The 229,474-nt window shown below is 64.0% G+C and carries 204 protein-coding genes, 3 tRNA genes, 4 pseudogenes and 3 riboswitches (1 of these 214 cut by a window edge); of the genes and pseudogenes, 139 read left to right on the forward strand and 72 right to left on the reverse strand.

All coding sequences use genetic code 11. The annotated features are described in order from the left end of the window. Positions 1-302 precede the first annotated feature (302 nt). Complete coding sequence (locus tag CRD59_RS00005) at positions 303-1,127, reverse strand: type III pantothenate kinase (protein WP_113852787.1); 825 nt, start codon at positions 1,125-1,127, stop codon at positions 303-305. 155 nt (positions 1,128-1,282) lie between these two features. Here CRD59_RS00005 and CRD59_RS00010 point away from each other — a divergent pair, with 155 nt between their 5' ends. From CRD59_RS00010 to CRD59_RS00070, 13 genes are all read left to right on the forward strand, one after another. After that, a complete protein-coding gene (locus CRD59_RS00010) occupies positions 1,283-2,950 on the forward strand; it encodes an ABC transporter substrate-binding protein (protein WP_113852563.1) in 1,668 nt (555 codons plus the stop codon). 8 nt (positions 2,951-2,958) lie between these two features. Next, entirely contained in the window at positions 2,959-3,936 is a 978-nt protein-coding gene (locus tag CRD59_RS00015; protein ID WP_113852564.1) for an ABC transporter permease, read from the forward strand. A gap of 20 nt (positions 3,937-3,956) precedes the next feature. Beyond that, a complete protein-coding gene (locus CRD59_RS00020) occupies positions 3,957-4,895 on the forward strand; it encodes an ABC transporter permease (protein ID WP_113852788.1) in 939 nt (312 codons plus the stop codon). After that, the gene (locus CRD59_RS00025) at positions 4,892-5,752 is read left to right on the forward strand and encodes an ABC transporter ATP-binding protein (protein WP_113852565.1); all 861 of its coding nucleotides are present in this window, start codon (positions 4,892-4,894) and stop codon (positions 5,750-5,752) included. The genes CRD59_RS00020 and CRD59_RS00025 overlap by 4 nt, the downstream gene beginning before the upstream one ends. Beyond that, positions 5,752-6,540 carry an ABC transporter ATP-binding protein gene (locus CRD59_RS00030; RefSeq protein WP_113852789.1) on the forward strand — a complete coding sequence of 263 codons (789 nt, stop codon included), beginning with the start codon at positions 5,752-5,754 and terminating at the stop codon, positions 6,538-6,540. Before CRD59_RS00025 ends, CRD59_RS00030 begins: the two co-directional genes overlap by 1 nt. A gap of 124 nt (positions 6,541-6,664) precedes the next feature. After that, positions 6,665-8,590, forward strand: coding sequence for a RecQ family ATP-dependent DNA helicase (locus CRD59_RS00035; protein WP_113852566.1), 1,926 nt, complete (start codon positions 6,665-6,667; stop codon positions 8,588-8,590). 81 nt (positions 8,591-8,671) lie between these two features. Further along, the gene (locus CRD59_RS00040; RefSeq protein WP_201736504.1) at positions 8,672-9,154 is read left to right on the forward strand and encodes an S-ribosylhomocysteine lyase; all 483 of its coding nucleotides are present in this window, start codon (positions 8,672-8,674) and stop codon (positions 9,152-9,154) included. A gap of 256 nt (positions 9,155-9,410) precedes the next feature. Then, positions 9,411-9,968: an N-acetyltransferase gene (locus tag CRD59_RS00045; protein ID WP_113852790.1), complete on the forward strand. Its 558-nt coding sequence runs from the start codon at positions 9,411-9,413 to the stop codon at positions 9,966-9,968. Between the two features lie 95 nt (positions 9,969-10,063). Next, complete coding sequence (alr, locus tag CRD59_RS00050) at positions 10,064-11,416, forward strand: alanine racemase (protein ID WP_113852568.1); 1,353 nt, start codon at positions 10,064-10,066, stop codon at positions 11,414-11,416. A 97-nt stretch (positions 11,417-11,513) separates the two neighbouring features. Then, positions 11,514-11,972 (forward strand): Ohr family peroxiredoxin, encoded by a 459-nt coding sequence (locus tag CRD59_RS00055; RefSeq protein WP_113852569.1) that lies wholly within the window; start codon positions 11,514-11,516, stop codon positions 11,970-11,972. Positions 11,973-12,056: 84 nt separating this feature from the next. After that, entirely contained in the window at positions 12,057-13,340 is a 1,284-nt protein-coding gene (locus CRD59_RS00060) for a deoxyguanosinetriphosphate triphosphohydrolase (RefSeq protein ID WP_113852570.1), read from the forward strand. Positions 13,341-13,416: 76 nt separating this feature from the next. After that, positions 13,417-15,525: a DNA primase gene (dnaG, locus tag CRD59_RS00065; protein WP_113852571.1), complete on the forward strand. Its 2,109-nt coding sequence runs from the start codon at positions 13,417-13,419 to the stop codon at positions 15,523-15,525. A gap of 34 nt (positions 15,526-15,559) precedes the next feature. Beyond that, positions 15,560-16,270 carry an HAD family hydrolase gene (locus tag CRD59_RS00070; protein WP_113852572.1) on the forward strand — a complete coding sequence of 237 codons (711 nt, stop codon included), beginning with the start codon at positions 15,560-15,562 and terminating at the stop codon, positions 16,268-16,270. Between the two features lie 114 nt (positions 16,271-16,384). On the opposite strand, the gene CRD59_RS00075 is transcribed toward CRD59_RS00070, so the two are convergent. Both CRD59_RS00075 and CRD59_RS00080 read right to left on the reverse strand, forming a co-directional pair. Next, on the reverse strand, positions 16,385-17,161 hold the full coding sequence (locus CRD59_RS00075) for an ABC transporter permease (RefSeq protein ID WP_113852573.1): 777 nt from the start codon (positions 17,159-17,161) through the stop codon (positions 16,385-16,387). Continuing rightward, a complete protein-coding gene (locus CRD59_RS00080) occupies positions 17,158-18,165 on the reverse strand; it encodes an ABC transporter ATP-binding protein (RefSeq protein ID WP_113852574.1) in 1,008 nt (335 codons plus the stop codon). The genes CRD59_RS00075 and CRD59_RS00080 overlap by 4 nt, the downstream gene beginning before the upstream one ends. Positions 18,166-18,318: 153 nt before the next feature. Here CRD59_RS00080 and CRD59_RS00085 point away from each other — a divergent pair, with 153 nt between their 5' ends. Both CRD59_RS00085 and CRD59_RS00090 read left to right on the forward strand, forming a co-directional pair. Continuing rightward, positions 18,319-18,993: a response regulator transcription factor gene (locus CRD59_RS00085; RefSeq protein ID WP_113852575.1), complete on the forward strand. Its 675-nt coding sequence runs from the start codon at positions 18,319-18,321 to the stop codon at positions 18,991-18,993. Positions 18,994-19,104: 111 nt separating this feature from the next. Then, positions 19,105-20,052 carry a sensor histidine kinase gene (locus tag CRD59_RS00090; protein ID WP_113852576.1) on the forward strand — a complete coding sequence of 316 codons (948 nt, stop codon included), beginning with the start codon at positions 19,105-19,107 and terminating at the stop codon, positions 20,050-20,052. A 210-nt stretch (positions 20,053-20,262) separates the two neighbouring features. On the opposite strand, the gene CRD59_RS00095 is transcribed toward CRD59_RS00090, so the two are convergent. Then, positions 20,263-21,288: a threonine aldolase family protein gene (locus CRD59_RS00095; protein WP_113852577.1), complete on the reverse strand. Its 1,026-nt coding sequence runs from the start codon at positions 21,286-21,288 to the stop codon at positions 20,263-20,265. 343 nt (positions 21,289-21,631) lie between these two features. Between CRD59_RS00095 and CRD59_RS00100 the strand changes: the two genes are divergently transcribed. Beyond that, a complete protein-coding gene (locus tag CRD59_RS00100; RefSeq protein WP_201736505.1) occupies positions 21,632-22,231 on the forward strand; it encodes a hypothetical protein in 600 nt (199 codons plus the stop codon). 98 nt (positions 22,232-22,329) lie between these two features. Here the strand turns inward: CRD59_RS00100 and CRD59_RS00105 are convergent. The 3 genes from CRD59_RS00105 to CRD59_RS00115 all read right to left on the reverse strand — a co-directional run bounded on the left by CRD59_RS00105 (position 22,330) and on the right by CRD59_RS00115 (position 24,107). Beyond that, positions 22,330-22,405 (reverse strand) — tRNA-His (locus tag CRD59_RS00105). 275 nt (positions 22,406-22,680) lie between these two features. Next, complete coding sequence (locus tag CRD59_RS00110) at positions 22,681-23,217, reverse strand: DNA-deoxyinosine glycosylase (protein ID WP_113852578.1); 537 nt, start codon at positions 23,215-23,217, stop codon at positions 22,681-22,683. Further along, the gene (locus CRD59_RS00115; protein WP_161522233.1) at positions 23,214-24,107 is read right to left on the reverse strand and encodes a YwiC-like family protein; all 894 of its coding nucleotides are present in this window, start codon (positions 24,105-24,107) and stop codon (positions 23,214-23,216) included. The genes CRD59_RS00110 and CRD59_RS00115 overlap by 4 nt, the downstream gene beginning before the upstream one ends. 161 nt (positions 24,108-24,268) lie before the next feature. Here CRD59_RS00115 and CRD59_RS00120 point away from each other — a divergent pair, with 161 nt between their 5' ends. The 21 genes and pseudogenes from CRD59_RS00120 (at position 24,269) to CRD59_RS00220 (ending at position 46,079) form a co-directional block, all read left to right on the forward strand. Beyond that, entirely contained in the window at positions 24,269-24,631 is a 363-nt protein-coding gene (locus CRD59_RS00120; RefSeq protein ID WP_113852580.1) for a DUF488 domain-containing protein, read from the forward strand. A 302-nt stretch (positions 24,632-24,933) separates the two neighbouring features. Then, entirely contained in the window at positions 24,934-25,305 is a 372-nt protein-coding gene (rpsL, locus tag CRD59_RS00125) for a 30S ribosomal protein S12 (RefSeq protein WP_113852581.1), read from the forward strand. A gap of 3 nt (positions 25,306-25,308) precedes the next feature. Further along, a complete protein-coding gene (rpsG, locus tag CRD59_RS00130; protein ID WP_113852582.1) occupies positions 25,309-25,779 on the forward strand; it encodes a 30S ribosomal protein S7 in 471 nt (156 codons plus the stop codon). A 26-nt stretch (positions 25,780-25,805) separates the two neighbouring features. Further along, positions 25,806-27,932: an elongation factor G gene (gene fusA, locus CRD59_RS00135; RefSeq protein ID WP_113852583.1), complete on the forward strand. Its 2,127-nt coding sequence runs from the start codon at positions 25,806-25,808 to the stop codon at positions 27,930-27,932. Between the two features lie 183 nt (positions 27,933-28,115). Beyond that, a complete protein-coding gene (gene tuf, locus CRD59_RS00140) occupies positions 28,116-29,315 on the forward strand; it encodes an elongation factor Tu (RefSeq protein WP_113852584.1) in 1,200 nt (399 codons plus the stop codon). A gap of 210 nt (positions 29,316-29,525) precedes the next feature. Beyond that, positions 29,526-30,089, forward strand: a complete 564-nt coding sequence (gene efp / locus CRD59_RS00145) for an elongation factor P (RefSeq protein WP_113852585.1) — start codon at positions 29,526-29,528, stop codon at positions 30,087-30,089. Between the two features lie 14 nt (positions 30,090-30,103). Next, positions 30,104-30,763, forward strand: a complete 660-nt coding sequence (gene nusB, locus CRD59_RS00150; protein WP_113852586.1) for a transcription antitermination factor NusB — start codon at positions 30,104-30,106, stop codon at positions 30,761-30,763. Between the two features lie 129 nt (positions 30,764-30,892). After that, on the forward strand, positions 30,893-31,918 hold the full coding sequence (locus tag CRD59_RS00155) for a DUF1672 family protein (RefSeq protein WP_113852587.1): 1,026 nt from the start codon (positions 30,893-30,895) through the stop codon (positions 31,916-31,918). An 82-nt stretch (positions 31,919-32,000) separates the two neighbouring features. Beyond that, a complete protein-coding gene (gene carA, locus CRD59_RS00160; RefSeq protein WP_113852588.1) occupies positions 32,001-33,227 on the forward strand; it encodes a glutamine-hydrolyzing carbamoyl-phosphate synthase small subunit in 1,227 nt (408 codons plus the stop codon). Continuing rightward, a complete protein-coding gene (gene carB, locus CRD59_RS00165) occupies positions 33,220-36,588 on the forward strand; it encodes a carbamoyl-phosphate synthase large subunit (RefSeq protein ID WP_113852589.1) in 3,369 nt (1,122 codons plus the stop codon). The genes carA and carB overlap by 8 nt, the downstream gene beginning before the upstream one ends. A gap of 141 nt (positions 36,589-36,729) precedes the next feature. Next, entirely contained in the window at positions 36,730-37,395 is a 666-nt protein-coding gene (gene gmk, locus CRD59_RS00170; protein WP_113852590.1) for a guanylate kinase, read from the forward strand. A 99-nt stretch (positions 37,396-37,494) separates the two neighbouring features. Then, entirely contained in the window at positions 37,495-37,782 is a 288-nt protein-coding gene (rpoZ, locus tag CRD59_RS00175) for a DNA-directed RNA polymerase subunit omega (RefSeq protein WP_113852791.1), read from the forward strand. Between the two features lie 79 nt (positions 37,783-37,861). Beyond that, entirely contained in the window at positions 37,862-39,082 is a 1,221-nt protein-coding gene (gene metK, locus CRD59_RS00180) for a methionine adenosyltransferase (protein ID WP_113852591.1), read from the forward strand. A gap of 18 nt (positions 39,083-39,100) precedes the next feature. Beyond that, positions 39,101-41,356, forward strand: a complete 2,256-nt coding sequence (locus CRD59_RS00185; protein WP_113852592.1) for a primosomal protein N' — start codon at positions 39,101-39,103, stop codon at positions 41,354-41,356. Positions 41,357-41,469: 113 nt separating this feature from the next. Further along, a complete protein-coding gene (locus tag CRD59_RS00190) occupies positions 41,470-42,174 on the forward strand; it encodes an HAD family hydrolase (protein WP_113852593.1) in 705 nt (234 codons plus the stop codon). A 75-nt stretch (positions 42,175-42,249) separates the two neighbouring features. After that, positions 42,250-43,224: a methionyl-tRNA formyltransferase gene (fmt, locus tag CRD59_RS00195; RefSeq protein WP_236632633.1), complete on the forward strand. Its 975-nt coding sequence runs from the start codon at positions 42,250-42,252 to the stop codon at positions 43,222-43,224. Between the two features lie 217 nt (positions 43,225-43,441). Further along, on the forward strand, positions 43,442-43,828 hold the full coding sequence (locus tag CRD59_RS00200; RefSeq protein ID WP_113852594.1) for a hypothetical protein: 387 nt from the start codon (positions 43,442-43,444) through the stop codon (positions 43,826-43,828). Positions 43,829-43,998: 170 nt separating this feature from the next. Then, positions 43,999-44,250, forward strand: a complete 252-nt coding sequence (locus CRD59_RS08310) for an AAA family ATPase (RefSeq protein ID WP_407923095.1) — start codon at positions 43,999-44,001, stop codon at positions 44,248-44,250. After that, a pseudogene (locus CRD59_RS00210) lies at positions 44,180-44,848 on the forward strand (AAA family ATPase); the annotation flags it as partial. The gene CRD59_RS08310 and the pseudogene CRD59_RS00210, both read left to right, overlap by 71 nt. Before the next feature lie 160 nt (positions 44,849-45,008). Continuing rightward, positions 45,009-45,839, forward strand: a complete 831-nt coding sequence (locus tag CRD59_RS00215; RefSeq protein WP_113852597.1) for an inositol monophosphatase family protein — start codon at positions 45,009-45,011, stop codon at positions 45,837-45,839. Between the two features lie 30 nt (positions 45,840-45,869). Further along, positions 45,870-46,079, forward strand: a complete 210-nt coding sequence (locus CRD59_RS00220; RefSeq protein ID WP_113852598.1) for a ubiquitin-like protein Pup — start codon at positions 45,870-45,872, stop codon at positions 46,077-46,079. A gap of 656 nt (positions 46,080-46,735) precedes the next feature. Here the strand turns inward: CRD59_RS00220 and CRD59_RS00225 are convergent. From CRD59_RS00225 to CRD59_RS00280, 12 genes are all read right to left on the reverse strand, one after another. Continuing rightward, positions 46,736-47,020 carry an HU family DNA-binding protein gene (locus CRD59_RS00225; protein WP_033503744.1) on the reverse strand — a complete coding sequence of 95 codons (285 nt, stop codon included), beginning with the start codon at positions 47,018-47,020 and terminating at the stop codon, positions 46,736-46,738. A gap of 197 nt (positions 47,021-47,217) precedes the next feature. Further along, positions 47,218-49,656, reverse strand: a complete 2,439-nt coding sequence (locus CRD59_RS00230; RefSeq protein WP_113852599.1) for a lysylphosphatidylglycerol synthase transmembrane domain-containing protein — start codon at positions 49,654-49,656, stop codon at positions 47,218-47,220. Further along, entirely contained in the window at positions 49,653-51,098 is a 1,446-nt protein-coding gene (purB, locus tag CRD59_RS00235; protein ID WP_113852600.1) for an adenylosuccinate lyase, read from the reverse strand. Before purB ends, CRD59_RS00230 begins: the two co-directional genes overlap by 4 nt. Positions 51,099-51,174: 76 nt before the next feature. After that, positions 51,175-52,599, reverse strand: a complete 1,425-nt coding sequence (locus CRD59_RS00240) for an alpha/beta hydrolase (protein WP_113852601.1) — start codon at positions 52,597-52,599, stop codon at positions 51,175-51,177. Then, positions 52,596-52,886 (reverse strand): hypothetical protein, encoded by a 291-nt coding sequence (locus CRD59_RS00245; RefSeq protein ID WP_113852602.1) that lies wholly within the window; start codon positions 52,884-52,886, stop codon positions 52,596-52,598. The genes CRD59_RS00240 and CRD59_RS00245 overlap by 4 nt, the downstream gene beginning before the upstream one ends. Positions 52,887-52,963: 77 nt before the next feature. Beyond that, entirely contained in the window at positions 52,964-53,527 is a 564-nt protein-coding gene (locus CRD59_RS00250) for a DUF6466 family protein (RefSeq protein ID WP_113852603.1), read from the reverse strand. After that, entirely contained in the window at positions 53,524-54,555 is a 1,032-nt protein-coding gene (locus tag CRD59_RS00255) for a vWA domain-containing protein (protein WP_113852604.1), read from the reverse strand. The genes CRD59_RS00250 and CRD59_RS00255 overlap by 4 nt, the downstream gene beginning before the upstream one ends. Next, positions 54,552-55,625: a vWA domain-containing protein gene (locus tag CRD59_RS00260; protein ID WP_113852605.1), complete on the reverse strand. Its 1,074-nt coding sequence runs from the start codon at positions 55,623-55,625 to the stop codon at positions 54,552-54,554. Before CRD59_RS00260 ends, CRD59_RS00255 begins: the two co-directional genes overlap by 4 nt. Next, positions 55,625-56,167 carry a hypothetical protein gene (locus CRD59_RS00265; RefSeq protein ID WP_113852606.1) on the reverse strand — a complete coding sequence of 181 codons (543 nt, stop codon included), beginning with the start codon at positions 56,165-56,167 and terminating at the stop codon, positions 55,625-55,627. The genes CRD59_RS00260 and CRD59_RS00265 overlap by 1 nt, the downstream gene beginning before the upstream one ends. Next, positions 56,164-57,114, reverse strand: a complete 951-nt coding sequence (locus CRD59_RS00270) for a DUF58 domain-containing protein (protein WP_113852607.1) — start codon at positions 57,112-57,114, stop codon at positions 56,164-56,166. The genes CRD59_RS00265 and CRD59_RS00270 overlap by 4 nt, the downstream gene beginning before the upstream one ends. Further along, on the reverse strand, positions 57,111-58,181 hold the full coding sequence (locus tag CRD59_RS00275; RefSeq protein ID WP_113852608.1) for an AAA family ATPase: 1,071 nt from the start codon (positions 58,179-58,181) through the stop codon (positions 57,111-57,113). Before CRD59_RS00275 ends, CRD59_RS00270 begins: the two co-directional genes overlap by 4 nt. Before the next feature lie 69 nt (positions 58,182-58,250). Beyond that, positions 58,251-59,039 (reverse strand): uracil-DNA glycosylase, encoded by a 789-nt coding sequence (locus CRD59_RS00280; protein WP_236632634.1) that lies wholly within the window; start codon positions 59,037-59,039, stop codon positions 58,251-58,253. 134 nt (positions 59,040-59,173) lie between these two features. On the opposite strand from CRD59_RS00280, the gene CRD59_RS00285 reads away from it, so the two are divergent. The 3 genes from CRD59_RS00285 (at position 59,174) to groL (ending at position 62,029) form a co-directional block, all read left to right on the forward strand. Beyond that, entirely contained in the window at positions 59,174-59,812 is a 639-nt protein-coding gene (locus CRD59_RS00285) for a LytR C-terminal domain-containing protein (protein ID WP_113852610.1), read from the forward strand. A gap of 135 nt (positions 59,813-59,947) precedes the next feature. Further along, on the forward strand, positions 59,948-60,154 hold the full coding sequence (locus CRD59_RS00290; RefSeq protein ID WP_113852611.1) for a cold-shock protein: 207 nt from the start codon (positions 59,948-59,950) through the stop codon (positions 60,152-60,154). 258 nt (positions 60,155-60,412) lie between these two features. Then, a complete protein-coding gene (groL, locus tag CRD59_RS00295; RefSeq protein ID WP_113852612.1) occupies positions 60,413-62,029 on the forward strand; it encodes a chaperonin GroEL in 1,617 nt (538 codons plus the stop codon). A 233-nt stretch (positions 62,030-62,262) separates the two neighbouring features. Here the strand turns inward: groL and CRD59_RS00300 are convergent, their stop codons facing one another. Further along, positions 62,263-62,556, reverse strand: coding sequence for a WXG100 family type VII secretion target (locus tag CRD59_RS00300; RefSeq protein ID WP_113852613.1), 294 nt, complete (start codon positions 62,554-62,556; stop codon positions 62,263-62,265). Positions 62,557-62,639: 83 nt separating this feature from the next. Here CRD59_RS00300 and CRD59_RS00305 point away from each other — a divergent pair, with 83 nt between their 5' ends. The 6 genes from CRD59_RS00305 to CRD59_RS00330 all read left to right on the forward strand — a co-directional run bounded on the left by CRD59_RS00305 (position 62,640) and on the right by CRD59_RS00330 (position 70,331). Continuing rightward, complete coding sequence (locus tag CRD59_RS00305) at positions 62,640-63,419, forward strand: TPM domain-containing protein (RefSeq protein WP_113852614.1); 780 nt, start codon at positions 62,640-62,642, stop codon at positions 63,417-63,419. Between the two features lie 4 nt (positions 63,420-63,423). Continuing rightward, entirely contained in the window at positions 63,424-64,170 is a 747-nt protein-coding gene (locus CRD59_RS00310) for a response regulator transcription factor (RefSeq protein WP_113852615.1), read from the forward strand. Continuing rightward, positions 64,167-65,891 carry a sensor histidine kinase gene (locus CRD59_RS00315; RefSeq protein WP_330849110.1) on the forward strand — a complete coding sequence of 575 codons (1,725 nt, stop codon included), beginning with the start codon at positions 64,167-64,169 and terminating at the stop codon, positions 65,889-65,891. The genes CRD59_RS00310 and CRD59_RS00315 overlap by 4 nt, the downstream gene beginning before the upstream one ends. A 140-nt stretch (positions 65,892-66,031) precedes the next feature. Further along, entirely contained in the window at positions 66,032-66,421 is a 390-nt protein-coding gene (locus tag CRD59_RS00320; RefSeq protein WP_113852794.1) for a cold-shock protein, read from the forward strand. Between the two features lie 98 nt (positions 66,422-66,519). Beyond that, complete coding sequence (locus tag CRD59_RS00325; RefSeq protein WP_113852795.1) at positions 66,520-67,593, forward strand: DUF3027 domain-containing protein; 1,074 nt, start codon at positions 66,520-66,522, stop codon at positions 67,591-67,593. A gap of 95 nt (positions 67,594-67,688) precedes the next feature. Then, positions 67,689-70,331, forward strand: coding sequence for an ATP-dependent Clp protease ATP-binding subunit (locus tag CRD59_RS00330; protein WP_113852616.1), 2,643 nt, complete (start codon positions 67,689-67,691; stop codon positions 70,329-70,331). Positions 70,332-70,687: 356 nt separating this feature from the next. On the opposite strand, the gene CRD59_RS00335 is transcribed toward CRD59_RS00330, so the two are convergent. The 3 genes from CRD59_RS00335 to CRD59_RS00345 all read right to left on the reverse strand — a co-directional run bounded on the left by CRD59_RS00335 (position 70,688) and on the right by CRD59_RS00345 (position 79,582). Beyond that, positions 70,688-73,270 (reverse strand): energy-coupling factor transporter ATPase, encoded by a 2,583-nt coding sequence (locus CRD59_RS00335; protein ID WP_236632635.1) that lies wholly within the window; start codon positions 73,268-73,270, stop codon positions 70,688-70,690. Continuing rightward, on the reverse strand, positions 73,267-73,902 hold the full coding sequence (locus CRD59_RS00340; RefSeq protein WP_148666580.1) for an ECF transporter S component: 636 nt from the start codon (positions 73,900-73,902) through the stop codon (positions 73,267-73,269). The genes CRD59_RS00335 and CRD59_RS00340 overlap by 4 nt, the downstream gene beginning before the upstream one ends. Next, a riboswitch (FMN riboswitch) is annotated at positions 73,887-74,024 on the reverse strand. Its footprint overlaps the gene before it by 16 nt. 134 nt (positions 74,025-74,158) lie before the next feature. Beyond that, on the reverse strand, positions 74,159-79,582 hold the full coding sequence (locus CRD59_RS00345) for an RCC1 domain-containing protein (RefSeq protein ID WP_161522234.1): 5,424 nt from the start codon (positions 79,580-79,582) through the stop codon (positions 74,159-74,161). A 295-nt stretch (positions 79,583-79,877) separates the two neighbouring features. Between CRD59_RS00345 and CRD59_RS00350 the strand changes: the two genes are divergently transcribed. Beyond that, positions 79,878-80,873 carry a glycosyltransferase gene (locus CRD59_RS00350; RefSeq protein ID WP_330849112.1) on the forward strand — a complete coding sequence of 332 codons (996 nt, stop codon included), beginning with the start codon at positions 79,878-79,880 and terminating at the stop codon, positions 80,871-80,873. 109 nt (positions 80,874-80,982) lie between these two features. On the opposite strand, the gene CRD59_RS00355 is transcribed toward CRD59_RS00350, so the two are convergent. Continuing rightward, on the reverse strand, positions 80,983-81,723 hold the full coding sequence (locus CRD59_RS00355) for a histidine phosphatase family protein (protein ID WP_161522235.1): 741 nt from the start codon (positions 81,721-81,723) through the stop codon (positions 80,983-80,985). Between the two features lie 123 nt (positions 81,724-81,846). Here CRD59_RS00355 and ppgK point away from each other — a divergent pair, with 123 nt between their 5' ends. Next, positions 81,847-82,647 (forward strand): polyphosphate--glucose phosphotransferase, encoded by an 801-nt coding sequence (gene ppgK, locus CRD59_RS00360; RefSeq protein WP_113852621.1) that lies wholly within the window; start codon positions 81,847-81,849, stop codon positions 82,645-82,647. Positions 82,648-82,709: 62 nt separating this feature from the next. Continuing rightward, positions 82,710-83,873, forward strand: a complete 1,164-nt coding sequence (locus CRD59_RS00365; RefSeq protein ID WP_113852796.1) for a pyridoxal phosphate-dependent aminotransferase — start codon at positions 82,710-82,712, stop codon at positions 83,871-83,873. A 111-nt stretch (positions 83,874-83,984) separates the two neighbouring features. On the opposite strand, the gene CRD59_RS00370 is transcribed toward CRD59_RS00365, so the two are convergent. Continuing rightward, on the reverse strand, positions 83,985-86,282 hold the full coding sequence (locus CRD59_RS00370; protein WP_113852622.1) for a hypothetical protein: 2,298 nt from the start codon (positions 86,280-86,282) through the stop codon (positions 83,985-83,987). Positions 86,283-86,338: 56 nt separating this feature from the next. On the opposite strand from CRD59_RS00370, the gene CRD59_RS00375 reads away from it, so the two are divergent. The 4 genes from CRD59_RS00375 (at position 86,339) to CRD59_RS00390 (ending at position 94,512) form a co-directional block, all read left to right on the forward strand. After that, positions 86,339-89,776 carry a tetratricopeptide repeat protein gene (locus CRD59_RS00375; RefSeq protein WP_113852623.1) on the forward strand — a complete coding sequence of 1,146 codons (3,438 nt, stop codon included), beginning with the start codon at positions 86,339-86,341 and terminating at the stop codon, positions 89,774-89,776. A 21-nt stretch (positions 89,777-89,797) separates the two neighbouring features. Continuing rightward, positions 89,798-92,362 (forward strand): NAD-dependent DNA ligase LigA, encoded by a 2,565-nt coding sequence (gene ligA, locus CRD59_RS00380; protein WP_113852624.1) that lies wholly within the window; start codon positions 89,798-89,800, stop codon positions 92,360-92,362. 166 nt (positions 92,363-92,528) lie between these two features. Then, positions 92,529-93,686, forward strand: coding sequence for a P-loop NTPase (locus CRD59_RS00385; RefSeq protein WP_236632636.1), 1,158 nt, complete (start codon positions 92,529-92,531; stop codon positions 93,684-93,686). A gap of 163 nt (positions 93,687-93,849) precedes the next feature. After that, positions 93,850-94,512, forward strand: coding sequence for a hypothetical protein (locus CRD59_RS00390; protein WP_113852625.1), 663 nt, complete (start codon positions 93,850-93,852; stop codon positions 94,510-94,512). 282 nt (positions 94,513-94,794) lie between these two features. On the opposite strand, the gene CRD59_RS00395 is transcribed toward CRD59_RS00390, so the two are convergent. The 5 genes from CRD59_RS00395 to CRD59_RS00415 form a co-directional block, all read right to left on the reverse strand. Continuing rightward, a complete protein-coding gene (locus CRD59_RS00395; protein WP_113852626.1) occupies positions 94,795-96,090 on the reverse strand; it encodes an MFS transporter in 1,296 nt (431 codons plus the stop codon). An 82-nt stretch (positions 96,091-96,172) separates the two neighbouring features. Next, positions 96,173-97,609, reverse strand: a complete 1,437-nt coding sequence (gene glnA, locus CRD59_RS00400) for a type I glutamate--ammonia ligase (RefSeq protein ID WP_113852627.1) — start codon at positions 97,607-97,609, stop codon at positions 96,173-96,175. A gap of 121 nt (positions 97,610-97,730) precedes the next feature. Then, positions 97,731-98,462 carry a DUF4191 domain-containing protein gene (locus tag CRD59_RS00405; RefSeq protein ID WP_113852628.1) on the reverse strand — a complete coding sequence of 244 codons (732 nt, stop codon included), beginning with the start codon at positions 98,460-98,462 and terminating at the stop codon, positions 97,731-97,733. 51 nt (positions 98,463-98,513) lie between these two features. After that, positions 98,514-100,016 (reverse strand): dihydrolipoyl dehydrogenase, encoded by a 1,503-nt coding sequence (lpdA, locus tag CRD59_RS00410; RefSeq protein ID WP_113852629.1) that lies wholly within the window; start codon positions 100,014-100,016, stop codon positions 98,514-98,516. Positions 100,017-100,089: 73 nt separating this feature from the next. Next, a complete protein-coding gene (locus tag CRD59_RS00415) occupies positions 100,090-100,707 on the reverse strand; it encodes a DUF3043 domain-containing protein (RefSeq protein ID WP_113852630.1) in 618 nt (205 codons plus the stop codon). Positions 100,708-100,781: 74 nt separating this feature from the next. Here CRD59_RS00415 and CRD59_RS00420 point away from each other — a divergent pair, with 74 nt between their 5' ends. The 3 genes from CRD59_RS00420 (at position 100,782) to CRD59_RS00430 (ending at position 105,583) form a co-directional block, all read left to right on the forward strand. Beyond that, positions 100,782-102,158 (forward strand): dipeptidase, encoded by a 1,377-nt coding sequence (locus CRD59_RS00420; RefSeq protein ID WP_113852631.1) that lies wholly within the window; start codon positions 100,782-100,784, stop codon positions 102,156-102,158. 192 nt (positions 102,159-102,350) lie between these two features. Next, a complete protein-coding gene (locus CRD59_RS00425; RefSeq protein ID WP_236632637.1) occupies positions 102,351-103,040 on the forward strand; it encodes an ECF transporter S component in 690 nt (229 codons plus the stop codon). Beyond that, positions 103,037-105,583, forward strand: coding sequence for an ATP-binding cassette domain-containing protein (locus tag CRD59_RS00430; RefSeq protein ID WP_113852632.1), 2,547 nt, complete (start codon positions 103,037-103,039; stop codon positions 105,581-105,583). Before CRD59_RS00425 ends, CRD59_RS00430 begins: the two co-directional genes overlap by 4 nt. Positions 105,584-105,721: 138 nt before the next feature. Here CRD59_RS00430 and CRD59_RS00435 read toward each other — a convergent pair whose 3' ends face one another. Then, a complete protein-coding gene (locus CRD59_RS00435; protein ID WP_113852633.1) occupies positions 105,722-106,342 on the reverse strand; it encodes a superoxide dismutase in 621 nt (206 codons plus the stop codon). Positions 106,343-106,603: 261 nt separating this feature from the next. Between CRD59_RS00435 and CRD59_RS00440 the strand changes: the two genes are divergently transcribed. The 10 genes from CRD59_RS00440 to CRD59_RS00485 all read left to right on the forward strand — a co-directional run bounded on the left by CRD59_RS00440 (position 106,604) and on the right by CRD59_RS00485 (position 118,348). Next, the gene (locus CRD59_RS00440) at positions 106,604-107,494 is read left to right on the forward strand and encodes a TrmH family RNA methyltransferase (RefSeq protein WP_113852634.1); all 891 of its coding nucleotides are present in this window, start codon (positions 106,604-106,606) and stop codon (positions 107,492-107,494) included. A gap of 65 nt (positions 107,495-107,559) precedes the next feature. After that, on the forward strand, positions 107,560-108,624 hold the full coding sequence (pheS, locus tag CRD59_RS00445) for a phenylalanine--tRNA ligase subunit alpha (RefSeq protein ID WP_113852635.1): 1,065 nt from the start codon (positions 107,560-107,562) through the stop codon (positions 108,622-108,624). 7 nt (positions 108,625-108,631) lie between these two features. Then, on the forward strand, positions 108,632-111,235 hold the full coding sequence (pheT, locus tag CRD59_RS00450) for a phenylalanine--tRNA ligase subunit beta (protein WP_113852636.1): 2,604 nt from the start codon (positions 108,632-108,634) through the stop codon (positions 111,233-111,235). A 255-nt stretch (positions 111,236-111,490) separates the two neighbouring features. Further along, the gene (locus CRD59_RS00455) at positions 111,491-111,913 is read left to right on the forward strand and encodes a hypothetical protein (protein ID WP_113852637.1); all 423 of its coding nucleotides are present in this window, start codon (positions 111,491-111,493) and stop codon (positions 111,911-111,913) included. A 98-nt stretch (positions 111,914-112,011) separates the two neighbouring features. Then, positions 112,012-112,551, forward strand: coding sequence for an arginine repressor (locus CRD59_RS00460; protein ID WP_113852638.1), 540 nt, complete (start codon positions 112,012-112,014; stop codon positions 112,549-112,551). A gap of 113 nt (positions 112,552-112,664) precedes the next feature. After that, positions 112,665-113,987 carry a tyrosine--tRNA ligase gene (gene tyrS / locus CRD59_RS00465; RefSeq protein ID WP_113852639.1) on the forward strand — a complete coding sequence of 441 codons (1,323 nt, stop codon included), beginning with the start codon at positions 112,665-112,667 and terminating at the stop codon, positions 113,985-113,987. A gap of 70 nt (positions 113,988-114,057) precedes the next feature. Next, positions 114,058-116,289, forward strand: coding sequence for a tetratricopeptide repeat protein (locus CRD59_RS08075; protein WP_201736506.1), 2,232 nt, complete (start codon positions 114,058-114,060; stop codon positions 116,287-116,289). Further along, positions 116,286-117,356, forward strand: a complete 1,071-nt coding sequence (locus tag CRD59_RS00475) for an HAD-IIA family hydrolase (RefSeq protein ID WP_113852640.1) — start codon at positions 116,286-116,288, stop codon at positions 117,354-117,356. The genes CRD59_RS08075 and CRD59_RS00475 overlap by 4 nt, the downstream gene beginning before the upstream one ends. Beyond that, the gene (locus CRD59_RS00480; RefSeq protein ID WP_113852641.1) at positions 117,349-117,564 is read left to right on the forward strand and encodes a hypothetical protein; all 216 of its coding nucleotides are present in this window, start codon (positions 117,349-117,351) and stop codon (positions 117,562-117,564) included. The genes CRD59_RS00475 and CRD59_RS00480 overlap by 8 nt, the downstream gene beginning before the upstream one ends. A gap of 10 nt (positions 117,565-117,574) precedes the next feature. After that, positions 117,575-118,348 (forward strand): TlyA family RNA methyltransferase, encoded by a 774-nt coding sequence (locus CRD59_RS00485; protein ID WP_113852642.1) that lies wholly within the window; start codon positions 117,575-117,577, stop codon positions 118,346-118,348. Positions 118,349-118,413: 65 nt separating this feature from the next. On the opposite strand, the gene CRD59_RS00490 is transcribed toward CRD59_RS00485, so the two are convergent. Further along, on the reverse strand, positions 118,414-119,094 hold the full coding sequence (locus tag CRD59_RS00490) for a hypothetical protein (RefSeq protein WP_113852643.1): 681 nt from the start codon (positions 119,092-119,094) through the stop codon (positions 118,414-118,416). A 311-nt stretch (positions 119,095-119,405) separates the two neighbouring features. Between CRD59_RS00490 and CRD59_RS00495 the strand changes: the two genes are divergently transcribed. Further along, positions 119,406-119,479: transfer RNA gene (locus CRD59_RS00495), tRNA-Arg, on the forward strand. A 520-nt stretch (positions 119,480-119,999) separates the two neighbouring features. Here the strand turns inward: CRD59_RS00495 and CRD59_RS00500 are convergent. From CRD59_RS00500 to CRD59_RS00510, 3 genes are all read right to left on the reverse strand, one after another. Next, complete coding sequence (locus CRD59_RS00500) at positions 120,000-120,389, reverse strand: hypothetical protein (protein ID WP_113852644.1); 390 nt, start codon at positions 120,387-120,389, stop codon at positions 120,000-120,002. 249 nt (positions 120,390-120,638) lie between these two features. Beyond that, complete coding sequence (locus CRD59_RS00505) at positions 120,639-121,553, reverse strand: helix-turn-helix domain-containing protein (RefSeq protein WP_113852645.1); 915 nt, start codon at positions 121,551-121,553, stop codon at positions 120,639-120,641. 96 nt (positions 121,554-121,649) lie between these two features. Beyond that, the gene (locus tag CRD59_RS00510) at positions 121,650-122,474 is read right to left on the reverse strand and encodes an oxidoreductase (protein WP_113852646.1); all 825 of its coding nucleotides are present in this window, start codon (positions 122,472-122,474) and stop codon (positions 121,650-121,652) included. Between the two features lie 159 nt (positions 122,475-122,633). On the opposite strand from CRD59_RS00510, the gene CRD59_RS08315 reads away from it, so the two are divergent. Beyond that, on the forward strand, positions 122,634-122,798 hold the full coding sequence (locus CRD59_RS08315; protein ID WP_161522236.1) for an uS9 family ribosomal protein: 165 nt from the start codon (positions 122,634-122,636) through the stop codon (positions 122,796-122,798). 1,020 nt (positions 122,799-123,818) lie between these two features. Here CRD59_RS08315 and CRD59_RS00515 read toward each other — a convergent pair. Next, a complete protein-coding gene (locus CRD59_RS00515; RefSeq protein WP_113852647.1) occupies positions 123,819-124,388 on the reverse strand; it encodes an Ltp family lipoprotein in 570 nt (189 codons plus the stop codon). Between the two features lie 535 nt (positions 124,389-124,923). On the opposite strand from CRD59_RS00515, the gene CRD59_RS00520 reads away from it, so the two are divergent. Further along, positions 124,924-125,229, forward strand: coding sequence for a YhbY family RNA-binding protein (locus tag CRD59_RS00520; RefSeq protein ID WP_113852648.1), 306 nt, complete (start codon positions 124,924-124,926; stop codon positions 125,227-125,229). A 108-nt stretch (positions 125,230-125,337) separates the two neighbouring features. Beyond that, positions 125,338-126,132 (forward strand): LOG family protein, encoded by a 795-nt coding sequence (locus tag CRD59_RS00525; RefSeq protein ID WP_113852649.1) that lies wholly within the window; start codon positions 125,338-125,340, stop codon positions 126,130-126,132. 91 nt (positions 126,133-126,223) lie between these two features. Here CRD59_RS00525 and CRD59_RS00530 read toward each other — a convergent pair whose 3' ends face one another. The 3 genes from CRD59_RS00530 to CRD59_RS00540 form a co-directional block, all read right to left on the reverse strand. After that, positions 126,224-126,901: an O-methyltransferase gene (locus CRD59_RS00530; RefSeq protein WP_161522237.1), complete on the reverse strand. Its 678-nt coding sequence runs from the start codon at positions 126,899-126,901 to the stop codon at positions 126,224-126,226. Between the two features lie 24 nt (positions 126,902-126,925). Continuing rightward, positions 126,926-127,924, reverse strand: a complete 999-nt coding sequence (locus CRD59_RS00535; RefSeq protein ID WP_113852651.1) for a succinate dehydrogenase/fumarate reductase iron-sulfur subunit — start codon at positions 127,922-127,924, stop codon at positions 126,926-126,928. A gap of 62 nt (positions 127,925-127,986) precedes the next feature. Beyond that, positions 127,987-129,852, reverse strand: coding sequence for an FAD-dependent oxidoreductase (locus CRD59_RS00540; RefSeq protein WP_113852652.1), 1,866 nt, complete (start codon positions 129,850-129,852; stop codon positions 127,987-127,989). A gap of 102 nt (positions 129,853-129,954) precedes the next feature. Between CRD59_RS00540 and CRD59_RS00545 the strand changes: the two genes are divergently transcribed. Continuing rightward, entirely contained in the window at positions 129,955-130,317 is a 363-nt protein-coding gene (locus tag CRD59_RS00545; protein ID WP_113852799.1) for an MGMT family protein, read from the forward strand. A gap of 6 nt (positions 130,318-130,323) precedes the next feature. Here CRD59_RS00545 and CRD59_RS00550 read toward each other — a convergent pair whose 3' ends face one another. The 7 genes from CRD59_RS00550 to CRD59_RS00580 form a co-directional block, all read right to left on the reverse strand. After that, positions 130,324-131,793, reverse strand: coding sequence for a DNA-processing protein DprA (locus CRD59_RS00550; RefSeq protein ID WP_113852653.1), 1,470 nt, complete (start codon positions 131,791-131,793; stop codon positions 130,324-130,326). Continuing rightward, positions 131,790-133,319 (reverse strand): YifB family Mg chelatase-like AAA ATPase, encoded by a 1,530-nt coding sequence (locus CRD59_RS00555; RefSeq protein ID WP_113852654.1) that lies wholly within the window; start codon positions 133,317-133,319, stop codon positions 131,790-131,792. The genes CRD59_RS00550 and CRD59_RS00555 overlap by 4 nt, the downstream gene beginning before the upstream one ends. Continuing rightward, positions 133,319-133,786, reverse strand: a complete 468-nt coding sequence (locus CRD59_RS00560; protein ID WP_113852655.1) for a YraN family protein — start codon at positions 133,784-133,786, stop codon at positions 133,319-133,321. Before CRD59_RS00560 ends, CRD59_RS00555 begins: the two co-directional genes overlap by 1 nt. 162 nt (positions 133,787-133,948) lie before the next feature. Then, positions 133,949-134,830, reverse strand: coding sequence for a pyridoxamine kinase (locus tag CRD59_RS00565; RefSeq protein WP_113852656.1), 882 nt, complete (start codon positions 134,828-134,830; stop codon positions 133,949-133,951). A gap of 162 nt (positions 134,831-134,992) precedes the next feature. After that, positions 134,993-135,655, reverse strand: coding sequence for a TetR/AcrR family transcriptional regulator (locus tag CRD59_RS00570; protein ID WP_113852657.1), 663 nt, complete (start codon positions 135,653-135,655; stop codon positions 134,993-134,995). Between the two features lie 2 nt (positions 135,656-135,657). Beyond that, positions 135,658-136,425 (reverse strand): ABC transporter permease, encoded by a 768-nt coding sequence (locus CRD59_RS00575; protein WP_113852658.1) that lies wholly within the window; start codon positions 136,423-136,425, stop codon positions 135,658-135,660. Position 136,426: 1 nt separating this feature from the next. Next, on the reverse strand, positions 136,427-137,398 hold the full coding sequence (locus CRD59_RS00580; RefSeq protein ID WP_161522238.1) for an ABC transporter ATP-binding protein: 972 nt from the start codon (positions 137,396-137,398) through the stop codon (positions 136,427-136,429). 245 nt (positions 137,399-137,643) lie between these two features. On the opposite strand from CRD59_RS00580, the gene CRD59_RS00585 reads away from it, so the two are divergent. Further along, the gene (locus CRD59_RS00585; RefSeq protein WP_113852660.1) at positions 137,644-138,552 is read left to right on the forward strand and encodes an ABC transporter ATP-binding protein; all 909 of its coding nucleotides are present in this window, start codon (positions 137,644-137,646) and stop codon (positions 138,550-138,552) included. A gap of 21 nt (positions 138,553-138,573) precedes the next feature. Next, entirely contained in the window at positions 138,574-141,201 is a 2,628-nt protein-coding gene (locus CRD59_RS00590) for an ABC transporter permease (protein WP_113852661.1), read from the forward strand. 143 nt (positions 141,202-141,344) lie between these two features. Here CRD59_RS00590 and CRD59_RS08320 read toward each other — a convergent pair. From CRD59_RS08320 to CRD59_RS00600, 3 genes and pseudogenes are all read right to left on the reverse strand, one after another. Further along, positions 141,345-141,554: pseudogene (locus CRD59_RS08320) on the reverse strand (response regulator transcription factor); the annotation flags it as partial. A gap of 216 nt (positions 141,555-141,770) precedes the next feature. Continuing rightward, positions 141,771-142,154, reverse strand: a pseudogene (locus tag CRD59_RS08325) (response regulator); the annotation flags it as partial. A gap of 45 nt (positions 142,155-142,199) precedes the next feature. Next, positions 142,200-144,818 carry a sensor histidine kinase gene (locus CRD59_RS00600; RefSeq protein WP_161522239.1) on the reverse strand — a complete coding sequence of 873 codons (2,619 nt, stop codon included), beginning with the start codon at positions 144,816-144,818 and terminating at the stop codon, positions 142,200-142,202. A 153-nt stretch (positions 144,819-144,971) separates the two neighbouring features. On the opposite strand from CRD59_RS00600, the gene CRD59_RS00605 reads away from it, so the two are divergent. The 3 genes from CRD59_RS00605 (at position 144,972) to ychF (ending at position 148,397) form a co-directional block, all read left to right on the forward strand. After that, positions 144,972-146,318: an alpha/beta fold hydrolase gene (locus CRD59_RS00605; RefSeq protein ID WP_113852800.1), complete on the forward strand. Its 1,347-nt coding sequence runs from the start codon at positions 144,972-144,974 to the stop codon at positions 146,316-146,318. A gap of 97 nt (positions 146,319-146,415) precedes the next feature. After that, entirely contained in the window at positions 146,416-147,216 is an 801-nt protein-coding gene (gene proC / locus CRD59_RS00610) for a pyrroline-5-carboxylate reductase (RefSeq protein ID WP_113852664.1), read from the forward strand. Positions 147,217-147,308: 92 nt separating this feature from the next. Beyond that, complete coding sequence (gene ychF, locus CRD59_RS00615; RefSeq protein ID WP_113852665.1) at positions 147,309-148,397, forward strand: redox-regulated ATPase YchF; 1,089 nt, start codon at positions 147,309-147,311, stop codon at positions 148,395-148,397. Between the two features lie 79 nt (positions 148,398-148,476). On the opposite strand, the gene CRD59_RS00620 is transcribed toward ychF, so the two are convergent. From CRD59_RS00620 to CRD59_RS00640, 5 genes are all read right to left on the reverse strand, one after another. Continuing rightward, a complete protein-coding gene (locus CRD59_RS00620) occupies positions 148,477-149,115 on the reverse strand; it encodes an NAD(P)-dependent oxidoreductase (protein ID WP_236632638.1) in 639 nt (212 codons plus the stop codon). A gap of 113 nt (positions 149,116-149,228) precedes the next feature. Further along, positions 149,229-149,603 (reverse strand): fluoride efflux transporter FluC, encoded by a 375-nt coding sequence (locus CRD59_RS00625; protein WP_113852666.1) that lies wholly within the window; start codon positions 149,601-149,603, stop codon positions 149,229-149,231. Further along, entirely contained in the window at positions 149,600-150,049 is a 450-nt protein-coding gene (locus CRD59_RS00630; protein ID WP_113852667.1) for a fluoride efflux transporter FluC, read from the reverse strand. The genes CRD59_RS00625 and CRD59_RS00630 overlap by 4 nt, the downstream gene beginning before the upstream one ends. Positions 150,050-150,117: 68 nt before the next feature. Further along, a riboswitch (Fluoride riboswitch) is annotated at positions 150,118-150,200 on the reverse strand. A gap of 5 nt (positions 150,201-150,205) precedes the next feature. Beyond that, positions 150,206-151,588, reverse strand: coding sequence for an ABC transporter ATP-binding protein (locus CRD59_RS00635; protein ID WP_113852668.1), 1,383 nt, complete (start codon positions 151,586-151,588; stop codon positions 150,206-150,208). A 59-nt stretch (positions 151,589-151,647) separates the two neighbouring features. Beyond that, positions 151,648-153,408, reverse strand: a complete 1,761-nt coding sequence (locus tag CRD59_RS00640; RefSeq protein ID WP_113852669.1) for an ABC transporter permease — start codon at positions 153,406-153,408, stop codon at positions 151,648-151,650. 253 nt (positions 153,409-153,661) lie between these two features. After that, positions 153,662-153,819, reverse strand: a riboswitch (M-box (ykoK) riboswitch). Between the two features lie 167 nt (positions 153,820-153,986). On the opposite strand from CRD59_RS00640, the gene CRD59_RS00645 reads away from it, so the two are divergent. The 12 genes from CRD59_RS00645 (at position 153,987) to CRD59_RS00700 (ending at position 168,439) form a co-directional block, all read left to right on the forward strand. After that, on the forward strand, positions 153,987-154,619 hold the full coding sequence (locus tag CRD59_RS00645) for an NAD(P)H-dependent oxidoreductase (protein ID WP_113852670.1): 633 nt from the start codon (positions 153,987-153,989) through the stop codon (positions 154,617-154,619). After that, entirely contained in the window at positions 154,616-155,782 is a 1,167-nt protein-coding gene (locus CRD59_RS00650; protein ID WP_113852671.1) for a glycosyltransferase family 4 protein, read from the forward strand. The genes CRD59_RS00645 and CRD59_RS00650 overlap by 4 nt, the downstream gene beginning before the upstream one ends. A gap of 62 nt (positions 155,783-155,844) precedes the next feature. Continuing rightward, positions 155,845-159,102 carry a UPF0182 family membrane protein gene (locus tag CRD59_RS00655; RefSeq protein WP_113852672.1) on the forward strand — a complete coding sequence of 1,086 codons (3,258 nt, stop codon included), beginning with the start codon at positions 155,845-155,847 and terminating at the stop codon, positions 159,100-159,102. Positions 159,103-159,180: 78 nt separating this feature from the next. After that, positions 159,181-159,780, forward strand: a complete 600-nt coding sequence (gene pth, locus CRD59_RS00660; protein ID WP_113852673.1) for an aminoacyl-tRNA hydrolase — start codon at positions 159,181-159,183, stop codon at positions 159,778-159,780. Continuing rightward, positions 159,770-163,312, forward strand: a complete 3,543-nt coding sequence (mfd, locus tag CRD59_RS00665; RefSeq protein WP_113852674.1) for a transcription-repair coupling factor — start codon at positions 159,770-159,772, stop codon at positions 163,310-163,312. Before pth ends, mfd begins: the two co-directional genes overlap by 11 nt. A gap of 108 nt (positions 163,313-163,420) precedes the next feature. Beyond that, positions 163,421-164,716, forward strand: coding sequence for a phosphopyruvate hydratase (eno, locus tag CRD59_RS00670; RefSeq protein WP_113852675.1), 1,296 nt, complete (start codon positions 163,421-163,423; stop codon positions 164,714-164,716). A gap of 109 nt (positions 164,717-164,825) precedes the next feature. Beyond that, on the forward strand, positions 164,826-165,386 hold the full coding sequence (locus CRD59_RS00675) for an FtsB family cell division protein (RefSeq protein WP_113852676.1): 561 nt from the start codon (positions 164,826-164,828) through the stop codon (positions 165,384-165,386). Between the two features lie 92 nt (positions 165,387-165,478). After that, the gene (locus CRD59_RS00680; protein WP_113852802.1) at positions 165,479-166,021 is read left to right on the forward strand and encodes a DUF501 domain-containing protein; all 543 of its coding nucleotides are present in this window, start codon (positions 165,479-165,481) and stop codon (positions 166,019-166,021) included. Between the two features lie 96 nt (positions 166,022-166,117). Then, positions 166,118-167,146: a Ppx/GppA phosphatase family protein gene (locus CRD59_RS00685; protein WP_113852677.1), complete on the forward strand. Its 1,029-nt coding sequence runs from the start codon at positions 166,118-166,120 to the stop codon at positions 167,144-167,146. A gap of 16 nt (positions 167,147-167,162) precedes the next feature. Beyond that, positions 167,163-167,245: transfer RNA gene (locus tag CRD59_RS00690), tRNA-Leu, on the forward strand. 89 nt (positions 167,246-167,334) lie between these two features. Beyond that, a complete protein-coding gene (locus CRD59_RS00695; RefSeq protein ID WP_113852678.1) occupies positions 167,335-167,742 on the forward strand; it encodes an FKBP-type peptidyl-prolyl cis-trans isomerase in 408 nt (135 codons plus the stop codon). A 217-nt stretch (positions 167,743-167,959) separates the two neighbouring features. Beyond that, complete coding sequence (locus CRD59_RS00700) at positions 167,960-168,439, forward strand: GreA/GreB family elongation factor (protein WP_113852803.1); 480 nt, start codon at positions 167,960-167,962, stop codon at positions 168,437-168,439. A 97-nt stretch (positions 168,440-168,536) separates the two neighbouring features. Here the strand turns inward: CRD59_RS00700 and trhA are convergent, their stop codons facing one another. Then, positions 168,537-169,433 carry a PAQR family membrane homeostasis protein TrhA gene (gene trhA, locus CRD59_RS00705; RefSeq protein ID WP_330849120.1) on the reverse strand — a complete coding sequence of 299 codons (897 nt, stop codon included), beginning with the start codon at positions 169,431-169,433 and terminating at the stop codon, positions 168,537-168,539. Between the two features lie 170 nt (positions 169,434-169,603). Here trhA and CRD59_RS00710 point away from each other — a divergent pair, with 170 nt between their 5' ends. After that, positions 169,604-171,106: a sensor histidine kinase gene (locus CRD59_RS00710; protein WP_113852805.1), complete on the forward strand. Its 1,503-nt coding sequence runs from the start codon at positions 169,604-169,606 to the stop codon at positions 171,104-171,106. Positions 171,107-171,207: 101 nt separating this feature from the next. On the opposite strand, the gene CRD59_RS00715 is transcribed toward CRD59_RS00710, so the two are convergent. The 4 genes from CRD59_RS00715 to CRD59_RS00730 form a co-directional block, all read right to left on the reverse strand. Then, positions 171,208-171,483 carry a WhiB family transcriptional regulator gene (locus CRD59_RS00715; RefSeq protein WP_033503305.1) on the reverse strand — a complete coding sequence of 92 codons (276 nt, stop codon included), beginning with the start codon at positions 171,481-171,483 and terminating at the stop codon, positions 171,208-171,210. A 75-nt stretch (positions 171,484-171,558) separates the two neighbouring features. Beyond that, positions 171,559-173,391, reverse strand: coding sequence for an FtsK/SpoIIIE domain-containing protein (locus CRD59_RS00720; protein ID WP_161522240.1), 1,833 nt, complete (start codon positions 173,389-173,391; stop codon positions 171,559-171,561). Positions 173,392-173,559: 168 nt separating this feature from the next. Continuing rightward, positions 173,560-174,849 (reverse strand): LCP family protein, encoded by a 1,290-nt coding sequence (locus CRD59_RS00725; RefSeq protein ID WP_113852680.1) that lies wholly within the window; start codon positions 174,847-174,849, stop codon positions 173,560-173,562. 82 nt (positions 174,850-174,931) lie between these two features. Then, positions 174,932-176,329, reverse strand: a complete 1,398-nt coding sequence (locus CRD59_RS00730) for an LCP family protein (RefSeq protein WP_236632639.1) — start codon at positions 176,327-176,329, stop codon at positions 174,932-174,934. Positions 176,330-176,626: 297 nt separating this feature from the next. On the opposite strand from CRD59_RS00730, the gene CRD59_RS00735 reads away from it, so the two are divergent. Both CRD59_RS00735 and CRD59_RS00740 read left to right on the forward strand, forming a co-directional pair. Next, complete coding sequence (locus tag CRD59_RS00735; protein WP_127920912.1) at positions 176,627-179,854, forward strand: glycosyltransferase family 2 protein; 3,228 nt, start codon at positions 176,627-176,629, stop codon at positions 179,852-179,854. Further along, the gene (locus CRD59_RS00740) at positions 179,851-181,398 is read left to right on the forward strand and encodes a DUF5719 family protein (RefSeq protein WP_113852683.1); all 1,548 of its coding nucleotides are present in this window, start codon (positions 179,851-179,853) and stop codon (positions 181,396-181,398) included. Before CRD59_RS00735 ends, CRD59_RS00740 begins: the two co-directional genes overlap by 4 nt. Before the next feature lie 14 nt (positions 181,399-181,412). Here the strand turns inward: CRD59_RS00740 and CRD59_RS00745 are convergent, their stop codons facing one another. Next, positions 181,413-181,847, reverse strand: a complete 435-nt coding sequence (locus CRD59_RS00745; protein WP_113852684.1) for a metallopeptidase family protein — start codon at positions 181,845-181,847, stop codon at positions 181,413-181,415. Between the two features lie 100 nt (positions 181,848-181,947). On the opposite strand from CRD59_RS00745, the gene CRD59_RS00750 reads away from it, so the two are divergent. Together CRD59_RS00750 and CRD59_RS00755 are read left to right on the forward strand one after the other, a co-directional pair. Next, positions 181,948-182,769 carry an HAD-IIB family hydrolase gene (locus CRD59_RS00750; protein ID WP_113852685.1) on the forward strand — a complete coding sequence of 274 codons (822 nt, stop codon included), beginning with the start codon at positions 181,948-181,950 and terminating at the stop codon, positions 182,767-182,769. 84 nt (positions 182,770-182,853) lie between these two features. Next, positions 182,854-183,639 carry a ComF family protein gene (locus CRD59_RS00755; RefSeq protein ID WP_113852686.1) on the forward strand — a complete coding sequence of 262 codons (786 nt, stop codon included), beginning with the start codon at positions 182,854-182,856 and terminating at the stop codon, positions 183,637-183,639. Here CRD59_RS00755 and CRD59_RS00760 read toward each other — a convergent pair. The 4 genes from CRD59_RS00760 to CRD59_RS00775 form a co-directional block, all read right to left on the reverse strand. After that, entirely contained in the window at positions 183,586-184,959 is a 1,374-nt protein-coding gene (locus CRD59_RS00760) for a Y-family DNA polymerase (protein ID WP_236632640.1), read from the reverse strand. The two genes, CRD59_RS00755 and CRD59_RS00760, sit on opposite strands and share 54 nt — an antisense overlap. Positions 184,960-185,101: 142 nt before the next feature. Then, a complete protein-coding gene (locus CRD59_RS00765) occupies positions 185,102-185,302 on the reverse strand; it encodes a hypothetical protein (RefSeq protein WP_113852687.1) in 201 nt (66 codons plus the stop codon). A 17-nt stretch (positions 185,303-185,319) separates the two neighbouring features. Beyond that, entirely contained in the window at positions 185,320-186,015 is a 696-nt protein-coding gene (locus CRD59_RS00770; RefSeq protein WP_113852688.1) for a hypothetical protein, read from the reverse strand. A 93-nt stretch (positions 186,016-186,108) separates the two neighbouring features. Then, a complete protein-coding gene (locus CRD59_RS00775) occupies positions 186,109-186,972 on the reverse strand; it encodes an SHOCT domain-containing protein (RefSeq protein ID WP_127920913.1) in 864 nt (287 codons plus the stop codon). A gap of 128 nt (positions 186,973-187,100) precedes the next feature. Here CRD59_RS00775 and CRD59_RS00780 point away from each other — a divergent pair, with 128 nt between their 5' ends. Both CRD59_RS00780 and CRD59_RS00785 read left to right on the forward strand, forming a co-directional pair. Beyond that, complete coding sequence (locus CRD59_RS00780) at positions 187,101-187,868, forward strand: potassium channel family protein (protein ID WP_201736507.1); 768 nt, start codon at positions 187,101-187,103, stop codon at positions 187,866-187,868. A gap of 282 nt (positions 187,869-188,150) precedes the next feature. After that, a complete protein-coding gene (locus CRD59_RS00785) occupies positions 188,151-189,272 on the forward strand; it encodes a type I restriction endonuclease (protein WP_113852691.1) in 1,122 nt (373 codons plus the stop codon). A gap of 78 nt (positions 189,273-189,350) precedes the next feature. On the opposite strand, the gene CRD59_RS00790 is transcribed toward CRD59_RS00785, so the two are convergent. Further along, a complete protein-coding gene (locus CRD59_RS00790) occupies positions 189,351-189,569 on the reverse strand; it encodes a hypothetical protein (protein WP_113852692.1) in 219 nt (72 codons plus the stop codon). 85 nt (positions 189,570-189,654) lie between these two features. Then, on the reverse strand, positions 189,655-190,035 hold the full coding sequence (locus tag CRD59_RS00795; protein WP_113852693.1) for a hypothetical protein: 381 nt from the start codon (positions 190,033-190,035) through the stop codon (positions 189,655-189,657). A 215-nt stretch (positions 190,036-190,250) separates the two neighbouring features. On the opposite strand from CRD59_RS00795, the gene CRD59_RS00800 reads away from it, so the two are divergent. Beyond that, positions 190,251-190,961 (forward strand): hypothetical protein, encoded by a 711-nt coding sequence (locus tag CRD59_RS00800; RefSeq protein ID WP_113852694.1) that lies wholly within the window; start codon positions 190,251-190,253, stop codon positions 190,959-190,961. A gap of 3 nt (positions 190,962-190,964) precedes the next feature. Here the strand turns inward: CRD59_RS00800 and CRD59_RS00805 are convergent, their stop codons facing one another. Beyond that, positions 190,965-191,405 (reverse strand): ImmA/IrrE family metallo-endopeptidase, encoded by a 441-nt coding sequence (locus tag CRD59_RS00805; RefSeq protein WP_236632641.1) that lies wholly within the window; start codon positions 191,403-191,405, stop codon positions 190,965-190,967. A gap of 23 nt (positions 191,406-191,428) precedes the next feature. Further along, entirely contained in the window at positions 191,429-191,842 is a 414-nt protein-coding gene (locus CRD59_RS00810; protein WP_113852695.1) for a hypothetical protein, read from the reverse strand. Between the two features lie 138 nt (positions 191,843-191,980). Between CRD59_RS00810 and CRD59_RS00815 the strand changes: the two genes are divergently transcribed. Next, on the forward strand, positions 191,981-192,238 hold the full coding sequence (locus tag CRD59_RS00815) for a hypothetical protein (protein WP_127920915.1): 258 nt from the start codon (positions 191,981-191,983) through the stop codon (positions 192,236-192,238). Positions 192,239-192,511: 273 nt separating this feature from the next. Here the strand turns inward: CRD59_RS00815 and CRD59_RS07785 are convergent, their stop codons facing one another. Beyond that, the gene (locus CRD59_RS07785; RefSeq protein WP_127920916.1) at positions 192,512-193,204 is read right to left on the reverse strand and encodes a hypothetical protein; all 693 of its coding nucleotides are present in this window, start codon (positions 193,202-193,204) and stop codon (positions 192,512-192,514) included. A 72-nt stretch (positions 193,205-193,276) separates the two neighbouring features. Between CRD59_RS07785 and CRD59_RS00825 the strand changes: the two genes are divergently transcribed. From CRD59_RS00825 to CRD59_RS08330, 21 genes and pseudogenes are all read left to right on the forward strand, one after another. After that, on the forward strand, positions 193,277-194,038 hold the full coding sequence (locus CRD59_RS00825; RefSeq protein WP_113852698.1) for a phage antirepressor: 762 nt from the start codon (positions 193,277-193,279) through the stop codon (positions 194,036-194,038). Beyond that, positions 194,035-194,259, forward strand: coding sequence for a hypothetical protein (locus CRD59_RS00830; protein WP_113852699.1), 225 nt, complete (start codon positions 194,035-194,037; stop codon positions 194,257-194,259). The genes CRD59_RS00825 and CRD59_RS00830 overlap by 4 nt, the downstream gene beginning before the upstream one ends. Before the next feature lie 67 nt (positions 194,260-194,326). Beyond that, on the forward strand, positions 194,327-194,482 hold the full coding sequence (locus CRD59_RS07915; protein WP_161522241.1) for a hypothetical protein: 156 nt from the start codon (positions 194,327-194,329) through the stop codon (positions 194,480-194,482). Beyond that, positions 194,470-194,748, forward strand: coding sequence for a DivIVA domain-containing protein (locus CRD59_RS00840; RefSeq protein ID WP_113852701.1), 279 nt, complete (start codon positions 194,470-194,472; stop codon positions 194,746-194,748). The genes CRD59_RS07915 and CRD59_RS00840 overlap by 13 nt, the downstream gene beginning before the upstream one ends. Before the next feature lie 76 nt (positions 194,749-194,824). Further along, positions 194,825-195,448 carry a hypothetical protein gene (locus CRD59_RS00845; RefSeq protein ID WP_113852702.1) on the forward strand — a complete coding sequence of 208 codons (624 nt, stop codon included), beginning with the start codon at positions 194,825-194,827 and terminating at the stop codon, positions 195,446-195,448. Then, a complete protein-coding gene (locus CRD59_RS00850) occupies positions 195,448-195,975 on the forward strand; it encodes a hypothetical protein (RefSeq protein ID WP_113852703.1) in 528 nt (175 codons plus the stop codon). The genes CRD59_RS00845 and CRD59_RS00850 overlap by 1 nt, the downstream gene beginning before the upstream one ends. Positions 195,976-196,489: 514 nt before the next feature. Beyond that, a complete protein-coding gene (locus CRD59_RS00860; RefSeq protein WP_113852705.1) occupies positions 196,490-197,323 on the forward strand; it encodes a RecT family recombinase in 834 nt (277 codons plus the stop codon). 165 nt (positions 197,324-197,488) lie between these two features. Further along, positions 197,489-197,998, forward strand: a complete 510-nt coding sequence (locus tag CRD59_RS00865; RefSeq protein ID WP_113852706.1) for a hypothetical protein — start codon at positions 197,489-197,491, stop codon at positions 197,996-197,998. Further along, positions 197,998-198,518, forward strand: a pseudogene (locus CRD59_RS00870) (single-stranded DNA-binding protein). The gene CRD59_RS00865 and the pseudogene CRD59_RS00870 overlap by 1 nt, the downstream one beginning before the upstream one ends. Before the next feature lie 155 nt (positions 198,519-198,673). Next, positions 198,674-199,078 carry a RusA family crossover junction endodeoxyribonuclease gene (locus CRD59_RS00875; RefSeq protein ID WP_113852707.1) on the forward strand — a complete coding sequence of 135 codons (405 nt, stop codon included), beginning with the start codon at positions 198,674-198,676 and terminating at the stop codon, positions 199,076-199,078. Next, a complete protein-coding gene (locus CRD59_RS00880; RefSeq protein WP_113852708.1) occupies positions 199,078-199,404 on the forward strand; it encodes a hypothetical protein in 327 nt (108 codons plus the stop codon). Before CRD59_RS00875 ends, CRD59_RS00880 begins: the two co-directional genes overlap by 1 nt. Next, entirely contained in the window at positions 199,401-200,033 is a 633-nt protein-coding gene (locus CRD59_RS07790) for a hypothetical protein (RefSeq protein WP_127920917.1), read from the forward strand. The genes CRD59_RS00880 and CRD59_RS07790 overlap by 4 nt, the downstream gene beginning before the upstream one ends. Further along, positions 200,008-200,856 (forward strand): hypothetical protein, encoded by an 849-nt coding sequence (locus tag CRD59_RS00890; protein ID WP_113852710.1) that lies wholly within the window; start codon positions 200,008-200,010, stop codon positions 200,854-200,856. Before CRD59_RS07790 ends, CRD59_RS00890 begins: the two co-directional genes overlap by 26 nt. Continuing rightward, positions 200,853-201,347, forward strand: a complete 495-nt coding sequence (locus CRD59_RS00895) for a hypothetical protein (protein ID WP_113852711.1) — start codon at positions 200,853-200,855, stop codon at positions 201,345-201,347. Before CRD59_RS00890 ends, CRD59_RS00895 begins: the two co-directional genes overlap by 4 nt. Before the next feature lie 5 nt (positions 201,348-201,352). Beyond that, complete coding sequence (locus CRD59_RS07920) at positions 201,353-201,523, forward strand: hypothetical protein (protein WP_161522242.1); 171 nt, start codon at positions 201,353-201,355, stop codon at positions 201,521-201,523. Next, on the forward strand, positions 201,520-201,918 hold the full coding sequence (locus tag CRD59_RS00900; protein ID WP_127920918.1) for a hypothetical protein: 399 nt from the start codon (positions 201,520-201,522) through the stop codon (positions 201,916-201,918). The genes CRD59_RS07920 and CRD59_RS00900 overlap by 4 nt, the downstream gene beginning before the upstream one ends. After that, positions 201,915-202,076, forward strand: a complete 162-nt coding sequence (locus CRD59_RS07925) for a hypothetical protein (RefSeq protein WP_161522243.1) — start codon at positions 201,915-201,917, stop codon at positions 202,074-202,076. The genes CRD59_RS00900 and CRD59_RS07925 overlap by 4 nt, the downstream gene beginning before the upstream one ends. Beyond that, the gene (locus CRD59_RS00905; RefSeq protein ID WP_127920919.1) at positions 202,073-202,813 is read left to right on the forward strand and encodes a type II toxin-antitoxin system RelE/ParE family toxin; all 741 of its coding nucleotides are present in this window, start codon (positions 202,073-202,075) and stop codon (positions 202,811-202,813) included. Before CRD59_RS07925 ends, CRD59_RS00905 begins: the two co-directional genes overlap by 4 nt. A 107-nt stretch (positions 202,814-202,920) precedes the next feature. Further along, positions 202,921-203,370, forward strand: coding sequence for a hypothetical protein (locus CRD59_RS00910; RefSeq protein WP_113852714.1), 450 nt, complete (start codon positions 202,921-202,923; stop codon positions 203,368-203,370). Continuing rightward, positions 203,367-203,639, forward strand: coding sequence for a hypothetical protein (locus CRD59_RS00915; protein WP_113852715.1), 273 nt, complete (start codon positions 203,367-203,369; stop codon positions 203,637-203,639). The genes CRD59_RS00910 and CRD59_RS00915 overlap by 4 nt, the downstream gene beginning before the upstream one ends. A gap of 349 nt (positions 203,640-203,988) precedes the next feature. Continuing rightward, entirely contained in the window at positions 203,989-204,585 is a 597-nt protein-coding gene (locus CRD59_RS08330; protein ID WP_407923096.1) for a sce7726 family protein, read from the forward strand. Here the strand turns inward: CRD59_RS08330 and CRD59_RS00920 are convergent. Beyond that, positions 204,494-205,630, reverse strand: a complete 1,137-nt coding sequence (locus tag CRD59_RS00920; protein ID WP_113852716.1) for a beta family protein — start codon at positions 205,628-205,630, stop codon at positions 204,494-204,496. The genes CRD59_RS08330 and CRD59_RS00920 overlap by 92 nt on opposite strands. A 665-nt stretch (positions 205,631-206,295) precedes the next feature. Further along, the gene (locus tag CRD59_RS07930) at positions 206,296-206,454 is read right to left on the reverse strand and encodes a hypothetical protein (RefSeq protein WP_161522244.1); all 159 of its coding nucleotides are present in this window, start codon (positions 206,452-206,454) and stop codon (positions 206,296-206,298) included. Between the two features lie 249 nt (positions 206,455-206,703). On the opposite strand from CRD59_RS07930, the gene CRD59_RS00930 reads away from it, so the two are divergent. The 21 genes from CRD59_RS00930 to CRD59_RS01025 all read left to right on the forward strand — a co-directional run bounded on the left by CRD59_RS00930 (position 206,704) and on the right by CRD59_RS01025 (position 227,556). Then, positions 206,704-206,916 (forward strand): hypothetical protein, encoded by a 213-nt coding sequence (locus CRD59_RS00930; protein ID WP_113852718.1) that lies wholly within the window; start codon positions 206,704-206,706, stop codon positions 206,914-206,916. After that, a complete protein-coding gene (locus tag CRD59_RS00935) occupies positions 206,916-207,305 on the forward strand; it encodes an HNH endonuclease (protein WP_113852719.1) in 390 nt (129 codons plus the stop codon). Before CRD59_RS00930 ends, CRD59_RS00935 begins: the two co-directional genes overlap by 1 nt. Positions 207,306-207,467: 162 nt before the next feature. After that, positions 207,468-207,947 (forward strand): phage terminase small subunit P27 family, encoded by a 480-nt coding sequence (locus CRD59_RS00940; RefSeq protein ID WP_113852720.1) that lies wholly within the window; start codon positions 207,468-207,470, stop codon positions 207,945-207,947. Then, a complete protein-coding gene (locus CRD59_RS00945) occupies positions 207,907-209,670 on the forward strand; it encodes a terminase large subunit (protein WP_113852721.1) in 1,764 nt (587 codons plus the stop codon). Before CRD59_RS00940 ends, CRD59_RS00945 begins: the two co-directional genes overlap by 41 nt. Positions 209,671-209,684: 14 nt before the next feature. Then, complete coding sequence (locus CRD59_RS00950; RefSeq protein ID WP_161522245.1) at positions 209,685-210,947, forward strand: phage portal protein; 1,263 nt, start codon at positions 209,685-209,687, stop codon at positions 210,945-210,947. Further along, complete coding sequence (locus CRD59_RS00955) at positions 210,944-211,738, forward strand: HK97 family phage prohead protease (RefSeq protein WP_113852723.1); 795 nt, start codon at positions 210,944-210,946, stop codon at positions 211,736-211,738. Before CRD59_RS00950 ends, CRD59_RS00955 begins: the two co-directional genes overlap by 4 nt. After that, on the forward strand, positions 211,735-212,958 hold the full coding sequence (locus CRD59_RS00960) for a phage major capsid protein (protein WP_113852724.1): 1,224 nt from the start codon (positions 211,735-211,737) through the stop codon (positions 212,956-212,958). The genes CRD59_RS00955 and CRD59_RS00960 overlap by 4 nt, the downstream gene beginning before the upstream one ends. Positions 212,959-212,976: 18 nt before the next feature. Then, positions 212,977-213,516, forward strand: coding sequence for a hypothetical protein (locus CRD59_RS00965; RefSeq protein WP_113852725.1), 540 nt, complete (start codon positions 212,977-212,979; stop codon positions 213,514-213,516). Continuing rightward, a complete protein-coding gene (locus CRD59_RS00970; protein ID WP_113852726.1) occupies positions 213,513-213,857 on the forward strand; it encodes a hypothetical protein in 345 nt (114 codons plus the stop codon). Before CRD59_RS00965 ends, CRD59_RS00970 begins: the two co-directional genes overlap by 4 nt. Further along, entirely contained in the window at positions 213,854-214,174 is a 321-nt protein-coding gene (locus CRD59_RS00975) for a hypothetical protein (RefSeq protein WP_236632643.1), read from the forward strand. Before CRD59_RS00970 ends, CRD59_RS00975 begins: the two co-directional genes overlap by 4 nt. A gap of 10 nt (positions 214,175-214,184) precedes the next feature. After that, positions 214,185-214,574: a hypothetical protein gene (locus tag CRD59_RS00980; protein ID WP_113852727.1), complete on the forward strand. Its 390-nt coding sequence runs from the start codon at positions 214,185-214,187 to the stop codon at positions 214,572-214,574. 63 nt (positions 214,575-214,637) lie between these two features. Beyond that, on the forward strand, positions 214,638-215,321 hold the full coding sequence (locus CRD59_RS00985; protein ID WP_113852728.1) for a hypothetical protein: 684 nt from the start codon (positions 214,638-214,640) through the stop codon (positions 215,319-215,321). A gap of 54 nt (positions 215,322-215,375) precedes the next feature. Next, positions 215,376-215,711 carry a hypothetical protein gene (locus tag CRD59_RS00990; RefSeq protein WP_113852729.1) on the forward strand — a complete coding sequence of 112 codons (336 nt, stop codon included), beginning with the start codon at positions 215,376-215,378 and terminating at the stop codon, positions 215,709-215,711. Between the two features lie 273 nt (positions 215,712-215,984). After that, the gene (locus tag CRD59_RS00995) at positions 215,985-220,016 is read left to right on the forward strand and encodes a phage tail tape measure protein (protein ID WP_113852730.1); all 4,032 of its coding nucleotides are present in this window, start codon (positions 215,985-215,987) and stop codon (positions 220,014-220,016) included. Continuing rightward, on the forward strand, positions 220,013-220,894 hold the full coding sequence (locus CRD59_RS01000) for a hypothetical protein (RefSeq protein ID WP_113852731.1): 882 nt from the start codon (positions 220,013-220,015) through the stop codon (positions 220,892-220,894). The genes CRD59_RS00995 and CRD59_RS01000 overlap by 4 nt, the downstream gene beginning before the upstream one ends. A gap of 31 nt (positions 220,895-220,925) precedes the next feature. Then, positions 220,926-221,828: a hypothetical protein gene (locus CRD59_RS01005; RefSeq protein ID WP_113852732.1), complete on the forward strand. Its 903-nt coding sequence runs from the start codon at positions 220,926-220,928 to the stop codon at positions 221,826-221,828. Then, complete coding sequence (locus CRD59_RS01010; RefSeq protein WP_127920920.1) at positions 221,825-223,036, forward strand: hypothetical protein; 1,212 nt, start codon at positions 221,825-221,827, stop codon at positions 223,034-223,036. Before CRD59_RS01005 ends, CRD59_RS01010 begins: the two co-directional genes overlap by 4 nt. A 13-nt stretch (positions 223,037-223,049) precedes the next feature. After that, entirely contained in the window at positions 223,050-226,394 is a 3,345-nt protein-coding gene (locus tag CRD59_RS08130) for an apolipoprotein A1/A4/E family protein (RefSeq protein ID WP_236632644.1), read from the forward strand. 85 nt (positions 226,395-226,479) lie between these two features. Next, on the forward strand, positions 226,480-226,608 hold the full coding sequence (locus tag CRD59_RS08270; RefSeq protein WP_269088366.1) for a hypothetical protein: 129 nt from the start codon (positions 226,480-226,482) through the stop codon (positions 226,606-226,608). Beyond that, entirely contained in the window at positions 226,601-227,281 is a 681-nt protein-coding gene (locus CRD59_RS08135) for an endolysin-like domain-containing protein (RefSeq protein WP_236632645.1), read from the forward strand. The genes CRD59_RS08270 and CRD59_RS08135 overlap by 8 nt, the downstream gene beginning before the upstream one ends. Then, positions 227,278-227,556 carry a holin gene (locus CRD59_RS01025; protein WP_113852734.1) on the forward strand — a complete coding sequence of 93 codons (279 nt, stop codon included), beginning with the start codon at positions 227,278-227,280 and terminating at the stop codon, positions 227,554-227,556. The genes CRD59_RS08135 and CRD59_RS01025 overlap by 4 nt, the downstream gene beginning before the upstream one ends. Positions 227,557-228,257: 701 nt before the next feature. Here CRD59_RS01025 and CRD59_RS01035 read toward each other — a convergent pair. Continuing rightward, positions 228,258-229,474, reverse strand: the 3' portion of a protein-coding gene (locus CRD59_RS01035; RefSeq protein WP_113852736.1) for a tyrosine-type recombinase/integrase. Its footprint extends 103 nt past the window's final position; 1,217 of the gene's 1,320 nt are visible here — the last part of the coding sequence; its start codon lies off the right edge, out of view — the gene reads right to left on this strand; its stop codon occupies positions 228,258-228,260.

Genomic DNA, 229,474 nt, shown 5'->3' on the forward strand with positions numbered 1-229,474 from the left:
CTAACATCACCCATCCAGTCTGTCATGAGCACTCAACGCGCAGTCTAGCTACACGTCGTCAGCCATCTGATCCTTCGCATGCTATCATCTCAGACGATTGTGCTGTAGTCGAGTCTGATCTGTTTGATGAGTCCTACGCCGCCCACGTAGATCTCCTCCTAAGCCTTGGTCGGCAGCGTCAGTGTGTATAAGAGACAGGGCCGATATGGGGGTGGGTTCATCCGTTCATGACGCAAGCGGCGCACGAATGTCGCTGACGGATCCATCTGCCCTGTTGACAAGACCGGAAGTGCCCGAATTTCCTACTTGCGCCTCACAAGCCCAGTTGTCCCGGCAGACCCGGCGGCTCCTTCCGCCCTGGCCTGCATGGTGCGGCGGTAGATGACCGCCATGCCCTTGAAGATCAGTTGGGGGTCGTACTCGTCGATCAGGTCGGTCTCGGAGGCGAATATGCGGCCCAGGCCACCGGTGACGATCACCCGGAAGTCCTCGGCCACCTCCTTGCGAAATTGGAGGATGATGCGCTCCATGCCGCCCAGGAAGTTGTAGTAGATCCCGGCCTGCATGGCATCCTTGGTGCCGGTCGCCAGGATGGTGCCCGGCTTGGTGATCTCCACTTCGGACAGTTGTGCGGTCTGCGACCACAGGGCCTTGGCGCCCGTGTCGATGCCCAGCGTGATGAGTCCGGAGCGGATGGCGCCGCGCGCGTCCACATAGTTGAAGGTGGTTGCGGTACCGAAGTCGGCCACAAGGAGCGGGCCGCCGTACACCTCGTGCGCTCCCACGCAATCAGCCAGGCAGTCAGCACCCAGGGAGCGGGGATCGTCCAGGCGGATGTCGACGCCGGTCCGGACCCCAGGTCCCACCACCATCGGCTCCACCGACAGGTAGCGGATCACCGCCGCCCGGAAGGAGTGCATGGCCTTGGGCACGACCGAGGCGATGATGACGCCCTCCGCGTCGGCCGCCGCGAACCCGGCCAGGCGCAGGAAGCCGGACAGGATCATCCCGTATTCGTCCGCCGTCCGCTCCGCCCGGGTGGAGACCCGGTAGGAGGCGGCCACCCGACCGCCCTCCATGAACGCGATCACCGTGTTGGTGTTGCCGATATCGACCGCCAGCAGCATGCCGGCCTCCTTGTCGTTCACCCGATCCTGCCTAACAGCTTGCCTCGGCTATCATTCTACGGCCGGGCCGGGGGCCAAAGGGGCAGCGGTGTCCTAGACTGGTGGCAGGTGGCCGACCCCTCCGGCGGCCAACCGGACACAAGGTGGCATATACGATGAACGCTCCCAGCCAGGGCGCGCACGCGGGAAGCGGCGCGACCCCAGGACAAGCGGGCGGTGCGCCGGGCCCCGGACCCAGCACCGACCCGGTCCTCAACCAACGCCTGCGCGACCCGAGGCGGGGCAATGCCTTGCCCTGGCGAATCCTGAGTCTGTTCCTGGCCCTGGCCCTGCTGGCCTCGCTCTGGGGCTGGCGGCGGTCAGTGGTCGGCGGCGGGGCGGCCCAGGCGGCGCCGGCGCGCGCGGACAACCTGAGCGTGGGGCTGAAACTGGCGCCCGCCAACCTGGACATCCGCAACCAATCCGGCTCCGCCCTGGACCAGGCCCTGGTGGGCAACGTCTATGAGGGGCTCCTGGAGCGCGACGGGCACAACCGCGCCCGACCCGGCCTGGCCGAGAGTTGGCGGGTGAGCGCCGACGGGACGACCTACACCTTCCACCTGCGCAAGGGGGTCAGCTTTTCCAATGGGGACAAGCTGGATGCCGAGGACGTGGCATGGTCGATCAACGAGCTGGAGACCCGCGGCTACCACGACGCCAACCTGGTGCGCAACTTCCAATCCGTCACCGCCCTGGACGCCTCGACAGTCGAGCTGCAACTGAGCGCCCCCTACGCGGACCTGCCCTGGGCGCTGACCGGCAGGCCCGGGCTGGTCTTCGACCGGCGCGCCCGGTACGACCCCAAGACCCAAGCCGTTGGTTCCGGGCCGTACCTGGTAGACCGGTTCGTGCCCAACGATTCGCTGACCCTGAAGGCCAACCCGCGATACAGCGGCCCCCACAGGCCGGTCACCCCCACAGTCCGCCTGCGCTACCTGACCGATGACAACGCGGCCGTGAACGCCCTGAAATCCGGGGATGTGCAGGTCCTGGCGCCCATCACAGCCACCCTTGCCGCCCCCTTCAAGGCGGACTCCGCTCACTACCGGGTGGAGGTCGGCGACGGGACCGACAAATATGTGCTTGCATTCAACGGCAAGGGGGCCAAGACCGGCGACATCAGGGTCCGTAAGGCCATCCGCCACGCGATCGACCACGGGCAGCTCATCGCTTCGCGCGGAGGCAGCGACCTGGCCTTGGGCGGGCCTATCACCAGACTGGACCCGGGCTACCAGGACCTGACCGGCCTGTACCCCCACGACCCGGCCAAGGCCAAGCGGCTCCTGGCACAGGCGGGTTACGGGCCGGACAAGCCGTTGGCGCTCACACTGACCTACGCGAATACATACGGCAGCGAACTGGGCGACCAGCTGCGCTCCCAGCTCAAGCCCGTAGGTATCGACCTGACCGTGCGGATGGTGGAGTTCTCCAGCTGGATGCAGACCGTCTACACCAATCACGACTATGACCTCTCGCTCGTGGACCACTCCGAGAGCCACGACTTCGGACAGTGGGCCAACCCCGACTACTACTACGGCTATGACAGCCCGGAGGTCCAGGGGCTCTACCGGCGGGCCCAGGGGGCGCGCACGAGCAAGGAGAGCGAGCGGCTGCTGGCCCAGGCGGCCCGGCGGGTGAGCCAGGACGCGCCAGCCGACTGGCTGTTCAACTACAGGATCACCACCGCCATGCAGGTCGGGGTCTCCGGTTTCCCGCTGGCGCTCAACCAGACCTACCTGCCCCTGTGGGACGCCTCCTGGCGGCCCGGCGCACGGCAGGGATAGGAGGGCACATGCGATTCCTGCTGCGGCGGCTCCTTCTGTTCGCTCTGGCGCTCCTGGGGCTCTCCCTGGTCATCTTTGCGGCCCTGCGGGTGCTTCCCGGGGACGTGGCCACCATCATGGCCGGGCTTAACTCGCCGCCCGAGCGGGTGGCGGCCCTGCGTGCCCAGCTGGGGCTGGACCGGTCTTTGCCGCGGCAATACGCCGATTGGATGAGCGGCCTGGCCCGGGGTGATTTCGGTCGGTCCATGCTGACCGGGCAGCCGATCGGAGCGCAGGTGATCTCCCGCGCTGTGATCACCTTCCCGCTGATTGGACTGGGGTTGGGGCTCGCCCTGCTGATCGGTGTGCCCCTGGGTTGTGTGTCCCTGATGGCGGGCAGCCCCCGCCTACGGTCCCTGAGCCATGTGCTCTCCATCGTCGGCGGTTCCATCCCGGCCCTGTGGGGAGGGCTACTGCTGATACTGCTTCTGTCCAGGGGGGTGGGGCTGCTGGGGATCCTGCCGGCGCAAGGCTTCCCCGACCTGGGTTGGTCGGATCCCGCGAGAGCGTGGGCATCACTGGTCTTGCCCGCTCTTACTCTGGGCATTCTCGTCGGCGCCAGCCTGATGCGGTACACCCGGTCGGCCCTTGGCGAGCTGGCCGATTCGGGCCGTATCGACCTGGCCCGCGCCTGCGGCATGACCCGCAACGAGGCCCTGGTGCGTGTGGGTCTGCGCCTTGTCTTGCCCCAGCTGGTCTCTGTAGTGGGGCTGACCTTCGCGGAGATGATCACCGGTGCCATGGTGGTCGAGAACCTGTTTGCCCTTCCGGGCCTGGGTTCTGGGCTGGTGACGGACCTGGGCGGGCGGGATCTGATCGCCGTGCAGAGCGAGCTGTTCATGCTGGCCGCCTTCTTTCTGGCGATGGGTCTGCTGGTCGATCTGCTCCACCGGGCCCTGGACCCCAGGCTCAAAGCAGCGCCGGGCTCGGGGGAGGCGGGAGCATGAGTATGGATATGCGCATGAATATGCATGCTGGTAAAAGCGTTGCAGGACAAGAGCCGCCGGGTGGTGAGAGCCCGACCTCCAGCCGCTTGCGCCGGGCCTGGCAGCGGGCCCGCTTTGTGGTCCGCGCGGTCTGGGCCCAGGGGGAGGGGCGGTTCGCCATGACCGTTCTGTGTCTGTGGATCCTGGTTTCCCTGGTCTGCCTGGCCTGGACCCCCTGGCCCCTGTGGGCCACCGACGGCTACCGGGTCTGGCAGACGCCCTCGCGCGCCCACCCGCTGGGCACTGACGGAACCGGGGCCGACGTGCTGAGCTGGCTCCTGGCCGGATCGGCCACCAACCTGGCCATCTGCCTGCTGACCGTGGTCCTGGCCGGCGCCCTGGGCAGCCTGCTCCTGGCCGCCACGGTCTCGCGCACCCCGGCTTTGGCGGGTAGTTCCACCGTGGTGGTCGATGCCCTGATCTCCATCCCCACGGTCCTGATCGCCCTGATCCTGGCCGTGCCCATGGGCTCCTCGGCCCTGGTCATCGTCCTGGCCTGCGGCATCGGTTACGGGCTCAACCTGGCGCGTGTCGCCCGTCCGGCCGCCCTCCTGGCGGCAGGATCGGACTATGCCCTGTCCGCCCTGTCCTCGGGTGCCTCCGGCTGGCGGATCCTGACCCGGCACATCCTGCCCAACGCCCTGCCCGCCATCGCCGTGCAGCTCTCCCTGTCGGCCGGCAGCTCGGTCCTGGCCGAGGCGGGGCTCACCTACCTGGGCGTCGGCGTGCCATCCGGCCTTCCCTCCTGGGGGCATTCGCTGACGACTTCGGTCAGGTTGGTCAACGTCTACCCGCTGACCGTCCTGTGGCCCGGACTCGTGGTCACGATCGTGGTGGTCTCCCTCAACCTCTTCGGCGACGCACTGCGCGAGGCCATCGATCCGGCGTCCAACCCGGCCCTGCGCCAGGAGGCGGTATGAGTTTGCATATCGACAACCTACGGGTCCAATTGGGTGATGTATTTGTCGTCCGCAGTGCCGGCCTGGAGGTGGGCGTCGGTCAGCGGGTGGGACTGATCGGCCCTTCCGGCTCCGGCAAATCCATGATCACCAAGGCCGTGCTGGGCATGCTGCCACCCGGCGCGCGCGCGTCCGGTTCCATCCGCTTCTTCGGGCAGGAGCTGCTGGGGCTGGACGAGCGGGCCATGGCCGACCTGCGCGGCTCCTACATCGGCACGGTCTTTCAGAATCCAGGCGCCTCCCTGAACCCTGTCCTGACCGTGGCCAGGCAGGTCGAACTGCCCCTGCGGCTGCACTACCGGCTGAGCCGGGCTGAACGACGGGAGCGTGTGGCGGACATGCTCGCCCGGGTGGGTCTGACCGCGGACCTGGCCGGCAAATATCCGGGGCAGCTTTCGGGCGGCCAGCAGCAGCGGGTGGCCATGGCCACGGCGCTCGTCACTGCCCCCAAGCTGATCGTGGCTGACGAGCCCACTACGGCCCTGGATTCCATCACCCAGCGTCAGATCATCGATCTGCTGGTGCGGCTGGTGGATGACACGGGCGCTTCACTCTTCTTCATTACCCACGACTTCACGGTATTGGAACGCGCCTGCCGGTACTCGTACGTCCTGGACCAGGGCCGGGTGGTGGAGCACGGCCCCACGGACCGATTGCTGGCAGCGCCCCGGGAGCCGCTGACCCGCCGGCTGGTGGAGGCTGCTGATGCGCTGACCTTGCGTGCGGAGGATTCGGGGATTTCGGAAGACCACAGACTGCGGCCGGAACCGTTCCTTCAGCCGAGCTTGCACGATCCCAGGGGGAGGGGAAACGAATGATGGGCAGTGAAGCCATGCCACTCCTGCTCGGGAGGGATATATCCAAATCGTTCGGCCGGGGAAGGGGCCGCCGGGCGGCGCTCACCCAGGTGTCCCTGAGCCTGCAATCCGGCGAGTGCCTGGCTCTGGTGGGAGGCTCGGGATCTGGCAAAACCACGCTCTCACGTATCCTGCTGGGCTTGGAGTCCCACGACACCGGTTCGGTGCTTTACCGTGGGCAGGAGGTCGACGGGCGGCGCAGCGCGGGCTACCGGGCCCTGCGCCGGGAGTCGGCACTGGTCTTCCAGAACCCCTTCGCTTCCCTGGACCCGCGCTGGCCGGCCTTGCGCTCCATCGGTGAACCCTTGCGCATCCAGGCCAGGCGCCTGGGGCTGTCGGAGGGGCAGATTCGGAGACGCTCTCTCGAAGCCCTGGAACAGGTGGGATTGGAACCGGCGTCATTCGCCGGCCGTTATCCGGCGGACTGCTCGGGCGGCCAGGCCCAGCGGCTGGCAGTGGCAAGGGCCATCGTCTCGCAACCCAAGCTCTTGGTCGCCGACGAGCCCATGTCATCTTTGGATGTATCTGCCCGGCTGGGCCTGCTCGATACCTTCCGCTCCATCCGTGCGCTGCGACCGCAGACAGCGATTGTCATGGTCTCGCATGACCTTGGTGTGGTCCAGCACATGGCCGACCGTATCCTGGTCCTGCAGGAAGGTCGGGTGGCCGAGGAAGGGCCCACAGGGCGAGTGCTCGCACAGCCTTCCTGCCCATACACGCGCTCGCTGATCGCCGCCGCCTCCCGGTGAATGCCGCCCCCTGCGACGGTGCTCCCGGGCGGCGGTTGTACACAATGCGACCGCCGGGGCCGCATTCGTGCACATCGCTGAGAGAGAATGCTCCTGGCGGGTACACGCCATAGACTGGTGGATTATGACAGGCATGGACCAGGCGCTCGCATCGCTCAAGCAGTATTTTGGCTACGGATCCTTCCGTCCCGGGCAGGAAGGCCTCGTCTCAGCCATTCTGGGGGGCCGCGACTGCCTGGGCGTCATGCCCACCGGTGCCGGCAAGTCCATCTGCTACCAGATCCCCGCCACGATTCTGCCGGGCGTCACCATAGTGGTATCGCCGCTGGTGTCGCTGATGCGAGACCAGGTGGACGGGCTGGAGGATGCCGGCATCAAGGCGGGCTTCGTCAACTCGACCCAGAGCCCGGACGAGCAGGCCATGGCCCTGGCGGAGGCCGCGCAGGGGCGGGTCAGGATCCTGTATGTGGCTCCGGAACGCCTGGCCGCACCACGCTTCCTGGACTTCGCCCGTCGTGCCGACATCGCGCTGGTGGCTGTCGACGAAGCCCACTGCGTCTCCCAGTGGGGGCAGGACTTCCGGCCCGCCTACCTGGGCATCGGCGACTTCATCGCCCAGCTGCCGGATCGGCCCACCGTAGCCGCTTTCACCGCCACGGCCACCGAACGGGTCCGCCGCGATATCGTCGCCATGCTGGACCTGCAGGACCCATACCTGGCCGTGACGGGGTTCGACCGCCCCAATCTTTTCTTCGACGTGGTCAAGCTCGAGACCCGGGCCAAGAACCACTGGGTCCTGTCATACGTCAAGGAACATGGGCAGGAGTCGGGAATCGTCTACTGCGCCACCCGTAAGGAGACCGAGGCCCTGGCCGACGAACTCAACGCCGCCGGGTCGGCAGCCGTCGCCTATCACGGGGGTTTGGGGGCGCAGGAGCGGGACCGGGCCCAGTCCGCCTTCGTCAATGATGAAGTGCAGGTGGTGGTGGCCACCAACGCCTTCGGCATGGGCATCGACAAGTCCAATGTGCGCTACGTGATCCACCACAACATGCCCGAATCCATCGAGGCCTACTATCAGGAGGCCGGCCGCGCGGGGCGTGACGGTGAGCCCGCCCGTTGCACACTCCTGTGGAACGAGTCCGACATCGTGACCCGCCGCCGCCTGCTCGACATGGACTCCGGCAACGACCGCCTCTCCGGCGAAGAGGCGGAGGCCGTCAAAGCCGGCCACCGCCACCTGCTGAACACGATGATCGGATACTGTCGGACCACCTCCTGCCTGCACACATACATGCTGAGCTATTTCGGTGAGGAGGTCGCTCCATCGGCCGCCGCCGTTTCACCGGCCGCCGCGGGGGACGGGGACGGACCTGACCGCGGGCGGGGGTGCGGCAACTGTTCGAACTGCCTGTCCACCTTCTCCACCATCGATGTCTCCGACCTGGCCCGGGCCATCTCCCGCTGCGTGCACGATGTGGGACAGCGCTTCGGCTCAGGAAAAGTCGTGCAGGTGCTGGCCGGCTCGAAATCCCAGGACCTCATCAGTCGGGGTCTGGACCGTTGCCCCTCATACGGGAGTCTGCACGGGGTGGGGGTGGCGCGCATCCGAGACGTGCTCAACCAGATGGCATCCGACGGTTATCTGGCGATCACCGAGGGGCGCCTGCCCCTGGTTCAGTTCGGCCCGAAGGCTGCACAGACCGTCAGCCCCGATTTCCACTACGAAATCAAGCAGGTGCGCAGGCCCAAGTCAGAGACAAGCGCACCCGGCAAGGTATACGGACGCACTACGGCGCTCGCCGCAGGCGACGGCGAACCGACGGAGGAAGAGGAGCGGCTCTTCCAGGATCTGCGCCGGGTCCGCACCGGCATAGCCCGTGAAATTGGCAAGCCGCCCTATATCGTATTCTCCGACAAGACCCTGCGAGACATGTGCCGCAGGCGGCCCACCAGCGACGAAGCCTTCCTGGAGGTCTCGGGCGTCGGCGAGCACAAGCTCGAACTCTACGGTGAACGGTTCATGGAGGCTATCCGTGACTTCGACTAGGCGCGGTCCGGCCGCCAGATAGGGGAGGACACCTACTATGGAGGCTGAGGAAACCACCGGAGACAACGAAAGGAACCCATCATGGCCGACAAGCCGCTGGTAGAGAGCTTCCAACTGGACCACACCAAGGTCAAGGCGCCGTATGTCCGTCTGATCGACGAGGAGCAGGGTCCCAACGGGGATGTCATCTCCAACTATGACCTGCGCCTGGTCCAACCCAACGAGAACGCCATCCCCACGGCCGGGCTGCATACGATCGAGCACACCATAGCCGTCCTCCTGCGTGAGCGCATCCCCGGCTACATCGACTGCTCGCCCTTCGGCTGCCGTACCGGCTTCCACCTGCTGGCCTGGGGCCGTCACTCCACCGAGGAGGTCGCCAAGGCCCTGAAGGAGTCCCTGGAGTTCATCGCGAACGAGGCCACCTGGGAGGATGTGCCCGGTACCGAGATAACCTCCTGCGGCAACTACCGCGACCACTCCCTCTTCTCCGCGAAGCAGTGGAGCCGGGACATCGTGGATGCGGGGATCTCCTCCGACCCCTTCGAGCGCAAGGTCGTCTGAAACCGGGGTCGCATGGGCGGGCGTGGGCTTTCGGGCCCGTGTCCGCCTTGCGCATGCCCGGGGTAGTATAACGGCCGCAACCGCCACCATATCCCCGGGTTCGCTCAGTGCGGACGGGCTGCATCCGGCCCGCGGTGGCCGTTAGACTCGTCCTCGGCAATACGACCGGCGCCCACAAGGCCCTGGTACACATGGCAGAAAGAGGTGTCCTTTGCAGGCTTCCAACCCAGCGCAGCGTTGGCTGCGTCACGCCACGATGGACGATGTCGCAGCAGTCACGTCCGTGCTCGACAGGGCCCGGCAGGCCATGGTCGAGGCCGGGAACCCCAACCAGTGGGGGAGTAAATACCCTGATTCCGAGACCATCACCGGTGACATCCAGGGCGGCCATGCCATCCTCCTGGTCGATGACGCCGCCGCAGATCCGTCCGCCACTGAAGGCGCCTCCTACAGGCGGCCCGAGATGGATGAGCGACGCGGCGAACACGAGCGCGTGATCGGCGTCTTCGCCCTGTTCGATGAGCCGGATCCCTTCTACAGCAGGATTGACGGGGCTTGGCTGGACGATGACCCTTACATGACCATCCACCGCATGGCTTCCTCGGGGTTGGCCAAGGGCGTCGCCGGCGACATGCTCGACTGGTGCATGCGTCACTACAGCAACGTGCGTGTGGACACCGGCTACAAGAACCATGCCATGCAGCACATCCTGGAGGCCCACGGCTTCACCCGCTGCGGGGAGATCGCCATGCCCGGCGCCGACGATCCGAACATGGAGCTGGAGCGCGTGGCTTATCAACGCCACGACCGCTGACGGCGGCCCGACCGGGCCGGGCGTTTCGTGTCGGTATCGTCACGGTCCCGGCCCATTCGGCATGTCCCGGCCCAGCCCGTCGCACAATGAACAACATGAGTGAGAACGCGGCCCCGCAGTGGGATTTTTCATCGGAAGAGGGACGGAAGAACTATCAGCGGGCCCTGAGGGCATACCCCGGTCAGGTCATCGTTGATCTGGCGGCGCTCAAATCGAATATGGGACAGCTTGTCAGCAGGGTATCCGGCTCGGGTGCGGGCGTCATGGGGGTCATCAAGGCCGATGCATACGGGCACGGTCTGATTCCCACCGCGCTGGCGGCGCTGGCCGGCGGGGCGACCTGGCTGGGGTCCGCCCAGCCCCGCGAGGCCCTGCTGCTGCGCCGGGCCGGTATCGGGGTGGACCGCTGCCGAATCCTGGCCCTGATGTACAGCGGGCCCTTCGCCCCCCTGCAGGAGCTGATCGCCAACGACATCGACATTTCCGTAGGTTCCCTGACCGGCATCGGGCAGGTGGTCCGGGCCGCCGAAGTGTTGGGGCGTCCGGCGCGGGTGCATGTCGAGGTGGAGACCGGTTTCGGACGCAACGGATTCACGGCCGACAGCTTCGACCGGGCCCTGAAGGCGCTCCGGTCGGCTGCCGCCCGGGGAAGCGTCGAGGTTGTGGGTCTGTGGAGCCATCTGGCTGTGGCCGACATGCCCCAGGTGCCGGGGTTCGTGGCCTCCACCGATGCACAGATCGAAGCGTTCGGGGACTTCACCGACCGCATGCGCGCGGCCGGTCTTGAGCCCCAGGTGCGCCATCTGGCGAATACGGCGGCCACCTTGACCCGCCCCGCGATTCACTTCGAGCTGACGCGGCCGGGCATCGGCCTGTACGGCTATGAACCCGACCCCTCGATGGGGGATCCGGCGTCATATGGACTGACTCCGGCGATGACCCTCCAGGCCCAGCTGGGCACTGTCAAGGATCTGCCGGCCGGCCATGGGATATCCTACGGGCGGGCCTATCTGACCGGGCGCGCCACCTCCACCGCCATCATGCCCCTGGGATATGCGGATGGCATCCACCGTTCCGCTTCCGGTTTCGATGCTGAGGGAGCCATGGGCCGTGAGCATGCCGGCGGCCCTGTGCGCCTCATGACCGGGCATGGCCCCAAGCTGGTGCGTGTCTCCGGTCGGGTCTGCATGGACCAGTGTGTGCTGGACCTGCATGGCCTGGCCGCCGACCTCGGCGTATCCGAGGGCGATACGGTGATCCTGTTCGGGCCAGGGCGGGGCGAGGCCTATGCGGAGCCGACGGCAGACGACTGGGCCCGCTGCGCCGGAACGATCAGCTACGAGATTTTCACCTGTCTGCGAAACCGCATCCCCCGCCTCTACCTGCACGCGGCCCAAGTGCTGCCGCCGGAGGACCTGCGCCTGCTCGACCCCGGCTCCATTCTGTGAGCGCCGATCGGTCCCGGGCCGTCGGGCTTCCCCGCTCCGTACGGGGGATTGGCCCCGACCCCTTGCATACCGTAGCCAAAGGTGGTGTGATGAGGTCATGAGCACATATACAGGCAAAGAACCCAGTAATATCAACTACACAGCGGTGGCAGAAGTGACCGGCGGCCGAAACGGACACGCCGACAGTCACGAGCCAGACCTTTCGCTCGATTTCGACACTCCGGTGGCCATGGGCGGAAAAGGCCAGGGGACCAACCCGGAGCAGCTCTTCGCCCTCGGCTGGGGCGCTTGCTTCCAAAGCGCCATGGGCATGGCCGGCAAGGAGCTGCGCGTGGCGGCCACCAAGCTCGCCCGTTCCAGGGTGCGCACTTCCATATCCCTGGGCGACGAGGGCGAGTCCTTCGGCATCAAGGCCAAGATCGAGGTGAGCCTGCCCGGCGTCGACAAGGAACTCGCCCAGCGCCTGGTGGACCGCACCCAGGAACTCTGCCCCTACTCCAAGGCCACCGCCGGCAATGTCCCGACTGAGGTGCTTGTGGTCGATTCGATCGACTGACATATCCGTCCATCGCCGCAACCGGCCCGGTCGCTCGCGGCCCCGGGTGCCTGGTCGCGGCATGATGCGTTTCAGGAGGCTTCGATGAACACCACAGCCGATGGTGAGCAGGTCCTGAGCGCCGAAGGCTACCAGGAGGCGGACGAGGAGCGTTGGGCGCCCGAACCGCCCAAATCCCGGAACCGCACCGCCTTCGAACGCGACCGGGCGCGCCTGGTCCATTCCTCGGCCCTTCGAAGGCTTGGAGCCAAGACCCAGGTGCTGGTGGCCGGTTCCGACGATTTCGCCCGCACCCGTCTGACCCACACCCTGGAGGTCGCGCAGATCGGTCGGCAGATCGGTGTGATGCTGGGCTTGGATCCGGATGTGGTGGATTGCGCCTGTCTGGCCCACGATCTGGGGCACCCGCCTTTCGGCCACAACGGTGAGCGAGCCCTGGCACAGATCGCCTCGTCCATCGGTGGTTTCGAAGGCAATGCCCAGACCATGAGACTGCTCACCCGTCTGGAACCCAAGATCTTCCATCCGGACGGTCGCTCGGCCGGCGTCAACCTGACCCGGGCCGCCCTGGATGCGGCGGTCAAGTATCCATGGACCCTTGACGAGGCACGTGAGCATCCCAAGGGCGAACGCAGCCTCAAATACTGCGTCTACCCGGATGACGAGGAAGTCTTCCGCTGGCTCAAGCAGGGCGCGCCGGCAGCAAGCACGCCCATGGAGTGCCAGGTCATGGACCTGTCCGACGACATCGCCTATTCGGTCCATGACGTGGAGGACGCGATCGTGGGCGGTTCCTTCAACCCCCTGGCCCTGGCCGACCCCCGGGTCATGGACGGCGTCGTCCGTGCCGCCCGCTCCTGGTACGGGCAGCGCTGGGACGCCGACCTGCTGTTGGAGGCGTTGGAACGCATCAAGTCCAAGCTCCCCATCCATTTCAACGGCTCCCGTCGGGCCCTGGCCCAGCTGAAGAACATGACCTCCTCCCTGATCGGCCGCTTCGCCGACTCAGTGGAGCGGGCCACCCGGGAGCGTTACGGGGACGGACCCCTGGTGCGGTATTCGGCCTCGGTAGTCATCCCCGGACCGACATCCTACGAGATAGTGGCGCTTAAGGGGATCGCAGCCTATTTTGTGATGGAACCCCGTGAGCGGGAGCCCTTCCATGAGGAGCAGCAGCGGATCGTGACCGACCTGGTCGACGTGATGCTGGCCGATTCGCCACGCCCTTCCCAGGCCTTGGAGAACGCGTTCCTGGAGGACTGGGATCAGGCGGTCAACGATGACGAGCGCCTGCGGGTGGCCATCGACCAGGTGGCATCCATGACCGACGGTTCGGCGATGGCCATGCACTCCCTGGTCTGTTCCTGAGACGCCCGCCGACGGCCCTTACGTCCAGGGCCAAGGGCCGGCTGGCTCTTCCGAACCCGCAGGTAGTCTGGTTCCTATGGTCGGCATGATTAAGAAGGAAGACATCGAGAAGGTGCGCGCCACCGCGGACCTGTATGACATCGTCTCGGCGACGGTGACGCTCAAGGTCTCCGGGTCGGGCACCTACATGGGTCTGTGCCCTTTCCACGATGAGAAGACGCCTTCCTTTTCCGTACGGCCTTCCCTGGGGGTCTGGCACTGCTTCGGCTGCGGCCTCGGCGGCGACGTGTTCGACTACATCGAGCACACCGAGAACGTCGAGTTCGGCGATGCCATCGAGATCCTGGCGGACAAATACCACATCGAGCTCCACTATGAGAATTCGCGGCCGTCGGGCCGGAAGGGGTCCACCCGCTCCCGTCTGCTGCAGGCCAACGAGGAGGCGCAGCGCTTCTTCGTCTCCCAGATCATGACGAAGGAGGCCCTGGCGGCCCGCAAACTGCTGGGCGGGCGTAACTTCTCCCAGGCGGACTGCGCATACTTCGGCTGCGGCTATGCCCCCAGGGGCTGGGACAACCTGGTGCGTTACCTGTCCGGCAAGGGCTTCACCTACCAGGAGATGATGGATGCGGGCCTGGCCCGGCGTGGGCCACGGGGGGTCTACGACTACCTGCGCGGACGGGCCACCTGGCCCATTCGCGACTCGGCGGGTCGCACCCTCGGCTTCGGTGCCCGCCGCCTCTACGAGGACGACAACATCCCGGCCAAGTACCTGAACACGCCGGACACGGAGCTTTACCGCAAGAATCAGGTCCTCTACGGGATCGATCTGGCCAAGAAGTCAATCGTCAGGAACCGGCGTGTGGTCATCGTCGAAGGCTACACGGATGTGATGGCCTGTCATCTGGCCGGCGTGGACAACGCGGTCGCCACCTGCGGTACGGCCTTCGGAGAGGAGCATGCCAAGATCGTGCGCCGGCTCATCTCCGACGACGCCCTGGGTGGCATCCAGCTGGTGGGACCGGTCAACGGCTCCCGGGTCATTTTCACGTTCGATGGGGATGCGGCGGGGCAGAAGGCGGCCTTGCATGCCTTCTCCCTGGACGGTTCCTTCCTGACCCAGACCTTCGTGGCGGTGGCCCGGGAAAACCTGGATCCCTGCGACCTGCGCATCAAGTATGGGGACGAGGCGGTGCGCTCCCTGGTCGAGGGCGCCACGCCCTTGTACGACTTCGTGATCGATACGGCCGTCGGCATGTTCGACACCCAATACACGACCGGGCGCATGGGGGCGATCAAAGCCGTGGCGCCGGTCATCGCCCAGATTCGCGACCGCTCCCTGGTGGACATGTATACCCGCAAGACAGCCCGCCGTATAGGCGCTGACCTGGATCTGCTCGCCCGTGAGGTGCGAGGGGCCCGGCGTTCCCTGCAGGTGCGTGATGAGGATGCCTACGCACCCCGCCGCCGCTTCCAGGAACCCCGGCGCAGACCCGAGGCGAACCCATACGCCGATCCGGGTGCCCGCCAGGCACTGATGAGTCAGGACGCCGCCAACCAGGATTACTACCGGATCGACGATTCGGTCTTCATCTGCGAGCAGCAGTTCATCGGCCTGCTCATCCAGCTGCCCCGTGCCATCGACCCCACCTTCTTCGACAAGCTGTGCGACGAAGACTTCGATGTGCCCCTCTTCCGCTCCCTGTACCAGGCGGTCATGGCGGCAGGTGGCCTGCCGGAGGCGGATGTGCCCCAGGGGCTGTGGATGCACAACCTGACCAAGGCGGCAGGCCCTCTGCTGCAGTCGGCCATCAACGAGCTGGCTGTCATGCCCTTGCCCCTGCCCCAAGCCGAGAACCAGGAGCCTGCCCCTGCAGGCGGTTTTGGGCCTGGCAGGGGCGGCGGGCAGTCGTCCGAGGGCCAGGGGGTTGGCACGCAGGAGCAGCCGGCGCCCAATGCGGCTGCGGTTCAGCTGCGCCCGGCCCGGCCGGAGGAGAAACAGTACGCCACAGAGCTTCTGGTGAGGCTCCTGGATGCCGGTTACATGCGGCGGATCGCTGCCAGCAAGCGGCGGATGAACCAACTGCCGGATGGGCAGGAGAAGTTCGACCTGCTCGGGCAGATCACCCGATTCGAGGCGGCACGTAAGGACCTGCAGGACCAGATCTACAACAACGCGGTCTGAGGCATGGACCGGGCCTGCCCATACGATGGAGGGCATGAGCGAACAAGAGCGGGCAGCCGGCCCCCTGCCCAGGGCCGTGTTCTGGGACATGGATGGCACCCTGATCGACAGCGAACCTTACTGGCATGCCTCCGAGATGGAATTGGCGAACAGCCACGGCTGCCGCTGGACCGAGGACGACGGCTGGCGGTGTTCCGATACGCCGGTGGTCCAGGTGGCATCAGCCATGCGTAAGCGAGGTTTGGATCTGCCGGTCGAGCGGATCCAGGCGATGATCGAGGAGGGTGTGGCCCGGCGCGAGCGCGAACGGATGCCCTGGATCCCCGGAACGGTCGAACTGCTGGAGGCCCTCTCCCGGTCGGGCGTGCCCTCGGTACTGGTCACCTCGTCGCCGCGGAGCATAGCCGAAGCGGTCGTGGCGCATGCCCCGGATGACGTCTTCATCGGCTTCACCTGCGGCGACGACGGTCTGCCCATGAAACCCGATCCGGCCCCCTACCTGCATGCCGCCCGGATGGTGGGTGTCGGGCCCGGGTCAATGGCCGGGTGCGTGGTCTTGGAGGACAGCATCTCCGGGCTGGAAGCGGCCGCCGCATCCGGTGCCACAACCCTGGCTTTCACCGGCGCCACGCCCGGCGCCATTCCCGACGGCCCCCAGTTCGCTTCCTTCGACTCCTACGCCGGTATCACACCGCAGGTCTTGGGGGAGTATGCGTTCCGCAGACAGGCTGGCGGACAGGCGTGACTCGCCAGCCGTATACGGCCGTGGACGCCGACCGTCCCCCGGTGGCGCCCACAATGGAGATGGGAAGGATGGCCGGGCCTTCAGGGCTTGCCGGCCCCTTGGGCACCGTGTCTGCTAGAGCTCCTTCCTGCGGATGATCAGGGCCGAGCCGACGATGGTGACCGCGAGCACGCCCACCGAGACACCGATGTAAGGCCATAGGTCACCCACCTTGATGAGGGACAATGCCACGTTCATGGCCACGTTGATGAAGTCCACGTACTTGAGCCAGGACCAGTGGGCGAACACCGTCAGCATGGCCACGGCAAGCGGCCAGACCACCACGAAGACGGCCGGGATGATCGTCGAGCCGGTGGCGACCAGGAGGATGATCCCCAGGCTGAAGGTGACCGAGATGAAGAAGGCCACGGCGATGGTCATGATCGCTATGTCCCCGGCAAGCTTACCTGCGCTCTCGCCCAGGCCGCGTCCGGTGGCCAGGCTGGTTGCCAGGCAGGTCAGGTAGTAGACCAAGGTCAGGCCCAGCAGGTCGATCAGCATGACCGCGTACTTGGCGCCGATGAACTGCAGGCGGGAGATGCCGGAGATCAGCGTGTTCTTATAGGTCTTCTGGGAGAACTCGTAGCCGATGACGATAACGAAGAGGGCTATGTCGAAGTAGAGCAGGACCGAGGTGGACATGGTCAGCGCCTTGACGCCGGTCAGGACCGACCACGGCGAGTGGGCCATCTGCTCCATCAGCTGGCTGGTGTTGCCTTCGGAGACCATCATGCCGCCCACCTGCTTGGTCAGGGTCAGCAGGACGCTGAAGCCGATCGTGGCGGCGAGCAGGACATAGCAGCCGATCGTGTGCGCCTGCCGGTAGAAGTCGGCTCTCATCTGGTTGATCATCGGTTCTCGTCCTCTCCGCTCGTGCCCTGCTGGTTCGGTTGCTGATCGACCCGCAGCTCGTCCGGGCGCCCGTCCGCCCGTTGCCGATCCATCTGCCGCTGCTCGGCCAGCAGGTTCAGGTAATACTTCTCCAGGGACCCCTCCTGCCGGCTGAACCCTTCGACCAGCACGCCTCCCTGTACCAGCATCAGGTTGATGTGGCCGGGGTCGGCCCCGTCTGAGCGGATGAGCAGGTGGTGGTCGTCGTTCACCTCGAAGGGGCCGATGCCGGCCCGGTCCAGGATCCGCGCAGCCAGTGGCGCCTGGTCCACGCTCACCAGGAGTCCGGCCTGGTTGGCGGCGTCCAGCTCGGGGCGGGTGAGCTCCTTGACCATGTGCCCCTGGTGGATGATGCCGAAACGGGTGGAAACCTGGTAGAGCTCACTCAGGATGTGGCTGGAGATGAGGATCGTGGTCTGCCGCTCCTCGTTCAGCCGCTTGAGGAGCTGGCGGAACTCCATGATGCCCGAGGGGTCCAGTCCATTGATGGGCTCGTCCAGGATCAGGAAATCCGGGTGGTGGAGAATCGCCATGGCCAGCCCCAGGCGCTGCCGCTGCCCCAGGGAGAGGTGCCTGGCCTTGGTTCTGCGCTTCTCGGCCAGCCCTACGAATTCGATGGCCTCGTCGATGTCCCGGCTGTCCGACAACCCATGCTGGATGGCGGCGAGCTTGAGGTTCTGCGTCACGCTCAGGGAGCCGAAGGCCGCGGGGCTTTCGATGACGGCACCTATTCGGCTCAAAGCACGTTGGCTGCGGCCGATGCGCTGTCCCAGGAGGTCGATGGATCCGGTCTGCATGGGGCTCAGGCCGCAGATCAGTCGCATCAGTGTGGTCTTGCCGGCACCGTTCTCGCCGATGAGTCCATAGATGTCGCCCTTGCGGACGGCCAGGCTGACGTTGTCCAGGGCCGTGAACCGACCGAACCGCTTGCCTACGCCGCGGATGTCGAGCGCTGTACCAATCATGCGCTGTCCTTTCTGTTCGCTTGCAGGACTTAAGCGTATGGGCCGTTTCTCAAGCGCTTTGCTAATAAACCGTTAAGAAAAGCTAAAGTTTCGCCGCCCTCCGAACGGCGGGATAGAATGCCCTTGTTCCAAGGAACAGGCGAAGGGAGCCGGATGGCGAGGATTCTGGCCGTGGAGGACCATCAGGAGATCCAGGATCTCCTGGCTGAGGTCCTCGGTGCCGACTATGAGATCACCCAAGCCTTGAGCGGGCCGGAGGCGATAGCCAAGTTCAGTGAGCAGGAGCCGGATCTGGTGCTCCTGGACTTGATGCTGCCAGGGGTGACCGGCGAGAGTGTCCTGGGGTGGATCCGCAAGGTTTCGGCAGTGCCGGTCATCGTCCTGACAGCCGTGCAGGACAAGGGCCGGACCGTTGCCTTGCTGAAGAAGGGCGCCAACGATTATGTGACCAAACCCTTCGACATCGACGAGCTGCGCGCGCGGGTGGAGGTCCAGCTGCGAGGCAGGGACGGAGCTCGGCAGGAGGAGGGGCGATGCCTGTCCTATCAGGAGCTCAGTCTGGACCCCGACACCCACCAGGTCAGCCTTGGCGGTCGGACTGTGCCTCTGCCGAAAAAGGAGTTCGCCCTGCTGGCCATTCTGCTCAAACGGCCCCATCAGGTCTTCGACAAGGCCAGCCTGTATGAAGCGGTCTGGGAGCAGCCGTACAACAACGCGGAAAACACGCTCAACGTACACTTGAGCAACCTGCGTACCAAGTTGAACGAAGCGGCCGGTGAAGGCCGGTTCATCGTCTCGGTCTGGGGGATCGGGGTGCGACTTGTCTGAAAGGCGCCTTGTGACCGGAACGATGCGGGTGAAGGCTGGACTGGTCCTTGATCTGACCGGCAGGGGAGGGTCCGCTGCGCCCGGCCGACCCCACAGGCATGGGGGTGCGTGATGGTCATGATCGTCCTGCTGGCGCTCGCCGTGGTCGCCGCCCTGGCATTGGCGGTGGGCCTGATCGTGCTCGCTGGTGACCTACGGCGGATCATCAGGGATTTGGAATACATCAACGAAGGTGCCACCAACGCCACGGTCACCACCAACACCGGGTTCGGACCCACCCGGCGGCTGGCTGAAACGGTGAACGCGAACCTGGCCCAGACCCGGCGGCTTCGGGAGCAGGAGTTCAACCAAGAACTGCGCATCCGCCGTATGCTAACCAACCTGACCCACGACATCAAGACCCCGCTGACCGTTGCACGCGGCTATGTGCAGCTGTTGGGGGAGCGGGCCGGGGAAGCGGGGGCGGATGCGGCTCCAGGTGCCGGTACGGGTGCCGACGCCTGGCGTAAAGCCGCGTCCAGCCTGGATTCAGTGGACTATTACCTGCATTATCTGATGGATTTTACCTTGATTCAGGAGAAAAGCGGGGGTCTGAGCCTGAGCCAGGTGGACCTGTCCGCCCTGGTCCAGGATGACCTGTTCGCCGCCTTCGACCAGTTGACCGCGCGGGGGGTCACGGTCGAGCCCTCCATCGAGCCCGGCATCAGGCTGACCAGTGACGAGACCCTGCTTCACCGCATCGTGCAGAACCTGATTGGCAACTGGCTCAAGTATGCCAGCGGTATGGCCCGGATACGTCTGGGGGCCGAAGGAAAAGGTCAGTTTGTACTCGTCTTGGAGAACGAAACTGACCAGCCATATGTTCCGGCCGACAGGCTCCGGTTGCGGTTTGCCACCACCGCAGACCGACAGCCTGACTCGGATGGCACCGGTCTGGGCCTCAGCATCGTAGCCTCCCTGGCAGAGACCCTGGGCGGTCGAATGGAGTTGGAGACCCGGCCTGGGCATTTCCGGGTCACAATCATCCTTTGCAGCCAGGAAGCGCCGGTTACAGGTTGAGAGTCGCATATGCCGGATGGTCAGCTGGGACCGGATGCCGGCGTTGGCCTCCATGGAGCAGGCGCTCGCCTGGTGAATCGGCCGGACCAAGATCGCCGTTGCCAGCTGGCCCAAGCCGGTTCCATCCCAGCCGGCCTATCCGACCTGCATGATGTTAAGCCCCCCCCCCCCTCCCGGCGATGCCGTGCCTTGAGGGGAGGGCATTTCGTTTTACAGGAGCTCGGCCAGGGCCTGGGCGTCTGCGGTCCTGGTGGCCCAGGAGGTGGCGAAGCGGATGACCGTGTGGTCGGCGTCCTTGCGTTCCCAGAAGTCGAAGTTGACCTGCTGGCGCAGGACCTCCATCCGGCTGTTCTCGATCACCACGAAGGTCTGGTTGGTGGGTGAGTCGATGAAGAACTCATAGTCCTTCTCACGCAAGGCCTTGCGGATGATCTCGGCGGTGTCGATGGCCTGGTGGGAGATGCGCGTGTACAGCCCGTCGGTAAAGAGGGCGTCGAACTGCACTCCGAGCAGGCGCCCCTTGGCCAGCAACCCGCCCCGGCGTTTGATGAGCGTGCCGAAGTACTCGGGTGCGTCGGCCTTGGGGAAGACCACGGCCTCGCCGCACAGGGCGCCCACCTTGGTGCCGCCGATGTAGAACACGTCCGCCAGGTTCGCAATGTCCTCCAGGGTCACGTCCGTGCCGGGGGCGACCAGTCCGTACCCCAGGCGCGCGCCGTCGATGTAGAGGGGAATCTCGTATTGCTGGCAAATGTCATGCAGCTCGGTCAGCTCGGCCTTGGAGTAGAGGGTGCCGTATTCGGTGGGCCAGGAGATGTAGACCATGCCGGGAAAGACCATCTGCTCGTGGTTGGCGTCGGCCCAGAAGGTCTCCAGGAACTCGCGCAAGGCGGGGGCGGGCAGCTTGCCGTCCACCTCCGGGATGGTCAGCACCTTGTGGTCCACGGCCTCGATGGCGCCGGCCTCGTGCATGTTCACATGGCCCGTGCTGGCCGCCACCACGCCCTGGTACTGCTTGAGCAGGGTGGAGATGACGATCTGGTTGGTCTGCGTGCCGCCCGAGATGAAGAAGACCTGCGCGTCCGGCTTGCCGCAGGCCCGGGCGATCCTCTCCGCCGCCGAGCGCGTATAGCGGTCCTTGCCATAGCCGGGCAGCTGCTCCATATTGGATTCCACCAGCGCCCGCAGCACCTCCGGGCAAGCCCCCTCGGAATAATCATTGACAAAGTTCAACATCTTCCGTGTCCTTTCGTCGAGGTTTTCCCTGCCGCCGGTGTACCTGCGGGTCCCTGCTCGTCCGGCGGAGCAGACACCACCTTATGGTTTCTGCCATTCTATCGGTGCGGTTCATCCGCCGGGCTGCCATGGGTTTTGGGTGGTCAGCGGAGACTGAATTGTTGCGCAGAGCAGTTTCCCTGTCACTGCCGATTTGGTCTGGCCGAGCGAGGGGCTGAGTCGGGGGCGTTCCTGGACTCAGCGCGCCGGTTGCCGCCTGCTGTTGACGGATTTTGAGGATATTCGAAAATTCGTTCGAATGATGCTATGCTGCTTTCACTGCCTGAGCCGGATCGAGGTTCACATGAACGTGATTATCTTCCATGGGTCCACACCCCACGCCAGTGCCGACTGCTACTGGTACCGGGGCTTGGCGGAAACGCGCAAGGGCTGGGAGATGGATGCCGCCGTCGCGGAATTGCCCCTGCTGGACAGGGAGCCCTTGGAGTATTCATTGCGCAAGTTCCGGGACTTGGGACTGCCCGTCGATGGCGGGACTGTCCTCATCGGCCATTCTGCGGGCACCAACCTGATCTTCTCCCTGCTGGAGCAGGTAAGCAAGCCGGTGCGTGCCACGTACTTGGTAGCAGGCTACTGCAGCCCCCACCCAAATCCGAGCCTGACTCTGAAGGACTCATACGACTGGCCGCGCATCAAGGCCAACGCTGGCGAAGTCTATCTGTTCAACTCCTTCAATGATCCCTTCAACTGCAACGAACTCCAAGGCAAACTCCTCTTCGACCACCTAGGCGGCACCCTCCTCCTCCGTAACCACGGCCACTTCCTCCAGACCCGCCAACCTCTGCTCCTCAAGCTTCTGCTCCCATTAATCCCTGTAAATCTCAAATGCCCGGACGATTTGCCAAGCCGGTCAACCACTCCATATGAAACGACTGATTATTGATAGCGGGCGGTCTACAGAAGTTGACAAAACGGTGTTTTACTCAAGCAAAGCGAGTCCGCTAACACGTTAGAGGCGTTAGAGGAGTATGAGTTTGAAGGTGGGGTGGCTAACGCGGCTCGAACGCGCGACCTCCTGAACCACAATCAGGTGCTCTACCGACTGAGCTATAGCCACCATGTGCATCTGACGCTGCGTGCAGCGTCGTGCAACGAACAATTACTCTACACTATGCCCTAACTTTTTGCCTCTCCTGTCGTGTTGCGCGTGCTAAGCCGCGTCGTCTGCGATGTCTGACATGCACCATGGCATCGGCCCGGCTGCCTGGGTTTCACGAATCTGCGGCTACCGGTCTGGCTGCCTCGCCAGGTCCGGCCGTCTTGTGCAATCGTTGAAAGCATGGGTGCGGTTATCCGGCTATCTGGGTGAGTCCTCCCGTTCGTCAGGCACACTTAATGCCCCTTCCTACCCTCATCTGCTGTCAGTCCGATTGCTCGTAGGATGGGCCGGTAGGCATCCTGCAGGTCAGCTAGGCGCATGGCTGCATTCGCCGGACTGGTTGAAGGCAGGCGCGTCACAGGGATGCTTGGTCCGTCCTCCGGCAGACCTGGCTCGATCAGCTGCCGGTAAAGTCTGGTGGCCATGGCCCCGGTGGTGAAGACATGCGTGATGGTGGCGCTCCGCAGGATTGGTGTCAGGTCGTTGGGAACGGCGTTGCTGATGCTGGCGTCCCGAGCCCCTTCGATGTCACAGGAGGCTATCACGTCCCACAGCGCTATGCGGTGTCTGTGCAGGAAAGCCGCTCGCCCGGCCGGATCCGGTCCAATATGTTCTTTGAACAACCCTTCCATGACAGGCCAGAAACGGTTGTGTGGGTTCATATAGTAGAAGCCGGCTTCACGCGACCTGGGACTTGGCACGGACCCGAGAAGCAGTACACGGCTGTCCTCATCCCAGAGCGGTCCGAAACCGTGTTCCACGCGGGTCATAGCGGCAATTCAAGCACAGAGCCTGCGGCAAGGGCAAGGGCGAACACCGCAGCCGACGAGGCGAATTCAATCAGGCCGACGTATTTGACCGGCAGTCTTGGCGGTGCGAGGGGAGGGACCAGGGCGGCCCGCAGCGTCGGAGCAAAGGCAAGCAGAAGAGGCCAGACGCCGAGGACGGGGACCGCCAGCGCCATGAAAGCCGGCAGGATCAAGCTCCAGGCCACGGACAGAAGGTAGTAGCCGCGGCTGCCGCGCTCGCGGATCATGGTCTTGACGAACAACACCGATCCGAACTCGCCGATGGCGAAGATCAGTGTGGCTGCCTGGGCGGATCCAAGGGCCTCGCGGGGAAAGAATCCATCAGCGAAGCAGTTGACGCCAGGGTTCGTCCGGCATGCCCAGTAGCCACCCCATCCGTGTTCCAGGGTGGGTCCGGCGACTGGTGAACCGCCCAGAGACGCTGCGATCGGGCAGATCCCGCAGGCGGCAAGCACAGCCGTGGCGTTGCCCCACAGGCTGCGTTCCTGGTGATGGTGGGCGGCCAGGAATGATAGGCTGCCCAGGATCAGGTATGCGGGTACCCAACGCAGTAGGCCCGGCGCACAAGCCAAGAGGGCCAGACCGGCTGCGATCGTCAGTCCGCCGTAGGCGGCGGCCGGTGCCTGGTAGCGGACCGCACGACGGGAGAAGAACCAGCGGGAGATGGCGAACTGGGCGCAGTAGCACAGGATCCAGGCCAACAGCAGCAGGATGGCCCGCCAGGAGGGGCCGTTGAGGACGAGTCCCCCCAGGGCTGGCAGAAGGGCCATGGCCCAGGCACCGGGCTGGGTCGGCAGCCAGAGGCGGATTAGATGGCGGCCCCGGGCGGATAGGCCTCTTGCGTAGGCCATGGATGCCTCCCCTGCAGAGAATGAATAGGGACTTTCCCCACTGTATTGCCAGGGTGGCTGGCGGGCAAGGGGTATCAGGGCTGGGACAGAATGCCTCATGCCTCAGTCTTGTAGCGGGGCCGGGAAGGGGGGCCTAGAATTACGGCAGGAGGTGCTTGTGCATGGCGGAACTGCGCATCAAGCGGGTGTATGAACGGGCCGAGGGGACGGACGGGACACGGGTGCTGGTGGACCGGCTCTGGCCGCGGGGAATGTCCAAGGACAAAGCCCGGCTGGACCTGTGGCTCAAGGAGATCGCCCCCAGCTCGCAGCTGCGCAAGTGGTGGGGGCATGACCCCTCCGCATACGCTGAATTCGTCCGACGGTACCGGGCCGAGCTGGACGATAACCCAGAGGCCGTTGCCCGCTTGGGGGAGCTGCTGCGTACCCGCCCGGTGGTCACCCTGCTCTATGGGGCCAAGGATTCGAAACTCAACCAGGCGGCCGTCCTGCGCGACTACATGGAGGTCCGGGCCGGAGACTGACACCGATGGCATCAGTTGCCACAACCCGCATTTCCTCGCTGGTGAAACGGCGTGAATCGTGCTATGGTGAATACCTGTATGTGCCAGCGGCATGCCTTATGTGACAGGGGTGGGCGCTGGGATATCCCGGCAATCCAAGGAATCGCACGCAGCAATGCGCTGGCGGGAGGATTGCGGGCCATCGGGCCGGTGGACTGTGGCTGCTTTGCTCTCCGAGAGGGATTCGGTGGGGTGGGGCCGCAGCGAGGCGGCTTCACGAACGACGGAATACGTGAATTCCCAAGGAAATCGGAGAGAATCAGTTGCCAACAATTGAACAGCTCGTCCGTAAAGGACGCAAGGCCAAGAAGAGTAAGTCCAAGACTCTGGCCTTGAAGGGCAGCCCGCTTCGCCGCGGCGTCTGCACCCGTGTATACACCACCACCCCGAAGAAGCCGAACTCGGCCCTGCGTAAGGTCGCCCGTGTGCGCCTGAGCTCCGGCATCGAGGTCAGCGCCTATATCCCCGGCGAAGGCCACAACCTGCAGGAGCACTCCATCGTGCTGGTGCGCGGCGGCCGTGTCAAGGATCTGCCGGGTGTGCGCTACCACATCGTGCGCGGCGCGCTCGATACGCAGGGTGTCAAGGATCGCAAGCAGGGCCGTTCCCTGTACGGAACAAAGAAGGCTAAGTAAGGCATGTCACGTAAAGGACCAGCAAAGAAGCACCAGCTCCTGCCCGACCCGATCTACGGTTCGACGGTCGTCGCGCAGCTGATCAACAAGATTCTCCTCGATGGCAAGAAGTCCATCGCCGAGGACATCGTCTACACCGCCCTGGAGCAGGTAAAGGCCAAGACCGATCAGGAGCCTGTCGCGGTTTTGAAGCGCGCCCTGGACAACATCCGGCCCTCCCTGGAGGTCCGTTCCCGTCGAGTCGGCGGCGCCACCTACCAGGTGCCCGTCGAGGTCAAGCCCAACCGCGCCAACACACTCTCCCTGCGCTGGCTGACCGATTTCAGCCGCGCTCGTCGCGAGAAGACCATGGCCGAGCGCCTGGCCAATGAGATCCTGGACGCCTCCAATGGTCTGGGCGCCTCCGTCAAGCGGCGCGAGGACACCCACAAGATGGCCGAGGCGAACAAGGCCTTCGCCCACTATCGCTGGTAATAAGTAGAGAGCGAGAATAGGGAATTATGGCACAAGACGTGCTGACCGACCTCACGAAGGTCCGTAACATCGGCATCATGGCCCACATCGATGCCGGCAAGACAACGACGACCGAGCGCATTCTGTACTACACGGGCGTCAACTACAAAATCGGCGAGACCCACGACGGCGCCTCGACGATGGACTGGATGGACCAGGAGAAGGAACGCGGCATCACGATTACGTCCGCTGCCATCACCGCCTTCTGGAACCGTCAGTCCCACGACCCCGAGGACCGCTACCAGGTCAACATCATCGACACCCCCGGCCACGTGGACTTCACGGCCGAGGTGGAGCGCTCCCTGCGTGTGCTCGATGGTGCTGTCGCTGTCTTCGACGGCAAGGAAGGCGTAGAGCCCCAGTCCGAGACCGTCTGGCGTCAGGCCGACAAGTATGGTGTCCCCCGCATTTGCTTCATCAACAAGATGGACAAGCTGGGTGCCGACTTCTACTATTCGGTCGACACCATCAAGGACAAGCTCGGTGTCAAGCCCCTGGTCATGCAGCTGCCGATCGGCGCGGAGAACGACTTCCGCGGCGTCGTCGACCTGGTGCGCATGGTGGCCTACTACTGGAAGGACGGCCAGGACCTGGGCGCCCATTACGACACCATCGACATCCCGGACGACCTGAAGGACAAGGCCGAGGACTACCACACCCAGCTGATCGAGGCCGTCGCCGAATCCGACGAGTCCCTCCTGGAGAAGTACCTGGGCGGCGAGGAGATCAGCGAGCCGGAGATCCGCAAGGCGGTGCGTAAGATGACGATTGAGCAGGAGGCCTTCCCGGTCTTCTGCGGTTCCGCCTTCAAGGACAAGGGCGTGCAGCCCATGCTCGATGCTGTGGTGGATTACCTGCCCAGCCCCGAGGATGTGCCCGCCATCAAGGGTTACAAGGTGGGTGACGAGTCCGTCGAGATCGACCGCAAGCCGAGCATCGACGAGCCGTTCTCCGCATTGGCTTTCAAGGTGGCTACCCACCCCTTCTACGGCAAGCTCATCTACGTCCGTGTCTATTCGGGCAAGGTCTCGCAGGGCGATAACGTCCTGGATTCCACGAAGGGCAAGAAGGAGCGCATCGGCAAGCTCTTCCAGATGCACTCCAACAAGGAGAACCCGGTCGATGACGCCATCGCCGGCAACATCTACGCCTTCGTCGGTCTCAAGAACGTCACCACCGGTGACACCCTGTGCGACGAGAAGGAGCCGATGTCGCTGGAGTCCATGACCTTCCCGGATCCCGTGATCCAGCTGGCCGTGGAGCCTAAGACCAAGGCCGATCAGGAGAAGATGGGCGTTGCCCTCCAGAAGCTCTCGGAGGAGGACCCGACCTTCCAGGTCAAGACCGACGAGGAGTCGGGCCAGACCCTGATCTCCGGAATGGGCGAGCTCCAGCTCGACATCCTGGTGGACCGTATGCGCCGCGAGTTCCATGTGGACTGCAACGTGGGCAAGCCCCAGGTGGCTTACCGCGAGACCATCCGCAAGGCTGTCATGAACCAGGAGTACACCCACAAGAAGCAGACGGGTGGTTCCGGACAGTTCGCGAAGGTCCTGATGAACTTCGAGCCCTTGGAGACCACCGAAGGTGAGACCTACGAATTCGAGAACAAGGTCACCGGCGGCCACATCACCAAGGAGTTCATCCCCTCGGTGGACGCTGGTGTGCAGGAGGCCATGGAGTCCGGCATCCTCGCCGGCTTCCCGGTTGTGGGGGTCAAGGCGACCTTGACCGATGGTCAGATCCACGAGGTCGACTCCTCGGAGATGGCCTTCAAGATCGCCGGTTCCATGTGCTTCAAGGAAGCCGCGCACAAGGCCAAGCCGGTCATCCTTGAGCCGATCATGGCCGTCGAGGTCCGCACGCCCGAGGAGTACATGGGTGACGTGATGGGCGATATCAACTCCCGTCGCGGCTCGATCCAGTCCATGACCGACGCCACCGGCGTGAAGGTCATCGATGCCAAGGTGCCGCTGTCCGAGATGTTCGGCTATATCGGCGACCTGCGGTCCAAGACCCAGGGCCGCGCCATGTTCACCATGCAGATGGACTCCTATGCAGAGGTGCCCAAGGCCGTCTCCGACGAGATCATTAAGGCCCAGCGGGGCGAGTGACCCACTGATGTCCGGGGCGGGTCCTGAACCCGTCCGCTGTCTCCAGTCGGCGGTACACTTTCTATCGCTGACTGGGCGGAGGGCATAAGTGGCGAACATCCCAATTACCCAGTAATATGTAGCGAGTGTCTTGTGCGTGGTTCGCACAGGCAAACTACGAAACGTCCAGGAGGACAAAACACAATGGCAAAGGAAAAGTACGAACGGACCAAGCCGCACGTGAACATCGGCACCATCGGCCACGTCGATCACGGTAAGACCACCCTGACCGCGGCCATTTCCAAGGTGCTGCACGATGAATACCCGGACATTAACCCCGAGTACGACTTCGACCAGATCGACGCCGCCCCCGAGGAGAAGAACCGCGGCATCACGATCAACATCGCGCACATCGAGTACCAGACCGAGAAGCGCCACTACGCTCACGTCGATTGCCCCGGCCACGCCGACTTCGTGAAGAACATGATCACCGGTGCCGCCCAGATGGATGGCGCCATCCTCGTGGTCGCCGCCACCGATGGCCCCATGGCCCAGACCCGCGAGCACGTCCTGCTCGCCCGCCAGGTGGGTGTTCCGAAGATCCTGGTCGCCCTGAACAAGTGCGACATGGTCGACGACGACGAGCTGATCGAGCTGGTCGAGGAAGAGGTCCGCGACCTTCTGGACGAGAACGGCTTCGACCGTGATTGCCCGGTCATCCGCACCTCCGCCTACGGCGCCCTGCACGATGACGCACCGGATCATGACAAGTGGGTGCAGACCATCAAGGATCTGATGGACAAGGTCGACGAGTACATCCCGACCCCTGTCCACGATCTGGACAAGCCCTTCCTGATGCCCATCGAGGACGTCTTCACCATCTCCGGCCGTGGCACCGTCGTGACCGGTCGTGTGGAACGCGGCAAGCTGCCGGTCAACTCCAATGTGGAGATTGTCGGCATCCGTGACACCCAGTCCACCACCGTCACTTCGATCGAGACCTTCCACAAGCAGATGGACGAGGCCGAGGCCGGAGACAACACAGGACTGCTCCTGCGTGGTGTCGGACGCGAGGACGTTGAGCGCGGCCAGGTCGTGGCTGCTCCCGGCACCGTCACCCCGCACCACAAGTTCGAGGGCGAGGTCTACGTGCTGACCAAGGATGAGGGTGGCCGTCACTCGCCGTTCTTCTCCAACTACCGTCCGCAGTTCTACTTCCGCACCACCGACGTCACCGGTGTCATCACCCTGCCCGAGGGTGTGGAGATGGTCCAGCCCGGCGACCACGCCACCTTCACGGTCGAGCTGATTCAGCCCGTCGCCATGGAGGAAGGCCTGACCTTCGCTGTCCGTGAGGGCGGCCACACGGTCGGCTCAGGCCGAGTCACCAAGGTGATCGAGTAGTCTCAACCAAGACAGGTTGACGGCCTTCGAGGCCGCGAAAGGTCCTGGATGCTCTGTGCATCCAGGACCTTTCGCTTGTCCGGGGTGTGGGAGGTCCACGGTGTTCACCTGCCGTGGCATAATGAACGGGTGTGCGTGCCCGGCGTGAGTCGACGCGGGTGCGATTCAGACATGAAGCGTGAGCAGCGAGACAAGAGTAGGTGGTACGAAGTGGCGCAGACTTCCAACGACATCAAGAACGGGTCGGTCATCAACCTGGACGGCAAGCTATGGACGGTGCTTAAGTTCCAGCACGTCAAGCCCGGCAAGGGCCCGGCTTTCGTGCGCACGACCATCAAGGATGTGCTGTCGGGCAAGATCGTGGACCGGACCTTCAACGCCGGTATGAAGATGGAGTTTGAGACCGTTGACAACAGGTCCATGCAGTATTCCTACAGGGACGGCGACTCCTTCGTCTTTATGGACATGTCCACATATGAGCAGGTGAACATCCCCGCATCCCTCATCGGCGACCAGGAGCGTTTCCTTCTGGAGGGCACCGACTGCGTGATATCCTTCCACGATGACAGTCCGCTCTCCGTTGAATTGCCGGCCTCGGTGATTCTGACCATCACGCACACCGAGCCCGGCATCCAAGGCAATCGTTCCAACGCGGGCACCAAGCCCGCAACCGTTGAGACCGGCGCCGAGATTCAGGTCCCCCTGTTCGTTGGCGAGGGCGAGAAGGTCAAGGTGGATACCCGGGACGGGTCTTACCTGGGCCGCGAGAACTGAGGGCCACCGGCTAGATGGCACGATCCACAGCCCGCAAGCGGGCACTGAACACCTTGTACGAGGCGGACGAGAAAGGGCAGGACATCGAGTCCCTGCTCAGCGAACGCATAGCCCAGCCCGGAGCACAGACCCCCTTGCCGGACTATGCCATCCAGATCGTGCGCGGAGTGGCTGACCACCTGGGCGACATCAACAGCCTCCTGGATGAGCATTCCACATCCTGGCCGGTCAGACGAATGGCTGTGATCGACCGCAACATCATGCGTATCGCCGTCTGGGAGATGCTGTACAACCCAGAGGTCCCGGGCAAGGTGGCCATCGATGAGGCATTGTCACTGGCTAAGACCTTGAGCGAAGCCGATTCCCCATCTTTCATCCATGGTCTGTTATCAGCAGTGGAACGTGACAGGCAGGCAGTGGAGGAGGATGCCTCACACGCCCGTGAGCGGGCTGATGAGGCGGCCCGGATCGCTGCTCTGGCCGAAGCGGAGGCCGCGAAGGCCGAGTCGGACGGCGGCTTTGACACTTCCGATGACAGCGGCGAGACATCGCGGTCTGACGGCGCCCGGACGGAGGATGGCGTGCTTCCTCGGCCAGGGACTGAAATCAAGGATGCGGTCGAAGGGGTAACCTTGGATGATCTGAGTTTGGATATTCCGCCCCAATTGGGCTGAGAGCGGCGGCGCTCCATAGACTGCGACCGAGGCAGACGGGGAAGCGGGCCTGTGCTCGCCTATCCGTTGGCCATCGGCTGTGTCCTATGCTGGTGGATCCGAATTGTGTGAAGTAGGGGTGGTTGGGAGATGTCAAGTTCGCTCAGCGGTCCGAAGGCCCTCCGGCGTCGCGCCGTAGCCGTGGTTGCCTGCCTGCTTACGGTCGGTCTACTGGGCGGCTGTTCGGTGGGTGGCGTGGACATCCACCTGGGCCGCAAGGCCTCGGATGGTCCCACGTTGCGCCGGCCGGCCAAGGTGGCCACGACCCCGGTGCAGGAGTACACCGGCCAGGGGTTCGCCCCCGAGGACTCGCAGGACATGCGTCAGCCGGTACAGGAGCATGAGGCGGAGATCAAGCGCATGGTGGTCTCCTACATGAAGAATCGCTGGCATTCGGATGTGACGGTCAACGCCGTTTGGCCGGCTATCAACGGAGCCCATGTGAACGTTTCCTGCGCTGATCCCCAATTCACGGTCTCGGTCCAGGTGGACATGGATGAACAGGGCCACATCAAGGGGGATCCGAACGACCTGTGGGAGAACGTCAAGACGGCCATCGTCACCGGGCTGTACCACAGGGCGTGGCAGCAGGAGTGCGACCAGCTCAACGCCTTCCTGGCAGAGGAGGCGAGGTCCATGAACTTCTACGGGCTCCGGCAGGAGGCCATCGCGAAGACGCGTTCCGTGGGCTATGAGAGCCCCTGGTTCTACTTCAAGCTCGAAGGCGGGGACTTCGAAGACATCGTCGATGCGTATGTGGAAGGCAGTGATCTCAATGCCCGGACACTGCGTCCCATGTTCGAGCGGGACATCTCCAAGGCGATGCAGGAGGGGAAACTGGGGGAGCGCGGCAAGGTCATCGAGACGGCCATACAGATGTACGGCCCCAGCAACAAGCTCCCGCCGCAATCCAGTGTCGACCGGGTGGAGAAGGACCTTACACGCTGGGCGCAGTCGCATACCCTGCCGCCCATCGGTTACACGATCTCGTTATTCAGCAACGCCATCACCGATTCGTCCGGCATGGCTGACGGGGACACTGTGAACACCGGCGAGGAGAAGAAGAGCGACGGCACCGTCGACACCAGATACCTGTATCCCGGCGGAAGGGGTTGACACCAGGCTTCCCCGCTATTCAAGATAATCCAGGGCTGTCGTTACACTGACTGCGAACATTCGCTGCGACTAAGGGGTTTGGGTGAATCTACAGGATGCCACAACCATTGCAGCCGACAGTCATTCTCGCGCTCGCGCCCTTCTGGTTCTGGAGGACGGGGAAGTGTACGCAGGTGACGCATACGGCGCACTGGGTCAGACGCAAGGTGAAATCGTGTTCTCCACGGGGATGACGGGTTATCAGGAGACGCTGACCGATCCGTCATACGATCGGCAGATCGTCGTCCAGACCTTCCCGCATATAGGGGATACAGGGATCAACGGGGAGGACGGTGAGTCCGGCCGTGTCTGGGTCGCCGGATACGTGGTGCGGGAGCCATCGCCCACGGTCAGCAATTGGAGATCGGACGGATCCCTTGATGGTCTCCTGGTCGACCAAGGGATCGTGGGCATCTCCCACATGGATACGCGCCGGCTCGTGCGGCACTTGCGTTCAGCGGGTGCCATGCGGGCCGGTATTTTTTCGGGTGCCGCCCTGCAGGCCGAAAACGGCCGGCCTCTGACCACGGGCGAGCTGCTGGAAACGGTGCGTCGGACCCCGAGGATGGAAGGATCCCATCTGACAGGAGAGGTTAGCGCCACCCAGGCCTATACGCTCGAGCCGTCCGGGGATTTCGAAGGGTCAGCTCCTGTCTGCACGGTAGCTGCCGTCGATCTGGGGCTCAAGGCCATGACACCGCGATTGCTGGCCGAACGGGGCTGTCGGGTGCACGTGTTGCCGGTGACCACCACATTGGAGGATATCCGGTCCCTGCATCCTGATGGGGTTTTCTTCTCCAATGGCCCGGGGGATCCGGGCACGGCCGATCGGGAAGTCGATTTAGTCCGCGGCTGCCTGGACGCAGGTCTGCCGCTCTTCGGCATCTGCCTGGGCAATCAGCTGCTGGGGCGGGCCCTGGGCTTCGGCACTTACAAGCTCAAGTTCGGTCACCGTGGTATCAACCAGCCGGTCAAGGACTTGACTAGCGGCAGGGTGGAGGTCACCGCCCACAATCACGGGTTCGCGGTGGATGCCCCGCTTGGCGGCCCGGTGCCGGCACCGTATGGCGGCGGGCGATACGGCAGGGTTCGTGTTTCCCATGTGGATCTGAACGACGATGTGGTAGAAGGGCTGGAATGCATTGACATTCCGGCCTTTTCCGTACAGTACCACCCCGAGGCGGCGGCCGGCCCCCACGATGCCATCCACTTGTTCGATCGGTTCGTGGGTTTGATGAAGGGCTCCAGGGAGGATGAGGCTCATGCCTAAGCGCGAAGATATCCAATCAGTGATGGTCATCGGCTCCGGCCCGATCGTGATTGGTCAGGCCGCCGAATTCGACTACTCGGGTACCCAGGCTTGCCGGGTCCTGAAGGAGGAGGGGGTGCGCGTCATCCTGGTCAACTCCAACCCCGCCACGATCATGACGGATCCCGAGATGGCCGATGCCACATACATCGAGCCGATTGACTGCGCAATTCTGGAGAGGATCGTAGCCAAGGAACGTCCCGATGCCCTCCTGCCGACCCTGGGAGGGCAGACTGCGTTGAATGCCGCCGAGGAGCTGGGACGGACCGGTGTCCTCGACAAGTATGGGGTGGAGCTGATCGGTGCGTCCCTTGACGCCATCGACCGGGGGGAGGACCGTCAGCTTTTCAAACAGGTGGTCGAGGCGGCGGGTGCGGAATCGGCCCGCTCACGGATCGCGCACAGCCTTGAGGAAGCCGATGCCGTGGCCGCCGAGCTGGGTTACCCGCTGGTTGTGCGTCCCTCCTTCACCATGGGTGGCCTGGGTTCGGGCATCGCCCACGACGAGGGGGAACTCCATCGGATCGCTGGTGCCGGCATCCATTACTCGCCCACCGATGAGGTGCTGTTGGAGGAGGGGATCGAAGGCTGGAAGGAATACGAACTGGAACTTATGCGCGACCGCCTGGACAACGTAGTCGTGGTCTGCCCCATAGAGAATGTGGACCCGGTCGGTGTGCACACCGGCGATTCAGTGACCGTGGCACCCGTATTCACACTGACCGACCGCGAATACCAAAAGCTGCGCGATATCGGCATCGCGATCATCCGCGGTGTGGGCGTGGACACCGGCGGCTGCAACATCCAGTTCGCCGTCAATCCAGAGACCGGCCGCGTCATTGTGATCGAGATGAATCCGCGCGTCTCACGCTCCTCGGCCCTGGCCTCCAAGGCCACCGGATTCCCCATCGCCAAGATCGCGACCAAGCTGGCCCTTGGCTACACCCTGGACGAGATCGTCAACGACATCACCCGTTCAACGCCGGCCTCCTTCGAACCCGCGATCGACTATGTGGTGACCAAGGTGCCGCGCTTCGCCTTTGAGAAATTCCCCGGCGCCGACGACACGCTGACCACCTCCATGAAGTCGGTGGGGGAGGCCATGGCATTGGGTGGATCATTCCAGGAGTCCTTGGGCAAGGCCATGCGTTCCATCGACAAACGGGGCTTGGGCTTTTCCTGGGATGGTGCCAGGCCGGACCACAGGGAGGTCGATGAACTCCTGGAAGCCATGCGTCGGCCCACAGAAGGCCGTTATTTGCAGATACAGCGGGCTTTTTGGGGTGGCGCCGGCGTTGATGAGGTCTTCCTGGCCACCGGAATCGACCGGTGGTTCCTGGAACAGATCAATGCGATCAATCACCTGGCAATGGAGGTGCGCGAGGCCGACTTCCTGGACGACGACCTCCTGCGCCGGGCCAAACGAGCAGGCCTGTCCGACCTGCAGATAGCCCACCTTCGCGGGATGGGGGACCGGGGCGAGACGGTCATCCGCGAACTGCGCTGGAATTACCAAATCCGACCGGTCTACAAGACCGTGGATACCTGCGCGGCCGAGTTCGACGCGGTCACACCCTATTACTATTCCACCTACGCCGAGGAATCCGAGCTCAAACCCCGCCGGCGCGAAGCCGTCATCATCCTCGGTTCGGGACCCAACCGGATCGGGCAGGGCGTGGAGTTCGACTACACCTGCGTGCACGCGGTTCAGGAGTTGGGACGGGACTATGACACGATCATGGTCAACTGCAATCCCGAGACTGTCTCCACCGACTATGACATGTCGGATCGGCTCTACTTCGAGCCGCTCACCTTCGAGGATGTGCTGGAGATCTACCGGGCCGAACTCAGGATGGGGCCCGTCAAGGGTGTAATCGTGCAGTTGGGCGGGCAGACACCGCTCTCCCTTGCAGCCCGGCTCAAGCAGGCCGGTGTGCCGATCCTGGGTACCAGCCCCGAATCCATCGACCTGGCGGAGAACAGGGAACTGTTCGGACAGGTCCTGAAACGCGAGGGGTTGAACGCCCCCCGCTATGGCACGGCCATGTCCCTTGATGAGGCCCGGGATGCCGCCCACAACATCGGTTACCCGGTCCTGGTCCGTCCCTCCTACGTATTGGGCGGGCGCGGTATGGAGATTGTGTACGACGACGGGCAGTTGGGCGGGTATGTGGAGCGAGCCCTGAGGCAGGCCCGGGCCGATACGGTGGTATCCGGCCGCCTGCCCTCCCCCTTGCTTATCGACAAGTTCCTTCAGGATGCCATCGAGATCGACGTGGATGCCCTTTACGACGGGAATGAGCTCTATATAGGCGGCATCATGGAACATGTGGAGGAGGCTGGAGTACACTCAGGCGACGCTTCCTGCACACTGCCGCCATCCACCCTCTCGGACGACCAGATCGACCGTCTGCGCCAGGCCACGAGGGCCATAGCTGACGGCTGTGGGGTGCGCGGGCTGATCAACGTGCAGTTCGCATTCATGGCCAACACCCTGTATGTGATCGAAGCCAACCCGCGCGCCTCCCGCACGGTTCCCTTCGCCTCCAAGGCAACTGGTACCGCCCTGGCCAAGGCGGCGGCGCGGATCATGGTGGGGGAGTCGGTCGCGGACCAGCGTGCCCGAGGACTTCTGCTGCCGGACAGCGACGGAGGGGCCAGCCGACCGGGCCAGCCGGTGGCGGTCAAGGAGGCTGTCCTGCCTTTCAAACGCTTCCGCACGCCGGTGGGCCAGAGCGTGGACGTGCTCCTGGGGCCCGAGATGCGTTCGACCGGCGAGGTCATGGGGTTCGACCGTGACTTTCCGCATGCCTTCGCCAAGGGGCAGCTGGCGGCCTATGCCGGCGGCCTGCCGACGTCGGGCCGGGCCTTCCTTTCGGTCAACGACGCGGATAAGCGCCAGCTGCCGATGATCGCCAGCCGCCTGCATGAGTTGGGCTTCACCATATGCGCTACGCAGGGCACGGCATCCGTCTTGAAACGATATGGCATCGACGTGGATCTGGTGGGAAAGATCAGTGACGGTGACGGGCGGGAGGGGGCTGACCGGACAGCCGGACGTCCGGGGCGGAACGCGGTCGAGCTCATTGAGGACGGAAGCATCGACATGGTGCTCAACTCGCCCTCTTCGCGTGATTCGCGTTCCGACGGATACCTGATCCGCGCCGCCGCCGTGGCCGCGGACCTGCCCCAGTTCACGACCGTCACCCAGTTCGCTGCGGTCCTGATGGCCATCGAGGCGGTCAAGAGCGGGGACTACCAGGTGGTGAGCATCCAGGAGCGTGCCCGGAGGCTCTTCGCGTACGAGCATGCCGAAGGATGAACGCAAAGGAGGAAAAGCCCACCATGCGGCCGTCCCGAAGGGTTCCCCCATGTCCGCTCCACCCCTCGCATACGTCCGCCGGGGTTTGTTCGACCCACTGTGGCTATACTCGTAGAAACGGCGGGAAGAGAGAATTAGCGTATGAGCAGGTCGCAGACGGTGGACACACAGGACGTCACGGGCGAGGATGCCGACGCCGCACAGCGCCAGGCCTGCCGGGATCTGGCGGGCAAAGGCAGACTGGTCGTGCTGACCGGGCCCACGGCGGTAGGTAAAGGCACAGTTGAGGCCCGCCTGCGCAGCGAGCATCCCGAGGTCTGGGTCTCGGTCTCGGCCACCACGCGCAAGCCGCGGCCGGGTGAGCGTGACGGCATGACCTATTGGTTCATGGATGAGGACGAGTTCGCGGCCAGGAAGGCCAGAGGCGAGTTCCTCGAGACGGCCTTGGTCCACGGCATGTCCCATTATGGCACGCCGCTGAAGCCGGTCCTGGACCATATGGCCCAAGGGGTGCCGACCATCCTGGAGATCGATCTGCAGGGGGCGCATCGTGTGCGTCAGCGCGCGTCGGACATGGGGCTGGAGGTGGTGTACGTCTTCCTGGCACCGCCTTCATTCGACGACCTGATCAAGCGTCTGGACGAACGTGGCACCGAGGACGAGGACCAGCGGCGCAGGCGTCTGGCCACGGCCAGGGTGGAGATGGACAGCCAGGGGGAGTTCGACGTGGTCATAGTCAATGACACCGTCGAACGGGCAGCTGATGCCCTGTGGCGGGTCATCGCCCGTGAGTATGGCCTGGGCTGAATACGCCCTGCGCGCTTGTCGCACCGTAAATCGAGGCTGGGCGCTAAAATCGTGATGATTGAACAGACATGGTCATCCACCGTATTGGAGCAAACTTTCATGGCATCCTTTGGCACTGAGCCGCAGCCGCAGGGCTTCGCTAACCCCTCCATCGACCAGTTGATGGAACACACAGACTCGCAGTATGCGCTGTCGATCTTCGCGGCCAAGCGGGCCCGGCAGATCAACTCATACTTCACCCAGCTCAACGAGGGCCTCCTGCAGAACGTGGGCCCCCTGGTCGAGTACCAGAACCAGGAGAAGCCCCTGTCCATCGCCTTCCGCGAGATCAACGAGGGGCTCCTGGAGGAGACCCTGGGCGAGGACGACCTGACCGAAGGCAACTGAGTCTTCGCGATTTCCCGGGACGTAGGGCCCTGGCGCCCTCATGCAGGCATAAGCAGTGAAGGATGGTGGAGTTCCACTTATGGCAGAACGACGGTTGATTACGGCTGAATCGGTGACCGAAGGCCACCCGGACAAGGTCTGCGATCAGGTCTCGGATGCGATTCTGGATGACCTGATCGCCCAGGACCCGCACTCGCACGTGGCAGTGGAGACATCCGCGGCCACCGGCCTCTTCTTTGTATTCGGGGAGGTCAGTTCCGCCGGCTACACCGACATACAGACCCAGGTGCGCTCGGTCCTGCGTCGAATCGGCTACACCAGCTCGCAGATAGGTCTGGATGCCGATTCCTGTGGTGTGACTGTGGCGATCAGCGAGCAGAGCCCTGAAATCAACCAGGGTGTGGCCAGGCTCAAGGGGGCCGGGGAATCCGCGGCCACCCGCGAAGAACGCTATGAAGCACAAGGTGCAGGCGACCAGGGGGTCATGTTCGGTTACGCCTGCGATGAGACCGATGTGCTGATGCCCCTGCCCATCCTGCTCGCCCAGCGTCTGGCCTACCGCCTGGCGCAGGTGCGCAAGCAGGACATCGTGCCGGGCCTGCGTCCCGACGGCAAGACCCAGGTGACTATCGAATACGACGATCAGGACCGTCCCGTCAGCGTGGAGACCGTACTCATCTCCACACAGCATGACCCGGACGTCAAGCGCGGCTGGCTGGAAGAGGAGCTGCGACGCGAGGTCATCGCACCTGTCCTGGACGAGGTCTGCGGTCGGCGGGTGGAGCATGAAGGCTACAGGCTCCTGGTCAACCCGACTGGTTCGTTCATCCTGGGAGGACCAGCCGCGGATGCCGGCCTGACTGGGCGCAAGATAATCGTTGACACGTACGGTGGCGCCGCCCACCACGGCGGCGGTGCCTTTTCCGGCAAGGACCCGACAAAGGTGGATCGGTCGGCCGCATACGCCGCCCGTTGGGTGGCCAAGAACATCGTCGCTGCGGGGCTGGCCCACAAGGTCGAAGTGCAGGTGGCCTACGCCATCGGCGTGGCGGATCCGGTCTCCGTCAACGTGGAGACCTACGGCACTGAACAGGGGGTCAGCCGCGACCAGATTCAGCAGGCGGTCCGTCAGGTGTTCGACCTGCGTCCGGCCGCCATCATCGACGAACTGGACCTCCTGCGCCCCATATACTCCAAGACTGCGGCCTATGGACACTTCGGCCGTACCGATCCGGACTTCACCTGGGAGCATACCGACAAGGCGGAGGAGCTGAAGGCGGCAGTCGCTCAGCTCGCCTGAACCGCGGGAAGGAGGGCTGTGAGCCAAGTTGCTGAGCAGCCGGCCCTGGATGGGCTGGACCGACCCCGCCGCAAGCCCTCCAGAAAGCGGGTCCGCCAGCAGGCAGGCCATCTGCCTATCGCCCAGGTGGTGCTGGACGTACAGGCCGCGCACCTGGGACGGACGTTCGACTACTTGGTGGACGAACGCGACGACCAGGCCGCGCAGCCCGGGGTCCTGGTCAGGGTACGATTTGGCGGGCAGCGGCTCAACGGAATCATCTGGGGGAGGACCGAGAGCAGTGAAGCTCCCAAGCAGTCCTTGCGCTACCTGGAGCGTGTAGTCGTCAAACACCCTCTGGTATCGGCCTCCATGCGCGATGACCTGACCGCCATAGCCAAGGCCTTTGGGGGGACCAGGGCCAACATCCTTCGTCTGGCCCTGCCTCCCCGCGTGGCCCGGATAGAACGGGAACAGGCTTTTGCCGACACCCGATCCGGGACGCATCCCGGTGAGGATTCGGACGGGGGCACCGGTTGTGCGTCGACGGGAGCCCGGGAACGGTTGACCGTACGCTTGGGAACGGCCTATCCGGAAGCCGACGAACTGAAACAAGCCCTGGTTAAGGGCGGATTCGCCGCCTTCGTGGTAGACGCCCTCCCCGGTCCGGAAGAGCGGGAACACCTGATGGTCTGGGCTATTCTGACGGCGCTCGCATCAGGTCGGCAAGCCTTGGCTGTGCTTCCGGACGCCAGGCATATGGAAAGCCTGTCCGTGGCCCTGCGAATGTCCGGTCTTCGTCCGTTCGCCCCCGACCCCGCCGGACAGGGCGGTTGGTCGGGCGATTATGTCCTTCTGGGTTCGACCATGGCCCCCGCCGACCGGTACCGGGCTTACCTGGCCGTGGCGACCGGACAGGTCTCATGTGTCATCGGGTTGCGGGCGGCCATGTACGCACCCGTTGAAGGTCCTGCCCTGTTCATGATCCTCGACGACGGTGCCTACCAGAACGCGGATGGAATGACACCATACGCGAACGCACGCGGGGTGCTTCGGCTGCGGGCCAGGAGCCACGAGGGTGTATTCCTGAGCCTGGGCCATGCGCGCTCGGCCCTTTCCCAGTGGGAGTGTTCGCCGGAAGCCGTCCAAGCCTCATCTGGGGTCACCGGCCCCGCCCGGCCCCTGGAACCCGATAGGTCCGCAGTGTCCGCCCGTCTGCCCTGGGTGCGCTGGCTCAATCGTGAAGAGCTGACCCGGTTGGCTGATCCGACCATCGGCGCACGTGTGCCACACACGGCCGTGGCTGTCCTGAACAAGGCCTTGGAACGGGGCCCGGTCCTACTGTCGATTCCCCAGGATGGGGTGACGCAGGCCCTTTCATGCGCGGCCTGTCATCGGCAGGCCCGTTGCCCGCGCTGCGCCGGCCCCCTGCATGCGGCCGGAGTCGGCCATGCCCCCAGATGCTCATGGTGCGGCCAGGCCGCCGTGGACTGGTCGTGTGGCGCCTGCGGTTGCGAGCGCATGCGCCTCGTCCGTGTGGGGGCGGCGGGCACGGCAGAGGAGCTCCGCCTGCTTTTCCGGGGACAGCCAATCGTGATATCCACCCCCTACCAGCCGCGGGGGATAGTGGAGACCATCGACGACCGCCCCCGACTGGTCATCGCAACACCTGGTGCGGAGCCCCGGATCGTGCCGCGCTCGCCCGAAGGGTCACAGGCCTATGCCGGCGCCGCTATCCTGGATGCCTGGACCTCCCTCTACGCTCTTGGGATCGACGCGCGGATCGATACGCTGACCGCCTGGATGAGGGTGGCGGCCCTGTGCGCACCTCGTGCTGACGGCGGACAGGTCCTGGTTCTTGGGGAGAGCGATTCGGCCTTGGTCCAGGCCCTGATCACTTGGCGCCCCGCCGTCCTGGCCGCCGCCGAGCTGGCCGACCGGGCTGAGGCCGGTCTTCCACCCACGCAGGCCGCGGCCGTGGTATGGGGTGGCCGGGACCCCGTCATGGGAGCTTTGGAGTCGGTAGGTGCCCTGCCAGGCGGTGACCTGGGCACAGTCGAGGTGGATGGGCAGGAGCTGCCGGCGCTGATGGGACCGGTGCCTATCGCCCCTGAATCCAAGCTCAAGACGGGAGTGCTTGAGGGTGTCGGCGACCGGGTTCGCGCCCTGGTCCGCGTGCCCGTCAACCGCAGGGATGAGCTGGCAGGTCGCCTGCATATCGCCATATCACGGCATATGGCCTCCCGGGGGCGTGGGGAGTTGCGTTTCCGCATGGATCCCAAGGACCTTTCCTGAGGGGGAAGGCCCAAGCCGGGTGCGTCGAGGCTGCATGCTTGCATGGATGCGGACGGTAGCCCATAGGAGCCGGCGTTGGGTGGCGCGGTCCTGCGCAGAAGGACGGGTGGAGCATGCACGGGTATCCCAATGATGTCAATATCGAAGCCGACCACATCGTCGGCGAAGGCCCTGCCGCCGGAGCCCTGGGCAGGCCTATCCGCCATGTGATCTTCGACTTCGGAAGGGTCCTGGTGCAGTGGAACCCTGCCATGGCATTGATAAGCCGCTATTCACAGGAGCATATAGAGGCCTTGATGGATGGCGGCCGATCGGGATTCTATGAGGCCAACGACATGATGGATGAGGGGGTCGGGTCCGAACAGGCGGTGGCCTGGGTCGCCAGGCATCATGGCGAGCCCTGGGCCGGTATGTTCCGCTACTACATTGACAATATGGTCGACTCCCTGGTGGGTCCTGTGCCTGGTGCGCGCAAATTACTGGAGGACCTCAAGGGAGCCGGCGTGGGAGTATGGGGCTTGTCCAACTGGTCGGCCGAGACCTTCCCGCTCGTCTGGGACCGTTATGAGATCCTGCATATGCTGGACGGCAAGGTGGTATCGGGTTATGTACACATGCGCAAGCCCGATTGTGCTATTTTCCGCTTGGCTCTTGAACGTTTCGGAATAGCCGCCGATGATGCCCTCTTCGTGGATGACCGCGGACTCAATGTCCAGGGAGCCGCCATGGCCGGTATTCGAGGCCTGCGTTTCGAGGATCCCTATGGTTTGCGCGCGGCGCTGATCGGTGCCGGTATCGACATTCCTGGGGTGAGGTAGGACAGTGGAAGCGGAAGCCAAGTGGAAGCAATCGCCCAGGTGAACGGGCTCGGTGTGAAAGGAAAGAGAATCGACGTGAGCGAACCGTTGAAAATCCTGTTTGCGGGTACGCCGGAGGTGGCTGTACCGGCCTTGGAACTGCTGGCCGGCAAACCGGACCGCTTCCGGGTGGTCGCAGCCCTGACAAGACCCGACGCCCCACAGGGGAGGGGGCGGCGCCTGAGCGAGAGTCCGGTCAAGCGGACCGCGAAGGCGCTGGGAATCCCGGTCCTGGAATCCAACCCGTCCGACCCTTCCTTCCCCGATCAGATCAGGGCTACAGGCGCAACCTGTGGCGCTGTCGTGGCCTATGGACGGATTCTCAAGCAACCGGTTCTGGATGCCTTGGACCACGGCTGGTACAATCTCCACTTCTCCCTGCTGCCCCAGTGGCGGGGAGCGGCCCCGGTGCAACGGGCCATCTGGGCGGGCGATGAGATCACCGGGGCCACGGTCTTCCGGCTCACCCGCGGGATGGACGATGGTCCGATACTGGCCCAGTCCACGGTCGCGATCGGAGCCGAGGAGACCTCGGGGGAGCTGCTGGAGCGTCTCTCTCGGGATGGGTCCCAACTGCTGGCCGCCGCTCTGGAAGCCGTCGGTGAAGGTCGGGCGCAGCCCCAGCCACAGCCCCAGGGTGCCTATGAAACGGCCCACAAGATCACCGTTGAGGACGCCCGCATACGTTTTGACGCACCCGTCTTCGCCTTGGACCGGCAGATTAGGGCATGTACGCCCGACCCCGGCGCCTGGTGCCTCCTCCACCACGATAAGGGTGACGAAGGGATAACCCTGCACATACTTCAGGCGCGACCGGTCCATTCCGAAGACCAGGCCGCCCCCAGCAGTCTTGCGCCAGGTGAGCTGGCGGTCGGCAGAAAGGCGGTCTGGGTCGGTAGCAAGAGCATGCCACTGGAACTGATCCAGGTCAAGGCCTCGGGCAAGCGGACCATGAAGGCGGCGGACTGGGCCCGGGGGGCACGGCTGGGTGATCGGGCCTACTGCGACTGATACGGGCCTGTACGTGGGGACCGGTGTCCTGTGGGTGTTCGCGTTGGGGAACGGAGGTGGACCAATGGGGAGGCTGAAAGAACCAGATCGGACTGCCGGCTATCAGGAGGGCGGGAACGCCCGATTCCTGCAGGAGAGCAACCGGACCCTGACCCTGGCCCCGGTCCTGCGGTAGGCGGCGGAGGAACTGAGGAAGGCTCGGCGGCAGCTGGAGCAGATGACCGGGCCGCCGTTGACCTGCGCCCTCCTGCTGGGTATCGCAAGCGTGTCCTATGAAGAGGGGGTGCAGCGGGCACGGGTGGAGCTCGTGGATGGCGCTCGGGGGATGATGGTGGCCGTCTCGCCCCTTCTGCCCGTGGAGGGCCTTAGGGCCGGACAGACCGTGTTGCTCGACGAGCGCATGGTGGTCGTCGCCGCCCGGGAGCCGCCCAATTCGGGACCGGTCCGTCAGGTGCAACGGGTCGACGCCCCCGGCCGGCTCCTGGTCAAGGACCAGTCCGTGGCCTATGCCTGGTGGAGCGGGCTTGTGACCCGCTGGACGTCCCTATCGAGGTGGTTGACCTTCTACCTGTCGATCCGGCGGGCGTGCTGGCCATGTTCCTAGTCCAGGGGGATGGAAGCGACGGGCTTGTCCTGGAGGAGGTGCCGGAGGTGACCTTCGATGACATCGGGGGCCTGGAAGCGCAGATAGCCCGTATCTGAGACGCTGTAGAGCTGCCCTGGCGACATCCTGAACTCTACCGTCGTTTCGACCTGCGTCCGCCGAAGGGGCTTCTGCTCTATGGTCCGCCTGGCAATGGCAAGACCATGATCGCCAAAGCCGTCGCACACCACCTGGCGCAAGGGCCGGGTGGCCCAGGTCTTTTCCTGTCGATTAAGGGGCCTGAATTGCTGAACAAGTTCGTCGGCGAGTCAGAGCGACTCCTACGAAGCCAGGGCGGGTGCGGCGCAGGATCGGCCTGTGGTCGTATTCATCGACGAGGTGGACGCACTCCCACGTACTCGAGGCAGCGGCGTCTTGTCTGACATGGAGACGACGATGGTGCCCCAGTTCCTGGCCGAGCTGGCCGGGGTGGAGCGGTTGGATCGTGTGCTGGTCATCGGCGCCTCGAACCGGATAGACATGGTCGATCCCGCGGTCCTTCGGCCGGGCCGATTCGATCTGAAGATCCGGGTGAATCGGCCGGACCGGCAGGCAGGGGAGGTCATACTGGACCGCTTGCTCAAAGCGGGTCTGCCTCTTGCCGAAGGGGTCACTGCCCATGGGCTCGCCCGACGTATGGCTGATGAGATATACCGTGGAGGCAGCGAGGGTCTGGTCTGTGAAGGGAGTGACGAAGCAGGCGCCTGGGTCGGCATCCATCTGTGTGACCTGGTTTCCGGGGCCATGCTCTCCCACATGGTGGATGAGGCCAAGACCTATGCCCACAAGGCCTCGTTCGCCTCCGGCAGTCGGGTCGGGCTTGGTCTGGACGACTGTCTGCGGGCAGTGGATCAGGAACGGCGCGAGCGTGCGACGGCCTGGCGGATGAAGGACTTGAGCGCTGGCCTCGCTCAACGGACTGGATTCCGGACATCTGACGGGTATCAGGCCCCAGCCCACTCGCGTCGCGCGAGTGACTGACGGACTGGTGCGCATGGTTGGTGCGCTTGCAGCCTGGTGGTCGCCGAGTAGGATTCCAAGTGAGGGCCGCGACTACCGGAGCCGGCAGTTTCGCTCCGTCGGTCTGCGCCGGAAGGGGCAGGCCCATCCACCCGATAGCCCCGAGAAAGGTCAAGAGGACATGGAATTGCGCGACCTGGCGATCCGAACGGCCCACATCGCGGGCGAAGCCGGCCGCCACGCCCTTCAGGACCAGATCAACCCCCACGACCTGCGCAACCCTATGCGTGCCGACGGGGACTCCCGTTTCGCCTCCGAGATCGATGACCGCCTCATCCGCTACTGCCGGGCCAAGATCGTGGCTTCCGACCCCTGCGATGGCTTCTGGGAGGAGGAGGGCTCTGACCGCAAACCCGGCCGTAAATACTGGTGCCTGGGGCATATCGACGGGTCGATCAACTACGTACGCAACATGGCCGAATGGACCATCACCATCTCCTTGTTCAACGTCGATCAGGAAGGGCGGGCCAAGCCTGTCCTGGGAGTCGTCCATGCGCCGGTCCTGGGCCTGACCTACCTGGCTGCGGAAGGGCAGGGGGCTATTCGGGTCAGGCGGACAACGGTGGGGGACAAGCGGGAGAAGATCATGCCTTCGACAACCCGACAGCTCAAGGGGTCGGTGGTCAGCTTCGGCATGTCCTACTTCCCCCGTGAGTCCGAGCGCGCCCTCAAGACGGTAGCGCAGATGGCCGGTCGGCCCGCTGACATCAAGCGGGTAGGACCCACCTCCCTGGATTTGTGCAGGGTGGCCGACGGCTCCTACGATGCCTATTTCGAGCCGATGCTGCACTCCTGGGACATACCGGCCGTCTCCGCAGGGGCGGTCGTGGTCTGGCAGGCGCAGGGCCGGCTCTGCCAGTGGAACGGACAGCCCGTCTCCTGGGAGCACAACAACGACGTCGTCGCATCCAACGGGCTTATTGACGGGGAACTTGCCCACTACTTGCGTTGAGAGCGGGTGGCAGGGCCGGAAGGAACGGATATGGTCCGGCATGCCGAAACGTCAGGGGCACCCCCGCAAGCACAGTCGCTGGCACGCTCTGCGCAAGCCCGGAATCAGGCCAGCGAGCGTCTGGGACGGCTGGACCAGGTGCTCGATGACTTGGAGTGCGTCCTGCAAGCGGACGTTGAAGACTTGGTGGATGGATTTGTGCAGGATGGGGGCGAATATGGTGACATCCGCGGACGATGATGGGGGCTTCACACGCATCTTCGGCGTGTAGACCGAATATGGCCTGAGCCTGACGGGTTCCAGAGCCCGTCCCACTCCAGACGACCTGGATCGAGCTCTCCGTCACCCACCTGGTATTGGGCATGATTGAAGGGACCTGGCGGCTGGGAAAGCCTTCTCCCTTCGCCTGTTTCTCCCTGGCCGATCCGGGTGCGGCCCTGAAGCAAGGTCAGCTGTGACCGCCGCGGTTGGCTTCGCGTGCCCCCTGGGGGGGGGGGCTTCTTCCGGGAGCGGGCACGGCTGATCGACCTTGACAACCACGAAGTGACGGCGGGCGGCATTTTCCCCGGGTACCGAGACAGGGGCGGGTGGCCGTGGATTTGGGCCGGCCGCAGGTGGACCGGGCTGAGGACGAGCCCCCTTCAGGAACCCGGGCCGCACTCCGGGGGCGTTCATCAGACGGGCACTGCTGGCCGACGCTGACTGGTTGGCCGATTGGACCGATCTTTCCTTGGGTGGCTCCATGGGCATCCGGTTCCTGGACCCCTTTCTGACGGAACCGGGGCCCGAATCCAATCGGATCGTGGCCGCGATGGGCGGGGAGACCGCGGCTGCCAATCGGGTATAAAAAACGCCCAATCCCTGCGGGATGGGCGTATGGCTGAAGCCGCTGGCCGTTACTTGTTGGAAACGGCCTTCTTCAGCAGGGAGCCGGCCGAGATGCGCACGCCGTAAGAGGCGGGGATCTTGATGGTCTCGCCGGTGCGGGGGTTGCGGCCGGTGCGGGCGGCGCGCTTGACACGCTCAGCCGAGAACAGACCGGTGAGCTTGAGACCCTCGCCGGACTTCATGGCCTCGACGAAGACGTCCTGGAAAGCGTTGACCGCGGCTTCTGCCTGTGCCTTGGTCAGGTTCGACTTCTGCGCGATCTTCGAGACCAGATCAGACTTGTTGTATGCCATAGAAGTATCCTTCTTGCTCAAGGGGTCCCCATGCTTAAACCGGGAAACCCAACGTTCATGTCCGATATTAGCGCAGTTTGCAAGCGGATGCCGTAATTACCTGGCATTTGCGCCTTTTTTCACGTCTCATACGCGAAATTCCGCCGGCAGAGCGGGCTGTGGGGGCATGGGTCATGGTCACTGTGGGCTGCATGGTTTCACACCAGGTTGCGCCGGCCCAGCCAGCGCATGGCCGCTGCGCCGAGTGGGATGCGCATCCAGTAGGTGACCAGGCGGAAGACCAGGGTCGCGGAGATGGCGACACCGGACGGGACACCGGCCAGGTGGAAGGCGGAGAAGAGCACGGCTTCGATGGCACCCAGACCGCCGGGTGTGGGCACCGCCGAGCCGATCGTGTTGGCCAAGAGGAAGACGAAAGTCGTCTCGAAGATGTTTGTGCGCCAGCCGAAAGCCATCAGACTGGCCCAGAAGCCCAGACCCAGGGAGGACGATTGGATGACGGCGCCCAGGGCCGCTATCCCCAGTTTTCGTGGCTGGGTGAGGATATCGACCAGCTGGCGGGCGTAGGAAGCCACGATAGGCAGCAACCGCCCGACGATCAGCCGGCGGGTGTAGGGGATGGCCATCGCCAGGGATGCCACGATCGCCACGACGCCGATCACCACCACCAGGGTGTTGGTGGGAATCATGCCTGACAGTGTGTTGCGCCCGGTGAACAGGCCTATAACGACCAGCAGGAGGAAGGTCGTTGAGAATTGGACGGCCACCACGGCGCTCATGATGGCGGTGGCAAGGGTGTTGTTGTAGCCGTTGCGCCGCAGGTACTGCAGGTTGACGAAGGCCGGGCCCACGCCCGCCGGCATGGAGACCGATGTGAAGGAGGAGGCCACCTGGGATATGAGGATGGGGACGGGATGGCGGCGGTCCGGACGGATGAAGACCCCCAGGGTCAGGGCGCAGCCCACCCACGACAGACAGCCGAACAGGAAGGCCATCCCCGCCATCCATGGATTGGCGGAGCGGGCGGCCTGGATGACCTGTTGGAGGTTGAGCTGGGTGAAGACCACGATGACCGCGATGATCAGGAGGACCAGGGCCAGGAAGGAACGCAGACTGAATCGGGAGAGGGTCACCTGCCCGCCCTCGGCCTCGGTCTGGGAGGGGGCCAGGGCGCGTGCACCCTCCCGAAGCCTGGTCAGTATCTGCTTGTCCCATTGGGGCTGGGAACGTGTGGCCTTGGGTACTGCCACCATCTGGATGAAGGGAATGAGGCCGACCAGCGCCTGCTCGCCCCATGCCCGGCGGGCGGCCTGCAGGGCCGCTTCCGTGCCGATGCAGGCGGCTGCCAGAGCGAGTAGCTGGACTTTATCCAGAGCAATGTTTGCTGCGGAGGAGGCGACATCTCCGTTCTGCCAGCCTGCCAGTACAGGATGTCCTGCCTGGTCCTTGGCCAGGGTGCCCGGCGTGATGCGGCGGTGGGTATAACCACGTTTGTGGGCTTTATCAAGGTATTCCATCAAGGCGAGGACGTCGGCCCGACCCATATCCTGGGGGCTGATCCGCTCCAGGCTCACCTGGTCGTCCAGGACGAAGATGGAGGATTCGCCGTTCTCCGCCAGGCCATAGGGGTGCATGGCATCCAGGCCCAGGTCTCGCAGTCCCAGCAGCATGGCCATGTGGTGCTGTGTGGAATCCCGGATCGATCGGTCGCGGCGCATGGCGACACCGGAGAGCTTGATCCACTGCCACAGCTGCATCAGATAACCTGCTGTGTGCAGCTGCCCATCCAGGACCGAGACCGTGTAAGCGGTGCCGTCGGCTGTTTCTGCCCGGTAGATGCGGGAGGATTCGACCAGGTCGTCGGCCAGGGTGGGGGCGAGCGGATCGCCTTCCTCGCCCGGTCCGTCCTGGCGTGAGAGCCGGATCGGTCGGATGCCGATCGAGACCAGGGCCTGGACCAGGTCCGCCCCCCAGACTCCCTTGTTCTGGGTGCCGGCTCCGAACCGGATCAGCATGCCGGCGGTCCGTCCCAGGAAGAATGACACCAGGACGGCGCTGATGGTGTTGGCTGAGATAATCACCATGACCAGAGCGACCACATACAGGGCGTTCCAACCCCACTTGACGGAGGAACGCATGCGTCGGGGGCCGGCCGCGGTCAGGAAGGCGGCAAGGCCGGCATAGATGTCGGGCAGCAGGACCGGGGAGCCGATTGTGGATTGGGAGCTGAAAGCGTTGATCAGGGCCAGCGACGGGGAATGAACGATCAGCGTGGAGGTCAGCCACACGATGCCGTAGCCGCTGAACAAGGCCAGCGGTGCGGTGATGGCCTGGATCCATTCCCTGCTGAACAGCAGGTGGACCAGGACAGCGATCACAACCCCGACCGTGACACTCTGCTGGAGCAGGGCGGTGGGCACGTCAGCCAGCCAGTCCATTCGCGAGCCGGCCTTGTGGACGTCAGATTCGACCCCGGAGGCGACCCCGCGCAGATAGACTGCGATCAGGCTGACGGCCATGGTCAGGAGCACGCAGGTCACGGCCCTGATCAGATCGCCAAGGTCGTGGACCCGTCTGGGCGGTGTGTCCTCGATGCGTGGCGCCTGGCCCGGGTCGATGCTGTTCGTCCGGCTCATCGGCGTCCGAAATCCACCAGATCGGATGCCAGTCCAGTGTATGCCGCTGGTGTCAGTGCGGCCAGGCGATCCCTGTCCTCGGGCTTCAGGTCCAGTTCCCGGATAAATCCTTCCACCTCCCGCTCGCCGATGGATTTACCACGCATCAGCTCCTTGACCCGCTCGTATGGATGGTCCATGCCGGACCGGCCTGCCAGGGATGCCGCGCGCATGGCCGTTTGGATGGGCTCGCCCAGTACCTCCCAGTTTTCCTCCAGTTCGGCGGCTATCGCGGCCGTATTCGGGTGGACCTCCTGCAAGCCGGTAGCCAGGTTGTCCAAGGCCAGTAGGCTATGGCCCAAAGCCGTGCCAATCGTGCGCTGGGTGGATGAATCGGTCAGGTCCCGCTGCCAGCGGCTCTCCGTCAGTGTCCCCGCCAGGTTCGACAGGAGGGCGCAGGAGACCTCCAGATTGGCCTCGGCGTTCTCGAAGCGGATCGGATTGACCTTATGCGGCATCGTGGACGAGCCGGTGGCCCCCCGTACCGGTACCTGGGCGAAAACGCCCCGGGAGATGTACATCCACATGTCGACGGCGAGGTTGTGCAGGATCCGGTTGACGTGTGCGATCGTCGAGTAGAGCTCCGCCTGCCAGTCGTGAGATTCGATCTGGGTGGTCAGTGGGTTCCAATCCAGGCCCATGCGTCTGGTCACGAAGACGCGGGACATGCCGATCCAATCCACCTGGGGGACCGAGACCTGGCTGGCGCCGAAGGTGCCTGTGGCGCCGTTCCACTTGCCCAGGTATTCCTGTGTCTCCAAATGCCTGAGTTGCCTGTTCAGACGGTGGGCATAGACCGCCAGCTCCTTGCCCAGGGTGGTGGGGGTGGCCGGCTGTCCGTGGGTCATGGCCAGTAGGGGCAGGTCCCGGTGCCGCTCGGCCATGGTGGTCAGTTGTTTGGTCAGGGCTTCGAAGGCAGGGGTCCAGACCTGTGTGACCGCCGCTTTGATGGAACGCGCATAGGCGATGTTGTTGATGTCCTCGCTGGTGCAGCCGAAGTGGACCAGCGGTTTGAGGCGAGCCAGCCCGGCATCCTTGCCCAGGTGCTCCGCGGCCGCGTCCAGGCGTCGGTCGATGTAGTATTCGACAGCCTTGACGTCGTGATGGGTCTTGGCTTCAATCGAGGCGAGTTCATGGATGCCCCTGGCATCGAAGTCCTCCGCGATGGAGCGCAGGTAGGTCGTGCTCCGCTGATCAAGGTTTGCAAGCCCTTCCAGGACCGGCCGATGGCCGTTGCCTTCATGGCCGTTGGTCAGTAGGATCATCCACTCCACTTCGACCCTGATGCGTTCACGGTTCAGGGCCGCCTCGCTCAGGGAGTCGACGAGGGGGGCGGCCTGCCGACGGTAGCGACCATCCAGGGGACTCAGGGGAATCGCTGGTTCCATGCTGCTCAAATCCATGCCATCCAGCGTACGCGAGAGCCTCAACCTGCCGTCGGCCCGGTCCGTCGTCCCTCTGCCGATGTATCGGTGTCCGTCAGTGTCCCATCCGGCCCCGGTAGTATTCAGTGCCCATCAGCTCACCCCGGGTCACCTGGCCGAAATGACGGTCATGCCGGTTCAGGGCCGGTGTGCCCTGGCTTGCGGCGTTCCGCCAGGCGGCGCGCTGGTAGTTCATGCCGTGCGTCAGCTCGGGCCCTGTCGAGGCGTGGGCTACCGGACTGCCGTTTCCTCCCATGCTGCCACGTACCGTCAGCCAGCTGTCCCTGCCGGGGTTGTGGGCCCCGTCAAGGCTGGAGACCAGTTCGTCATCCATTTCCACCGAAGTCACCCAGGTCTTGGGGGGAATCGGGTGGTTGGCGACCGGAGAGCCGGCTGTGATTACATGGTTGATTGCATATCGGTCGGATAGATCCGAGGCGATGGCGGCAGCCGCGATGCCACCTTGGGAATGGCCTACCAGGGCCACCTGATCGCCTGCCCCCACGCCCGCGCGGGCCATCGCCTCCCGTACCAGCCGTGCTGAGGCCGCCTGTTCACGTTGATGGCTGGAGGAGCTCATCAGCTCCAGGTTCTGTTCCCAACCCATCGGTGAGTCGCGGCGTCCGTCGGTGCCTGGGATGGTGACCACCCAGCCCTGGCTGCCGTCGGGGTGGCGGTACCTTTGCACGGCCACGGTCGCGTAGTCCCCGTCCTGCCCCTTGTCCCCAAGTTTCTGGAGATTGGTCAAGGCGTCGCCGATGGTGCGCGCTTGGTCCAGGTGGAGCCCTGCGGGGCTGGTCTTGGTCACGGTCAGCCTGTCTCCCTGGATATGCCGGGTCATCCAGGAGGTGAGCAGGGAGATCTTGCCTGCGGCGGTGTTGACTCCGCCCCGTCCTTGACCGAGGAGCGCCCCGTTGTACTGACGGGCCAAGGCGTTCATGAATCGTTCCTGGGAGTTTCGGGTGCGGTGGGAGACATCGGCCCAATCCACATGGAACCCGCGTCCCCGGCTGACGTTTTCGTGGACTGAGCCGACGGCACCGCCGGCCAGGTCCATGCCGCCCGCCAGCAGGGGGCTGGCATCATACGCCAGGTCCATGAGCGCGCCCATAAGCCGACTGATCCGGTCCTCCGCGCCGGAATATAAGGAGTATGCCTTGATCAGTCCATCGGCCACGGATGTGAGCTGCTGCGCCATGGCGTTGAAGGCCTGGCTGTGTTCGTCGCAGCGGGTGACGAACAGGGGGAAATCGAACTCGGCGTGGCCTGGCGGCGGATCGGCGCTCAGGGTGCGGCAGGGGGCGCCGGCGATGCGGGCGGAGTCGATCATCAGCTGGCCTCGCAGGCCCGACCAGGAGTTGGCGACCATGTCCAGGTCGGCGCCGCTGGTGTCCAGCGCCTTCGCGGTGGCGGTGAACATGGCCAGGTCGGCCTGGCTGAGCCCATGGCCGGATATGGACGATTCAATGCGTTTGGTCATGGCCGTCCCCGTCCTGCCGCTGCCAGGGTCTCATTCAAAGGTCCATCCTGGGCTGCGGACCGGCGGCCTATCCGGGCAAGGGATTGACGGAAGGCTTCCCCCGCGTCCCCCTGCCAGTCCAGCCCTGCGGCGGCTGTGATCGCCCGTGCGCCTTGGTCCAGGGCCTGCTGACTGCGCCTGACCATGCGAACCATCTGGTCACGGCCATCTTGGGCTGCGGGATGGCAGATGCAGGCGGCGGCATCCGTCTCCAAGGGGTTTCCTGTGAAGGTGCTGGTGAATGTCATGGCTCCCATTGCACCCCGCCGGTGCATGCGCGGTCCAGTCCGCCCCGGACATGTGGTCGAATGTGGGTCCAGGCGTGTTACCAGGGCTTGGACTGGCCGCCGCTGCCTCCTGAGGGGTTTGATGAGGGCGCGGGGGAAGGTGATTGCAGATCCTGGTTGTGCTTGAGCATCTCTTCGACTTTTTTCCGCTGTTCCTCGTCCAGACCCTGGCGTTCCTGGGCTTTCTTCCGGTTCAGCGAATCGGCCGACCGACCCTGCCGGTCCCGGCCCCCCTGCTTGTTCAGATGGTCCTGTCGGCTCAGAGCACGTGTAAGGTCGCCGGAGAGGGCCGCGTTGTGTTCGATGGCCCTCCGGGTGGCGGGCAGGAGCAGGGCCTTGCCTTCTTGGGCCTGGTGGAAGAGTTCGTCGACCTGCCCTTGTGATGCCTTGAGTTTCGTGATGTCTGCCGCGGGCTTCGCCGCCTCCGCCAGGTTCTGTTCCAGGTTTGCGGAGGCCTGGTTGTATGAGCTGACCGCTTGGGTGTTCCACAGGCCCAGGCCACCCAGGGCAAGGAGGATTACAGCCAGGGCGCCCAGGAAAAGACGCGTGGACAGGCCGGCCTTGCCCGGCTGTCGGGTGGCTTTGATTCGCTCGCCGCTCATAGGAGCCTCCTCGACAGACGGATCCAATCGGTCATCTCCCACACCAGCAAGGCAAGCAGCAGAAGGGACAGCGGCCAGACGAAGGGGGTGACCCTGGTTCGTTTGCTCCGTGTCACCTGCACCCGGTAGCGGCTGGCGCTCCTGACCGCCGGTCCGTCCTTGACCGTGTGGCTGGCATCGATTGGCAGGTATTGACCGCTGAGTTCATCGGCCATCGTCTTCAGCTGGCGTTCGTCCATTTTCGAGACACCAGGTTGGCCGGTGGCCGGGTCTTTGACCCAGTCCTGGTCCTTTGCCTGCGCCCGGTCGCCTGGGGTGCGGGAGCTTACCGGGACCTTGCCGCCCTTGGCGGAGCCGACGCCCAATGTGTAAGCATCGTCCAGGTAGGCGCGCAGGGCTGAGAAGGAGCGTCGATTACGGGCCGAGGTCTGCTCACCGTCGCTGATGATGTAGAGCACGATCCGGTCACCCGGGTGCCGGTCCTTGGTTTCCTTCAAGTTGAGGATGAGCGGGTCGATCGGCGCGTCCAGGCTCGATCCCGACGACAGATCGGTCGGCTCGGTGGTCAGGTTAGCCGCCCAGTTGTCGATCGCCCGACCGTCGGGTGTAAGCGGCAGGTCCAGGGTGCCGGAGGCGCCAAAACGGACAGCGGCGAAGGATGCGTCCGGGTAGGCGGCGGTGATCTCACCCACGGCCTTGCGAGCCGCGTCCAGTCGGCTGATTGCCTCCTGGGAACCGTAGTGGGCGTCGCGTACGGCCATTGATCCGGTCACATCAACCGCCACATAGACATCGGTCGTATTGACGGCCTGGTTGGTTGTGGTCTGCACTTGACTGGGAGTAAGCACGATCAGGGCAAGCACCAGAGCCATGAGGGAACGTCTGACCACGGCCGACCAGCCCGCGTCAGAGACACCGTCCGTACGCCGGTGGATGATCGGGCCTGCAACGGCGGCAGCGAGCAGGACGGCCGCCAGCAGTCCTCCTGCTATCCAGCCCAGTGACGGGTGGAGCGTCCATCCATTCATCGCTTCAACCTCCAGACCAGCAGCAAGTATGCGCCCAAGGTCAGGCTCAGGGCAAGGGTCCACCAGCGGGGGGCGTCAACCAGGCTGGAGCGTTTGACCGCCTGCTGGTCTCCGCCGTGGCGTCGCTCGATCCTGTCGACCAGGGAGGCGATTGAGTCGGCGGAGCCCTGGAGGAGGAATGCTCCGCCCTGGGCTTCGATCAGGCTGCGCATCTGCCTGGTCGCCGGATCGTCTGCGGATTGCTTGGGGCCCGAGTATAGACCATCCACGCCTATGCCTGCCGATCGGGTGAGTTCCAAGGCGTCCTGAAGGCTGTAGGTCGGTTTGCCCGAAGCCACGTTATCGGTGGCCAGCACGATCGAGGAATTGCGGGAGGGTGCCGCGCTCCGATTGGCGCTGGGACGGGTCGTGAAACCGGGAAGCATGGCCGCGCAGGAGACCAGGCCGTCGCCGATCAGTGAGGTGGTGTCCTTGCGGTCCTGGGTGCCTTCAAGCCAATCGGAGACCGCCTGATACTGCTTGTCGCTCATCTTGTCTATATCCGTCTGACTCTGCACACCCATGAGGATCGTGCTGGCCCGCTTGAGCTCACGTGTGACCAGCTCATAGTCGTCAGTGAGGGGGAAGACCGTGCGGGAGGTGGAGTTGAAGATGCTCAGGGCGATGCGCTCGCCGTCGAAACCGGAGACCAGGTGCTGGTAAGCGGCAAGGACCTGCCGGTCGTAGGGCAGAGTGGAGCCGGAGACATCCAGGCACAAGACGATATCCCTGCTTCTCCCGGTCTCCCGATCCCGGTCCACGTTCGAGGGCCGGCCGCTCAGCAGCGTGGTCAGGACCAGTGCCAGGGCCAGCAGGAAGACAGACAGGCGGGAGAGCGTCCGCCAGTTGCGCAAGGCCTGTGATGCCGACTCGGTCGCCAGGTCGTCTTCCAGGCTCCAGACCTTAGGTCCGGCTGCATTGCGCCTGCCCCCGCGTCGGGCCAGCAGGAGACAGAGGCACAGGATGACGAGGATGAGCGCCGCGGCTCCGACAGTCACCCAGGGCCAGCGCCAAGTCAGATTGCCTATCATCAGCGCCACCTCTCGATCAGCGCCTCGGCCCAACCGGCTGCCTGGCCGACATCGGCCTCAAAAGCCTGGCGGTTGACGTCGGGATCGGCGAATTCGGGGGGGTAGAGGGCGGCGATGGTCTGCCGCAACAGGTCCAGCCGCCGCTTGTTGGTCGGTGTACGGGGCTGCCGACTCAACTCGGCCAGGGTCTGGGCCGTCAGGTCCTGTCCGCTGGCCTCGGAGGCGAAGGCGCGCACAATCTCCGCCAGTTGACCCATGGCCTGGGATTGGTTCAACTGTCCCTGCGCATGTTCACTGACGACCTGTCTGATCCTTGCCTTCCACTGGTCCTTGGCGGCCATGGGCACATGCTTGGCCTGGGGGGCCGTTGGGGTCCTGCGCGGTCTGGAGAGGAGGATGGCGGCGGCAATCAGGGCAAGGGCCAGGGTGAAGCAGAGCACTGTGGCGATCAGCAGGGGCTTCCAGGAGTTCAGTTGTGGGGCGGGTCTGCCCTGGGGCAGGTGAACCTGCGCTAGCGCATGGATGGTTGCGGTGACGTTCATCTCGCCCCCTCCGTTGTCATCGGGCCGAGTCCGCTGGCCGGGCCGGACGCTGTCAGGGTGGTTGACAGGAGTCGGACGAACTGGGTGAACATGCCCTGACTGGAACCGGAACGGATTAAGGTCGAGCCGCTCCGGGCCAGATCACGCTTCAGGGCCTGGGCCTGGTAGCGGCGGTGGGTCTCCACATCCTGGGCTTCCCGCCGCCCGCACAGGAAAGCGGGCACCTGTCGGCCGCTGCGACCGTCAACCACCGGCCCGAAGGTGCTGTCGGGGGAGAAGGGGTTGAGCCCGGCAACGGTGACCACCGTCAGCGGATGGGTGCGGGCGAGCTTGCTGATGACGGTCATCTGGCGCTCGCCGATCGCGCTCTCGTCGGTGGCCAGGACCAGGAGGGTCCGGCTGTCCCGCAGGCGCATGGCGTAGTCCAGAAGTGCGTCCAGGTTGCGGCCGGTTGTAAGGGCTCCCTCCAACGCCTGGTCCAAGGTGCGTTCGAACTGGGCGAACCCCCCGCGGCTGGGCGTGCGTCGGATGGAAGAGCTGTCGGCCAGCACCACCGAGACCTCGTCCGATCGACGCAGGGAAAGCGCGGCGAACATCCGCAAGGCGTTGGCGGCAACGGCGGCCGCGCTTTCGCCGGAGGGTGTCGTCGCCCCCATTTCGATTCCCGCATCCATGAGCAGCCAGACACGGCTGGTAGTCAGCCGTTCGCGTTCGGTGACCATGGGCCGGCCCATCCGGGCGGAGGAGCGCCAGTCGATCAGGCGGGATTCATCGCCGGGCTCGTAGGGCCGCACGCTCAGATAGTCATAACCCGTGCCCCGCTCGCCCGACGGGTGCTCACCTTCCAGGATCCCCATGGCCCGTCGTACGGTCGGAAGGCTCAGCTGGGTGCTCAAGGCCTCGATCCTGCGACGGATGGGGTCCGTGCCGCTCAAGGGCTGGCTCATGGAGCAGGCACCGTTTCCAGGATGGTGTCGATCACCTGATCGCTGGTCACACCGTCGGCCAGGGCTTCGAAGGTGAGCAGGATCCGGTGCCGCAGTACCTGGTGGGCGAAGCCTTTCAGGTCCTCGGGAATCACATAATCGCGGCCGCTCAGCAGGGCGTGGGCCTGTCCGATGCGGACCAGGGCGATCGATGCACGGGGACTGGCCCCCAGGCGTACACGGGAGGCCAGCCCTTGAATGGGTCGGCTGCCGGCCCCGCGGCTGGTGGCGGCAAGATCGACCGCATAGGCCATGATCGGGTCGGCCACGTGCACCCTCCGGGCCGCGATTCTGAGGAAGGACACATCGTCAAGGCTCAGCTGGCCCTGGCTGTCGGTCCGGGCCATGTCCGTCCCGCGGCTGGTCAGCATCTGGAGCATCTGCGTCTCCTGGCCGGCCGTCGGGTATGTCATCACCGCCTTGATCATGAACCTGTCCATCTGGGCCTCGGGCAGGTTGTAGGTGCCCTCCTCCTCGATCGGGTTCTGGGTGGCGATGACCATGAAGGGCTGGGGCAGTGGGTAGCGCTGGCCGCCGATTGTGGTGGCTCCCTCGGCCATGGCTTCCAGCATGGCGGATTGGGTCTTCGCGTTGGATCGGTTGATCTCGTCCAGAAGCACGAAGTTCGCATGGATGGGACCTAGCTGTGTGGAGAAGCTCTGCCGCGAGAAGTCGAAGACCTGGGTGCCCACCAGATCGGAGGGCATGAGGTCGGGTGTGCACTGGACGCGCTTGAAGGAGCCCGATACCGAGGAGGCCAGGGTCTGTGCCGCGGTGGTCTTGGCCAGGCCGGGCACGGATTCAATCAGGATGTGGCCCGAGGCGGTCATCGTGGCCAGCAGGGCCTCGCGCAAATCCTCCTGCCCCACAAGGGTGGAGGCGAAGCGGCTGCGGATCCGGTCCGCCAGGAGTGCGGCCCGTGACAGGTCGTCCCGTGACAGGGGACTGGTGGCAGTGCCGGGCGCCACGGCCGGACCAGGTGTGGGTTCGGGCATGACGGAATCTTGTCTGGGAGGGAATAAAGCCATAGGCAGTACTCTAGCGGCATTGACTGACGAAGGCCGGTTACGGGGCCATGGACAGCGGTTTCGGAAACGCTAGGCCAGCCGCCAGTCCACCGGTTGGGCACCCATCCGTTCGAGGGCGCTGTTGGCCTGGGAGAAGGGCTTCGAGCCGAAGAACCCGTAACGGGCCGACAGGGGGGAGGGGTGGGGTGATTTGATGATGTAGGCATTGGTCAGCAGCGGCTCCAGGCTCTGCGCCTGCCGTCCCCATAGGATCGCCACCAGCGGCTTGGGCTTGCCGCTTCCGTCCTTGCGTGCGTTCAGGGCGCGGATGGCTGCGTCGGTGATTTCCTCCCAGCCCTTGCCTCGGTGGCTGGCGGGCTTGCCCACTTGTACGGTGAGGCATCGGTTGAGCAGGAGGACGCCCTGCCGGGTCCATGGGGTCAGATCGCCGTTGCCGGGCCGCGGTATGCCCAGGTCCGATACGAGTTCCGTGTAGATGTTGCGCAGACTTCCTGGGATCGGATCCACGTCCGGCTCCACGCAGAAGCTCAGCCCGACCGCGTTTCCGGGTGTGGGATAGGGGTCCTGGCCGACGATCAGTACCTTGATGGTGTCGAACGGGATGGTGAATGCCCGCAGGATGTTTTTCGGGGCAGGCAGATACCGGCGGCCTGCGGCCAGCTCCTGGCGGAGGAAATCGCCCATCCGGTGGACCTGTGGCTCGACGGAGGCCAAGGCGTGGGCCCACCCCGGTTCGATCAGGGCGGACAGCGGCTTACGCTGCGCTTGGTCGGTGGTGGTCTCAGGCGTTTCCTGCGCCCCCGGGGCTCGCTCTTCGTCCGGGGCGGCGAAGAGTCCGGCTTGTTCCATCGGTTCCATATCATCAACTATATAGTCCGCTGGAATCGGTCTGACCGCCGGCATGACCGGTCTCACTACTACACTGTCACCTATATGAGTGCATGATCCCAGCTGCCTGAGTCGGTGGCGGGCGGGCGGAGGAAGGTCAGTCCATGGCAAGCAATCGCGACGACAACGTCGGCTACCAGCCGTATACGCCGGACGAGTTCGACGATCCGCCCGAGGGGCCGGTCGGCGTCCACCGCGGTCCACGTTCACTGGCCGTACGCATTCTGCCGGTCGTCGTCATCATCATCCTGGCTGCACTGTGCGGGCTCGGGGCCTGGACCGTCGTATCGGGCGGGAAGATGCCCTGGCAGCATTCGCAGACCACGTCAGCCCAGGTGGAGCAGGCGCGCCGCAAGGTAGAAGCCCGGCGCGGCAAGGATCCAAAGTCCGCTCCCAGCCGTAGGGCGAAGACGGAGGAGCCGAAGCCGGCCCCGCAGTCTCCGTCCCCCAGCCAGAGCGAGCAACCCGCGCCCGCAGCCAACAAGGCTTCCCAGGTACGGGTGGTCAACGGCACGTCGATCTCGGGATACGCCGCAGCCAAGCGCCAGACCCTGGTGGCGGCCGGGTACACGAGCGTCACAGCCGATAATCCGACCGGTCAGCTGCCCCAGGCCAGTGTGGTCTGGTATCAGAACGAAGCGGACAAGGCCACGGCGGACGATGTGGCCAGGACACTGGGCATAGGCAACGTGCAGCATGTGCCGGGCGCATCGGCTTCGGTCGTTGCCGTGCTGATGAATTGAGCGCATCCTGTGGTGGATCGGTCCCTGTTCGGCGTTTCTTCCCGGCTATCCGCTACACTGGTAAACGCCGACCTGGCAGCTGCGGTCAGTTTCGTATCTGCCGTGACACGGCGATTTATATTAAGGAAGTTAGTTATGGCACAAGGAACTGTGAAATTCTTCAGCGATCAAAAGGGTTATGGCTTCATCACCCCTGATGATGGCAGCGAGGACGTTTTCGTCCACTACTCCGCGATTGATTCGCAGGATAATCACAAGCTTCTGCACGAGGGCGACAAGGTCGAGTTCGAGGTCGAGAGGAGCGCCAAGGGTCTCCAGGCGACTTCCGCTCGCGTGATCTGATTCTTTCGCATCAGCCCTGAACGGGCTCTTCGCAAAAGGTCCCGGCTTCGGCCGGGGCCTTTTTGTTTATGCCTGGTCGATGGGTGCATCTCGCCCCAAGCGTATTCCGGCTATGGGGTGTTGGCACTCTGACCCGGCGAGTGCTAATCTGTGGAATTAGCACTCGAGGCTTGGGAGTGATAAGTCGGCAGCTGACGGCCGGCCCAGCTCCCCGCCGACGGTGGACATGAACACTCAAGCCATGTTGGAGGATTACAGATGGCAAAGATCATCGCGTATGACGAGGAAGCCCGCCAGGGAATGCTCGCCGGTTTGGACAAGCTGGCCGACACCGTCAAGGTCACACTGGGACCCAAGGGCCGCAATGTGGTACTGGACAAGTCCTACGGCGCACCGACCATCACCAATGACGGCGTTTCGATTGCCAAGGAAATCGATCTTGAGGACCCGTACGAGCGCATCGGCGCCGAGCTGGTCAAGGAAGTCGCCAAGAAGACTGATGACGTGGCCGGCGACGGAACTACGACCGCCACCGTGCTTGCCCAGTCCCTGGTCCACGAAGGACTGAAGAACGTGGTCGCGGGCTCCAACCCGATCGCCCTGCGCCGGGGCATCGAGAAGGCCGCCGACGCCATCGTCAAGGAACTGATCGCCGAGTCGAAGGACGTGGAGACCAAGGATCAGATTGCCGCGACCGCTACCATCTCCGCCGCTGATCCCGAGGTCGGCAAGGAGATCGCCGAGGCTCTGGACAAGGTTGGCCAGGACGGTGTCGTGACCGTCGAGGACAACAACCGCTTCGGACTGGACCTTGAATTCACGGAGGGCATGCGCTTCGACAAGGGCTACATCGCCCCCTACTTCGTGACCAACAACGACGACCAGACCGCCGTCTTGGACGACCCGTACATTCTGCTCACCTCGGGCAAGGTATCCAGCCAGCAGGACGTGGTCCACATCGCCGAGCTCGTCATGAAGACCGGCAAGCCGCTGCTGATCGTTGCTGAGGATGTGGACGGCGAGGCGCTGCCCACCCTGATTCTGAACAAGATTCGCGGCACCTTCAACTCCTGCGCCGTCAAGGCCCCCGGTTTCGGAGACCGTCGCAAGGCGATGCTGCAGGATATGGCCATCCTTACGGGTGCCCAGGTTGTCTCCGATGAACTCGGTCTGAAGCTTGACTCCATCGATACCTCCGTGCTCGGCACTGCCAAGAAGGTCATTGTTTCCAAGGACGAGACCACCATCGTCTCCGGCGGCGGCTCCAAGGAGGAGGTCCAGGCCCGCGTGGCCCAGATCCGCACCGAGATCGAGAACACCGACTCCGACTACGACCGTGAGAAGCTGCAGGAGCGCCTGGCCAAGCTGGCCGGTGGTGTGGCTGTCATCAAGGTCGGTGCCGCGACCGAGGTGGAGGCCAAGGAGCGCAAGCACCGCATCGAGGATGCTGTGCGCAACGCCAAGGCCGCCATTGAAGAGGGCTTGTTGCCCGGCGGTGGTGTCGCTTTGATCCAGGCGAGCGCCAAGGTCGAATCCACGGTCAAGCTTGAGGGTGACGAAGCCACCGGCGCTGCGATCGTCTTCCGTGCCATCGAGGCTCCGATCAAGCAAATTGCCCAGAACTCCGGTCTTTCCGGCGATGTCGTCATCGATAAGGTTCGCTCCCTGCCCGTGGGCCAAGGCTTCAATGCCGCGACCAACGAGTACGTCGATATGCTTGACGCCGGCGTGGCCGACCCGGTCAAGGTGACCCGTTCCGCTCTGCAGAACGCCGCCTCGATTGCCGGGCTGTTCCTGACCACCGAAGCCGTTGTGGCGAACAAGCCGGAGCCTCCGGCCCCCGCTGCCCCGGCCAGCCCTGACATGGGCTACTGAGACGGAAGCCCGTCAAGGCGGATGAATCGTCCGCCGGCCTTGATTCGGCCGGGCGCCGGACCCTTCGCGGAAAGCGAATGGGCCCCGGCGCCCGGCCGAACCGTTTACGGTCACCGCTGTGAAGGACGGGCAGGCTGACCGGATCAGGGCAAGGGCCGACAAGGAGAACAAGGAATCGGCTCTGGTGCGTCCTGCACGGTCGGTCGTCGTCCGGCGACCATGTTCCGTTGGGGTCAGGAGGAGGCGAAGAGCCTGGCGGCCTGCGCTTCCGCATCGGAGTAGAGTGAGGAGGCCTGGGTCAGGGCGGATTGCATGCCTTCGAGGGCCTGCTCCATCTGTTGCTGGGCTCCGCGCCACTGGGCGGCCACACCGTTGAACTGGCTGGCCGCGCCTCCCGTCCACACCGATTGCAGGTTGTCCAGGTTGGCGTACATCCCGCTCACGGCATCCCGTATGGATGCGATGGAGGAGGACACGGCCGCGCTGGCCGACTGGATCTGTTCCGAATCCACTTGATATTGAGGCATTTTGGGCCTCCCTTTCCTTGCTGGTGTTCCTTCGTTCGCCGGGCGGCCGCCGACCTTCCTCATCTGCCGCTACAGTGGACTCTATGACACACGAACGGAGCGAGGACGTCTTGCTGAATCATGTGGTCGAATGCGGCCCTGCACGGGTGGATGTAGATAAACGCAACCGGTACGGTTCGGTCTTGGGAAGGTCGTCGCGGTCGTTGACCTGGCCATTCGTATTGGTCGTGGTCCTTTCCTTGGTTCTGCTGGCCGGGCCCCCGGCCGCCATAGCGGCGGGGGACGGGCAGGGGCCCGTCGGCAGTTTGACAGATCAGATCACCGACACCCAGAACCTGTTGGGAGCCAACGTGGGTGCTGTGACGGACGCAATCAATGAGACGCAGCGCAAGACCGGCGTCCACGTCCGGCTGCTCTACCTTCCCTCGTTCTACCAGGGCAAGAATCCCGACAAGTGGGCCAGTCAGGTGTTGGAGTCGACCCAGCCTCCCGCGAACACGGTCCTGCTGGCCGTGGCTTCCAAGCAAGGCAACCTGGTCGTCGCGGTTTCTTCCAACTCCGAGGGTTGGCTCAAAGAGCAATCCACGGTCGATGACCTGTCCCAGGCGGCCCTGAAACCCATAGCCGACAGCGACTCACCGGACTGGGTGGGGTCCGCCGAAGCGCTCATGCGGCAGGTGGAGCAATCCAAGAGGGACCATGAGCGGCGTACCATCCTGCTGTGGGTTGCCCTAGCCGGCGCCGTCGTCGTAGTGGTCGCGGCCGTTGTGGTCGCCTATCTGCTGAAGCGGCGTAAGGGCAGGAAACGGGTGGGACGTCACAGCTCGCGTTCAGGAAACGTTCAGTCTGGGACGGCATCCTGAGACCATGAGCAAGACCATCGAAGCATCAATAGTCGTGGTGGACGACGAGCCCTCGATTCGTGACCTTCTTGTCGCATCCCTGCATTTCGCCGGTTTCGAAGTGACGACCGCGGCGTCAGGCACCGAGGCCATCGAGGTCATCGAGCGCGTACAGCCGGACCTGATTGTCCTGGACGTCATGCTCCCCGATATCGACGGGTTCACCGTGACATCGAGGATTCGCCAGGACGGTGTCACGGCCCCTGTGCTTTTTCTCACGGCGCGTGACGACACCCAGGACAAGATCATGGGGCTCACGGTCGGAGGGGACGACTATGTGACCAAGCCCTTCTCCCTGGAGGAGGTGGTGGCTCGCATCCGTGCCATCCTGCGCCGCACCCGCGAGCAGACGCAGGACGATCCCGTTATCCGGGTAGACGACCTGGAGATCAACGAGGACTCGCACGATGTGACCCGTGCCGGACGGTCCGTGGATCTGAGCCCCACCGAGTACAAGCTCCTGCGCTACCTGATGGACAACGAGGGGCGGGTCCTGTCCAAGGCCCAGATCCTGGACCATGTCTGGCAGTACGACTGGGGAGGGGACGCGGCCATCGTCGAATCCTACATCTCCTATCTGCGTAAGAAAGTCGATGGAATCACCGTCGCCGGACCCGACGGCCAGCCCCATAAGGTGGAACCGCTGATTCAGACCAAGCGTGGCATCGGGTACATGATCAGGGGCCGCAAGGGCCCAGCGGACGAGCAGTGAGCACGACCGAAGGGCAGGCGCCGTCCGTTCGGCGCGCCGCCGGTAGCGCGGATCAGGAGCCGGCCGAGCAGGGGAGGAGCCTGCTGGACGCGATCCCCCTGACCGCGAAGCTGATCGCTTCCATGCTCGTCCTGCTGATCATCGGCACCCTGGGCATCTCCCTGGCCATCCGCCAGATGGCTGGAACCTACCTCATGCAGAAGACGGACGCACAGCTGATCCGTCAGGCCAAGCTGGGCATACGCAACGCCACGCTGCTCAACCGCGAGGACCTGAGCAAGCGGGGTCTGGCGCCGACCGACTACTTCCTGCAGATCCGTGACGGCGACATGCGCATCATCTCGGATGACCTCAACCCGATGAAGGGCACCGGTGTGGTCTCGATCCCCAAACTGCCTGCGGACGGCTCCTATGGCGGCATCGTCATGGACCAGCCCTTCACCACGCCGGCTGCTGTGCGCGAGGGCGGCGGTCGCGATGCGGACCGGGAGAGCCTCAAGCGGGCGCAGGCGCCATGGCGGGTCGTCGCCATGCGCTGGAGTATGGATGCGCCGGATGGTTCAGGCGAAAGCCACGGTGTCCTCTTCATCGGCCTGTCCCTGAGCGAGCAGCAGGACACGATCCACGCGCTGACCCAGTACTGCTGGGTGGTAGGCATCCTGATCGTGCTGCTGGGCGCGGTGATCGCGGCCCTGCTCCTGCAAAGCACCCTCGCGCCGCTCAAGCGCATCGAGAAGACGGCGGCCAAGATCGCCGCCGGGGACCTCTCCCAGCGCATTCCCGAAGGCCCAGTCAACACCGAAGTCGGCTCGCTGGCCGCCTCCCTGAACGTGATGCTGGCGCGCATCGAACGCAGCTTCCACGAACAGGAGGAGACCACCGCCAAGATGAAGCAGTTCGTCTCAGACGCCAGCCACGAACTGCGAACTCCCCTGGCCGCCATCCATGGCTATGCCGAGCTGTACCGGATGCAGCGGCAGCTGCCAGGCGCACTGGAGCGCGCCGACGAATCGATTGAGCACATAGAGGCCTCATCGGCGCGGATGACCGACCTGGTCCAGGACCTCCTCTCCCTGGCCCGATTGGACGAAGGTCGGGGTGTGGATGCCAGCAAGGATGTCAATCTGACCGCACTTGTGGCAGATGCGGTGGACGACCTGCATGCCATGGACCCGCAGCGGGACGTAGCGCGCGGTCGCCTGGCCCCGCCTGCGTCCGGGGGCGCGGCCTTCGACTTCCGGGATGCCGCCTGGGAACGGATTGACATGGTCGCAGACCCCACCCGCTTGCGGCAGGTGGTCACCAACATCATAGGTAATGTCCATCGCTATACACCACCGGACAGCCCTGTGGAGATAGGACTCGGCATGATTGCCCTGCCGTGGTCGCCCAGGCGTCTGGTCGCCCTGCCTGCCGACGAGGGGTCCATGGCCGCGGTGTGCGCGGCGGCCGTGCCCGCCGACACCCCGGGCAGCCGGACATACGTGGTCATGCAGTTCCGCGACCACGGTCCCGGGGCCGACAGGGAGGCGCTTCCTCACTTGTTCGAGCGGTTCTACACGGCCGATCCGTCCAGGGCCAGGCTCAAGGGCGGCACCGGCTTGGGGCTGGCCATCGTCCAGTCGATCGTCAAGGTGCACCAGGGCCTGATCTGCGCCTCGCAGACCCCAGGTGGTGGGTTGACCTTCAGTATCGTCCTGCCCCAGGGCCACCCGGTCTGATCGCCTGTACGCCGCCAGCGACCAACCCCCGCCTGGCACCTGCGCTTGGGCTAGACTGGTGATGGAGAGACTTTGTATTGCATGCGGGGGTGCGGGCTGCCGTGCCCTTCGCTTCCATATTCGGATGAGGGAGAGTGACCATGCCCAGCGGGAAAGTGCGTTGGTTCGATGCCAAGCGCGGGTTCGGATTCATCACCGGCGACGATGGGGAGGACGTGTTTCTACCGGCGGCCGCCCTGCCCGAAGGTGTGTCGACCATCCGCAAGGGCGCCAGGGTGGAGTTCTCCATGGTGACCGGTCGAAAGGGGCTACAGGCCTTGGATGTGCAGCCGGTCGGGCCGGCGCCCTCAATCGTCAAAGCCACCCGCCCGCAGCCGGATGACATGGCGGCGATCGTCGAAGACCTGATCAAGCTCCTGGATTCGGCAGGCGGTCACCTGCGCCGTCACCGCTATCCGGGGGATGCGGAGTCCCGCAAACTGGCGACCCTCCTGAGGGCCGTGGCGGACGACTTCGATGTGCAGGGCTGAAGCGGCTGCCTGGCCGGTCGGCGCCGGGGTGGACGATGGAACGAGACAGACGGGTGCCCAGGGCCGGGATGGCCGGGGCGGATGGTGAAGGTGTGGTAATGCCGCAAGAGCAGCGTAAGCCCCGGGACCTGGCCAGGGATGTGGCCCTTTCCGTGGCGTCGGACCCGAATGAGGTGGGGGAGTTCCTGGGCTCCGACCAGGGTGAGGGTGGGGTCAGCGAATTCCGCTTCGCTTCTCTGATCAAGGGCTATGAGGGGTGGATCTGGTCGGTCACCCTCTTCCACGATGCCGAACTTGATCGTTGGACCGTGGATGAGTCATCGCTGGTCCCCGGTCCCGAGGCCTTGCTGCCGCCCGCATGGGTCCCATGGAAGGACCGACTGCTGCCTTCCGACCTGTCGGTCACGGATGCCATGGGGACCGAGGCGGGGGACCCACGGCTGGAACCGGGTATGCATGGGTCCGATCGGTCGCAAGCGCTGCCGGGCAGAGGAACGGGCGAGGATATGACCGGGCCCGGCGAGGAAGGGTCCGGTGGCGAAGCCACAGAAGAGGCTTCCGATGGTGGTGCGCCCCAGGGCGGTGCGGTGTTCAAGCGGGCCGGCGAGACCCGTGAACCGTCGGACGATCATCACCGTGATGAAGACGCTTGGCTGCGCACCTCGTCACAGGACGTCGATGCCGCCGCGGAGGAGTTCGCCCTGAGCCGCAGGCGTGTCCTGAGCCCGCTGGGCCGGGCCGAAGCGGCGAAGCGCTGGTATGAGGGTCAGCCCGGCCCGAAGTCCCTCTCCACGCGCACGGCGAAGGGCGCTACTTGCGCCACCTGCGGTTTCATGGTCCCGCTCCAGGGTGAACTAGGGACGATGTTCGGTGTCTGCGCCAACCGATGGAGCCCGGACGATGGCCGGGTCGTGGCACTGGACCACGGCTGTGGCGAACACTCCGAGATAGATCCGCCACAGGCCAGCCCGCTGTGGGTCCAGTCAAAGCCCGCCTTCGACGACCTGCACATCGATGTGGTCGAGCAGGCCCCACGGGAGGAGCGGCCCGAGGTGGAGCTGATCGAGCAGGCCGGCGGCCCAGACCGGATAGACGATGAGGATGATGGCGACGAACAGGGCGGGGCTGCCGGGGTCATCCGTCGCAGGAGGCGCGGCGGCAGGCGCCAGTAGGGTTTTTGCGTCAACAGCGCAATGGGGCCTGTCCTATGAATATTCGTCATCTCGAATCGGTAGAGTGAGTAGCAGTCGTATAGGGAAGGACATGTATGTTCGAACGGTTTACCGACCGCGCGCGGCGCGTCATAGTGCTGGCGCAGGAAGAGGCCCGTGCCCTGCAGCACAACTACATCGGCACCGAGCATCTCCTGCTCGGCCTGATACGCGAGGGCGACGGGGTGGCGGCCAAGGCGCTCGCCTCGAAGGGCGTTGAGCTGGAGGCCACCCGCAAGCAGGTCGAGGAGATGATCGGCAAGGGGAATGCCGCGCCCAACGGGCACATCCCCTTCACCCCGCACGCCAAGCAGGTCCTGGAGCTGAGCCTTCGGGAGGCCCTGCAACTGGGGCATTCATACATCGGCACCGAGCACATCCTCCTGGGCCTGATTCGCGAAGGCGAGGGCGTAGGCACCCAGGTGCTCATCAAGATGGGCGTCGACCTGGGCGAGTTGCGCACCGCCACGATCGACATGATCCGCGGCAGCCATGAGGGTTCCGGGGACGGCAAGGGCGACCTGGCCAATGCCGGAGGCGTACAGGACAAGCACGGCCAGACCGGCTCCGCGATCCTCGACCAGTTCGGTCGCAATCTCACCCAGGAGGCGGCCGAAGGCAAGCTCGACCCCGTGATCGGTCGTTCCAAGGAGATCGAGCGGGTCATGGTCGTGCTGTCCAGGCGCACCAAGAACAACCCTGTGCTGATCGGTGAGCCGGGAGTCGGCAAGACCGCCGTGGTCGAGGGGCTGGCGGAGAAGATCCACGCTGGCGATGTGCCCGAGACGTTGAAGGACAAGCAGGTCTACTCGCTCGACCTGGGCTCGATGGTGGCGGGTTCCCGTTACCGTGGCGACTTCGAGGAGCGTCTGAAGAAGGTCCTGAAGGAAATCAAGACCCGCGGCGACGTCATCCTCTTCATCGACGAGATTCACACCATCGTGGGTGCAGGCTCGGCAGACGGGGCCCTGGGCGCATCCGATATGTTGAAGCCGCTGCTGGCCCGTGGTGAGTTGCAGACCATCGGCGCCACCACCACCGAGGAATACCGCAAGTACATCGAGAAGGACGCGGCCCTGGAGCGACGCTTCCAGCCCATCCAGGTGCCCGAGCCTACGATCGCCGAGACCATCGAGATCCTGAAAGGCCTCAAGGAACGCTATGAGAACCACCACCATGTGACGATTACCGACGGGGCGCTCCAGTCTGCGGCGGAGCTGTCCTCCCGTTACATCCAGGACAGGAACCTGCCCGACAAGGCCATCGACCTGGTCGACGAGGCCGGTGCCCGTCTGCGCATCAAGCGGCTGACCGCGCCGCCGGAGCTCAAGGAGCTCGACGCCAAGATCGCCAAGGTCAGCGATTCCAAGGACAAGGCCATCAAGGACCAGGACTTCGAGAAGGCCGCCGAGCTGCGCGACAAGCAGGAGAAGCTGGAGTCCGAGCGCAAGGAGAAGGAACAGGCCTGGCATGAAGGTGAATCCGATGTCAAGATGGTAGTGGACGAGGATGTGATCGCTGAGGTCGTCTCCTCCACCACCGGCATCCCGGTGTTCAAGCTCACCCAGGCCGAGTCCAAGAAGCTATTGGGCATGGAGGCCGAGCTGCACAAGCGGATCATCGGCCAGGACGAGGCGGTCTCCGCCCTGTCCCGCTCCATCCGGCGCACCCGTGTGGGCCTCAAGGATCCCAAGCGTCCAGCCGGCTCCTTCATCTTCGCCGGGCCGACCGGTGTAGGCAAGACCGAGCTGGCCAAGGCCCTGGCCCAGTTCCTCTTCGACGACGAGGACGCGCTGATCCGCGTTGACATGTCCGAGTTCTCGGAGAAGTACGCGGCCTCCAGGCTCTTCGGGGCGCCTCCGGGGTATGTGGGTTACGAGGAAGGTGGCGAGCTGACCGAGAAGGTGCGCCGCAAGCCCTTCTCCGTGGTCCTGTTCGACGAGATCGAGAAGGCCCATCCCGACATCTTCAACACCCTGTTGCAGGTGTTGGACGACGGTCACCTGACCGACGGCCAGGGACGGACCGTGGACTTCAAGAACACGATCATCATCCTGACCACCAACCTGGGCACCCGTGACATCGCGAAGGCGGCTAACACCGGTTTCAACGTGGGTGGCAATACGGAAACCTCCTATCAGCGGATGAAGGACCAGGTCAACAGCGAGCTCAAGCAGCAGTTCCGGCCCGAGTTCCTGAACCGTCTGGACGATATCATCGTCTTCCAACAGCTGACCGAGCCCCAGGTGCGCCAGATCGTGGACCTGGACATCAGCCAGCTGAACGACCGCCTGTTCGAGCGGCATATGTCCCTGGAGCTGACCGACAAGGCCAAGGACCTGCTGGCCGAGAAGGGCTTCGACCCGCTCCTGGGTGCCCGCCCCCTGCGCCGCGTCATCCAGCGGGACATCGAGGATGCCATCTCGGAGAAGATACTGATGGGCGACTTGGAGGACAACGAGTCCGTCGAGGTCGATGCCGAAGGTGAGGGCATCCTCGGCGAGTTCACTTTCAAGGGAAAGCCCTTCGATGGCCCCAGGCATGCCGCCAAGGACAAGGGCCAGGGCACGGAGCCCGAGCTGGTCGGCGCCTCGGTCGTTTCCGCGGATGCTGACGGTTCGTCGAAAGACGCCGGTACTCGATCCTCCGCGGACGACGAGACCGAGCGTCCGGCCGAAGGCGAGGGTGAAGGCGAGTAATCGCCTGTATCTGTGAACATGCTTCGGCATGTTGCGAGGGTGGAGCGATATTCGCTCCACCCTCGTCGCATGTTCGGGGGCACATGCGTGTGCCCGAGGGTGTGTCTGGTCTGGCCTATGCTTCCGTGGCTGCCGTACGCCAATCCCCTAAAGTCCTTGCCGTCCGGCCGCATGTTTGCCTGTGTCGCGCGGCCCGGTGCGGTATCGTACCCTGGCATGCCGCAGGGCCGCTCGCGGGGCCGGGCGTTTCCGCCGCCGGCGATCCGTGGGCCTGGTGGATTCGCGCTCGATGGGTAATCAGGGCCCCGGATACCGGTCACCGGGGCGTGCTGCTTTATCGTGGTCTGTGGTTGGGGTCAGCAGCGCACAAGCGGCAGGATCAATAAGGCCAGCAGATAGGCGGCGGTGCAGCCGATGAAGGCGAGGTCGATTCGACCCATGCTCAGGCGCCGGTAATGCGTTCGATGGCGGCCGCCCTCATAGCAGCGGGCATCCAGTGCCTGGCTCAGGTTATCGGCGTGGCGCAAGGCGCCTGCGAAGACCGGTACGGCTATGGCTACCGCTGCGCGCAGACGCTGGTCCAGGGCGCCCGATTCAATGGAACCACCACGCGCCGCCTGGGCGTCGATGATGGAGTGGACCTCCTGGTTGAGGGTAGGGATGAAACGCAGGGCCAAGGAGAGGACCAGGGCCATCTCGCCGGTGTGGACCCCCCAACGGGACAGCGGCTTCAGCAGGCTCTCGAAGGCGTCGGTCATCTGTGTGGGCGTGGTGGTCTCGACCAGCAGGGCGCCCAGGAGAATGATCAGCAGGAAGCGGCAGGAATAGAGTATGGCCACCCAGACCCCTTGGTCGGTGACCTGGAGCGGCCCCCAGTGGGCCAAGGGCCGGCCGGTCCGGGTGAAGAAGAGGTTTACGGGAACGAGGACAAGCATGAGCAGCAGGAAGACGCGCACCGATTTCAACAGACTCCCGATGGGGACGTGCGCGGCCCCGAAGAGTGTGGCTGTGACTACGAAACCCAGGGCCAGCTGATTGGGCCGGCTGATGAAGAAGGCGGTGAGCATCATCAGCAGGAAGGTGATGATCTTCGCCCGGGGGTCGAGACGACCCGTCAGGCCGGTGCGCGGTCCGTCGGCCTTCGATGGGGCAAGGCCTTCCGACTGGACCTGGTGGGTGGGGGCGGCGGTTCCGGTGGCGCCCGCTGCGGACGGCGGGGTATGGGCGGGCAGGTCCTGAGCGGGACTGGGTTCGGCGGCAAGCAGACCATGGTAGCGCTCCAGCACCCGGCTCACGGGGCCGTATGCGAGCTGCCTGCCGCGCTCCAGGAGAAGGGCCTCATCGGCCAGCTGAAGGGCCTCCTGGTCGGAATGGGTGTTCATCACTATGGTGACGCCCCTGCGATGCAGTACGCGCAGGAGGGCCATGATGCGCTGGCTTGCTGCCGGGTCCAGGCTTGCGGTGACTTCGTCGAGAACCAGGACTTGCGGGTTGCAGGCCACGATCCCGGCTATGGCGACCAGGCGCTGCTGTCCCCCTGAGAGGTCGAAGGGGGAGCGGTCGGCCAGGGCCGCCACCCCCAGCAGGTCCAAGGCGTCCTCGACCCGTTTGCGCACCTGGTCCGGCTCGAGGCCAAGGTTGCGTGGACCGTAGGCCACGTCCTGGGCCACGGTGTCGGCGAAGAGCTGGTGCTCGGGGTACTGCATCACGAAGCCCACCCGCTGGCGCAGGAGGCGCAGGAGTCGGCGGCGTCGTCGCCCCCGGGCGGGTGGGATCCCGCCCGCGATGTCCAGACCGGCCATGCGGATGGATCCCGCGGAAGGGGCCAGCAGGGCGCACAGGAGCCGGGAGAGCGTGGACTTGCCCGATCCGTTGCGGCCCATGACGGCCAGGGTGTGGCCGGCTTGCAACTCGAAGGAGAGGTCCGTCAGGGTCTCGCCGTCCGCATCGGGATAGGAGAAGGAGAGGCCTTGGACGTTGACCGCCGGCGCCGCGGACCCCTGCCGGTCGGCGACGGCGCTGGGCGGAACGCCCCCTTGGCCTTCCTTCGTCGAAGCCGGGACCGCTGGGGCCGGATCCTTATGGATGGGTTCCGGCAGGTGGGAGCTTCCGGACCCCTCCGCAGGCGGGGGGGAGAGAATGGCCAGATCCCGCCGGGACAGCACCTCCCGCGGGGTGCCGGAGGCTACGATCCGACCGTCGGCGAGCAACATCACCCGGTCGGCCCGCCTGGCCTCATCCAGCTGGTGGGTGATGTGGACAACGGCTTTGCCTGCCAAGGCCAGACGGTCCATGATGTCCATGATGTCCTGTTGCCCGGCCGTGTCGAGCATGGCACCGGGCTCATCCAGAATGATCAGCCGGGGCTCCATCGCCAGGTTGCCTGCCACGGCCAGGCGTTGCTGCTGGCCGCCGGACATGCGTGTGGGATCCCGGTCGGCCTGGCCGCTCATGCCGACACGGGCCAGGGCGTCATCGACAGCCTGGGAGATGCGGGCGGGCTGGAAGCCCAGGTTCTCCGGGCCGAAGGCCACATCGTCCCGGGCTACGGTCGTGACGATCTGGTCTTCCGGGTTCTGCAGGACGATGCCGATCGAATGCCGGGCCATCCGGTAGCGCTCGGGACGCACCCGGCCCTTCTCGGCGGGCAGGGAGCCGTCGAAGACGATGGAGCCCATCAGCTCGACCCGCCCGGCATCGGGGGCCGCAGCACCGGCCAGGATCCTGCCCAGCGTGGATTTGCCGGAACCATTGGCACCCAGGATGCACAGGTGTTCCCCGGCCATGACCGACAGGTTCACCCGGTCCAGTGCCCAGGTGCGGCCGCCGTCGTAGGACAAGGAGACATCGTTCAGGCGCGCCAGCGGCGGGACGTTGTCGGTGGCCCCGGCCGGCCTTTCGGAGGTCGGTGCCGTATGTGGCGGCAGGGCTTCGCTCACCGGTTGACCAGCCGGGAGATCGGCTTGTAGACCAGGAAGGTCACCAGGCCGTGGATGGCGAACTTCATCAGGTTGAAGGGCAGCAGGATCGGTACGATCATGGCCAGCACCTCGCCCATGGACATGTGCGCGTAGAGGGGCGTGATCGCGATGTTGCACAGGATGGCCGCGATCACGCCCAGGACGGCACCGGTGACGATGCCAAGGACCGCTCCTGCGCGGGTGTGGATCTTGCGGTAGATCAGGGCTGCGGGCACGCTCAGGGCCAGGGCCACGACGATGGCTACCAGGGCGCCGAAGGGGTTGGTGAACACGTGCGGCAGGAAGCCCAGCACCGAGACGATCGCCGCCGCGGCGGGGCCGAACGCGAAGCCGGCCACCAGGACCACGATTCCCGAAGGGTCGTACCTCAGCCAAGGCGCCACCGGGAAAATCGGGAAGGAGAAGAAGCTGACCACCATCGTCAATGCCACGAACAGGGCGTATACGGCGATCCGTTTGGTGGACCAGCGGCCGTGGTCGGCCCCTCCCGTGGAGTGGGCGTCGGTGAGGGGTGTGCCCGGCGCGTCCGGATGATGCGACTGGTTTGGGGTATGCGAAGACATGCTCATGGAGAGCCTCGTTTCTTCCATCCGGACTGTGACCGTTGGCTTCGGACTCTCACCGACATCCACCGCTTGCACGGGTCGCGGGCTCCCGGACAGCAGAATCCGGATACCGCCAGTAAGGAATTGCACCTTCCCTGAAACATAGACATCATCCAACGTAGCAGGGTGGGTCGGTGGCGTCAATGGTATGTGCGGTCGGTCGGGGCGCAGGTCGGGCTGGTCGCGGGCGCTGTGATCGTCAGGGTCGGTGGCCTGCCGCAGCGTCCGTGCCGGTCCGGGCTCAGGCCTTGCCGTCTTGGGCGAGGGTCCGGCGGTGTTTGCCGACCAGGTGGCAGCCGTATCCGGCGGCGGCGGTGAGCATGAGGGTCAGGCCCGCCAGGCGTGTCAGGGGGATGCGTCCGGCTTTGACGAGGGTGAAGGCCGGTTGGTAGGTGTAGGCGTTCCTGATGGTGTAGTCGGCCTGGTCGGCGCCGGCGGTGTCCCAGCTGATGACCGCGTCGACCGTTTCGTCGTCATGCCGGCCGGTGAGGCCGTGCCAGTGGCCGGGGGAGTCCCGGACCAGGCCGGTGACCGGTGTGCCTCCGAGTTTCAGGTCGTGCACGTTGACGGTGGGCTGGTCGGTGTTTCCGGGGCGGGTGCGTCCGGTGGTGGTGCCGTCGCCGAGCTGGCCGCCGGCGTTGGCGCCCCAGGTGTATACCTGACCGCTGCTGTCGGTGGCGAGGCTGTGCGCGCTGCCGGCGCCCGGGCCGGCTCCTGTGGCGCCGCCGGGCAGGTTGAGCCGTTGGGGGCTGGCCGTGCCGGTGGTGGTTCCGTCGCCGAGCTGGCCGCCGGTGTTGGCGCCCCAGGTGTAGAGGGTGCCGTCGTCGGTCAGGGCGATCATGTGGCTGCCGCCGGCGGCGATGGCTTGGACGGCGGGGTCGCCGGGCAGGCTGATCTTGGTGGGGCCGGTCTTGTCGGTGGTGGTGCCGTCGCCGAGCTGGCCGCTGGCGTTGCCGCCCCAGGTGTAGAGCGCACCGGTGTCGCTGACCGCCGCTGAGTAGTCGTCGCCGGCCGTGATTTGCGCGAAGGCCACGTTCGCGGGCATGGCGACCGCCTGCGGGCTGCTGGTCGCGCCGCCGGTGGTGCCGAGCTGGCCTTTGCCGTTGGCGCCCCAGGCGTATGCCCGGCCCTGGTCGGTGATGGCCAGGGAGTGGAACTTGCCGGCGCCGATGTCGACGAACCTGCGGCCGGCGGGGGCGGCGACGGCGACGGGGGTCTTGCGTGTGGCGGTGTCGCCGGCGCCGAGCTGGCCGCTGCCGTTGAACCCGGCGGCGTATATTTTCCCGTCGTCGCCCAGGGCCAGGCTGTGGTAGAAGCCGGCGGCCACCTGTGTGACGCTGACCCCCGCGGGTGTCTGGAAGGTGACGGGCAGGGGGCGGTTGATGTCGCTGCCGTCGCCGAGCTGTCCGTAGTTGATGCCCCAGGCGTAGGCCTTGCCGTCCGATCCCACGGCGATGGCGTGGCTGGCGCCCGCGGCCAGGGCGGTGAAGGTCACGCCCGCGGGTGCGTGCACGCGCACCGGGGTCGGGCGGTCGGTGGTGGTGCCGTCGCCCAGCTGGCCCTTGTCGTTCTTGCCCCAGGCGTATATGTTGCCGTCAGAGCCCAGGGCGAGGCTGAATCCCGCGCCGCCGGCCGTCCGGGTGAAGCGCACGCCCGGCGCGCCCGGCCCGGTCAGGTCCACGCGCCGGTCGCCGGCGGCGGGCCCGCTGGCGGGGGTGACCGAGAAGGACTGCCGGTCCCATCTGGCCGTCAGGCGCGTCCCGGCGTTCACCGCCCGGTTGAAGTCGTAGGGGCGGCCGTCGCTGGTGAACCATCCGGCGAATCCGTGGCCGCTCCATTGGGGCGGGTCCGGCCAGGCGGCGTGGCGGCCCTCGCCTTCGTCGAAGCTTTGGCTGGCCGGGGCCCTGCCGGGCGCGCCGCCCAGGTCGAAGTCGATCGTGTACCGGTCGAGGTAGCGGTAGGGGAAGGTCTTCGGCGTCCTGCCGTCGCGGGCGACGCTCCATGTGACGGTCACGTCCACGCCGCCGGCCGCGTGGGCCGGGCTGGTGCCCGTCCACCGGCCGCTGGCGGCGTTGTAGCCGCCCGTGGCGGCGCTGCGGTCGAAGCTGACGGCGTCGATGGTCGCGGCGGGCGGCAGGGCGTCGGCCGGCTCCGGGCGGTCGGTGGTGGTCCCGTCGCCCAGCTGGCCCTTGTCGTTGCCGCCCCAGCCGCGCACCTGGCCGTCGATGCCGACGGCGGCGCTGTGGGTCTTGCCGGCCGACAGGCTGCAATAGCCGACGCCGGCGGGGTTGTCGACGGCTTGGGGGCGGGTCGCGTCGCGGGTGCTGTTGTCGCCCAGCTGCCCGTGGTCGTTGCCTCCCCAGGCGAACAGGCGCCCGTCGTCGGTCAGGGCGAGCGTGTAGCCGCTGCCCAGGGCCACCCGCCTGGCGTTTGCGCCGCCGGGCAGGGCCACCTGGCCGGGGGTGCTGTTGTCGGTGGTGGTCCCGTCGCCCAGCTGCCCGTGGTCGTTGCCTCCCCAGGCGAGCAGGCGCCCGTCGTCGGTGACGGCGGCCGAGGTGTTGCCCGAAGCGGCCACCCGGCTGGCCCGGGCCCCGCCCGGCAGGCTGACGGGCTGCGGGTTGTTCGGCCCGGAGCCGGTGAATCCCTGCTGGCCGGACCCGTTGCCGCCCCAGGCGTGGAGCCGGCCGTCCTCGGTGGCTGCCAGGGAGTGCCATTGCCCGGCGGCCGCGTCCGTGAACCGGTGGCCGGCGGGCGGGTCGACCCGTACGGGGGAGGTGTGTTTGGAGGTGTCGCCGGTGCCGAGCTGGCCGGCCGTGTTCGCGCCGGCCGCCCAGATGCGGCCGTCCTGGTCCACGGCCAGGGTGTGGTAGGAGCCGGTCGAGACGCGGGTGACGGCCACCCCGGCCGGTGTGGCGAAGCGCACCGGCGTCGACCGGTTCGTTTCGCTGTTGTCGCCCAGCTGGCCCCAGTTGACGCCCCAGCCGTAGACGCTGCCGTCCGAGGCGAGCGCGAGGACGGTCTGCGGCCCGGCGCTGATCTGGGTGAAGGTCAGGCCGGCCGGCGTGTGCGCGCGCACCGGCACCGTGCTGGCGGGGCCGCCGCCGTCGCCCAGCTGGCCCTTGTTGTTCGCGCCCCAGCCGTAGACGAAGCCGTCCGAGCCCAGGGCGGCTGTGAAGTCGTCCCCTGCGCTCACCTGGGTGAACCGGACGCCGGGCCGGCCGGCGAGCGAGACGCTGACCGGCGTGCCGCCGGCCTTGGGCCCCTTGCGCGGCTCCATGCTCAACGTGTAGGAGTCCCACCGGGCCGTCAGCGACGCGTCCGCGCCGACCGGTTCGCTGAAGTCGAAGGGCCGGCCGTCGCCGGTGAACCAGCCGGCGAACTCATGGCCCGCCCAGCTGGGGTTCTGGGGGCGGGCGGCCGCCTTGCCCGAACCCTCGGTGAACGTCTGGCTGGCCGGCGCCGCCCCAGGGGCGCCCCCCAGGCCGAATGAGACCGTGTACCGGTCCAGGTAGCCGTAGGACAGCTCGTAGTCGGGCTGGGCCCGCCCGTCCACGGTCCAATGGACCGTGACCGGGACCCGGCCGTGGGTGTGGGCGGGGGCCGTCAGCTTCCAGACCCGGCCGGCGCCGTCCCAGGCCGGCGCCGGCGCGGCCCTGCCGTCGATGTCCACCCCGGTGACGGCGACCCGGGCGCCGGGGCTGCCGGCCGGCGGGTCAGGCGCCGTCAGCGACAGCGTGTTCCCCCCGGCGCTGGGCCCGCTGGAGGGGCGCAGCGTGAACGCATAGGCCTGCCAGCGGGCGGTCAGGGTCATGCTGGAGGTGACGGGCGTGCCGAAGTTCCAGGCCGCGCCCGCGTCCGTGTACCAGCCGGTGAGCCAGTGATGCTCCCAGCTGGGCGCCGGGCTGGGTTCGGCGACGGGCTGGGGGTCGTCGGAGTACACCGTCTGGTCGGCGGGCGTGGGGCTGGGGATATGGCCGGCCGCCTCGCCCAGGCTGAAACGCACGGTGTACGGGGCGAAGTACGTGTAGTGGAGGGTGACGCTGCCGGGGCTGCCGTCGACCACGTTGTTGTTGCCGTCCAGGCCGTCGTACCGGTAGTCGACGGTCACGTTCCTCCTGTCCGGGGCACGGGAGGGCAGCGTGATGTCCCAGGCCCCGGTGGCCGGATCGACGCTCCGGTCGCCGGCGCCGATGGCGGCGCCGGCCGCGGTGACGCCGGTGATCGTGTACCGCGGCGACGCCACCCGCACGGGCCTAGTAGTCTGGCCGTATATGCCGCTGGAGTCTTTGCTGACACCGAGCTGCCCTTGGCCGTTGTCTCCCCAGGCGTATGCTTTTCCGTCGCTGATGCCGAGGCTGTGGTCCTCGCCTGCGCTGATGCTGGTCCAGGTGGTGTTGGGGGCCGGGTCCTTGACGCGCACGGGCTTCGTGCTGTAGCGGACGACGCTGCCGGTGCCGAGCTGGCCGCGGCTGCCGAATCCCCAGCCGTAGGCGTGTCCGTCGCTGTCGAGGGCGAGGCTGTGGCTGCCGCCTCCTGCGCTGATGGCCTTCCAGATGGTGTTGGGGGCCGGGTCCTTGACGCGCACCGGCGTGTTCTTGTCGGCGCTACTATCACCGGGTCCGGTGTTTTTGCTGCCGTCGCCGACCTGGCCTTCGCTGTTCCATCCCCAGCCGTAGGCGTGTCCGTCGCTGTCGATGCCGAGGCTGAGGTAGTAGCCTGCGCTGACGGTCTTCCAGGTGGTGTTGGGATGGCCAGCCGGGTCCTTGACGGGCACCGGCGTGTTCTTGTCGACGCTGTAATCGCTGGATGAGGTGCCGTTGCTGCCGTTGCCGAGCTCGCCGGAGCTGTTGGATCCCCAGCCGTAGGCGTGCCCGTCGCTGGCGATGCCGAGGCTGTGCGAGAAGCCTGCGCTGACGGCCTTCCAGGTGGTGTTGGGATGGCCAGCCGGGTCCTTGACGCGCACCGGCGTGTTCTTGCTGGCGCTGCTGCCGTCGCCGAGCTCGCCCCTGTCGTTTTTTCCCCAGCTGTAGGCGTGTCCGTCGCTGGCGATGCCGATGCTGTACAACTCGCCTGCGCTGACGGTCTTCCAGGTGGTGTTGGGATGGCCAGCCGGGTCCTTGACGCGCACCGGCGTGTTCTTGTCGGCGCTATGATCACCGGGTCCGGTGTTTTGGCTGCCGTCGCCGAGCTCGCCGGAGAAGTTGGATCCCCAGCTGTAGGCGTGCCCGTCGTCGCCGATGGCGAGGCTGTGATCGTTGCCTGCGCTGACCTGGGTGAAGCGCACGCCCGCCGGCGCGTGTACGAGCACGGGAATGTTGCGCTTGGCGTTGGTGCCGTCGCCGAGCTGGCCGTAGGTGTTCTGTCCCCATGCGTAGGTGTTGCCGTCGCTGCCGATGGCCAGGCTGTGCTCGTAGCCTGTGCTGATCTGGGTGAAGGTGATGCCGCTGGTGGGCGGTGAGGGTGGGGTGATGGTGGTGTGGGTGCCGGCCGTGTTGGCGGGCCCCCTAGCGGGGGAGATAGTGAACCCGTCTACGGTCTCCGACCCAGGGCTGCCCCCGCGAAGGAGGTGGCTTGGGGAGCCGCTGTGGGCCGGGTCAGCGCTGACCGAGCTTATGGATTGAAGCCCCCCCCCCCCCCTAGGAGGATGAGTGCTAGCGCCACGCATGCTGCGCTGGTGGTACGGAGACTGCGCATTGGTAATCGCTCCTCGAGCGTATGAGCGAAGGTGACTGCCTGGCCCGCCTTCGATTGGTTCCCTTCCATGCCCGCTCGCGGCTCCCCAACCGTTTCGACGGACACAATCTGTGCACCAATATAGCATGCTGCCCTACCCCGCACAGGAATGGTGGTGCAGGAGAAGGTCGTCGATGGCTGGCGCAGCCTGGTCCGGTGCGGATTGCACAGGCGGCGGGGAAGGCGGCCGGGAGTGAAAGTTGCGGGGCAATGCCACAATGGGAGCCATGGCACATACGTTGAACAAGACGGCCATAGTGGTCGTCACCTATAAGCGGCGGGAGTTGCTGGCCGGACTCTTCGACTCAATCCTCCAGCTGACCCAGGCGCCCTGGCGGGTGGTGGTCGTCGACAACGAGCACTCGGCGGAGACCGAGGCCATGACGCGGCAGTTCGGCGAACGGGTGACCGGGCGTTGGGGCCGGACGATCATCGACGGGGACGGCGGACAGGGACGGGTGGTCTACCTGCCCCAGGAGCGCAACGGGGGAGGGGCCGGCGGGTTCTCGGCCGGTGTCAAAAAAGCCTATGACCTGGGCGCCAACTGGTTCTGGGTGATGGACGACGACGTGGCCGTGGAACCCAAGGGGCTGGACCTGCTGGCCAAGTGGACCGACCGCTACCAGGTGATCCAGGGGTCGCGCCTGGACTACGACGGCGGGCCCTTCTACTGGCAGTACCAGTTCCTCACCTCACTGGGCATCCCCAACCCGATCGCGCCCGCCGCGCTGGGTGCCTCCGGGCGGCATGCCATGAACACCATGTGCTTCGAGGGGGCCTTCTTCTCCCGGCAGGTGGTCGAGCGGATCGGGCTGCCGGACCCGCGCTTCTTCATCTACTGGGACGACACGATATACGGCTACCTGGCATCCAAGGTGACGCAGCCGGTCGTGGTCTCGGACGTGGTCATGCGACGCACGCGCGAGATCGCCAACTGGGACATGGGCGGCCTGCGCCAGCTGAACTCCACCTCCGACATGAACCGCTACCACATCATGCGCAACCGCGGCTACATGGCCCGCTACTTCATGGTCCACGGGGACTACAGGCCGGCCCTGTTCGCCCTGGGTACGGCCGCGACGGCCGCCAAGGAGCTGATCCGCCTGGTCGCGGTGGACCGCAAGCACCTATTCACCGGCATCCCACAGCTCTTCCACGGGTGGCTGGACTCCCGCAAGCTCCTGCACGATCCGGACTGGAGGCCCATGCCGCCGCTCAGGTAGGCGGTGGGTCGTACACCAGGCTCAGCTGCGAGCCGGTAACGTCGGGGCCCCGCCGCGCGCGCAGACCGCGCCGGCGGGGCCCCGGTGTAGGTCCCTGCCGCCGGAGGGCTCAGGCCAGGCCGCGCTCGAAATACTCGGTGGATGCGATCTCGCCGTCGATTTCGAAGCTGCCGTGCCGGTAAATGACCCGGGTCACCGAATTGTTGTGGAAGGGCGGGATCGGTTCCCGGTCCTGCTTGATGGTCAGCAGGAACATCTCGATGGACGATCCGGAGGAGACCACGAGGACGTTGCCGCCGCCGGCTTCCTCCCGTTCGCGGCCAATCCGGGTCAGGGCGGTGGTCATGCGCCCGGCCACCTGGGCGCTGGTCTCGGCCCTGTCGTCCGCGTCCAGGTCCATGCCCAAGGCGTCACGGCCGTCCAGCTCCGCAATCCGGTCCTGGAGCCTGGCCGCGGCGTCCCAGCCCAGTTCAGCGCGGGCCTGCGCCAGGCGGCTGTAGTTCCGGTCGCCGAAGACCGTGCGCATCAGCTCCGAGGATGGATGGCCTTCATAGGAGCCGAAATTCGCCTCGCGCAGGTCCGGGTCCACGCCCACTTCGACCTGTGCGTTACCGGAGTAGTCCAAGGCGTTGCGGCAGGTGCGCCACTGGCGGGTGAGCATACCGGCCCAGGCCGCCTCGAAGCGGATCCCGGCCAGCCCCCGGCCCAGCTGCTTGGTCCCCTCCACTCCCTTGCGGGTGAGGGGGAAATCGGACCACCCCTGCATAAGGTGCATGGCGTTGGCCGTTGTCTCGCCGTGCCGGGTCAGATAGATGGTTACGGGGTGTGGGGATGCGTGTTCTGCTGTCATAGGACCATTTTCGCGCATCGGTTCGACCGTCGGGCGACCGGGCTGGGTGGCTAAGGGGCGGCGAGTGCGATACAATGCGTGTCGTACCGGTTCGATACAGCGCAGCGAGCGAAGGAGCAGTGAATGATTGAGACGGCCCAGGCTTTCGGCATCGACATCGGCGGGTCCGGCATCAAAGCCGCTCCAGTGGACCTGCTGGCCGGCGACTTCGCCGAACCCCGCAAGAAGATCCTGACTCCCGAGCATTCCACTCCGAAGGCCATCGGAAAGGTCGCACGCCAGCTGCTGGACATGTTCGAGGTCCCCGAGTCCGCCCCGGTCGGCATCGCCTTCCCCGCCCCGGTCAAACCCGGGCGCCCCATAGACTTCATGGCCAATCTTGACCAGGCCTGGGTAGGGCAGGACGTGTGGGAGATCTTCTCCGAGGCCTGCGGCCGCCCGGTCTCGGTCGTCAACGATGCCGACGCCGCCGGCCTGGCCGAAGTGCGCTACGGGGCGGCCAAGGGACACCAGGGTCTGGTCATCGCCACCACACTGGGCACCGGCATCGGTTCCGCGCTGATCTTCGACGGGGTGCTCATACCCAACTCCGAGCTGGGCCACCTGACCCTGGAGGGCAAGGACGCGGAGAAGTACGCGGCCTCCTCGGTGCGCGACCGCAAGAAGCTCTCCTACAAAAAGTGGGCCCGGCGCCTGACCAAGTACTACTCCATGCTCGAACGCTACTTCAACCCGGACTGCTTCGTGGTCGGCGGCGGGGTCAGCCGGGTCAGCGAGAAATTCCTGCCCTACATCGAGGTCGACACGCCGATCCTGCCCGCCAAGCTGCGCAACCAGGCCGGCATCGTGGGTGCCGCCTATTACGCCTCCTACATCGACCAGCGGGTCAAGGAGGGGGCCGCCGCCCCCGCCGTCGCCCGCTAGGGGCAACCTGGAGCCTGTAAAGGATGGGGCGGATGGCCCCGGACCGAAAGGCGGTTGACGGGATGGACGTACCTTTCTCGAAGCGGATGGGATCGGGCGAACCCAACGCGATAGCGCGCGCCCAGGCGGTCGCGATGGCGGGTGGCCGTACACCCACACCCCTGAACGACTCCAACCCCACCCGCCACGGGCTGGGACCAACAGGCCTTCCCGGCGTCTATGGGGCCGAGCCTAGGGGGCCGCTGGCCGCGAGGCGGGTCCTCGCCGATTTTCTGGGCCGGCGGGGGGCCACGGTCGACCCGGACGACCTCTACCTGCTCTCGTCCACTTCCCAGGCCTACTCCTGGCTGTTCAAACTCCTGTGTGACGCCGACGACGCGGTCCTCGAACCCAGGCCCGGCTATCCGCTGATCGAGTCGATCGCCGGCCTGGAATGCGTGCGGGCCATGCCCTACCGACTGGACTACGACGGCTCCTGGACCATCGACCTGGCCCGGTTGCGCTCCGTCCTGGACGGCGGCGAGGGGAGGCGGGTGCGGGCGATCGTGCTGATCAACCCCAACAACCCGACCGGCTCATACCTGAGCCCGGGGGAGCGAGACGGCCTGGTCCGCCTGGCCGACGAGCGGGGGCTGGCCATCATCGCCGACGAGGTTTTCTACGACTACCCGCTCGAACCCCTGCCCGGCCGCCGGCGTCTGGCCGGTGAAACCGGTGCCCTCACCTTCGCCCTGGATGGCTTGTCGAAGATGCTGGCCGCCCCCCAGGCCAAGGTCGGCTGGATCCAGGTATCGGGTCCGGCCGCCCAGGTCGAGCGCGCCAAGGCCCGTCTGGACCTGATAGCCGACGATTACCTGCCGGTCAGCCAACTGACCGTCGAACGACTCTCCGGCCTCCTGGACGAGGTACCGGCACAGACCGCCAGGGTGCGTCGCCGCTGCCTGTCCAACCTGGCCGCCTTGCGTCTGCGGCTGGGCCAGGCAAGTCCGGTCTCCCTCCTGCGGCCGGAAGGCGGGTGGAACGTGCTCCTGCGGTTCCCGGCCGTGATCGACGAGACGGAGCTGGTCGAACGCCTGATTGACGACTACGGCTATACCGGTCAGCCTGGTTTCTTTTTCGACATGCCGGCCAACGGCTACCTGGCCCTGTCCCTCCTGCCTGAACCGGACGCCTTCACGGCCGGTGTGGATGCCCTGCTGGCGGCCGTCGATTCCTTCCTGGACTGAGCCGGGCCCGGCGGTAGTCGGCTGGCAGGCATATGTCCGCCGTGCGTAAGGTGTGCATTCGCCGCATGTGTGTTTTTGGGCCATTACTGCAGCGGGGGGCGCAGGGGCCGGCTAGAGGGCGGAGAACCAGGCTTGCAGGTGGAAGACCACCGGCTGGCTCCTGAGCTCGATCACGCATAGGAGGGCGCAGGTCAGCAGACCGACAAGGAGGGCCGCCAGCAGGAGCAGGCGCACGCCACGAACAGCGCGTCCCGCCGGTTCGTCCCAGGCGCCCAGGCCCCGGGACAGGGGCAGGGCGGCCGCCAGGGCAAGGATCCAGGAGCAGTCCAGCAGGTAGCGGGTATCCAAGCCGCCTATGTAGGCCGTAAAAACCAGGAGCAGGGCCGCCAGCGCGAGCATGGATGCCAGCAGGGGGAGGGCCCGGGCTGTCTTGAGCGGACGGCGGACCCGGCGGCAGGTCAGCATGGCCAGGCCGAGTGGCAGTACCGGCGCCAGGGCAAACAGGCCGCCTATGCCCGGCTCGGCATACTGCCAGACCGGCAGGGCGCCCGGGAAGCGCTGCACGTACGGGAAGGCGTCCGAGCCGACCGGCGGTTGCAGGAGGTAGTAGCCGACCAGGCAGGGCAGGTTCCTCAGGGGGGGCCGGTAGTGGTTGAGGTCCACTACGGTCAGCTGGTAGGTGTTGCCGAAGTCCAGGGCCGAACCGAACCGCCAGGAATTGTAAGCCCACAAGGGGGCTGCGACCAGGGCCACCGGCCCCAGGGCGGCGGCAAGGACCGCCGCCGAACGGGCGGGGGATAAGGCCGGGGCGGAGGGTGGACGGGGGCCTGAAGCTGCCCGAAGCGGGGTCCGGGCGGCCGCGCGCCGCCAGCCCACCCAAATGGCCTTGATCTCCTCGGCGAAGATTGGGAATGCCAGCAAGCCGCTGGCGATGAAGGTCTGCCGGCAGCCCAAGGTGGCCGCGATCGCCAGGGACCCGCCCGCCAGCCGTGGCAGCGACAGGTAAACCTGTGGATTGGACAGGGCGGGGAGGCTGCCGTCCACGTCCTCGGCCAGCCAGGGCCGGGACCGACCGTCCTCCAGTCGTATCCGGCGGGCGCCCAGCCATAGCCAGAGGCCCAGTGTGGCCAGCAGGAGGGAGGCGTCGAAAGGGATTGTGTAGAAATTGGCCCGGCAGAACAGGTAGGCGGCTTGCGAACCCGTCGACAGGGTCAGGAGCGCGAAGAGGCAGGCGCCTAGACTGGCCCTGGGTACGTACCGGCGCAGGAGGCGGACCAGCAGGAGGCAGCCGGTCACCGTGAATCCCGCTACCAGAAGGGCCGCTGCGGCCGGTGTGGGCAGCATGAGGCCGCCGGGCGTGAACACGGAGGTCAAGGCCCGGTAGGGCAGGAAGAGGAGGAGGGCGGGCAGAGGGCCGAAATACGAGTACCAGTGACCGTTGTGGAAGGCGTAATCCCAGTAAATAGGGCTTTCCCCCGAAGCCAGCAGATGTTCGCGGACGGCGATGCTGTAAGGGTTGGGTGCCTTGGCCAGGCCGTCCGGCACCGGCAGGTCCAGCCAGGGGTGGCCGGCCAGGAAGGCATCGGCGAGGTGGCCGTATTGGTTGAAGTCGTAAGTGTAGGCGCCGGGGGAGTCGAAGGCGCCGGGGACGAAGCCGGAAATCTGGTCGGCGGCCTTCCACAGGGCCCAGGCCCACATGGGGAGCATGGCCAGCCAGAAGGCAAGGCGCTGGCCCAGGCTGGCTGTGTCCAGGCGGACCCGCCAGAGCCGCGATCCGGGCAGGAGGGCGATGATCAGTGTGGCCAGCAGGGCCATGACGCCCAGCCTGACCGGGTTGATGCGGAAGGGGATGCGTGGATTGAGGGTCAGGGCGTCCAGACGGACTACGGACCTGGCTTCTTCCGATATCCATAGGCGGACCCGGTCGGGGGAGCGTAGCCCGGAGCGGTTGCGCAGGTAGGTGGAGGCTGGGATGGTCGGGGAGACAAGGCTAGTGCCGGCCGGAGTCCAAGCCCGGGAGCCGACCCCCCGCAGCTCCAGGCGCACATGGACCCGCCGGACCCGGTGCCTGGCCTCGTCGGGGATCTGTCTACCGGTGGTGTCCAGGGACAGCTTGCTCTGGCCGGCCTGTACGTATGCCAGGGGGCGGCCATCGGCCTTCGCCTCGACCCATGCCTGGGTCGGGTCGCGCACCAGGAGTGAGCCGTCATCCAGCCGTTCCAGTCCTGGGCCCAGCCGGGAGGACGACTGCTGGTTGGCGGGGGCGCCGGACGACGCGAGGGAACGCCAGTGGGGGAGGTTGAACAGGCAGCATTCAAGCAGGAGGATCAGGCACAGGGCGATCCAGATGCTGCGATGCCGGGCCGCGGAGGACAGGCGGCGGGTCAGGCGAGGTATGGCTGTGAGCACCCCTTTATTCTATAAGCGGCATGTCTGGATTGGCGGGGAGAATGGATGCCATGGCTATGAGCAAGGGACAAGCAGGGGTGATGACCGACTGGGCTCGGGGGCTGGCACGCGGCCTGCGCAGGGTCATGGGCGGTCTGGCCGGCGGGGGCGGAGCGGCCGAGGGACCATCGCTGAGCCAGGCCCTGGAGAATGAGATGCAGGCCGCAGCGTTGACGGGCCGACCGATTTCGGTCCGACGGGTGCAGGAGTTCGTCGCCCGGCGCACCCGCCCCCTGCATGCCCTGGACAAGCGTCGGGTGCTGCCCCACTTGGATGGCGTGCCCGATGGGTTGGAGCTTGGCTGGGTGCAGCCTGTGGGTGGTCGCGATGCCGGTTTCCTGCTGGGGATGTTCACCGACCGCTCCCACTTCGCCCAGCTGGCCGTGGCCGACGACCGGGGACGTGTCTTCGCCGGTGAGCAGGCCGGCATGGACACCCAGGACATGGAACCGGTCTTCATGTTCGGCAAGGAGCGCCAGGTCCGCATCCCCATGGGTGCGCGGTTCGGCCTGGAGGATGCGGGAGACGCCCCGCAGACCGACGCCATCCAAGGGGGCATCATCGGCCGTGACGCCGCCGGTCGCATGTCCTGGCTGGCCTCCTGGCTCAAGCGTGGCAACCGCTACACCTTGGAGCAGCTCAGGCCCAAGCTGGACGCGGACCTGCGCCACGGGCTTGAGTACCGGGATGCGATCGCCGTCTCGTTCTTCGCCGCATACCTGATTCCTCGCGACAACGGCCAACCTATGGGGTTCGGGGCCGGCAACATCTTCCGCAGACTCAACCGGGAGGCCCCCATGGGCGCCATCCGCCGTTCGGTCTCCGACACCTTGCAGGCGCACGCGGACGGCCTGAGAACCTCGGGCCTGGAGGACTACTTCGGAGACCTGATGCGCGAGGCGGGGGCGCTGAAACCGACAACGGGCCTGGAGGCGGTGCACGGGGCGGAACCCATGCACCTGTATGCCTCTTCCTATTCGGGTGCCTACCTGTTTTCCTGGCAGGACGGGATGGAGCTCTCGGCCGCTTTGCGGGCCCTGCGCATCGAAGGGAACCTGAACAGGTTCGCGGCAGTATCCGCCTGGCTGGAGCGCAACTGGCGCCTGGGCGCTTACCCGATCGAGGACACGGTCACCCGTGTCCAGGCCGCCCAGCTGGACCAGGCCCTGATCGAGAACCCGGCCATCAGCGCCCTGCAGATGGAGGAGGAGCTTCCTCGCGACTTTGACCCGGTGGGCTCCGACGGCAAGCCGGTGAGCATGATGCTGGTCGATAAAGCCAAGCGGGAGGCATCCAAGCTGGCCGCCGACCATCGGGATCCGGCCCGTCCGGGCGCCAAGCCGCCGGTTCGCCAGCGCGGTGCGGGTGGCTCCGAATGGGTCTATCGGCAGGCCTTCTCCCGGCTCCTGCGCAGTCTGCGCCTGCCCTTCCGCTTCGACGCGGAGTTTCGCTCCAACCTGAAGGAAGGGCAGGTGGCCATAGCCTTCACATCAGCCGGACGTACCATGATGCCCTCGTCGCGTTTCGACGCCGGCCAACGCAAATGGGTGGACCTGGACGAGGGTGAGCGTGCCGCCATGAGCGCCGACTACAACCTGCGCGTCGGCCTGATGATGGCCGCGCTGGCCTTCGGGGCCGACGACTCGGTTCGCCAGGTCTGGCTGCATGTTGACTCGCTGGGGTTGGAGGAGGCGCAGGCCCAGCAGGACACTGCCATCGCCGGTCTGATGAGTCAGGCGCTCGAAGCCTTCGAACAGGCCCGTACCGCCGGCCTGGCCGCGACCGGCTCCAAGGCCGATCCCAAGGATGGCGATGTGCACGGGGATCCCAACCACCTGATCGCCCGCGAGCAGGCAGCGGCCGGCCAGTCCGGCGAAGGAGCCGCCGATGGCAAGCGGGCAGGCGCGCATGACGCCCCATCCGGACCCGCCGCCGGATCGGCCGACGAGGAACCCAAGGAGGACGTCAACCAGGAGTTCGCGGACCTGATGCAAGGCGTGGACCTGGATGCGATGTCCTTCGCCACACCCGCCGGCCAGGAAGACGGGCAGTCCGCCGGTGGGCCCGAGGACGGGGGGCCGGACGGCGGCCAGGGATCCGAAGACCCCATGTCCGCACTGCGACGGAACCCTACCGTTCGCAACCTGGTGACCGTCACCTTCAGCCGGGAGGTCTTCCTTACCCGCCTGCGCCGTTATGGGCTGGAGGACCCCAAGGCCTTCTACCGCCTGTTCGACGCGGCCATGGACGTGGACGAACAGGGCGGCCTGGAACCGGTGGATGCCGGCTTTGACATGCGCGACGACCGCTTCGCGCCCCGTGGGTCCCAGGATGAGCCCGAATTGGAGGACTTCGGATTCGACGCCGCCGCCAGCGCTATTCTGGGGACCGCGACCGCCGACGGGCTCTCCATCCAACGGGCAGATCTGCTGGAACGGGCAATGGCCGAATTCCGCCGACTCGAAAGCCGGACCGACCTGGGGCCGGCCGCCAAAGCCCAAAGCGCCATGGCCACGGTCAAGTCAATTGGCGACCCGGAGCTGGCCGACGTGGCCGACGACGTCACGGCTGCCTTGATTGACGGCGAGGAGGTGCCCGCCCTCACCTTCGATCTGGCAGAGGAGCTCGACCGTGAGAGGATCAAAGCACGTGACCTCCTCTTCTCCGGTGATGTGACAGGCGCCTTGCAGGCCGAAGGGCAGGCGGTGGCCCGCCTGGACGGACGCTTCAAACCCGGCAGGGGTCGGCAGGTGGCCCGCTACTTCAATTCCTACGCCGAGCGGGTGGTTTACAACCGTCTGTTCGCCACGCCCGCTGAGCGCACCCTGCTCATCCCCGACAACCTCTTCTACGCCCATCTTGAGATGGCCGATCTGCTGACGCAGTTCAAGCAGGGCCCCCAAGCCCTCAAACATCTGAACGCCATGGTCTCCTATGCTCCGGCCTACCCGCTGACCCACCTGAAGCTGGCCGTCCAGCTGGCCCGGGACGAGGACTGGAACGGGGCCCGAGCGGCCACACTGAACGCCCTGCAGGTGGCCCTGGACCGTTCGGATGCCGCCTTCGCCTACTACCGCTTCGCGTACGCCTCCTGGATGCGCGACGAGTTCGACCTGGCGGCCGCCGCGTACATCATGAGCGAGCACATCAGCCCCGGGCGTGTGGCGGCACTGAAGGATGAGCTTGAGGAGCTGACCGCAAGGGCGGACTCCCAGTGCATCCCGGTTCCGCGGGACTGGCAGGACGCCCGCAAGGTCCTGTCCGAGCATGGTCTACCGGTCTGGCCGCACACCAAGGTGGAACCGATTGTGCGGCAGGCCGCCCGGGTCTGTGTGGACGCAGGGCTCTTCGTTCCCGCCCGCACCCTGTCGATGGCTGCGGCGCGCATGAACGACGAACCCAGCGACGGTCTGGATATGGTAGAGGTACAGTTCCTGCAGTCCTTGAATGCGTGAGTTCCAGGAGGAGAGTGGACGATGATGCAGACCGATCAGGCACGGGTGGGGTCCGACGAATGGATTTCCGCACTGCAGCCGGATGATGCGGATGCGATGAAGCTGGGAGAGCTGGATGTGGCCTCCCTGTCCGCGGGCCAGGCCCAGAGGCTGTGGGCCAGGCTGGCCTCCTGGGTGGAATCCGACCAGGTGGCCTACTATGTCAACGATGCGCCGGTCTCCTCCGACGCGGCCTATGATGCGCGCATGCGCTGCCTGAAGGCGCTGGAGGACTCGTTCCCGGCCTTGGATACGCCCCAGTCGCCCACCCACAGGGTCGGCGGCACCTTCTCCAACGATTTCACATCGGTGCGCCACCCATCGCGCATGCTCAGCCTGGACGACGTCTTCTCGGTCGAAGAGTTGCGCGAATGGTACCAGGGTCTGCGGGAGGACCTGGATTGGCCTGAGGGCAAGCCGCTGCCGATGACCTCCGAGGTCAAGATCGACGGTCTGGCCCTCAACCTGATCTATCGTAACGGGGTCCTCGTCCAAGGCCTCACACGCGGCGACGGGGTGACCGGTGAGGACATCACACTCAATGTGCGCACGATAGGTTCCATACCGCTCAATCTGGGCGGGGCGGCCTCCGACATCCCCGAGTTCGTGGAGATTCGCGGGGAGGTTTTCATGCGGCTGGATGATTTCGCCAGCCTCAATAGGACGCAGGAGTCACAGGGCAAGCCCGCCTTCGCCAACCCGCGCAATGCCGCAGCCGGGTCCCTGCGCCAGAAGGACCCGCATGTGACCGCCCAGCGCCCCTTGAGCTTCTATGCCCACGGCATCGGCCGCCTGACTTGGGGCCCCAAGCACCCGGAAGGCACCCACGACAAGCTGGTGGACCAGTCGCAGGCCTATGACCTGTACGCCAAGTGGGGGATTCCCGTATCCCCCCACAACCGCAAGGTGGACTCGTTCGAGCAGATCCTGGACATGATCGACTACTACGGCCGTCACCGGGGCGACATCGAGCACGCCCTGGACGGCATCGTCGTCAAACTGGAGGACATGGCCTTGCAGCGGCGGCTAGGCGCCACCTCACGGGCCCCGCGCTGGGCAATCGCCTATAAGTACCCGCCGGAGGAGGTCAACACCGAACTCCTGGACATCACCGTGCAGGTGGGCCGCACCGGGCGCATCACCCCGGTGGCCATCCTGAAACCTGTGTATGTGGCAGGGTCCACGGTCTCCCGCACCACCCTCCACAATCCGGAGGAAGTCAAGCGCAAGGGGGTCTTGATCGGAGACACGGTAATCGTGCGCAAGGCAGGCGATGTGATCCCGGAGCTGGTCGGGCCCGTCCTGGACAGGCGTGAGGGCAGGGAGAACCAGCTGCGCCCCTTTGTCATGCCGACCGTCTGCCCCTCCTGCGGCGCCGCTCTGGCACCGGCCAAGGAGAACGACGTGGACGTGCGCTGCCCGAACGTCGAATCCTGCCCCGCCCAGCTGACCGAGCGAATCATCCACATGGCGTCCCGCAAGGCGTTCGACATCGAACATCTGGGTGAGCAGTCGGCCATCGCCCTGACCAACCCGGAGGAGAACAGGCCCTCGTCGGCGGACGTGTACGCGCCGGACATACGCTCCGTTGTCGTACATGCCGGTGAGGAACCCAAGCCATATGTCCCCAAGCCGGGCAGGGGGCTGCCTGAGCCCCAGGAACCGGTGCTGAAGTCGGAGGCGGGCCTCTTCTCGCTCAAGGTGGAGGACCTGAAGGACGTCATGGTCTGGAGGCAGGTGCCGGTCATCGAGGAGCGGCGGGTCGAAGGCGACAACTGGCGTACCGTGCGGCGCAAGACAGGAGACTCGGGACTGTGGTACCAGACCCCGGCCTTCTATAACCTGCCCAAGAGCACCCCGGGCCAGCAGGCCTCCTGGGGCGGCGAGAGGGCCATGAACGAGGCGCCGCAGGCCGAATCCGACCAGGCGGGACCGTCGGAGCAGGAGGAGGCGGTGCCCTCAAAGAACGCCGTGCTCATGCTGGACGAGATCGACAAGGCACGGTCGGTCGACCTGTGGCGGGTCCTTGTCGCCCTGTCCATCCGGCATATGGGTCCCACGTCCGCCAGGGTCATCGCCCAACGCTTCGGCTCCCTGTCCGCTTTGGAAGAGGCCAGCGAGGAGGATCTGGCCGAACTCGACGGTGTGGGGCCCGAGATCGCCCGTTCGATATACAGCTGGTTCCAGGGGGCCCATCACGAGGGCGACTGGAGGGGGCGGATCCTGGAGGCATGGAAGGCGGCGGGCGTTGGCGACCACACCGAGCACATCGACCAGCCGCAGACCTTGGCCGGCATGACCATCGTGGTCACCGGCAGCCTGGAGGGTTTCTCCCGGGACTCGGCCAAGGAGGCTATCATCGAGCGCGGTGGCAAGGCTTCCGGCTCGGTCAGCAAAAAGACCACCTATGTGGTGGCCGGAGCCAACCCGGGTTCCAAGGCGACCAAGGCCGAGGAGCTGGGTGTGCCGATCCTGGACGAGGATCAGTTCAAGCGGCTGCTGGAAACGGGCCGGCCGGCCGACGGCGATGGCAGGGGCCGGGACTGAGCCCGTGACGGTGCAAGGCCCGGAGCGATACCGCCGGCCTGCAGGCATGCTGTGCTGACGCTGCCTGGCGAGCCGCCCTTGGAGGGCGATAGGGTTGGACTTCCACCCGGCCCGCCTCCGGACGTTTCCGGTATGCCGGGGCATGGTGGCTGCTTGAAGGAGGGACATGCTAGCGGATAACGACATGGAGGCCTTCGCCCGCCGGATCAAGGGCGATGTCTTCGCGCGCCTCAGTCGTGTCATCGACCCGGAGTTGGGTCGTTCGGTCACCGACCTGGGCATGGTCACCGACATCCTGGTGGAAGCGTCGCCCGATGGGCCCGACCGGATCGGCGGGGCCGACAGGCCGGTCTTCGACGTGACCGTATACGTGGAGCTGACCATCGAGGGCTGCCCGTTGACTCGTACGATCGCCGAGCGCATCGACGCAGCCGTATCCTCCTATTCAAAGGCCATCCTGCGCCCCCACCAGGAGGTCTCCTCCATGAGCCGGGACAAGCTGACAGCCCTGGTGGACCAGCTCAAGGCCGAGCGCCGGGCCAACCCCTTCACCAAGGCCGGTTCCAGGACCAGGATCTTCGCCATCGCCTCCGGTAAGGGGGGAGTGGGCAAGTCCTCGGTGGCCGCCAACCTGGCCGCGACCTTCGCCGCCTTGGGATACGACACGGCCGCCATCGACGCGGACATCTACGGCTTCTCCCTGCCGGGCCTGTTCGGCGTGGACTCCCGGCCCACCAACCTGAACGGCATGCTGATGCCGGTCACCGCATGGGGCGTCAAGCTCATCTCAATCGGCATGTTCGCCGGTTCCGAACGTGCCATCCTGTGGCGGGGGCCCCGCCTGCAGCGCTCCCTGGAGCAATTCCTGACCGACGTGTGGTGGGGGGAGCCCGATGTCCTGGTCCTGGATCTGGCACCGGGCACCGGAGACATGGCCATATCAGTGGCGCAGGCCCTGCCGAACGCCGAGTTGGTCGTCGTTACCACCCCCCAGCCTTCGGCCTCCGACGTGGCCGTGCGCTCAGGCCTGGTGGCTTTGCAGGTTCCCATGCGTGTGCGTGGAGTGGTGGAGAACATGTCCTGGTATGACCACCGGGGTGAGCGGCTGCACATCTTCGGCGAGGGCGGCGGCCGGCGGGTTGCTGACCAGCTCAGTCGCGACCTGGACCGTCCGGTGCCGCTCCTGGCCCAGCTGCCCCTGGACACGGCCCTACGCGAGGCGGGTGAAGGCGGGCGGCCTGCAGTCCTCGACGCCGAGGGGGGCTTGGCCGACACGCCCATGGCCGCAGCCTTCGAGGGGCTGGCCCGAAACCTGATGGCCTGAGCGTCGTCGGAGTCCGCTGCCGACGGTTGGGTCGGACACTTGCATGGATCAGGCGACTACGGTGGTTTGGTGGGATATATCGGTTCGCGCAGCGCCGATGCCGGACCTGACAGTACACTGGCAAAGACAATGGTGGTGACGACCGGGGAGGGAGCGTTCAATCATGGTACGAGGGCACGAAGGCGAGTCGCAGGAGAAGCCCGGTCGGCGCAAGGCCGTCATCCTGGTGGCCGCTGCGGTGGTACTGGTCCTGGTGGTCGCCCTGGGCGCCTGGGGGGTGTCCTCCTCCCGTGCGAACGCCCGTGCTGAAGCCGGGCGGCAGGCCTCCGCCTCAAAGGCCGCAGCCAAGCGTCGGGCCGGCGATCAGGCCAAGCGGTCGGCTTCGGCCAAGCCCCCAGCCTCCGCATTCCCACGGCCCGGAGACCAGGCATCCGCGCCGTCCTCGGCCGGCCAGACCGACCCCGGATCAAGCCAGCCCAACCCCGGAGGCGGCTGTGCAGCCTACCAAGGCACCTATACGAACGCCGCCGGGGCCAAGGCCACCGTGGTTCCCAACTGCTCGGTGGAAGCAGATGGGGCGTCCCTGCATATCTACCAGGTCACGCCCGGAGCCACCGGTGCCTCAGGCCGTGTGGATGCTGCGTTGGATCTGGAGATGGAGCCCAGGAACGGGCATGCGATTGCCTACACGATCTTCCCGGCCGGTGTGGGTGCAGGCTATCCGGGGGAGGACGTGAGCCACACACGTTTAATCGACCACAGCGGAGGTCCCGTATCCGCCATGAGCTACCAGGACTACAGGCAGGCGGTATACGTGCTGGACTGAGCCGCAGACGCACCCATCGCTCCATCCGTGCTTCGATGGAAGGGGATTGAGTCCAAGGGGCGGCGTGAAAAGGGCTATGCAGGGGCATCCGAACCGGATGACTGGGCCTCCCCACGTGCTGTCCGGGGGCTTCGGGCCAGGGCATCAGGCCAGGGTTACAGGCCAGTGAAATGGGAGGCATACGCACCGGCTCGCTGATCGGATTGGTCTGATCGCCGGGCGTAAGTCAATGTCGGGCGTGAATCAGCGTCGGACGGGCACAGCGTGGGCGTCCTTTCCTGGTCAGGCGGTGTGTGCACGCACGCTCTTTGCCGTTCGTATGAAGAGGAACCAGGGTAGGGCGATGATGACCAGGCCGATGGCGCAGGCGGTCAGCAGCGGGATCGGCTGGTGGCCGGCCAGGACGAACGAGGCGAAGAGGGGGCCGAAGATATAGCCCAGTGATTGGGCGGTATTGAGCAGGCCGAACATCCTGCCGCTGAATCGCGCACCGGCCAGTCTGGCGGCCACCACAGGCTGGGAGATGCCCAGCATGACCTCGCCGAAACCGAAAACAATGATGCCGAAGGAGGCCAGCGCCAGGGCTGATGCGGTGGTCGAGAACGTCAGGGCGAGGTCGATCAGGAGCCAGGCGGCCGCCCAACACAGGGGAACAGTACGCAGCATGGCTACATGATTGCCGTTCTTGAGCCTGGGCAGGAGGATGACGTTCATGATGACCACAGCGAAGGTGTTGACCACGTCAACCAGGGAAAGCGACCAGCGGGGGACATGCGGGTCGGAGATAAGAGTGGTCACCAGGCCAGCGTCGAACTGCGAGTAGCCGAAGATGTCCATGAACAGGGTACCGACCGTCAGCAGGGCCATCGTGACCAGGACCTGCCGTGTCAGGCCGGTAGATGATTCGGCGGTCGGATAGGGGGATGACGTGGCCGGGGTGGGTCTGGTATCGACCTGGTGGGCTTTGATCATCCTGCGGGAGGTCAGGTCGCGCAGACGGTAGCGCCGCTCCAGGATGAGCAGGGCGCATGCGACGAAGGCGAAGCCGACGCCCCTGGCGGCGAAGCCCATCCTGTAGAGGAAGTCGGATCCACCGGCTGCTATCAGGCCGCCTACTGCGGCACCGAGGCCGATGCCCAGATTCAGCTCAGCCTGGTTGATGCCGTAGACGATGTTGTGCTGCTCCTCCGTCGAGATCAAGGTCAGAATGCTGGTCCAGGCCGTCGCCATGGACATGCCCAGTCCGGAGATGAACGCCGCGACGAGCGCCATGGGGAAGGATTGTGCGAAGGCGAACAGGACCGGTCCTATGACCGAGAAGACCAGGGCCAGGTACATGCCCAGCCAGGCGGAGCGTTTGTCGGATACCCAGCCGATGATCGGATGGCAGATGAGGGACCCCACGGAGGAGACGGTGACCGTCAACGTGGCTTCACTCATGGTTGCACCCAGGGAGTGGGTGGTGAACAGAAGCTCGATGGGCATGACCAGGCCGATACCGAAATTGCAGACCAGATCCACGATCAGCATGGAGCGCAGGTAGACCGGCAGTCCCATGAACTCACGGAGCCAACGCACATGCGCCTTCTTTCGCTTTCAAACTTCCACTGTATATCGAAAAACCCCGGCCAGACGGCCGGGGTGTTCCTGGCGTCGCCGTCTAGATATGGAAATAGAGCTCATACTCCAACGGAGTCGGGGCGAGTCTGGCCTGGCCGATCTCACCGCGCTTCAGGTCTAGCCAGGTGTCGATCAGGTCCTCGGTGAAGACCTCGCCCTCGGTCAGGAAATCATGGTCGGATTCAAGCGCATCCAAGGCCTCACCCAGGGATGCGGGCACCTGCTTGATCTGGTCGTGCTCCTCGGGCGGCAACTCATACAGGTCCTTATCGATCGGGGCCGGGGGCTCTGTGTGGTTGACGATGCCGTCCAGGCCGGCCATCAGCTGGGCCGAGAAGGCCAGGTAGGGGTTGCAGGAGGGGTCCGGTGCACGGAACTCGATGCGCTTGGCGGCTGGGGAGGTGCCGGCCAGGGGGATGCGGATGGCGGCCGAGCGGTTGCGGGCCGAGTAGACCAGGTTGACGGGTGCCTCGTAGCCGGGTACCAGGCGCTTGTATGAGTTGAGCGTGGGATTGGTGAAGGCCAGCACCGAAGAGGAGTGCTCGATCAGGCCGCCCACATACCAGCGGGCGATGTCGGACAGGCCGCCGTAGCCCTTCTCGTCGTAGAAGAGGGGTGAGCCGGAGCGCCAGAGGGACTGGTGGCAGTGCATGCCGGTGCCGTTGTCGCCGGCGATCGGCTTGGGCATGAATGTGGCGGCCTTGCCGTTGATGGCGGCGGTCTCATGCACCACGTACTTGTATTTCATCAGATCGTCAGCCGCGTGGGTCAGCGTGTTGTAGCGGTAGTTGATCTCCTGCTGGCCTGCGCCTCCCACCTCGTGATGGGAGCGCTCCAGGATCAGTCCCACGCGCTGGAGGTTGGACACCATGTCGTCGCGCAGGTCCTGGTAGTGGTCCACCGGGGGAAGAGGGAAATATCCGCCCTTGACCTTGTTCTTGAAACCGATGTTGGCCGATCCGTCAGATTCGGTGTCCAGACCGGAATTCCACGGGGCCTCGATTGAATCAACCTCGTAGAAGGACCGGCGCATGGAATTCTCGAACCGGACCTTGTCGAAGAGGAAGAACTCGGCTTCGGGGGCGAATGAAGCGGTGTCGGCGATGCCGGTGGACCTCAGGTAGGCCTCGGCCTTGGCGGCCACCTGCCGGGGGTCGCGTGAGTATGGTTCATCGGTGACCGGATCGACGATCGAGAAGACCACATCCAGGGTCTTATGCTTGCGGAAGGGGTCGATATAGGCGGTCTGCGGGTCGGGGACCAGCTTCATGTCGGATTCGTTGATCGCCTGGAAACCCGCCATGGAGGAGCCGTCGAAGGCCATGCCGTCGGTGAAGGCGTTGTCGATGAACTCGCTGGCCGGCACCGTGATGTGCTGGAGCACGCCAATCAGATCCGTGAAGCAGATGGAGACATACTCCACGCCTTCCTGGTCAATCAGCGCCTGGCAGTCTTCCTTGGTCTTAAGATCGGTCACCGGACCGCTCCTTTCATAGCGAAACGCAATAGCCACCAGTCTAGGAGCGCTGGCACGAATCCACGCGAACGGCAGGTTACGAGCGTGTTTCCCCGTTCTCCGGCCTCAGCCGTCCCTGGGTCTACTTGCCCCGAAGGGCCCGGCGTGAGACGTGTACCTTGGTGGGGTCGACGCCTTTCGGCATGTTCAGGGAGGACTGGCGCATCTGCAGGGTCTTGAGGCGGCCCTTGAGCTGGTCGAGCTCCTCGGATGTGAGCTTGACCTTCTTGCGGATGATCGTCCTCTGCAGCTTCTCCAAGGGGACCTGCTTGTCGCCGCGGCCCACCGATATCCGGTAGATGGGAATGGCCGAACCCTGGGTGATGCGCCTGACCCGTTCCTCTTCGCGGTTCATGGCCTTCATGACGCGGCCGTAATCACCCTCGCCGACCAGGTAGACCCCCGTGCGGCCGGATCCACGCCAGACGGCGTCCTTCGTCTTCGGATCAATCCAGACCGGATCCTGGGGAAAGTCGAAGCCCGCCTTGCTGATGTTGGCGAGGACGGCCCCGGCTGCCCCTGGCCGTCCATCCATCTGCCGGTATCCGACACGGTCCGAGCGACGCGTCAGGGTGATGGTGGCCAGAAGGACGCCGACCATGACGCCCAGGAGGATCGTCAGGATCCAGGTGAGCCAGCCGGTCCTCATGACCAGGCATATGGCGACGGCGACCAGGACGGGCAGGATGAATGCGACGGCCATGTACCAGGGCAGGGACCTGTCGTCCGCGTAGGTGAACTTGAAGATCTGCCGAATCTGAGAGATCGTGCTGCTCTTTTTGCTCTTCTTGTCCTTCTTGCTGTCTGAAGCCATGCCATCCTCTTGTGAATGCTCTGTGTTCGTCGTTCGGTCCAGGGAACCAGTCTAGCGCATGTGCAGGGGCCGTCCGTCGGCCTTGAGCAGGGCTTCGCCCAGAGTCTCGGAGAAGGTGGGGTGGGGGTGGATCAGGCGCGCGGCCGTGCTCAGCGGGGTGCGTGCGCCCACGATCTGCTCGGCCTCGGCGATCTGCTCTGCGGCCTCAGGAGAGACGATGTGGATGCCCACCACCAGGCGTACATCGGGCTGGTCGGTCCGGCAGGCGGTCACCAGGCTCAGCGAGCCGTTCGACCCGCTCATTCTCATACGGGCGTTGCCCTGCATGGGATAGGGGGTTTCGCGCACGTCCGTCAGCTCCTCCTTGGCCTGTGCCTCCTGACGGGTGAGACCCACGCTGGCCGCCTGCGGTGTGGAGAACACGACCTGGGGCACAGTGGCCTCGTCGACGGGACTCGGATTGAGTCCGGCGATGGCTTCGGCGATCACGATGCCCTGCTCGAAGGCCCGGTGGGCGAAATGGTAACCCGGTGTGATGTCGCCCAAGGCCCAGATTCCCTGCATGCTGGTGCGGCCCCATGGATCGGTGACGACCATGCCATGCCCGTCCAGCGAGATGCCGGTACGGGCGAACCAGTCCTGGTCCGTATTGGGGCGGCGTCCGATGGCGACCAGGACCTTGTCGGCCCCTATCCGTCCGTCGGAGGCTTCCCCATCGGTCTGGGCTATGGGGCGGTAGGAGACCAGGAGGTCCTCGTCTCCACCACCGGTCCGGACTTCCGTGCATTGGGAGCCTGTGATTATGCGGATGCCTTGCCGCTTCAACTCCCGAGTCAGGGTGACCGCCGTCCTGCGGTCCCAGCCGGACATGACGCGGTCCTTGCGGATGAGCATGGTGACCTGGGAGCCCGCCGCCTGCCAGATGGAGGCGAATTCCACGGCCACAGCGCCGGCACCGATGATCACAGGTCGCTCGGGGAAACGTTCCAGGTCCAAGGCCCGGTCAGAGTCGATCACTTGGTCGGAGAAAGGCAGCCCTTTCAGCGGCAGCGACCTGGAACCGGTGGCGATGACGATATCGGTGGCCTGGAGGGTACTGGTGGAGCCGTCGTCAGCCACCACCTCCACCTGACCTGGTCCACTGACTCGCGCCAGTCCGTGGAAGACGCTCACCTTCCGCTGGGCCAGCAGCTGACTGAGCCCGCCGGTCATCCCATCGATCGAATCACGCTTGAAGCCGTTCAGCTTGGCGAAGTCGATGCCCACCGGCCTGACATCCACACCCATCCGGGCGGCATCCCGGGCTGTTGAGATGGCGTGTGTGGCGGTGATCAGCGCCTTGGTCGGTATGCAACCCCGGTTCAGGCAGGTGCCACCGACCACCGGATCGCGTTCGATCAGGGCGACGTGCGCACCCAATTCGGCGGAACGCAGGGCCGTCGAGTAGCCTCCCGGCCCTGAACCGATGATCACGACATCATAGTGGGAATCGGGAACCGGATTGATTGTGGGAACCGTTGCAGTATTCGTCTGTGTTTCCGCGTCTTCGCTCATACATTGATCATAGTGCGTATGCGGCTGCTATTCCAGTCCTGCGCCGCCGGGAAGTGTGGCCCGCAAGCGGGAATCACTCGGGCCAATGGCCGCGTTTGGGATAACGCGGCTTGGGCATCCGCCAGCGCCGGTACTGCCACGCACGCATCCAGGCGTACGAACCGGACCGTGACCCCTTGGCAACGGCGCGCTCGCCGAACTTGGCGACCAGACGTTTTTTGAGCTTGAACCACATGAAAGCAAGGTCGATGATGACCGCGACGATGTAGGCGTACATGGCAATCATCGCGATCGTATAGATCCTGGGGGAGAGCGTCATACCGAACATGGTGACGACGAAGAAGATCAGGATCATGGGCATCGTGAATTCGGCGATGCCGAAGCGGGCATCCACATAGTCCCGGATGTAGATACGCCAGGGCAACCTTTCGGCCTTGGGCATGTGGCTGATGTCGCCGGTGCGCATGGCTTCGTACTGCTCGTTCTCCTTGGCGCGCAGACGGGCCTTGGCGGCCTTACGACTGGCCTTGCGGTCCTTTGGCACCAGCGGGCGCAGGTTGCGCTGCTCGGCCTGCCGGCGCTTGGGCGTTGGACGGCCCTTGCCCCCGCTGCGATCGCCTTCCCGGCCCTCGAGGTCCTGTCCGGCCGTTGAATCGTCGGAACCGTGGCCCTTGAATAGCTTCCATGTCATGCGAACAGGTTACGGTGACGCCTAGACGCGGGCGGGCGTCAGGCCTTGCCCGACAGGCTTATGAGGAGGCAGTCATGGCAGCCGCGGACGCGCAGGTGATCAGGGAGCGTGTGGAAGCCGATTGGCCCCGCATCGTGCAGTTGTTGGGCCGGAAGGTGGCGCTTCGTTCGATTTCCGCTGAAGGCATCGACGGGGAGCACATGCGGCGGTCGGCCGATTTCGTGGCCGAGGAGTTGCGGAAGGTCGGCGTGCAGGCAAGGGTGGTCCAATCCGCCAACCCTGACGGGACCCCGGGCGCCTTCGAGGTCGTGGGCTCCAGGGAGGTGGACCCGCAGGCTCCCACGGTCCTGCTCTATGCCCACCATGATGTACAGCCCGTGCCGGATGCCGGGCAGTGGGACACTGACCCATTCACCGCGACCGAACGCGCTGATCGCCTCTACGGACGCGGCTCCGCCGACGACGGGGGCGGCATCGCCATCCATTCGGGTGCCCTACAGGCCCTGGGCGATGATCTGAAGGTCAATATCAAGGTCTTCATCGAGGGGGAGGAGGAGATGGGTTCTCCTTCCTTCATTCCCTTCATCGAGGCCCACCGCGACGAGTTCGAGTCCGATGTGATCATCGTCGCCGACTCCGGCAACTGGGCACCGGATGTGCCCAGCCTTACCACGTCGTTGCGTGGGAACCTGGATCTGGACGTCACCGTCAAGGTCCTGGAGCATCCGGTCCACTCCGGACAGTTCGGCGGGCCCATCCTCGACGCCAACACCCTTGCCGCCATGCTGATCGCCTCCATGTACGACCGCAACGGCGACCTGGCCGTGCCCGGCGTCAAGGCGGACCGGCCGATAGGCGGCCTCCAGCACGACCTGGACGAAGCGCAGGTGCGCGCCGACGCCGGCATAGTTGACTCATACCGACTGGCAGGGTCAGGTTCCCTGGCCGAGCGTCTGTGGACCAAGCCGTCGGCTTCGATCATCGGATTCGACGCCCACCCGGTCGATGGTTCCTTCAACGTGATAGCGGACACGGCACGTTTCCGCATCTCCCTGCGCACCGCCCCGACCCAGGAACCCGGGGAGGCCATGAAGGCCCTGGGCGACTTCCTCATCAGCCACGCACCCTTCGGGGCCCAGGTCAGCGTGGAGCCGCTGGACACCGGACAGGGTTGGGCCATGGATGCCGCCTCCACTGCCGTCAAGGACGCCCAGGAGGCCATGGAGGAGGCTTTCGGCGTTGCGCCGGTCAACAAGGGCGAGGGAGGTTCCATCCCCTTCATCCCCGAGCTCAAGCGCATCTTCCCGGGCGCGCAGGTCCTGGTCACAGGTCCGGAGGACCCCCAGACCAATGCCCACAGCCCCAACGAATCCATCTCCCTGAGCGGGTTGAGGAAGAACATCGTCACCGAAGCCCTCCTGTTGGACAAGCTGGCCTTCTCGGCCCGATGATCCGGTGCCCGGCTGACGGTTCCCTTGACCGGGGATGGACCTAGGATGAGGGGCGACACGGGGGCTGCGTGCTTGAGGGTCCAAAGGGACCGGGGCGCGTGGCTGAGATGAGGCTCAGCCTCAACCGGACGAACGTATACCGGGTAATGCCGGCGCACGGATGTCGCTTCCCGTGCCTTATTGGAAGCGCGTATGGACAGGCCTGCGCGCGACGACGAAAGGCACATCATGACCAAGGAGTATCCAGGGTACGGCCGTAACCCGGTTTTCCACGAACCCGCACGGTCCCACCGCTTCCGCTGGCGGGTGGCCGACATCTCTGTGGCATCGGTCATCGGCGTGGCCTCCGCCCTGATCTACTGGCTGGTGGCGATGATCTCCGTGGCCCCCATTCCGATACTGGAAGGCATCGTGCCCGGTCTGGGTGGTCTGTTCAACGGGCTGTGGCTCTTCGCCGGGCCACTGGCCCTGCTCATCGTGCGCAAACCTGGCGCTGGGGTCTACGCCGAAGTGGTAGCCGCGGTCCTCGAATCCCTGATGGGTAGCCAGTGGGTGCCCGTGGAGACCTTCCTTATCGGCCTTCTGCAAGGGGCCATGGCCGAGCTGGCCTTCCTGCCCTTCGCCTACAAGGTGTGGAACATGGCGACGACCCTCCTGTCGGGTGTCCTGTCGGCGGTTGGGTGCTGGCTGTACATGTTCGTGACGAACCTGCAGGCCATCTCGATCAGCGGTCCCTACGGCCTGGTCTCCCTGCTGGCCACGGTCGCCTCCGGCTTGGTCTTCGCGGGTTTCATCGTCTGGCACCTGTATCTGGCCATCGCCGGGACCGGTGCCCTTGACCGCTTCGAATCGGGTCGCCAGGCCCGGGGCGCCCATAGGTGAGCGCGGTTCAGAGCCCGCAGGGATCGGGACGGCCCGCTTCCCTCGTTTTTCATGGCTGGGGCTACAAGCATGCGTCCAGGGCCCATTTCTCGGTGCGGGATTTCAGCCTGAGCGTGCCGGCCGGCCAGCGTGTCCTTCTTCTGGGGGCCTCCGGCATCGGCAAGTCCACCATCCTCCGTGGGGCCGCCGGTCTGCTGGGGGCCGGCGGATCGGAGGCCGACGACGATCCCGGCGCACCCATCGAGGATGCGGACGGCGGCCTGCGCCAGGGCCGGATCACCGTCGACGGGCTGCCGGCGGACCAGGCCCTGGGGCGTGTGGGACTGGTCCTGCAGGACCCGGATGCCCAAGCGATCTTCCAGCGGGTCGGTGACAATGTCGCCTTCGGTCCGGAGAACATGGGCCTGTCCCGGGATCTAATCTGGCGGAAGGTTGAGGAGAGCATGGCCGCCGTGGGTCTGGCCGATCTTCAGCGCCACCGTTCCGTCACCCACCTGTCGGGCGGGCAGATGCAGCGGTTGGCCCTGGCCGGGGCGTTGGCCATGGAGCCCGGCGTGCTCCTGCTGGACGAGCCGACCGCCAACCTTGACCCTGCCGGTGTAGGGCAGGTGGTTGGCGCAGTCCGGGCGATCCTGGACCGGCGAGGCTCCACTATGGTGCTGGTCGAGCACCGGGCGGGCCCCTGGATCGACATGATTGACAGGGTGGTGGTTCTGGGGCTGGGCCAGGAGGAATCACATGGATTCCGTCGCACGGTCATCATGGCGGACGGCACCCCTGACGAAGTCTTCCACCGCTCCGACCTGGATTTTGCGTCCTTGGGAATCTGGGTGCCCGAACGATACGCCAGGCCCGGGGACCGCGTGAATCCGATTCATTCTCAGGGTGGGCCTGGGCGGCCGGCGGCCGAGGGCAAGGGCGGGCCCTTGCTTTCCGTGCGTTCGCTGGCGGTCGGCCGCGGCAGCCAGGCCATAGCCGACGGCATCAATCTGGATTTCCGTCCCGGACAGATCACTGCACTGGTCGGCGACAACGGAGCAGGCAAGTCCACCCTGGCCATGACCTTGGCCGGGCTCCTCAAACCCCTGGGCGGCCGTGTGGAGGCATCGCCGGAACTGCTGGGCGCGGACGGCCCCAAGGAACCCGATCCCATATCATGGAGCTCGACCCAGCTGGCCTCCCGCATCTCGTATGTCTTCCAGAACCCCGAGCACCAGTTCGCCCGAGGGTCGGTCCTGGATGAGGTCATGCTGGCCCCCGAACGCACCGGCCTGGGGGAGGGGGAGGCCCGGGAACGAGCCTGGGCCCTGCTCGACCGCTTCCACCTGGGTCAGTACGCCCATGCCAACCCCTACACCCTCTCCGGGGGTGAGAAGCGCCGTCTGACGGTCGCCTCGGCCCTGGCCGCAGCTTCCAAGGTGCTGATCCTGGATGAGCCCACCTTCGGCCAGGACCGCGTCACATGGACCAACATGGCCGAGTTGATCGCCGGCCTTCGCGGCCGGGGGGTCTCGATCATCGTCGTAACCCACGACCGCCAGCTGGTAGGTGCGCTCGGAGCACGGGTGGTGGAGCTGCGGCCACGGGGGTCGTCAGGATCCTGGAACCAGCGGTCCACCCGGGGCCGGTCTTCACAGGTGATGTCGAACATTCCTTTGAAGGATGCAGGCGGCACACCCCCAGCCCGGCCCGGGCATTCATCGGTGCCACATGGAGCGGCCGCTGGGATGCTCCTGCCCGTCAAGGCCATGAAAGAGCGGACCGAGGAGCCCAGACGGGCCAGTCGCTCGCCCTATGTCGCCTCGCTCAACCCCTCCTTCCGCCTGATAGGGGCCTTCCTCCTGGCCCTGCCGTTGTTGTTCAGCCTGGACTGGCTCTCGGCCCTGACAGCCCTGGGATTGGAGACGGCCCTGCTGATGCTGGCCGGTTTCACCCCCCGGCGGATCGTCCGTTCCAGCTGGCCATTGTTCGTGGGAGCGCCCGGTTCGGCCATCGCTGTCCTGCTCTATGGCAAATCCGGCGGAGCGGTCCTGTGGCATTGGGGACTCATGCTTGTGACCGAGCGTTCCGCGGCGCTGGCTGCGGCCACGGCACTGCGCGTTCTGGCCATCGGCATACCCGCCATCATCATGATGCTCGGTGTCGATGCCACCGACCTGGCCGATTCATTCAGCCAGGTCCTTCACCTTCCCGACCGGTTCGTCTACGGGGGGCTCGCAGGTCTGCGACTGTTCTCGGTCCTGCGGGACGACTGGACGGCCTTGAGCGCCTCCCGGCGTTCCCGCGGTCTAGGCGATGAGAGCCGCGTCAAAGCCTTCCTGCCCCAGGCCTTCGCCCTGTTGGTCCTCTCCATTCGCCGTTCCACCACACTCTCCGAGGCCATGGAAGCCAGAGGATTCGGCGGTGTGGGTCCGCGCTCCCATGCCCGGGTATCGGTCGTTCGTCCCCGTGACTGGGTGTTTCTGACGATCTGCCTGTGCGTGCCGGTCATCTCCCTGGGCGTGGCTTGGGCCTGCGGCACCTTCGCCTTCTTCGGCAACTGAGCGGCCTGACCGCCCAAACAACAGCGAGAGCCCGCCGCATCGGACATCTCAGTCCGAAGCGGCGGGCTCTCGCCGGAGTTACAACAATGACGTGATCGGTAGTCTACCGCATGTTCGCCGGGTGGCCCCCGCACGGTGTCACTTGACCAGGGTCGTGTTCAGGTTGCGCACTTCATCGAAGCGCTTGGAGGCGTCCTCCCAGTTGACGATATGCCACCAGGCCTTGACATAGTCGGCGCGCACGTTCTGGTAGTCCAGGTAGTATGCATGCTCCCACAGGTCCAGCAGGACCAGCGGGAAGATCGTGACCGGCAGGTTGCCCTGGTGATCGTACATCTGCAGGGTCACCAGGCGCTCGCCCAGGCTGTCCCAAGCCAGTACGGCCCAGCCGGAGCCCTGGATTCCGGCGCACATGGACTCGAAGTAGGTCCGGAAGCCTTGGAAGGAGCCGAACTGCTCGTCGATGGCGGCCTTGAGCTCCCCGGTGGGCTCTTCATCCTGGGCCGGGGCCATGTTCTTCCAGAAGATGGTGTGGTTCTTGTGACCGGCCAGGTTGAAGGCCAGGTTCTTCTCCAGCAGGTTGGACTGCGCCACATTGCCGGACTCGGCGGCGTCGTGGATTTGCTCCAGCGCTTTGTTGGCACCGTTGACATAGGCCTGATGGTGCTTGTCATGGTGGAGTTCCATGATCCTGCCGGAGATGTAGGGCTCGAGAGCCGAGTAATCATAGGGCAGGTCAGGCAAAGTATATACTGGCATGACGCCTCCTTCATTGTTTCAGTCGTATGCCGCCGTATGAGCGCCTTCGCTCGGCGCGCACAGGACTCAGCATCGTTCTGCGTTACGCAAGTCGACTTGGCTTGTCCAACCAGCCTATCCGCAAACCTGTGGGCTGCCAAGACCCCGGCCGGGGCCACTTGAGTGAGGTACCCCACATTCTTAGGTTTCAGGTCCTCGGGGGGAGCGTCCAGGCCGGTCCATCGGAGCATGTTTGGCCTGGTCCGCCGTTACAGTGGCCCTATGCCCGAATATCGCGAAATCATCGACAACTTCCGCTCGGAGCGGATTCGCAGGGTGGCCGACCTGGCCGACCGCCGGCAACGGCAGCGCCATGGACGCTTCCTGGTGGAAGGGCCGCAGAGCGTGCGCGAGGCGGTGCTTTGCCGGCCCCGGGCGCTCACCGACCTCTACATCGAGGCGACCGACGGCGACCTGTCTGCTGTCAGCCCCGTCGTGGCGCGTATCCGCAAGCAGGCTCAGTCCCAGGCCCCGGAGGTTTACATCCACTATGTCTCGGCCCGTGTCATGAGGGTCATATCCAAGGATGCCCAAGGCATCGCCGCGGTCGGCAGGCTCGATGCGATGGCCGTCGACGCCGACAGCGCGCTCGCCCCCGCTCAGGCGGATGGCAGCGCCCCCGGGCTCGTCGCGGCCTTGTGGCAGGTCAGGGACCCAGGCAACGCCGGCACCATCATCCGGGCGGCCGATGCGGCCGGGTGCCGGGCGCTGGTACTGGTGGATGAGTGTGTGGACCCCTACAATCCCAAGGTCCTGCGTTCCACCGCCGGTTCCATTTTCCATATCCCCGTGGTCCGCCTGTCAACGGATGACTTCTTCGGGCACTGCGACAGCCTGGGCCTGGACGTGCTGGCGGCGGACGTCTACGGCACCACCGATCTCAGGCCGGAATCCCTGCCCGACTACCTGGCGCGTACACGCGACTGCGGTATGAGGCCCACGGCGGTCCTGTTCGGCAACGAAGCCAGGGGACTACCCGAATCGGTCCTGGCCCGGACCCGGGACATCGTCTCCATCCCAATATACGGGCAGGCCGAATCGCTCAACCTGGCTACCTCGGCCTCGGTCATGCTTTACGCCCTTGCTATGTCGAGTCGTCTTGGAAGAATGTGACCACAGTGAGAAGACTGGAATGACGGCGGTTTTCGTGGGGTTTCCTCCGCGGGGAAGGGCTCAAATTGGCAGATGAGGGATTCGATCCGGCCGCAGTGACCGACGAGGTCGCCGAAGGCATCCAGAAGGTCCGCGAGGCATCCACGTTGGAGGAGCTCAAGGCCCTGAAAGCCAGGTATGCAGGGGCCGGTTCGGCCATGGTGCAGGCCAGCAGGTCGATCGGCTCACTGCCTGTGGACCAGAAAAAGACCGCTGGACAGCTGATGGGCAAGCTCAAGGCCGATTTCGGCCGGGCCTATGGTCTTATGGAGAATCGGCTGGCCGAGCAGGCCGAGCAGGCCAAGCTGGCCGCCGAACGTGTGGACATGACCCTGCCGGTTGAGCGCCGTCCCCTAGGGGCACGCCACCCTCTGGCCAAGCTGATGGAGGATGTGGAGGACTTCTTCGTCTCCATGGGCTGGCGCATCTCTTCGGGGCCTGAGGTGGAGAGCGAGTGGTATAACTTCGACGCGCTGAACCTGAGCCCGGATCATCCGGCCAGGCAGATGCAGGACACCTTCTATGTAAAGGGTTCCCAGGCCAAGGACGCGGCCGGTTTCGTCGGTTCCAACCTCGTCCTGCGCACCCAGACCTCATCCGACCAGGTTCGGGCGTTGATCGAGCGCGGCGTGCCCCTCTACATCGCCAGTCCGGGGCGCGTCTTCCGCACCGACGAGCTGGATGCCACCCACACACCCGTATTCCATCAGTGCGAGGCCTTGGCCGTGGATGAAGGCCTGACCATGGCTGATCTGAAGGGTGTGTTGGACAAGTTGGCCGTCGCCATGTTCGGCGAGGGCGCCCGTACGCGTCTGCGTCCCTCCTACTTCCCCTTTACCGAGCCTTCAGCCGAGATGGACCTGTGGTTCCCCGACAAAAAGGGCGGTCCCGGCTGGATCGAGTGGGGGGGCTGCGGCATGGTCAACCCGAACGTCCTCAAGTCCGCCGGCATCGACTCCGACAGGTATTCCGGCTTCGCCTTCGGTGTCGGGATGGAGCGCACCCTGCTGCTGCGCCACGATATCAACGACATGCACGACCTGGTCGAGGGCGACGTGCGATTCAGCGATCAGTTCGTGATGGGGGAGTGAGCAAGCCATGCCGATGGTGGATATAGATTGGTTGCAGAGCCACGTTGAGCTGCCCGACGGACTGACATACGAGCAGCTGGCCAAGGACCTGGTCAGGGTGGGCCTTGAGGAGGAGGAGATCCACCGTTCCACGGTGACCGGGCCGATCGTGGTCGGCTATGTTGTCTCGGCCGAACCTGAGCCGCAGAGGAACGGGAAGGTCATCAACTGGTGCCAGGTCGATGTGGGCGATCAGTACAATGCTGTGGATGAGACCGGTAACAAGGTCCCCCGTGGCATCGTCTGTGGCGCCCCCAACATGGCGGCCGGCGAGAAGGTCGTCGTGACCCTGCCGGGAGCTGTCCTGCCCGGCGATTTCAGGATCGAACCACGCAAGACATACGGACACGTCTCGGACGGCATGTGCGCCTCCGAGCGGGAGCTCGGTCTGGGCTCCGACCACAACGGCATCATCCTCCTGCGTGAGTACGGCTTCTCCCCCCAGGAGTACGAGTCGCTCAAGCCTGGTGATGACGCCATGAAGCTCCTCCATCTGGACAATCCCATCCTGGAGATCAACATCACGCCGGACCGTGGTTATGCCCTCTCGTACAGGGGGGTGGCTCGCGAATACCATCACTCGACCGGCGCGGCTTACGCCGATCCGGTGGCTGAGCTTTCTGGCAGGTTGACCGCCGAAGCGGATGCCGCAAGGGCACCGGTGGATGTGGAGGTCGATGACCGCGCGCCCATCCACGGCCGGTCCGGTTGTGACAGGTACTACCTGCGCGCCGTGCGCGGATACGAGCCGGGGTCAGCCACACCGAACTGGATGCGTCGACGGCTGATCCGCGCGGGGATGCGTTCCCTGTCCCTGCCGGTGGACGTGACCAACTATGTCATGCTCGACCTGGGGCAACCGCTGCATGCCTATGACATGGACAAGTTGGAAGGACCGATCGTTGTCCGCAGGGCCAAGGCGGGTGAGCGTCTGACCACGTTGGATGGCAAGGAACGCGAACTCAGTGTCGAGGATCTGCTGATCACCGACTCGCCCAACGGCGAGCGCGGATCGCGCATCCTGGGCATCGCCGGCGTCATGGGCGGGCTCTATGGCGAGGTGACGGACCAGACACGCAACATCATGATTGAGTCGGCCCACTTTGACACGGTCTCGATCGCCCGTTCCGCCCGCCGCCACAAGTTGCCTTCCGAGGCATCCAAGCGCTTCGAGCGGGGCGTTGACTGGAGGATGCAGCCCGCTGCCGCCCAGATGGCCGCAGACCTGCTGGCTGAGTACGGTTCCGCCCGGCCCGACACCGTAGCCGTCGATTATGACCGTACCGAGGGCATGGCGCCGATCGATTTTCCGGTCGGCGATGTCAAGCGCCTGGTGGCCTTGGATACGGCGGCTGATCGAATCGCGGGTATCCTGACCGACGTAGGCTGCCGTGTGGAGCCCCATGGCGAGGGTCATCTGTTGGTCACGCCGCCAAGCTGGCGTCCGGACATCACCCAGCCCTGCGACCTGGTGGAGGAAGTCGCTCGGCTGGTGGGCTATGACCACATCCCGGTTACGATACCTTCCCCGCATGTGGCAGGGGAAGTCGGTCTGACGGGCGAGCAGGTCCGCAAGCGTTGGGTGGCCGACACCCTGGCCGAGTACGGTCTGACCGAAGTGCTCGACTATCCCTTCGTCGGCCCGGAGGACTTCAAGGCCTTCGGCTACCAGGAAGAGGCTGTAGCTCCTGTCTCGGTCGAGATCGCCAACCCGTTGGCAGGCGACCGTCCGTACCTGCGCCGTGAACTCCTGCTGCCCCTGGCCAACACCGTCCGGCGCAACATACGGCGGGGCAACGAGAATGTCAGGTTGTACGAGCTGGGTAGCGTCTTCATGAACGACCCCAAGGCCCCGCCGGTCCCTGCCCTTCCTGGTGGCCGGCGGCCCAGCGACGAGCAGCTGAGGCAACTGGACGCCGGTCTGCCTGAGCAGCGGCTTCACGTTGCCGCTTTGCTGACCGGCAAGGCTTTGGACGATGGCTGGCTGGGTGACAGGCGGGATGTCGACTGGACGGATGCGGTCGAGGCTGCACGTCGGGTCCTGGACCGGCTGGGTGTGCGTTATCGTTTGGAGCAGTCGGAACCCGGGGCGGTGCCGGACCAGTGGCATCCGGGCCGGACCGCCCGGGTGACCATGGACGGTGGCCAGGCCATCGGCATCGTCGGCGAGCTCCACCCGCACGTGGATGAAGCACTGGGCTTGCCGGAGCATACTGCGGCTTTTGAGCTGGACCTGGATGCCATCTTCGCCGGCCTGGATTTCAAACCCCTGCAGGCCAAGCCGATATCCACCTTCCCACCGGTGCGGCAGGATCTGGCTTTCACGGTGCCCGATTCGGTCTCGGCTTCGCAGTTGACGGCCGCCATCGAGGAGGCCGCAGGGAATCTGCTTGAGTCCATCGAACTCTTCGATGTGTTCACCGGCGAGCAGATTGGAGCAGGTGTCAGATCACTGGCATTCGCGGTCACCTTCCGCGCCCCCGACAGGACGCTCACCTCCCAGGAGAGCGAACGGATTCGCCAGGCCATCGTGGAGCGGACGGAACACCTGGGCGCCAGCCTGAGGGCTTGAGACGACCATGGCGTACATATTGGGGAACAAAGGTGAGGAGCCATCACGGATACTGATCTGAACGGCCGGGACTCGGCCGATGGCACCCCTGGGCAGGCTCAGGCGGCCACTCCCTCCCAGCCGGCTTACGGGCAGAGGGCCCAGCCGGAGTATGGTGCACGAGCCGAACAGTACCCGGGCTGGAACCCCTATCTGTATGGCGGTCCGGAGCAGTCCCATGACGATTCGGACGCCGAAACCGCCGGGAAACGGGGCATGAGGCCCCATGCCCCTCATGACAGGGGCTCCCGCCGGCCATCGGCGCCTATAGCTGGCGGTCGATCGAACCGGGGCAAGCACCTCTTCAACGGCATCGACCTGGATGATCCTGAGCAGAACCCGGCATACGGCCACTGGGACCCGTACGCCGTAATCGCATTCGTCATGGCCCTGTTCCTGCCCGTCCCGTTGATTTCCGCAATCATGGGCGCCATCGCGATATACCGCACACGAACCTTCCATATGAAGGGGTTCGGCCTGGCGGTGGCCGCGGTCGTCATTAACCTGATCTATACGGCCCTGGTCGTATGGCTGGCCATGTCCGGCATGACCGCTGATGATTTCTACCGGCAGATGATGCAGGCCATGGTCCCCGGACAGGGCGACGGGGGCGGTTCCGGTGATCAGGTGACGGCCTGATCCGGGAATATCAGCCCTGCCCTGGACTGCGCATAGGTATTCATCTGCCGCTATAGTCTGTAGACTGGTTGAATGGAACGCTATGTGAGGAGGCAAACGTGCGACCTGCAAGCAAGACGGCACGTCTCGATGCAATCCGTCAGTTGGTGGCCCAGGACCAGGTCACATCCCAGCAGCAGCTGGCCAAGCTTCTGAACGGGCAAGGGATCGAGGTGACCCAGGCCACGCTGAGTCGTGATCTGGACGAGTTGGGGGCCGCGAAGATCCGATACCCCGATGGCGTCCTGGCCTATTGGATCCCCGACGTGGCCAATCAGAGCCTGCTCGAGGCCGCGACGGTCTCCATGGCCCAGGGCGGCGAGGTAAACAAGACAGAGGCCTATCTGACTCGAGTCCTGACCGGTTTGATCACCTCGGTCAAGCGCGCCGGCAACCTCCTGCTCGTACGCACCCCGTCCGGTGCAGCCCAGTACGCGGCCAGCGCCTTGGACCGCCAACCCCTGACGGGCATACTTGGCACCATCGCCGGAGACGATACGGTCCTGATAATCGCCAATGACGATCAGTCCGCCCAGGAACGGGGCGACTGGCTCCTGGACCTGACTTCCGGGGAGGGTGGATCCAGGTCCAAGCCTTGACGGATTCCGGGATGCTTACGGCGGCCGACCGCTGCAGTGTCGGCCTCACCTGAGAGAATAAGGCCGTTCGAGAGCTTCAACCACCAATATATCGATAGGGGAGCAACGCACTCATGGCACAGGTCACCGATTTCAAGGAAGCGGGCTTCGATTCGCTCTTTGAGGAGCTGAAGTGGCGCGGTCTGGTTGCCCAGTGCACGGACGAGCGCCAGCTGGGCGAGCTCCTGGCTTCCGGACCGGTCACCTATTATTGTGGTTTCGATCCGACCGCACCCTCCCTCCACGTGGGCAATTTGGTGCAACTGCTCAACATGCGTCATCTGCAAGCCGCCGGCCACAATCCGATTGCGCTCGTGGGCGGGGCCACCGGCCTGATCGGTGATCCGCGCCAATCGGGCGAGCGCACCCTGAACCCCAGGGAAACGGTGGCCCAATGGGCGGAACGGCTTCGTTCCCAGATCGGCCGCTTCCTGCCGGCCGAGGGTTCCAACCCTGTACGTTTCGTCTCGAACTATGAGTGGACCGGTTCCATGGGGGTCATCGATTTCCTGCGGGATGTGGGCAAGAATTTCCGTATGGGGACCATGCTGGCCAAGGATACGGTGGCTCGCCGGCTCAATTCCGATGAGGGCATCTCCTTCACGGAGTTCAGCTACCAGGTCCTGCAGGGCAACGACTTCCTGGAGCTCTTCGACCGCTATGACTGCCGCTTGCAGCTGGGCGGCAACGACCAGTGGGGGAATCTGACATCCGGGCTTGACCTGATTCGCAAGGTGCGCGGCAAGGCCGTGCAGGTGATGACCAGCCCATTGATCACCGACTCCCAGGGCAAGAAGTTCGGCAAGTCCGAAGGAAACGCCGTCTGGCTGGATCCGTCCATGTTCTCCCCCTACCGCTTCTACCAGTTCTGGTTCAACCAGCCCGATGATCAGGTGGTGAAGCTGTTGAAGACCTTCACCTTCCTGCCCAGGGCAGAGATCGAGCGTCTGGCCGGCGAGGTTGAAACCAACCCAGGGGCGCGTGAGGCCCAGCGGGTACTCGCCTGGGAGGTAACGTCATATGTGCACGGCGACCAGGCCGCACAGGGGGCTCTCGATGCTGCCGGAGCCCTCTTCGGGCGTGGGACCGCCCTGTCAGACCTGGACGAGCGGGTGCTTGAGGGTGCCCTCCAGGGGCTCATGGTCGACGACGGTCAGGGCGGCAAGGCCTTCGCCCGGGCCGAGTCCGGCGACCGCCTGGTCGACGCGGCGGTGGGCAGTGGGCTTTTCGGCTCGGTTTCCGAGGTTCGCAAGACCATCAAGTCCGGCGGTGTCTACCTGAACAATGAGCGGGTGGAGGACCAGGGGCGCCTGCTGACCGACGAAGATTTCCTGGGCGGCCGCTTCGCACTGATTCGTAGGGGCAAGAAAGCCTTGGGAGCGCTTGAACGCCGCTGATGACAGCGGACGGACGAGGAATGAACGGGGGGTCGCTGCCGGCGGCCCCATGTGAATATGAGGACATGACATGACAGATGAAGGCAGGGGCGGCCGAGGTCGCGCAGGCGGAGATGGTCGGAAATCCCACTCGGGCTATGGACGTTCGGGCGGCAGTGGCAAGGGCGGATTCCACAGGGGCGGTCAAGGACACGGTGGCTACCGCGGCCATGGTTCCGGCGGCGGACAATACGGCGGCCATGGATACACCCACTACGATGACCGACGGGAGGACCGACACGGAGCTGCCGGATCCGAACATGGGTACAGGGGCGGTGGGCCACGCCGCGACGACCGCCGGGGCTATCGCGCCCATGACGACGAGCGTGGGGGCGACCGCGGGCATGCTTACCGCAATCATGACGGCCGCCGTGACGATGGCAGGAAGCCCTATAATCGCCGCGACCATGATGATCGCCGCGACGGTTTCCGCCGCGACGACCGCGACAAGCGCGGCCATGGCTACCGGGACCGTCAGGACGATGATCGCCGGGGCGGCCATAGGAACTATCGGCATACCGATGACAGGAAGCCCTACGGTCACCGCGACCATGATGATCGCCGGGGCGGTTTCCGCCGTGATGATCACCGTGGTGGATACCGTGGCAACGGTCGTGACGAGCAGGGTGATGGACGGGGTGGCCGGGGCCATGGCTACCGTGACGGCGGCCGTGGGCACTCCTATGGCGATCGCCGCCGGGTGGAGCAGGGCGGCTATGGGCGTGAGCACGACCGTCGTGACGACCGCAGGCATGACGACCGACGTTCCGATTCCTGGCAAGGCGACCGCAATCGGCGCGGCGGCCAGGATCGGCGTTCCGGTGGGTCCCGAGGCGGTTGGCAGGACCGGCGCCAAGACCGTGGATCCGAACGTCGCGGTCGGGACTTCCAGGACGGTCCCAGGCGTAATTCGGACGGCACTGTTTCCTATCCCTCGCAGAACCCATACACCGATCCCAGGCCGGGTGAGCCGAAGATGCCCAAGGGCTTGGAGTGGTCCATGCTCTCCAAGGACGACAAGGAACGCCTCCGTGGCCTGAGCAAGGAGCACGCCGAGAACACGGGCCTGCACATCCTAGCTGCATATGCCCTGGAGGAAAGCGACCCTGAGCGGGCCCTGGCCCACGCCAAGTGGGTGGCCAAGCAGGCTTCACGCGTGGACATCTCCCGCGAGACCCTCGCCCTGGTCGCTTACCGGCAGGGGGACTACAAGCTGGCCTTGCGTGAGTTCAGGACCGCCTATCGGATGAACGGCTACCTGGACTATTTGCCCTTCATCGCCGACTGCGAGCGTGGGTTGGGGCATCCCCGGAAAGCCATAGAGGAGGCCACCTCACCCGAGGGGCAGGCCTTGCGGGGCGAATCCAAGGCCGAAATGTTCCTGGTCTATGCGGGTGCGTTGGGAGATCTGGGCCTATGGGACCAGGCCGTCGAGACCGTGCGCAAACTGGTGCGTGCCAAGGGTCTGTCCGGTGACTACCGCATGCGGGCCATCCAGGCCGAGCAGAATCTTCTGGAGCAGGCCGGTCGCGGGGACGAATCCCAGCGGCTGGATGAGGTTCTTGCGCGACTGGAGACCGAGTACGCCGATGCCGACGAGGACGGGGACACCGGCGAGATCATCGTCGATAATGACCTGGAACACGCGACCGCGACGATGCTGGAGGACCTGGAGATCCCCTTGGAGGGTCTGGATGAGCCCTACAGCTATCAGCCTGTGGACGAGCCCGGCGAGGATGTGCCTTCTGCTGCCGAACCAGGTATCGGCGAGGCCGCCGGACAGACTCCGGATGTAAGGGGCGACGACCAGGCCGGAGCTGCGTCCACCGGCTCCGACGGCGATGGCGTCCATGATGCGCGTGAGGCCGCCGGGCCGAAGAGCGCCGCCGGCCCTAAGGGAACGCAGGAAGACAAGGACCAGGCCCCGTCGGTTGTCGAACCGTCTGATGGTCCTGACTCCGCGGAGACCGTCTCGGCCCCGTTGGCGACAGCGCATGTGCATGATCTCGCCGACGCTCCAGCGGACGCCTCGACCGTCAATCGGTCTGACAAGTCGACGCAATCTACGGATCCGGAGGCGACTGACGTACATGCGGATGAGGCCGGGAATGGGGCTTCCCAGGCCGTCAGGACAGAAACCGACGCACTGGAGTCGGACAGGGCCGGGGCCGGGCAAGAGCCTCTCGCTGCCACCGGGCTGATCGTGCCCCCGCTGGCATTCGGCGAATCAGCTGACAGTGACAAGGAGGATGACCAGGCATGAGCAAGGCCTTTCTGAAGGGCAGCGACAAGCCTCTCTGCCAGGCTTACTCCCTGGCCCTGCTGGACCTGGACGGAGTCGTTTACCGGGGGGCGGACCCAGTGGAACACGCCGCCGAGGGTATAGACCGGGCGGTCGGGCACGGTATGGCCATGGCCTATACGACCAACAACCCCTCCCGCTACCCGTCAGTGGTCGCCGACCAGCTACGCGGCTTCGGTCTGGAGTTGGAGGATAGGCAGGTCATTACCTCCGGCATCGTCGGCGCGCGCATGCTCAGACAGCATCTGCCTGCCGGGTCCAAGGTCCTGGTCATCGGCTCCGATCATCTGCGCGACGAAGTCAAGGCCAATGGTCTGCAGGTCGTGGAGAGCAATAGGGATGAACCGCAGGCGGTCATACAGTCCTGGTATCCCGATCTCAAGTTGGAGGACCTGAACCAGGCCACCTACGCCATTGAACGGGGGGCCCACTATTACGTCACCAATCGGGATCTGACCATCCCGCGCGAGGATGGTATCGCCCCAGGCAACGGGGCCTTGCAGCTGCCGGTCATCGCTGCCAGCGGCCACGAGCCGGAGGATTCGGCCGGCAAGCCCGAGTCCGCTATCTATGATGAGGCCCGCAGGCTCTTTTCCGATGGCGACCGACCCGTGCCGAAGCCGGCCTCACTGCCTGTCGGTGACCGGCTGGATACGGACATTGAGGCGGCTGTGCGCGGCGGTTACGATTCTCTGATTGTGCTGACCGGCGTGGCCACGCCCCAGGCGATCATCACCGCAGCGCCCAACCAGCGACCGAGCTTTATAGCGGGTGACCTGCGCGGTCTGCTTGAGGCCCACCCACAGCCCGTCAAAGAACAGGATGGATCCTGGAGCTGCCGGGGGAGCCAGGCGCGAATCGTGGATGGAGCCGTAACAGTGACGGCCCGGGACACCAGTGGGCATGAACTCGACCCGACAGGCCAACTCGATGCCTTGCGTGCGGTGACCTGCGCGGTTTGGGAGGTCATGGACGCGGGCCTGGATCCCAGCGGATTGACCCTACCTACCTTCCATATCCATGACTGAGCCGGACAACAGCGCTCCCAAGGCGGCTACGGCACAGACGCCAGCGGATGAGGGGCAACGTGGGGTTGACGGTCCCGATGGAGAGCGGCTCCTGGAAAGCTTTCCGCAATTACGCGGCCTCGACGACCTGCCGCTCGACCGGCAGGTCGAGGTCTTCCGGACCGTTCTGAGCGAGCTCCGGGGTCGTCTGGACGGCAATGATGAGTGAAGGTGGGCACATGGGGCCGGACGGAACCCGGGCCGACCGGGAGGACCTGTCGCGTCTGGACCAGGCTTTGGTCCGCCGCGGACTGGTGGGTACCCGTTCCCGGGCGGCGGCTTTGGTCCGCAAGGGCGCGGTCACGGTGGATGGGGTGATTCACCGCAAGCCTTCATACCTGGTCGGGCCTGGTGACCGGCTGGTCGCCGACAAGGGCGAGGATTATGCATCCAGGGGGGCGTTCAAGCTGCTGGGGGCCTTCGAAGCCTTCGACGGGGACGGCCTGCCGGAACCCAAGGGGCGGCTCTGCCTTGATATCGGAGCCTCTACCGGCGGCTTCACCGATGTGCTGCTACGCCGGGGTGCGGCCAGCGTGATCGCCCTGGATGTCGGCCATGACCAGTTGGACGGCCGCCTGGCCGCCGACGACCGTGTCCATGAACTCAGCGGAGTAAACATCCGCCAGGTCGAGGCAGGGGATCTGCCATACCGTCCGGACTATGTGGTCTCCGATGTGTCTTTCATCTCCCTGACCTATGTGATCCCGGTAATTGACCGCGTTGCGGCCCGGGGCGCCCAGGTCATCCTTCTGGTCAAGCCCCAGTTCGAGGTTGGTCGCAGCGGTTTGGGACACGGAGGCGTGGTACGCCAAGCCGGGCGCCGGCAGGAGGCTTTGGCCCGGGTGAAGGCGAGCGCCCGGGCCCATGGCTTCATTGAACGAGGCCAGGCGCCGTCGCCGATAGCGGGCGCCCATGGCAACGAGGAATACCTGCTCTGGCTGAGTCTGGACTGACCTGGGTGGAAACCCGCCTCGCCTGACACTCCGGACGAAGCCCTTGGCGGCGCCTGTACCGGTGCCTAGTGTCCGGCGACGTGCAGGCGCTTCGGCGCCCCCGTGATGAGGATTGCGGCCGAGGACTTGTCGGTGGTCATCGTGGCCAAGCAGACAGCCTCGTGTACGAAGGACCCCTCGCGCAGGTCGGCCCTGCAGGTGTGGAGTATGCGGCAGATGCATTTATGGATCTCCGCCCTTTGACAGGTGATGGCTCGGACTTTCGAGGCCCTGACCATCCATCTGATATGCTCCAGGGGCACCACCTTGGGGTGCATGTTGCGGATGCGGATATGGCTGGCTATCATCGTCGAGGCTTCGGCCACGCCGAGGATGTCGATGGATCGCGCCACGACCCGTTGCTGTCCCTGCATGAGCCCTTGGAAGGTGAAAGATTGTTTGACATAGATGTCCCCTTCCGTGCGGAGCAGACCCTGGAAATCGAGCTTGGCGGCTCGGATCGTCCCCCTTCCTAGGATCCGGCCATGTCCGGACAGCGTCCCGACCTTCAGTACGCCGGTTGGCAGTTGCAGGGAGCCGTCCACTTTGATCGAGCCGCCGTGGATATCCACGCAGATCGTGTCGCCGGTCACATGCAGGGATTGAAAACTGGTACCTGGTTCGATATAGACGCGGCCACCCGTCTTGATGTGCCCGTACGCGCCACGTCTGACAGTCCCACCGTGCAAGAGTGTGAGGTTGTGCATGGTTTTATCCGTACTCCTATTGATTACCGTCAGGACTGACGGATGCCCCCCCTGCATCCACCTGCCGTTTATGTTCGCTTGGATATCGTCAAGTCTCGCTCACCCTGCTCCCGTGCAGGTGCGAAGATATTCTTATTGATTTATATAATGGGAACCTGGGAATAGTTGACAATTATGCAGAGTGAGGGATTTTCTGCTCATAATTTTCATAGTTGTGGGACGGGCATGAGACGACACACCCAGTTGATGGAAGCCGTTGGGTGCGCTAATATGGTGGAGTTGTCGCGGTAAGCAAATTACCGTGGTGGCATGCGCCAGTAGCCCAGCGGATTAGAGCAGCTGACTACGGATCAGCAGGTCGCAGGTTCGAATCCTGTCTGGCGCACGAGAAGGCAATGGTTCCAAGGCTTGTAAGCCTTGGAACCATTCTTGTTTTAGGAATCGGGCATATCGTATCTGCAGGGTCCTTCCGGGCTCACTCCGGCCGCACCGTGTTGCGGCTGATAAGGTCCGCCACATCGGGGGGTTAAGTAGCAGAATGTGTGTCTAATGGTTGGGTTGTTTCGGGTGTGTTGGGGTCAGGTAGCTTCTGTCGGCCCATCCTTTCCTGGTGCACAGTCCCTCATCGGCGATGGTGGCGGTGCCGTAGGGTGAAGGGTGTTCTTGCCGCTTGTGTGTGGTTGTGGGTTTGGGGTCTTGGTCTCATGACGGACATGGGGTCGGGGCTGGCCAGGTATATGGTCCGTTCCACGATGCGTCTCATGTGCTCCTCGCTGCAGCCGTTCGTGAGTGTACCGCCACTTCCTGCCGGCGATGGCCTTGGGATGGTGGGGGTCCCTTGAGGCCAAGGTCCTCTCCTTGATGGTGTGGCCGTGTTCCAGGTGCCACTGGTTGAGCGGAGCCAGCTAGGAGGCGGCACCCTGCGGATCCCTGACCCTTGTCAGGCGTTGGGCCAGGCAGTGTTGGGCCCGGGTGCCGGGCCAGCTGACCTTGACCTGGGCCAGGCAGCCCCTGTCACCGTCGCAGGTGAGGGCATCGGGTGCGGGCATGCCATGGAACAGGGCCCGGTAGGAGGCCCGGCTCTCGCTGTCGCACCAATGGACGGCCAGGGGCCGGCTCCTGGCGTCGGCGAGGACCAGCAGGCACCAGCCATGGGCCAGGTAGGTCCCGTCGAAGGTCAGGCTGTGGTGCCTGTCGAGCACCGGGGGCAGGGCGGGTTCCAGGTCCCAGCACCAGGACATGCACCTGGCCAGGGTCCACCGGCTCGCCCCGGCGTCCGCGGCCAGGTCGGCCATGGAGCGCCTTCCCGACACCCATTACAGGAACAGCCTCAAGGACGCCAGGCGTCCGGCATTCACCCGTGTGGCCACGCCGGTGGACCGGCAGGTAGTTGTCAGCCCCCCCCCCCCCAGACAGATTTGTTGCTACAGTGCCAAACTCACAACACACACAACGCGATCAATTCCTATGGGCATGGATGACATATTTATTGTGAAAACTCCACGTCTTTGTCGTACGGGCCTTATGGACGTCTTTGCTTCTCATCATTTGCCTTGTTCCGGTGCTCGTCGCTCATCCTTGAAGCTGGTTATACTTTGCCCAGTCCATCGTTTGAAGGCACGCGAAAAGGAAGATACATCTCGATATCCAGCCAGATGTGCCACTTCAGCGGCAGTTAGGTCACCCTGACTAAGATAGTCGGTGGCCAGGTGCTGCTGGACTTGTGCGGTGAGAGCGGCAAAGCTGGTGCCTTTTGACTTCAGACGTCGTTGAAGGGTACGTGGGCTGACCCCTAATCGTGAAGCCACATTCTTGAGTGTGTGCTGGTTTCCAGGTATGAAGTGCATAAGCGCACGCTCGACTTGATAGGTCAGACAGTCACCTTTTGACAGATCTTCTAGACGTTCGTCTAATCCGGATTTCAGGTATTCCCACATCACATTGTTTCTGCTGAGGAAAGGTGTCTGCATGTCCTGCATGGAGAAAGCCAGGATATTAAACGCCGCCTTCGTGGGACGCATACCAAAGTGTCTCATCAATACCGGGCTGTAGCTGTAAGGGGATGCGATTCTTATGGGTAGTATATGTTTGCCGGTTCCGGTTCGGATAAGACCGACAAGTGCGGCCTGCTCACTGATCAGCGCAAATCTTGGTATTAGTCCATCGAGTCCGTCGTATCCCACATGGATAACAATCTGGTCATAGTCGAGGGTCAAGGTCATTTCTAGTGGGCAGACCAGCCTTTTATACAGAGCAAAGCGGCGGAAACCTTCAATGGCATTGGGGGCACATAGGGCAGCGAAAAAGGGTGGCATGAACATCCCAACCTGCTTCACATCACTAATTGCAATGATCTGTTCGTCGCTCACCCTCCCATCAAGAGCGCTTAGAAGAGCCTGATATTGGGATTCATCCAGCTCTACCTCATCACGTAAGTCAAGGCTGGGTACCCCTGTCATATCCGTAAGTTGTGTCAGGGGCAGGTTAATCGCATTAGTGAAATCTCGAAATTGCCGAGAAAGAGTTATTCGCACGAGCTATATCTTAGCGTAAGATTAGCGTAAGACGGTTTGTTTCATTATCCAATCTAAGGCACGGCTGGGCAGCAATCGGGACATGAGTATGCTGGTCTTTGCTGCAAGAGAATCCTGATAACGCGTCTTGGGCTTCCTAGCCTCTATCGCCTTGAGAACTATTTGTGCAATGCTCTTAGGATCATTGACCAGTGCTGACGGTTTGGAATACATTTGACGGTAATAATCAGCCACTTGCTTGGTCGTGGACTCGTAGGGACTGTCTTTACCGGTATCGGACAGATGATCAGCTGCTATGGAACCCCATTCGGTCATCACTCCACTTGGTTCTATGACCGAGACTTGGATGTTGAAGTCTGCCACATCCATGCGTATGGAGTTGCACAAGGCCTCTAAAGCAAACTTGGATACATGGTACCAGCCTCCGAGATAGCTTGTGAGTCTACCTCCGACAGAGGATGTGACGATGATTCTGCCCTGGCCCTGTTTCCTCATCTGAGGAAGGACCAATTTGCTCATGAGCGCGACTCCAAGCACATTGACATCGAGCTGCCTGCGGGCCTCGTCCAAACTCACCTGCTCAATGGGACCATAAGAGCCATAACCCGCATTGTTGAAAAGGACATCTATTCGTCCTTCCTGTTCTATGACAGTATGCACGGCCTCTCTGGCCGACGACTCATTGGTCACATCAAGGCTAAGTGGTGTTACCCCCAGCTGCACAAGGTCATGCATCCGTTCCGTTCTCCTAGCCCCTGCGTAAACCTTGTACCCGCGCTTGGCCAGCAACTCAGCTGTCTCATAACCGATACCACTACTTGCCCCAGTAATGAGCACAACTTTCACGATGACCTCCCTGATATATGGTGATATCTTGATTATAAAATCACCAAGGCTGACATGTATATACCTAATGACGTCACTGTTATATCAGTACGCGCCAATGTATCGAGTCATGTAGAAAACGTGGACATTTTGACTGTTCGTTTCGTATGTTGGTGTCAGATGTTTCAACTGATCCATCATTTCCTGTGCCAGGCTGAAGTCCTCCGTCCCGGCGTTGCCGGTACGCTGAACGCCATTGACCCTGATGCCAACCTCGTCACCCTGAAGAAGGCCGGTTTCCTGACCTGTGACGCCGTGTGGTCGAGCGCAAGAATAGGGCTGTAGGAACAGAATATGTGGATTGAGATGCTGGTTTGGTCTTACAGAAGTAGAAGTAGGTGCGTCTAGGGTTAATTTGTAGTTGGACGGGTAATAAGTTTCTTGTCGAGGTATCTGTTTCCGTTTGATGGGGCAATGACGACCAGATCGAAACACACCCGGCCCTGCTGGGTGTGCGGGTTACCCATGCACATGAACAGGCGCACCAGTACGGCCCGGCAGCGTTTGCAACGCTACAGTTGCAGTCTGCACACCACCAGCCGTAAACACGGGCCTTGCCTGCTGCGCGACTGGGAAAGTTCCTGAATTGAGTACTGTCGGGCGAGACCTAACTGCTGTAACATATAAAACATCCAGCCCCGAAAGAAGATAGAAACAGTGGGGCTGCTAACAACACTGAAAATACATCATGGAGGTGCCAGACACCAACCGTGCTTCCCGCTTGAAGCTCATGGCTCATCCCCGTTCATACTCAACCAGGCCGGACAGCAGCCAAATAGTGTAATCGCTTTGACACACTACAACACATTCTGCTACTTAACCCGCCATCGACCTACGGGACAGCCACCATCACCAAGGAAGGACTTTCCGCCAGCAAAGAATGGTCCGGGCGAACCGCCTAACCCCATACATCTGAAAACTTACACCATAAACCACACTATTTGCTACATAACCCGAGTTTGTCAAAAGACGGCAGCTGAATTCAATCGGGCACATTGATGCACTAACGTACCCGTTTCAGCTCGTATCAGTTAGTACTTGGAATGTGCTAGCATCGGAAGTATTCCAGTCGCTATTAGCAACAGTTAAGGCAGCTAGCATGTACACGTACAGCAGCCTTTCTCAACAGCAGGTCGCAGGTTCGAATCCTGTCTGGCGCACCCGTGATGAGAGTCCTACAGGCCATGGCCTGTAGGACTCTTTGCTATCGTCCTCCGTACGAAGGTCCCAGACTCGCTGTCGCTGGCCCCGGTGGTGGTAGCCGTAGCCGATTTTTGCCTGCACGCACTGTGGCCAGGGTTGTCTCTACTGTTCCTCGCTGAGAACGGAATCCACGATTTGCGGAGGGTAGAGCTGGCGGAGTGCGTATTCGGCGTCGGCAGGGGTGAACTTGTACTTGCTGCTGGTCAGCCGTTTCATCATGGCCTCCGGGTCCTGCACACCCTGCCCCTGGAGGTCCTTCGCGATTATGAGCGCATTCGCCGGGTAGTCTGCGGTTACATGTTCGATTGCATACTGTGCGGCCCACTGCGAGTAGTGGTCGCGTTTGCCGGTCAGCTGGTCGCGGATGCCTTCCTCGGACAAATGCATGGAGTCCACGTATTGCTGGGCTTTGACCGCGGCTTCCTTATAGGAGGCTGGCAGGGGGGTGGGCACCGGTGCGTGCTTGCGTTTGGGCGCCGCTGTCGACCGCGTCGGCTCTGGTGAATGGGTTATGGCGCGGCCCACTGCCTGCCAGTTGACGACACCGCTCTGCCAGATCAGGAAGCCGGCGAGGGCCACGAGCACCAGCACTATCTTCCATCCACGGGCATGCCTCTGGCGAGGTTCGCTGGTCCACCAAGGACTGGCATGCTGGGAAGGAGGGATGGACATAGGGCCGCGTGTCTCCTCTTCGCTTCGTGTTCTTAGGCCATCTGACGTATGAGGGCCACCTGCCTTATCCTAACTCGACGTGGGGTCCGAAGCCGTCCAGCCGAGTTGCAGGGCGCCGGGACGGACGGCAGGCCGTTTCGCTGGTGGACATGCCATCCATGTGGGCGGGCTTCGGCTGGAGGCATGCAGCGCCCCGGCGGAGCTCCTGTCGAAGCGGCCGCACAAGACGGCTCCACACCTATGCGTTCATCGCAGCCGGGACAGAACCGAATGCCGTTCTTCTCAGCGTATCCTTTGGTGGCATTCCGGACATCGTTGAGACCAACCACCCCCTGCTCGCCCGGTGCAGCAGCAGGCACCTGGGCCGATCGGCGTTGAGGATCGGTGGGAGGAAGGACTGCCGTGCCCTCTGGCTGCAGCGTTCGGCACGCCCACCGGTGGATGGGATGGATAGTAGGGGCGATGGAGTAGGAATAGTAAGTATGCATTGTCGGGTCCACCGGTTCGGCGGACGGTTTGGAAAGCGAGCGGACGCATGGCGTTGAGCAAGAAACAGGTCAAGCAGCTGCGGGCCCTGGCAAACGGGACCGGCCCGACCCTGTGGATCGGCAAAGAGGGCGTGACGGCGGCGGCCGCCAAGCAGGCCTCCGAGACCTTGGACGCCCATGAGCTGGTCAAAGCCGTCGTGCATGACGGCGGGCCAGTCGATGCACGTGAGGCCGGAGAGGCTCTGGCCGGGCAGCTGGAAGCCGAGCTTGTGCAAGTGATCGGACGTCGTTTCGTCCTTTACCGCGCCAGCGACAAGGAAGGTCTCAAACCCATCCGGTTGGTCCGCGGCTGACAGGTCGGGCATGCCATCTCGTCCTGCGGCAGCGGCTGAAGCGTCGAAGCCGGAGCCGGGTTGGGCGGACGAAGACAACGAAGGGAAACGGGGCGAAGGAGGACCAGGATGACGGAAGCGGACGAGCGGTTACGGCCGGCAGGGGAGCGGGGCACGGAAGACGGAACGCCGTTCGGGCCGACCTACCATCGGGGGTCAGTGATCATGCGGGGGCCCATGATTCCACAGGACAACTCAAACACCAGTCTGTTCACGCCTGATAAGGACACCGATTGGCTGCACATGGACCCCTGGCGGGTGCTGCGCATCCAAGCCGAGTTCGTAGACGGATTCGGGGCGTTGGCCGAGCTGGGACCGGCGGCGGCCATCTTCGGTTCCGCGCGTACCGGGAGCGATGACCCGGCCTATCAGGCGGCCAGGCGCATGGGGCACGACATCGCCCAGCAGGGCATGGCCGTAATCACCGGCGGCGGCCCCGGCATCATGGAGGCGGCCAACAGAGGCGCAGCCGAGGCCGGTGGCAAGTCGGTGGGGCTGGGTATCGAGCTTCCCCACGAGCAGGGCATCAACCAGTGGGTGAACCTGGGCATGACCTTCCGCTATTTCTTCGTACGCAAGACCATGTTCGTCAAGTATTCGTCCGGAGTGATCGTCTGCCCGGGTGGCTTCGGCACCATGGATGAGATGTTCGAACTGTTGACCCTTGTTCAGACCAACAAGGTGACCCGCACGCCCATCGTGCTCTTCGACACCGCATACTGGGAGGGCCTGTTCGACTGGATCAGCACGACCGTGCGCAAGAGAGGGATGATCTCGGACCTGGATCCGGACCTGCTGGTACGTACGGATGACCCGGAAGAAGCCGTACGCGTGGTCCTAGGGCAGGGTCGGCCCGGTAGGTGATGGCTGGGTGAGCGCTGACCGTGCGGAGCTGAGGGGCCATTGCGCTCACGGTGGCCATCCGAAGAGAACGGCGATACGGGGCTGAATGCCCTCAGCGTTTGGAAGCCAGCAGGACCCCGCTGCCGATTGGCAGGAGGCATGAGTCGAAATCCACGCCCTGGGTCTGCTGGCAGTCTTCCACCAGCTGACGGAGGAGCACCGCACGTGGGGACCGGTTCGCTGCGTTCATCACCCCGCCGGCCTCCTCGTCCTCCTGATAGCACATGATGTCGGTGAAGATGATCTGCCCATTGGCTTGCAGGAGGCGGGGAGCCTCCGCCATGGCGTCACGGTAGTTGGATTCGTCACCGGCCACGACGATCAGGTCATAGTCACGGGGATTGAGACGGGGGAAATAAGTCCTCGCCCGTACATTGACGGCACGCAGGCGCACACCATGGCCGATGTCGGCCGACCGGAAGGCGCGCCGTATCAGATCGGCCCCCTGGGGGGAGGAGTCGACGGCGGTGAACTGGCCTTCCTCGCCCAGGCCGTCTATCAGCCTCAGGGCCTCGACCACGGAACCTGTGCCTACCAGGATGATGGAGCGCGCATGGCTGGCCTGGGCGACGATTTTCAGGAAAGCGCCTTGGGCCACGGACCCCTGTGTGAAACCGGCCTGCACGGCCTGCTTCCTCACGGCCTGCAGATAGTCGGGTTCAGCGTTGAGCTCGCAGGCTTCGGCATACTGCCAAGCCTTGGCGTGGTTGGTGTAGGAAGTCCTGTTCATATTCATCACTCTAACGAGGCCCCCTCACAAGTGGGAGGGCTGCTGCGGATGGTGCGAGCGTTCAATCAAATCCCAGATGGTCTCGCCGACATCAATGCCCCGGGGACAGGGCCTGCTGCAGGCGCGGATGGATTGGCAGGCCGACAGGCCGTCCTCGCCACCCAGATCTTCCAGGCGCTGTATGGCGCGGTCGTCGCGTGAATCATGGATGAAACGGGCGGCTGCGACCAGGGCTGCCGGACCGATGAAGGCCTCGCCGCCCGACCAGATAGGGCAGGCGGCTTCGCACAGCCCACAGTCGATGCAGTCGCTGAGCTGTTCATAGGCGGCCAGCTGGTCCTTGGTCTGCCGGACCTCCAGGCTGCCAGGACCTCCTTTCGGATTCGTGGCGGCACCCTCGGCATCCAGGGCGCCATCGGCTGGGCCCGGCTGCAGCCAGGGGTGGATTTGGTCGATTGCGTCGAACATGAGGGTCGTGTCTACGATGAGGTCGCGCAGGACCGGGAAACCGGGGAGGGGGCCCAGTTCCACCAGTAGATGGTCCTGGGATAGCTGGGCTGGGTCGTGGAATGGTCCGGGCTGATCCAGGTGGCCCGGGGAGGGCCGCCGTTCGGACCCGGTCCCGGTGGGACGGAAGGGGGCTGCTTGCGTATACGCCTGGCAGTCCGCCACGGTGGCTTCGCACAGGAGGGCCGGCTTGCCATTGACGGCGGCGCCGTCCGAGCCGCACATTCCATGCCCGCAGGAGTAGCGGAAGGCCAGGCCCGGGTCCTGTTCACGCTTGATGGTGAGCAGGAGGTCGAGCAGGGTGTCCTCTGGTCGGGCATCGAGCAGGTAGTCCTGGGTCCAGCGCTTCAGGCGCTGTCGCCGACCGGGTCCGGCAGGGCCATGGTCGGTGGCGAAGGGGTTGCTCCGGTGCCGGCCGGACGGGGCGCCCGCGTGGTCCGGCATGGGTTTGGCGCGGTGGATGCGGATGGTCACACGCCGGATCGATTGGTTATCTGCCTGCTGTTTCCCGTTCATTCTTGCCTATCCTCCTCCTGTCTCGCAGCGACCCTCTCCCTGGCCCGTTCGCCTGCCCGGGCTCAGTATCTCCGTGAACCGGGTGGGAAGTCCTCGATGTGTACGGGACTCCATCCGATATGTCCGGTTCGATTCACGAGGGAGTGCCGCAGGTAGTTGTCATCGTCGCGGTGGGGGTAATCCAGGCGCTTGAATGAGCCTCGGGATTCTTTGCGTTCCAGACTTGCCTGGAGGGCCGCACGGGCCAGACGCAGCAGGGAGCGTGTTTCGAAGACGGCGGTCAATTCCTGGTTCCAAACGGGGGAGGGGTCGTGCGGGTGGAGGCGGTCTGCGGCGGGGTCCAACTCGTGGTCGAGCCGGTTCAAGGCGCTGCTGATGCCCTCGGCTTCGCAGCGCACGGCGAGGGTACGGTCCATCAGCCGTCCGAGCTGTTCGGCCAGCCGGTATGGATTGCCGTCTTCGGGAGCGGGAACGGTGCTGTCTCTCCGGTCCCCGTCCTCACCCGGATCTTCCACCTTCTTGCCGGCCCGGGCCAGCAGGTCCGTCACGTCCTGCCGGCGCCGTCCGGCTCGTTGATCCAGCAGTTCATGGTTATGCGACCCCCCGCCTGCAGCAGGCATGGTCACGAAACGGTAGGCATCTGAACCGGCCCTGCGCCCGAACAGGCAGGCATCCAGAAGGGAGTTGCCCCCCAGGCGGTTGGCACCGTGAACCCCAACGCATGAGCACTCGCCGGCTGCGTACAGTCCATCCACCACCTGCGCCTGCCCACCTTGCCAGGAGAGCACGTGGCCGTCGGTGTCGATGGGGATGCCGCCCATCATGTAGTGGGCGGTGGGCTTGACGGGGACCAGGTCATGGCCGGGGTTCAGGCCGGCGTAGCGGCGGATGGTCTCATCCACCTGTGGAAGCCTGGCGTGCATAACCTGGGCGCTGATGCCGCGCAGATCCAACCACACGCAGTCCCTGGGTCCGTCGGGGTCGCCCGGGTCCGTCACACCCCGCCCCTGATCGACTTCGGCAGCAATGGACCTGCTGATCACGTCGCGGGCGGCCAGGTCGCCATGCCTGGGGGCGTAGCGATGCATGAAGGGATCGCCGTCCGCATTGCGCAGGACCCCGCCTTCCCCCCTGGCGGCCTCGGAGAGAAGGATGCCGGTGTGACCCAAACCGGTGGGGTGGAATTGGATGAGTTCGGCATCCTCCAGGGCGAGCCCGGCATCCAAGGCCAGTGCCATACCGTCCCCGGTCAGGTCCCAGGAATTGGAGGTGGTGTGGAAGAGACGGCCGGCACCGCCGGTGCATAGGGCCAGGGCTCGGGCGCGGATGGTATGCACGGTCCCGGTGTTTTCGTCAAGGGCCACCAGGCCTTCTACGCTGGTACCCGTAGCTGACAGGACCAGATCGGTCACATACCATTCGTCGGCGAAGGTCACACCCCGCTTGAGGCACTGCTGCCAAAGGGAGCTCAGGATCCGGTGGCCGATCCGGTCGGCCGCATAGGCCGCCCGCTTGACCGGCCGGCCCCCGAAGTCGGCGGTGTGCCCGCCGAAGCGCCGTTGGCTTATTCTGCCATCTTCGCGGCGGGAAAAGGCCACTCCGGCATGTTCCAGGCCGATGACCGTCGAGCGCGCCTGCCGGGCCAGGAGTTTGGCCGCATCCTGGTCCACGAGCCAGTCGCCGCCCTTGACGGTGTCGTAGTAATGCCAGCGCCAGTCATCCTGCTCCTCGTTTCCCAGACTGGCCGCGATCCCGCCTTCGGCAGATCCGGTGTGGGAACGCAGCGGCTGGAGTTTGGAGATCACCAGGACGCTGGGCTTGGCGCCACTGCCAGCCGCGTCCAGGAGTCCGAGAGCGGTGGACAGGCCAGCGGCCCCGGCCCCCACGATGACGACGTCATACCCTGTTTTGATATGTGCTGGACCCATGTCTCGATTCTCTCACAAGCCCGGACCTGGGGGTGGTGGGTGGCGCTGGATCATTGGGGTCGGCCGTATGGCACTGTCATGGCCCGTTGCGAATATGGGTGCATGGCGGATTCGACGGTGGCATCATCCCCTTCTTTCTTCGAACAGGTCTATGAGGTGGTCAAGCGTATCCCGTATGGTGCCGTGGCCACCTACGGCCAGGTCGCGGCCCTGGCAGGTCGCCCCAGGTCCGCGCGTTATGTTGGCTATGCCCTCCACTCCAATCCGGCCCCAGGCGTGGTGCCCTGCCACCGGGTGGTCTTCAGGGATGGTTCCCTTGCCCCGGGCTTCGCTTTCGGCGGACCCGAACGGCAGAGGGCACTTCTGGAGAGCGAGGGCGTGGTCTTCAGGCCGGCGACGGACCGCGCGAACAGCGGTGCGCCAGGCTGGCTGGTCGATCTGGACCGCTGCGGATGGCGGGTCTGACCGGTCTCATCGCCTTTCTTTTTCCTGCCCGTCTCGTGTAGGCGTGAGAACGCCTCCCTCGCTGGCGAGCAAGCCGGTCAGCTCCATGGCCCCCGCCGTCTGCAGCACCTCCTGCAAGGTATATGCCGGATGGCCCTCCTGCTCCAACAGGGCGGATACGTTCTCACAGGTGGCTTCCAGGTGTCTGGCCCGGCAGGCCCGGACGGCCTTGAGCAGCGTGCGTTGCTCTTCCGGCAGATCCTTGCGACTCTTCTTGGATCGTCCGTCGTCGTCGCAGCCATGATTTCCGTCGGTCGGCCTGGCCGCTGACGCGACGGTCGGTTCTGTTACGCACTCAGTCAATCCTGCCTGCACTTGGGTTGTCCCCGGGCCGGCCGTCGGGGTTGGGCTTTCGCCGATCGGTTCATGGCTGGCATGACAGATTCCCTCCAGGTTGTTGGCGGAGATCAGGATCATGGCCTTGCCGTCGTGGATCAGGTGATTGCAGCCTGTGTTCTCGGGGTTGTCGATGCCGCCGGGGGCGGCGTAGACCTCCCGTCCCAGTTCGGCGGCCCATGTGGCGGTGTTGAGCGCACCGGATCGGTGACGGGCCTGGGCCACGACCACCGTGCGTGCCAAGGCAGCGATGATACGGTTGCGCAGCAGGAATCGGCGGGCCTCGGGGATGGTGCCGGGAGGCAGCTCGCTGATCAGGGCACCCCCCTGGCGCTCGATGGCCGCGAAGAGACCGGCGTTGTGCCGTGGTCCCATATGGTCCAGTCCGCCGGCGAATACGGCCACGGTACGTCCAGGTGGCGGTGCGCCGTCCCGGGCGGCCGACAAAGCGCCCCAATGGGCGTTGGCATCGGCCCCGAAGGCGCCACCGGAGACGACCAGGTGGCCGCCTTCAGCCGCTTTCAACCCAACCTGCCGGGCGACGAATCGCCCATAATCGTTGCAGGAGCGTGAGCCGACCACGGCCAGTGGGGTCGGGCAGGAGACGAGGGCGGCGGGGTCTCCACGCCCCCACAGGCACAGCGGTGGGGCCCAATCGGAACGTGTGGCCAGGTCGCCCAGCTGGTCGGGCCAGCTGGGGTCGTCCGGACCGATTACCCAAAAGTGTCCGTTTCCGGTCAGCCAGGCGATCAGGTCTTCTGAGCCGGCGCTGTTCAAGGAAGCCAGTCTTTGCCGCCATTTGCTAGCGGCCCGGTGGAACCTGGTCATGCTGCGCTGGTCGGCATGACGGCCCCACCGGGCCAAGCCGGACAGGAACATGCCGTCGAGGTGGGCCATGCCCCTGGATGACCGGCCTTCGATAAATTGGGAGACCGACGTTTCGCGTAGCGCCTCCAGAAGTTCCTGTGCGCCGCCTGCTCCGAGCAGGGTTGCATGGAGCAGGGCGTCGGGGCCGTCCACGCAGTAGGTGAGCAAGGCGCGGGCCAGGGATTCAGGCGACAGGGTATGGTTGCCGGTCGTCCCTGTCGTCGGGCGGTTCATTGCAGCCTCGTTCGCATCATGATCCCGGCATTCACGTCCTCGGCCCTGGGGCTGGTCCGTCCATCCAGGTCGGCCAGGGTCCAGGCCAATCGCATGGCTCGGTCCGCCCCCCGCAGGCTCAGACGCTTGGCCTCCAGTGCAGCACTGACCAGGCCTATGGCCTTCGCCGATGTTTCCCTGCGGAGCCATTCGCCGGAGGCCTGGGCGTTGCAGGACCAGCCCTCCTTGCTGAAACGGGCCCTGGCCACCGCCCGTGCCCCTGTCACACGTGAGCGGATCTGGGCGCTGGAGTCGCGGGGCTCCTCCGAAGTGGGCAGAAGGGAGGAGACCGGGGGGACGGACACCTGGATGTCGATCCGGTCCAGGATGGGGCCGGACAGGCGGTTCCAGTAGCGGGTGCGTTCACGAGGAGAGCAGGTGCAGCGTTCACCAGTGCCATAACCGAAGCCGCAGGGGCAGGGATTGGCAGCCATGATCAGCTGGAATCGGGCCGGGTAGGAAGCGGTTCCCTTCGAGCGGGAGAGGAGGATGCGCCCGGTCTCCAGTGGTTCGCGCAGGGTCTGGAGGGCGCGTGGTGAGAACTCGGGTGCCTCATCCATGAAAAGGACGCCGCAGTGGGAGCGGGTGATGGCTCCGGGCATGGCCACACCAGACCCGCCCCCGACCAGGGCTGCGGTGGAGGCCGTATGGTGGGGAGCCTCAAAAGGCGGCACATCCGTTATGCCATGACGTTGCAGATCTCCACACAGGGAGCGTATGGAAGCCACCTCCAACTGCTCTTTGTTGTTCAAAGGAGGCATGATGGAGGGCAGTCGGGAGGCCAGCATGGTTTTGCCGGAACCGGGTGGTCCGGTCATCAGCATGTGGTGTCCGCCGGCCGCCGCGACGGTCAATGCCCACTTGGTCTGTTCCTGACCGACGACCTGGGCCATGTCCGGCAGATCGTTCGTTGCGGTGTCCGTGCCTGTGATGGTTGCCCCCGTGGCGGCTTCATCGGATAGCCGGTACCTGGCCTTGCCGCCCACATGCTCGATCAGCTCGCCCAAGTGACGTACCCCGACCACTTCCACGCCCGGCACCATGCGTGCTTCGTCCAGGTTTCCGTAAGGCAGATAGGCTCGTTTGATGCCGTGTTTGCGGGCGTGCAGGAGGATGGGTAGCAGACCGTTGACAGGAAGGACCGTGCCGTCAAGGTTGAGTTCACCCAGGGTCAGGGCACCTTCGAAGCCCTGGTCGGGTATGGAGCCGGCCGCGTCCATGACCGCGACCGCGATGGCCAAGTCGTGGGTCGATCCGTGCTTGGGCATGGAGGCGGGGGAGAGGTTGACGGTCACCCGGGTTTCGGGCCATTTGAAGCCGGTTGCCGAACAGGCTGATTTGACCCTCTCGCGCGATTCGGACAAGGAGGCGTCGGGCAGACCGATGATTGAGAAATAGGGCAGGCCTGGGGAGATGAAGGCCTGGGCCTGGATGGTGAATGCCTCGAGTCCCACCAGTCCAACGGACGTTCCGGTGCCTATGCGCATCAGAAGGCCCCCCTGATCAGACGCACCCTGGCCTGGACCCCGCCACCGGAGGGGCCTGGTCCGATGAAGAGTGCGGCCACGTCGAAGCGCACGCTCCCGTGCCTGGGCGTAGAGCCTTCCCCGTTCGCCTTCAACCAGAGAATGGCCGCACGCCTCAATCGCAATCGTTTGCCGGCCGCCACTGCTTCTTCGGGTCTGCCGTAGGTGCGGCTGCGTCGGGTCTTGACCTCCACGAAGACCAGCCGCTTCTCCTGGTCGAGGGCCACGATGTCCAGTTCTCCGAAGCGGCAGGACCAGTTGCGGTCCAAGATCCGCCAGCCCATGCATTGCAGCCAGCGGGTCACGTATTCCTCGCCCAGGGCGCCCAGGCGTTTGGGGCTTATTCGGGGCGCACACAGGGCCGCCTCGGTTCGGGGCAGGTCGTGGGCGGGATCGATGGGCTTGTGCGGCGGTGGTGTTGTATCCATGCACACAGTTCACCACGGGTGGGCAGGGAAACCGAAGGGGGAACGGGATTGTGGTCGAATGTGACCTTGCCGTGGTCGGATATGAACCGGGCCTGCGTCAGGGCCGCCTGGCTCCGTGTCCCGGGCCTGTCCGCGTCGCCCGGGCCGTGGTCCGCACCCGGCTTATTCCTGCCTGTCAACCAGTGCGGTCATGAGGTTCAGGTCGAGCTCGAAACTGACCCCTCGACGTTCGTAGTCGGGTTGGGTCTGGGTATGTGCCATGGCGGATCGGACGAACTCCCCTGCGATTCGCGCCGCCTGGTCCAGGCTACGTCCGGCGAACACGGCCCCGCACAAGGCAGAGGCGAAGGCATCCCCGGTGCCATGGATCATGTAAGGGAGCTTGCTGTGCTTGAGTTCGACGCGTCCGTCCGTCCCGCCCAGGCCTTCTCCGGCCGCAAAGTTGCGCAAGTCCCCGTCGCCGCGGTCGATCCCTTTGAGGATCACGTGCCGCGCGCCCATGCCCAGCAGCGCCTCCAGCAGCTCTGCCACCTGGGCATCGTCCAGGTCCTGGCCTTCATAGGGCAGTCCGGTCAGCAAGGAGGCTTCGGTCAGGTTGGGCATCAGTACATCCGCACCGTCGGCCAGGCGAGCGGTGGCGCGGCAGAGCTCATCGGTGTAGGTGGGGTACATTCTGCCCCCGTCGCCCATGACCGGGTCCACCAGGCGCAGGGCCTGCGGGTACTCGCGGTACATGCGTTCGATGATCCCCACCTGCTCGGCCGAGCCCAGGAAACCGGAATAGATGCCGTCCAGCTGGACACCCTCCTGCCGCCAGGCATCCAGGTATCCGGGCAGCATGTCGGTGGTGTCGTGGAATGTGTAGTGTTCGAACTTGGTGTGGGCCGAAAACAGGGCGGTGGGCACCGGGCACACGTCGCAGCCGGCTGCAGACAGGATCGGGATGGCTGCGGTCAGGGAGCACTTGCCGTAGCCGCACATATCGTGCACGGCCGCAACACGCGGGATGTAATCGGGTTGACGCTGGTACAAGGGAGCGCTCATGGGCTTGGCCCTCTCCTTCTTCGCTTGGCGGATGGTTGTGGTGGATGGTGACGGCTGTATGGGTTCGTGGCCCTGAGCCCGACTGTAGCGCGGTGTGCGGGCATGGGCCAGGTCGGGTCGGTGAAGCGAAGCCGGGCGGCAGTGGGTCGTCGGTCCCCGCTTTCAGTCCTTCTGCCGTCGGTCGGGCCAACCGGTGATCAAGGCGTGCAGGCCCTGGCGGTAGCTGGTCTCCATGATGGAGTCCGTGCCGTCCAGGGCGGATACGAAGGCGGACAGCCCCGTGTGGTCCAGCTGCGCACGCGCGGCCGGTCTCGTTTCCCCCCCGGCCCCGCCCGCGGGCGGTTCGGCTTCGGCGATGGCGCATCCGATGGTCAGCCCGGCAAGGCTGTTGAACAGGTGCATGGTGCTCTTGTCGACCTCCAGGCCGTGCGCGCCAAGCAGGTCGAGCCACCCCTCCACCATGGTGTGGGATTGCTCGGTGTCGATGGGGTGCGTGGCCATCAGCGCGATGGCGTTGGGATGGTCCAGCAGGGTCCGATAGACCTGAAGCATGGCTGTTTCCAGGCCCTCTTTCCACCCGATGCCGGCGGGCAGGTCGTCAAGGGCGGTCGCCGACTGCCATATCAGCTCGACCACCCCGTCAAGCAAGTCGGCTTTGCTGTGGATGTGGCGGTAGATGGCGGTCTGGGAGACACCCATCTGCCGGCCCAGGGCACGCAGGCTTAGGGCGGACAGGCCCTGCTCATCAATCAGGTAGAGGGCCGAGCGCAGGATGTAGTCGCGGCTGAGCGCCGTCCTTGTGGGTGCCTTGGGCCGGACGGGCATGCCTACTCCTTTCGCTGGATTCCTCTCTTGAATAGTACAGCCGCCAGGACGGCAAGGGCCAGAAGGAAGGCCAGTAGGGCACTGATATCCGAGCGGACGGCAGCCAGGTCGGCCGAGTCGAAGTTGATTGCGCCGATGGCGTCCATGGCCCAGTAGACGGGGCTGACGGCAGCCAGGTGCTGCGCCCAGCCGGGGAAACCGGACACCGGTGACAGCGCTCCGCCGATACCGGCCAGGAGCATACCCAGGATGTTGTTCAAGGACATGGCCATTTCCTCGGTGGAGGACCAGATGTAGTTGAGCAGCCCGAAGAGGGTGAGCACGGCGCAGGTGAGCAGGAAGACGACGGTGAGGGCCGGGACTGAGCCGTTCGGATGGTAGTGGAAGATGGCGGAGCCCACGAGCATGACGGCCCCCACCTGGACCAGTTGTATCAGGAAGGCCACGGTCAGTTTGGCCATGACCGTGTCCAGCAGGGAGGCCGTCGAGACACGCATGCGCTCCCAGGTATGCCATTGGTGTTCGTTGTAGAAGAGCTGGAGCACCATCTGCAGGGAGAACATGGAAAAGAGGATGGCGAAGCCTGGGAGGGCCTGCTCTGAGCCGTTGGCCGTCACGTGCCCCTGCGCTCGCAGCGTGTCCTTGCAGGCCGGAAGCATGAAGGGGATGATGATCAGCGGGATGGCCATGATGACCGCTTGCATCCATAGGTTGCGCAGTTGGACCATGAAGTTCAGGCGGAAGGCCGCCGCGTATCTGGGCAGGGTCATGTCAGTCCTCCCCGTTTCCTGTTCCCGACTGGCGCATGTCGTCGGTGTCCATGCCCATGATGGTCCTGTAGGCGGATTCGATGTCCGGTTGGATGACGGTGATGTCGTTTACCGAAGCGTCCTGCATGGACGGCCTGCGGAACAGTTCCGCGATCTCCCGTTCCGGGTTCGAGACAGGGTGGTCGGGCTCCAGGTGGCCGTCCACCATCCGCCAACCCTCCACATGACTGGGGGGCCGGCCCACGAAACCCACACGTAGGGAGGCTTTCGCATACAGACGCACCACCTCATCGAGCGGTCCCTGGACTGATATCCGTCCGTCGACCAGAAAGGCCAGAGCTGCGTCCAGGTGCTCGATCTCCTGCAGGTAATGGGTGGTGTAGATGATGCTGGCACCTTGCTCCGCCATGGTCCTGACCATGGCCAGGATCCCGGTGCGGGCCTCCACGTCAGCGCCTACCGTGGGTTCGTCCAGGAAGAGCACCCGGGGTCGGTGGACCAGGGCGATGGCGGTATGCAGGCGGCGCTTCTGGCCCCCGGAGAGATCCCTGGCCCGGGTCGCGGCCTGTGGGCGCAGTCCCATCAGTTCGATCAGCTCATCGGCCCTGGAGCGTGCCTGGCGCATGCTGAGTCCCTGGATGCCTCCGAACCCGCGCAGGTTGTCTCGTACGGTCAGATTCGGGTAGATGCCCAGATCCTGGGGTGCAAGGCCGACTATCCGACCGAATACCCGCGAAGGTGTGCGGTAGGGGTCATGGCCGCCGACGCTGATGGTGCCGGAATCCGGCTCCTCCAGACCGGCCAAGGCCGATATGAGCGTCGACTTGCCTGTGCCGTTCTTGCCGAGCAGGCCCAGGATCCGGCCCTGCGGCAGGTTCAGGTCCACCCCCTTGAGCACCGCCCTGCCCCCGAATGCCTTGGTCACGGAGCGGCAGGCCAAGGCCGGTCTTTCCTCTGTTGCGACTGTGTTCATATTGGACCTTTCCATGTGGAGTTTACAACGTTAACAAAAGTAACACTGTAAACACCTTGTGCGCAAACCGGGTTGAGAACGAACACAGGCCTCATCCCGAAGGATGATGCGCCGCCGTCCCTGCGGGCTGACGGACCTTGCTGAATTCACTCCTGGGCATGATGCCGTCGGCTTGCGCGCTCAAGTAGATTCACAGGTGGATATGCGGGAGACACCCGCGCTTCAGCAGCAGAAGGGGACGCGAGATGACTTATCAGCAGAGCAGCCTGAGAACGCCAAGGCCGGTGGAGGGCACCGCGGTGCAGGCCGTCGGTCTGGTCAAGGACTATGGCAGGGGGGAGAACCTGGTGCATGCCCTGCGGGGGGTGGATGTGGCTTTCCAACGCGGTCGCTTCACCGCCATCATGGGACCCTCCGGTTCGGGCAAATCAACCCTCATGCACACCCTGGCCGGCCTTGATTCCGCTACGGCGGGTCGGGTGCTGCTCTATGGGGTTCAGCCGGGTGCCGGCAGGGGGCAGCGCCGGCAGGCCGCCCACGCCTGCCGGACCGACCCGCATGCCTTCGTCGATGTCACCAAGCTCGGCGACAACGAACTGACACTCCTGCGCCGGCACTCGATTGGTTTCATCTTCCAATCCTTCAACCTCCTGCCCATGTTCACAGCCGAGCAGAACATACTGATGCCTCTGACACTGGAGGGCGCCAAGCCGGATAGGAGCTGGCTGGACCTGCTGGTGCACACCCTGGGCCTGCAGGGCAGGCTCAACCACCGGCCCAGCGAGCTGTCCGGCGGCCAGCAGCAGCGGGTGGCGATCGCCCGGGCGCTGATCGGCAAGCCAGCCATCGTGTTCGCCGACGAGCCCACCGGCAACCTGGATTCGGTCTCGTCGGCCGAGGTTCTGAGCTTCCTCAAACGCTCTGTGCAAGAGCTGGGGCAGACCGTGATCATGGTCACCCACGATCCGGTTGCCGCCTCCTACGCGGACCGGGCCATCGTCTTTGCGGACGGGCGGATAGTGGCCGACGAGGTCGCTCCCACCGCCGAGCGCATGAGTGACCTGCTCACACGGCAGGCGGAATCGGCCCCCACCTCGACCCCGCCCCCCGACACGACGACCGGGCCGGCGCACGCGGCCCATCAAGCCCGCTGAGCGGAGAGGAAGCCAAGCATCATGTGGTCAATATCCTGGAAGATGATGAAGCGCGACGGGCGCATGTTGGTTCCGGCCGGCATCGCCATCCTGGTCGGCTCCCTTTTCATAGCCGCCACCTTCCTGTTCGGCAATACCATGGACGGATCCCTCCGCAAGCAGGTATCATCCTCCTTCGGCGAAGCCAACTATGCCATTGCGCCCAAGCAGGGCGTCAGCGATGCTGACTCGGATTTGCATGTGGTCAAGGACTACCACCTGGACGCAATACGGGCATGTGCAGGTGTACGGGGAGCCAGGGCGGACGTGCTCATGCTGGTGGAACTGTCCTCAGTGGACGGTGCCAAGCATACGAACACAGCCGGCACGGCCGTGGCCGAACCTGACACGCTGATGCCAATGCCTCTGGTGGACGGCCGCTGGCCGGCTTCGGACTCCGAGGTGGCCCTGCCTCGAAACGCGGCCGACCGGCTTGGGGTCAGGCTGGGGGACGATGTAAACCTGAAAGCCATATCGGGCGGACAGGATGGACCTGGGGGGAGCTCCAGCATCCGCATGAAGCTGGTGGGCCTGAACGAAGACAAGGAGGGCCCCTACATAAACTACGGGGGCGCAAGTGTGATGGCCGAGGGCGCCATGGCCCGCCTGCACGGTGAACCAGCCTCCATGGGCATCGGCACTTATCCAGCGCCGTACGTCTACCTGTCCATCGACCGTTCACAAGCCGGTGAGCCCACCCTGCGCCGGATACGCGGCCTTCTGCCCAAGGGCTTTCAGCTGCGGACACGTGCGGCTTTCGAGGACCAGCAGATCAAGCAGCTCAGTGGTCAGACCAGCATCATGACCACTTTCCTGCTCTCCTTCGGCGTGCTGGCCATGTTCGTGGCCGCCCTGGTCATCGCCAACACCTTCCAGGTGATGGTGGCCCGGCAGCGCCGGACCCTTGCCCTCCTGCGCACCATAGGCGCCAAGAAAGGACAGGTGCGTGCCTCGGTGCTCATGCAATCCGGCGTTCTTGGTCTTATCTCCTCACTTCTGGGCACCCTGGCCGCCCTTGGCCTCATGGCGCTCGCCCATGCCATGGGACTGCGGGTCGGGGCGGTCATCCTGAAGCCGATCATCACGCCCCCGGTCCTGCTGGTTCCGGTTGTCTTCGGCACGGGTATGACCATCCTGGCTTCGCTGTCATCGGCCGCCGCCGCCACCCGGGTCACACCCCTGGAGGCCCTGCGGCCGGTTCAGGTAGGCGGAGGCAAGCGCTCGGGCAAGCTCCGTCTGTTCGTCGCCTGTCTGATGATCGTGGTGGGCGCGGCCGTGGCCGCTTGGGTCGTCTACCAGGCGGTGCAGGATTCACGCGGAGTCAGGGGCACCATAATCAGCACGCATGCAGACACGGCTCTGGCCATCGCAGTCGGTGCCGTGGCCTTGCTCTTCCTTGGTCTGCTCTTGTGCGCCAATCGCTGGATTCCTTGGGTGCTCAGGGGAATCGGTGCGTTGGTGGCCCAAGTCGGACCGTCCTCCAAGGTGGCCGTAGGCAACATCTCCCGCAATCCCGCCCGTGTGGCCGCCACCGGCACAGCCCTCCTGATAGGCGTGACCCTGGTCTCCTGCCTGGGCACCGGCGCTGTTTCGGCCAAGCAGACCCTAGGCACCGCCCTCGATTCGCACTACAGCGTGGATGTGGAGATCGACCTGCCCAAAGCCGACAGCGCAGGCCTGGACAAAGTGCGCCAGGTCAAGGGCGTCAAGGCGGCCGACATGGTTCCCGTCTACCGTGCCGAAGTGGAAGCGGGCAAGAAGGGCGCGGATGTGGCGGTGTTCGCGCTCACCCCAGGCCAATCCGGGCGGCTGATGAACGTGGACCAGGAGTCATCCATGGCCGGTGGGTCCAAGCTGGTCATGCCCGAGGGGCAGCTGAGCGGCAAGTCCCAGGTCAAAGCCGGGCAGGGCGTCCGCCTGACGCAAGGAGCCGGTAAGAACGGGGGGCCACGGGCTGGTTTCTCGTTCAGGACGGTGGCGGGTTCCTACAATGGTCTCAGCGACAATACCGGGCTGTATGGTGTCGCCCTCGTAGACCGGGCCGATTCCTTGGGCCAGCCGGACCACTATGAGATCTGGGCCAAGTCCGACGGCACCCAGCCGGCCGGGGTCTTTACCGAGGACATTCGCCAGGCCATGAGTTCGGCGGCTGAGGCGAGTGTGGCCGGCGGCATCGCCATGAAAGCCATGTATGAGCAGGTGATCGACATATTCCTGGGGATCATGCTGGCCTTGCTCGCCGTAGCGGTGGTGATCGCGCTGATCGGCGTGGCCAACACCCTCTCCCTGTCGGTGATCGAGCGCAGCAAGGAGTCGGCCACCTTGCGTGCCATCGGCATGACCCGCCGCCAGCTCAAACGTTCCCTGGGGGTGGAAGCCCTGCTCATCGCCCTGGGTGCAACCCTGGCCGGCTTGGTCCTGGGCACGCTCTTCGGCTGGATCGGTTCCTACATTGTGTTCGAGTCCCTGGGCAAGGTGGCGCTGCCCGTCGATTGGGGCATGTATGCCCTGATTGTGGTGGTCGCTGCCCTGGCTGCGCTTATGGCCAGCCTGCTGCCGGCTCGCCGCGCCGCCAAGACGCCTCCGGTCGAGGCCCTGGCCGAGGCGTAGCGGGGTGGAGCCCGGCGGTCCGGCGGTGGCGGACCGCCGGTTTGGGGCCGTATCCGGCAGTCGGTCGGATACGGCCCCAAACCGTGGGTGACAGTGGGGAAAGCGATCGGATATCGTTTGCTCCGGACCTCCGCAAGGTCGTATCAGACCAGTTTGTTGTCGTAGGCGAAGACCACGGCCTGCACCCTGTCACGGGCGTGGATCTTGGCCAGGATGTGCGCCACATGTGTCTTGACCGTGGGCAAGGAGATGAAAAGCCTGTCGGCGATCTCCTGGTTGGACAGGCCGTGGGCGATCTCCACGAGCACTTCCAGTTCTCGTTCGGTCAGATCATCCAATTCCGGGTCCCGGTAGTCGGCCGGCCCTGCGGAAGTGCTGTCCTGGGTGGTGGCCGGCGCCGCTTCGTTGCTCATATTCGCCTGGGGGCCGGGGGAGGCCTGCGCCATGTGCTCGATCAGACGTTTGGTGGCCGAGGGCGCGATGATGGCGTTGCCCTGGTACACCGTGCGAATCGAAGCCAGCAGTGTTTCGGGTTCGGTGTCCTTGAGGAGAAAACCTGAAGCGCCAGCCTTGATGGCTGCCATCACATACTCGTCCAGGTCGAACGTGGTCAGGATGATGACGTGCGTCAGGCCGTGGGCTTCGGGTCCATCGCCGCACTGACCGGGAACAGGGCCGCAGATGCGGCGTGTGGCCTCCAGCCCATCCATGCCGGGCATGCGTACATCCATGAGTATCACGTCCGGTCGCAAACGTTGGGCCAGATCGATGGCTTCCTCCCCCTGCGAGGCCTGCCCCACCACATCCATATCGTCTTGCGAACCGATGACCATGGCGAATCCGGCGCGCACCAAATCCTGGTCATCGGCGATGACGACCCTGATCGGCCTTCCGGCTCCCTGTCCGCTTGCGCCCAACCCGACCTCCCGTTCGGCACCGATTATTGACTTCATGCTAGCGGGTCGCGTCTACAGGAGCGTCCTAGTCCGCGATGATGGTCAGCTGCCGTCCCCGGACCGCCCTACAGGATGAAGTCGAAGACCGGATGAAGCCTGGTCGGTTTTGTGATCGGCGTCCGAGGAGCCGCTCTGACGAAGGATGTCGAGCAGCTGACGCATGCGGGCCAAGGCCGCTCTGCCTTCCTGGCCGATCGTTTCGAATGCCTGATCTACATCATCGGCCGGTATCGTCGAGTCGTCTCGCCGCTTGCGGACGATGAGGGCGATGCCTGCGTCGGCGCCGGCGATCACACGGCTGAGCGTGGCGCTGACTTCGGCCTGGATGTCTGCGCCGATTCTCGCCCGCTCCGCGTTCGCGGCCAGCCTTCGACGTTGAGCCTCACCCTGGCGCAAGGCCTCCTCGCGTTCCTGCAGGAGCAGGATGCTGGACCCCGACACCCGCCGCCACAGTCCGAGGACCAGGGCGCAGGTGCAGCAGATGGCCGATACCGCCAGGATACCGCCGGCGATGGCAGCGGGGGAACCGTTTTTCGAGACAGCTGGACCCGGACGCTCACCCATGGCCCAGGCCAAGAGGGTGGTGGAGCCGTACAGGACTTCGACTCTCAGCCGCAGGTACATCAACGCCAGTTCGGTGACTACTGTGGCCGGTACCCAGATGCGTGTCCTGCCCCGGCCGTATGCCGTCGCAGAGTAGATGGAGACCAGGACCAGCAGGTTGACCGAGCCCAGCCAGGGGACGGCTATGAGTTCCACGGCGCCGACGGTCGCTATGACGGCGGCGCTCAGGTTGGGTGTGCGTCGGCGCAGGACGAGCGGCAGCGCCAGGCAGGCCGACTCGGCCGCGACCGCAGCGGTCGGCACCATGTTCCCCTGCTCCCACAGGTTGGTGTCCAATGCGAAGAACGAGGTGTCCGACACGGTCATCAGCAGCAGGAACGGCACCAGCAGGAAGGCGTCGACCAGCAGGTAATGCCTGCCGGCCCAGGCGGACAGACGCTCGATGGGGTTGGCCTGGTATGGTGAGGCCGAAACCAGTGCGGCTTTCGTGTCCTGGGGTCGGACCTTGAGCGGGCCGGTGCTGGTGCCAGGCGGCTGTTCGGTGCCTGCGACGGTTTCGGAGGGTGTCATCGTTGGGTTCGGCTGGGAGCCAAAAGGTATGAGGGCCTCCACCAGGAAGCCGCCCCCTGCAAGTGGACCTGCCTGTACACTGCCTCCTATGGCCTCCACCCGTTCACGCATGCCCAGCAGTCCGTAGCCGTGGTGGTCGGGCGCTTCCAACCGGGAGGCACCGCCCCGCCCGTCGTCGCTGATGGAGATCCGCACGTCCCTGGCCGACCAGTGTTCGTGGATGACCGCATGCGCGTTCGTTCCCGCGTGCTTGCGAATGTTCGACAGGGCCTCCTGGACGCAACGGTAAGCCACCAGACTGGCCTCGGCACTCAATTCATCAGGTTCGGGGGTGCCTTCGAACGTCCTCTCCAATCGCAGGTCGGGGGAGGCCGTGCGGGCCTGCCGTACCAGGCCGTCAATGGCGGTGTAGGAATACTTGCCGGTCGCCTCCTCTCTGGTTGACGTGCGGGCTGGCTTATCTGGGGTCTGAAGGCGGCCGGCGGGTGCGTACGTATCCGTGGGCCGGCGGGATGTCGAAGCGTTCATTGCGTCCGCCGGACTCGGATTGTTGGTCTGTGCCTTCCTCGAATCGGACGGGGGTTGCGTCCGCTCCGTATGCCCGTCGTCGGTCCGGCCTGCATCCGCAAAGCTGCCGAATAGCCCGTCCAAGTCCCTCAATGCCCGTCCGGCCTCCCGGCGTATCGTCTCCATCACTTTCAGAGCCAGTGCAGGGTCCTTGGCCCCGGCATAGCGGCCCGCGTCGGACTGCACGATCACAATCGAGAGGGTGTGCGCCACGAGGTCGTGCATGTCCCTCGCAATCCGCGCCCGTTCGGCGGAGGCAGCCAGCCGGTCCTGCTCGCGTTGCCGGTATTCGATGGCCTCGTTGCGCTTACGCATGGCGTCCAGGGACTGCCGCCGGGCCCGGTTCCAATGGGCCAGGATGATGACCAGAAGCAGGAGCAGGGCATATCCCGACAGATATATGGCAAAGCGCAGGATTGTGTTCGGCAGGCAATCCGACGGGCCCCTGCCCGACGACGGTGCGCACGCCGGCCTGATCCCATGATTTGCCGTCTCGCTGAATCCGGGGATGCGGAGGAATTCCAGCAACGGGCCGAAATTGTAAGCCAGGGCGTTCAGCAAGGCCGCCAGGGCCACCAGTGAGAAGCCGGTGAGTGCATATCTGCGGCCCTGCTTTCTTGGTCCGTAGGTGATCACCGAATACAGCATGATGAGCCCTAGGGCATCGCAGATGAGGAGGGTGGGTCCGATCAGCAGCTGTGCCAGGCAGATGGCGACGAAGGACTGGGCGGCGGGTTCTGGCCGGCTGCGGCGGAAAATCAATGGCAGGCCCAGGATCAGGCTGAATGTCAGGGCGGTCACGTGACGGGAGGGGAAGATGAATCCATCATTCAGTATCGGCGCCTGTCCGTAGTCACAGAGCACCCAGGTCAGTAGGCAGGCCGGCAGGCCGTCACGTAGGAGGACATGGCCCCTCCAATAGGCGGTCATTCGCCCCCATGCCCGACTTGCTGCGCTCATATCATCAGAGAATAGCCTGACCGCTTCATCACAGGCCTCGGCCCCAGGTATGATTCTCGGGTCGCCCCTTCCTTCCTCGGGCCGGACACGGCGCGGCACCGATTGGACAAAACGGGCATAATGGGTGCCATCGGTCCGATCAAGGAGGAACCAATGGAACACCTGGAGTCCTACTCCATGCCAGGCATGCATGTCGAGGAGGGGTCGATTCCCGTTCCCTTGGATTGGGAAGGTCTGGATCCGGGCGACGACATAGGCGCCGGCCCCCGGCTACGTCTCTTCTATCGGGTCCTGACCGCGCCCGGCCGGATCCATGACGACCTGCCGCTGCTGGTTTTCCTTCAAGGGGGGCCCGGGGGAGCCGGTCCCAGACCCCTGACCCCGCAATCGGACCCCTGGATCGCCGAAGCCCTCCGGCATTTCCGTGTGGTCCTTCCGGACCAGCGGGGTACCGGCCGCTCAAGTGCCATTGATGGCACCGGTTTCGCCGCCATCGGCGGTCCGGGGGAGCAGGCCGCCTACCTGCGCCGTTTCCTGGCCGGTTCCATCGTCCGTGACTTCGAACACCTGCGCAGGACGGTCTTCGGCGGTCGTCGTTGGCTGAGCCTGGGCCAGTCCTATGGCGGCTTTCTGACGCTGGCGTATCTGTCGGCCTTCCCCGAAGGCCTGGCGGCTTGTTTCACCACCGGCGGCATCCCGCATGTGCCGGCCGATGCAAGTGAGGTCTATGAGCACACCTTTCCCAGGATGAAAGCCAAGACACAGGCCTTTTACGATCGGTATCCCCAGGATCGCCAGCGGGTGGCGGCGGTGGCAGACATCCTGGCGGAGGGGGGCGCGCGCCTGCCGGGGGGTGATCCGCTGACGGTGGAACGCTTCCAGACCCTGGGATCGGATTTTGGCATGAAGCCTTGCTTCGAGCGCCTGCATTGGCTGCTGGACACGGCCTTCCCCGACGGTGATGGGAGCCTGAAAACGGGGTCGACGGCTCGTCTCTCCGATATTTTCCTGGCCGGGGTCGATCGGTCCACGGCCTCCGCACCGCTGTACTGGCCCTTGCAGGAGTTCATATACGCGGATGGGGAGTGCGGTCCCATCGATTGGGCCGCCCAGCGGGTGCGGGACCAGGACCCGTCTTTCAGCCCCGATGGCCGGCCGTTGATGTTCACCGGTGAAGCCATCTTCCCCTGGATGTTCGAACAGGAGAGGAACCTTCGCCCGTTCCGCCAGGCTGTGCAACTGCTCATGCAGGAGGGGACCTGGCCCAGGATATATGACCCAGAGCGGCTGGCTGGCAACGAGGTTCCCCTGCAGGCGGCCGTCTACTACAACGACATGTACGTGGACCGTGAGCTGCAGATGGACACGCTCTCCCGGATCGGTTCGTCACATGCGTGGGTGACTTCGGGGTACGAGCATGACGGCTTGCACGAGGGAGGTGTGTTCTCCGAATTGCTGGCCCAGGCCATGGATCGCGGCGGTCTGGACGGCTTGCTCTAAGGCTTCCGGTTCCACCGGCCCTTGCGATACGATGAGGGCGAATATCGGTAACGGGCCTATGCTATTGGCCCTGTGCAAGCGGACAAGGGGCTGAGCAGTGACGAAAGAGAACGTGACGATCGGGTTCATCGGATTTGGTGCCATGGGTCAGGCCATCGCCCAAGGACTGGTCGACGCCGGCGTGGTGGACGGCGCGCATATCATCGCCACGACACCGCACTTCGATCGGGTGCAGGCGTCGGCCGGGCGTATCGGGGCCAAGGCGGTGCCTTCGGCCGCCGAAGTCGTCGAGGCGGCGGACATCGTCGTGGTTGCGGTCAAGCCGGACCAAGTCGAGGATGCCTTGCGCCCTGTGTTGGACGAGTTGGCAGGCCCGGACCGTTTCGTACTCTCCATCGTCGGCGGCTGCACCCACGCCTGGTACGAGGATCTCCTCCAGGCCGGTACCCATCTGATTTGCTCGGTGCCCAACACCCCGATTGCCGTTGGCCGCGGCATCCTGGTGACCGAGAACGACCACAGCCTGACACCTGGTCAATACCGAACCTTCAAATCGGTATTCGGGCCGGTCGCATTGATCGAGGAGGTGCCGGCCGCCCAACTGGGTATCGCCACCACTGTGGCTGGTTGTGCGCCGGCCTTCACCGCCATGTATATGGAGGCCCTTGCTGATGCGGGTGTCAAGCATGGCTTGTCCCGGTTGTCCTCCTACCGGTTGGCCGCGCAGATGGTGGAGGGGACCGGCGCCCTGTATCTGGCCACCGGCACCAATCCCGGAGCCATGAAGGACCAGGTCACCTCACCCGGTGGCTCCACGATCAAAGGGGTGGCTGCCTTGGAGAAGGACGGATTCCGTGGGGCGGTTATCGATGCGGTGGATGCAATCGAAGGCGAGTGAGGCATACCGCTGATACGCAGGGGCGGCGCCCGGCATCCCGCAGGCGCCGCCCCTGCCTGTGATTGGTCAGCGGCGCGGATAGACTGGGAACCATGTCTTTGACCATAGGAATCGTCGGCCTGCCCAACGTGGGCAAGTCCACCCTCTTCAACGCACTTACCCGTAACAATGTCCTGGCGGAGAACTACCCCTTCGCCACGATTGAACCCAACACCGGCATCGTGCCGCTGCCGGACCCGCGCCTTCCCAAGCTGGCCAAGCTGGTCCACACGGAGAAGATCGTGCCCGCCACGGTCACGTTCGTGGACATCGCCGGCATCGTCAAGGGTGCTTCCGAGGGTGAGGGCCTGGGCAACCAGTTCCTGGCCAACATCCGCGAGGCGGACGCCATCTGCGAGGTGGTTCGTGCCTTCGAGGACGACGATATCGTCCACGTCAGCGGTCATGTGGATCCTTCGGACGACATCGAGACCATAAACACCGAGTTGATCCTGGCCGACCTACAGACCATCGAGCACGCCCTGCCGAAGCTGGAGAAGGACCTGCGCGGCGGTAAGATCGAACAGTCCTACATGGATGCGGTCAAGCAAGCCCGGCAGATCCTGGGCGAGGGTGAGACCATCGACCATGCGGCCACGGCCGGCACAATCGACAAGGCCGAGATATCCGAGCTCCATCTCATGACCGCCAAGCCCTTCATCTACGTGTTCAACCTCGATGACGACGAGCTGGCCGACGACGGGCTCAAGGCCAGGCTGGCCGCTTCCGTCGCTCCGGCCCAGTCCATCTTCCTCAACGCCCAGTTCGAGGCCGACCTGACCGAGCTGGACGAGGCCGACGCACGAGAGATGCTGGCCGACGCGGGTCTCAAGGAATCCGGCCTGGACCAGCTGGCCCGTGTGGGCTTCGACGTGCTGGGCCTGCAGACCTTCCTGACCGCCGGGGAAAAGGAAGTCAGAGCCTGGCAGATTCACCAGGGTTGGACCGCCCCCCAGGCCGCCGGCGTGATCCACTCCGACTTCGAGCGCGGTTTCATCAAGGCCGAGATCGTATCCTACGGCGACTTCGTGGCAGCCAACGGCTCCATGCCGACCATCAAGGAGGAGGGCAGGCTCCGCCAGGAGGGCCGTGACTACGTGATGCAGCCCGACGACATCGTGGACTTCAAGTTCAACGTATGACCTTGCGCCGCCTATGATAGGGCCCCGCCGCCGGCTGAGCGCCAGGTGCGGGGCCCTTGCTGTATGCGGCTACGAGGCCTCAGGCGCCGATCAGGGAGATGCGCTCGTGGATGTGGCCGCCCGAGAGGGCTTCGTCGACCATGCCGATGGCATAGTCGGCGTATGAGATCGCGGATTCGCCGTTGTCGTTCGTGGAGTATTCCTCGCCGCGCAGCAGGTACTTGCCGGTGCGGGTGCCGTTGGCCCGGAAGTCGGCGGCCGGGCTCACATAGGTCCAGCGCACCTCCTCGCGCAGGCGCAGTTGCTCAAGGCTCTGGCTCATGATCTTGGACAAGGGGTAGGCGTCCCGGGGGAAGTCTGCACTGTCCTTGAGCTCCTGGTTGTGCCCCGGGTCCGTGTAGAGGCTGCCTGCGCCGCCAACGACCAGCAGCCGGGTCTTCGAGTAGGCCAGCTGGTCGCACAGGTGCTTCAGGGATGTCATGTGTTCGGGCAGGTCCTCCAGCTTGAAGGCGCCGAAGGCGTCGACCACGGCATCGAAGGGCTTCAGGTCCGCGGCGGTCAGGTCGAACAGGTCCTTGCGCAGGCTATGCTGGGCCTCGGTCCTGTTCTCATGACGTACGATGGCGGTCACGTCGATGCCGCGGTCCACCGCCTCCTTGACGATGGCCGAACCGGCCTTACCGTTTGCTGCAACAACAGCCAGTTTCATATCGGTCATGATGCCCTCCTCCTGTCAGGGCCGCTCCTGCTGACGGCCTGCTGCACATGTGTTTCCAACCGTACCCGGTATGGCGGTCCGGTGCCCGTAGACCACTGAAAACTGCCATGGGGTCAGGCAATCAGGGCCATTCCCAGGGTGAATCCGCCCCAGCCGGCCAGCAGGGGACCAAGCAGGGAGGAGGTCAGATACAGACCGGCCTGCCTGAGTTTGAGTCCCTGGACCAGCGACACCACTTCCGCCATGGCTGTGGAGAAGGTGGAGAAGCCGCCCAGCAGGCCGGTGGCCAGCAGGAGGCGGGTAGTTGGATCCAGGAGCAGGCCGGCGGCCATGGCGGCCACAAGGCCAGCGAACAGGGATGCGATGAGGTTGATGAGCAAGGTGGACAAGGGGAAGGGACTGCGCCAGGCTTTCTTTACCGTGCTGTCCAGCAGGTAGCGTAATCCGGCGCCCGCGCCTCCGCACAGGCAGACGAGCAGGGCGGTCATCGTGTCCCCTCCCGCAGACGGGCCAGTCTACGGCCCAAGCCTCCGCCCAGCCAGGCCAGGCCGATTCCGCAGGCGAATGTGGCCAGCAGGTATGCCAGTGCCGACCACAGGTGGAGGTCACGGGCCGTGGTGAAGACCTCGATCGTCAGCGTGGACATGGTCGACAGGCCGCCGCATACTCCCATGCCCAAGGTTCGGCTGACCAGCTCCCTTCGGCGTTGGTCGATCCACCCGGCGCGGGCCATGTAAGCGCTGAGAAGCCCGAAAGCCAGGCAGGCCAGCATGTTTGCGGCGAATGTACCGGTCTGGAAATACCAGGAGTATGCCGGCAGGGCGCTCAAGGCATATCGCAGGCCTGTGCCGACCGCCCCTCCTGCGCACACCAGCAGCAGGACAGGCAGGTCGATGTGGGGTGACAGGGGATGCCTTCGATTCGGTTCCGGCATCATCTCTCCTTTGGTTCGGGGGATGTAGGCCGGCTGGAAGCCATGCAGCGCCGACACCCATCCCAGGGTTTGAGGTAGGAACTGTCAGCGCTCGCGGTTCAGGGAGCCTCTGCAGGAGGTGCCCTTGGCGGGTTCCATCGCCACTGGCAGTATAGCTCAGTCCTGTCGGGCCGGTGGGATATGCCCGTCCCGGGGTGCGGGGTCCAGGTTCTCGGGATCCAGCGTCAGACGGTCGTCGTCGGCATCGTAGTCGAACAGTTCGCCGTAGCGTCCCCAGCCGATCGCCGTCTCGAACTGCTGCACTGCCTCCCTGTCGGAGTGGTGGGCGCGCAGGAGGTCCAGGATCAACGAACCGTGGAGGGTCTTGGAATCCGAGTTCTTCAATGCTCGGTCGATCACCCGGACCAGGGGCACGTGGTCCAGGATCATCGTGGAGAACAGCTCCTTGGCCTTCAGGATGTCGGCCTGCTGCCATTTACGGCCCAATGCGGTCAGCCGTACGTGACCGTTGTCGGCATCGAAGATGCCCAGCAGCAGACCGGCGTCGATCAGGGGGAAGAGGTCATCCACCTCGAAGGAGAGGATGGCGGCCAGGTCGGCCATGTCCATGCCGCCGGGATTGTCAGACAGCACGTCGGCCAGCCCAGCCAGGCCGCCGGGCGTGGCATCGGGCAGCACGCGGGCGCCCAGGTCCTCGGCCTTGATCGAGTTGTTGACCGCCTCCTTGTCGCGCACCTTGGACTGGAGCTTGCGGCGGATGTCGCCCTTGTCGGCGCGACCGGTCAGCACCGAATACAGGAAGTCCACTGTGGTCTGGAACTCATCGGATTGCTTGTCGCGCGGACGGTCCATCGTAATCGGCACGTCGGCAATGACCCGGCCAGGATGCGAGCCCAGCACCACGACCCTGTCGGCCATCTGCACGGCCTCTTCGATGTTGTGGGTCACGATCAGGATTGACTTTATCGAGTCGTGCTCGGCGAACCACACTTTCAGGACCTCCTGGCGCAGGTTCTCGGCCGTCAGGACATCCAGGGCGGAGAAGGGTTCGTCCATGAAGAGGGCATCGGGCTTGAGCACCAGGGCCCGGGCTATGCCCACGCGTTGGCGCATGCCGCCGGAAAGCTCCTTGGGGTAGGCGGTCTCGAACCCATCCAGGCCGATCGCGTCGATCGCCGCCAGGGCTAGCTTGCGCCGCTCGTCGCGAGGGACGCCACGGGCCTGCAGGCCCAGTTCCACATTCGCCTCGACCGTCAGCCAGGGCATGAGGGCGAACGTCTGGAAGACGAGGGCGACACCGGGGTTGGGGCCGTCCAGCTCTTTGCCCCGGTAGGTTACGGAGCCGGAACTTGCTGGGATCAAGCCTGCAAGAATGCGTAGGAAGGTGGACTTTCCGGCGCCGGAGCGACCTAGGATCGCCACCACCTCGCCCGCTTCCAGGGTCAGGTTCATATCGTCCAGGACCTTCCAGTCATTGCCTTCGTCGGACTGGAATTCCTTGGTTACATGCCGCGCTTCGATGATGGTCTTATCGTTCATGCTGTGCTTCCTTATGGATCATGTCAGTTGTGTCATGCCTGTTATCAGCCGTCCGCGGTTCAGGCGATGGCGAAGCGGCGTTGGGCCAGATTCTGCAGGGGGTACCAGAAGATTCGGTTGACGGCCACTACGAACAGGCTCATCACGGCCACTCCCGCGATGATCCGCGCAGTGGCACCGGTGGCGGTCGCCTCAGCTATGTACGAGCCAAGGCCCTGGGCCGTCAGGGCATGTCTGCCGTAGGAAACCACCTCCGAGACGATCGAGGCGTTCCAGGCCCCGCCTGCTGCGGTGACGCCTCCGGTGCACCAGGAGGAGAACACGGCCGGCAGAATCAGGGTCCTCCAACGTTGCCAGGCGGGCTGGCGCAGGGAGCGTGACATCTCGCGGAGGTCGTCGGGGATGGCCGAGGCGCCTGCGATGACATTGAACACGATGTACCACTGGGTCCCAAGTGCCATGAGCAGGATGGACCCCCAATTGATGTCTATGTGCCAGGCCAGGAACAGCATGGTCGCGAACGGGAAGATGAAATTGGCCGGGAATGAGGCAAGGACTTGCACCAGGGGCTGCAGCACCCTCGACAGCTTAGGGTTCATTCCGATCAGCGCACCGACAGGCACCCAGACCATCGAGCTGACCGCCAGCAGGAGGGTCACGCGCAGGAGTGTGAGCAGACCCAGCCAGAAGACATGGACGACTTCGCCCGGGCCCAGGGCGGGAACGACCAGCCGGTAGAGTTCGACCAGGCCCCAGGTGCAGAGCGCTGCGAGGGCGGTCATGTACAGGCCGTTGGACCAGGCCCTGCGGGAGGGGCTGACCGTCCGGGTCCTGCCCCCTGTGACGCCCAGGGGGCGGGTGATCCGGTCCAGGAAGGCTGCCGCCGGACGGCCCAACCGGGCCAGGAGGTCATTGATGCCCGACAGGCGAAGGATGGTTAGCACCGCGCTGCGCTTGGGCTGGGATGACTCACTCTGGGTGATGCGGAACTTTTCGGCCCAAGCGGTCAGCGGTTTCCACAGGAGGAAGTCGATTAGGAGCACCACCGCCACCATGGCCAGGATGGCCCAGCCGATCCTGCCGAGGTTCTGTTCGGCCGAGGCTTCCGCCACGTAGGATCCGATGCCAGGCAGGGCGAAGGTCCTGTTGTTGACCGAAATCATCTCGGAAGCGGTCAGGAAGAACCATCCGCCACCCACACTCATCATGCAGTTCCACAACAACGGGATCATCGATGAGGGCACATCCAGTTTCCAGAATCGCTGCCAGCGGGTAAGGCGCAGGGAGCGCGCCGCCTCCTCCAGCTCCTTGGGCTCGCTGATCAGGGAGTGGTAGAAGGAGAAAGCCATGTTCCACGCCTGCGAGGTGAAGATGGCGAAGATGGAGGCCGCCTCCACCCCTAGGACCGATCCCGGGAACAGCACCAGCCAGATGGAGATGGTCGCAGAGAGGAAACCCAGGATGGGCACGGACTGCAGGATGTCAAGCAGCGGCACCAGGATCGTCGCCGCCCGCTTGCTCCGCGCCGCTGCCAGTCCGTATATGAAGGTGAAGACGAGGGAAAACAGGAGGGCGATGAACATGCGCAGGACCGAGCGAAGGGCGTAGTAAGGCAGATTGGCGGGATCGGTCGAGACGTGCGAGGGGATGCCTGCTGGGCCGATGGGGGCGCCGAGGGCGGGGAGGAGGTAGCCGAGCGCTCCAAAGAGCGCGAGCACGCCGATTGCAACGACTATGGTGGATGCCAGACGTGCGCTCTTGGAGGTCCGTCCGTGGCCGTCGGAGCCGGGCTTGCGCATGGGGTCGGTGAATGAAGTCATGGGCAGTTCTTTCCTGGTGACTGCTCCGCAGGCCGGGCCTGATCCGGGTGGAGCTCAGGCTGAGTGACGGGCCGGAAGGAATTCGAGGCTTGCGGAAGGAATTACGGTGGTGGGAAACGTCGAAAGGGTCGAAAGCGCGGTCAGGCCGCTACTGTGATGGGGAACGTCGTCCATGTGCCTCACCTCCTTCTCAAGTGAATCCCACTTCTGCGTAGGTCCTGAAGGCGGCATAGCAAGCTGGGCGACCGGTCGCACCGGCTATGTCGTTCAAGTTTCGGCTTCGCATGGCGTTCGGGATTGCGTTAGTCCCCGCCTTGATTCGACGGGGACTGCTGACCAGCGCGGAGTGTCTCCATCCCTTTGCGGCAGCAACCCATGTCCATGTGGTAGCTTCGCCTACCGACTGCACCCTTAAGATAAGGGGGTGCGACAATCTTGTCAAGTCAGCGGCCGAGCCCCGGCGGTCCGTGTCTGAGCGGACAATGGCGGTTGGTGCGGACGGCCCCGGAGACGGGCGCCTGGCCGCGTGCAAGGTTCCATGGAAGACGACATATAAAACATATAAAAGGAGGCCCGTCATGAAAGTCGTGGCGATCACAGCGAATCCAGACCCCAAGAGCCTGACCGATGCGGTGGGCAACGCCTTTCTCAATGGTGCGGCCGAGGGTGGCGCAAGCACCGACCTGATCGACTTGAACACCGAGGGCTTCAATCCGGTATATACGATGGAGGACCGTCTGCATTTTCTTGACCAGGGCCCCCTGCCCGAGGATGTGGCTGCAATGCAGGGCCGGATCGCGGACGCCGATGTATTGGCCTTCGTCTTCCCGGTCTACTGGTTCTCCATGCCCGCTCTGATGAAAGGCTTCATCGACCGGGTCCTGTGCCGGCGGTTCGCATACAACGTCGATGGTACGCCTGGTGTCCTTGCCGGTAGGAAAGTCCGGCTGATCATGCTGTGCGGGGCCGAGGAGGAACGCCTGCGAGCCGATGGTGTGGATGAGGCGATCGACATTCAGCTGGTCCGGAGGACCCTGGGTGACTATTGCGGGGTCGGCGACGTGGAGAAAATATACGTGGACCAGCTGGTCGCCGGGGATGATGACCCGCAGGTGCGCGAAGCGATCGAGCGCCGCCTGGTCGAGATCACCTTGATGGGTCGGCGGCTGGCAGTCGAAGGAGAGGCCGGCAGGTCCGGCGGGCAGGCATGAGGCCGTTGCGCGTCGGATTCGTCTTCGACGACAGCCTGGATGCGGCTGACGGGGTCCAGCAGCATATCCTGACCCTGGGCGGGGAACTGCAACGTCGGGGGCATGAGGTCCACTACCTGGTCGGACAGACCGATCATCCCCCGGTGGGGGGTGTCCATGCACTGAGCCGTAATGTCGCCGTCTCCTTCAACGGCAACCGCATGCGCATCCCACTGCTGGCCAGCGACCGCGGCATACGTTCGGTCCTGGCTCGTGGCCGCTTCGACATCCTGCACGTTCAGGCCCCGTACAGTCCCATGCTGGCCGGCCGTGTCTTGGATCGGGCTGATCCCTCCTGTGGGGTGGTGGCGACCTACCACATCGCTGTAGACACCCCCCTGCAGCTGCTGGCGGGTCGGGCCCTCGGCCTTCTTGACCGTCGCAGTCATGAACGGATCGACCGCGTGATCGCCGTGTCCCCGGTGGCGGCCCGTTATGCGGCTCTGACCGCTGGTGCCCGGGGCGTGGTCATCCCCAACCCGGTTGATGTGGCACGACTGCGTGAGCGCCGTGACCGTGTGGGTGTCGACGTTGTCGAACGTTATAGGGACGGAGGGCCCCACGTCGTCTTCCTGGGGCGTTTCGTGCAGCGCAAGGGCGCGCGCATCCTTCTGGACGCCTTGGCCTGGGGGGAGCGGACCGGTTCGCTGCCGGCAGGGCTGCACGTCACCATGGCAGGCAAGGGCCCCCTGCTCCAGGAGTGCATGCGTCGGGCCGCCGGCCTGTCCACGCCGGTGGACTTTCCCGGTTTCGTGTCCGAGGACGACAAGACCGCCCTCCTGGCTTCGGCGGACCTTGCGGTATTCCCCTCGACAGGCGGCGAATCCTTCGGCATCGTCCTGCTGGAGGCCATCGCCTGCGGGGCCGGAGCGACGTTGGCCGGCGACAATCCGGGATACCGGTCCACGCTGCTCAACGACGAGGCCGCCCTCTTCCCGGTTTCCGGGCGAACGGTGGCGCAGGCCCTGGCGGAGCGTATGGTCAGGGCCCTGAGCGACCCGGTGTGGGCGCGATCGCTTGCTGGCCGGGAGCGCGACCTCCTGGGTCGATACGACGTCAGGGGTGTGGCCGGCCGCGTGGAGACGGTATACGCGCAGGCTCTGGCTGCTCGCGGGCGCAGCTGAGGACCGCCGCACCGGGGTTTGTCGGGCTGGGCAAGGACGTCCGCTGCATGTAAGCTGGCTGTATGTCTTTCTTTGACTTATTCGGTGCCATGTTCGACCCCGATCAGGATCCACGTAACCGGCGGCCGGGCCGTTCCGACGATGACCCGGTGATCATCGACGTCCAGGAGGACGGGCGAGCCGGCGCGCGGCCTTCGTCGGGTCCGGTGGGCGGGCGGCGGGGTCCCGGTGGTCCCCATGGTCCGCAGCTGCCCCGCCTGAACCGCCGTACCAACGGCATGCCCGGTATGAGCCGTGGGTCGAAGATGCTGCTTGCTGTGCTGGGGGCCCTCGTCCTCCTGCTGGTCCTGCTGTTCGCCACTTCCCGCTTTATCACCGATCTCATGTGGTACGGCCAACTGGGGGCCAGCCGGGTGGTGTGGACCCAGTTGGGTGTCAAATTCGGCCTGTGGCTGGCCTATGCCCTGATTCTCGCCCTGATCACACTGGCCTCGGCCACCCTTGCCATCCGTGCGAGGCCGGATTCACCTGACGGCTCAACGATTCGCATCAAGGGTGACGTAATCGAGATCGGTAACGGAGTTTCGTCCAAGGCCGCCCGCCGTATCGCGGGTGTGGTGTCCCTCGTGGTCGGTGTGGTCTTCGGCTCCCAGTTCAACGCCGACTGGACCAGGATCATCCTCCTGTTCAACCGCCAGTCCTTCGGGTCCAGGGATCCCCAGTTCGGCCTGGACAACGGGTTCTATGTCTTCACCCTGCCTGGCCTGAAGCTCCTCGCTTCGGCCTTCCTGCTGATTGTGGTCCTGGCCGGTCTTTTCTCCCTGATCACCCACTTCCTTATGGGCGGTGTCCGCCTGACCATGCCGGTGCATGGCCGGGGCATCGTGGAGATGACCCGACACGCGCGCCGGCAGCTGGCGGTCTGGCTGATCCTGGCCATGCTTGCCTGGGCCGGCAACATCGCCCTGGGTGTATTCGACCGGCTGACGGAGCAGGGGGATCAGGTGGCCGGGGCCGCCCGGATCACCGGTGCCTCCTACACTTCGGTCAATGCCAACATCCCCGTCACTTTCATCATGGCCGTCCTGGTCGCCCTGGTAGGTATAGTCCTGGGTGCCTGGTTGCTTACCGCCAAGACACTGGGGGAGGGCAGGCCTACGGCCGCCTCGGCTGGGGCTGCATTGAAGCAGTGGCGGCTGCCGGTCGCCGCCATAGGCGCCCTTGTGGTCGCGGCTGTTCTCCTTACCGGGGTGTGGCCCATGGTGGTGCAGCGGTTCCGGGTGAGTCCAAACGCCCAGGAGATGGAGTCCAAGTTCATCCAGCGCAACATTTCCGCCACCTCCCAGGCCTATGGCCTCAAGGGTCTTAAGACCGAGCAGTACCAGGCCACCACGCAAGTGCGTTCCGGGGCTTTGGCACAGGACGCAGACACCACCGCGCAGATCCGCCTACTGGACCCGCAGGTGGTTTCGCCCACCTTCCGCCAGCTCCAGCAGTCCAAGCAATACTATTCCTTCGAGGACACGCTGGCCGTTGACAAGTATGAGATAGACGGAGTCAGCCAGGACACGGTGATCGGTGCACGCGAGCTGGACCTGAACGGCAACGACAACCGCAATTGGGTCAACGACCACACGGTCTTCACCCATGGTTACGGGGTCGTGGCCGCTTACGGCAACAAGGTCACTGCTGACGGGCAGCCGGAGTTCTTCGAGCAGGACATCCCCACCCATGGAAAGCTCACCGACCAGGAGCATTACGAGCCGCGGATATACTTCTCACCCAATGCCCCCGAGTACTCTATCGTTGGATCTGCCGACGGCACCAAGACCAAGGGCTGGGAGTTCGATTATCCGACGGGTTCCAATGGGGCGACCAACACTTTCGTCGGCCATGGGGGCCCTTCGGTCGGTAATTTCCTGAGCCGTCTGCTCTATTCCATCCGTTTCGGATCCGATCAGATCCTTTTCTCGGACCGTGTGACACCCTCTTCGCAGATTCTCTATGATCGTTCCCCCAAGGAACGCGTGGCCAAGGTAGCCCCCTACCTGACGCTCGACGGCCGCGTCTATCCGGCTGTGGTGGACGGTCGGGTCAAGTGGATCGTCGACGGCTACACCACATCGGATATGTACCCCTATTCCCAGAAGGTGGATCTCGGCCCAATCACCCAGGACAGCACGACGGTGACCTCCCAGGCCGTGAAGGGACTCGGATCCCAGTCCGCCAATTACATCCGCAATTCGGTCAAGGCTACGGTCGACGCCTATGACGGCTCGGTTGACCTGTACGCCTGGGATGCCCATGATCCAGTGCTGAAGGCCTGGCAGAAGGTGTTCCCTGGCCAATACAAGCCACTGAGTCGGATTTCGGGCGATCTGATGAGTCACATGCGTTACCCGGAGAGCCTCTTCAAGGTCCAGCGTCAGCTGCTCTCCCAGTATCATGTCGGTCAGGCGAACCAGTTCTTCTCTGGCGAGGATTTCTGGCAGACACCCGTCGACCCGACCGGGTCGGACGCCGAGCAGAAGAGCGGCGTCAAGCAGCCGCCCTACTACCTGACCATGCAGACCCCGGGGACGGCCTCGCCGACCTTCTCGCTGACTTCGACCTACATCCCGGCCGGCACATCCACGCGCGAGATCCTCACCGGTTTCATGTCCGTCGACTCAGACGCGGGCAGGACCCCGGGCAAGATCGGGGCGGACTACGGTACCCTGCGGCTGTTGGAGTTGCCGAAGAACTCGAATGTGCCCGGTCCGGGCCAGGCCCAGAATAACTTCAACTCGGATGCGGCCATCTCCACAGAGCTGAACCTTCTTCAGTCGGGTTCCACCAAGGTCAAACGAGGCAATCTGCTGACCCTGCCTGTGGGCAATGGTCTGATATACGTCCAACCTGTCTATGTCCAATCCTCTGGCGCCACTTCCTTCCCCCTGCTCAAGCGCGTGTTGGTGGCCTTCGGTGACAAGGTCAGCTCTGCGCCCACCCTGGATGCCGCCTTGGACAAGACCTTCAAGGGGCATTCGGGCGCGTCGGCTGGCGATGCGGAGAACGCCGGCAAGACCGATCAAACGGCCGTCCCTGGCAGTGACGACGGAACCGAAGGCAGGCAGCCATCCAAGCCGGGCACGGGGCAGGCGCCAGCGGCCCCGGGGGGTGATGGACATGCCCTCCAGCAATCCTTGTCCGACGCCGACCAGGCCATGAAGGACTCGGACTCCGCTCTGAGGAAGGGCGATTTCACCGCCTATGGGGAAGCCCAGAACCGCCTCAAGGAGGCCCTGAACAAGGCCTTGGAATCCCAGAAGAGGGGATGAGGCGAATCTTCGGACCGGTCACCGGCGCTGTGTACAATGCTCAAGGTTCGTGGTTCCTCGGACGGGAAGTGGGCATGTATGGCTTCGCAATTCTGGTTGGTGGCCGGTCTGGGCAACCCGGGCCCCAAGTACGAGGGGACCCGCCACAACATGGGCTTCATGTGTGCGGACCTGCTGGCGGAGCGTTGGTCCGTTTGCCTGTCCGACCACAAAGGGCTGGCGGAGCTGGGCAAAGGAGTCATGAGCCTGGATGGGCGGTCGGTCAAGTTCTTCCTCGCCAAGCCTGTGACATTCATGAACGACTCGGGCGATGCCGTCTCATCGATCGCCTCATACTACGACATCGCTCCTGAGCGGATCGTCGTCATCCACGACGACATGGACCTTGATTTCGGGCGGATCAAGGTCAAGGCCGGCGGTTCGGCCGGCGGTCACAACGGCATCCGCTCCATAGACCGTTCCCTTGGTACGAATGCATATGCCCGGGTGCGTCTGGGGGTGGGGCACGCCCAGCGCGGTCCAGGCGCCCATGAGCGTACGGTCGACTGGGTTTTGGGTCGGTTTTCCCCCTCCCAGCGCAAGGAGCTCGACGAATTCCTGGCAGACGGCGCGGATGCCGTCGAAACCCTGATGGCGCGTGGCATGGCCCATGCCCAGGAGCGATTCAATGGCCGGTGATTCCCTGGGGGCGTTGGCCGGTTCCCTGGCGCCTCTGCTCGATGTCCTAAGGATGGATCCGGCATTCGACCGGCTGTCCAAGGGTGGGTTGGACGATCCCGCTGGCCGTTTCGGGGGATTGGGCGTGCAGGCGCCGGCGGGAGTCCGCCCGGCTCTGGTCGCAGCCTTGGCCGCCGGCCAGGATGTGGTCGTGGTGGTGCCCTCCGGCCGGGACGCCGAAGAGATGGCGGCGTCGGTGCGTTCCTGGTATTCCGGCGATCCCAAGTCCGTCGCCCTGCTGCAGGCTTGGGAGACATTGCCGCATGAGCGCCTCTCACCCAGGGCCGATACAGTGGCCGGTCGGATGTCGGTCTTCCGCCGCTTGGCCCACCCGAAGGCCGATGACGAACTCTTCGGCCCCATACGCATACTGGTCATGCCCATACGTTCCCTGATCCAACCCGTGGTGCAGGGATTGGGTGAATTGGAACCACTCGTTTTCAGAACGGGTACCGAGCTTCCGCTGGACCAGGCGGTCACCCGCCTGCAGACCGCATCGTACGCCCGGACCGAGCTGGTCATGAACCGGGGCGAATACGCGGTGCGCGGCGGCATCGTGGATGTGTTCGTGCCGACCGCTGCACACCCGGTGCGCATCGAGTACTTCGGGGATACGGTCGACTCCATCCGCGCCTTCCATGCCTCCGACCAGCGCACATACGGTGATGATCTGGACCAGGTCTGGGCCACACCTTGCCGAGAGATCCAGCTGACCGACCAGGTGCGAGCACGGGCGGCCTCCCTCAAGGGGCGCATCCCCAATGCGGACGACATGTTGGAATCGATTGCGCAGGGCATACCGGTGGAGGGGATGGAATCCCTGCTGCCGGCCTTGGTGGACCGTCTCACTCCGGTCTCATCCTTGCTGCCGGAGCAGTCGGCCGTTGTCCTGTCCGATCCGGAGCTTCTGCGGCGCTCGGCCCAGGACCTGGCGAAGACCGCCAATGAGTTCCTGGCCGCCTCCTGGCATGTGGCGGCCTCCGGTCAAGGGGCCGGTGCCCCGATTTCCTTCGACCAGGCGTCTTTCATCGACTACGACGAGGCCGTCTCCTCCCTGGACGGTGGTCGGCGGGATGTGCTTGCGTTCACCGATTTCAGCGTGGATGTGGGGCCGCAGCCGGATCTGGCACTGGATATCCAGGCGCCGGATCAATTCCGCGGCGACGAGGACAAGGCGCGCTCAGGCATAGAGGGTCTGCTGGCCGCAGGCGAGCGCGTGGTCGTGACGGCGGCCGGGCAGGGGACCCTGAACCGCCTCAAGCGGGCTGTGGAGGCCACCGGCGCCACAGGGGTGGACTACATCCGCTCCCTGGCAGCCGACGGGTTCGTGGATGGCAAGGCCCGTTTGGCCCTGCTGACCGAGCGTGACCTGACCGGCCGCTCTTCGGCGGTGAATGCCCCGAAGTCGGCCAAACGCAGGCGCAAGGCGATCGACCTCACCGAACTCAAACCTGGTGATTATGTGGTCCACGAGGCGCATGGCATCGGCCGTTTCCTGGGTATGCGCCAGCGGCAGGTAGGTCTCAAGGCCTCCAAAGGCACCCGTGAATACCTGGTCCTTGAATATGCCCCCTCCAAGCGGGGTGGGCCGGCCGACCGGCTCTTCGTGCCGGCAGACCAGCTGGACCAGGTCAGCAAGTACATCGGCTCGGAGGCCCCCAAACTCAACAAGTTGGGCGGTTCGGACTGGGCCCAGACCAAGGCGAAGGCCAGAAAACACGTCCACGAGATCGCCCAGGACCTGGTCAAGCTCTATTCGGCCCGTCAGCGCACGCGCGGATTCGCTTTCAGCCCTGACACCCCTTGGCAGAGGGAACTGGAGGATGCCTTCCCCTACCAGGAGACGCCCGACCAGTTGACTGCGATCGACGAGGTCAAACGCGACATGGAGCGGCCGGTCCCCATGGATCGTTTGATCTGCGGGGATGTGGGCTTCGGTAAAACCGAGATCGCCATCCGAGCGGCCTTCAAGGCCGTGCAGGACGGCAAGCAGGTGGCGGTCCTGGTGCCCACGACCCTGCTGGTCCAGCAGCATTATCAGACCTTCACCGAGCGCTTCGAGGGTTTCCCGGTGCAGGTGGCCCAGCTCAGTCGCTTCCAGTCGGCAAAGGAGAACGCCGCTACCATGGCCGCACTGGCGGACGGGACAGTGGATGTGGTCATCGGCACCCATAAGTTGCTCAATCCCAAGGTTGGGTTCAAGGACCTGGGACTGATGATCATCGACGAGGAGCAGCGCTTCGGCGTGGAGGACAAGGAGACGCTCAAAGCCATCCGTACCAATGTGGATGTATTGTCCTTGTCCGCCACACCCATCCCGAGGACGCTGGAGATGGCGGTGACCGGCATCCGTGAGATGTCAACCCTGGCAACGCCTCCCGAGGACCGTCTCCCGGTGCTCACCTATGTGGGTGCCTATGAGGATGCACAGGTGACGGCGGCCATCCGGCGTGAACTTCTGCGCGGCGGCCAGGTCTTCTACATCCATAATCGCGTGGAGGACATAGCCAAGGTCTCCGCTCGGGTCCATGAACTGGTCCCTGAGGCCAGGGTGGCGGTGGCCCATGGAAAGATGGGGGAGAAGCAGCTTGATTCGGTGATCCAGGACTTCTGGCACCGGGACGTCGACGTGCTGGTGTGTACCACGATTGTTGAGACGGGTCTGGATATCCCCAACGCCAACACCCTGCTGGTGGATCGGGCCGACCGCTTCGGCCTCAGCCAGCTGCACCAACTGCGTGGCCGCGTAGGCCGGGGACGGGAGCGGGCTTACGCCTACTTCCTCTACGACCCTTCCAAGCCCATGACCCAGACCGCCCACGATCGGCTGGCCACCATCGCCCAGAACACGGCCCTGGGTTCGGGCTACGACGTGGCCATGAAGGATCTGGAATTGCGTGGCACCGGAAATCTCCTTGGGTCGGAACAGTCCGGGCACATCGAGGGTGTCGGATTTGACTTGTATGTGCGCATGGTCTCCCAGGCGGTGGAGGAGTACAAGGAGCCCGAACGCAAGGATTCTGTAGCCGTGACCATCGATCTGCCGGTCGAGGCGTCAATTCCGGTGGACTACATCGACTCGGACAAGTTGCGGCTGGAGGCTTATCGCAAGCTGGCCACCGCCAAGGACGAGCAGGACCTGCAGGATCTGTATGAGGAACTGTCCGACCGTTACGGTCCGCCTCCCGCCGAGTTCGAGACGCTCTTCGCCGTCGCCCGCCTGCGCTCCAAGGCAAGGGCCCTGGGTATCACGGAGGTCAACGGTCAGTCCTCGCGGGTGCGGGTCGGCAAGGTCGACATGCCGGACTCCCTCCAGACTCGTATCGCGCGCATCTACAAGGGTTCGCGCTACCACCCGGTCACGCGCATCCTCCAGGTACCCGCCCCCTTCGCCGGTGGTATGGGGGCCAGGCCCATGGATTCCATGGAGATCCTGTCCTGGACGGACCGTCTTCTGGACGACCTGGCCTGGAGGCACGGGGTGAAGGACTAAGTGGCAATTGGACTGTGAGCGCTCACAATGAATTGGTTCCCATCGTCCATAAAAGGCACTAGTCTGGAAATGACAGCACAACACGAGTGGTAACCGTAAGGAGCAGTTGTGGCAGCAATTGAAAGCGTGTACGCACGCGAGATTCTTGATTCCCGTGGCAATCCGACCGTCGAAGTCATCCTCCAGACCGAGGATGGGGCCGAAGGCCGCGGTCTGGTGCCTTCAGGCGCCTCGACCGGCGAGGCGGAGGCCTGGGAGCGTCGTGACGGCGACAAGAAGCGTTACCAGGGCAAGGGCGTCCTGGATGCGGTCAAGGCCGTCAACGAGACCATCGCCCCCAATGTGATCGGCATGGACGCTTCCGACCAGCGTGCGCTGGATGAGACCATGATCGAGCTGGACGGCACCCCCAACAAGGGCAAGCTGGGCGCCAACGCCATCCTCGGCGTCTCCCTGGCGGCCCTTTATGCGGCCGCCGAGTCGGCCGAACTGCCGCTCTACCGCTACATCGGTGGAACCAACGGCCACATCCTGCCCGTGCCGAACATGAACATCATGAACGGCGGCGCCCACGCTGATTTCGCCACAGACATCCAGGAGTACATGATCTCCCCCTACGGCTTCGACTCCTACCGGGAGGCTTTGCGCGCCGGTGTCGAGGTCTACCACACCCTGAAGGGCATCCTGAAGAAGGACGGGCATGAGACCGGCCTGGGCGACGAGGGTGGTTTCGCGCCGAAGATGAAGTCCAACGAGGACTCCCTGAAGTACATCGTGGACGCCATCGAGCAGGCCGGTTACGAGCCCGGCAAGCAGATAGGTCTGTGCCTGGATGTGGCCTCCTCCGAGTTCTACAGCAAGGACAAGGACAAGTACCACTTCGACGGCGAGGACCGCGACGCTGACTATATGCTCGACTACTACCAGGGTTTGGTCGAGCGCTACCCGCTGGTCTCCATCGAGGATCCTTTCGCCGAGGAGGATTGGGCCGCCTGGCAGAAGATCACCGCCGCCATGGGCGACCGTCTGCAGTTCGTCGGCGACGACCTCCTGGTCACCAACCCCAAGCGTCTGCAAAAGGGCATCGATCTGAAGGCCGCCAACTCCCTCCTGGTCAAGCTCAACCAGATCGGCACCGTCACCGAGACGCTCGACGCCATCGAGCTGGCTACGGCGAACGGCTTCACCTCCATGGTCTCCCATCGGTCCGGTGAGACCCCGGACACCACCATCTCCGACCTGGCCGTGGCCAAGAACACCCGCCAGATCAAGACGGGTGCACCGGCCCGTGGGGAGCGCATCGCCAAGTACAACCGCCTTCTGGAAATCGAGGAGGAGCTCGGCTCCACCGCTGAGTACGCCGGCTACTCCGCCTTCAAGGCCTGCAAGCAGTACACCAAGTGATCTCACGCTGAGCGTCGCCGTCCCCGGCCGGGAATGCCCCGACCGGGGAAACGGCGTTCGGTTCCGCCCGTGGCAAGTCGCGTCGGCTGCCACGGGTATTTTTGTAGCTATGACCAGAGCAAGTCTTCCGGGAGCCAAACGCGCCACGGTCCCGAGTAACGGGGCGAACCCGAAGCGGCGCAAGCAGGGTGCGGTCTCCTTGTGCGTCTGCCTGATCATCGTCTTCATCGGTGCCGTACAGCTCGTCTCAACCTTCCATACATACGCCCTGAGTCTTTCCGAGCTCAATGGGCTCAAAAACCAGCAGGCGGCCCTGGTCGAGCAGAAAAGCCAACTGGAAAACGACATCGCTCGGTGGAACGACCAGGCCTATGTCACCGCCCAGGCCCGGGACAGGCTGGGTTTCGTCTTTCCGGGCGAACAGGCCATACGGGTACTCAACCCCGAATCGGTGACCGGAGGCCGGGCACCATCGGCCAGGCGAACGAAACCGGTTGAGCGGACACAGGCCCGTGCCCCGCTGCCCTGGTACCGGGAACTGGCATACTCTCTGGGCAAAGCGGATACGCCGACGACGCCACAGGCCAAGGGCAGGTCCGGGATGGGCTCGGGTGATGGGGGCCATGTGCAGGGTAGGACCGATTCTAACGGACAAGGGAGCGGACTGTGACCGTGAATGCAGCGACCGTGAATGCAGCGGATGATGGTATGGAGGAAACTGCTGTGGGAGCCGGGACCATCATTGGCCTGGCCGATGCTGTCATGGGCCGTCGGGCCAGCGCCGACGAGGTGGCGGTGGTCGAAGGACAGTTGGGCCGCTACCCGCGAGGCATCGTCGCTGTCGGTGCCCGTTGTGTCTGCGGGAATCCCCTTGCCGTTGTCACACGTCCCCTGCTGCCGGGGGGTACACCGTTCCCGACCACTTGCTATCTGACCGCACCGGAGGCCGTGAAGACTATTTCCCAGCTTGAGGCGGATGGGAGAATGGCCGACTGGAATGCTCGACTGGCCACGGATGCCGATTTGCGTGCTGCGTATCGGCGCGCCCATCAGACCTATCTGGCCTTCCGCTCGGCCCTGGCCGAACGTCTGGGCGACGATGAGAGCCATATCGAAGGCATTTCGGCCGGCGGTATGCCGGTCAGGGTCAAGTGCCTGCATGCGCTCACCGCCCAATCGCTCGTCATGGGTCCAGGCGTCAACCCCATCGGTGACCGGGCTCTTGAAGAGGTCCGGAACCGGTTCGACCCCGCTGTCTGTCGTTGTGCGCAACCCTGGGGGTCGGTCCGGATCATGCAGGGTTGAGTCGCTCCGATTGTCATACAACAGGTGCTGGTATGCGGTGCCGCCGTCGGTGGGGCGTAATGGAGGATATGCGGACAAGGGATAGGGGTGCATGACATGGACGCGGTTACTGTCGCGGGCGTGGACTGTGGTACCAACTCAATCAGGCTCCTGCTGGCAAAGGTGGACCATACCGGTCTGCATCCACTTGCCCCCCGTCTCATGCGCGTCATCCGCCTGGGGGAGGGTGTGGACCGCAATCGCCGCTTTTCCGACCAGGCTCTGGAGCGTGCCTGGCGGGCCGCCCGGGAATTCAAACAGGTTCTGGATGGTCGGCCTGTCGATGCCCTGCGGTTCGTCGCTACGTCGGCCAGTCGCGACGCCGCCAACCGTGACGAGTTCGAGGAAGGCATCCAATCCATCCTGGGCGTGCGACCGGAGGTGATTGCCGGTTCCGAGGAGGCCCGGCTGAGCTTCCTGGGGGCTGTGAGCGTCATGCAGGCCATCCGACAGCCCGCGGGTCTTCCTGAGCCCCCTTACCTGGTCACCGATCTGGGTGGTGGATCCACGGAGCTGGTCATGGGAGGCGATGGCCGCCGGTCCCCGGTCGACGAAGCGGGTGCCGCCTATTCGATGGATATCGGTTCGGTGCGTATGACCGAGCGGCACCTGCTCTCCGATCCACCCACCGCCGAGCAGATCCGAGCCGCCCTGGAGGACATCGACCGGCATGTCGATGCCGCCTTCGAGGCGGTGCCCGTCAGGGAGGTCAGGACACTCATCGGGGTTTCGGGCACGGTCACGACGATGAGCGCCCTGGCTATGGGGCTCGAAGCCTACGACCCCCGTATGGTGGATGGTTCCAGGGTGAGGGTGTCCGAAATACGCCGAGTTGTCGGGCGGATCCTGGCCATGAACAGGCAGGAGCGGGCGGGGCTCAAGGCCATACATCCGGGCCGTGTGGATGTGATAGGCGGGGGTGCTTTGGTCCTGGACCGGCTGTTGGACCGGCTGCGGCGGGAGGCGCCTGGTCTGGGCACGGATTTCGTGGCATCGGAGCACGGATTGTTGGATGGCATCGTCCTCGACCTTGGTCGGAGGCTCCTGGAGGGAGGGCCGTCCCCCTGTTCAGCTCATGGGGTATAGTGACCCCATGAGCCAGGCCCCGGTGGCGGAACGGTAGACGCAGCGGACTTAAAATCCGCCGCCCTTGCGGGCGTGTGGGTTCGATACCCACCCGGGGCACGTCGGCGACCGGCAGGGTCGGTTCGCGATTGGTAAGGAATGATGAGAACCGGTATCCTGGGTTTGAATCGCAAGTACGGAGGACAGTCATGACAGCAGAGGGCATGCCGGAGGTCAACGCCGACTTCGGCGCGTATCCGACCGTTGAATTCACGGGCGACGCACCGAACGGGCTTCGGGTGGCCGAGTTGGTGGAGGGCGATGGCCCGCTCGTTCGCAAGGGCGACACAATCACCGTCAACTACCACGGTCTGGTCTGGGGTTCGGATTCGCCGTTCGATTCGTCCTTCGATCGTCATCAGCCCGCCTCCTTCGCCATCGGCGTTGGGCAGGTGATCAAGGGCTGGGACCAGAGTTTGCCGGGCCACAATGTAGGCTCCCGGCTCGTGGTGTCCATTCCTCCTCAGTATGGCTATGGGACCCGGGGAATGCCCCAGGCGGGCATCGGAGGTGAGGACACGCTTGTCTTTGTGGTGGATATCATCTCCACCCGTTGACATCCTGACCGTCGGGCGCCGGTCAGTACCGGCGCTTTTTTGATATTCATCCGAACCGTGCGCAGATGCCCGGGGGGCGAATGTGGCGGGGGCGGCATGGAACACGCCGTAGGGGGACAACAAACCGTGATGTCACCGGCCGTAGGGCGATGACATCGGAAGCGTTTAGGGAGCGCTCGCGATAAGCGTTCATACGTGAACAGCAAAGGAGAACATGATGGCTGAAGAACAGACTATTCTGCTCACCCAGGAGGCTTACGACAAGCTGCAGGACGAGCTCAAGCACCGGCAGGGGGAGTACCGGGATGAGATCACCGAGCGCATCGCCGCTGCGCGCGCCGAGGGAGACCTGAGCGAGAACGGTGGCTACCAGGCCGCACGTGAGGAGCAAGGCAAGAACGAGGGACGAATCAATGAGCTGATCGTCAAGCTGCGCAACGCCAAGATCCTGACGGCCCCCAAAGCGGGTACGGTCGGCAACGGCTCGGTCGTGACGCTGACCCTGGCCGGCAGCGACCAGGTCTATGTGCTGGGATCACGTGATATAGCCGTGGCCACCGATTATGACGTGATCAGCCCGGAGTCGCCGATTGGGGCGGCGATCATGGGCCATAAGAAGGGGGACGAAGTTTCATACGCCGCACCATCCGGCAAGGAGATCAAGGTGACGGTCAAGGACGCACAGCCTCTGAAGTGACCAACCGGGGCCTAACGGCCCTGGGGAATGCCATCAATGCCATTGACGGGGTCCGGCCGTAGGTACCGCGCATGTAGGGCCAACGGATGTCCTTCCGTCACATCAGATGGCAGGTCACCAGATAGATAGCCACCACATGGCAGGCGTAGCCGGCGACAGTGCCGCAGTGGAAGATTTCATGGAATCCAAAGGTCCGTGGCCAGGGGTCCGGCATACGTAGGGCATAGACGATGGCACCAGCGATATAGCACAGGCCGCCGGCTATGAGCAGCCAGACCACCGCTGGGCCGGCGGCGGCCGAACGCCAGAACAGGTCCAGGAAGGCCACCCCGGCCACACCGAAGATCACATAGACGGAAGTGTAGAGCCAGCGTGGTGCGCTGATCCAGACCACATGGATGAACATGACCACCAGTGTGGCAGACCAGATGCCGAACAGGATGACCTTGCGCCAGAAATGGTCCAGAGCGAAGGAGACCGGTGTATAGGTGCCGGCGATCAGCAGAAAGATATTGACATGGTCCAGCCGCCGCAGGACGTCTGTGACGCGTGGGGACCAGTCACCCAGGTGGTAGAGGGCCGAGTTGCCGAACAGGGCGATCGAGCTCAGCATGAAGACCGCACAGGCCCACTTGAGTCCCGTCCCTGGTGCGATGCAGATGAGCACGATGCCTGATGCCATCGCCAATGGCGTGGCGGCGGCATGAATCCAACCGCGCATCAGGGGTTTGGGTCGGCCGTGCACGTCCAAGCGTACCTTGCGTGCGATTGCAGCGATGGGGCTGCCTGCGATCCGTGGGGCACCACTTCCTGTAGCGTTTGCGGCCCGGTTTGAGCCTTCCCTGGCATTGGCCTGTTTGCCTACCCCGGAATCCTTCGGATACGCTTCATGGTCCGGTTCGCTCCAGTGCCGGGCATCCGGCAGCGCTCGTCGACCTTGGCTGCGTTCGACCATACCGCGTTCATCGGTTCCCTTTCCGGGTGTTTCGGCCATCCTTCTCCTAGCTCCTTGGTGCCCCCGCTCGGTCGACAACCCGGGCATGCCTGTTCGTCTTCAGTCTATCGCCAGGCGTTCACCGGTCTGCAGGTCAGGTCGTTCCCGGCGTTCAGCCCATGGAGACGGGGCCTGTCGCGTGGGTGCCCCGCTTGGCTATGATGTTGGCTATGGCTGATTTTTCCGAGATACTCGCAAGCTTTCAGGACTTTGACGAGGCCGACCGCGAGTGGCTCCACCTGCTCGTGGCAGACTGGCAGGTGGTCGCCGATCTGTGCTTCGCTGACCTCCTGCTCCTGCTGCGCCGCAAGGATGGACGCTATGTGGTGGCCGAACAGTGCAGACCATCCACTGTCATGTCCCTGCGTACCGAGGACGTGGTCGGTGACCTGCTTCCCGAGGAGCGCAAGGCTGAGTTGGATGCGGCCATGGATGCCAGGACCGTGCTCCGGTCGAACAAGATGCGCACGATAGGGAAGGCCACGGTCTGCGACGTGTACGCGCCGGTGCGCCACCAGGGTAAGACACTGGGCCTGGTCGCCCGCGAGACCAATATGGCCACCCGCGAGTCCAACGGCCGCTATGAGGGGGAGAGCATCAATGCAGGTAAGGCCCTGTTCGAGATGGTCACTCGGGGGCAGTTCCCCTACTCCGATTCGGTCATGAACCAGCGGCACAATGCCCGCGTTGCTGACGGGTTCATCATCCTGACCGCCGGCGGAATCGTGCGGTACGCATCACCGAATGCGATTTCCTGCTTCCGTCGCCTGGGCTCTGTGGAGACCATGCCCGGACAGTACCTGAGCGAGATCGGCACTTCCCTCATCAGGCAGAACGACCCCTTACCCGAGTCCCTGCCTTTGGTGCTGACCGGTAAGGCGGCTGTGGATTCCGAGCTGGTGGTCAACCGCTCTGCCGTCTCCATGCGTTCCCTGCCCCTGTACGGAGAGGAGGGCCGTGTGGGCGGCATCGTCCTGTGCCGGGATGTGAGCGAGCTGAGGCGGCGGGAACGCGAGCTGCAGACCAAGGACGCCACGATTTCGGAGATTCACCACAGGGTCAAGAACAACCTGCAGACCGTTTCCGCCCTCCTGCGGCTGCAGAGCCGACGGACCAAGTCAGACGAGGTGCGTAAGGAGCTTGAGGAGGCCCAGCGGCGTGTGCAGACCATAGCGGTCGTGCACGAAGGCTTGAGCCAGACGGCGGATGAGATCGTGGATTTCGACAAGGTCATCGCCAACCTGCTCAAGCTGAGCGTGGACCTGGCCACCACTTCCGACCAGCACATCTCCATCTCCTACATCGGCAAGTTCGGCATGATGCCCGCGCAGGACGCCACGCCACTGTCGCTGGTGCTCACCGAGTTGATCAACAACGCCGTGGAGCATGGTTTCGAAGGTCGCAAAGAGGGCCACATCACCATATCCGTCGGTCGTGGTGGTGACAACCTGAACGTGGTTGTCGAGGACGACGGAAACGGTTACGACACGGAGTCCAACGCCGGACAGGCCCGTCCGTCGGGTTCGGGTCTGGGCACGCAGATCATCAACACATTCGTGACCAATGATTTCGGGGGCACCGTGCGGTGGGGTCCCAGGCGGGACGGCGGCACCCGGGTGACCATCGACATCAGGCTGCGTGTCGGGCAGAAGGCCGGGGAAAAAGGCCGCTGAGACCCGCAGCAGGTATGACGACGATGTGGGGGTCGACGACAATCGTGTCGTCGACCCCCACATGTTGTACAGATTCGTAAAAGTGCCGCCTAAATCCCCGTTCAGGACTGCTGCATGGCCTGTGTACGCCGGGCCCGCATGGCCCTGCGCTTAAGGGCCCTGCGCTCATCCTCGCTCAGGCCGCCCCATACGCCATAATCCTGGTTGGTGTCCAGGGCGCACTTCAGGCAGGCATCTATCACCTCGCAGGTGCGGCACACGGCCTTGGCCTCCTCAATCTGCTGGTAGGCTGCACCTGTGTTCCCGACCGGGAAGAAGAGTTCCGGATCCTTGTCGCGGCACGCGGCCTTGGCCCGCCAATCGAATGCGCTGCTCATGCTTGCTGTTCCCCTGCCTTCCATCGTCTGTGAAAAATCAAACTTATTATAGGGAAGCACGATTAGGCCGACTTTTCAAGACTTGCTTGCGGATTTGCCTGAGGGCGCGCACTGGATGAGGTGGGTGGAACCCCGATTGCGCAGGACGGCCCGCCCAGGTGTAGCAGCGTCTTCGGCACTCATCATGGCCTGCAGTCGGGAAGGAATGCCTGACATCAGGTCTGTGCCCCGTTCCCCGGAGGGGAACACGACCTGGACAGGGAAAAGTTCTAGGCGGCGTAGGGAACGGACGGATTCAACGGTGAGGACTGTATCGGTCCCCGGATCCTCTAGCGCCTGCCGGACTTGAACGGCCATGGGCTCCTGGCTCAAGGGTTCCAGCAGTTTGTCGGCCCCATCGACCAGCCAAATCCGGCGGGGTGGGCCTGGAAGGGCCTCCAGCCCGCATTCGCGCCGGTATTGACGCGGTTTGATGCGACGTTTGCGGAATCCCTGCGAAGACGGTTGCACACAGGTGAGTTGGAAAGACGTGGAGCTGTCCTGGCCGGACAAGTTGGCCAACTGGGTCTGAACCGTCATCAGGCAGGTGCTCTTGCCTCTGCCGGAACCTCCGATGATGGCGATGTTGCCTTGGACCGGCAGAAGGCATGCTGCAATCCCGACACCGTCGTCTTCCAGACCGATCGGCAGGAGGGGATGACCGTCCTGCCAGACTGGGCGGCCGAGCCGGGACAGGTGGCCGGCCGGCAGCTCCTTAGGCAGTGGTGAGGTGAACAGGGGGGCGGCCGGTTTCATGCCGATGAAGCCGGCGGCCATGAGTACCTGGTCCACCACCTTGCCGGTCGCCTGGCAGGGGGAGCAGCGAAAGGCCTGCGGGTGCCCACCGGCGCACCAGAAGCCGGCACCGGGCATCTCCGGGCCGATGTCGGCGGCGCAGCCCGTTCCCAGCAGCTCCATGGATTGGATGGGCTCACGCACCCTTAGGCTGATGTTCAGATTCATGTTCGCCTTCATGTGGGGGCTCACCTGGCCCATTGGGTTCTGCGTGCAGGCGATCAGATTCATGCGCAGTGACCTGCCCAGTGAGGCGAGCTGAATCAGATGCTCCATGGAGTCAGGCAGCTGCTGGCGAAGGGCTTGGAATTCGTCGATCACCACAATCAGGCGGGCGGGGGGCACACGCAGGTCGTCGGCGTCACAGGCCCCTTCGGCCGCCACGAGACGTTCCCGGTGTTTGAGCTCGCGTTCGATGCCTGCTATGGCCCGGACAGCATGGTCCAGGTCAAGGTCGGAGACCGATCCGGCGGTATGGGGCAGTCGACTGAGCTGGTTGAAGGCCGATCCGCCTTTGAAGTCCAGGAAGACGAAGTTGAGGCGGCTGGGCGGAATTCGACAGGCCAGTGCCAGGCACCATGCCTGGAGGAGGACGGATTTACCGGAGCCGGTGGTGCCGGCCACCAGCGCATGGGGGCCCTCCCTGGGCAGATTCAACGCGAAGGGGCCGTCGGCGCATACGCCTATGACCGCATCCTCGGCTTGTACGTCGGGCCCTGGCTCAAGCCCCTGTGAGAGCCAATGTTGCACGATGCCCTGCCATTGGGCACCGCCGGTCTGCCTGGCCTTCTGTCCGGGCAGGATATCCTCCAGCGCAGGTGCGGACAGGGACCTGAAGACGTGGCATGGGTCTTCATGGGACGCCTTGGATCCGGGGTCGGCTGCACTTCCGCACAAGGATGGGTCGGTAGTTGTCCTCCGCTCACGACGTTGCCCAAGGTATCCGGCGAGTGCGACCGCGAGACAGGCTATCAGACTTGGTACGAGGAGGGCGGCATAGAGCCAACGGCCTTGGGAGAGCATGATGACGACGAGGCCGACCTGGGCGAAGACGGGTGCTATCTGCCCTACCATACGCAGGGCTATGATGTGATCTTGGCTTCCGCTGCCTTCAACGGCACCGTCAGGACTGTGCCTTCTTCGTGCTTTCTCCATGGGTCACAATCCTGCGCCGCACATACGGGCAGGTCCAGCCGGACAGCGGTCTGTGGTCGAATGTATCCGGGCCGAGCGGGAATGTGATCACATGCCTCCTACGGTACCGGGTTCATGACGGCCTTCCGCCAATTGGCCGAAGAGATCAAGGTTACGTTTGTCATTGAGCAGGACAGTGGACCCCAGACCGTCGGGCTCATAATCGGGGTCCGTCCAATATACCGAGCCGGTTACTCCCTTGGGGCTTGATGCGTCTCGGAAGGCAAGGAGCATGTGGTAGAGGGTCCATGGATTGCTTTCCTCGTCCACGGTGATTGCCCCGAGGGCGGCCTTGGCCAGTTTGATGTCGGTCGAGGGATTTCTCAGGGTCGCGGGGGAGGCTGCTTTCTGTGCGATCGCCCCGATAACCATCCGTTGGCGCTCGGCTCTGCCGAAGTCGCCTTTCGGGTCGGCGTATCGCATACGGGAGAAGGCGAGTGCGTTGCCACCGTCCACGTCGTGGCAACCGGCGGTCCAGTTGAGGCCCGAATAGGGGTCCTGGACGGTCTGGTCATAGCACAGGTTGACTCCACCGATGGCGTTCACCACCCCTTCCAGTCCACCGAAACTGATCAGGGCTGTGTGGTCGATCTTGTTGCCGGTGATGGCTTCCACCCGGCCTGTAAGAGCCGGGTAACCCGACAGATTGGCCACGGCGTTGATCTTCATGCCTTGGCCGTCGAGCGAGACGAGTGAGTCGCGGGGCACGGAGACCAAGGACGCCGGACCGCGCTTGGGCTTGGTCAGAACTAGGATCGTGTCGGTACGGAAGCCAGGCGTGTCGTCGGATGAACCCGTGCCTTGTGTGCCATCGCGCTCATCCGATCCCAGGATGAGCCATGAAGTGGCAGGGCCTGCGTCCATGCCGGTGAGCATGTCCTTATGCTTGAGTTGGTGGTCGACCCAGTACCAGCCATAACAGCAGCCTGCCGCTGTCAGGGCGAGTATCAGAACAAGGAGCGCTGCCAGGGTCTTACGGGCACGATGGCCACCGGACCGCCTGAGGCTGACGGCGGCATGGGGGGTTGCGGGCGGTCTGCCGCCTGCACGTAGCGGGGCGGCTGGTGCCGAGGCTTGCCTTGAAGAGCCGCTGGAACGTCTGACTGTCCTTCTGGGCGCAGGCGCGGTGGGGCCCGATGCCGAGCGCCTGGGGGAGAAGGCCGGCGGCTCCTGTGCTGATTGTCGGCCGCCGCGCTTGCGTGCATGGGTGCTCGACCGGACCGGTTGGATGGTCTTGGCTTTACGCGTCTGGCGGCGAAGCTGCTGGGAACTGCTGGATGGCAGGAAGGAAGGCGGCTCCTCAGTGGGAGACGACTGGCCGTGGCCTCGCTGGTTCATCAGGCTCCATCCCCTTGTCTCGCCCCCGGTTCTCTAGCAATCAGACTTAACATGTCACTTCCGTCAGTCCTTCTGCGCCGGGCTACTTCTGCGCAGGAACGGCACATACTGTGACGGACAGGTATCTGTCGGCGATGCCGATGTATTGGCCGGTGGCGGCGTCGCGGATGGAGCCGTCATCCGGGTCCACGATGCCTCCGGTGACCGGATCTATCAACTGGCCGTCCTTGCTGATCAGTCCTGTCCTGGGATCGGGGGCCTGTTGACTGGGCGAAGACTGGGGAGCTGCCTGCTGATCTGCCTGTGCCTGGGGTGTCTGTGGGCCGGTGGTGGATTCGTCTTCCTTGTCCATGGCTTCGTTGGTCAGGGGCTTCTCGGCCTTGAGCGTCTCCCAGACCTCCGTCGCATCCGAGGTCCAGACGACCCTGTTGCTGTCGTTGACGTCGGGGGTCACCGGCAGCGTGCGCGAATAGATGTGGGATGCGTCGATGTTTTTGAGGCTGTCGGCCAGACCGTACAGGGTCATGAGGTTGCCGAGGCCTTCGCTCAGCTGGAGGGCGGACAGTGAGGTCTTGGCGAGCTGGAACATCTTGCTGAAATTGGAATACACCTCTTTGCTGTGCGCCTCGTTCATCAGGGACTTCACCAGGTACTGCTGGCGGGTGGTGCGCATGATGTCGGACCCATCCGATCCGGATCCATGCCGCATGCGGGCGTACTGGGTCGCCTGGGTCCCGTCCAGATGCTGCAGGCCGCGCTTCACTCTCAGACCGGTATACCCGTCCCAGGTGTCGTTGGGGATGCAGATGTCCACACCGCCCAGGGCATCGATCATATCCTTCATCCCGTTGAAATCGGCGACGACGAACTGCTGGATGTCCAAGCCCGTCAGGGCGTTCACTGCAGTGAGCGTGCATGAGGCGGCCGAGGCCACGTCGCCACCCTGCTGGTAGCCGGTCGCGAAGATCGAGTTGAACATGACGTGGCGACGGGCAGGGATCGTGCCTCCGTTGCTGGTTGTGCAGGCTGGGGCATTGACCATGGAGTCGCGGGGGATGGGCACCAGGTTGATGTATGAGCGGTCGGCTGCGATCTGGGCCACCATGGCGGTGTCGGACTGGTGGTTCTCGGCGTCATCCGGGTCGTTTCCCCCGATTGCGGCGTTTCCTGCACCGGCCCGGGTGTCCTGGCCCAGGATGAGCACGTTGAGGGTCCTGCCCTTGTAGATGTCCTCGGGCTTGGGATTCCCGGAGCCCGGCTTGGCGGCTTTGATGGATGGGACGACGTTGATGCTTCCCAGGATTTCCGCCGCGGCGGCGGCCACAAAGGTACCCACGAACGCGACCACTGCGCACAATCCCATGGCTATGCCCCTGCGCACACGGTGGGAGACACGGAAGCCGAGCGAGTGCTTCGGGCCGGATGAGGCGCGCCCCTTGATGTTGGGCAGGTCGTGGGTGTTCTCTTTGTGTGAGGTCACATTTACGCCTTCCTGGTCACCGCGCCTGTCCTTGTGCCGCCCGAGAAGCCATGGCTCGGCCACGGGCATTCACATGCATGCTGTTGATAATTGTATGACGTGGGCTGCCCCTGTCTGCTTTCGTATCCTCACCCCGGGCTCAAATGCGGCACCTTGGGTTGATTGCCGGCCGACGTTTGTGCCTGCCAAGTCCGCTCCATGACTGGGTTCGCGCAGGAAGTGGGGGGACAATGTGAAAACTGTGCAAGAACCATGGGCCCGGAAGCTTGGGACAAGGCCTTGCGTAGACTGGTCCCTATGACTTTGCCCTCTTCCACGTCCACTGACGTTCACCAGGTTCTCTCCGATGTCCTGGCCGCCCGCCACCGGTCGAACGGTCAGGAGGTGGAGCCTTCTGTCGCCGCCTTGGTGAGCGTTGAGAGCGACCTGGCATATTTGCAGGCAACGCTGAACGCTGTGTTCACACAGCGCCTCCTGCCCGGTTTGGTCATCATCGCCGATTGCTCGGGCCGGACCAAGGAACCTCTGTACGCCGAATTCGCCCTCGAACAGCCGGCGGACGGGTCGCTTCCGCCTGACCGGGTGAGCATCGAAGTGGTCCGTGCCCATGGAGCCAAATCATACGGGGACGCGATTCGCAGGGCCCTGGGCTATGCCCATATCCCCCAAACCGTTCGTGCCCTCTGGCTCTTGCATGACGACTCGCGCCCTCTGGACCCGCATTGCCTGGAGGCCCTGGTGGGGACCTGGAGGGATACGCCGACCGCATCGCTACTGGGTGCCAAGCAGCTCGACTGGAGGGGGGAAGGGCTGCATAACGTCGGCCTGTATGCGGTACGGGGGGGCGTGAACAGCCTCGTGGTGGACGGAGAGCCTGACCAGGAGCAGTATGACGGCCGCCGGGACGTCTTCGCTGTCAGCCTGGCCGGGGCCCTGCTGCCCTTGCAGACCGTCTCGGCCATGTCCGGCCTGGGTTCCTGGGCGAGCACCTTCGGCCTATCCATGGATTTCTCCCGACGGGTCTGCCTGTCAGGGGGAAGGGTGGTGATTGTGCCAGGAGCCAGGATCGGCCACCGCCGCGCCCGTTTCGAAGGGGTGCGGAGCAAGGGGGGCGAAGGGGGACTGGAGGACACCCCCAGGGACAGCTCCATGCAGGTCATCGATGCCCGTGAGACATATCTGTACAGTGGTCATAGTCCGCTGGCCTGGCCGTTCATATGGATCATACGGCTTTTCGCCGCCCTCTGGTTCGCGGGTGCTCGATTGACCGCCAAACAGCCCTATGCAGCAGCCTGTGAACTCTGCTCGCCCTGGCGGGTGCTTGCCCACTCGGGACATCTTCTATCGGCACGGCGGCACTTGTCGCGCGTATCGCGCACTTCGATGGGTCATTTGGAGACCTTGCAGGCCTCCCGTCCGCAGATCAGGCAATGGCGGGCGCGCAGCAAGGCCTATGAAGCCCAATTGGCTCATCCACTGATGTCAAACCTGGCCCGGGCCCATCTGCGCAGGCAGCTGCGAATCCGTCTGTGCTGGGCCATGGGCATGGTCCTGTCCGTCCTGGCGTTCACCGCCTGGACCGCCTGGCCGGTCATCAAGGGCTTGTTCTCAGGTGGTCAGTTGTCGTCGGAATATCTGCCAGGAACGGCCGCGGGTCTGGGGCAGCTGGCCCGTTCGGCCACGGTCCCGTGGACCTGGGGTCTGGGTCTGGGGGTACCGGCCGCGCCCACGCCCTTCCTTCTGCTTCTGTTGCCGGTGGCCCTGCTCACCGGCGGCCGGTTGTCGGTGGCTGTGGGGCTGCTGTTCTTCCTGTGCCTGCCGCTGGCCGCCCTGTCCTTCTGGGCCCTGGCTGGCATCTTCACTCGTTCCAACCCCATTCGGGCCCTGGCAGGTTTGCTCTGGGCAGCCTTGGCCTTCGCCCTGCCCATATATGCCGACGGTGACCTGCCGCTCCTGGTGGTTCTGGCTTTCCTGCCCGCCGCTTTTGCTTTCACCTTCCGCGCCGTGGGCATGTACCTGACCGAGCAGCCTGAGCGGCCGCATCCCTCGGTCCGGTCCGCCGCCTGCGCGGCCCTGTGCTTCACTTGTGTGGTCCTGGCGGAGCCGCAGCTCCTGCTGGCTTTGGTGGTGGTTTTCGTCCTGTTCACCGTTCTGGTGGTAGGCCATCGGACCATGCTGGTCCTGATCCCCGTGCCCGCAGCACTGGCAATGGCACCAACACTGGTCAAGGCCGTTGCTGGCCTGAGGCAGGGGGGCTGGCGGCAGTTGTTCGGTGATATCACCCTGGCGTCCCCGTCCCGCTTCGGTGGACCCCACGCCTCCAGTCTCTTCAAGCTGATCACACGTCTGCTGGGCCTGGACCTATCGGGGGGGCCGTCCTCCTGGCTGTCCGCGAACGACTGGGGGGGTCTAGGCTTGTGTGCGGCTGTGGTCATCGTTGTGATCATAGCCCTGGTCAGTCTCTGCCTGCCGTCCATCGCCCGTGTCTCCCGACTCATGTGGTTCCTTGCAATCGTAGGTGCGGCCTTGTGCCTGGTCTCTTCTCGCGTGGCGGTCGCCCAGGATTGGTCCGGCACTGCGGCGGGGTCGCCCCTGCCTGGTCTTCTGCTTGCCTTCCTTGGGCTTCTGGCCTGCGTATCGATGGTCGCTGGGGGCGCCGTCAGACCCTTTGACACGGCCGTTGCCACTCGCCAAGTCCGCCATCCCGCCGACCATGCACCGGTTCAAGCCACCGAATTCTCGGAATCGCGGCCAGTTCCCGCGGGCGGCCAGGTCGCTGTCGGGGCTTCACCGGATGGCGGGGCCGCCGACGGCAAGGCCCAAGGCTCTCGCTGGTCCATGGGACGGATGGCCAGGATCTGCCTCACGCTCGTCTTGCTTGCCGTCCTCGCCGGCACTGGGGCCTCGGGGCTGGCGGCTGGGCACCGGTCGCGCCTTGTGGCCGATCGTTCCGGTCTGCCTATGGTGGCCGTCGATTACCTCAACCGCTCGCCGGCTCACCGGATCCTGGTTCTGGCTCCAGTCAGCGACCGGCAGGTCGGGTTCGCCAGCATGCGTACCGGCAGGGGTGACCTGATCGACTCTTCGGCGGCTGCCAGGGCCCTCCCCTTGAACGGTCAGGAACGTCGGGCCGACCACGAACTGGCTTCCGCAGCCGCGGCACTGCTTTCCAATGCGGATTCGGACGCGATCGCATCAATCGGCCGCCTAGGATTCGGCGGCGTGTTCGTACCCGCGGAACGTGGGGAGGGCAACGGACAAGGCCTGGATTCAACGGTCGAGGAACTGACCGCCAACATCACCGGATCCGATGGTACGCAGCAAGTGGTTACAGGGCCCACCGGAACCTACTTCCGTCTCACCGTGTCCGATCCGGATCATCAGGGGATCCCCCTCGAGGGGGAGAGATCGGCTGCGGACCTTTGGTGGCGGCCGGTCTGGCTCTGGAGCCTGGCCCTGGTTCTGACTGCCTATTGCCTGGTCGCCCTGCCTCGGTGGTCATTCATGGAGAGGAGTGCGGCATGAACGCGAACGAGACCACATCCAAGGCCGAGAAGGCCACTGTCGGCAGTCGTGGGAGCATGGTCAAAACCGTGTTGGTCACGTCGGTGTCCGCTCTGGTGGTCCTTGCCCTGGCTTCGGCCCTTGTCTTGTTTGAACCACTCCCGGCACTGGTGGACCAAGGCCGGAGTGCCGACTCCGGCGCCCGTAGGATCAGTCAGTTGAACCTGACCACCTACTGTCCTTCGCGTATGAAGGTGGCGGATGCCGCAGGATTCGGCGAGGTCAAGCCAGACGAGGGCGATATCGCCTCATCTGTGCGGTACGCCGCCTTCGGTCCGGTCTATTCGTCTACAGCCACCGGTCTGGATGGGCGCAAACCGATACGGCTGCAGGATACGGACCCCGGTGACGACGACCAGGTTCAAACCGCCACGGGCAATGCCGACAAAAACGCCAGTCTGCAGACCACACGGTTGCTGAAGGCCTCGGTCGGCGCAGGCACGGCGGCCGCCACCGTGTCCTGGGCCACCTCCGGCGACTTGCGCGGTGTCCAGGCGGCCTCCTGCACTCCAGCCGCCTTCGAGCATGATTTCCTCCTGCCGGCGACCCAAAAAGGCTGGGCCCAGCAGCTCGTCGTCTTCAACCCCTCGACCAAGGCGGCCTCGGTCAACCTGGAAGCCTATGGGACGAAAGCGGGGGGTGCGCTGTCGTTGAACACCCGTGGAACGGTAACGGTCAAAGCCGGAGGGGAGGCAACCTACGATCTTGCAGCCGCTGCGCCCGACCAGGCCGGCCTTTATGTGCATCTGACCGGCAGCGATGCACCGGTCTGCGCAGTGGTACGCCTCACCTCCATGTCCGGCAACGAAGCCCGGGGTTCCGACTTTGCCAGTGAAGCCGGTCCGCCTGCCCGGGAGGCATTCCTGCCGGGCGTGGAAGGGGGTGATCAGGCCCAACTGCTCCTGATGAGCCGTGGCCGGGCCCACATCCAGGCTTTCTGGGTTACCGCTTCCGGACCGGTGAAAGCGAAGGAGGCCAATCTGCCCGGTGGCCGTGTGGGGGTGATCGGCCTGGGCCAGGCTCCGGATGATGCTGTGGGTTTGAAGGTGGAGGCCGATGGCCCGGTTTCGGCCACTGCGGAATTGTCCCGTTCAGGATCCGGCGGCCAGACCGATTTCGCCATGCTGTCTCCGCAGCCCCCCCTCGGTGTCGGTGCCCTGACCTTGCCCGACCAGGCCCGCGGACGTATCCTCCTGCTCAACACCACTGCGCGTACGGTCTCCGCCAAGATCCTGGGATTCGACGCCAAGGGCACGCGTGCAGGTTCCAAGACCGTTAAATTGGATGCGGATCAGGGGCTGGGCATTGGTATGGATGAGCTGGGTGCAGGTGCGGTGATCGCCCGGCTGGATGACAGCGACAAGGCCCTATCGTGGGCAGTGAGGGTCGATGTGGAAGCCGTCTCGAAAGCCGACCTGGCCGGTCTTGCCATCGTGACGCCACAGAGTCTGCAGCCGCGGACCGCGACGGTCAGCGCCAGGGAGGACCGGTCGCTGGCCCGGTGAGGGAAGGCATCGGCTCACTGGCCCCAGAAAGGGTCTATGTCCTCGGGGTGGCGGCCGTAAAGCTCAGCCAGGCGCGCGACCATTTCATCGCGGATCAACGGTTCCAACTCATAGCGGCTGTGTGCCTTGGTCTGCATTGGCAACCGGTAGAGCACGATGCGTGCACTGATGCCATGACCAGGCACGAAGGCCCGGGAGAGTGCGCAGCGTTCGTCGTCCCAGGGCAATGGGTCCGAGGGGGGCACATCCTCGACTGCGAACTGGACAGGACCAACCAGTTGGGGCCAGGCCTCACCCAGGCGTTTGATCTGGGCGGCCACCATGGAGTCGAAGAGTCCTGCTCGCGTACGGCTCCGGGGCAGGCGGGCGCCGAAGGTCGGGCGTCGGATGCCACGGCCGTGCAAGTCGCGGTAGGAGCCGCGCATCCAGGGGGCTTGTGCGGGGTTCATAAGCCATAGCGTAACGCGATCGCTTGATATGGCAGGCTTGCTAGGATACTGCTTGTTCGGGCGGCGACGGCATGGCCGTCATAGTGAGGAGGAGCCTTCCATGGGCGTGCAACAGGAAGCGAACATGACCGTTGAGCCGTGGCGGCGGGTGAATCTGGCCGCTATCTGCGCCCAGGCGCGGCTTCTGGCCTTCGATCTCGATACCACGCTGGCTCGGTCCAAGACCCGGATGGACCAGGGCATGGCGGCTCGGTTCGCGGCAATGACCCGCCTGCGTTCAACCGCGATCATATCGGGCGGCCGGTTTGAGCAGTTCAGGGATCAGGTCCTGGATGCGCTGCCGGCGCAGGCCGACTTGTCGTCACTTCATCTCATGCCCACTTCGGGCACCTGCTACTACCGTTGGGACGGCTCGGATTGGCGGCAGGTCTACGCCCACGATTTGAGCGCCGAAGCCCGTCACGCAGCAATGGAGAGCCTGGAGCGACGGGCCCGCCAGCTGGGGGATTGGGAGGAGCGGACCTGGGGGCCGCGTATCGAGGACCGGGGCAGCCAGATCACGTTCTCCGCTCTGGGCCAGGATGCCCCGGTTGAGGCCAAGGAGGCCTGGGATCCGACCAACCAGCGCAAGAACGCCCTGGCACAGGCTGTCGCCAGGGATCTGCCGGACCTGCAGGTGCGCTCGGGTGGGTCCACCAGCGTGGATATTTCCGCCAAGGGGATCGACAAGGCCTACGCTATCGGCCAGCTCTCGCGGATACTGTCCATTCCGGCGGACAGTATGGTGTTCGTCGGGGACAGGATGGATCCCGACGGCAATGACTATCCCGCCGCCCTGGCCGGAACCATGGCCCTGCGGGTCAGCGACCCGGACGACACCATGGCCCTCCTGGATGCCATGGAGCCCCTGCTGGGAGCCTGACCGGCCCCTGGCCGGCAGGCCACATCCGACCACACGGCCTGGTTCGGCTAGATGCTTGGTCCGTGTTCTCCATAACCTCGAGATATGAGTCTCATTATTGGCCTGTCGCGGTCCATGCTTGCAGCGGTATGCGGGGAGGTTCGCGACCTTCTCTTCCCCAGGGGCTGTGCCGGTTGCGACCTGCCCGACGAGGTCCTTTGCCCTTCCTGCTCCGCCTTGTTCATGGAACGGTACGAATTTCCGGTCGCAGGCCTTTTCCATGGTCCAGGGTTGGCATGCGCCAAGTATCGTGGCCCGGCCAGGCGGGCGATCCTGGGATGGAAGGACCACGATGACCAGGAGCTGACCGGCCCTCTGAGCGAGGCCTTGTCCCACTTGGCGCTCGATGCCGGTCAGGTGTTCGGGGCGCCGATGGGACCCATCCTGGTCGTGCCCGCCCCATCCTCGGCTGCCTCCATGCGGCGGCGGGGGCGGATGCATATGCTACCGCTGGCTAGGGCGGTGGCCGCCGCTTTTACTAAGGCCGGACGCCCCGCCCGGGCCTGCCCGGCTCTGGTCATGGAGGCGGTCAGGGGCAAGGCGGTCGAGTTACATGGTTCTACAGCCCGTGCCGGCCGTCTGAGCGGACGCATCCATGTGAAACGGGGATCGGGGGTGGACGGGCGGTCGGTAATCGTGGTGGACGACATCGTCACGACGGGTTCGACCGTTCGCCAGTGCATCCTCGCCTTGCGTGCGGCCAATGCCAAGCCGCTGGCCGTTCTGGCTCTTGCTCTGGCCGGTCCGGAGCAGGGAGCGGATGCCGGCCCGGTCAGGTCATATGGCATGAACCGTGGCCATCTCGTCCCAACGGGTTGTGCAGCGCGGTGAGAGCATTCGCCGATTCATGGCCCACTCGCCACCGGTATCGTCGTCCTGCTGACCTTGGCCCCGCACCCCTCCGTAGCCGATGCCCACCCGGAAGGGGCCGAAACGCCGGGCCGCCTCCTCCAGGACTGGTCCCAGGCCCTGGTCGCGGCCGGCTTCGAAGCCGGCCAAGGGCTGGTAGCCTCCGGCGTTCTGCAATCCTTCCAGGACCACCCCCGCTCGGATGTACTCGGCATGGGGGTCAATGCCGCCGGCCAAGGCCTTCCGGGCCGCCTTGGTTATGGTCAGAGGGTCGTCGGATGGGTCCTCCAGGTCGATGCTGCCCGACGCTGAGGAGTATTGCCCCCTGGTGTATGGGCTGGAGGAGCAGAAGGCGCGCACCCGGGAGCATAGGCTGCCCTGCCGTCGTAGGTGGGAGCAGGCTTTCTGGGCATAGACGCCCAGGGCCTGGCTGAGGGTTTCGAATCCGGTGACCGGTTGTGAGAACATGCGCGAACACAGAATCTGCTGCCTCCGCACGCCGTCGTTGGCATCCTCCTCGGGTTCGATGGATGGTCGCCCGTTCAGCTCCAGGACCGTGCGCTCCAGGAGGACGGAGAACCGTCTGCGAATCATCACCGGGTCAGCCTGTCGGAGGTCCAAGGCGGTCAGGATGCCCATGCTCTCTAGTTTTCGGGTCAGCCTCCGACCCACCCCCCAGACTTCGCCGACAGGCACGGATGCCAGGGCCCGGTCCCCGTCTTCAGTGGCCACCCGGCTCCACAGGGTGACCCCGTCCGAGGAAGGGTGGTTCTTTGCCCAATGGTTGGCGACTTTGGCCAAGGTCTTGGTCGGTGCCACACCGACACTGACCGGGATGCCGACCGAGCGCAGGACGGCGGTGCGCAGGTCGGTGCAGATGGCCTGGGTCCGCTGGTCGTCCCAAAGGGAAAGCATGAAGCACTCGTCGATTGAGTAGACCTCCTGCTCCGGCAGGAAGCGGGCCATGACGTGCATCATCCGGTGGGAGAGGGAAGCATAGAGTTCATAATTGGAGGAGCGGGCCACCACCCCGTCCGCATCGGCCCGCTCCCGGATCTTGAACCATGGTGTTCCGTTGACTATGCCCAGACGTTTGGCTGCTGGGGAGCGGGCCACCACGCATCCGTCGTTATTGGATAGGACGACGACCGGGCGCCCTGCCAGGGACGGGTCGAAGACGGATTCACAGGATGCGAAGAAGGAGTTGGCGTCGGCCAGCACATACTGGGGGGTCAGGCGCGTGCCAGGAATCCTGTAGGCAGTAGGGCTCTCGATGCCCATCCGTCTCTCGTCGAGTGTCATCGTATCCTCCTTGTGTAAGCCATGTGTAAGCCAAATTACATCCGTCACATATAGAACATATGTTCGAATAAGGCTTGGACACCCGGAAAGTGGAGGAAAGGAAAAGCCCCGCCGAAGCGGGGCCTTGAGGGGCAGCGGTGGCTTATTTGAATAAATCCCAGAGGCTGAAGCTGGTCTTGTGGTAGATCTTGTTGTAGGCGGCTTTCCTGGGGTTCTTGACCCAGCCCATGCCTTTCCTGCCGTACCCGGGGATGATGGCTTTCTTCACCTGGCGTTTGAGCCTGCCGGTGGTGCGTGCGCTGATCGAGCGTTTGACGCTGGGTTTCCTCATGCCGAATCTCATGGTTGCCTCTTTCCTTGTTAGTTCATCCAGCGCAGGCGGCCGTCCCTGGCGGTCCTGCAGGTCAGTGTGGCGCCGTTCTGGTCGGAGGATCCGGTGGCTCCGGCTCCCGAACAGAAGGCGCCCCGGTGGACCGTGCCCTGTGACCGCGTCTGCGGCTGGGCCTGCTGCTGGGCTTGCTGTTGGGCGGCCTGCTGCTGTTGTTGCTGGGCCTGTTGCCGGGCGGCCTGTTCGGCAGCTGCTTTCTCCTGCGCCGCCTTGTCCGCCGCTGCTTTCTCCCGCGCCTGCTTCTCCTGGTCGGCCTTCTGCTCGGCCGCTTTCCTGTCCGCCTGCTCCTTGTCCCACTGGTCGGCCTTCTCCTTGGCCTTGTCCGCCTTCTTCTCGGCGTCCTTCAGTTGCGCGCGTGACCTGCGCAGGTCGTTCTGGGTCTTCGAGTAGTCGGATTGCAGGTCCTTGTATGCCTGCGACTCCTTGGGGTCGGTGTTGCGGCAGGAGCCGAAGCCGATGCCGATGAGGAAGGCGAGCAGTACGGCGGCGACCGTTTTCCACCTGTGTTTGCCTTTGCCGGCGCGGGGCTTGCTGTGGTTTCCGCCGTCAGGCGGCACCGGCGGGGGAACTGCACCAGCCGGTGTTTCCGCTGTTGCAAGTGGCAGGACGGTCGTCCTCTCTTCGCCGCCCACCGAAGGGAATACGCTCGTCCCATCATCCGCACCCATGATCGCTCCTTCACTCAGTCACCGATGACAGCACCAACATAGCAGACACAACGATACGGACAGGAGAAGCCTGCTCTAACCCGTGGGGCGTCGTTAAATTCCTAGAAGCCTGCTTTTCGCCGCACTGAATTCTGCGTTGCTCAACGCTCCAGAAAAATGTAATTCCGACAGCTGTTCTAGTTGTTTCCCGAGATTGCTCGTAGCTGGATTCGGTGGGGCTAGTGTAGCGCTTATCTGGTGAGCGGTCTCGTATTGCCTGACGGCGTTGTTCACTTTGCCCGCGAACTTCGCCGCCGCAGAGATTAACCCCTCTCCGGCTTCCACTGTCCAGACAAAGTCTGGGCCTTCTATGACTACGAACTGGCTCCCCTGGACTTGCTTTTTAGCGGCCAGGGCAAGCACGCCCAAAGCCAGGACTCGGCCGGCCGACACTTTCTTGTGTGCCTCTTCCCCGTTGGCAAGGTACGCGTGGACACCTTCAAGTTTCTTGTCGAATGAGCCGTCACTTATATGGTCCACATACAGGATGATGGTCGTGCGGTCTTCACCGATGAACGCATCGATACGTCCGTCGCTCTTGAACTGATCGGATAGCTTGGCCTTATACCTGCGAGCCACCCTGAGAGATTCCGGTAAAGGCAGTGGTGAAACTGGCAGCATCGGCGAAAGCTCATTAACGAAACGATCGGCCGCTTTTTTCCTCAGCATTGGCAGTGGAAGCGTGTACGGGTTCTTTGGGGTGAGTTTCGCGTCCGATCTTGAGCCATCCTGAAACGTGGTGGAGAAGACGAGGTACTTGGTGCCTAAATGCGAACGTATGCTAATGCTTGACAGGCAACGAATCGGAATCGATGCAGTAGGTAAAGAAAACTCGTTCTTACATGACCATGAGAACAATATGCGAACCGCTTCATCCTCAATGGATACAGTGCCAGAGCTTGTTTTAACAGATACCATGCTGACGCCTTTCCTGGCTACTATGCCTTGCGTAATCATGATACCCCGCTCGGTCCACGCACTTACGAGCACATCCTCGCTCCAATCGTGCCTTTACGGCTGGATGCCGGTTGGTAGAGTTGTTGTCTGTGAGACTTGAGAAGTGGGAGAAGGCCACCGAATGGCCTTTGACTGTACTGTCCGTGGTGTTCATAGCCATCTATGCATGGCAGATCCTGGCCGAGCCGACCGGGTGGATGGGCGCGCTCGCGGACTGGTCGATGAACGCGCTATGGGTTATTTTCGCCTTGGATTACCTGGTATCGCTGGCTCTGGCCCCCCGCAGGTGGGAGTGGATCAAGCATCATCTGTTCGACCTGGCGGTGGTGCTGCTGCCCATGATCCGCCCCTTAAGGGTGTTGCGGGTCCTGTCGGCCTTGAATGTGCTGCATCGCACGGGCGGCATGGCCTTACGCGGCAGGATCGTCATGTACGCGGCGGCCTCGGTACTGATGCTGGTCCTGGTCGGCGGGCTCGCGGTCCTGGATGCCGAACGGTACGCGCCGGGCTCCTCGATTAAGTCGTACGGCGAGGCGTTGTGGTGGGCGTTCGTGACGATCACAACGGTCGGGTACGGGGATTACTCGCCGGTGACACCCACCGGCCGCATCATCGCATTCGCGTTGATGCTGGCCGGCATCGCCCTGATCGGCGTGGTGACCGCCACCCTGGCGTCCTGGATCGTGGGTGAGGTCAGCGCCGACGAGCAAAGGGCCACTGAAGTCACCCGCGAACAAGTCGAAGCAGTGTCTAAAAGGCTCGAACGCATCGAACGCCGGCTCGGTGTGCTCGCGGCGGGGGAGGCGGATCGAGGGCAAGTCGTAAGCTCTAACGACGACGAAGACCCGGACGATTAGCTCGCCGACACAGATGTCTCATCCCAATCGACCCGCAGGGGCATGGACCTCCCGTATTCATCGAGCATGTCCGGTAGTCGGTGACGACCTGGAGAGTAACGTCGAGTTCGCAGGCGATTGTGTGGGTGTCGCTGATGCATGAGCCTAAATGTGTCTGGCGTTCGCTTAAACCCTCCTATTCGTGCATAGTAAAAGTCGCAACTGTTATGATTCCTTATGTACGCAGCGGTATGCGGGGAATCTCCATTACGGGGGACTGGCCCGGTGAGGAAAGAGTCGACTATGGATTTCGAGGAAAGCATCAGCCAGGTTGCGGCCAAGGTCCGGGATCTTAAGGGGGGTGTCGAGACTGAGGAGGCGACTAAAAACGCCTTTATCTTGCCTTTCATCGGTCAGGTCCTTGGCTATGACGTGTTCAATCCGAATGAGGTGATTCCCGAATTCACTGCCGATGTCGGGCTGAAGAAGGGTGAAAAGGTCGATTATGCCCTGGTCCGGGATGGGAAGGTCCAGATACTGATTGAGTGCAAGAAGGTCAGTTGTCCACTGAGCTTGGAAAACGCTAGTCAGTTGTACCGGTATTTCGCCGTCACCGATGCCAGAATCGCTGTACTGACCAATGGCCAGGTATGGAATTTCTATATGGATATTGATGAGCCGAATCGTATGGACTCCAAACCATTCTTGGTCCTGGATCTTCTTGATGCCGATCCCACTGTGTTCCCGGCTTTGCAGAAATTGACCAAACCTGATTTCGACCTTGATTCCATAGCCAGCAGCGCCGAGGAGCTTAAGTATGTTGGTCCCCTGAAACGGGCCATAGGCGAGGAGTTCAAGGATCCGTCCCCGGATTTCGTCAAGCTGCTCGCGGGTCATGTGTATGAGGGTGCGTTCTATGCGTCGGTCATGGAGAAGTTCCAGCCGTTGGTGGCCAAGGCGCTGAAGCAATTCCTATCCGATCAGGTCAACGACCGTCTTAAGACCGCATTGGGTGCTGACGATGTTAAGGCCGGTGTGACGTCCACGGCCCTTGACGACGCTGCAGGGGCGGCTTCTGTCGATGAAGATGATGGCGAAGATGATGGCGAAGATGGTGGGGATGGGGCTCGGGACGGTGTGGTGACGACCGAAGAGGAGCTTGACGCGTATCACATCATCAAGGCAATAGCCTGCTCGAATGTGGATCCGTCAAGAATCACCTTGCGTGACGCGAAAGCCTATTGTGCCATATTCCTCGACGACAACAACCGGAAACCGATCGCTAGATTATATTTCAACACCAAACAGAAGTATCTCGGCCTATTCGGCGAAGACAAGCAATGTGAGAGGGTGCCCATCGAGACCCTGGATGGAATCTATGCCTATGCCGACCGGATCAGGCAGGAAGTGGACAGGGTCATATGATCATCCAACCGTTGTGGTTGAGGGAGGGTAAAGTTGTCTCCTCAGCCGCAACGATCGTGCATAGGTATGCTTCGCCCATCACGCATAGGCACAGTTGCGGCCGGTCGGATTGAGCTTGACCTTTTCCTCCAGCAGTTGTTGATAGTCCCGGGTGACTTGGAGGGTAACGTCGAGTTCGCAGGCTATCTGGTAGGCGTCGCCGTCGTAGATGCGTTCGGCGATCCGGTATTCGGTCGGGGAGATGAGAAGCTGTGCTGTCTGCCTGCGTGTGCGCCGCTCCGCCCTGCACCCTTGCAAGCCCCCGCTCGTCGTGCATGCAGGGCTGGCCCCCGCGGTATGTGAAAAGCCTCGCCGGAGCGGTGCAGGGAATTGCGGGAGTGGGCTAATCGATTGCGCCGAACTCCTCCAGCTTGGGTGACCCCTCCGTCCCGCTCACTTCGCACCTGAGCGTCTGCGTCCTGGTCGAACCGAAGGCGGTTCCGATCTTCGCGTTGTTGAAGGTGATGACCACATTGCCGCCCTCGTGGGTGATGTCGGTGTCTAATGTGCTTGTCTCGACCCCGTATTTGGCTTCGGACTTCGCCTCCTTCTTGCACAGGACCAAGGCGGTCGAATCCTTGACAGGCCCCGTCTTCGATGACGAGCTTCCAGTGCAGCCTGTAAATACCCAGGCAATCAATGTCACCAATATAGCCGCCACGATGATATAGCCGGCACTCGATCCGGTGGACTGATTTCTTTGCTGAGGCTTTTCCGCTGCCATTGTGGTGCTCCTTCGCCTCCTCCGGCACGCAATGCCCGGTACAATACCCTCAAAACCCTAGCGCGTGGTCGGGTCATGCGCCGGCGAGCACGTCCTCGCTCCAGTCATGCCGGTAGGGCTGGATGATGTGCAGCTCGTCGAGCAGGAGCTGTGGTTGGTATGATTCGGTTGTGAAAAAGGTTGGGTACATAGTCGTAGGGCTCCTTTTCGCATGCTTGGTGATAGCCAGTCCGGCCGTAGGCTTCATCGCGGCGCTGCTTATATTCGGCGTCTACTGCCTGGTGCAGGCCATCAAGAGGAGTGGCAAGCGGGCAAAAGGCAAGCACGGCAGCGAAGGGCGGTCACCGGAGGATGGCGGGCGTCCTGACGAACATCCGGGCCGTCTGGGCTACAGGGTGGAGCCAAGGCCCGACCATGAGGAGAGCGTCGAGGAGCAGGAGGCACGGTTCCGTCGCAGTTACCGGGCCGCTTTCGACTGCGAGCCCTGCAACATGCGGCCCGCCGGCGACCTGATCGCCGACATCGAGGAATGCGCCGGCGTGGACGTGGCGAAACGTGGGAAGCACCAGGAGCAGTTCGCCCGCTACGGCAAGGGCGCGTGGATGTGGGTCATCGTAACCCGCGAGCACATCCGGAAGGGCCGCTACGAGGGCTGGCCTACGATCGAAGTGTGGCTGGACGGTGAGTCGGCCGGCTATCTCACACCGTTGCAGACCTCACGCCACTACTTCCAGGTGCCGGAAGGCGGCGGGGTGACCCAGGCGCACATCCAGCAGGACAACAAAACCGGTGTCTACCACATGCGCGTGGAGCTTCCGCCCAAGCATGATGAGATCTTCCTGGAGCCCTTCATCGAGCGCCATCCTGTCGCACGCCCGGTCCCACGGCTGTCGGCTGGACCGCCTCCACCGCCACCGAGCATGTAAGCGTCAGCAGACGTAGACATCATCGCGCCAGCGACCGCGCAGGGGAGTGGTCTTCTCGTATTCATCAAGGAACTGCTGGTAATCCTTGAGGACCTGGACGGTGACGCCCAGCTCGCAGGCCATTTTCCAGGACTGTCCTTCGTATTCGGCTTCGGCAATCCTATATTCGAGCGGGGTTATCAGTCGGCATGCGGTTTCTCTCCTGGTCCTGCGCTCGGCCTTGCGTATTAGGGATGATAGGCTGCATCCCTGGTCTCCATGCTCCGCGTGAATGAGCTCATGCTGGAGGGCGCACAATTGCTGCCGCTGGTTCATGCGTGGGTCAAGGCAAATCATCTTTGATTTGTCGTCGTAGATGCCTTGGCAGCCTGCCGGCAGGTAGGCTTCCTGGACGTTGAGCCCCATTCGGTCCGCCTGTGCGAACAGATCCTCGATCTTGGGCATCGATCCCCTCTTTGTTGGTTTGCTTATTCGTCCGGTGTGTTTGCTTCGGCATCCTTGTCCGGGTTCATGTTGGCCACAATCCCCAGGTCTTCGGGATTGAACGTGATGGGCGATTCCCACCGTTGGTTCCTGGCTGCGGCTCCGTTGGCGAGGCGCCGGGCCATCTCATCCATGAGCTCATCGTCGCTCGCGTTCCGCAGGGCCTTTTCCGTGCCGGCGCTGGCCGGTTCATCGGGTCGAAGGTATCCGAACGCGACAAGAGCGGATACTGGGTTCTTGCGGTATGCGCGGGCTATGAGGATGACGTTCTCGGCGGTGAAGCCGAGGGCGTTGTTGTATTGCCTCCAGGCTGTCGCCGATGAGATGCCGGCCTTGGTCGCCATCTCGTTGACGCTATCGTCGCCCATTGCTTTGGCTAGCCATTCGTCTTTGTTCATAGTTTTCATTATGAAATACACTGCTCTTCATGTCAAGACACGCCGGCGTGTTTTCGTATTGACATTCTCCTTTTCATAATGATATGTTGGTATTCATAACGAAGTGGATTTCTTCACTATGAATACAGGGAGGTGGATTTGAGCTACCAAATGGTTTTCAAGGATGGGTTCCTTGAACGGGCAAAACGCATGAGCGGGCTGAAAACGGAGAGCGCATTCGCCGGGGCGCTTGGGGTAAGCGAAAGCGCCCTGAGCAAAGCCAAGCGAACAGGCGTGGCTTCCCCGATATTGATTGTCGGACTCTACAGTGCATTCGGCTTTACACCGGGGGAGGTCGCGACGGTCAAGGAAGTACCTGATGCGCCAGTCGCTTCTTCCCAGCGTCTGACGGCTTAGGGGGTGGTGGGAATGGGTAATCGGCTTATCGGATTCCAGGTGCGTAGGACGTTGCGTTCACTTAAGAGGGCTGATGCGCAGCTCACCGGCTTGTGGTCTGCCTTAAAGGATTCGGACCGGCAGTATGTCCGTCGATTGAGTGACCAACTGCTGCGTTCCAACACCGAGGACCTGGCCGATGACGTGCGAGACATCTGGGAATTGGTCAGCGAGAAAGGGGGTGAGTGATGGAGAAAGAGGAGGTGGTGAAGGTAAACAACAACATGGGGTACGTCACCGCTGATCAGATTGGGGCGATTGCTCGGGCGCAGGATCGTGCTGCTTTTCAGTTTGCCTATACCGTTCAATCCCCGATGGAGAGATGGTGTCGGACGGTAGTGGTATTTGCGTCTGTTGCAATGCTGCTGTATATCCTGCTGTTCCTAGATCTCTTGTTAGGGAGTATGACAGCTTCCACTTTCCTGGGCCCAACGGCTTGTTGTGTTCTGCTTGTAGTTGCTTCCGGATTCTGGTTCGTTGCATTTCTGCTGATGCTCTGTCTGCGGTGACCAGTGGTGACTGATCGCTCGTACTCAGCCATTCGGAGAACAGTTTTCCTCTGTTTTCCGCCGATATCCAGTAAATGAGAATCCAGGTCTGCGCGGGGTCGTAGTTCTCCAGTTCGAAGTTCAGGACGGTCCCTTGCTGTAAGACCCACGACGGGACGAGTTCGGTGCCGTCGGTGTACACGGTGGCGTGCGCGAAGACGATTGCGGACAGGAGGGCGGTTCCTTTGCCGAGATTGGTTATGGACACCCGTTGCGTAGTGCGTCCGTCCGAGTACTGGTCGGTTCCCCAGGTGTACGCGATCCATGAGAAGTCTGCTACGGACCGCAGTCTTTTGATCCATTCGGCCAGGACGAACGAGAACGTGGCTATCGAGATGAGCGTTCCGAGGATGGTTGCCGCTGCTACGAGATCGTGCATAACAAAGATTTTCCCACAACAAAGTAAATGCCGCCGATTGCAGCGGCGGCGATGACAAAGAAAGGTGAATCAATGTCATCTACAACATTAACACCCCGGCCCTTCGAGTTCGAGGGGCACGCGGTCAGGACCCTGACGTTCGAGACGGGACTGACCTGGTGGGTGCTTTCGGACGTGGCCAAAGCGTTGGAAGTGCAAAATGCCTCCGATCTGGCTAAACGGCTGGACCAGGACGAACGGTCTAGATTCAATCTAGGTCGTCAAGGCGAGGCCTGGATTGTCAACGAGTCCGGCCTGTACAAGATCGTCCTCCGGTCGGATAAGCCGGAGGCCAAGCGTTTCCAGCGGTGGGTCACCCACGATGTGCTGCCGCAGATCCGCCGCACTGGCGGCTACATCCCGCAGGCCGAGTCGCCGTCGGAGACGATGGCGCGGGCGGTGCTGATCGCGCAGCGCACCATCGAGCAGCAGGAGCGCAAGCTGGCGGCCCAGGAGCCCAAGGTGCTGTTCGCCGACGCGGTCACCGCTTCCGACTCCAACATCCTGGTCGGGGTGATGGCGAAGATCCTCCGCCAGAACGGCGTTCCCGGCATGGGGCAGAACCGTTTCTTCAAATGGCTTCGGGAGCACGGGTATTTGAGCGGGCGTAAGGGCGGGGATTGGAACATGCCCACGCAGCGGAGCGCGGACATGGGCCTGTTCTTCGTCAAGGAGACGCCGGTGGCGCACCGTGACGGGCATACGAGCGTCGAGCGCACGACGCTGGTGACGCCCAAGGGGCAGATGTACTTCGTGAACCGGTTTCTGGACCCCAAGCTGAAGGAGGCGGCGTGACGAAGCGGGAGAAGGTCGTGAACGTCGTGCCGTTCGAACTGCTGAGCGAGGAGAAGGCACGGGGGCGCACACCGTTCGGGGAGAAACTGTTCCGCGAACACTTCGGACACTTGTACCACGCACCTAAGAAAGGCAGGAAAGGCGGGTACCTGGCAACGGACTTACAAGCCGCCATCGAAGCCTGGCCGATCGAATCTCGCGATCCAAGGGACAGGCAATGACCGCCCGCGAATGGTTTGCCGCGCTCGTGGCCGCGGTGGCTGCGCTGGCGGCTTGCTGGGCGGCTGTGTGGCTGCGCTGGCGGCTTGCTGGGCGGCTGTGTGGCTGCTGGCGGGCCTGGTGCATGGGGTGGTGAGCGTGCTGCATCTGCTGGTCCTGCTGGCGGCTGTGCCGTCGGCGGGACGGGCTTTGAACGGATTGGAGGATGTGCCATGCGGGTTCTGACTCCCAGGGACATCAACCGCGCGGATTTCGATCTGCGTTGGATGGGCCGCGGCTATGACACGGACCAGGTGGATGCGGTGCTGGACGAGTGCGCGTACACGGTGCGCCTGGTGGGTATGGAGTGCCTGCGCCTGACGGCGCAGACGCGACGGCAGGCGGCGTGCCTGTCCTCCCATCGGGTCGCGTCGGCCGGATCGAGGGTCTCGTACCGGGGGCGGACGGTCGGCCCGCGGGGAAGGCGGGTGAGCCCGTGGGCCAGCAGGTAGTGGCCTTCGTGCTGATGGGGCTGGCCGTGTGGGTCAGCTGGATGAACAACAAACTCGGAAAGTGAAAGGAAGACAAGTGAGCGAATGGTATGAGGGCCTGACAGGCGAGGAGCTTTCGGGCAAACATGTGCGTGTGGTCACCCGGGACGGTGCCCTCCTGGAGGGCCGTCTTGATGGTCGAGGTCAGCTGGTGCTGACGAAGGCTGGTGAGTCGCTTTGGTTGTTTGACCGTAGCGACGGTGGTTGGAGGTCGCGTTCCTTCGCGCAGTCCGTATCCCTGGTGTGGGACGAGCGCGACTGGGAGCAGATAAGCCTGGATGACGTGCGCCCTGGTGACTCGCTGGTGGTGTCGGGCGCCTTGTACGAGGTGGCGACCGTGGGCGACGGGGACGCTTCGCGCCGCTTCCTGGTGGCTGGCGGGGATGCCGTGGTAATCGCCGACATGGTGTCCTGTGCGCTACGTCGCAAGCAGCAGGTACCGGAGGAGCCGGGATACTACAGGGACAATGATGGTGAACTTTGGAAGATGCGCCTCTATTACGGCATGCCTGTATGGCAGCCGATGCTTGTGACTATCGGCGAGGTCTGCCATATGAACTCCGAAGATGAGATGTACAGGCTGCTGCCGCTGATTCCGGTCCATTTCGAGGACGGGCCAGCCAAGACAAGCGACAACAGCAATGCCAAGGAGGGTAAGTGATGGGTAAGAGTATCCAGGATCAGCTGGCGGACGGGGATTTGACGCCGTATGAGGCGAGCGAGCAGCTCACGATGGCGACGGCGATGCAGAAGGTGCTCAAGGAGCGGGTGGACGCGCTGAAGAGGTATGTGGCCGGTGAGTTGGATCCCAGGGAGCATCTGACCACGAGCACGGGCGTGGTGACGGCCAAGCGTGGATCGGAGCCCAAGTGGAGGGTGAAGGACCCGCAGGCGTACGCGCGCTGGCTGGACGCACATGGCGAGGGCGGCAGCGTGGAGGAGACGCTCATGCCGGTGGACGTGGTCACCAGGCACGATGCGATCGAGCACCTGATCCGTCAGTTCGAGGGCGAGGTGCCGGACGGCGTGGAGATGTCGAAGGGCACGTTGGACACGGTGGCGGTCAGCAAGGTCAAAGCCTGGGCCGACATCTTCGGTGACGCGGAGCTGGTCGGCCTGGCGCGGCAGGTGCTGGGCATCGAGGCCGGCAGCGATGGAGCGGAGGACGAAAAGGATGAGTGGGCATGAGGGCGATTGACTTGACCGGGGCTCGGTTCGGGCGTCTCACCGTCATTGCCAAAGCTCCCAATACGTCCTATGGGACGACCCAGTGGCGGTGCAGATGCAGTTGTGGCAAAGAGACGATATCCTCGACCTCCCATCTGAGGTGCGGGGACACCAGGAGCTGCGGCTGCCTGCATGCCGAGGTGACAGCCGGGATCAATTACAAGCACGGCGAATCCTACGGGCACGGTTCCAGGACGCGCCTTTACCGGATCTGGACGAACATGCACCAGAGGTGCGGGAACCGCAGGAACCCGGACTTCCGCAATTACGGGGCTCGTGGCATACGGGTTTGCGAGAAGTGGGCGGAATACCGCGAGTTCCGTGACTGGGCCCTCGGACACGGGTACAGGGACGATCTGACGATTGACCGGATAGACAACGATTCCGGGTATTCGCCTTCCAACTGCCGGTGGGCCGACAGGTTCACCCAGGCACGCAATAAACGCAGGACTACCAAGCATCTAAGGAGGGTCGCATGAGCAGCGATTTGACGATTACCGAAAAGCAGGATGGTTTCACACAGAACCAGGTCGCGGCCCTGCGGCAGATGGGTGTGCAGAACGCCTCCCAGGGTGACCTTGCCGTGTTTTTCCATCAGGTGCAGCGGACGGGGCTGGACCCCTTCGCCAGGCAGATCTACATGATCAGCCGTGCAGGTAAGCAGACCATCCAGACCGGCATCGATGGATTCCGGCTGATTGCCAGGCGGGCCGCCGAGCGCAGTCATGAGACCTTCGGTGAGCCGGAGACCGTGTGGTGCGGGGAGGATGGCCGGTGGCGCGATGTGTGGCTTGACCCTCAGAATCCACCTGTGGCTTCCAAGGTCGTGGTGCAGCGCGGTCAGGGCACTTTCGTAGGAGTGGCGACGCTGGCCGAGTACGTGGGACGCAAGAAAGACGGGAGTCTGACCAGCATGTGGGCCAGCAAGCCGGCCGTCATGCTGTCCAAGTGCGCGGAAGCTCTGGCCTTGCGCAAGGCGTTCCCCCAGGATCTGAGCGGTCTTTACACGGCCGACGAGATGCAGGACGACGAAGCTAGACAGCAGTCGTCCACCGCCGCCGGGCATGAGAATCATGTCCGCGTTGATGTGATGGCGCCGAAGGAGCAGCAGCAGGAGATCGCCGCCCTCATGAAGCAGGGTGGCGTGTCCAGCAGTGCTCAGGCTGGTAGGGCATTCGGCGTTTTGGTCGGTAAGCAGCTCACCAGTACCAGCCAGTTGACCCTGGCCGATGCCGAGACGCTGCTGAGCGCCCCGGAGCTGGTGGTCTCGCGCACCAGGGAGGCCCTGGCGGGGGAGGTGTCGGCGTGATTGCGGCTGATGATCTGCTGCGGGGTGCGGTCCGCAGGTGCGAGCATTGCGGCCGGCCTGATGTGGGGGCGTGGCGCTGCCCCCACGCGATTGACAAGCGCTGCACCTGCCCGAACTGGAAGATGCCGAAACATCTGAGTGACGCGATGAAGAGAGGACTTTGATATGAGACTGATTAAGACACTGGACTATAAAGGCGACTACTGGCTGGGCGTGTACGAGTGCGAGACTTGCCATGGTCACTACTTCGACCGCAAGGCGAATCCTCTTCCCGCCCCACAGTGCGGTCGGACGGTCGAGGGCTTGGAGTGCGCGCTGTGCGACAGCGGCTCACCATTGTCTGAACGGTACTGGATGGCGCTATGCACGGTGGCGTGGGCCTGTCAGCCCCACGGCGATTTTGTGCATACGAAGCGTTACGGGTTCCCGTCGTTCTGGTACGTGTATACAGATGAGCACGACATCCGCTCCATCTGTATCCGATTTGACTACAACGGGAAGTCCGTCGAAGTGGGCCCTCGTTGGATTATGACGGGAGAGGGTACCCAAGCCGACTTTGAATATCTGCTCGACGCCGACAGTGATGAGTTCGACCAGCGCTCTTTGGCGCAAGTGGCGGTGAATTTGTGCCTGCATGACTTGCTGGGTATGGACGATGGCAAGGAGGCTGAGTGATGGCGGGAGAGACGACGATCACGATTGTCGGCAATCTTACGGCGGACCCGGAGGTGCGGGTGACTGGCAGTGGGGGGACGGTGGCGAACTTCACGATCGCATCGACCCCGCGCCAGTACAACCGCCAGTCGGGCCAATGGGAGGACGGTGAGGCCCTGTTCCTGCGCTGTTCGGTCTGGGATTCCCAGTACACGCCCCTGGCTTCGAACGTGCAGGCCAGCCTGGGCAAGGGCATGCGGGTGATCGCCCGCGGCAACCTGGCGCAGCACGACTGGCAGGACCGGGACGGCAACAAGCGCACCGGCTACGAGATGCATGTGTCGGAGATCGGGCCGGCCTTGTCCCGTGCACGGCCCAGGTGACCCGCAACCCCCGGCAGGGGCAGGGCCAGTCGCAGGGCGACCAGTGGGGCCGGCAGCAGGAAGCGGCGGGCCAGCGTCCGCCGGCCCGTCAGCAGCCGGCCGGCGACCCGTGGGGCGCGCAGGACTTCAGAGGAGGCAGCGATGAGCCGGAGTTCTGACCGGGGACACGGGACAGGGGGCCTGTCATGAGACCGTTCTGTGCGGCATGGGACGGGCCGGAGACACCGCCCGAACCCGAGTACTGCCAATGGTGCGGCGGGCCCCTCAACGCCATGCACGAATGCCACTGCCACGGGTACGAGGAGAGTTTCCTATGAGCGCTGACAAGGCCCTGTTCCGGTTGGCGATCGACGTGCCCAAGAGCCTGCTGCTCAAGAGCAACGGGTCCCAGGGCAGCATCTACGCCAATACCTCCAAGTCCAACGAGCTGCGACGCCTGGGATGCATCATGGCCCGAAGACTGCGCCTGGAAGGGCCGGTGGGGGAGCGCATCGACCTGCTGACCGTGGTGCGCTACCCACGGCGCACCGCCAAGGCCGACGCCCCCAACCTTTACCCGACTGTCAAGCACTTGGAGGACGGGCTGGTGGACGCGGGCGTACTGGTGGACGACTCCTACCAGTACATCCGCCGCCACGCCTTCCAGGTTGGCGAGCCGACCGGCAGGCCGGGCGTGTGGCAGGTCGTCGTCAGCGGCCACCGGATCAAGGAGGAGTGATGTTCGACACTGATAAGGCCGTCAACAAGTACCGGGACTACCTCGCGGAGTATGAGGAATACGAAGACGAGGATGCGCACGCTGAAAGTCTTGAGGACTTTCGACTCGGTTACGAGCAGGCGCGGAATGACGTCTGGCTGACCGTGGACAGCATCGACGCGATGGCGAAAGTGGTCCACGAGTCGCTGCGCGATAGGGGGCTCAGCACTGCTGATGACGACTGGGATAGTGAATACGAGATAGTTCAAGACCACTACCGTGATGCCATTGAAGCAGCACTGAGGAATTACCTCTACGGTGAGAAGCCAGGAGTAAAGGAATCATGAGTGAGACGATACCAGTTTCATATCTGGTTGAATCAGGTCAATGTTCTTCGGCATGTCTACTGGCTTTAAGTAGTGATACTACCTGCTGTTCTTGTAAGTGTGGTGGAGCTTATCACGGGTCACTATCTGATGCGTTAGTTAAGCGGAACAAGGTGGCTGGACTCTGGTACGAACCTCAGGACGTAGTCATGCTTGGTAGTGATGAATTCGTTGATTTTGAACGTGGTGGAGTGAATGAGTTTAACCGTGTATACAGGCTCTCTCATGGAACATTCGGTGCTGTTATCAAACGAGGGAATCGTGATTACCAGGTTGAATTCGACCACCAGGATTCAAGAAGCGTGGCAAGTATAGAGCGCTGGGAGCACTTCTGCCGGTTCTGTGATGCTTTGCTTCTTTCCGCTCGGGTGAGATCAATTGTTTATCCGACGAGGCCGTTTGGGGAATATGAATTCTTCTTCTCTGCAACAGGTATTCCATCGTTAAAAGAGGCGACGGTCATTCATGACGCTGCATTGAATCTCAGATATGACACTTTGAGCGACTGGACGGACAGGTTTACGCAGCGTCTGGTTCCACTGATTCAAAGAAAGGAGGTGTGCAATGACTTGGTTCAAAGTGGACGATAATTTGCCGCGTAACCCGAAGATGATCCAGGCGAGCTTGAGCGCGATTGGCCTGTGGGTTGAAGCAGGTGCTTGGGCTTCTGCTTCGCAAACTGATGGGCAGGTGCTTAAGCGGGTGCTTCGCACTTTGCACCCCGATGCGACCGAAGAGGACGCGCAGACACTCGTCGATGTCGGACTGTGGGAAGACAACGGCGACTACTGGCAGATCCACGATTTTCTCGACTACAACCCGTCGAAAGATGAGGTCGAGGCGGAAAAAGCCCGGAAAACTGCGGCTGGCAAGCTCGGCGGGATTCGTTCAGGCAAGTCGAGGCGAAGCAGAAAGCAAGCAGACGCTAAAGCACCTGCTTCAGCACCTGCTCAAGCAAGTGCCCAAGCAGAACCTCAAGCAGAAACGAAGCCCGTACCCGTACCCCTATTTATATCTAAAGATATAAATATAGTGCGAGATTCAAATCCAGAAATCGTCAGCCTATGCGAACGCCTCCAGGAGTGGGTCGTACGCAACGGATCCAAGAAGCCGACCATCACGCAACGCTGGCTGGACGCAGCACGCCTCATGCTCGACACGGACAAGCGTGACCCCATCGAGGCGGCACAGCTCATCGACTGGTGCCAGCGGGACAGCTTCTGGAAGGGCAACATCCTCTCCATGCCCAAGTTCCGAGCCAAATACGATCAGCTGCGCCTGCGGGCCCAAAGCAGCAGCCAAGGAACGGCCCGTACGCAGGCCAACCAGGACGCCAACGCCGCTCTCGTCGCCCGCTACATGGCCGAGGAGCAATCAATGCCCCATGAGGGCAGGAAGGGGATCGGATCGTGAGCCTGAACCTTGCGGAGAGCACGCTGGTGCTGGCGAAGATCCGCGCCCACCACGGCAACGCCACCATCACCGACCTGGAGGCCAGGACCTTCCAGGAGGAACTCAGGGCGGACGCGACCCTGGCCGACGCGATGGAGGCCGTCAGGCGCTTCTACGCGGACAACACCACCGGCCGGTGGATGGGCTCGGGTGATGTGAACGCTGGTATCAAGGTGTTGCGTAAGTCGCGTATCCCGGAGGCTGCTGAGCGTGAGCGTCTCATCGCCTCCACCGGTCACCTCCTGGACAATGGTGCCGCGTATGTCACCTACCGGCAGCAGCTCAACCAGAGCTTGGCGCAAGGGCGGACGCTAGAGCAGGCGCACACGATAGCCGTGCAAGCCGCCCAGCAGCTCGCTATCGAGCCAGCCAAGCCAGACGACCGTAAACCCCTGAGGAGCGGGCAGAGCAGGCTCGGCGCAATGAGTATCAAACAGATTGTTGGGAAGTAGGAAGCATGGGCAAGAAAACAACACTGAGAATTATCGTGACTGACCAGACAGGAGCGGAAGCTTCTGCTGCTCTTGAGAACACGGCGGCTCTCACTGTAAAGGACTTAGCGCTCACGATGCGCCTTTTCAACGACAGTGACGCTATCAACGCTATTAGCCTCACGGAGGATGTATGAACGCGACGAGAGCAAAACGAATGTCAAAAAAAGGGTTGAGAGAAGCCATGGCAAAAGCATGGCAAGAAGGATGGGAGGCTAGGCGTCGTCAGTCTCCTGGTACCTCGATCGACTATGCGAATCACAACCCGTACACCGAGAAAAGTTTCAGCGAGCGCTATCCACGCGAGATTGCCGATCTTGAATCGGATTACCGGTGCAACGAGGATACGATTCTCCAGAAGATACAATTCTCTAGGCCTCCGCTCATCCCCACCTTCGTGGTCAGCAAGCAACCGGAAGACATCGAATTGAAATTAACTACCGGTTTTGCTTCTACATGGACATTCCTCCCAGACCGGTTGGCATGCAGGCTTGGTCTATGGCTGATTAACCATACCGAGGAGGAGTCATGAGCAGGCAGAGTAGGCAGGCCCACGCTTTGCAGGACATCAGGGACGGTGCCGACGATGGGACGATACGCGCAAAGTACGGGTATCCGCCGGCCGTCATCCAAGCCATGAGGGACACCGTTAGGCGTGAAGTCGGATATGAGGAAGGACCGGAGTTTTGACCAGAGACTGCCCAGTGTGCATCGGGGCCCCACGCGGACCACTGTGCAAGGAGCACCGCCACCAGCTCGCCCGCACCCTTCACGAGCTGCGCCTGAGCATGTACGAGCTCAAGGACGCGGCCGACCGTAAAGTCAGGCTCGGACGCCGTGGCGGGGGAGCGCGGCCAGCGTTCGCGCCCACGCCCATGGATCTGAGCGCCGCCGACCTGTACGACCAGGTGGAGGACATCATCCAGGACGTGGCCGGTGACATCGGACTGTGGGGTGGCAGGGCACCGCAGGTCCTACGCAAGCTGACCGCCAGGATCGGGCGCCTGTACGACGCGCCAAACTCGGGCCGCGACTACCGGGAGCTGGCGGACGCTTTGCGCAGGGTCGGCGAGCGCGTGTCCGCGCCAGGCGAGCGTGTCGTGTACGGACGCTGCCTCAACCCCATGTGCAAAACGGTGCTCAGTGGGCCTCCTGACGGGTTGGCAGCCACCTGCCCTGAGTGCGGGTCCACCTGGACCGTGAAAGCCCTCACAGAGGCCCGCGTGGACACTCTCAGGGGTCAGACCATCACCTGCACGCCCAAAGCTGCCGGCCAGTGGCTGGAATGGAAGACCGGCAAACGGGTGACACGCAACCGGGTGGACATGTGGCTGCGCCGAGGCCGGCTCCCCAGTGCGCAAAGGACGGACGGGCCCGGACGTTGGACGTTTGACACGGGCGAGCTGCTGGAATGCCTGGGAGCGTAATCCCGGCTTGCATTGCAGAGGTTGTTACGCTATTTTGGATATAGTTGATTTTAGTGTAAGGGTCGGGCCGCAAGGTCCGGCCCTTCGCCGTTCCCGGGGGTGGTGCGATGAAGCGGGAAACCGTCACCTGCACCGCCTACGAACTGCCGGGCTGGCTGCGCCGGTACGCCGAATGGCGGCATTACAAGCGCTGGACCATTACCAAGGACAAAAAGCAGGACGACACCAGCCAGGCTGAGGCCGTCACCGAAGGAACCACTAGAGAGACCGTTGAAATTCCGGATAGCGCGGAGGAGCTCCGGTACAAGGAACGGGAACGCACCCGTGATCTCCTCACCGACAAATGGAGGGACCGGATCTGCCCGGTCTGCGGCGGTCGCGACTTCCAGGCCGGCGACACCATGGTTCTGCGCGACCGCTCCTACACCAGCTTCATGCCCGTCTGCCAGGTCATCTGCCTGGCGTGCGGGCACACGATGCTCTTCAACGCGCTCGTCCTGGGCGTTAAGACCGCCCAGGACTACACCGCACGACGAATGGACGGAGACAGGGTGTGAACGTCGAAACGAGCGCTATGGACATCCGAGACATCACATTCGGTCGTATCGCGGTCGGGCCGGTCACCCAGGGCGACATCGCCGTGCCCGGCATCAAGGTCACGAGGAAGAACATCACCCACTGGATCGAGCGAGGGCAAATGCCCAGCCTTAAGTCGTTGGAGGAGGGCTGGTATGAGTTCAGCATCGGCGAGCTAGTGGCTTTGGCTGAGAAGCTTGATGCGAGGCGGTTGCTTGCGGGCCGCGCCGACCGTATCACTGCAAGATAGGCATAGGTGTTACGCACTTGTGCATGTATAGTTATATCGACATACTGGTGTTGGTCATTCTGCAGAAGCCGTGCCAACTATCATGAAACCCGATCATCAGCGTTTCAAAGTCGTCTCTGGTGATGCGTCCTTGGAGGTTTGTGAATGTGCTTATTGGGTGCCAGTCGTGAAGGATCGCTTGACAAAACAGACAGTTATATTTTAGGTTTACATTGCTCTCATTAAGTGTGGGGATGGTTGTGAATGGCAGTCTTATTAATTGTCCTAGTGCCGCGAGGTGTGTGATTTGATGCGTTCAGCAAGCGCTGAGAGAATGCATGACGCCGATGTCCGGCAGGCCACATGGGCTATGATTAATCGCTGCAAAAGCAACAATGGGCCCGACGTACTCAAACTTGATGAGTTCGCCCTATGTAGTGAAGTTCGGGCCGACATCACTGTCATCAACGGGCATATGACCGGATACGAGCTGAAAAGTGCGAGCGATAATCTTAAGAGGCTACCCAAACAGGTATCCTTCTATTCGAAGGTGCTGGATTACTGCAATCTAGTGGTTGCAGAGAATCATTTCGATAGAGCTCTTCAGTTGTTACCCTCATCGTGGGGGATTTATATAGCAAAGGGCACAAAGAAGGGTTCTCTTCATATTCGCAGATACAGGACTGCACGGATTGATAGAAGCATGTTTGACGCGAGGCTGGCAGTGGAGCTACTCTGGCGCGACGAAGCCTTGGACATACTCACCCAGTATGGATATGACAGAGGGGTCAGATCTCTGACGAGACCTTTCATCTGGGATAGGATGGTAGAACGATTCACCCCATCCCAGATCAGACAACTTGTACGGCATCAGCTCAAATCACGCCAGCATTGGAGAGTTGTCTCACCACATATGCCAGATGATGAGAGCTGCTCCACTTCAGCCACTGACTGCCTGAACCGGTAGGGATGGGGACTTTTTTGGCACTGATAGCAGCAGGATAGTCATATTGCGCAGCCAAATGGAATTTCGAATCCCCTTCAGAAAATTGAGGATTGTCAACTATCCTTGTTTTTATCAACTGATTCGAAATTTTATATATGCCGGTTCCGGGGTGATACTTATTTGAACTTTTCCCCCTAACCAACACCCATCTATCATCTTGAGTATAGCGGATATTGGGAGCTGGGCTTCCGAACGAGTTATTACTCATCTTTGGGTTGAAGACCGAGTAATCACCGTAAAGAATGGCATTGTATTTATTCCTTATGCTTTTCCAGACTGCGTATTCACGGCGGAAATGGAATGCCATATTGCCTAAAGGGAGTCCTCCAGGTGGCGGCACTCGAGCAGTATCTTTGACGAAAGAAATCTGTTGTGGGAATGATCCACCAAGCATGAAAATCTGATAAAACCTATCAATCAGTTGATGAGTTGATAATTCTTTCAATATATTCATGCACAAGCGGCCCGCTTCTAATACGACGCTCTCATTCGCGCAGTCATTCCCAGAGTCAGTTTTCGTGTCATGACCATGGATATAACCTAAGTCAAGGATCAGACTAACTGGCATACCTGATTTAACAGTCGTCTTATTCAATAAGCTTTGCAGGTCTCGGACTAAAGCATTCGGCACTTGCCGGCCACTCAACTTCACGCGAACCGCCACGAAAGAAGGCTTTAACGTGGATGTGATCGTGGAGAAATCGCCCGGGGAAGTACCCAAAGGCATGCTAATCCCAAAGCTGTTCTGCATTTGACTGGGGACGCTCAAGTCCTTGATGATGCTTATCGATTTCGGAGTGATGGTATCCCCGAGATCCACGCACAGATTTACTTGATTATTCGTTTTCAGCAGCCTTGTAAGGTTATTAAAAGTATCGGAAACTCTACCATCGGACAAGACAAGAGCGATAATTTTGTCAAGCTCACTTTGTTTAAGGTCATTAAGCGCACCTAGCTCGCTTGCTCTGGGATGTACAGCTGATAAATATGCTTTTTGCCGGATCATGCTTCTCCTTTGATAGTAGGACCACAACAACTCCTATCTTAGGGCACAGTGCTTCATCACTCCATTCTGATCAGATAGGCGCTTCGCAATCCTCTACGACGACTGCGTGACCGAGTTTATGAGCGCGCACATAACAGGCAACCCGAAGGGGCCACTGCGAATCTCATTGCCAGAATCACATACATGGAACGACCTGATGATGTAACTTAGGATGCGACCCGCGCCGCGGGCATGCCCACCCACGACTATCTGACCCCGCCTCACGGCACGGCTACATCCCCTGGCTCCCCACCCAGGTCGAGCTCCTGTCCGACCAGTGGCAGCTCTGCGACGCGACCGGCAAGCCCATCGGCTGACCAACACTTGCCCGCAGTCCTTCACTTACTTCCCCGCGGGCACCCCGCTTGCGCGGCGGCCTCCACGGCGAGAGGCAGGCCAAACCGAAAGCCGTGGACGGGTGTCCAAGCCTTCCACGCCGTGCTACCGCTTGCGAGGTCTTCCACCATGGCCAGGACGCTGAGAGTCCCAAGCCTCGATGGTGTGGGGCTCCCACCCACGGATTGTGCCTATGGTCGCGTCCGGGGGTGGGAGCTTGTAGCCCGCGAGCGCGCTTTTGCTGATGCCCAGCTGCTGAGCCACTTGGGTGAGGGAGAGGTAGTGTCTGGTCACTGGTGTGGGTCCTTGTGGATGGATGTTGCGAGTCCGAAGCCTCCCGCTGCGAGCGCGAAGAGCCCACCGCTCCAGGGCACTGATCCGAGCGAACAGATGAGGCCTGCGATCCCGCAGGCGAGGCTGGCGATACCCATATAGGTTTTACTTGTCATAGTGTGCCATGAGATAGGATTGGGGCGGGGTTCCGGATACTAGGTTTATTCGGAACCCCTTTTGGTTACTTGCCTTGGTGGGTGATGTCGTGTATGAGCACGGCCACGGCTATGAGCGTGGTTATCACCGAGCTGACGGCTTGTATCCAATCCGTTATCTTCATGTTCACCTCCTTTCTTTGCTGACATTAATATAATAACTCAGTTCTGTAATTAAGGCAAGGCGACACGACAGAAAGAACGGGAAACATGCCGGAACCAGCACTCAGAAAACATATCGTCGAGCCACCAGCAAACAACCAGCTACACGGCATCGAGCATCAGCTCACGCGCATAGCCGACACCATGTCAGGCCAAAGCATGCAAATCGACCGCGACGATGCACTCAAAGCCTGGCCGCTGCGCGTCTACCAAGACGAATACTTAAGAGCCTTGCAAGACCTAGGCATTGAGCTGCTCTGATGCCCATAAGGCCACAAGGCAGGTGCACCAAGGCAGGCTGCAAAGCCAAAGCCGTCACGATGGGGCGCTGCGCCGACCATCAGCCCAAACCATGGGCCAGGCCATCCGCGCACACACAGACCATCGACCACGCAAGATGGAGCGTCGCCAGGCAGGCCGCACTAGCCAGGGACGGACGCCAATGCGTGCGTTGCGGGGCCAAAGCCACCGAGGTCGACCACATCTGGGAGGTCGCCGACGGCGGCAGCCTCTACGGCACAAGCAACCTACAGTCACTGTGCCATGCATGCCACCAAGCCAAGACAGCCATCGCCAGACGCAGACGCGCCGGCGACACCGGTGAGCCAAGCCTCGCGGCTCGCCTGTTCGACCAAATCGAAGGCGACTGACCCCAAGTTATCCACAATCCCAAGAATGGCGTAATTGCAACGATTCTAAGGGGTATGGGGTAATTATCAACAAAAATTGTGGATAACTGGGGCGCCGCCGAAACTGCTTTTTTCGCGTCTCAGGTTTCCCAAATCGTTTTTCGCCTGACAGGGGGTGCCACCATGGGTCAGCGGGGTCCGATGAAGGCGCCGACCAAGCTGCGACTGATCAACGGGAGGGGTGAAGGCCGTGACTCCGGGGGACGCAAGGTCGAGAAGGAAATCGGATTCGAGCGAGACAAGCCCAGGATGCCGTCCTATCTGCCAGAAGGGGCCAAGACCGTGTGGAAGAGCGTTGTCGAGACGCTGGATGGACTCGGCATCCTCAAGAAAGTGGACGGTCCGAGCCTGGAGGCGTACTGCACGGCTGTTTGGCAGATGCGTGAGTCCATGAAGCAGCTCCTGGAAGAAGGCATGACGGTCGAGACATCCCAGGGGGTGCCCAAACCACATCCAGCTGTGGCCGCGTTGAAGGCGGCCAGGGCCGACGTGCACACATTCGCGCGTGACTTCGGGCTCAATCCAGCGGCGGAAGGACAGATACAGGGGCTAGGTGAGGACGATGGCGACCAGGAAGCAAACCCCTTCGCCATCGGAGACTGAAACCATCGAACTTCCCTCCGATCAGGAGCTGGAACGGCTGAAGATCTCACCTGAGGTCGCCTGGTACATGCTCTCCCGCGGGCTGGAGCTGCCCAAGGAATGGCAGACCCCCAAGATCAAGACCTCCGAGCCCAGGGACATGGAGGGGGCCAGCTTCGACCCGTCCCGTGTGGACCGCGTCCTGGCCTCCTTCCACGTGCTGCGCCACACGCAAGGCAAATGGGCCGGACAGCCGCTGGACCCGGCCCCCTGGCAGGTCGCCTGGATCCTCGCTCCCGTCTTCGGGTGGGTCCACGAGAACGGCGACGGCCAGATCGTGCGCGTCATCAACGACCTGTACGTGGACGTACCCCGCAAGAACGGCAAGTCCACGCTTTCGGGCGGCATCGCCGTCTACATGCTCGGCGCCGACGGAGAGGAAGGCGCACAGGTCGTGTGCGCCGCCAGCACCGAACACCAAGCCGGTTTCGTCTTCCAACCTGTCAAGCAACTGGTGGAGAAGACACCGGCCCTCAAGGGCGTGATGAAAGCCCACCAGAAACGCATCGTCCACAACGCCTCCGGCAGCTACATGGAAGTCATCAGCTCCGCCGCCGACGCCGCCCACGGCATGAACCTCCACTGCTTCATCTGCGACGAGCTTCACGTGTACAAGACCCCTGACCTGGTACGCACACTGGAGACCGGTCGCGGCTCGCGCTCGCAGCCTCTCGGCGTGCGGATCACCACGCCTGACGCGGGGAAGTCGGGCACGATCTACGACGAGACCCGTCATTATGTGGAGCAGCTTGCAGCCGGCACCATCGAGGACAGTTCATGGTACGGGGTGGTGTGGGGGGCCGATGAGGACGATGACCCGTTCGCGGTGAAGACGCAGATGAAGGCAAATCCGGGCTATGGGGTCCCTCCCGGTGCCGACTACCTTGCCAAGGTCGCAACCAGGGCTAGGAACTCACCCGCCGAGCTGGCCAACTACCTTCGCCTGCACTTGGGCATCCGCACCAAGCAGGAGACCAGGTTCATCACCCTGAAGGCATGGGACCGCAACGCCGGGACCGTGGACGATAAGAAGCTGGAGCGCAGGGAATGCTATGGCGGCTGGGACCTGGGCTCCGTATCAGACCTTACGGCCTGGTGCCTGCTTTTCCCCCAAGGTGAGGGGTACCGGTGCCGCATGCGCTTCTGGTGCCCGGAGGCCGCTCTGGACGAGCTGGACAAACGCACTTCCGGCAACGCGAGCGTGTGGGTGAGGCAGGGCTTCCTGACGCCCACGCCTGGTGACGTGACCGATTACTCGTACATCGAGCAGCAGATCCGCGCCGACCTTGAGACGTACGACATCCGCAGCATCGGCTACGACCCATGGAACGCCACACAGGTGGTCAACGACCTGGAGGAGTCGGGTTTAAGCGATGAACGCCTGACTCCGGTGCGCCAAGGATTCAAGACCCTCTCGCCGGTGCTCAAGGAGCTGCAGCGCCTATTGCTGACCGGTAGCGAGGACCATCCGCTCTTCCAACATGGCGGAAACCCCGTTCTGCGCTGGAACGTTGACAATTTGGCGGTTAAATCCGATGAGAACGGCAACGTGCAGCCCAGCAAGAAGGACTCACGGGACAAGATCGACGGCGTGGCCGCCATCTGCGACGCCCTCTCCGAGGCCATGACCCGCAAGACGACCCTCAAAGACAACCCGTACGCCTCGCACGGGCTGTACGCATGAGCAAGGAGGACGGCATGATCTGGCCATTCACCAGGCGCAAGCAGGTCGAGAAGTCCGTCCAGGACTTCCAGGCCGGCACCGTGAGGGGACGCTGGTACGTCGTGGACCCGGGCATGCCCCTGTCCGCCAATTCCGAGGCGCTCTCCGTGTTCTCCACACAGCCGTCCGTGCGCAAGACCGTGGAGTTCGTGGCCCGCAACGCGGCCCGCATCCCCATGAAGGTCTACCGTCGCGACGGGGACAACGACCGGCCTGTGGTCACCAGCGGTCCACTCTACGACCTGGTGAAATACCCCACCCGGTACCACGGTGCCTACCGGTTCTGGTACGATCTGATCTGCGACCTGCTAATCTATGACCGCTTCGCCATCAAGCTCCTGCCTAGCGCATCAACCCGCAGCGGCTACGAGCTCTACCGCCTGCCCGCCTACTCGTGGACCTTCACCTGGAGCGGCTACGAGGATGTCCACGGCATCCAGCTGTCCACCGCCGACAGCCACTCCGCCACCATCGGCCTGGACGGCATCCTGTGGGACAAGGGCTACGGCAGCGCCAACGGCGTGAGTCCCATGCGGACCCTCTCCCAGACCTTGCGCGAATACGCCGAATCGGTCAAATGGCGGCAGGCCATCTGGCAGAACGGTGCCCGCATCCCCGGCATCTTCGCCATGGATGCCGACATGAAGCCACTGGAACGCGGCGATCAGAAACGGCTTGAGACCGACATCAACGACTATCTGGAGAACGGCGGCCACGAGGGGCGCTCCCCGGTCCTTCAGGGCATCCATTGGGAGAAGGTCGAGTCCTTCAGCCCCAAGGACGCCCAGGAGGTCGAGGGCCGGACCCTGGCCGACATCGAGGTGGCCTCCGCATACCACGTACCGCCCGAGATGGTGGGGGCCAGGGAGGCCGACTACTCCTCGACCCAGGCGTTCCGCGACAGCCTGTACAAGGAGACCCTCGGACCCCTGTTCACCCAGTTGGAGCAGGCCTTCAATGCACAGATCGTGCCCCTGGTGTCCACCGATCCCCGCGAATACGTCGAGTTCGACCTCAACGCCGCCCTGCGCGGCTCCTTCCTCGAGCAGGCCGAGATCCTGCAGAAGGCCGTCGGAGGTCCTTACCTGAGCATCAACGAGGGCCGCAAGGAGCAAGGCTTCCCAGGATTGGGTCCCGAATATGACCAGATCATCGACCTGCTGAACACCGTGCGCGGGGGAGGCCCGCAGGCAGACCCCACCGACTCAGGGTCACAGAACATAGGAGGAAGCCAATGAAGCAGCACACCCTCAAACGCTCCACCGGGGCAACGCTCAAAAGTGTCGGTGACGAGGGAAGCCTGGGTGACGGCAGGTTCAGCGCCCTGGTGAGCGTCTTCGGCAACGTCGACTCCCTGGGCGAGGTGGTCATGCCTGGGGCCTTCACGGAGACACTGTCCAAATGGAAGGCCTCGGGCGATCCCATCCCCGTGGTCTGGTCCCACGACTGGCGCAACCCCATGAGCCACATCGGCGAGGTCCTCGAGGCCAAGGAGACCGACATGGGCCTGGAGGTCACGGCGCAGCTGGACATGACCAACCCCACCGCCGTGCAGGTCTTCAAACTCCTCAAGGACCGCAGGGTCAAGGAGTTCTCCTATTCGGGGGTCGAGTCCGACTTCAACGTCGTGGCCGGACCCGACGGCGACCCCATCTACCAGGTCGGCAAGGTCGACCTCATAGAGCTGGGCCCGTGCATGAAGGGAGCCAACCCAGCTACCGTGCTGCTCTCCACCAAGGCCGACCAGGTCGAAGTGGACGCCGAAACCGTGGAGGATGCAGATCCACAAACCGAATACGGTGCCGGAGATGACGGCGGTCGGACAGATGACGTGTTGGAGCCTGACGAGGGCCTGCGCGAACTGGTCCGCCAGACCGTGCTCCAAGAACTTGCCTCACGATCCGAGCCCCAAGGCGAGGAAGAGGAGGGACAGGACGGCGCGGATGACATCGCGAAGTCCTGGACAGTGCCCGAAACCACCGCCTGGGCAGCGGAAACGGAAATCAACCTCATGGAAGGAACACTATGAGCCTGCAAAACGAACTGAAGGACATCCTCGCCCAGACGAACACCCTGGCGAAGAAAGCCCAGGAGGAGAAGCGCGAATTCACTCCCGAGGAGAACGACCTGATCCTCGAATGGAAGCAGAAAGCCGACGACCTTCGCGAGCGGATTAGGAAGGCCGACGAGGCCGCCGAGGCCTTCAAGAGCCTAGCCGGTGGCGACGGCGAGGACAGCGCCTCCCCCGTGGAGCAGTCCAGGAGCGTCACGGCTAAGTCCTACGGCCAGGCGTTCACCGCCACGGAGGCCTACAAGAGCTTCCAGGCTGACCAGCCCCACGGCACCCCCGTGTCCATCACCGCCCGGAACCTGCGCGTCAAGGCAGACCCCGACCCGCTGTCCACCGCACTGCCCGGTGCCATCGTCCCCCAGATGTTGCCCGGGGTAGCCGACCTGACCTACCCGCAGCCCAACACCTTCCTGTCCCTGATTACCCTGGGCACCACCACAAGCCAGTTCCTCAAGTACCGGCAGCTGGTCTCCGTGACCAACAACGCCAAGAAGGTCAAGGAGGGCGAGCTCAAGCCCCTGAGCACTCTATCCACCGCCTTGGCCGAGGCCCACGCCTTCACGGTGGCCGACGGCACCAAGGTCACCAACCAGGAGCTGGCCGACGACGGGGTGATCAGCTCCCTGATCGATTCAGTCCTGACCCGCAACCTTTCCGCCTACAAGGAGAACCTGGTTCTCAACGGCCTGGGCGGCACCGACGAGCCCAAGGGCATCCTGAACACCCCCGGCACCCTGCAGATCCCCTTCGACACGGATGTGGTCACCACCGTGTCTCACGCCATCACCCAGCTCCAGCAGGCGGTCTCCGGGATAGGCGTGCAGGCCGTGGTCATGAACCCGGCCGACAACGAGGCCCTGAACCTCATGAAGGACAAGAACGACCGCTACCTGTCCAACGCTCCCTTCGCCACCGGCCCCTTCACCCTGTTCGGCGTGCCCCGCATCACCTCCAGCATCGTGCCGCAGGGCAAGGTCCTGGTCGGCGACTTCCACTCGGTGCAGCTCCTGCAGAAGACCCCGCTGTCCATCCTGGCCTTCAACCAGAACGAGGACGACGCGCGACACAACCTCACCTACGTGAGGGCCGAGGAGGAGTACCTGCTCATGATCCGTGAACCACGCCGCATCGCCGTGGCCACCATCGCCGGAGCCCCCTCCGGCAACGGCAGCCACTGACACCGATAGGAGGCCGCAATGAGCGAGCTGACGGAAACCAGGACGTTGGCGGCGGCCGAGGACCTGGCCATGCGCATCGGCTGCAAGGCCGATGACGGCAAGCTGCTGCTCTCCCTGCGCCTGGCCTCCGACCGGTTCGCCGGCCAAAGCCACAACCCCATCGCCAAGGTCGAGCATGAGGAGATCGTCCTGGATGCCACCGGCACCAGGAGCGTGCGCCTTCCCCTGTGGCCGGTCCTCGCCGTCGACCGGGTGCTGCTTTCAGGCACGCTGGTCGACTTCGAGTGGTCGGCCGACGGCATGCTGCGCTTCGAGCGCCCACTGCCCGACAGGTGGCGGGCGCTGATGGTCACCTATTCGCATGGCTATGACCCCATCCCCGGGGACGTGTCCGACGCTGTCCTGGAGCAGGCGGCCGCCATCTACCAGGTGCTGCCGGGCCTTGCCTCCTACACCACGGGGGCGGAGTCACGCACCTACAGCCTGGCCCTGAGCGTGGGCACCTCGGCGGCCTGGTCAGCTGCGGTGGACAAGTACCGGATCGGACTGGCCTCATGATCGGCACGCACGGGGAGGCCATCACCGTCCAGCGCAGGACACTGGGCGAGCCCGACGTGGATGGCGAGCAGACGGAGACAGTCACCGAGACCATGGTGGAAGGGTGCGGCGTCCAGCCGGTCATGGACATGGGCCAGGCCCTGTTCGAGCAGACCGTCATCGTGCCGCGCTGGAAAGTAATAGGCCCATACGGCCAGTACTTGTCCACGCTGATCGACGGCAACAGCCGCATCCTATGGCGAGACAAGGCGTACAAGCCCACTGGCCCGGTGCAGGACTATCGGACAGCCGACCGCCTGGGCGACCATAGCGAGTTCTACATGCTGGAGGAGGGGCGATGAGCAGCGGAGCCATGGTGGATGACGAGTGGATCGACCGCAACATCCTGCATAACCCGGAGGTCAGGGGGGCGCTCGTGGGCACAGCCAAACGACTGCTGCCCATCTGCCAGCGGCTCGCCATCCAGGAGGGATGCACCGAATTCGCCGACTCCCTGCGCATCGAACAGGGCACCCGCCCCGGCACCAAATCGCCCACCGGCATCAAACGCCCCTACGCGCGCGTCATCGCCGGCAGCGAGGACGCCGCCGAACAGGAGCACGGATCCCTGCGCTACCCGCGCCACGCCTTCTTCAACCGCGCCACCGCCCAACTCTAAGGAGGCCGGCATGGATCCGATCCAATGGCCGCAGCACCTGCGGCTGGTCAACCAATGGCTGGCCGACCGCACGGGGATGAAACCATACACGCGCGTGCCCGACAAGCCCGCGGCCATGCTGCCCCTCATCCACACCGGCCTCGCACCATCGGGCAGCCTCGGCCGCGTCGAACGCTCCGTGAGCGTCGACATCGACGTGCTGGCCGACGGGTGGAAGAGCATGAACCCGCTCATCCAACAGGTCGACTCGGCCATGGCCGCGCTCGCAGGCAACGGCAACCAATACGGGTACGTGGACGACCTCGCCGGCACCGCCTTCGCCGACGTGCCCTGGGGCGACCCCTCCATCCTGCGCTGCACGGCCACCTTCACCCTGACCATGCGGCCCATCAGCCAATAACCACCAACCCAGACGCAAAGCCATCCCAATCCCGGGGTGGCTTCTTTTATAAGGAGTGAAATCATGCCCGATACCATGCCCGACATCACACCGCTGGACGGCGGGGCCCCGACTCCGCCGCAGACCATCGCGGACCTCCAGTCCTACATGGACCTGGCGCCATCGAACGTGCGCAAGCACGGCACCATGCTCATGGCCATCGCCGACTACTCCACGAAGGCGCCGGAGAAGTTCTTCGGCGAGGACGGCCTGCCTCTGCGCCTGCCCGAAGGGTACAAGCAGATGGGCTACATCACCACCAAGGGCATCGTGGAGAAACGCGCCGTCAAGACCGACGACACCACCATGATGCAGGACCTGGAGCCGGTGCGCAGCGATCTGAGCTCCTCCACCCGCGACCTGGACGTCACCTTCGGCGAGGCCAACGCATGGACCGAGTCCCTGCGCGCCGGCCTGCCCGTCTCCGCCTGGCCTGCCGACAAGAACTCCAAGACCTGGTCCATCGACGAGAAAAGCATGAGCGAGATGCCCAAGTACCGCATCTACCTCATCGCCCAGGACGGCGTGGGCGCCGACGCCGTCTACCGCGTCGAATTCGCCTACAAGGCCTCCATCAGCGGCTTCGGCGACCGCACCATGGACCGCGCCGACAGCGAGGACCTGGGCTTCACCTTCGCCTGCCTGACCGACGAGAAGACCGGTGGCAAGCAGTACACCAAGAAGTCCAGCACCAAGACCACCGCCTGACCGGCGGACAGCCGCCATCCGGATAACCACATCAGCAATTAAGGAGCAACCACCATGCCCACCAAGTACTCATTGCACGCCGTCCGCCAGAAGTACAAGGAGACCCACCCCGGCGTCGATGACACCATCGGCTTCACCATCAGCGATGAACCAATGTCCACCGTCTACCACATCGAGCACCCGCTCATGCAGACCAACAAGACCAAGCGTGCCCTCGCCGCGGCGCAGAAGGACGGCAGCGACTACGACCTGGCCAAGGCGCTACTGGGTGACCAGTGGGGCCAGTTCGAGGATGACGGAGGCCAGGCTTCGGATGTGCTCCTGCTCATCAATCAGATTACCGAGGAGCTGACAGACACCATGCCCGACGGGTCCCCTACTCAGCGCTAGACCTCCTGGAAGCGAGCGGGCACCCGGAGGAGCTGGAAGCGGCGCTGTGCGCCCAGTACAGCCCCCGGGACCCCATTGCGGAGTTCTGGCGCGGAGACATCACACTGCGCGCGCTGCGCGTCCTGGTCATGGGACTGACCGAACCCAACGCGCTCGCCTCGGCCCTGGCACGGGACCGGAGGGAGGCGGAGACCCGAAAACCCGAGGACCGTCTCGCACCTCGGCAGAAGCAGGAGATGGACGCTTTGGCGTCACGGCTAGCAGGAGGATGACATGGCCACGAAGCCCGTATTCGTCGATGTGCTGCCCAATCTGGCGGGCTTCGGCTCCCTGCTCCTGGGAGGGACCACGGACGCGGCCAGCAAGGCGGGTCGTTCGGCCGGCGACGCCTGGTCGAGGTCCATGGCCGCCGCGTCCAAGAGCGACGTGCTCAAAAGCCAGGTGGCCGCGCTGCAAGAGGCGGAATCCAAGGCGAAGAGGGCCGTCCAGGACGCCACCAGGGACATCGCCAAGGCTCGGGATGCCGCCGCCGTGGCCGCCAAGAACGAGCAGGCAGCCGAGAAGCGGCTGGACGAGCAGGTCGAGAAATACGGCCCATCATCCTCGCAGGCCATCAAGGCTGAGGCACAACTGGAAGCCGCGCGGGCCAAGGTCCGTCAGACCACCGAGCGGGTAGACGCCTCCGAGAAAGCGCTCAAGGCCTCCAAGAACGCCACCAAGGAGACCACCGAGCAGCTCACCAAGGCCAACAAGGAACTGGCCAAGGCCACAGAGGAGCAGCCATCAAGGTGGGCGAGTTTCGGCAGTTCGCTTGAAGGGGTGAACGCCAAAAGCGGCATGCTGCGCCGGACCTGGGACAAGGCGCGCGGAAGCCTCAAGCTGCTGGGGGTCGGGATCGGGGCCGTGGGCCTGGCCCAGTGGATGAAGACCAGCGCCGACGCCACCGAGACCTTCCAGAAGCAGATGAACCTGCTGGTCACCGCCGGCGGCGAGTCGACCAGCCAGCTGGGCCGTGTCGAGCAGGGCATCAAGGACATCGCGGTTCAGACCGGCATCAGCACAAGCCAGCTGGCCGAAGGCATGTACACGATGGAAAAGGCCCAACTGCGAGGAGCCGACGGTCTCAAGGTCCTCAAGGCCGCCGCCCAGGGCGCCACCGACGAACAGGTGGACCTCGGTGTCATGACGAATGCGCTGACCTCCATCATGCGTTCCTACAACATCCCTGCCGGTAAGGCTTCCAGCGTGACCAACCAGCTTGTCGCGGCCAGCGGGGAAGCCAAGACCACGATGCAGGAATTCGCAGGATCGCTGTCAACCGTGCTGCCCGTGGCTTCGGCCGCCGGCATCAGCTTCGACCAGGTGGGCGGCGCCATCGCCACCCTCACCTCGCACGGCACCAGCGCACAGGAGTCCACCCAGGAACTATCCAATACGATCCGCAGCCTTCAGGCCCCCAACCAGGTGGCAGTCAAGGAGATGCAGCAGTTCGGCATCAGCAGCGTGGACGTGGCCCAGAATCTGGGCAAGCGAGGCCTGACCGGCACGATCGGCTACCTGAGCGAGACGATCCTGCAGAAGATGGGGCCATCCGGCACCGTCCTCCTGGACGCCTTCAACCAATCGAAGTTCGCGGCCCAGGACGCAGCGACAATGTTCGGCAAGCTTACCGGCAAGTCCAAGGAGCTCGCCAAAGGTGTAATGGACGGGTCAGTGACCCTCCAGGACTACCGGCAGGGGCTGAAGGCCCTGCCCGACCAGCAGGCCGCCCTGGTGCGCCAGTGGGAGCAGATGTACACCAAGAGCAAGGGCTTCAACGACCAGCTCAAGCAGGGTTCGCCGCAGGCGCAGACCTACACCGAGGCACTGAAGAAGATCATGGGCGGCGCCACCGGTATGAACACCGCCCTGATGCTCTCCGGTGGATCAACCAAGACGTTCGCCAACAACGTCAAGGGCATTTCCGACGCGGCCAAGCAGAACGGACAGGACATCAGCACCTGGGCCGAGACGCAGAAGACTGCCAAGGTGCAGACCGACCGTTTCAATCAGGTCCTCGACACCAGCCGCATCACCATGGCATCGAAGTTCCTTCCTGCCATCACCAACACCATGCGTGGCCTGACTAACGGAGCGGTCGCTATAGGTGACTTCACCTCCAAGCATAAGGTCCTCGTCGGTGCAATGGGAGGAGTTGCCGGTGCCCTGGCCCTCACTGTCGCCGGCGTGAAGGCGTATATAGCAATCACAAAGGCCGGGACGGCGGCCAACATCATCTTCACCAATGGAATGAAACTCCTGAAAGCTGCTTTCATCAGCAGCCCCTGGGGGTGGGTCGTCATTGTCATCGGTGCGATCGTCGCCGCCATCATAGCGGCATATAACCACATCAAGCCGTTCCACGATTTCGTGAACAAGATGTTCTCGGGGATCAAGAACATCGCCATGAGCGTGGGCAAGTGGTTCTCCGGTCCGTTCGTGAACTTTTTCAAGAGCGCGTGGGGAGCAATCAAGGCAGGAGCGCAGGGGTTCTGGAACTTCCTGAAAATCGTGTTCAACGGCATAGGGAAGATTTTCAAGTTCGCCATCACCCTGTATGGGACCATCTTCTTCACGCCGTTCGTCATCGCGTTCAACCTGCTGAAGAAACCGGTCATGGACCTGTGGCACAAGGTCATCCAACCGGCGTTCGTGGGTATCAAGGACATCATGCATGCGGAATGGGGCTGGATAGACGCGCATGTGCTCAAGCCCTTCAAGGACGGCCTGAGTATGTTGGGCAAGTCCATGAGTGCGGTATGGAACGAGACCATTCGACCCGTGTGGGATTGGATTCGGGACAAGTTCTCGACCACTTGGAACTGGATCAAGGACCACGTCATCACCGCGTGGAACAACGAGATCCGTGGATGGGCCCGCATCTTCCATTGGTTGTACGACAACGCCATCAGCCCTGTCTGGGATTGGATTCGGGACAAGTCGAGCGCTGCGTGGAACTGGATCAGCGAGCATGTGTTCGCACCTTTCAAACAGGGCATCCACGACATCGGCCAGGCCTTCGAGACGACGAAGGACTGGATAGGACGCTCCTGGGACATGATCAAGGACGCGGCTGCCAAGCCCGTGCACTGGGTTGTAGACACCGTGTACACCAAGGGCATACAGGGTGTGTGGAACACGATCGCCGGGAAGGTTGGCCTCGACCTGAAACTGCCTGACGCGCCCATGTTCGCGGACGGCGGCATCAATCCCGGTTACGCCCCCGGCCAGGACTCGATCCTGGCGCTCACCTCGCCTGGTGAGGCGTGGATGGTGCCTGAGTGGACACGCGCCGTGGGAGCCGACAACATCAACCGTTGGAACCGTCTGGCACGCCAGGCGGGGCCGGCCGCCGTGCGTGCGGACATGGGCTTCTCCGTCGGAGGGGTCGTACAAGGTTTCGACCTGGGTGGCATCGTGGACTCCGCCAAGGACTGGCTGTCCAACGCCGCCCATAACGTTGCTGACTTCTTCGCCGACCCGGGTGGCGTCATCAGCCGGATGATCCTGGACCCTGTACGCAACGCCATAAAAGGCGCTGCCGGCGGGGACTGGGGGCAGTTGGTCGGGCAGATGCCGATCAAGGTGGCCGGACAGCTCGTGCAGAAGGCCAAGGACGCCGTTTCCAAGCTGCTTAACGCCGGCGGAGGTGGCGGAGGAGTGGAACGCTGGCGCCCTCTGGTATCCCAGGCGCTGCGGATGCTGGGCCAGCCCGACAGCTGGACCGACACCGTGTTGCGACGCATGAACCAGGAGAGCGGCGGCAACCCCGGCGCAATCAACAAGTGGGATTCGAACGCGAAGGCCGGCATGCCCTCACAAGGGCTCATGCAGGTTATACCGCCCACCTTCGCCGCTTACTCGGGCCCGTTCGCAGGCAAGCCGATCACCGATCCGTTGGCCAACATCTACGCCGGATTGAATTACGCGATCCACCGGTACGGAAGCTTATCCGCCCTGGACAGGCCCGGCGGATACGCCGACGGCGGCGTGGTGCCCAGCCTGTACGACAAGGGCGGCTGGCTCCGACCGGGCACCACGGTTGTCAGCAACCAGACCGGCAGTCCCGAACTGGTGCTCACTCCCGAACAGCAGTCGCGCCTGTTCGACAAGGATGACCGCAGCCGGGAGACCAACGTGGAGCGCACTGCGCCGATGATTGTCAACATCACCAATAACGGGGTCAAAGACCCCTACGTGACCGGGACGATCACCGGAAGGACGGCGGCCCGCCAGTTGCGCGCGTCGAAGATGGGGGTGTCATGAGCTACCAGCCAACCTATGCGGTCCTGTATTACCGGGACCGGTCGGTGCGTTTCAGCGGCAGCAAGACCCAACCCATCCCCGAAGACCTGGGCATCAGCCAGGAAGGCATCGAGGGCTGGCGCAGCACACCCGAGGCGAAGGTCACGCTCACAGAGCGGGCATCCGGCAACGGTGCGCACGACATCAACCCCGACGCCATTCTCTACTCCGCACGCACCGTCACCCTGCACTGGGTGGCGTTGGGTGATGAACGCGTCCAGGTCCTCGCCGCACTGGACAGAGCCCTCGCATCGGCCGGTACCGTGGTCAGGCTGCGGGTCGTGGACGGATCCGATGACACGTACGTGTCCGGCTACGCGAGCGTCAGCGCTGACCAGGCATGGCACCAGGGCACCATGACCGGCACCCTTACGGTCGTGTGCCCGCGCCCGGAGCGTCTGGCTTGGGATGCGCAGTCCGCGCAGCTGATGGCCCCGAGCTCCACGTCGGGCGGCTTGTCGTATGGGTCGGCGGGCAATGGGCTTGTGTATCCGCTGGATTACGGGGCGGCGTCGGCTGACCAGTCCCAGATGCTGCTGCGCAACAGCGGCACGTCCCGGGCGTATCCGGTGCTGACCGCGTCGGGTGACTGGCCTGAGGGGGTGCTGCTCATGTGGGGCGAGGGCCGGGCATTGGAGTGGCGGGGCCGGGTGTGGCCCGGCGTGCCGCTGGAGCTGGACTGCCGCTCGCAGACCGCGTCGATGGGCGGTGTGGACGTGTCCCGCGGCCTGGTGCGTCGTGGCTTCCCCCGGATCGAGCCGGGGTCCGACATCATGCTGCGCCTGCTTTCCGCCGGTGGCGGCTGGGTGACGTGCGAGACGCGCGACACATACATCTGATTGATTTTCATGTCGTTTTAGGAGGCTTGTCATGGTGACGGCTTTGGGGGTGGCCCGGGATGAGCATGGCGTGGGCATGGACGCGCTCACGCACCGGCGGATCCTGGGGGCGTATTGGGAGAATCTCGGCGTGGTGTCCGGCTTGGAGGTGTCCGGCGCTGCCGGACTGCGCTACCAGGCGTCGGCCGGGGTGGCTGTGTGCTCGACGGGAGGGTCGGACGGCTCGGTGGAGGCGTACTGGCCGGGTGGCGTGACGGTGGAGGCGGTGCGGGCCGGCGACGGCGCGTATCCGCGTATCGACTTGGTGTATCTGCTGGCCGACACGAGTGCCGGCGGGCAGGTGTCGCTGCATGTGGCGCAGGGCGTGCCTGCCGCGTCGCCGTCGCCTCCCGCGCTGCCTGCCGGCGGCCTGCGCCTTCGGGACCTGTCGGTGCCGGCGGGCGCGTCCTCGACGCAGTCGGCCACGCCGGTGGGCAGTGTGGACTACGCGATCCCGTACGGGGCGAGCCTGGGCCGGCTGGGCATCTATGAGGACAAGCGGTCCCTGGATGCGGTGGGCACCGAGGTGCGCCGCTGGTATCCCGAGTATGACACGGCTTTTTACGTGCCCACCGACCGTCTGATCGAGCTGGTCTATGACACCGATGTGATCTGCCGCGGCGGCTCGTGGCTGAGCTGGGCGTCGACCTTCCAGCTGGACGGTCAGGACGTGCCGAACAGCTCGATGGAGACCGAGGCGAGCAGCCGGGTGTCGGCGCACCAGCATAACTCGAGGATTCTGGAGGTGTCGCAAGGCAACCACGTAGCCAGGGTCAAGCACGGTATGGCCGCCGGTGAGGGCCATCCCTATTTCCATTACGGCATGCAGCCGGAGAATGGGCTGACATACCCGGGCCGGACCCTGCAGGTGTGGGACCGGGGGCCGGCGAAGTGAGCTGGCGGCACTGGATATGCGACGCCAGGGACGGGCGGCTCATCTGTCCCATCGACATCCCGTCCTTCAGCTGGGACATGGGTATCGGCGACTTCGGCTTCTCCACCACCGACAAGGGTGCGGGCAAGATCGACGAGAGCGGGCTTACGCTGCCGTGGGCGGCCATACCAGCGAGCACGCCCGACGAGCGATCGGCGATGCTTGATTCCCAACGCCGCGCCATCGTCACCACATGGGCGGCAAGTGACGACCCGGAGGACAAGGGAACTCCCCTGTTCTGGGGTAAGATCACGGGGCGGGACGACACTTGGCTGGACACGAGCTTCGGCCTGGAGAGCCCGATGGCCATCCTTTCAAGTCGGTATGCGGTGCGTGATGGGGCGTTCAAGGACGGGCACAGTTCCGATAGCATAGCCTTCACCGGCATGTCCTATCGAGGCATTTGCAGTGAGCTGGGCAGAATTGCGACCGATGGCAAGCAGGGAGGCGAGCTGCCTTTCGACTGGACCTATACGGGCGAACGTGGCTCGCATGACCGTACCGACTACCAGGCGTGGAATGTCCAAAATCTCGCCGTTGACCAGCTGCTCACTAACATCGCCAACTGCCAGGGCGGACCGGACATCGCTTTCCGTCCTTACTGGGCCGACGAACAGCACATACGCGTGCGGTTCCTGGCCGGTAGTGACGCTGATGTCTATCTGGACATGGATCATTCGCCTGTCTGTCTCAGCAGCTTCCCCGATGGCGGCAGTCTTGAGGACATCCATGTGTCATATCAGGATGGCTATCACCGCTGGTATGCCACCGGTGCGGGCACCGACCAGGGTACGCTGACCTGCTACGTCGAGAGCATGGCTCCTATCACTCAATCCATGGACCCCCCCGTGCTCCGCGAGGCGGTCTACGGCGACACTGACACCGACAACCTCGACTTGCTGCGTCGGCATGTGGGAGGAGTTGCCCAGAACAACTCGGGGAAACTCATGCAGATAACCGGGAGCATCGACTTCGGCGATACGGATCAGTTCGGTGTCCCCCTGCACCCTCTTGGCTCTATGTGGCCGGGAGAAAGCGTGACGCTTTCAATTGCAGGTTTCCCCACCCTGCCAGACGGAGACTACGGACTGCGGCTCATGGAGATGAGCGGAGACCAGGGAAGCAAGGCTGATTTGAAATTCGACGTGCTCGAAGCACCTTTCCAATGAATAAGGACCGGATATGGCTTATCACGCAGACATCACTCCCAAGGATCGCATCGAAACGGCACAGGACCTGGCATGGTTGGCGCTCCGCAAATCTCGGGAGCAGCAAACAAAGAAGGCGGCGAGCATCGTCATACCTAATGCTGATGGCACCAGCACCATAGCCGGCGACATGGCAGGTGAGCAGGGTGTAGCCCTGTGGGTGGGGGACACCACGCCTCCGGGCCGTCCTTTGGGGATTTCGGTCACGAGCCGGAACGCGGCGGTGTGGGTGGAGTGGGATGGCCGTCTGGAGGGCGGCGTCCCGGCTGATTTCCATCATGTGGAGATCACGGCTTCCGTGAAGGGTCGGTCCATCGACCTGGGGTCCCTGCGTGAGGCGGGTCATGTGACGGCGGCCGACCTGCCGGTGGGTGAGACGGTGGTGGTGTCGGCCGTGGCGTTTGACGACGCGCACGCGCAGGACGGGTCGCCCGCCCCGAACGCGTCCGTCCCGTCCGAACCGGTGAGTGTGGTGGTGGCCAGTGCGGTGGACCCCGGCGAGCTCAAGCAGCTGCGTGAGAACATGGACCGTCTGGACAAGGACACGCTGCCCGCGCTCAGGCAGGACCAGGCCAGGCTAGGGGAGGACCAGGCGAGGCTGGGCGGGGACCTGGCGGGAGCGAAGGATGACCTCAGGGGCCTGGCGGCCAGGCAGGACGAGACGGCGGAGGCCGTGGGCGTGGTGGACCAGGCGGTCGGCAGGCTGGACAAGGAGACGATACCTGGCCTGAGGGAGACGCAGGACAGGCTCGGCTCTGACCTCTCGGCCGCGAAGGCGGATCTCGCCGCCTCGAGGGATGACATCAAAACCATCGATGAGGATCTCGACCAGGCCAGGTCCGATATCGCCGGTATCGGGAGGAAGGCCGACGAGGCCAGTGGCGTGGCCGAGGCCGCGCAACGGTCGGCCGATGGGAAGAACCGGATCGTATACTCCTATGACGACCCGTCGGATACGGCGGGGCACGCGAGGGGTGACGTGTGGTATAGGCTCGGCCGGTCGGGTGGCGGCTTGGTGGCGGCGATGTGGATATTCGACGGCGATGCCTGGTCGCAGAAGCTTATGGACAACCAGGTCATCGGCAGCCTTGACGCGGGGAAGATAACAGCCGGCGCTCTGGACGCGGCCCGTATCGGGGCGCATAGCATATCGGCGGACAAGCTGGTCATCGGGGATGCCGCCAATCTGTGGAAGAACCAGCGGTTTGATCCGGATGGCGATCTGCTTGGGGCCGCGTCTTCGGCCAAGGCACCGGTCGGGTCGGCCCGACTTTTGGCTCTTAGGGATCATTACGGTACGCCGGACACGTCTTGGGAGGTGTCGGCCGGGGACCAATATGTGATCGAGGCGACCGTCAAGCGTACGCAAGGGGATATCCCTCTGCGAGCCGGATTGTATTACACCAAGCTGACTTCCGGGAATGCGTGGGACACGCTTGTGTACGGGCAAGGCACGGGCGTCACGTATCCGGACGGCTGGGAGCGGGTGCGCTGGGTGGTCACCGTCCCCAGCGGGAAAAGCAAGGCGGTTGTCTACTTCCAGATCGATCAGGACGGGGCCGACGGTCCCGGTCACACGCATTGGCTGGTGTCCGACCTGGTGGTCCGCCGCCGTTCGGGCGGTGAGCTGATCGTGGACGGGTCGGTCGACGCCTCGAAGCTGACGGCCGGCGCGGTGACGGCCGGCAAGATAGCGGCCGGCGCGGTGGGGGCGGACCAGATTAAGGCGCATTCGATCGGCGCTGACAAGCTGCAGGCGCATTCGATCGGCGCGGACCAGCTGGTCGCTTTGAGCATCGGCGCGGACCAGATCGCCGCGAACGCCATCGACGCGGGCAAGCTGCGCGCCAATTCGGTGACGGCCGGGAAGCTGGCCGCCGGGGCCGTGACCGCGGACAAGGTGGACGCCGGTTCCGTCAGCGCCGCCCTCGTCAGATCCGGCGCTTTCAAGACACCGGACGGGCTGACCGGCTTCGACGATTCGGGCTTCTGGGTCAAGGGCCCAGACGGCAGCAAGCGGTTCCAGGCGTCCTCGAAGGGGGTGCAGGCGGTGGGGGGGTTCGCCACGGCCGCCTCCGGCAACCGGATCGTGCTGAGCCAGCGGCTGGTCAAGGGGTCGAGGATCGGTGGCGTGCAGGGCATGGAGGGCGAGGACGAGTCCTCGCTGATCTGGTTCATCTGGGGGTACGGCAGCAAGGCCGATTCGACGGGCCAGACGCTGCAGATGGGGGTGAGCCCGCAGGCCCCGGAGTTCCAGGCGCAGGTGGGCGGGCCGGCCGGCGGCAACTACGCGGCCGTCGTGGCCTCGCGCGCGGCGGTGGTGGGCAGCCGCACGCTGGACCTGCAGTCCGACGCTCTGGATGTGCAGGCCGCCCGGGTCAAGGTGCGCGGCACGGGCCTGCCGCTGGCGGGCATGGCCTTCGATCCCGAGGGCCGGTCCGGCTGGCGGGAGTTCACGTTCCGCCAGGTGTCCAGCCCGTACGAAGGCCCCCGGTTCACGCTGGCCGTGTCGGCGGGCACCAGCGGGCTGCGCATCCCGGTGTCCGGCTGGTACCAGGTGGGCGGGTGCGCCAACCTGTGCTACGCGAGCGGGGACCTGACCTGCCTGGTCGCCGGCTGCAACCCCGGCAAGGGCCAGGCCTGGCAGGACCTGGGCTGGCCGTGGCATGATGCAGACCTCCGTGTCGGCCAACCACTGGGTGTGCCAGACGCTGCCCGAGCAGGTGCTTCGCCTGGAGGAGGGCGACATCGTCACCCTGCGCTGCAACGACAGCTACGACATCGGGGCCGGCACGCAGATCCGCGCGACCCTTCTGCCCTACTAAAGGAGGTCCTGATGGCATTGTCCGAGCTGTTGATGGACAGGGACCTGCTGCTGGTGCTGCTGCCCGCGGTCGTGGGGTCCGGGGCGTTGAGCGCCCTGGTGACGGTGTGGGCCGGGCGGCGTCAGAGGAGGGCGCAGGCGGGCCAGGCGGACGCGACCAGCGAGCAGCTGGCGGTGCAGGCGGCGCACGAGGCCAGCCAGATCCTGCGCGACGACATCATCGCCCCCCTGCGCGAGCAGGTGGAGGCGCAGGAACGCCAGATCCGCGACCTGCAGGCCCGTCAGGCCAAGCAGGTGGCCGAGCTGCGCCGCCTGCGCGACGGGCAGGCCCAGTACCGGGTCGCCATCCGCTACATCCGCCGTCTGTGCCACTGGCTGGACCCGGCGGTCACGGCCATGGATCCCGGGTACATGGCCAGGCACCCCAAGCCGCACCTGCCCGACGAGCTCAGGGGGCAGATCGCCCCGGAGAGCCTGGGCGGGCCGCCCGGCTGACCGGCCGGCGGTCAACGAACCCACGGCCATCCCGATCCCCGGGGTGGCTTTACGCATGCCCTTCGGGGCGGATAGGAGACACATCATGGACGAGACGATTCGTGAGGCGGGCGTCGCGCAGCCGCAGGGGGGTTCCCTGCCGCCGGAGGCTTCCGTCAAGCCCCTGTCGCAGGACGAGCTGATCGGCCTGCTGCAAGGCGGCGCTGATGCCTAGCCTGGAACGTTTCGAGGCGCGGATGCGCTACTGGTGCGACGAGGCCGACATGGGCTACTCGCAGGCCGACCGGTGGGACTTCAACCCCCTGGGCGGCAACTGCGACTGCAGCTCCCTGGTGATCCACTGCCTGCGGGAGGCGGGCTTCGACACGGGTGGGGCGACCTACACCGGCAACCTCAGCGGCGAGCTGACCGCCCGGGGGTGGGTCAGGGTCGCCGTCTCGGGCGACCCGCTGCCCGGCGACATCCTGCTCAACGACTCGGACCATGTGGCCGTGTGCGTGGGCGGGGGGCTGCTGTGCCAGGCGTCGATCAGCGAGACGGGGGGCGCGGCCGGCGCTGCCGGCGACCAGACCGGCGGCGAGACCAACACCTCACCCTATTACGACTACCCGTGGGACTGCTACCTGCGCTATGTGGGCCCCTCCGACGGCGCAACCACCCAAGACGGCACGAATGACAAAAGGAAGAAAATGGAAGCGATCATACAGATCAACGACGAGCCCGGCCTGTACTACTTCGACGGTGCCAGGCTCCACCAGCTCCACCACCCCGACGAGCTCAAGGCGCTGCAGATGGTGGCCCAGCAATGCGGCCGCGACCTGCCGGCCTTCAAGCTCGGCTCCGGGGACGCGCCCTGGGGCACCCGGCTGATGGAGGCCCTGCGATGAGCGGGACCGGCATCGGCGACACCCCTCCTTCACCGCCGGACCGGACGTCCTGCCTGTCCGACTGGGTCAGGGCCGCCGCCGTGCGCGCCGTGAAGACCGCCGCCCAGGCGGCCGTAGCCGCCGTACCCGCCAGCGCCGCCACCATCGGCACCGTGGACTGGCCCCTGGTGGCCGGCACCGCCGCCCTGGCCGCCCTCATGAGCCTGCTCACCAGCATCGCCGGCCTGCCCGAGGTCGACTCCGGGGCCAGCGTCCGGCGTATCGCCGGCAAGTAGCTGTGTAACATCCGGGCGAATATTTTTCCACCAGCATCCATGTGGCATCCATGTGGTGAGTATTGAGCCTGGTTACTGCATTAATGAGCGCCCCCGCCTCCGGAAGACCGGAGAGCGGGGGCGCTTTTTCGTGTTTCCAAAACCAGTCCTGTTTAGCGGAATTCCCGTTGAAGAAATTTGCTTAATGTCAAAAGTTACACTCATCTAAAGAAGGTTAGGCAAAGTGCGGCTATGGACAGATAGTAGCCTGCTACTGCCAATACCTTATTGCTTGAGTACTCCTTGCTACCTTTGAAAGCCAACCACGTGTCTACAACGGCTATGAGCAGTGCGAGTACGGTAAGTGCGATGTCAACATATCGAGTTTTTGTGCAGATTCTGATGCTGACGCAAATAAGGATGATTAATATTGAGATTAGGGTTTCAGCCACAAACCAGTTCCTTTTGAAAAAACTCGGTTCGGATTGTTGAGGTGATTCTGGGCCCTTATCCTCAGTATTGCCTGGTTGGTCACAGTCAGTAGTGGTCATTTATATAACCCCCGTTCTTGAATGTCCTATTAGGCGTGCGTCATTATAGTAACGTTTATTTTCGCATTATCGTTTCTTGACCAATGTGAAAGTTGGATTTAAAAACGATAGATTGAAATCAAAGCTGATTAAGAATCATCGAACGGGTGATGATGGGCAGATTTTAGAGACCTATGAAAGAGGCGTTACCCCGCGTTTGCGGGCTGTTATCTCGCTGAGCCCCAGGCTCTCGTCCAGGGTCTCCATGGCCTTGAGGCGCTCGGCGTCGTCTGCGTGCCGGTAATGCTCAACCATCGCGTCGCTAGAATGCCCGACGATCTCCTTGATGAGCTGGAAGTCCACGCCCTGTGCGGCCAGGAGGGTGACCACGCTGTGCCTGGTCTCATGGCCCGTGTGCGTACTGGGGTCGATGCCAGCTTGGCGCATGAGGTCGTGGAAGGCCACCGAATCCTCGTGGGGTTTGATGGGTGATCCGTCCGGTCTTCTGAAGATGAGCCCGTATGGGTTGGGACGGTCCCGTGTCGCCGCCCGGTATCTATCCATGACCATCCGCAGAGGTGGGACGACGGGGACGACTCTTCCGGTCTGAGACTTTGGTCTGGTGAGTGCCAGGCCTCGGCTCATTTCCCGCATCGCGAAACCAGCTGGCACACGCCAGACCGCTTCCGGGCAGTTCCTTGCGCTGCTGTAACCGCAGGGCCATTCACCGCCGCTTTTCGGCCCGCACCCGTGGATGCGGGGGAGGGGCTGCGCCTGCCAGTTGACGGTATATGTGTGGGCTTTGGAATTGTAATCCTCCCACAGCGCGCCGATGATCTCCCCTTGCCGCATGCCGGTCAGAAGGCGCCACCACCAGATGGCCCCATCCTCCACCGGCATGCGGGATGCCACGTCGAGCATGGACTTGAGCTCCGGTATGCTGAAGGCCGTGCGTCGCATCTCCTTGTCCTTACGTTTTGGTGCGGGTACCGCCAGTACGGGGTTCGACGGGATGAGCCTGTCGGCGAGCGCTGACTGCATGATCTGGTTGAGGCAGGATCGAATCTGCCCTTTGAGGACGAATCCGGCCTCTCCCGTGGTTTCGCCGTTCCGGTCGTGTCGTTTGGCGTTGTCGATGATTTTTCGGATGGTGGAGGGGACCATATCGCCTATCGGTATCCATGAGTAGTCGGCGAGGTGCTTGTTGACGATGGTGTTGTAAAGCTTGTAGGAGTTCGGGTCGAGCTCGTTCCTTCTTCCGGTGAGCCATTGGTGCGCGTATTCCCCTAGCCTGACGTGCCGATTTATGGGTGCGCCGTTCCCGCGGATCTCGTCGGTGAGGTCCTTCAGTTTTTGCTTGCATGCCCGGTATGTGGCTGCGGTCACGGTCTTTCGGCGTCGTTTTCCGT

This window comes from Bifidobacterium xylocopae, assembly GCF_003315615.1.
GTDB lineage: Bacteria > Actinomycetota > Actinomycetes > Actinomycetales > Bifidobacteriaceae > Bombiscardovia > Bombiscardovia xylocopae.

What these genes read in the sequence shown, in the direction of transcription:
- CRD59_RS00005 (WP_113852787.1), bottom strand. Translation starts at nt 1,127, where the DNA reads ATGCTGCTGGCGGTCGATATCGGCAACACCAACACGGTGATCGCGTTC.
- CRD59_RS00010 (WP_113852563.1), top strand. Translation starts at nt 1,283, where the DNA reads ATGAACGCTCCCAGCCAGGGCGCGCACGCGGGAAGCGGCGCGACCCCA.
- CRD59_RS00015 (WP_113852564.1), top strand. Translation starts at nt 2,959, where the DNA reads ATGCGATTCCTGCTGCGGCGGCTCCTTCTGTTCGCTCTGGCGCTCCTG.
- CRD59_RS00020 (WP_113852788.1), top strand. Translation starts at nt 3,957, where the DNA reads ATGCATGCTGGTAAAAGCGTTGCAGGACAAGAGCCGCCGGGTGGTGAG.
- CRD59_RS00025 (WP_113852565.1), top strand. Translation starts at nt 4,892, where the DNA reads ATGAGTTTGCATATCGACAACCTACGGGTCCAATTGGGTGATGTATTT.
- CRD59_RS00030 (WP_113852789.1), top strand. Translation starts at nt 5,752, where the DNA reads ATGGGCAGTGAAGCCATGCCACTCCTGCTCGGGAGGGATATATCCAAA.
- CRD59_RS00035 (WP_113852566.1), top strand. Translation starts at nt 6,665, where the DNA reads ATGACAGGCATGGACCAGGCGCTCGCATCGCTCAAGCAGTATTTTGGC.
- CRD59_RS00040 (WP_201736504.1), top strand. Translation starts at nt 8,672, where the DNA reads ATGGCCGACAAGCCGCTGGTAGAGAGCTTCCAACTGGACCACACCAAG.
- CRD59_RS00045 (WP_113852790.1), top strand. Translation starts at nt 9,411, where the DNA reads ATGGACGATGTCGCAGCAGTCACGTCCGTGCTCGACAGGGCCCGGCAG.
- alr (WP_113852568.1), top strand. Translation starts at nt 10,064, where the DNA reads ATGAGTGAGAACGCGGCCCCGCAGTGGGATTTTTCATCGGAAGAGGGA.
- CRD59_RS00055 (WP_113852569.1), top strand. Translation starts at nt 11,514, where the DNA reads ATGAGCACATATACAGGCAAAGAACCCAGTAATATCAACTACACAGCG.
- CRD59_RS00060 (WP_113852570.1), top strand. Translation starts at nt 12,057, where the DNA reads ATGAACACCACAGCCGATGGTGAGCAGGTCCTGAGCGCCGAAGGCTAC.
- dnaG (WP_113852571.1), top strand. Translation starts at nt 13,417, where the DNA reads ATGGTCGGCATGATTAAGAAGGAAGACATCGAGAAGGTGCGCGCCACC.
- CRD59_RS00070 (WP_113852572.1), top strand. Translation starts at nt 15,560, where the DNA reads ATGAGCGAACAAGAGCGGGCAGCCGGCCCCCTGCCCAGGGCCGTGTTC.
- CRD59_RS00075 (WP_113852573.1), bottom strand. Translation starts at nt 17,161, where the DNA reads ATGATCAACCAGATGAGAGCCGACTTCTACCGGCAGGCGCACACGATC.
- CRD59_RS00080 (WP_113852574.1), bottom strand. Translation starts at nt 18,165, where the DNA reads ATGATTGGTACAGCGCTCGACATCCGCGGCGTAGGCAAGCGGTTCGGT.
- CRD59_RS00085 (WP_113852575.1), top strand. Translation starts at nt 18,319, where the DNA reads ATGGCGAGGATTCTGGCCGTGGAGGACCATCAGGAGATCCAGGATCTC.
- CRD59_RS00090 (WP_113852576.1), top strand. Translation starts at nt 19,105, where the DNA reads ATGGTCATGATCGTCCTGCTGGCGCTCGCCGTGGTCGCCGCCCTGGCA.
- CRD59_RS00095 (WP_113852577.1), bottom strand. Translation starts at nt 21,288, where the DNA reads ATGTTGAACTTTGTCAATGATTATTCCGAGGGGGCTTGCCCGGAGGTG.
- CRD59_RS00100 (WP_201736505.1), top strand. Translation starts at nt 21,632, where the DNA reads ATGAACGTGATTATCTTCCATGGGTCCACACCCCACGCCAGTGCCGAC.
- CRD59_RS00110 (WP_113852578.1), bottom strand. Translation starts at nt 23,217, where the DNA reads ATGACCCGCGTGGAACACGGTTTCGGACCGCTCTGGGATGAGGACAGC.
- CRD59_RS00115 (WP_161522233.1), bottom strand. Translation starts at nt 24,107, where the DNA reads ATGGCCTACGCAAGAGGCCTATCCGCCCGGGGCCGCCATCTAATCCGC.
- CRD59_RS00120 (WP_113852580.1), top strand. Translation starts at nt 24,269, where the DNA reads ATGGCGGAACTGCGCATCAAGCGGGTGTATGAACGGGCCGAGGGGACG.
- rpsG (WP_113852582.1), top strand. Translation starts at nt 25,309, where the DNA reads ATGTCACGTAAAGGACCAGCAAAGAAGCACCAGCTCCTGCCCGACCCG.
- fusA (WP_113852583.1), top strand. Translation starts at nt 25,806, where the DNA reads ATGGCACAAGACGTGCTGACCGACCTCACGAAGGTCCGTAACATCGGC.
- tuf (WP_113852584.1), top strand. Translation starts at nt 28,116, where the DNA reads ATGGCAAAGGAAAAGTACGAACGGACCAAGCCGCACGTGAACATCGGC.
- nusB (WP_113852586.1), top strand. Translation starts at nt 30,104, where the DNA reads ATGGCACGATCCACAGCCCGCAAGCGGGCACTGAACACCTTGTACGAG.
- CRD59_RS00155 (WP_113852587.1), top strand. Translation starts at nt 30,893, where the DNA reads ATGTCAAGTTCGCTCAGCGGTCCGAAGGCCCTCCGGCGTCGCGCCGTA.
- carB (WP_113852589.1), top strand. Translation starts at nt 33,220, where the DNA reads ATGCCTAAGCGCGAAGATATCCAATCAGTGATGGTCATCGGCTCCGGC.
- gmk (WP_113852590.1), top strand. Translation starts at nt 36,730, where the DNA reads ATGAGCAGGTCGCAGACGGTGGACACACAGGACGTCACGGGCGAGGAT.
- rpoZ (WP_113852791.1), top strand. Translation starts at nt 37,495, where the DNA reads ATGGCATCCTTTGGCACTGAGCCGCAGCCGCAGGGCTTCGCTAACCCC.
- metK (WP_113852591.1), top strand. Translation starts at nt 37,862, where the DNA reads ATGGCAGAACGACGGTTGATTACGGCTGAATCGGTGACCGAAGGCCAC.
- CRD59_RS00190 (WP_113852593.1), top strand. Translation starts at nt 41,470, where the DNA reads ATGCACGGGTATCCCAATGATGTCAATATCGAAGCCGACCACATCGTC.
- CRD59_RS00200 (WP_113852594.1), top strand. Translation starts at nt 43,442, where the DNA reads ATGACCGGGCCGCCGTTGACCTGCGCCCTCCTGCTGGGTATCGCAAGC.
- CRD59_RS00215 (WP_113852597.1), top strand. Translation starts at nt 45,009, where the DNA reads ATGGAATTGCGCGACCTGGCGATCCGAACGGCCCACATCGCGGGCGAA.
- CRD59_RS00220 (WP_113852598.1), top strand. Translation starts at nt 45,870, where the DNA reads ATGGTCCGGCATGCCGAAACGTCAGGGGCACCCCCGCAAGCACAGTCG.
- CRD59_RS00225 (WP_033503744.1), bottom strand. Translation starts at nt 47,020, where the DNA reads ATGGCATACAACAAGTCTGATCTGGTCTCGAAGATCGCGCAGAAGTCG.
- CRD59_RS00230 (WP_113852599.1), bottom strand. Translation starts at nt 49,656, where the DNA reads ATGAGCCGGACGAACAGCATCGACCCGGGCCAGGCGCCACGCATCGAG.
- purB (WP_113852600.1), bottom strand. Translation starts at nt 51,098, where the DNA reads ATGGATTTGAGCAGCATGGAACCAGCGATTCCCCTGAGTCCCCTGGAT.
- CRD59_RS00240 (WP_113852601.1), bottom strand. Translation starts at nt 52,599, where the DNA reads ATGACCAAACGCATTGAATCGTCCATATCCGGCCATGGGCTCAGCCAG.
- CRD59_RS00245 (WP_113852602.1), bottom strand. Translation starts at nt 52,886, where the DNA reads ATGACATTCACCAGCACCTTCACAGGAAACCCCTTGGAGACGGATGCC.
- CRD59_RS00250 (WP_113852603.1), bottom strand. Translation starts at nt 53,527, where the DNA reads ATGAGCGGCGAGCGAATCAAAGCCACCCGACAGCCGGGCAAGGCCGGC.
- CRD59_RS00255 (WP_113852604.1), bottom strand. Translation starts at nt 54,555, where the DNA reads ATGAATGGATGGACGCTCCACCCGTCACTGGGCTGGATAGCAGGAGGA.
- CRD59_RS00260 (WP_113852605.1), bottom strand. Translation starts at nt 55,625, where the DNA reads ATGATAGGCAATCTGACTTGGCGCTGGCCCTGGGTGACTGTCGGAGCC.
- CRD59_RS00265 (WP_113852606.1), bottom strand. Translation starts at nt 56,167, where the DNA reads ATGAACGTCACCGCAACCATCCATGCGCTAGCGCAGGTTCACCTGCCC.
- CRD59_RS00270 (WP_113852607.1), bottom strand. Translation starts at nt 57,114, where the DNA reads ATGAGCCAGCCCTTGAGCGGCACGGACCCCATCCGTCGCAGGATCGAG.
- CRD59_RS00275 (WP_113852608.1), bottom strand. Translation starts at nt 58,181, where the DNA reads ATGGCTTTATTCCCTCCCAGACAAGATTCCGTCATGCCCGAACCCACA.
- CRD59_RS00280 (WP_236632634.1), bottom strand. Translation starts at nt 59,039, where the DNA reads ATGGAACCGATGGAACAAGCCGGACTCTTCGCCGCCCCGGACGAAGAG.
- CRD59_RS00285 (WP_113852610.1), top strand. Translation starts at nt 59,174, where the DNA reads ATGGCAAGCAATCGCGACGACAACGTCGGCTACCAGCCGTATACGCCG.
- CRD59_RS00290 (WP_113852611.1), top strand. Translation starts at nt 59,948, where the DNA reads ATGGCACAAGGAACTGTGAAATTCTTCAGCGATCAAAAGGGTTATGGC.
- groL (WP_113852612.1), top strand. Translation starts at nt 60,413, where the DNA reads ATGGCAAAGATCATCGCGTATGACGAGGAAGCCCGCCAGGGAATGCTC.
- CRD59_RS00300 (WP_113852613.1), bottom strand. Translation starts at nt 62,556, where the DNA reads ATGCCTCAATATCAAGTGGATTCGGAACAGATCCAGTCGGCCAGCGCG.
- CRD59_RS00305 (WP_113852614.1), top strand. Translation starts at nt 62,640, where the DNA reads ATGACACACGAACGGAGCGAGGACGTCTTGCTGAATCATGTGGTCGAA.
- CRD59_RS00310 (WP_113852615.1), top strand. Translation starts at nt 63,424, where the DNA reads ATGAGCAAGACCATCGAAGCATCAATAGTCGTGGTGGACGACGAGCCC.
- CRD59_RS00320 (WP_113852794.1), top strand. Translation starts at nt 66,032, where the DNA reads ATGCCCAGCGGGAAAGTGCGTTGGTTCGATGCCAAGCGCGGGTTCGGA.
- CRD59_RS00325 (WP_113852795.1), top strand. Translation starts at nt 66,520, where the DNA reads ATGCCGCAAGAGCAGCGTAAGCCCCGGGACCTGGCCAGGGATGTGGCC.
- CRD59_RS00330 (WP_113852616.1), top strand. Translation starts at nt 67,689, where the DNA reads ATGTTCGAACGGTTTACCGACCGCGCGCGGCGCGTCATAGTGCTGGCG.
- CRD59_RS00340 (WP_148666580.1), bottom strand. Translation starts at nt 73,902, where the DNA reads ATGGAAGAAACGAGGCTCTCCATGAGCATGTCTTCGCATACCCCAAAC.
- CRD59_RS00345 (WP_161522234.1), bottom strand. Translation starts at nt 79,582, where the DNA reads ATGCGTGGCGCTAGCACTCATCCTCCTAGGGGGGGGGGGGGGCTTCAA.
- CRD59_RS00350 (WP_330849112.1), top strand. Translation starts at nt 79,878, where the DNA reads ATGGCACATACGTTGAACAAGACGGCCATAGTGGTCGTCACCTATAAG.
- CRD59_RS00355 (WP_161522235.1), bottom strand. Translation starts at nt 81,723, where the DNA reads ATGACAGCAGAACACGCATCCCCACACCCCGTAACCATCTATCTGACC.
- ppgK (WP_113852621.1), top strand. Translation starts at nt 81,847, where the DNA reads ATGATTGAGACGGCCCAGGCTTTCGGCATCGACATCGGCGGGTCCGGC.
- CRD59_RS00365 (WP_113852796.1), top strand. Translation starts at nt 82,710, where the DNA reads ATGGACGTACCTTTCTCGAAGCGGATGGGATCGGGCGAACCCAACGCG.
- CRD59_RS00375 (WP_113852623.1), top strand. Translation starts at nt 86,339, where the DNA reads ATGAGCAAGGGACAAGCAGGGGTGATGACCGACTGGGCTCGGGGGCTG.
- ligA (WP_113852624.1), top strand. Translation starts at nt 89,798, where the DNA reads ATGATGCAGACCGATCAGGCACGGGTGGGGTCCGACGAATGGATTTCC.
- CRD59_RS00385 (WP_236632636.1), top strand. Translation starts at nt 92,529, where the DNA reads ATGCTAGCGGATAACGACATGGAGGCCTTCGCCCGCCGGATCAAGGGC.
- CRD59_RS00390 (WP_113852625.1), top strand. Translation starts at nt 93,850, where the DNA reads ATGGTACGAGGGCACGAAGGCGAGTCGCAGGAGAAGCCCGGTCGGCGC.
- CRD59_RS00405 (WP_113852628.1), bottom strand. Translation starts at nt 98,462, where the DNA reads ATGGCTTCAGACAGCAAGAAGGACAAGAAGAGCAAAAAGAGCAGCACG.
- lpdA (WP_113852629.1), bottom strand. Translation starts at nt 100,016, where the DNA reads ATGAGCGAAGACGCGGAAACACAGACGAATACTGCAACGGTTCCCACA.
- CRD59_RS00415 (WP_113852630.1), bottom strand. Translation starts at nt 100,707, where the DNA reads ATGACATGGAAGCTATTCAAGGGCCACGGTTCCGACGATTCAACGGCC.
- CRD59_RS00420 (WP_113852631.1), top strand. Translation starts at nt 100,782, where the DNA reads ATGGCAGCCGCGGACGCGCAGGTGATCAGGGAGCGTGTGGAAGCCGAT.
- CRD59_RS00425 (WP_236632637.1), top strand. Translation starts at nt 102,351, where the DNA reads ATGGACAGGCCTGCGCGCGACGACGAAAGGCACATCATGACCAAGGAG.
- CRD59_RS00435 (WP_113852633.1), bottom strand. Translation starts at nt 106,342, where the DNA reads ATGCCAGTATATACTTTGCCTGACCTGCCCTATGATTACTCGGCTCTC.
- CRD59_RS00440 (WP_113852634.1), top strand. Translation starts at nt 106,604, where the DNA reads ATGCCCGAATATCGCGAAATCATCGACAACTTCCGCTCGGAGCGGATT.
- pheT (WP_113852636.1), top strand. Translation starts at nt 108,632, where the DNA reads ATGCCGATGGTGGATATAGATTGGTTGCAGAGCCACGTTGAGCTGCCC.
- CRD59_RS00455 (WP_113852637.1), top strand. Translation starts at nt 111,491, where the DNA reads ATGAGGCCCCATGCCCCTCATGACAGGGGCTCCCGCCGGCCATCGGCG.
- tyrS (WP_113852639.1), top strand. Translation starts at nt 112,665, where the DNA reads ATGGCACAGGTCACCGATTTCAAGGAAGCGGGCTTCGATTCGCTCTTT.
- CRD59_RS08075 (WP_201736506.1), top strand. Translation starts at nt 114,058, where the DNA reads ATGACAGATGAAGGCAGGGGCGGCCGAGGTCGCGCAGGCGGAGATGGT.
- CRD59_RS00475 (WP_113852640.1), top strand. Translation starts at nt 116,286, where the DNA reads ATGAGCAAGGCCTTTCTGAAGGGCAGCGACAAGCCTCTCTGCCAGGCT.
- CRD59_RS00480 (WP_113852641.1), top strand. Translation starts at nt 117,349, where the DNA reads ATGACTGAGCCGGACAACAGCGCTCCCAAGGCGGCTACGGCACAGACG.
- CRD59_RS00485 (WP_113852642.1), top strand. Translation starts at nt 117,575, where the DNA reads ATGGGGCCGGACGGAACCCGGGCCGACCGGGAGGACCTGTCGCGTCTG.
- CRD59_RS00490 (WP_113852643.1), bottom strand. Translation starts at nt 119,094, where the DNA reads ATGCACAACCTCACACTCTTGCACGGTGGGACTGTCAGACGTGGCGCG.
- CRD59_RS00500 (WP_113852644.1), bottom strand. Translation starts at nt 120,389, where the DNA reads ATGGCCGACCTGGCCGCGGACGCCGGGGCGAGCCGGTGGACCCTGGCC.
- CRD59_RS00505 (WP_113852645.1), bottom strand. Translation starts at nt 121,553, where the DNA reads ATGACAGGGGTACCCAGCCTTGACTTACGTGATGAGGTAGAGCTGGAT.
- CRD59_RS08315 (WP_161522236.1), top strand. Translation starts at nt 122,634, where the DNA reads ATGTTTCAACTGATCCATCATTTCCTGTGCCAGGCTGAAGTCCTCCGT.
- CRD59_RS00515 (WP_113852647.1), bottom strand. Translation starts at nt 124,388, where the DNA reads ATGTCCATCCCTCCTTCCCAGCATGCCAGTCCTTGGTGGACCAGCGAA.
- CRD59_RS00520 (WP_113852648.1), top strand. Translation starts at nt 124,924, where the DNA reads ATGGCGTTGAGCAAGAAACAGGTCAAGCAGCTGCGGGCCCTGGCAAAC.
- CRD59_RS00525 (WP_113852649.1), top strand. Translation starts at nt 125,338, where the DNA reads ATGACGGAAGCGGACGAGCGGTTACGGCCGGCAGGGGAGCGGGGCACG.
- CRD59_RS00530 (WP_161522237.1), bottom strand. Translation starts at nt 126,901, where the DNA reads ATGAACAGGACTTCCTACACCAACCACGCCAAGGCTTGGCAGTATGCC.
- CRD59_RS00535 (WP_113852651.1), bottom strand. Translation starts at nt 127,924, where the DNA reads ATGAACGGGAAACAGCAGGCAGATAACCAATCGATCCGGCGTGTGACC.
- CRD59_RS00540 (WP_113852652.1), bottom strand. Translation starts at nt 129,852, where the DNA reads ATGGGTCCAGCACATATCAAAACAGGGTATGACGTCGTCATCGTGGGG.
- CRD59_RS00545 (WP_113852799.1), top strand. Translation starts at nt 129,955, where the DNA reads ATGGCGGATTCGACGGTGGCATCATCCCCTTCTTTCTTCGAACAGGTC.
- CRD59_RS00550 (WP_113852653.1), bottom strand. Translation starts at nt 131,793, where the DNA reads ATGAACCGCCCGACGACAGGGACGACCGGCAACCATACCCTGTCGCCT.
- CRD59_RS00555 (WP_113852654.1), bottom strand. Translation starts at nt 133,319, where the DNA reads ATGCGCATAGGCACCGGAACGTCCGTTGGACTGGTGGGACTCGAGGCA.
- CRD59_RS00560 (WP_113852655.1), bottom strand. Translation starts at nt 133,786, where the DNA reads ATGGATACAACACCACCGCCGCACAAGCCCATCGATCCCGCCCACGAC.
- CRD59_RS00565 (WP_113852656.1), bottom strand. Translation starts at nt 134,830, where the DNA reads ATGAGCGCTCCCTTGTACCAGCGTCAACCCGATTACATCCCGCGTGTT.
- CRD59_RS00570 (WP_113852657.1), bottom strand. Translation starts at nt 135,655, where the DNA reads ATGCCCGTCCGGCCCAAGGCACCCACAAGGACGGCGCTCAGCCGCGAC.
- CRD59_RS00575 (WP_113852658.1), bottom strand. Translation starts at nt 136,425, where the DNA reads ATGACCCTGCCCAGATACGCGGCGGCCTTCCGCCTGAACTTCATGGTC.
- CRD59_RS00580 (WP_161522238.1), bottom strand. Translation starts at nt 137,398, where the DNA reads ATGAACACAGTCGCAACAGAGGAAAGACCGGCCTTGGCCTGCCGCTCC.
- CRD59_RS00585 (WP_113852660.1), top strand. Translation starts at nt 137,644, where the DNA reads ATGACTTATCAGCAGAGCAGCCTGAGAACGCCAAGGCCGGTGGAGGGC.
- CRD59_RS00590 (WP_113852661.1), top strand. Translation starts at nt 138,574, where the DNA reads ATGTGGTCAATATCCTGGAAGATGATGAAGCGCGACGGGCGCATGTTG.
- CRD59_RS00600 (WP_161522239.1), bottom strand. Translation starts at nt 144,818, where the DNA reads ATGAGCGCAGCAAGTCGGGCATGGGGGCGAATGACCGCCTATTGGAGG.
- CRD59_RS00605 (WP_113852800.1), top strand. Translation starts at nt 144,972, where the DNA reads ATGGAACACCTGGAGTCCTACTCCATGCCAGGCATGCATGTCGAGGAG.
- ychF (WP_113852665.1), top strand. Translation starts at nt 147,309, where the DNA reads ATGTCTTTGACCATAGGAATCGTCGGCCTGCCCAACGTGGGCAAGTCC.
- CRD59_RS00620 (WP_236632638.1), bottom strand. Translation starts at nt 149,115, where the DNA reads ATGACCGATATGAAACTGGCTGTTGTTGCAGCAAACGGTAAGGCCGGT.
- CRD59_RS00625 (WP_113852666.1), bottom strand. Translation starts at nt 149,603, where the DNA reads ATGACCGCCCTGCTCGTCTGCCTGTGCGGAGGCGCGGGCGCCGGATTA.
- CRD59_RS00630 (WP_113852667.1), bottom strand. Translation starts at nt 150,049, where the DNA reads ATGCCGGAACCGAATCGAAGGCATCCCCTGTCACCCCACATCGACCTG.
- CRD59_RS00635 (WP_113852668.1), bottom strand. Translation starts at nt 151,588, where the DNA reads ATGAACGATAAGACCATCATCGAAGCGCGGCATGTAACCAAGGAATTC.
- CRD59_RS00640 (WP_113852669.1), bottom strand. Translation starts at nt 153,408, where the DNA reads ATGACTTCATTCACCGACCCCATGCGCAAGCCCGGCTCCGACGGCCAC.
- CRD59_RS00645 (WP_113852670.1), top strand. Translation starts at nt 153,987, where the DNA reads ATGAAAGTCGTGGCGATCACAGCGAATCCAGACCCCAAGAGCCTGACC.
- CRD59_RS00650 (WP_113852671.1), top strand. Translation starts at nt 154,616, where the DNA reads ATGAGGCCGTTGCGCGTCGGATTCGTCTTCGACGACAGCCTGGATGCG.
- CRD59_RS00655 (WP_113852672.1), top strand. Translation starts at nt 155,845, where the DNA reads ATGTCTTTCTTTGACTTATTCGGTGCCATGTTCGACCCCGATCAGGAT.
- pth (WP_113852673.1), top strand. Translation starts at nt 159,181, where the DNA reads ATGGCTTCGCAATTCTGGTTGGTGGCCGGTCTGGGCAACCCGGGCCCC.
- mfd (WP_113852674.1), top strand. Translation starts at nt 159,770, where the DNA reads ATGGCCGGTGATTCCCTGGGGGCGTTGGCCGGTTCCCTGGCGCCTCTG.
- CRD59_RS00675 (WP_113852676.1), top strand. Translation starts at nt 164,826, where the DNA reads ATGACCAGAGCAAGTCTTCCGGGAGCCAAACGCGCCACGGTCCCGAGT.
- CRD59_RS00680 (WP_113852802.1), top strand. Translation starts at nt 165,479, where the DNA reads ATGGGCCGTCGGGCCAGCGCCGACGAGGTGGCGGTGGTCGAAGGACAG.
- CRD59_RS00685 (WP_113852677.1), top strand. Translation starts at nt 166,118, where the DNA reads ATGGACGCGGTTACTGTCGCGGGCGTGGACTGTGGTACCAACTCAATC.
- CRD59_RS00695 (WP_113852678.1), top strand. Translation starts at nt 167,335, where the DNA reads ATGACAGCAGAGGGCATGCCGGAGGTCAACGCCGACTTCGGCGCGTAT.
- CRD59_RS00700 (WP_113852803.1), top strand. Translation starts at nt 167,960, where the DNA reads ATGGCTGAAGAACAGACTATTCTGCTCACCCAGGAGGCTTACGACAAG.
- trhA (WP_330849120.1), bottom strand. Translation starts at nt 169,433, where the DNA reads ATGGCCGAAACACCCGGAAAGGGAACCGATGAACGCGGTATGGTCGAA.
- CRD59_RS00710 (WP_113852805.1), top strand. Translation starts at nt 169,604, where the DNA reads ATGGCTGATTTTTCCGAGATACTCGCAAGCTTTCAGGACTTTGACGAG.
- CRD59_RS00715 (WP_033503305.1), bottom strand. Translation starts at nt 171,483, where the DNA reads ATGAGCAGCGCATTCGATTGGCGGGCCAAGGCCGCGTGCCGCGACAAG.
- CRD59_RS00720 (WP_161522240.1), bottom strand. Translation starts at nt 173,391, where the DNA reads ATGGTAGGGCAGATAGCACCCGTCTTCGCCCAGGTCGGCCTCGTCGTC.
- CRD59_RS00725 (WP_113852680.1), bottom strand. Translation starts at nt 174,849, where the DNA reads ATGAACCAGCGAGGCCACGGCCAGTCGTCTCCCACTGAGGAGCCGCCT.
- CRD59_RS00735 (WP_127920912.1), top strand. Translation starts at nt 176,627, where the DNA reads ATGACTTTGCCCTCTTCCACGTCCACTGACGTTCACCAGGTTCTCTCC.
- CRD59_RS00740 (WP_113852683.1), top strand. Translation starts at nt 179,851, where the DNA reads ATGAACGCGAACGAGACCACATCCAAGGCCGAGAAGGCCACTGTCGGC.
- CRD59_RS00745 (WP_113852684.1), bottom strand. Translation starts at nt 181,847, where the DNA reads ATGAACCCCGCACAAGCCCCCTGGATGCGCGGCTCCTACCGCGACTTG.
- CRD59_RS00750 (WP_113852685.1), top strand. Translation starts at nt 181,948, where the DNA reads ATGGGCGTGCAACAGGAAGCGAACATGACCGTTGAGCCGTGGCGGCGG.
- CRD59_RS00755 (WP_113852686.1), top strand. Translation starts at nt 182,854, where the DNA reads ATGAGTCTCATTATTGGCCTGTCGCGGTCCATGCTTGCAGCGGTATGC.
- CRD59_RS00760 (WP_236632640.1), bottom strand. Translation starts at nt 184,959, where the DNA reads ATGACACTCGACGAGAGACGGATGGGCATCGAGAGCCCTACTGCCTAC.
- CRD59_RS00765 (WP_113852687.1), bottom strand. Translation starts at nt 185,302, where the DNA reads ATGAGATTCGGCATGAGGAAACCCAGCGTCAAACGCTCGATCAGCGCA.
- CRD59_RS00770 (WP_113852688.1), bottom strand. Translation starts at nt 186,015, where the DNA reads ATGGGTGCGGATGATGGGACGAGCGTATTCCCTTCGGTGGGCGGCGAA.
- CRD59_RS00775 (WP_127920913.1), bottom strand. Translation starts at nt 186,972, where the DNA reads ATGGTATCTGTTAAAACAAGCTCTGGCACTGTATCCATTGAGGATGAA.
- CRD59_RS00785 (WP_113852691.1), top strand. Translation starts at nt 188,151, where the DNA reads ATGGATTTCGAGGAAAGCATCAGCCAGGTTGCGGCCAAGGTCCGGGAT.
- CRD59_RS00795 (WP_113852693.1), bottom strand. Translation starts at nt 190,035, where the DNA reads ATGGCAGCGGAAAAGCCTCAGCAAAGAAATCAGTCCACCGGATCGAGT.
- CRD59_RS00805 (WP_236632641.1), bottom strand. Translation starts at nt 191,405, where the DNA reads ATGCCCAAGATCGAGGATCTGTTCGCACAGGCGGACCGAATGGGGCTC.
- CRD59_RS00810 (WP_113852695.1), bottom strand. Translation starts at nt 191,842, where the DNA reads ATGAACAAAGACGAATGGCTAGCCAAAGCAATGGGCGACGATAGCGTC.
- CRD59_RS07785 (WP_127920916.1), bottom strand. Translation starts at nt 193,204, where the DNA reads ATGCACGATCTCGTAGCAGCGGCAACCATCCTCGGAACGCTCATCTCG.
- CRD59_RS00825 (WP_113852698.1), top strand. Translation starts at nt 193,277, where the DNA reads ATGTCATCTACAACATTAACACCCCGGCCCTTCGAGTTCGAGGGGCAC.
- CRD59_RS00840 (WP_113852701.1), top strand. Translation starts at nt 194,470, where the DNA reads ATGCGGGTTCTGACTCCCAGGGACATCAACCGCGCGGATTTCGATCTG.
- CRD59_RS00850 (WP_113852703.1), top strand. Translation starts at nt 195,448, where the DNA reads ATGGGTAAGAGTATCCAGGATCAGCTGGCGGACGGGGATTTGACGCCG.
- CRD59_RS00860 (WP_113852705.1), top strand. Translation starts at nt 196,490, where the DNA reads ATGAGCAGCGATTTGACGATTACCGAAAAGCAGGATGGTTTCACACAG.
- CRD59_RS00865 (WP_113852706.1), top strand. Translation starts at nt 197,489, where the DNA reads ATGAGACTGATTAAGACACTGGACTATAAAGGCGACTACTGGCTGGGC.
- CRD59_RS00875 (WP_113852707.1), top strand. Translation starts at nt 198,674, where the DNA reads ATGAGCGCTGACAAGGCCCTGTTCCGGTTGGCGATCGACGTGCCCAAG.
- CRD59_RS00880 (WP_113852708.1), top strand. Translation starts at nt 199,078, where the DNA reads ATGTTCGACACTGATAAGGCCGTCAACAAGTACCGGGACTACCTCGCG.
- CRD59_RS07790 (WP_127920917.1), top strand. Translation starts at nt 199,401, where the DNA reads ATGAGTGAGACGATACCAGTTTCATATCTGGTTGAATCAGGTCAATGT.
- CRD59_RS00890 (WP_113852710.1), top strand. Translation starts at nt 200,008, where the DNA reads ATGACTTGGTTCAAAGTGGACGATAATTTGCCGCGTAACCCGAAGATG.
- CRD59_RS07920 (WP_161522242.1), top strand. Translation starts at nt 201,353, where the DNA reads ATGGGCAAGAAAACAACACTGAGAATTATCGTGACTGACCAGACAGGA.
- CRD59_RS00900 (WP_127920918.1), top strand. Translation starts at nt 201,520, where the DNA reads ATGAACGCGACGAGAGCAAAACGAATGTCAAAAAAAGGGTTGAGAGAA.
- CRD59_RS07925 (WP_161522243.1), top strand. Translation starts at nt 201,915, where the DNA reads ATGAGCAGGCAGAGTAGGCAGGCCCACGCTTTGCAGGACATCAGGGAC.
- CRD59_RS00910 (WP_113852714.1), top strand. Translation starts at nt 202,921, where the DNA reads ATGAAGCGGGAAACCGTCACCTGCACCGCCTACGAACTGCCGGGCTGG.
- CRD59_RS08330 (WP_407923096.1), top strand. Translation starts at nt 203,989, where the DNA reads ATGATTAATCGCTGCAAAAGCAACAATGGGCCCGACGTACTCAAACTT.
- CRD59_RS00920 (WP_113852716.1), bottom strand. Translation starts at nt 205,630, where the DNA reads ATGATCCGGCAAAAAGCATATTTATCAGCTGTACATCCCAGAGCAAGC.
- CRD59_RS07930 (WP_161522244.1), bottom strand. Translation starts at nt 206,454, where the DNA reads ATGACAAGTAAAACCTATATGGGTATCGCCAGCCTCGCCTGCGGGATC.
- CRD59_RS00930 (WP_113852718.1), top strand. Translation starts at nt 206,704, where the DNA reads ATGCCGGAACCAGCACTCAGAAAACATATCGTCGAGCCACCAGCAAAC.
- CRD59_RS00935 (WP_113852719.1), top strand. Translation starts at nt 206,916, where the DNA reads ATGCCCATAAGGCCACAAGGCAGGTGCACCAAGGCAGGCTGCAAAGCC.
- CRD59_RS00940 (WP_113852720.1), top strand. Translation starts at nt 207,468, where the DNA reads ATGGGTCAGCGGGGTCCGATGAAGGCGCCGACCAAGCTGCGACTGATC.
- CRD59_RS00945 (WP_113852721.1), top strand. Translation starts at nt 207,907, where the DNA reads ATGGCGACCAGGAAGCAAACCCCTTCGCCATCGGAGACTGAAACCATC.
- CRD59_RS00950 (WP_161522245.1), top strand. Translation starts at nt 209,685, where the DNA reads ATGATCTGGCCATTCACCAGGCGCAAGCAGGTCGAGAAGTCCGTCCAG.
- CRD59_RS00955 (WP_113852723.1), top strand. Translation starts at nt 210,944, where the DNA reads ATGAAGCAGCACACCCTCAAACGCTCCACCGGGGCAACGCTCAAAAGT.
- CRD59_RS00960 (WP_113852724.1), top strand. Translation starts at nt 211,735, where the DNA reads ATGAGCCTGCAAAACGAACTGAAGGACATCCTCGCCCAGACGAACACC.
- CRD59_RS00965 (WP_113852725.1), top strand. Translation starts at nt 212,977, where the DNA reads ATGAGCGAGCTGACGGAAACCAGGACGTTGGCGGCGGCCGAGGACCTG.
- CRD59_RS00970 (WP_113852726.1), top strand. Translation starts at nt 213,513, where the DNA reads ATGATCGGCACGCACGGGGAGGCCATCACCGTCCAGCGCAGGACACTG.
- CRD59_RS00975 (WP_236632643.1), top strand. Translation starts at nt 213,854, where the DNA reads ATGAGCAGCGGAGCCATGGTGGATGACGAGTGGATCGACCGCAACATC.
- CRD59_RS00980 (WP_113852727.1), top strand. Translation starts at nt 214,185, where the DNA reads ATGGATCCGATCCAATGGCCGCAGCACCTGCGGCTGGTCAACCAATGG.
- CRD59_RS00985 (WP_113852728.1), top strand. Translation starts at nt 214,638, where the DNA reads ATGCCCGATACCATGCCCGACATCACACCGCTGGACGGCGGGGCCCCG.
- CRD59_RS00990 (WP_113852729.1), top strand. Translation starts at nt 215,376, where the DNA reads ATGCCCACCAAGTACTCATTGCACGCCGTCCGCCAGAAGTACAAGGAG.
- CRD59_RS00995 (WP_113852730.1), top strand. Translation starts at nt 215,985, where the DNA reads ATGGCCACGAAGCCCGTATTCGTCGATGTGCTGCCCAATCTGGCGGGC.
- CRD59_RS01000 (WP_113852731.1), top strand. Translation starts at nt 220,013, where the DNA reads ATGAGCTACCAGCCAACCTATGCGGTCCTGTATTACCGGGACCGGTCG.
- CRD59_RS01005 (WP_113852732.1), top strand. Translation starts at nt 220,926, where the DNA reads ATGGTGACGGCTTTGGGGGTGGCCCGGGATGAGCATGGCGTGGGCATG.
- CRD59_RS08130 (WP_236632644.1), top strand. Translation starts at nt 223,050, where the DNA reads ATGGCTTATCACGCAGACATCACTCCCAAGGATCGCATCGAAACGGCA.
- CRD59_RS08270 (WP_269088366.1), top strand. Translation starts at nt 226,480, where the DNA reads ATGGACGAGACGATTCGTGAGGCGGGCGTCGCGCAGCCGCAGGGGGGT.
- CRD59_RS08135 (WP_236632645.1), top strand. Translation starts at nt 226,601, where the DNA reads ATGCCTAGCCTGGAACGTTTCGAGGCGCGGATGCGCTACTGGTGCGAC.
- CRD59_RS01025 (WP_113852734.1), top strand. Translation starts at nt 227,278, where the DNA reads ATGAGCGGGACCGGCATCGGCGACACCCCTCCTTCACCGCCGGACCGG.